At 47.1% G+C, this 230,686-nt stretch carries 205 protein-coding genes and 14 tRNA genes (2 of these 219 only partly in view); 82 read left to right on the forward strand and 137 right to left on the reverse strand.

Annotation, left to right across the window (positions count from 1 at the left end):
• Together prfA and hemA are read right to left on the reverse strand one after the other, a co-directional pair.
• Positions 1-1,062, reverse strand: partial view of a peptide chain release factor 1 gene (gene prfA, locus IL_RS04700; RefSeq protein WP_011234176.1) — the 5' portion only. It extends 33 nt beyond the left edge of the window; the window shows 1,062 of its 1,095 coding nt (coding positions 1-1,062); it begins with the start codon at positions 1,060-1,062; its stop codon lies beyond the left edge, outside the window.
• A gap of 4 nt (positions 1,063-1,066) precedes the next feature.
• A complete protein-coding gene (hemA, locus tag IL_RS04705; protein WP_011234177.1) occupies positions 1,067-2,338 on the reverse strand; it encodes a glutamyl-tRNA reductase in 1,272 nt (423 codons plus the stop codon).
• 132 nt (positions 2,339-2,470) lie between these two features.
• Here hemA and lolB point away from each other — a divergent pair, with 132 nt between their 5' ends.
• The 6 genes from lolB (at position 2,471) to ychF (ending at position 7,424) form a co-directional block, all read left to right on the forward strand.
• Positions 2,471-3,097 (forward strand): lipoprotein insertase outer membrane protein LolB, encoded by a 627-nt coding sequence (gene lolB / locus IL_RS04710; RefSeq protein WP_011234178.1) that lies wholly within the window; start codon positions 2,471-2,473, stop codon positions 3,095-3,097.
• The gene (ispE, locus tag IL_RS04715; protein ID WP_011234179.1) at positions 3,088-3,948 is read left to right on the forward strand and encodes a 4-(cytidine 5'-diphospho)-2-C-methyl-D-erythritol kinase; all 861 of its coding nucleotides are present in this window, start codon (positions 3,088-3,090) and stop codon (positions 3,946-3,948) included. The genes lolB and ispE overlap by 10 nt, the downstream gene beginning before the upstream one ends.
• Before the next feature lie 15 nt (positions 3,949-3,963).
• Positions 3,964-4,911, forward strand: coding sequence for a ribose-phosphate pyrophosphokinase (locus IL_RS04720; RefSeq protein WP_016341307.1), 948 nt, complete (start codon positions 3,964-3,966; stop codon positions 4,909-4,911).
• A gap of 138 nt (positions 4,912-5,049) precedes the next feature.
• A complete protein-coding gene (locus tag IL_RS04725; protein WP_011234181.1) occupies positions 5,050-5,715 on the forward strand; it encodes a 50S ribosomal protein L25/general stress protein Ctc in 666 nt (221 codons plus the stop codon).
• A 14-nt stretch (positions 5,716-5,729) separates the two neighbouring features.
• The gene (gene pth / locus IL_RS04730; RefSeq protein WP_011234182.1) at positions 5,730-6,326 is read left to right on the forward strand and encodes an aminoacyl-tRNA hydrolase; all 597 of its coding nucleotides are present in this window, start codon (positions 5,730-5,732) and stop codon (positions 6,324-6,326) included.
• Positions 6,327-6,332: 6 nt separating this feature from the next.
• On the forward strand, positions 6,333-7,424 hold the full coding sequence (gene ychF / locus IL_RS04735) for a redox-regulated ATPase YchF (RefSeq protein ID WP_011234183.1): 1,092 nt from the start codon (positions 6,333-6,335) through the stop codon (positions 7,422-7,424).
• A gap of 43 nt (positions 7,425-7,467) precedes the next feature.
• Here the strand turns inward: ychF and IL_RS04740 are convergent, their stop codons facing one another.
• Genes IL_RS04740 through IL_RS04755 form a run of 4 tightly spaced genes read right to left on the reverse strand, consistent with a single transcriptional unit; the run spans position 7,468 to position 11,663 of the window.
• A complete protein-coding gene (locus tag IL_RS04740; protein ID WP_011234184.1) occupies positions 7,468-7,875 on the reverse strand; it encodes a group I truncated hemoglobin in 408 nt (135 codons plus the stop codon).
• Between the two features lie 9 nt (positions 7,876-7,884).
• Entirely contained in the window at positions 7,885-8,739 is an 855-nt protein-coding gene (locus IL_RS04745; protein WP_011234185.1) for a DUF3034 family protein, read from the reverse strand.
• A gap of 6 nt (positions 8,740-8,745) precedes the next feature.
• Complete coding sequence (locus IL_RS04750; RefSeq protein ID WP_011234186.1) at positions 8,746-11,037, reverse strand: bifunctional diguanylate cyclase/phosphodiesterase; 2,292 nt, start codon at positions 11,035-11,037, stop codon at positions 8,746-8,748.
• Entirely contained in the window at positions 11,037-11,663 is a 627-nt protein-coding gene (locus tag IL_RS04755; protein ID WP_011234187.1) for a methylamine utilization protein, read from the reverse strand. The genes IL_RS04750 and IL_RS04755 overlap by 1 nt, the downstream gene beginning before the upstream one ends.
• 222 nt (positions 11,664-11,885) lie before the next feature.
• On the opposite strand from IL_RS04755, the gene IL_RS04760 reads away from it, so the two are divergent.
• The 7 genes from IL_RS04760 to IL_RS04790 all read left to right on the forward strand — a co-directional run bounded on the left by IL_RS04760 (position 11,886) and on the right by IL_RS04790 (position 14,595).
• Positions 11,886-13,268: a class II fumarate hydratase gene (locus IL_RS04760; protein ID WP_011234188.1), complete on the forward strand. Its 1,383-nt coding sequence runs from the start codon at positions 11,886-11,888 to the stop codon at positions 13,266-13,268.
• 24 nt (positions 13,269-13,292) lie between these two features.
• Entirely contained in the window at positions 13,293-13,961 is a 669-nt protein-coding gene (locus IL_RS04765; protein WP_011234189.1) for an SDR family oxidoreductase, read from the forward strand.
• A gap of 144 nt (positions 13,962-14,105) precedes the next feature.
• A tRNA-Met gene (locus tag IL_RS04770) sits at positions 14,106-14,182 on the forward strand.
• A 19-nt stretch (positions 14,183-14,201) separates the two neighbouring features.
• Positions 14,202-14,286, forward strand: a tRNA-Leu gene (locus IL_RS04775).
• Between the two features lie 21 nt (positions 14,287-14,307).
• Positions 14,308-14,382, forward strand: a tRNA-Gln gene (locus tag IL_RS04780).
• Positions 14,383-14,419: 37 nt separating this feature from the next.
• A tRNA-Gln gene (locus IL_RS04785) sits at positions 14,420-14,494 on the forward strand.
• A 14-nt stretch (positions 14,495-14,508) separates the two neighbouring features.
• Positions 14,509-14,595 (forward strand) — tRNA-Leu (locus IL_RS04790).
• A gap of 77 nt (positions 14,596-14,672) precedes the next feature.
• On the opposite strand, the gene IL_RS04795 is transcribed toward IL_RS04790, so the two are convergent.
• Positions 14,673-15,815 (reverse strand): FAD-dependent oxidoreductase, encoded by a 1,143-nt coding sequence (locus tag IL_RS04795; protein ID WP_011234190.1) that lies wholly within the window; start codon positions 15,813-15,815, stop codon positions 14,673-14,675.
• Positions 15,816-15,921: 106 nt separating this feature from the next.
• Between IL_RS04795 and IL_RS04800 the strand changes: the two genes are divergently transcribed.
• The 22 genes from IL_RS04800 (at position 15,922) to IL_RS04905 (ending at position 36,547) form a co-directional block, all read left to right on the forward strand.
• Positions 15,922-16,791, forward strand: a complete 870-nt coding sequence (locus IL_RS04800; protein ID WP_011234191.1) for a DMT family transporter — start codon at positions 15,922-15,924, stop codon at positions 16,789-16,791.
• A 79-nt stretch (positions 16,792-16,870) separates the two neighbouring features.
• The gene (gene miaB, locus IL_RS04805) at positions 16,871-18,310 is read left to right on the forward strand and encodes a tRNA (N6-isopentenyl adenosine(37)-C2)-methylthiotransferase MiaB (protein WP_011234192.1); all 1,440 of its coding nucleotides are present in this window, start codon (positions 16,871-16,873) and stop codon (positions 18,308-18,310) included.
• A 15-nt stretch (positions 18,311-18,325) separates the two neighbouring features.
• The gene (locus IL_RS04810; protein WP_011234193.1) at positions 18,326-19,315 is read left to right on the forward strand and encodes a PhoH family protein; all 990 of its coding nucleotides are present in this window, start codon (positions 18,326-18,328) and stop codon (positions 19,313-19,315) included.
• Positions 19,315-19,806, forward strand: a complete 492-nt coding sequence (gene ybeY / locus IL_RS04815; protein ID WP_011234194.1) for an rRNA maturation RNase YbeY — start codon at positions 19,315-19,317, stop codon at positions 19,804-19,806. The genes IL_RS04810 and ybeY overlap by 1 nt, the downstream gene beginning before the upstream one ends.
• On the forward strand, positions 19,803-20,690 hold the full coding sequence (gene corC / locus IL_RS04820) for a CNNM family magnesium/cobalt transport protein CorC (protein WP_011234195.1): 888 nt from the start codon (positions 19,803-19,805) through the stop codon (positions 20,688-20,690). Before ybeY ends, corC begins: the two co-directional genes overlap by 4 nt.
• On the forward strand, positions 20,690-22,201 hold the full coding sequence (gene lnt / locus IL_RS04825) for an apolipoprotein N-acyltransferase (protein WP_011234196.1): 1,512 nt from the start codon (positions 20,690-20,692) through the stop codon (positions 22,199-22,201). The genes corC and lnt overlap by 1 nt, the downstream gene beginning before the upstream one ends.
• A gap of 88 nt (positions 22,202-22,289) precedes the next feature.
• Positions 22,290-22,487 carry a hypothetical protein gene (locus IL_RS04830; protein ID WP_011234197.1) on the forward strand — a complete coding sequence of 66 codons (198 nt, stop codon included), beginning with the start codon at positions 22,290-22,292 and terminating at the stop codon, positions 22,485-22,487.
• A 36-nt stretch (positions 22,488-22,523) separates the two neighbouring features.
• Complete coding sequence (leuS, locus tag IL_RS04835) at positions 22,524-25,100, forward strand: leucine--tRNA ligase (protein WP_011234198.1); 2,577 nt, start codon at positions 22,524-22,526, stop codon at positions 25,098-25,100.
• A gap of 3 nt (positions 25,101-25,103) precedes the next feature.
• A complete protein-coding gene (gene lptE, locus IL_RS04840; RefSeq protein WP_011234199.1) occupies positions 25,104-25,598 on the forward strand; it encodes an LPS assembly lipoprotein LptE in 495 nt (164 codons plus the stop codon).
• Positions 25,599-25,601: 3 nt separating this feature from the next.
• A complete protein-coding gene (gene holA / locus IL_RS04845; RefSeq protein WP_011234200.1) occupies positions 25,602-26,684 on the forward strand; it encodes a DNA polymerase III subunit delta in 1,083 nt (360 codons plus the stop codon).
• Complete coding sequence (nadD, locus tag IL_RS04850; RefSeq protein ID WP_011234201.1) at positions 26,681-27,310, forward strand: nicotinate-nucleotide adenylyltransferase; 630 nt, start codon at positions 26,681-26,683, stop codon at positions 27,308-27,310. Before holA ends, nadD begins: the two co-directional genes overlap by 4 nt.
• A gap of 63 nt (positions 27,311-27,373) precedes the next feature.
• The gene (rsfS, locus tag IL_RS04855; RefSeq protein WP_011234202.1) at positions 27,374-27,691 is read left to right on the forward strand and encodes a ribosome silencing factor; all 318 of its coding nucleotides are present in this window, start codon (positions 27,374-27,376) and stop codon (positions 27,689-27,691) included.
• A 3-nt stretch (positions 27,692-27,694) separates the two neighbouring features.
• The gene (gene rlmH / locus IL_RS04860) at positions 27,695-28,165 is read left to right on the forward strand and encodes a 23S rRNA (pseudouridine(1915)-N(3))-methyltransferase RlmH (RefSeq protein ID WP_011234203.1); all 471 of its coding nucleotides are present in this window, start codon (positions 27,695-27,697) and stop codon (positions 28,163-28,165) included.
• 8 nt (positions 28,166-28,173) lie between these two features.
• Entirely contained in the window at positions 28,174-30,069 is a 1,896-nt protein-coding gene (gene mrdA / locus IL_RS04865; protein WP_011234204.1) for a penicillin-binding protein 2, read from the forward strand.
• Positions 30,056-31,174 carry a rod shape-determining protein RodA gene (gene rodA, locus IL_RS04870; RefSeq protein ID WP_011234205.1) on the forward strand — a complete coding sequence of 373 codons (1,119 nt, stop codon included), beginning with the start codon at positions 30,056-30,058 and terminating at the stop codon, positions 31,172-31,174. Before mrdA ends, rodA begins: the two co-directional genes overlap by 14 nt.
• Positions 31,175-31,191: 17 nt before the next feature.
• The gene (gene mltB, locus IL_RS04875; RefSeq protein ID WP_011234206.1) at positions 31,192-32,163 is read left to right on the forward strand and encodes a lytic murein transglycosylase B; all 972 of its coding nucleotides are present in this window, start codon (positions 31,192-31,194) and stop codon (positions 32,161-32,163) included.
• Entirely contained in the window at positions 32,150-32,977 is an 828-nt protein-coding gene (locus tag IL_RS04880) for a septal ring lytic transglycosylase RlpA family protein (protein WP_011234207.1), read from the forward strand. Before mltB ends, IL_RS04880 begins: the two co-directional genes overlap by 14 nt.
• A gap of 62 nt (positions 32,978-33,039) precedes the next feature.
• Positions 33,040-34,197, forward strand: coding sequence for a D-alanyl-D-alanine carboxypeptidase family protein (locus IL_RS04885; RefSeq protein WP_011234208.1), 1,158 nt, complete (start codon positions 33,040-33,042; stop codon positions 34,195-34,197).
• Positions 34,198-34,209: 12 nt separating this feature from the next.
• The gene (gene ybeD / locus IL_RS04890; protein ID WP_011234209.1) at positions 34,210-34,476 is read left to right on the forward strand and encodes a DUF493 family protein YbeD; all 267 of its coding nucleotides are present in this window, start codon (positions 34,210-34,212) and stop codon (positions 34,474-34,476) included.
• 44 nt (positions 34,477-34,520) lie between these two features.
• On the forward strand, positions 34,521-35,186 hold the full coding sequence (gene lipB / locus IL_RS04895) for a lipoyl(octanoyl) transferase LipB (RefSeq protein ID WP_011234210.1): 666 nt from the start codon (positions 34,521-34,523) through the stop codon (positions 35,184-35,186).
• A complete protein-coding gene (gene lipA / locus IL_RS04900; RefSeq protein WP_016341310.1) occupies positions 35,170-36,138 on the forward strand; it encodes a lipoyl synthase in 969 nt (322 codons plus the stop codon). The genes lipB and lipA overlap by 17 nt, the downstream gene beginning before the upstream one ends.
• A 16-nt stretch (positions 36,139-36,154) precedes the next feature.
• Positions 36,155-36,547, forward strand: a complete 393-nt coding sequence (locus tag IL_RS04905; protein WP_011234212.1) for an MAPEG family protein — start codon at positions 36,155-36,157, stop codon at positions 36,545-36,547.
• Here the strand turns inward: IL_RS04905 and IL_RS04910 are convergent.
• From IL_RS04910 to rlmE, 17 genes are all read right to left on the reverse strand, one after another.
• Positions 36,515-37,672 carry a hypothetical protein gene (locus IL_RS04910; protein ID WP_011234213.1) on the reverse strand — a complete coding sequence of 386 codons (1,158 nt, stop codon included), beginning with the start codon at positions 37,670-37,672 and terminating at the stop codon, positions 36,515-36,517. The two genes, IL_RS04905 and IL_RS04910, sit on opposite strands and share 33 nt — an antisense overlap.
• An 11-nt stretch (positions 37,673-37,683) precedes the next feature.
• Complete coding sequence (gene nlpI, locus IL_RS04915) at positions 37,684-38,568, reverse strand: lipoprotein NlpI (protein WP_011234214.1); 885 nt, start codon at positions 38,566-38,568, stop codon at positions 37,684-37,686.
• Between the two features lie 124 nt (positions 38,569-38,692).
• The gene (gene pnp, locus IL_RS04920) at positions 38,693-40,843 is read right to left on the reverse strand and encodes a polyribonucleotide nucleotidyltransferase (RefSeq protein ID WP_011234215.1); all 2,151 of its coding nucleotides are present in this window, start codon (positions 40,841-40,843) and stop codon (positions 38,693-38,695) included.
• A 180-nt stretch (positions 40,844-41,023) separates the two neighbouring features.
• Complete coding sequence (gene rpsO, locus IL_RS04925) at positions 41,024-41,293, reverse strand: 30S ribosomal protein S15 (protein WP_011234216.1); 270 nt, start codon at positions 41,291-41,293, stop codon at positions 41,024-41,026.
• A 97-nt stretch (positions 41,294-41,390) separates the two neighbouring features.
• Complete coding sequence (gene truB, locus IL_RS04930) at positions 41,391-42,323, reverse strand: tRNA pseudouridine(55) synthase TruB (protein WP_011234217.1); 933 nt, start codon at positions 42,321-42,323, stop codon at positions 41,391-41,393.
• On the reverse strand, positions 42,323-42,709 hold the full coding sequence (rbfA, locus tag IL_RS04935) for a 30S ribosome-binding factor RbfA (protein WP_011234218.1): 387 nt from the start codon (positions 42,707-42,709) through the stop codon (positions 42,323-42,325). The genes truB and rbfA overlap by 1 nt, the downstream gene beginning before the upstream one ends.
• 18 nt (positions 42,710-42,727) lie before the next feature.
• Positions 42,728-45,418 carry a translation initiation factor IF-2 gene (gene infB / locus IL_RS04940; RefSeq protein ID WP_011234219.1) on the reverse strand — a complete coding sequence of 897 codons (2,691 nt, stop codon included), beginning with the start codon at positions 45,416-45,418 and terminating at the stop codon, positions 42,728-42,730.
• Between the two features lie 26 nt (positions 45,419-45,444).
• Entirely contained in the window at positions 45,445-46,944 is a 1,500-nt protein-coding gene (nusA, locus tag IL_RS04945; RefSeq protein ID WP_011234220.1) for a transcription termination factor NusA, read from the reverse strand.
• Positions 46,945-46,970: 26 nt separating this feature from the next.
• On the reverse strand, positions 46,971-47,429 hold the full coding sequence (gene rimP, locus IL_RS04950; protein ID WP_011234221.1) for a ribosome maturation factor RimP: 459 nt from the start codon (positions 47,427-47,429) through the stop codon (positions 46,971-46,973).
• 176 nt (positions 47,430-47,605) lie between these two features.
• A tRNA-Met gene (locus tag IL_RS04955) sits at positions 47,606-47,682 on the reverse strand.
• A gap of 75 nt (positions 47,683-47,757) precedes the next feature.
• A tRNA-Leu gene (locus tag IL_RS04960) sits at positions 47,758-47,844 on the reverse strand.
• A gap of 6 nt (positions 47,845-47,850) precedes the next feature.
• Positions 47,851-48,192: a preprotein translocase subunit SecG gene (gene secG, locus IL_RS04965; RefSeq protein WP_011234222.1), complete on the reverse strand. Its 342-nt coding sequence runs from the start codon at positions 48,190-48,192 to the stop codon at positions 47,851-47,853.
• 4 nt (positions 48,193-48,196) lie between these two features.
• The gene (tpiA, locus tag IL_RS04970; protein WP_011234223.1) at positions 48,197-48,955 is read right to left on the reverse strand and encodes a triose-phosphate isomerase; all 759 of its coding nucleotides are present in this window, start codon (positions 48,953-48,955) and stop codon (positions 48,197-48,199) included.
• Between the two features lie 87 nt (positions 48,956-49,042).
• A complete protein-coding gene (gene glmM, locus IL_RS04975; protein WP_011234224.1) occupies positions 49,043-50,383 on the reverse strand; it encodes a phosphoglucosamine mutase in 1,341 nt (446 codons plus the stop codon).
• Positions 50,380-51,195 (reverse strand): dihydropteroate synthase, encoded by an 816-nt coding sequence (gene folP / locus IL_RS04980; protein WP_011234225.1) that lies wholly within the window; start codon positions 51,193-51,195, stop codon positions 50,380-50,382. The genes glmM and folP overlap by 4 nt, the downstream gene beginning before the upstream one ends.
• 70 nt (positions 51,196-51,265) lie before the next feature.
• Complete coding sequence (gene ftsH / locus IL_RS04985; RefSeq protein ID WP_011234226.1) at positions 51,266-53,212, reverse strand: ATP-dependent zinc metalloprotease FtsH; 1,947 nt, start codon at positions 53,210-53,212, stop codon at positions 51,266-51,268.
• Positions 53,213-53,253: 41 nt separating this feature from the next.
• Entirely contained in the window at positions 53,254-53,880 is a 627-nt protein-coding gene (gene rlmE, locus IL_RS04990; protein WP_011234227.1) for a 23S rRNA (uridine(2552)-2'-O)-methyltransferase RlmE, read from the reverse strand.
• A 91-nt stretch (positions 53,881-53,971) separates the two neighbouring features.
• Here rlmE and yhbY point away from each other — a divergent pair, with 91 nt between their 5' ends.
• Positions 53,972-54,268 carry a ribosome assembly RNA-binding protein YhbY gene (yhbY, locus tag IL_RS04995; protein ID WP_011234228.1) on the forward strand — a complete coding sequence of 99 codons (297 nt, stop codon included), beginning with the start codon at positions 53,972-53,974 and terminating at the stop codon, positions 54,266-54,268.
• Here yhbY and IL_RS05000 read toward each other — a convergent pair.
• From IL_RS05000 to grpE, 10 genes are all read right to left on the reverse strand, one after another.
• A complete protein-coding gene (locus IL_RS05000; RefSeq protein ID WP_011234229.1) occupies positions 54,243-54,791 on the reverse strand; it encodes a hypothetical protein in 549 nt (182 codons plus the stop codon). The genes yhbY and IL_RS05000 overlap by 26 nt on opposite strands.
• A gap of 159 nt (positions 54,792-54,950) precedes the next feature.
• Positions 54,951-55,427, reverse strand: coding sequence for a transcription elongation factor GreA (greA, locus tag IL_RS05005; RefSeq protein WP_011234230.1), 477 nt, complete (start codon positions 55,425-55,427; stop codon positions 54,951-54,953).
• On the reverse strand, positions 55,424-58,648 hold the full coding sequence (gene carB, locus IL_RS05010) for a carbamoyl-phosphate synthase large subunit (RefSeq protein WP_011234231.1): 3,225 nt from the start codon (positions 58,646-58,648) through the stop codon (positions 55,424-55,426). The genes greA and carB overlap by 4 nt, the downstream gene beginning before the upstream one ends.
• 58 nt (positions 58,649-58,706) lie before the next feature.
• A complete protein-coding gene (gene carA / locus IL_RS05015; RefSeq protein ID WP_011234232.1) occupies positions 58,707-59,852 on the reverse strand; it encodes a glutamine-hydrolyzing carbamoyl-phosphate synthase small subunit in 1,146 nt (381 codons plus the stop codon).
• A 158-nt stretch (positions 59,853-60,010) separates the two neighbouring features.
• The gene (dapB, locus tag IL_RS05020) at positions 60,011-60,817 is read right to left on the reverse strand and encodes a 4-hydroxy-tetrahydrodipicolinate reductase (protein WP_011234233.1); all 807 of its coding nucleotides are present in this window, start codon (positions 60,815-60,817) and stop codon (positions 60,011-60,013) included.
• On the reverse strand, positions 60,817-62,049 hold the full coding sequence (locus tag IL_RS05025) for a dicarboxylate/amino acid:cation symporter (RefSeq protein WP_011234234.1): 1,233 nt from the start codon (positions 62,047-62,049) through the stop codon (positions 60,817-60,819). Before IL_RS05025 ends, dapB begins: the two co-directional genes overlap by 1 nt.
• A gap of 129 nt (positions 62,050-62,178) precedes the next feature.
• Positions 62,179-63,015: a M48 family metallopeptidase gene (locus IL_RS05030; protein ID WP_011234235.1), complete on the reverse strand. Its 837-nt coding sequence runs from the start codon at positions 63,013-63,015 to the stop codon at positions 62,179-62,181.
• A gap of 49 nt (positions 63,016-63,064) precedes the next feature.
• The gene (gene dnaJ, locus IL_RS05035; RefSeq protein ID WP_011234236.1) at positions 63,065-64,219 is read right to left on the reverse strand and encodes a molecular chaperone DnaJ; all 1,155 of its coding nucleotides are present in this window, start codon (positions 64,217-64,219) and stop codon (positions 63,065-63,067) included.
• 102 nt (positions 64,220-64,321) lie between these two features.
• Complete coding sequence (dnaK, locus tag IL_RS05040; RefSeq protein WP_011234237.1) at positions 64,322-66,250, reverse strand: molecular chaperone DnaK; 1,929 nt, start codon at positions 66,248-66,250, stop codon at positions 64,322-64,324.
• A 105-nt stretch (positions 66,251-66,355) separates the two neighbouring features.
• Positions 66,356-67,021 carry a nucleotide exchange factor GrpE gene (gene grpE / locus IL_RS05045; RefSeq protein ID WP_011234238.1) on the reverse strand — a complete coding sequence of 222 codons (666 nt, stop codon included), beginning with the start codon at positions 67,019-67,021 and terminating at the stop codon, positions 66,356-66,358.
• Between the two features lie 142 nt (positions 67,022-67,163).
• Here grpE and nadK point away from each other — a divergent pair, with 142 nt between their 5' ends.
• The 5 genes from nadK to IL_RS05070 all read left to right on the forward strand — a co-directional run bounded on the left by nadK (position 67,164) and on the right by IL_RS05070 (position 76,950).
• Positions 67,164-68,042 (forward strand): NAD(+) kinase, encoded by an 879-nt coding sequence (gene nadK / locus IL_RS05050; RefSeq protein ID WP_011234239.1) that lies wholly within the window; start codon positions 67,164-67,166, stop codon positions 68,040-68,042.
• Positions 68,043-68,122: 80 nt separating this feature from the next.
• Positions 68,123-69,787 carry a DNA repair protein RecN gene (gene recN, locus IL_RS05055; protein WP_011234240.1) on the forward strand — a complete coding sequence of 555 codons (1,665 nt, stop codon included), beginning with the start codon at positions 68,123-68,125 and terminating at the stop codon, positions 69,785-69,787.
• A gap of 86 nt (positions 69,788-69,873) precedes the next feature.
• Positions 69,874-70,224 carry an outer membrane protein assembly factor BamE gene (locus IL_RS05060; RefSeq protein WP_011234241.1) on the forward strand — a complete coding sequence of 117 codons (351 nt, stop codon included), beginning with the start codon at positions 69,874-69,876 and terminating at the stop codon, positions 70,222-70,224.
• 30 nt (positions 70,225-70,254) lie between these two features.
• Positions 70,255-72,978, forward strand: coding sequence for an insulinase family protein (locus tag IL_RS05065; RefSeq protein ID WP_011234242.1), 2,724 nt, complete (start codon positions 70,255-70,257; stop codon positions 72,976-72,978).
• 90 nt (positions 72,979-73,068) lie between these two features.
• Positions 73,069-76,950, forward strand: coding sequence for an EAL domain-containing protein (locus tag IL_RS05070; protein WP_081423215.1), 3,882 nt, complete (start codon positions 73,069-73,071; stop codon positions 76,948-76,950).
• Positions 76,951-76,965: 15 nt separating this feature from the next.
• On the opposite strand, the gene fadJ is transcribed toward IL_RS05070, so the two are convergent.
• Both fadJ and fadI read right to left on the reverse strand, forming a co-directional pair.
• On the reverse strand, positions 76,966-79,092 hold the full coding sequence (gene fadJ / locus IL_RS05075) for a fatty acid oxidation complex subunit alpha FadJ (protein WP_011234244.1): 2,127 nt from the start codon (positions 79,090-79,092) through the stop codon (positions 76,966-76,968).
• A complete protein-coding gene (gene fadI, locus IL_RS05080) occupies positions 79,092-80,402 on the reverse strand; it encodes an acetyl-CoA C-acyltransferase FadI (RefSeq protein WP_011234245.1) in 1,311 nt (436 codons plus the stop codon). Before fadI ends, fadJ begins: the two co-directional genes overlap by 1 nt.
• Positions 80,403-80,613: 211 nt before the next feature.
• Between fadI and IL_RS05085 the strand changes: the two genes are divergently transcribed.
• The 6 genes from IL_RS05085 to IL_RS05110 are packed head-to-tail and all read left to right on the forward strand — an operon-like array spanning position 80,614 to position 87,534.
• Positions 80,614-81,570: an AAA family ATPase gene (locus IL_RS05085; protein WP_011234246.1), complete on the forward strand. Its 957-nt coding sequence runs from the start codon at positions 80,614-80,616 to the stop codon at positions 81,568-81,570.
• Positions 81,570-82,529, forward strand: a complete 960-nt coding sequence (locus IL_RS05090; protein ID WP_011234247.1) for a DUF58 domain-containing protein — start codon at positions 81,570-81,572, stop codon at positions 82,527-82,529. The genes IL_RS05085 and IL_RS05090 overlap by 1 nt, the downstream gene beginning before the upstream one ends.
• Positions 82,529-83,005, forward strand: coding sequence for a DUF4381 domain-containing protein (locus IL_RS05095; protein WP_011234248.1), 477 nt, complete (start codon positions 82,529-82,531; stop codon positions 83,003-83,005). The genes IL_RS05090 and IL_RS05095 overlap by 1 nt, the downstream gene beginning before the upstream one ends.
• Entirely contained in the window at positions 82,998-83,981 is a 984-nt protein-coding gene (locus tag IL_RS05100; protein ID WP_011234249.1) for a vWA domain-containing protein, read from the forward strand. Before IL_RS05095 ends, IL_RS05100 begins: the two co-directional genes overlap by 8 nt.
• On the forward strand, positions 83,978-85,810 hold the full coding sequence (locus IL_RS05105) for a VWA domain-containing protein (protein ID WP_011234250.1): 1,833 nt from the start codon (positions 83,978-83,980) through the stop codon (positions 85,808-85,810). The genes IL_RS05100 and IL_RS05105 overlap by 4 nt, the downstream gene beginning before the upstream one ends.
• Entirely contained in the window at positions 85,804-87,534 is a 1,731-nt protein-coding gene (locus tag IL_RS05110; protein ID WP_011234251.1) for a BatD family protein, read from the forward strand. Before IL_RS05105 ends, IL_RS05110 begins: the two co-directional genes overlap by 7 nt.
• Positions 87,535-87,603: 69 nt before the next feature.
• Here the strand turns inward: IL_RS05110 and IL_RS05115 are convergent, their stop codons facing one another.
• From IL_RS05115 to IL_RS05165, 11 genes are all read right to left on the reverse strand, one after another.
• On the reverse strand, positions 87,604-89,472 hold the full coding sequence (locus IL_RS05115) for a SurA N-terminal domain-containing protein (protein WP_011234252.1): 1,869 nt from the start codon (positions 89,470-89,472) through the stop codon (positions 87,604-87,606).
• 153 nt (positions 89,473-89,625) lie between these two features.
• A complete protein-coding gene (gene hupB, locus IL_RS05120; RefSeq protein ID WP_011234253.1) occupies positions 89,626-89,898 on the reverse strand; it encodes a nucleoid-associated protein HU-beta in 273 nt (90 codons plus the stop codon).
• A gap of 305 nt (positions 89,899-90,203) precedes the next feature.
• Positions 90,204-92,528, reverse strand: coding sequence for an endopeptidase La (gene lon, locus IL_RS05125; protein WP_011234254.1), 2,325 nt, complete (start codon positions 92,526-92,528; stop codon positions 90,204-90,206).
• A gap of 121 nt (positions 92,529-92,649) precedes the next feature.
• Complete coding sequence (gene clpX, locus IL_RS05130; protein ID WP_011234255.1) at positions 92,650-93,921, reverse strand: ATP-dependent protease ATP-binding subunit ClpX; 1,272 nt, start codon at positions 93,919-93,921, stop codon at positions 92,650-92,652.
• Between the two features lie 28 nt (positions 93,922-93,949).
• Positions 93,950-94,570: an ATP-dependent Clp endopeptidase proteolytic subunit ClpP gene (gene clpP, locus IL_RS05135; protein ID WP_011234256.1), complete on the reverse strand. Its 621-nt coding sequence runs from the start codon at positions 94,568-94,570 to the stop codon at positions 93,950-93,952.
• 99 nt (positions 94,571-94,669) lie between these two features.
• A complete protein-coding gene (tig, locus tag IL_RS05140) occupies positions 94,670-95,971 on the reverse strand; it encodes a trigger factor (protein ID WP_011234257.1) in 1,302 nt (433 codons plus the stop codon).
• A 180-nt stretch (positions 95,972-96,151) separates the two neighbouring features.
• Positions 96,152-96,379 (reverse strand): hypothetical protein, encoded by a 228-nt coding sequence (locus tag IL_RS05145; protein WP_011234258.1) that lies wholly within the window; start codon positions 96,377-96,379, stop codon positions 96,152-96,154.
• A 100-nt stretch (positions 96,380-96,479) separates the two neighbouring features.
• Positions 96,480-96,556, reverse strand: a tRNA-Pro gene (locus IL_RS05150).
• Positions 96,557-96,583: 27 nt separating this feature from the next.
• A tRNA-His gene (locus tag IL_RS05155) sits at positions 96,584-96,659 on the reverse strand.
• 26 nt (positions 96,660-96,685) lie between these two features.
• Positions 96,686-96,762: transfer RNA gene (locus IL_RS05160), tRNA-Arg, on the reverse strand.
• Positions 96,763-96,790: 28 nt separating this feature from the next.
• Positions 96,791-96,867 (reverse strand) — tRNA-Pro (locus IL_RS05165).
• Between IL_RS05165 and IL_RS13605 the strand changes: the two genes are divergently transcribed.
• Positions 96,840-97,019: a hypothetical protein gene (locus IL_RS13605; protein ID WP_081423216.1), complete on the forward strand. Its 180-nt coding sequence runs from the start codon at positions 96,840-96,842 to the stop codon at positions 97,017-97,019. The two genes, IL_RS05165 and IL_RS13605, sit on opposite strands and share 28 nt — an antisense overlap.
• A gap of 88 nt (positions 97,020-97,107) precedes the next feature.
• Complete coding sequence (gene folD, locus IL_RS05170) at positions 97,108-97,968, forward strand: bifunctional methylenetetrahydrofolate dehydrogenase/methenyltetrahydrofolate cyclohydrolase FolD (RefSeq protein WP_011234259.1); 861 nt, start codon at positions 97,108-97,110, stop codon at positions 97,966-97,968.
• A 3-nt stretch (positions 97,969-97,971) separates the two neighbouring features.
• On the opposite strand, the gene IL_RS05175 is transcribed toward folD, so the two are convergent.
• Positions 97,972-98,706 (reverse strand): TadE family protein, encoded by a 735-nt coding sequence (locus IL_RS05175; protein WP_011234260.1) that lies wholly within the window; start codon positions 98,704-98,706, stop codon positions 97,972-97,974.
• Positions 98,707-98,817: 111 nt separating this feature from the next.
• Positions 98,818-101,436, reverse strand: a complete 2,619-nt coding sequence (topA, locus tag IL_RS05180; protein WP_011234261.1) for a type I DNA topoisomerase — start codon at positions 101,434-101,436, stop codon at positions 98,818-98,820.
• A 296-nt stretch (positions 101,437-101,732) separates the two neighbouring features.
• On the opposite strand from topA, the gene astB reads away from it, so the two are divergent.
• A complete protein-coding gene (gene astB / locus IL_RS05185; protein ID WP_011234262.1) occupies positions 101,733-103,076 on the forward strand; it encodes an N-succinylarginine dihydrolase in 1,344 nt (447 codons plus the stop codon).
• A gap of 34 nt (positions 103,077-103,110) precedes the next feature.
• On the opposite strand, the gene purF is transcribed toward astB, so the two are convergent.
• The 10 genes from purF to fabB form a co-directional block, all read right to left on the reverse strand.
• The gene (gene purF, locus IL_RS05190) at positions 103,111-104,628 is read right to left on the reverse strand and encodes an amidophosphoribosyltransferase (RefSeq protein WP_011234263.1); all 1,518 of its coding nucleotides are present in this window, start codon (positions 104,626-104,628) and stop codon (positions 103,111-103,113) included.
• A 14-nt stretch (positions 104,629-104,642) separates the two neighbouring features.
• The gene (locus IL_RS05195; protein WP_011234264.1) at positions 104,643-105,137 is read right to left on the reverse strand and encodes a CvpA family protein; all 495 of its coding nucleotides are present in this window, start codon (positions 105,135-105,137) and stop codon (positions 104,643-104,645) included.
• Between the two features lie 89 nt (positions 105,138-105,226).
• A complete protein-coding gene (locus IL_RS05200; protein WP_011234265.1) occupies positions 105,227-105,772 on the reverse strand; it encodes an SPOR domain-containing protein in 546 nt (181 codons plus the stop codon).
• A gap of 3 nt (positions 105,773-105,775) precedes the next feature.
• On the reverse strand, positions 105,776-107,068 hold the full coding sequence (gene folC, locus IL_RS05205; protein ID WP_011234266.1) for a bifunctional tetrahydrofolate synthase/dihydrofolate synthase: 1,293 nt from the start codon (positions 107,066-107,068) through the stop codon (positions 105,776-105,778).
• Positions 107,068-107,946: an acetyl-CoA carboxylase, carboxyltransferase subunit beta gene (gene accD, locus IL_RS05210; protein ID WP_011234267.1), complete on the reverse strand. Its 879-nt coding sequence runs from the start codon at positions 107,944-107,946 to the stop codon at positions 107,068-107,070. Before accD ends, folC begins: the two co-directional genes overlap by 1 nt.
• Positions 107,947-108,037: 91 nt before the next feature.
• Entirely contained in the window at positions 108,038-108,823 is a 786-nt protein-coding gene (gene truA, locus IL_RS05215) for a tRNA pseudouridine(38-40) synthase TruA (RefSeq protein ID WP_011234268.1), read from the reverse strand.
• A gap of 11 nt (positions 108,824-108,834) precedes the next feature.
• On the reverse strand, positions 108,835-111,183 hold the full coding sequence (locus IL_RS05220; protein ID WP_011234269.1) for a FimV/HubP family polar landmark protein: 2,349 nt from the start codon (positions 111,181-111,183) through the stop codon (positions 108,835-108,837).
• A gap of 79 nt (positions 111,184-111,262) precedes the next feature.
• Positions 111,263-112,279, reverse strand: coding sequence for an aspartate-semialdehyde dehydrogenase (locus IL_RS05225; RefSeq protein WP_011234270.1), 1,017 nt, complete (start codon positions 112,277-112,279; stop codon positions 111,263-111,265).
• Positions 112,280-112,288: 9 nt separating this feature from the next.
• On the reverse strand, positions 112,289-113,434 hold the full coding sequence (locus IL_RS05230) for a 4-phosphoerythronate dehydrogenase (RefSeq protein ID WP_011234271.1): 1,146 nt from the start codon (positions 113,432-113,434) through the stop codon (positions 112,289-112,291).
• Between the two features lie 21 nt (positions 113,435-113,455).
• Positions 113,456-114,670 carry a beta-ketoacyl-ACP synthase I gene (fabB, locus tag IL_RS05235; RefSeq protein ID WP_011234272.1) on the reverse strand — a complete coding sequence of 405 codons (1,215 nt, stop codon included), beginning with the start codon at positions 114,668-114,670 and terminating at the stop codon, positions 113,456-113,458.
• 133 nt (positions 114,671-114,803) lie between these two features.
• Between fabB and mnmC the strand changes: the two genes are divergently transcribed.
• The gene (mnmC, locus tag IL_RS05240; RefSeq protein WP_011234273.1) at positions 114,804-116,624 is read left to right on the forward strand and encodes a bifunctional tRNA (5-methylaminomethyl-2-thiouridine)(34)-methyltransferase MnmD/FAD-dependent 5-carboxymethylaminomethyl-2-thiouridine(34) oxidoreductase MnmC; all 1,821 of its coding nucleotides are present in this window, start codon (positions 114,804-114,806) and stop codon (positions 116,622-116,624) included.
• On the opposite strand, the gene IL_RS05245 is transcribed toward mnmC, so the two are convergent.
• Complete coding sequence (locus IL_RS05245; RefSeq protein ID WP_011234274.1) at positions 116,589-116,885, reverse strand: YfcL family protein; 297 nt, start codon at positions 116,883-116,885, stop codon at positions 116,589-116,591. The genes mnmC and IL_RS05245 overlap by 36 nt on opposite strands.
• A gap of 105 nt (positions 116,886-116,990) precedes the next feature.
• Here IL_RS05245 and fldB point away from each other — a divergent pair, with 105 nt between their 5' ends.
• Positions 116,991-117,512, forward strand: a complete 522-nt coding sequence (gene fldB, locus IL_RS05250) for a flavodoxin FldB (RefSeq protein ID WP_034820885.1) — start codon at positions 116,991-116,993, stop codon at positions 117,510-117,512.
• A gap of 5 nt (positions 117,513-117,517) precedes the next feature.
• A complete protein-coding gene (locus tag IL_RS05255; protein WP_011234276.1) occupies positions 117,518-119,920 on the forward strand; it encodes a zinc-dependent metalloprotease in 2,403 nt (800 codons plus the stop codon).
• A gap of 18 nt (positions 119,921-119,938) precedes the next feature.
• Here the strand turns inward: IL_RS05255 and IL_RS05260 are convergent, their stop codons facing one another.
• The 3 genes from IL_RS05260 to IL_RS05270 form a co-directional block, all read right to left on the reverse strand.
• Positions 119,939-120,331: an acyl-CoA thioesterase gene (locus IL_RS05260; RefSeq protein WP_011234277.1), complete on the reverse strand. Its 393-nt coding sequence runs from the start codon at positions 120,329-120,331 to the stop codon at positions 119,939-119,941.
• Between the two features lie 40 nt (positions 120,332-120,371).
• The gene (locus IL_RS05265; protein WP_011234278.1) at positions 120,372-122,603 is read right to left on the reverse strand and encodes a S9 family peptidase; all 2,232 of its coding nucleotides are present in this window, start codon (positions 122,601-122,603) and stop codon (positions 120,372-120,374) included.
• A gap of 139 nt (positions 122,604-122,742) precedes the next feature.
• The gene (locus tag IL_RS05270) at positions 122,743-124,902 is read right to left on the reverse strand and encodes a TonB-dependent receptor (RefSeq protein WP_011234279.1); all 2,160 of its coding nucleotides are present in this window, start codon (positions 124,900-124,902) and stop codon (positions 122,743-122,745) included.
• 176 nt (positions 124,903-125,078) lie between these two features.
• Between IL_RS05270 and IL_RS05275 the strand changes: the two genes are divergently transcribed.
• Both IL_RS05275 and IL_RS05280 read left to right on the forward strand, forming a co-directional pair.
• Positions 125,079-126,725 carry a M28 family metallopeptidase gene (locus IL_RS05275; protein ID WP_011234280.1) on the forward strand — a complete coding sequence of 549 codons (1,647 nt, stop codon included), beginning with the start codon at positions 125,079-125,081 and terminating at the stop codon, positions 126,723-126,725.
• A gap of 127 nt (positions 126,726-126,852) precedes the next feature.
• Positions 126,853-128,556, forward strand: coding sequence for a GNAT family N-acyltransferase (locus IL_RS05280; protein ID WP_011234281.1), 1,704 nt, complete (start codon positions 126,853-126,855; stop codon positions 128,554-128,556).
• Here IL_RS05280 and IL_RS05285 read toward each other — a convergent pair.
• On the reverse strand, positions 128,538-129,239 hold the full coding sequence (locus IL_RS05285; protein WP_011234282.1) for a UDP-2,3-diacylglucosamine diphosphatase: 702 nt from the start codon (positions 129,237-129,239) through the stop codon (positions 128,538-128,540). The genes IL_RS05280 and IL_RS05285 overlap by 19 nt on opposite strands.
• A gap of 4 nt (positions 129,240-129,243) precedes the next feature.
• Positions 129,244-129,741 carry a peptidylprolyl isomerase gene (locus IL_RS05290; protein ID WP_011234283.1) on the reverse strand — a complete coding sequence of 166 codons (498 nt, stop codon included), beginning with the start codon at positions 129,739-129,741 and terminating at the stop codon, positions 129,244-129,246.
• A 117-nt stretch (positions 129,742-129,858) separates the two neighbouring features.
• Between IL_RS05290 and cysS the strand changes: the two genes are divergently transcribed.
• Complete coding sequence (cysS, locus tag IL_RS05295) at positions 129,859-131,238, forward strand: cysteine--tRNA ligase (RefSeq protein WP_011234284.1); 1,380 nt, start codon at positions 129,859-129,861, stop codon at positions 131,236-131,238.
• Between the two features lie 28 nt (positions 131,239-131,266).
• Complete coding sequence (locus IL_RS05300; RefSeq protein ID WP_011234285.1) at positions 131,267-132,811, forward strand: M17 family metallopeptidase; 1,545 nt, start codon at positions 131,267-131,269, stop codon at positions 132,809-132,811.
• A gap of 87 nt (positions 132,812-132,898) precedes the next feature.
• Here IL_RS05300 and IL_RS05305 read toward each other — a convergent pair whose 3' ends face one another.
• Entirely contained in the window at positions 132,899-133,498 is a 600-nt protein-coding gene (locus IL_RS05305; RefSeq protein ID WP_011234286.1) for a Yip1 family protein, read from the reverse strand.
• A 198-nt stretch (positions 133,499-133,696) separates the two neighbouring features.
• Here IL_RS05305 and miaE point away from each other — a divergent pair, with 198 nt between their 5' ends.
• Positions 133,697-134,479: a tRNA isopentenyl-2-thiomethyl-A-37 hydroxylase MiaE gene (miaE, locus tag IL_RS05310; RefSeq protein ID WP_011234287.1), complete on the forward strand. Its 783-nt coding sequence runs from the start codon at positions 133,697-133,699 to the stop codon at positions 134,477-134,479.
• A gap of 44 nt (positions 134,480-134,523) precedes the next feature.
• Here the strand turns inward: miaE and IL_RS05315 are convergent, their stop codons facing one another.
• From IL_RS05315 to IL_RS05325, 3 genes are all read right to left on the reverse strand, one after another.
• A complete protein-coding gene (locus IL_RS05315; RefSeq protein ID WP_011234288.1) occupies positions 134,524-135,807 on the reverse strand; it encodes a dicarboxylate/amino acid:cation symporter in 1,284 nt (427 codons plus the stop codon).
• 96 nt (positions 135,808-135,903) lie between these two features.
• A complete protein-coding gene (gene sohB, locus IL_RS05320; RefSeq protein ID WP_011234289.1) occupies positions 135,904-136,902 on the reverse strand; it encodes a protease SohB in 999 nt (332 codons plus the stop codon).
• Between the two features lie 72 nt (positions 136,903-136,974).
• Positions 136,975-139,440 (reverse strand): VolA/Pla-1 family phospholipase, encoded by a 2,466-nt coding sequence (locus IL_RS05325; RefSeq protein WP_011234290.1) that lies wholly within the window; start codon positions 139,438-139,440, stop codon positions 136,975-136,977.
• 185 nt (positions 139,441-139,625) lie between these two features.
• Here IL_RS05325 and IL_RS05330 point away from each other — a divergent pair, with 185 nt between their 5' ends.
• Both IL_RS05330 and IL_RS05335 read left to right on the forward strand, forming a co-directional pair.
• The gene (locus IL_RS05330; RefSeq protein WP_011234291.1) at positions 139,626-140,378 is read left to right on the forward strand and encodes a YciK family oxidoreductase; all 753 of its coding nucleotides are present in this window, start codon (positions 139,626-139,628) and stop codon (positions 140,376-140,378) included.
• A gap of 81 nt (positions 140,379-140,459) precedes the next feature.
• Positions 140,460-141,530: a WD40/YVTN/BNR-like repeat-containing protein gene (locus tag IL_RS05335; protein ID WP_011234292.1), complete on the forward strand. Its 1,071-nt coding sequence runs from the start codon at positions 140,460-140,462 to the stop codon at positions 141,528-141,530.
• Positions 141,531-141,543: 13 nt separating this feature from the next.
• Here the strand turns inward: IL_RS05335 and IL_RS05340 are convergent, their stop codons facing one another.
• From IL_RS05340 to IL_RS05395, 12 genes are all read right to left on the reverse strand, one after another.
• The gene (locus IL_RS05340) at positions 141,544-143,661 is read right to left on the reverse strand and encodes an aminotransferase class V-fold PLP-dependent enzyme (protein WP_011234293.1); all 2,118 of its coding nucleotides are present in this window, start codon (positions 143,659-143,661) and stop codon (positions 141,544-141,546) included.
• Positions 143,662-143,717: 56 nt separating this feature from the next.
• Positions 143,718-143,930, reverse strand: a complete 213-nt coding sequence (gene nqrM, locus IL_RS05345) for a (Na+)-NQR maturation NqrM (RefSeq protein ID WP_011234294.1) — start codon at positions 143,928-143,930, stop codon at positions 143,718-143,720.
• Positions 143,931-143,941: 11 nt separating this feature from the next.
• On the reverse strand, positions 143,942-144,970 hold the full coding sequence (locus tag IL_RS05350) for an FAD:protein FMN transferase (RefSeq protein ID WP_011234295.1): 1,029 nt from the start codon (positions 144,968-144,970) through the stop codon (positions 143,942-143,944).
• 3 nt (positions 144,971-144,973) lie between these two features.
• Positions 144,974-146,200, reverse strand: a complete 1,227-nt coding sequence (gene nqrF, locus IL_RS05355) for an NADH:ubiquinone reductase (Na(+)-transporting) subunit F (RefSeq protein ID WP_011234296.1) — start codon at positions 146,198-146,200, stop codon at positions 144,974-144,976.
• 36 nt (positions 146,201-146,236) lie between these two features.
• The gene (gene nqrE / locus IL_RS05360; RefSeq protein ID WP_011234297.1) at positions 146,237-146,845 is read right to left on the reverse strand and encodes an NADH:ubiquinone reductase (Na(+)-transporting) subunit E; all 609 of its coding nucleotides are present in this window, start codon (positions 146,843-146,845) and stop codon (positions 146,237-146,239) included.
• A gap of 5 nt (positions 146,846-146,850) precedes the next feature.
• Entirely contained in the window at positions 146,851-147,483 is a 633-nt protein-coding gene (locus tag IL_RS05365) for an NADH:ubiquinone reductase (Na(+)-transporting) subunit D (RefSeq protein WP_011234298.1), read from the reverse strand.
• Positions 147,476-148,252, reverse strand: a complete 777-nt coding sequence (locus IL_RS05370; protein WP_011234299.1) for a Na(+)-translocating NADH-quinone reductase subunit C — start codon at positions 148,250-148,252, stop codon at positions 147,476-147,478. Before IL_RS05370 ends, IL_RS05365 begins: the two co-directional genes overlap by 8 nt.
• Positions 148,245-149,447 (reverse strand): NADH:ubiquinone reductase (Na(+)-transporting) subunit B, encoded by a 1,203-nt coding sequence (locus IL_RS05375; RefSeq protein WP_011234300.1) that lies wholly within the window; start codon positions 149,445-149,447, stop codon positions 148,245-148,247. The genes IL_RS05370 and IL_RS05375 overlap by 8 nt, the downstream gene beginning before the upstream one ends.
• 2 nt (positions 149,448-149,449) lie before the next feature.
• Positions 149,450-150,790, reverse strand: coding sequence for a Na(+)-translocating NADH-quinone reductase subunit A (locus IL_RS05380; protein ID WP_011234301.1), 1,341 nt, complete (start codon positions 150,788-150,790; stop codon positions 149,450-149,452).
• A gap of 174 nt (positions 150,791-150,964) precedes the next feature.
• On the reverse strand, positions 150,965-152,143 hold the full coding sequence (gene fabV / locus IL_RS05385) for an enoyl-ACP reductase FabV (protein ID WP_011234302.1): 1,179 nt from the start codon (positions 152,141-152,143) through the stop codon (positions 150,965-150,967).
• 84 nt (positions 152,144-152,227) lie between these two features.
• Positions 152,228-152,548, reverse strand: a complete 321-nt coding sequence (locus IL_RS05390) for a BolA family protein (protein ID WP_011234303.1) — start codon at positions 152,546-152,548, stop codon at positions 152,228-152,230.
• A 116-nt stretch (positions 152,549-152,664) separates the two neighbouring features.
• On the reverse strand, positions 152,665-153,141 hold the full coding sequence (locus tag IL_RS05395) for a hypothetical protein (protein WP_011234304.1): 477 nt from the start codon (positions 153,139-153,141) through the stop codon (positions 152,665-152,667).
• Positions 153,142-153,257: 116 nt separating this feature from the next.
• Here IL_RS05395 and IL_RS05400 point away from each other — a divergent pair, with 116 nt between their 5' ends.
• On the forward strand, positions 153,258-154,568 hold the full coding sequence (locus IL_RS05400) for a capsule assembly Wzi family protein (RefSeq protein WP_011234305.1): 1,311 nt from the start codon (positions 153,258-153,260) through the stop codon (positions 154,566-154,568).
• On the opposite strand, the gene IL_RS05405 is transcribed toward IL_RS05400, so the two are convergent.
• From IL_RS05405 to IL_RS05420, 4 genes are read right to left on the reverse strand one after another with little or no spacing between them, the layout of a single operon-like run.
• On the reverse strand, positions 154,565-155,119 hold the full coding sequence (locus tag IL_RS05405; RefSeq protein ID WP_011234306.1) for a PqiC family protein: 555 nt from the start codon (positions 155,117-155,119) through the stop codon (positions 154,565-154,567). The genes IL_RS05400 and IL_RS05405 overlap by 4 nt on opposite strands.
• Positions 155,112-156,752, reverse strand: a complete 1,641-nt coding sequence (pqiB, locus tag IL_RS05410) for an intermembrane transport protein PqiB (RefSeq protein WP_011234307.1) — start codon at positions 156,750-156,752, stop codon at positions 155,112-155,114. Before pqiB ends, IL_RS05405 begins: the two co-directional genes overlap by 8 nt.
• Positions 156,749-158,002 (reverse strand): PqiA/YebS family transporter subunit, encoded by a 1,254-nt coding sequence (locus IL_RS05415; protein ID WP_081423217.1) that lies wholly within the window; start codon positions 158,000-158,002, stop codon positions 156,749-156,751. The genes pqiB and IL_RS05415 overlap by 4 nt, the downstream gene beginning before the upstream one ends.
• On the reverse strand, positions 157,965-159,794 hold the full coding sequence (locus tag IL_RS05420) for a cation:proton antiporter (protein WP_011234309.1): 1,830 nt from the start codon (positions 159,792-159,794) through the stop codon (positions 157,965-157,967). The genes IL_RS05415 and IL_RS05420 overlap by 38 nt, the downstream gene beginning before the upstream one ends.
• A 174-nt stretch (positions 159,795-159,968) precedes the next feature.
• Here IL_RS05420 and IL_RS05425 point away from each other — a divergent pair, with 174 nt between their 5' ends.
• The 9 genes from IL_RS05425 (at position 159,969) to bfr (IL_RS05460) (ending at position 168,968) form a co-directional block, all read left to right on the forward strand.
• Positions 159,969-160,994: a Fe(3+) ABC transporter substrate-binding protein gene (locus IL_RS05425; protein WP_011234310.1), complete on the forward strand. Its 1,026-nt coding sequence runs from the start codon at positions 159,969-159,971 to the stop codon at positions 160,992-160,994.
• A gap of 22 nt (positions 160,995-161,016) precedes the next feature.
• Complete coding sequence (locus tag IL_RS05430; protein WP_011234311.1) at positions 161,017-162,645, forward strand: ABC transporter permease; 1,629 nt, start codon at positions 161,017-161,019, stop codon at positions 162,643-162,645.
• Positions 162,646-163,704 (forward strand): ABC transporter ATP-binding protein, encoded by a 1,059-nt coding sequence (locus IL_RS05435; RefSeq protein WP_011234312.1) that lies wholly within the window; start codon positions 162,646-162,648, stop codon positions 163,702-163,704.
• A gap of 72 nt (positions 163,705-163,776) precedes the next feature.
• Positions 163,777-164,718 carry a CorA family divalent cation transporter gene (locus IL_RS05440; protein ID WP_011234313.1) on the forward strand — a complete coding sequence of 314 codons (942 nt, stop codon included), beginning with the start codon at positions 163,777-163,779 and terminating at the stop codon, positions 164,716-164,718.
• A gap of 101 nt (positions 164,719-164,819) precedes the next feature.
• Positions 164,820-166,691 carry an acetate--CoA ligase gene (locus tag IL_RS05445; RefSeq protein WP_011234314.1) on the forward strand — a complete coding sequence of 624 codons (1,872 nt, stop codon included), beginning with the start codon at positions 164,820-164,822 and terminating at the stop codon, positions 166,689-166,691.
• A gap of 36 nt (positions 166,692-166,727) precedes the next feature.
• Positions 166,728-167,705 carry a calcium/sodium antiporter gene (locus IL_RS05450; RefSeq protein ID WP_011234315.1) on the forward strand — a complete coding sequence of 326 codons (978 nt, stop codon included), beginning with the start codon at positions 166,728-166,730 and terminating at the stop codon, positions 167,703-167,705.
• A 61-nt stretch (positions 167,706-167,766) separates the two neighbouring features.
• Positions 167,767-167,991, forward strand: coding sequence for a (2Fe-2S)-binding protein (locus IL_RS13610; protein WP_011234316.1), 225 nt, complete (start codon positions 167,767-167,769; stop codon positions 167,989-167,991).
• A 33-nt stretch (positions 167,992-168,024) separates the two neighbouring features.
• Positions 168,025-168,501: a bacterioferritin gene (gene bfr, locus IL_RS05455; RefSeq protein WP_011234317.1), complete on the forward strand. Its 477-nt coding sequence runs from the start codon at positions 168,025-168,027 to the stop codon at positions 168,499-168,501.
• On the forward strand, positions 168,501-168,968 hold the full coding sequence (gene bfr, locus IL_RS05460) for a bacterioferritin (protein ID WP_011234318.1): 468 nt from the start codon (positions 168,501-168,503) through the stop codon (positions 168,966-168,968). Before bfr (IL_RS05455) ends, bfr (IL_RS05460) begins: the two co-directional genes overlap by 1 nt.
• A gap of 72 nt (positions 168,969-169,040) precedes the next feature.
• On the opposite strand, the gene IL_RS05465 is transcribed toward bfr (IL_RS05460), so the two are convergent.
• The 6 genes from IL_RS05465 to IL_RS05490 form a co-directional block, all read right to left on the reverse strand.
• A tRNA-Ser gene (locus tag IL_RS05465) sits at positions 169,041-169,128 on the reverse strand.
• A gap of 46 nt (positions 169,129-169,174) precedes the next feature.
• Positions 169,175-170,806, reverse strand: coding sequence for a methyl-accepting chemotaxis protein (locus tag IL_RS05470; protein WP_011234319.1), 1,632 nt, complete (start codon positions 170,804-170,806; stop codon positions 169,175-169,177).
• A 121-nt stretch (positions 170,807-170,927) separates the two neighbouring features.
• Positions 170,928-171,587 (reverse strand): gamma-glutamyl-gamma-aminobutyrate hydrolase family protein, encoded by a 660-nt coding sequence (locus IL_RS05475; RefSeq protein ID WP_011234320.1) that lies wholly within the window; start codon positions 171,585-171,587, stop codon positions 170,928-170,930.
• Positions 171,560-172,537 carry an amidoligase family protein gene (locus IL_RS05480; protein ID WP_011234321.1) on the reverse strand — a complete coding sequence of 326 codons (978 nt, stop codon included), beginning with the start codon at positions 172,535-172,537 and terminating at the stop codon, positions 171,560-171,562. The genes IL_RS05475 and IL_RS05480 overlap by 28 nt, the downstream gene beginning before the upstream one ends.
• On the reverse strand, positions 172,530-173,915 hold the full coding sequence (locus IL_RS05485) for a M28 family metallopeptidase (RefSeq protein WP_011234322.1): 1,386 nt from the start codon (positions 173,913-173,915) through the stop codon (positions 172,530-172,532). The genes IL_RS05480 and IL_RS05485 overlap by 8 nt, the downstream gene beginning before the upstream one ends.
• A gap of 93 nt (positions 173,916-174,008) precedes the next feature.
• Positions 174,009-175,922: a PilZ domain-containing protein gene (locus IL_RS05490; protein WP_011234323.1), complete on the reverse strand. Its 1,914-nt coding sequence runs from the start codon at positions 175,920-175,922 to the stop codon at positions 174,009-174,011.
• Positions 175,923-175,990: 68 nt separating this feature from the next.
• Between IL_RS05490 and IL_RS05495 the strand changes: the two genes are divergently transcribed.
• A complete protein-coding gene (locus IL_RS05495; RefSeq protein WP_011234324.1) occupies positions 175,991-176,833 on the forward strand; it encodes an SDR family oxidoreductase in 843 nt (280 codons plus the stop codon).
• A gap of 16 nt (positions 176,834-176,849) precedes the next feature.
• Here the strand turns inward: IL_RS05495 and IL_RS05500 are convergent, their stop codons facing one another.
• Positions 176,850-178,271: an FAD-dependent oxidoreductase gene (locus IL_RS05500; protein WP_011234325.1), complete on the reverse strand. Its 1,422-nt coding sequence runs from the start codon at positions 178,269-178,271 to the stop codon at positions 176,850-176,852.
• Positions 178,271-182,737 (reverse strand): glutamate synthase large subunit, encoded by a 4,467-nt coding sequence (gltB, locus tag IL_RS05505; RefSeq protein ID WP_011234326.1) that lies wholly within the window; start codon positions 182,735-182,737, stop codon positions 178,271-178,273. The genes IL_RS05500 and gltB overlap by 1 nt, the downstream gene beginning before the upstream one ends.
• A gap of 224 nt (positions 182,738-182,961) precedes the next feature.
• Between gltB and IL_RS05510 the strand changes: the two genes are divergently transcribed.
• A complete protein-coding gene (locus tag IL_RS05510; protein WP_011234327.1) occupies positions 182,962-184,287 on the forward strand; it encodes an IS4-like element ISIlo1 family transposase in 1,326 nt (441 codons plus the stop codon).
• Between the two features lie 38 nt (positions 184,288-184,325).
• Here IL_RS05510 and nadA read toward each other — a convergent pair whose 3' ends face one another.
• The 16 genes from nadA to IL_RS05590 form a co-directional block, all read right to left on the reverse strand.
• Entirely contained in the window at positions 184,326-185,348 is a 1,023-nt protein-coding gene (gene nadA / locus IL_RS05515) for a quinolinate synthase NadA (protein WP_011234328.1), read from the reverse strand.
• A gap of 162 nt (positions 185,349-185,510) precedes the next feature.
• Positions 185,511-185,586 (reverse strand) — tRNA-Lys (locus IL_RS05520).
• 30 nt (positions 185,587-185,616) lie between these two features.
• A tRNA-Lys gene (locus IL_RS05525) sits at positions 185,617-185,692 on the reverse strand.
• Positions 185,693-185,821: 129 nt separating this feature from the next.
• On the reverse strand, positions 185,822-186,535 hold the full coding sequence (ybgF, locus tag IL_RS05530; RefSeq protein ID WP_227016310.1) for a tol-pal system protein YbgF: 714 nt from the start codon (positions 186,533-186,535) through the stop codon (positions 185,822-185,824).
• A gap of 68 nt (positions 186,536-186,603) precedes the next feature.
• Positions 186,604-187,140 carry a peptidoglycan-associated lipoprotein Pal gene (gene pal / locus IL_RS05535; protein WP_011234330.1) on the reverse strand — a complete coding sequence of 179 codons (537 nt, stop codon included), beginning with the start codon at positions 187,138-187,140 and terminating at the stop codon, positions 186,604-186,606.
• Positions 187,141-187,193: 53 nt separating this feature from the next.
• Positions 187,194-188,543, reverse strand: a complete 1,350-nt coding sequence (tolB, locus tag IL_RS05540; RefSeq protein ID WP_011234331.1) for a Tol-Pal system beta propeller repeat protein TolB — start codon at positions 188,541-188,543, stop codon at positions 187,194-187,196.
• Between the two features lie 11 nt (positions 188,544-188,554).
• Positions 188,555-189,472 (reverse strand): cell envelope integrity protein TolA, encoded by a 918-nt coding sequence (gene tolA, locus IL_RS05545; protein WP_227016311.1) that lies wholly within the window; start codon positions 189,470-189,472, stop codon positions 188,555-188,557.
• Positions 189,473-189,474: 2 nt separating this feature from the next.
• Positions 189,475-189,903 carry a protein TolR gene (gene tolR / locus IL_RS05550; protein WP_011234333.1) on the reverse strand — a complete coding sequence of 143 codons (429 nt, stop codon included), beginning with the start codon at positions 189,901-189,903 and terminating at the stop codon, positions 189,475-189,477.
• Positions 189,900-190,610 (reverse strand): protein TolQ, encoded by a 711-nt coding sequence (gene tolQ, locus IL_RS05555; RefSeq protein ID WP_011234334.1) that lies wholly within the window; start codon positions 190,608-190,610, stop codon positions 189,900-189,902. The genes tolR and tolQ overlap by 4 nt, the downstream gene beginning before the upstream one ends.
• A 3-nt stretch (positions 190,611-190,613) precedes the next feature.
• Positions 190,614-191,024 carry a tol-pal system-associated acyl-CoA thioesterase gene (gene ybgC, locus IL_RS05560; RefSeq protein ID WP_011234335.1) on the reverse strand — a complete coding sequence of 137 codons (411 nt, stop codon included), beginning with the start codon at positions 191,022-191,024 and terminating at the stop codon, positions 190,614-190,616.
• Positions 191,025-191,425: 401 nt separating this feature from the next.
• Complete coding sequence (gene ruvB, locus IL_RS05565; RefSeq protein ID WP_011234336.1) at positions 191,426-192,445, reverse strand: Holliday junction branch migration DNA helicase RuvB; 1,020 nt, start codon at positions 192,443-192,445, stop codon at positions 191,426-191,428.
• Positions 192,446-192,454: 9 nt separating this feature from the next.
• On the reverse strand, positions 192,455-193,072 hold the full coding sequence (gene ruvA / locus IL_RS05570) for a Holliday junction branch migration protein RuvA (protein ID WP_011234337.1): 618 nt from the start codon (positions 193,070-193,072) through the stop codon (positions 192,455-192,457).
• Positions 193,073-193,084: 12 nt separating this feature from the next.
• A complete protein-coding gene (gene ruvC, locus IL_RS05575; RefSeq protein WP_011234338.1) occupies positions 193,085-193,621 on the reverse strand; it encodes a crossover junction endodeoxyribonuclease RuvC in 537 nt (178 codons plus the stop codon).
• On the reverse strand, positions 193,622-194,371 hold the full coding sequence (locus IL_RS05580; protein ID WP_011234339.1) for a YebC/PmpR family DNA-binding transcriptional regulator: 750 nt from the start codon (positions 194,369-194,371) through the stop codon (positions 193,622-193,624).
• A gap of 16 nt (positions 194,372-194,387) precedes the next feature.
• The gene (gene aspS / locus IL_RS05585) at positions 194,388-196,157 is read right to left on the reverse strand and encodes an aspartate--tRNA ligase (protein ID WP_011234340.1); all 1,770 of its coding nucleotides are present in this window, start codon (positions 196,155-196,157) and stop codon (positions 194,388-194,390) included.
• Positions 196,158-196,231: 74 nt separating this feature from the next.
• A complete protein-coding gene (locus IL_RS05590; RefSeq protein WP_016341316.1) occupies positions 196,232-197,725 on the reverse strand; it encodes a diguanylate cyclase domain-containing protein in 1,494 nt (497 codons plus the stop codon).
• Between the two features lie 54 nt (positions 197,726-197,779).
• On the opposite strand from IL_RS05590, the gene cmoA reads away from it, so the two are divergent.
• The 3 genes from cmoA to IL_RS05605 are packed head-to-tail and all read left to right on the forward strand — an operon-like array spanning position 197,780 to position 200,406.
• Positions 197,780-198,511: a carboxy-S-adenosyl-L-methionine synthase CmoA gene (cmoA, locus tag IL_RS05595; RefSeq protein ID WP_011234342.1), complete on the forward strand. Its 732-nt coding sequence runs from the start codon at positions 197,780-197,782 to the stop codon at positions 198,509-198,511.
• Positions 198,512-198,519: 8 nt separating this feature from the next.
• On the forward strand, positions 198,520-199,491 hold the full coding sequence (gene cmoB, locus IL_RS05600) for a tRNA 5-methoxyuridine(34)/uridine 5-oxyacetic acid(34) synthase CmoB (protein WP_011234343.1): 972 nt from the start codon (positions 198,520-198,522) through the stop codon (positions 199,489-199,491).
• Between the two features lie 21 nt (positions 199,492-199,512).
• Positions 199,513-200,406: a LysR family transcriptional regulator gene (locus IL_RS05605; RefSeq protein ID WP_011234344.1), complete on the forward strand. Its 894-nt coding sequence runs from the start codon at positions 199,513-199,515 to the stop codon at positions 200,404-200,406.
• Between the two features lie 7 nt (positions 200,407-200,413).
• On the opposite strand, the gene galU is transcribed toward IL_RS05605, so the two are convergent.
• Positions 200,414-201,298 (reverse strand): UTP--glucose-1-phosphate uridylyltransferase GalU, encoded by an 885-nt coding sequence (gene galU, locus IL_RS05610; RefSeq protein ID WP_011234345.1) that lies wholly within the window; start codon positions 201,296-201,298, stop codon positions 200,414-200,416.
• Positions 201,299-201,401: 103 nt separating this feature from the next.
• Between galU and IL_RS05615 the strand changes: the two genes are divergently transcribed.
• Positions 201,402-201,713, forward strand: coding sequence for a DUF6170 family protein (locus tag IL_RS05615; RefSeq protein WP_011234346.1), 312 nt, complete (start codon positions 201,402-201,404; stop codon positions 201,711-201,713).
• On the opposite strand, the gene IL_RS05620 is transcribed toward IL_RS05615, so the two are convergent.
• From IL_RS05620 to ccmA, 11 genes are all read right to left on the reverse strand, one after another.
• Complete coding sequence (locus IL_RS05620; protein ID WP_011234347.1) at positions 201,682-202,671, reverse strand: response regulator; 990 nt, start codon at positions 202,669-202,671, stop codon at positions 201,682-201,684. The two genes, IL_RS05615 and IL_RS05620, sit on opposite strands and share 32 nt — an antisense overlap.
• A gap of 73 nt (positions 202,672-202,744) precedes the next feature.
• Positions 202,745-203,491 (reverse strand): MlaA family lipoprotein, encoded by a 747-nt coding sequence (locus tag IL_RS05625; RefSeq protein WP_011234348.1) that lies wholly within the window; start codon positions 203,489-203,491, stop codon positions 202,745-202,747.
• Entirely contained in the window at positions 203,488-204,696 is a 1,209-nt protein-coding gene (gene ccmI, locus IL_RS05630) for a c-type cytochrome biogenesis protein CcmI (protein ID WP_011234349.1), read from the reverse strand. The genes IL_RS05625 and ccmI overlap by 4 nt, the downstream gene beginning before the upstream one ends.
• Positions 204,689-205,150: a cytochrome c-type biogenesis protein gene (locus tag IL_RS05635; protein WP_011234350.1), complete on the reverse strand. Its 462-nt coding sequence runs from the start codon at positions 205,148-205,150 to the stop codon at positions 204,689-204,691. The genes ccmI and IL_RS05635 overlap by 8 nt, the downstream gene beginning before the upstream one ends.
• Entirely contained in the window at positions 205,147-205,695 is a 549-nt protein-coding gene (locus IL_RS05640) for a DsbE family thiol:disulfide interchange protein (RefSeq protein WP_011234351.1), read from the reverse strand. Before IL_RS05640 ends, IL_RS05635 begins: the two co-directional genes overlap by 4 nt.
• Positions 205,688-207,643 (reverse strand): heme lyase CcmF/NrfE family subunit, encoded by a 1,956-nt coding sequence (locus IL_RS05645; protein ID WP_011234352.1) that lies wholly within the window; start codon positions 207,641-207,643, stop codon positions 205,688-205,690. The genes IL_RS05640 and IL_RS05645 overlap by 8 nt, the downstream gene beginning before the upstream one ends.
• On the reverse strand, positions 207,640-208,122 hold the full coding sequence (gene ccmE / locus IL_RS05650) for a cytochrome c maturation protein CcmE (RefSeq protein WP_011234353.1): 483 nt from the start codon (positions 208,120-208,122) through the stop codon (positions 207,640-207,642). Before ccmE ends, IL_RS05645 begins: the two co-directional genes overlap by 4 nt.
• The gene (ccmD, locus tag IL_RS05655) at positions 208,106-208,336 is read right to left on the reverse strand and encodes a heme exporter protein CcmD (protein ID WP_011234354.1); all 231 of its coding nucleotides are present in this window, start codon (positions 208,334-208,336) and stop codon (positions 208,106-208,108) included. The genes ccmE and ccmD overlap by 17 nt, the downstream gene beginning before the upstream one ends.
• Positions 208,336-209,073, reverse strand: a complete 738-nt coding sequence (locus tag IL_RS05660; RefSeq protein WP_011234355.1) for a heme ABC transporter permease — start codon at positions 209,071-209,073, stop codon at positions 208,336-208,338. Before IL_RS05660 ends, ccmD begins: the two co-directional genes overlap by 1 nt.
• A gap of 1 nt (position 209,074) precedes the next feature.
• Complete coding sequence (ccmB, locus tag IL_RS05665; protein WP_011234356.1) at positions 209,075-209,758, reverse strand: heme exporter protein CcmB; 684 nt, start codon at positions 209,756-209,758, stop codon at positions 209,075-209,077.
• A complete protein-coding gene (gene ccmA / locus IL_RS05670) occupies positions 209,755-210,411 on the reverse strand; it encodes a cytochrome c biogenesis heme-transporting ATPase CcmA (protein ID WP_011234357.1) in 657 nt (218 codons plus the stop codon). Before ccmA ends, ccmB begins: the two co-directional genes overlap by 4 nt.
• Before the next feature lie 78 nt (positions 210,412-210,489).
• On the opposite strand from ccmA, the gene IL_RS05675 reads away from it, so the two are divergent.
• The gene (locus tag IL_RS05675; protein WP_011234358.1) at positions 210,490-212,127 is read left to right on the forward strand and encodes a flagellar hook-length control protein FliK; all 1,638 of its coding nucleotides are present in this window, start codon (positions 210,490-210,492) and stop codon (positions 212,125-212,127) included.
• Positions 212,124-212,405: an EscU/YscU/HrcU family type III secretion system export apparatus switch protein gene (locus IL_RS05680; RefSeq protein WP_011234359.1), complete on the forward strand. Its 282-nt coding sequence runs from the start codon at positions 212,124-212,126 to the stop codon at positions 212,403-212,405. The genes IL_RS05675 and IL_RS05680 overlap by 4 nt, the downstream gene beginning before the upstream one ends.
• A gap of 6 nt (positions 212,406-212,411) precedes the next feature.
• Here IL_RS05680 and IL_RS05685 read toward each other — a convergent pair whose 3' ends face one another.
• From IL_RS05685 to flhA, 12 genes are read right to left on the reverse strand one after another with little or no spacing between them, the layout of a single operon-like run.
• A complete protein-coding gene (locus IL_RS05685) occupies positions 212,412-212,864 on the reverse strand; it encodes a DUF2802 domain-containing protein (protein WP_011234360.1) in 453 nt (150 codons plus the stop codon).
• A complete protein-coding gene (locus IL_RS05690; RefSeq protein ID WP_011234361.1) occupies positions 212,865-213,368 on the reverse strand; it encodes a chemotaxis protein CheW in 504 nt (167 codons plus the stop codon).
• A 21-nt stretch (positions 213,369-213,389) separates the two neighbouring features.
• The gene (locus IL_RS05695; protein WP_011234362.1) at positions 213,390-214,247 is read right to left on the reverse strand and encodes a chemotaxis protein CheW; all 858 of its coding nucleotides are present in this window, start codon (positions 214,245-214,247) and stop codon (positions 213,390-213,392) included.
• 3 nt (positions 214,248-214,250) lie between these two features.
• Positions 214,251-215,027: a ParA family protein gene (locus IL_RS05700; protein ID WP_011234363.1), complete on the reverse strand. Its 777-nt coding sequence runs from the start codon at positions 215,025-215,027 to the stop codon at positions 214,251-214,253.
• 12 nt (positions 215,028-215,039) lie between these two features.
• Positions 215,040-216,200, reverse strand: coding sequence for a protein-glutamate methylesterase/protein-glutamine glutaminase (locus IL_RS05705; protein WP_011234364.1), 1,161 nt, complete (start codon positions 216,198-216,200; stop codon positions 215,040-215,042).
• A 15-nt stretch (positions 216,201-216,215) separates the two neighbouring features.
• Positions 216,216-218,366, reverse strand: a complete 2,151-nt coding sequence (locus tag IL_RS05710) for a chemotaxis protein CheA (protein WP_011234365.1) — start codon at positions 218,364-218,366, stop codon at positions 216,216-216,218.
• 13 nt (positions 218,367-218,379) lie between these two features.
• Entirely contained in the window at positions 218,380-219,129 is a 750-nt protein-coding gene (locus IL_RS05715) for a protein phosphatase CheZ (protein ID WP_011234366.1), read from the reverse strand.
• 13 nt (positions 219,130-219,142) lie between these two features.
• The gene (gene cheY, locus IL_RS05720; RefSeq protein WP_016341317.1) at positions 219,143-219,526 is read right to left on the reverse strand and encodes a chemotaxis response regulator CheY; all 384 of its coding nucleotides are present in this window, start codon (positions 219,524-219,526) and stop codon (positions 219,143-219,145) included.
• A 37-nt stretch (positions 219,527-219,563) separates the two neighbouring features.
• Positions 219,564-220,289, reverse strand: a complete 726-nt coding sequence (locus IL_RS05725) for an RNA polymerase sigma factor FliA (RefSeq protein WP_011234368.1) — start codon at positions 220,287-220,289, stop codon at positions 219,564-219,566.
• On the reverse strand, positions 220,282-221,154 hold the full coding sequence (locus IL_RS05730) for a MinD/ParA family protein (RefSeq protein WP_011234369.1): 873 nt from the start codon (positions 221,152-221,154) through the stop codon (positions 220,282-220,284). The genes IL_RS05725 and IL_RS05730 overlap by 8 nt, the downstream gene beginning before the upstream one ends.
• Positions 221,155-221,210: 56 nt before the next feature.
• On the reverse strand, positions 221,211-222,545 hold the full coding sequence (gene flhF / locus IL_RS05735; RefSeq protein ID WP_011234370.1) for a flagellar biosynthesis protein FlhF: 1,335 nt from the start codon (positions 222,543-222,545) through the stop codon (positions 221,211-221,213).
• A gap of 12 nt (positions 222,546-222,557) precedes the next feature.
• Positions 222,558-224,711 carry a flagellar biosynthesis protein FlhA gene (flhA, locus tag IL_RS05740; RefSeq protein ID WP_011234371.1) on the reverse strand — a complete coding sequence of 718 codons (2,154 nt, stop codon included), beginning with the start codon at positions 224,709-224,711 and terminating at the stop codon, positions 222,558-222,560.
• Between the two features lie 167 nt (positions 224,712-224,878).
• On the opposite strand from flhA, the gene IL_RS05745 reads away from it, so the two are divergent.
• From IL_RS05745 to IL_RS05760, 4 genes are read left to right on the forward strand one after another with little or no spacing between them, the layout of a single operon-like run.
• A complete protein-coding gene (locus tag IL_RS05745) occupies positions 224,879-225,295 on the forward strand; it encodes a pilus assembly FimT family protein (protein ID WP_272940783.1) in 417 nt (138 codons plus the stop codon).
• On the forward strand, positions 225,289-225,789 hold the full coding sequence (locus IL_RS05750; protein ID WP_011234373.1) for a prepilin-type N-terminal cleavage/methylation domain-containing protein: 501 nt from the start codon (positions 225,289-225,291) through the stop codon (positions 225,787-225,789). Before IL_RS05745 ends, IL_RS05750 begins: the two co-directional genes overlap by 7 nt.
• A gap of 12 nt (positions 225,790-225,801) precedes the next feature.
• The gene (locus IL_RS05755) at positions 225,802-225,996 is read left to right on the forward strand and encodes a hypothetical protein (protein ID WP_011234374.1); all 195 of its coding nucleotides are present in this window, start codon (positions 225,802-225,804) and stop codon (positions 225,994-225,996) included.
• Positions 225,977-226,321 carry a type II secretion pathway-like protein gene (locus tag IL_RS05760; protein ID WP_011234375.1) on the forward strand — a complete coding sequence of 115 codons (345 nt, stop codon included), beginning with the start codon at positions 225,977-225,979 and terminating at the stop codon, positions 226,319-226,321. The genes IL_RS05755 and IL_RS05760 overlap by 20 nt, the downstream gene beginning before the upstream one ends.
• 5 nt (positions 226,322-226,326) lie before the next feature.
• Here the strand turns inward: IL_RS05760 and ispH are convergent, their stop codons facing one another.
• The 4 genes in view from ispH to ileS are tightly spaced (at most 36 nt apart) and all read right to left on the reverse strand, a layout consistent with a single transcriptional unit that may run on beyond the window.
• Positions 226,327-227,271: a 4-hydroxy-3-methylbut-2-enyl diphosphate reductase gene (ispH, locus tag IL_RS05765; protein WP_011234376.1), complete on the reverse strand. Its 945-nt coding sequence runs from the start codon at positions 227,269-227,271 to the stop codon at positions 226,327-226,329.
• Between the two features lie 36 nt (positions 227,272-227,307).
• A complete protein-coding gene (fkpB, locus tag IL_RS05770) occupies positions 227,308-227,748 on the reverse strand; it encodes an FKBP-type peptidyl-prolyl cis-trans isomerase (RefSeq protein ID WP_011234377.1) in 441 nt (146 codons plus the stop codon).
• Positions 227,749-227,761: 13 nt separating this feature from the next.
• The gene (gene lspA / locus IL_RS05775) at positions 227,762-228,286 is read right to left on the reverse strand and encodes a signal peptidase II (protein WP_011234378.1); all 525 of its coding nucleotides are present in this window, start codon (positions 228,284-228,286) and stop codon (positions 227,762-227,764) included.
• Positions 228,279-230,686: the 3' portion of an isoleucine--tRNA ligase gene (gene ileS, locus IL_RS05780; protein WP_011234379.1), read on the reverse strand. Its footprint extends 427 nt past the window's final position; 2,408 of the gene's 2,835 nt are visible here — the last part of the coding sequence; its start codon lies off the right edge, out of view; it ends in the stop codon at positions 228,279-228,281. The genes lspA and ileS overlap by 8 nt, the downstream gene beginning before the upstream one ends.

Consider the following 230,686-nt stretch of genomic DNA (forward strand, 5'->3'; position numbering starts at 1 on the left):
ATCCGCCTGATGCTCAGTAATAATGGCATCCAGTATCAAATCGATATCGCCGGTAAGTACTTCATCTAACCGATACAGCGTCAGGTTAATGCGGTGGTCTGTTACCCGGCTTTGCGGGTAATTATAAGTGCGAATGCGCTCTGAACGATCACCACTTCCTACCAAATTACGGCGGGTACTGTCTTCTTCTGCCTGACGTTTTTCATCTTCCAGACGTTGTATTCTTGCCTGTAAAACCGACATGGCTTTAGCCCGGTTTTTATGTTGCGAACGCTCTTCCTGACATTCAACAACCACACCAGTTGGTATGTGGGTAAGACGAATAGCAGAATCGGTTCGGTTAACGTGCTGACCACCAGCACCCGAGGCGCGGTAAGTATCGACACGTAAGTCCGCCGGGTTAATTTCAACGGCCTCGGCTTCTGGAATTTCCGGTAACACGGCAACGGTACAAGCTGAAGTATGAATACGCCCTTGCGATTCAGTTTCAGGAACACGCTGCACCCGATGCCCACCAGACTCAAACTTCATGCGCCCGTAAACACCATCACCACTCATGTGAGCAATAATTTCTTTATAACCGCCGTGTTCGCCATCACTGGCACTGACAATATTGACCTTCCAGCCATTTTTTTCAGCGTAGCGGCTATACATACGGAATAAATCGCCGGCGAATATCGACGCTTCATCACCGCCAGCTCCGGCCCGAATTTCCAAATAGCATGAACGATCATCGTTCGGGTCTTTAGGCAGCAACAGAAGTTGTAGGCGGTTTTCCAGCTCTTCTTCGGCTTTTCTTGCCTCTTTTAGCTCTTCTTCCGCCATTTCGCGCATTTCAGCGTCATCATCTTCAGCCATATCTTTTGCAGCTGCCTGATCATCCTGATTCTGGCGGTACTCTTCAAAGCAACCAACCACCTCTTCTAATTGAGAGTACTCACGCGATAATGAGCGAAAACGGTTTTGATCACTGATCACATCGGGCTCACCCAATAAAGCTTGCACTTCCTGATAACGCTCAACTAACCCTTCTAGTTTGCGTTCAATGGATGGATTCAACATGTTTTTATTTGCCTTTTGATGAGTCAGAGGATGGCTCTGACCAAAGTTGTTGCAAAACGGCCAGCGTATATTGGTCGTTATTTTCGCCGGCAGATTTCAATAAGCTTGTCGGTTTATGCGTTAACTGCTGCACCAGCCTGTGACTGAATCGTTGCAGCACTTCGGCCGGGTCTTTGCCCTGCTCTATTTGCGCTAATGCTTTTTTTAACTGCTCGTCAGCTAGTGTTTTTGTGTGCGTACGGTACTCCCGCACCAGCTCTACACTATTCAGGGATTTCAGCCAGTCATTAAACTCTTTCGTTTGCTGCTGAATAATAACCTGAGCTTCACGAGCTGCCTGCTCACGGTTACGAATATTTTCGCTAATAATACTTTGAAGATCGTCAACTGTATAAAGGTAAGCGTCATCGAGTTCATTAACCTGCTCTTCAATGTCCCGCGGCACAGCCAGATCAATTAACAGCATGGGTCTGTGGCGACGCTTTTTCAGTGCTTTTTCAATGCTGCCTTTGCCCACAATAGGCAAAGTACTGGCGGTTGAACTGACGACAATATCGGCCTGCGGTAATAACTCTGATAACTCAGACAAGCTGTGAGCCGTTGCCCCGACACGTTCAGCCATTTCGCTAGCTCGTTGCAGAGTCCGGTTTGCCACCAGAATTTCGGTTACGCCTTGTTGTTTCAAATGCTGAGCAACCAGCTCGGAAGTATCACCGGCTCCAATCAGCAGCACCTTCGATTTCTGCAAATTAGCGAAAATATGACGCGCCATAGAAACCGCAGCATATGCAACCGAAACCGCGTTTTGACCTACCGCGGTTTCATTTCTAACGGTTTTTGCTACACGAAAGGTTTGCTGAAATAAGCGTTCAAGGATACCGCCCACCGAGGCCTGACGTTTTGCGGCCTGATACGCTTGCTTCACCTGCCCCAGAATTTGTGGCTCGCCAAGCACCAGTGAGTCTAAACCACTGGCAACCGACATAAGATGAGTAATGGCCTGCTCGCCCTGAAAGTGATAATGATGATTTTCCAGCGCATTTGGTGCCAATTTGTGGAAACCGGTTAACCAGCCCAGGAGCAAGTCGCCAGACACTTCACCCCGGCAATATAGCTCGGTTCGGTTACAGGTAGAGACGATGACGGCTTCTTCAACACCTTGAAGATTACGTACAGCCTGCAGCGCAGCATCAAGCTGTTCAGCACTGAACGCAACTTGCTCGCGCAAATCGACTGATGCGGTTTTATGATTAATTCCGAGAGCTGAAATGGTCATCTGACTGTGAAACTCGTTATCCCAACGCGGCCAAAATCTAAGTTGCCCGATTGTACGTGAAAGCCTTAGTCATTGAAAGTGACAGCGCTTTCTGGTCAACTAATTACATTCCGATTGCAGCAATTGAAAAATATGATTCAACGCCGACTATTCTGGGTTTACCTGGTTGTCATAACATCGTTAACCGGGTGCGCGCTGCCGACGCCATCAGAGCAAGCAAGCAGTACCGAAGTTAATCAACGTATTATTGACGCTCATCAACAAAAGCTGGAGCAGTTGCAACAGTGGTCGTTAAGTGGCCGCATGGCGGTTATTCAAAAGCAAAATAAGGAAAGGGACAGTTTTTACATTAACTGGCACTACCAGCCTCACCAACAGGTTATTCGTTTTTCTCACCCGCTAAAAGGCCAACTGGCTAAGCTGACCGTCGATGACAGCGGCGCCTTGTTAACTGACTCCGATGATCAGGAACGCTGGGCTCCTTCAGCAGACGCTTTATTATACCGTCTACTGGGTGCAGCCGTTCCCTTTGAGCAGTTACACCACTGGGTTCTGGGCAGAAAAACAAACTCACTAAAGTCTGTGAGTTATCATAAAGATGGAACCTTAGCTCAGTCGACGATATTTCACCGGGGTCAAAACTGGCAGCTCAACTGGTTCTATGATCAGGACAAAGTACAAACAGTAACCTTGCCGGAACAAATCCATCTGGAAAGTCCGGTTCTACTGATAAAGGTACAAGTGAACGAATGGCAGTAAACATCTTAACGCTCCCAGCTCCGGCGAAACTCAACCTATTTTTGCATATTATCGGGCGCCGCTCCGACGGGTACCACAATTTACAGACTGTTTTTCAGTTTCTGGACTACGCCGACACTCTGAAATTCTATACCGCCGCCGACGACAAGTTTGATTTAATTGACCACGATAGCCACATTCCCCGCGACGAGAATTTAGTCTGGAAGGCGTTAACAGCGCTAAGAAAAACATACGAAGAAAAAGGCATTACGCAACTTCCTGGCTGCTCGATTGAATTAATTAAGAGACTTCCTCAGGGTGCCGGGCTAGGTGGTGGTTCATCTAATGCGGCAACCGCACTGGTGGGGCTGAATCAGCTTTGGGGTAGCCATTTAAATAGCACTGAATTACAGGCAATAGGTCGCAAACTCGGTGCCGATGTGCCTGTGTTTATTCATGGACATGCTTGTTTTGCTGAAGGTATCGGCGATGTGTTCACTAATATAACACCGCCTACTCCGTGGTATTTAGTGGTTAAACCCAATGTTTCTATCAGTACGGCTGCGTTGTTCTCTCACCCTAAGCTAGAACGCAACTGCTCGCCGGTTACCGCGGACAACTGGCAACAGCAAAAAGTCGCGAATGTGTTTGAACCAGTGGTCTGCGATCTACACACCGAAGTTGCTATGTTACGCCGTGCCTTGCTAGAATACGCCCCGACTCGGCTCACTGGCAGTGGAGCATGTCTTTTTTCAACATTCGAAACAAGACAAGCCGCAAAGGAAGCGCAACAGCAGGTTCCCAAAGAACTTTGCTCATTTATCGCTCAAGGCCAGAACCGTTCACCACTTATCCAGACATTAACCCAATAAAAGTCGAGGTATGTTGTGCCTGACATGAAACTTTTCGCCGGCAACGCCACTCCTGAGCTAGCCCAGAAAATCGCCGATCGCCTTTATATCAAACTTGGTGAAGCTTCCGTTGGTCGCTTTAGTGACGGCGAAATTAGCGTCGCCATCAATGAAAACGTCCGCGGTTCCGACGTCTTTATTCTTCAATCTACGTGCGCCCCAACCAATGACAATTTAATGGAACTCATTGTTATGGTGGACGCCTTACGTCGTGCGTCTGCTGGTCGTATTACTGCAGTGATGCCTTATTTTGGTTACGCTCGTCAGGATCGCCGGGTTCGTTCAGCTCGTGTTCCTATTACTGCTAAAGTTGTTGCCGATTTCTTATCCAGTGTGGGTGTTGACCGTGTACTGACTGTCGACTTACACGCAGAGCAAATTCAGGGCTTCTTCGATGTGCCTGTCGATAACGTTTTCGGAACCCCGGTTTTATTAGAGCACATGCGTCAGCAAAACTTCGACCATCCGGTTGTGGTCTCTCCTGATATTGGTGGTGTTGTGCGTGCCCGTGCTTTTGCCAAGCTAATGGACGACACCGATTTAGCCATCATTGATAAGCGCCGTCCGTCAGCCAACGTATCGCAGGTTATGCACATAATTGGTGATGTTAAAGGCCGTGACTGCATTATTGTCGATGACATGATTGATACTGGCGGAACGCTTTGCAAAGCCGCAGAAGCACTGAAATCTCACGGTGCAAAGCGTGTGTTTGCTTACGCTACTCACCCGGTGTTTTCCGGTAATGCGGTGCAGAACATTAAAGACTCTGAAATTGACGAATTTATCGTTACCGACAGTGTTCCGTTGAGCGATGCCATGAAAGCCACTGGTAAAGTTACTCAGTTAACCTTGTCCGGTATGCTTTCAGAAGCACTGCGTCGAGTCAGTAATGAAGAATCTATTTCAGCAATGTTCGATTACTGATTGTTGTAATTATTCCTGCCCAGTGCTAGTATTGCGCGCCCTTAGAAACCGGCCTCGTTGTCGGTTTCTAAGTTTCTGGGTCAGCTCTTGGTCGCGAGTGCTGACAAATAAAAACTTTAAACATTGAGAGGCCAAATCATGGCTGAATTAGATTTTAACATCCAAGCTACCGTCCGCACGGACAAAGGGAAAGGTGCGAGCCGCCGCCTGCGTCATGAGGACAAAGTACCAGCGATTTTATACGGTGGTCAGGGCGAGCCAATCGCATTAGCGTTAGACCACAATAAAGTGAATAACATGGCCGACTACGAAGCCTTCTATTCACACATTGTGACGCTGGAATTTGATGGTAAGAAACATCAGGCAATCCTAAAAGACATGCAGCGTCACCCGTACAAGCCTAAATTGACTCACCTGGATTTCCAGCGTGTAGAAAAAGGCCACAAACTTCACACTAACTTACCTCTGCATTTCTTAAACGAAACAACTGCGAAGGGCGTTAAAGAAGAAGGCGGTGTTGTTGTTCACCACGTAAACGACGTGGAAATTACTGTATTACCGAAAGACTTACCAGAATACCTGGAAGTTGATATTGCTGAACTCAGCGTAGGTGACACCATTCACCTGACTGACTTAAAACTGCCAAAAGGCGTTGAGTTAGTTGAACTGACTAAAGGTGAAGACCACGACCAGGCGGTTGTGTCTATTACTGCTCCTCGCGTCGAGAAAGAAGAGACCGAAGAAGATACAGTAGCACCCGGCGACGTTCCTGCTGAAAACAGCAAAGACGCTGACGAAGAATAAGTCAGTCTCCTGTTATGGGAACTGAAGTAAAACTGCTTGTGGGCCTGGGAAATCCGGGCCCCGAGTATGAACGAACTCGCCACAACGCTGGTTTCTGGTTAGTCGATGACTTTTGCAGACGCCACGCGATTACGCTCTCCCCTGATACAAAAAGCAAAGCTCTGATTGGACGCTGGCAACAAGGCGCTCATGACCTGCGCATTGTATTACCACAAAATTTTATGAACCGTAGTGGCTTCTCTGTTGCGGCTCTGGCTAACTTTTATAAAATACCGGCTAACGAAATTTTAGTGGCTTACGATGAGCTCGATTTACCACCCGGCGTTGCTAAGTTTAAGAAAGGTGGAGGTGCCGGCGGGCATAACGGAATTAAAGACATTATTGCCCAGACAGGCAGCCAGGACTTTATGCGGTTACGCATTGGTATTGGCCACCCGGGCGATAAAACGAAGGTAACTGGCTTTGTCTTAGGCAAAGCTTCAGCAAATGAACAGCGGCTTATTGATGACTGTATCGATGAAGCCAGCCGCAGTATCGACACATTAATGGCGGAAGGCTGGGGAACTGCGTTGCAGCGCCTGCATAGCTACCGCCCTGAACAGAAAGGCTAAACTCTCATGGGATTTCGATGTGGTATCGTTGGTTTACCTAACGTAGGTAAATCCACTCTCTTCAACGCACTGACCAAAGCAGGCATTGAAGCTGCAAACTTTCCATTTTGTACCATCGAACCAAACACTGGCGTTGTGCCTGTTCCTGACCCTCGCCTTGATAAACTAGCCGCTATTGTTAACCCGGAACGAGTCATTCCAACAACCATGGAGTTTGTGGATATCGCCGGGTTAGTTAAAGGTGCTTCAAAAGGCGAAGGCTTAGGTAACCAGTTTTTAGCAAACATTCGTGAAACTGACGCTATTGGCCATGTTGTTCGCTGTTTTGAAGACGACAACATAGTGCATGTCAGCGGTGGTATCGACCCTGCCGATGACATTGACACCATTAACACCGAGCTGGCATTAGCCGATTTAGACTCGGTTGATAAGTCTCTATACCGTTTAAGTAAAAAAGCGAAAGGTGGAGATTCACAAGCTAAAGCCGAAATCGCCGTGCTGGAAAAGCTGAAACCGGCACTGGACGAAGGCCAAATGGCTCGTTCTGTTGAGCTAAGCAAAGATGAGCGTGCCACTATTCGTTCATACAACTTGCTAACTTTAAAGCCGACTATGTACATTGCTAATGTCAACGAAGACGGCTTTGAAAATAACCCTCATCTTGACAAAGTTCGTGAAATTGCCGCAACCGAGAATGCGGTAGTCGTTCCGGTATGTGCCGCTATTGAATCAGAAATTGCCGAGCTGGACGAAGCCGATAAAGAAGAGTTCTTAAGCGAACTGGGTCAGGACGAACCGGGGCTTAACCGCGTTATTCGTGGCGGCTATGAACTACTAAACCTGCACACTTACTTCACCGCCGGCGTAAAGGAAGTTCGCGCCTGGACAGTTAAAGTGGGTTCAACTGCACCGCAGGCAGCCGGACGCATTCATACTGACTTTGAAAAAGGCTTTATTCGTGCCGAGATTGTTGGTTATGACGACTATATAGCTAACAACGGTGAACAAGGCGCAAAAGATGCCGGGAAATGGCGTCTCGAAGGGAAAGAGTACATTGTGAAAGACGGCGATGTCATTCACTTCCGCTTTAACGTTTAAATACCGATTAGTGGCTCGCTCTCAGCGAGCCACTTTTTCCTCATTACTCTTCAACAATATCGCCATGCATTGGCGCCAGCACGCCCAATAACTGATTCTGCGCTGAAACCGGCACATCCTCTTTTTCCATTGCAGCAATCAAGTGTTCGACTAAAGCGTTAAAATCCGCATTGTCGACTCCCATATTACGATGGGAAGTTTTCATATCCTCGCCACTGTAATCACAAGGACCGCCACTTAAGTCACACACTTGTTCACTAATGAGTTTGTGCACACGCATAATATCAACACCATCAAAATGATGCGCAATACGCTCATCACCACCCACCCGATAGAGCATTTCTTCGACGATAGTCTCTATGCCCTGCTGCTCACCCAGTTGCTGATACAGACTCTGAGCAAAGCTAAGCGGCGAAAACAACAAGACCGCCATTAACAAAACGGTTTTCATAGTCTCTCCTTAAAAGGCTGCCTGAACCGATAAATACCAACCCGTTTGATCATCCAGGCCGGCAATCGAGCCCAGATCGGTGTAGGCACCAACGACCGATACATGTTTATTCGGGAAATAAGCAACAAAAAGATCTTTCCAGTCCTGCTCTTGAGCAAAACTTAAGTTGTCCGGTTTCTGTCGGTACTCAACGCCTACAGCCCAATAACGATTAATAAACGCAGCTACGGAAGCTTCAGCCAGCCACTCGCGTCCATCTTCTTTATCGCCGCCAAAGCCCAGTAAGCCCAATTGATTAGCTTTACTTGAACGCAAAGTCAGATTAGCAACCCAGGTACGGTGGAAAGGCCCGTCTAGCCAGGCTTTTGCCGCACTGACATACCAGTCGGTGCCACTGTCATCCTGAGAGCCTACCGCCGCTGGCAACTCATAATCGTTGTTCTTCTTATGTTGTAAACCCAGGCTTATTTGCGGTAGGCCACCATAAATTAAGTCTCCTGCCAAACGTACTTTTGCACCAACAATGCTTTGGCTCAATTCGCCGCCAATAGTGGAGAGATCAAAGGTTTGTTCAGCATACGAAAGCTCAATACGGTTGTTCCAGCTCAAACTGGCGCCCTGAACACTTAAGCGGAAATCATCAACTGAAACTTCACTTAAGTTAACCGTCGCGCCAAATTGGCCTTCACCGGCATAACTGCTTAACGTAGCCCAGGGCACTATGCCTCCGCCGCCAGAGCCTTCAAGACTACTGGTACCACCGGTCGCTAGTAATCGGGCTCCCTGATCCGCTGCTGCAGGCGGGGTTAAAGCTAGAGCACAGGTCAGCAAAAAACCGCCACCATATAAACACTTGTTCATCATTCGTTATCATCCATTGGTTTCATGGTTATTTAAGTAATCTATAAAGCCTGAAATTGGTAAGGGTTTGCTAAAGAAATAGCCTTGCAACTCATCGCAATGCATCGACTGCAACACTCTCCAGCTATCCTCATTTTCCACACCTTCTGCAACGACACGAAGACCTAACTCGTGAGCTAAGTGTATGGTTGAACGAACAATAGATTTGTCCTTAGACTCCTCGCTCAAATGCTGCACAAAGGCCCGGTCTACTTTCAATTCCTCTACTGGTAAACGGCGCAATTGTGCCAATGAGGAGTGACCGGTACCGTAGTCATCAATTGATATTGAAAACCCAAGACGCTTCAATGTTTCCAGCCGGGCAATGGCTTTTTCCGGGTCTTTCATTACCGCACTTTCTGTAATTTCCAGTACCAGTAATTTTGGCAACTCAGGAAAATCAATAATGAGTTGTTCAAACAGCAAGGGTAAGGCGTCGCTCAATAAGTCGACGGTTGACAAATTGATGCTCAATTTTAAAGTTCGCCCCTGCTCATGCCAGCTCTGAAGCAGTTTGGCCGACTCTCTGCACACCCAGTTGGTCAACTCTGTAATGGCTCCGGATTGCTCTGCTAACGGAATAAATTCATCCGGTCCGACAAATCCGAGCTTATCACTTTGCCATCTCAACAATACCTCAGCCCCCACCAATGAACCCGTCTGGCAATTAATTTTAGGTTGCAGTACAAGATGTAGCTCCTTATCCGCTACTGCGTCTTTAAGGGACTCGATAATTTGCAGGCGCCGCATGTATTGTTCGTCCAACCCACTTTTATATTCAACATAAAAGCTCTTCTGGAGTTTGGACTGCTGAACACTGACTTGCGCGCGACGAATAAGTAAGTCGACCTCGTTGCCATGCCCAGGAAAATAAACAACACCGATATTAAAGGCCAGCCGATAATCACTGTCGCCGACTTTAAAAGGCGTATCAAGAAAAGAGTGAAGCTCTTTAATTTTGTTGTCGAGATCGAATTCGGACTTATCAGAAGCGTATAAAACAGCAAATTCGTCGCCACCGATGCGAGCCAATAATTCAGCGTTGCCACAACACCACTTCAGCCGGGCAGATAACTGACGCAGGATGTCATCACCGATTTCCTGCCCCACACTGTCGTTGAGAACTCTGAATTGATGAATATTCAACAATAACAGGCATCCGGAGCTGGTATTGCCATCTAAACGGTACTGTAACTGCTCACGGAAAAACGAACGATTCGGTAAATCGGTTAAATGGTCATGAGATGCCTGATAAGAAATTCTTTTTTCACGTTCGGAAATAGCCTTGCGCATGCTGCCAAAGGTATTCGCCAGCTCTCCGAACTCATCGTCGTTCAGCGACAACTCGGATTCGCTGTAGTCGCCTTGCTGTAATTTCCTAGCCGCTCCCGATAACTGCTGTAACGGACGGGAAACCCCTCGGGCTATAATCGCCGCTAAAAGCATAGCTATAACCAGAGCGACAATTGCAATTAAAGCAATTTGCCAATGCAGCCGTGTGAACTCGGCGGCCGCCGTTTCAAGTGACGTTGTCAATGCCACATGAACGGCGTCATCGGAACCGGCATCAAGCACCACTTCACTCCCCGCCAGTTCCTGGCTTAACAGCCAGTTATCAAGAGTATGACCGTCTTTGTTCAGGGCTTTTGCAAACGAGGACACTTGTCGGGCCTCCAAACTGGAAGCAATGACTTTTCCCGAGTTCTCCAGCCACAGGGTGATATCGGCATTAGCCAGGTTTTTTAACTCTTCTGCTAACCCCGAATCCACTTCAAAACCTAAGGTTGCCCAGGCAATAAGATTTGGAGCATTAACCGGTACTGTAACCAGTTGAAACAGTTCTCCTTCGACAACCGCCAGTTCACTGTTCGAGCCTGCCCCACTATGTCTAATACGTAGCTTATCAAAAGCATGAGATGATGCTATTTCTTCGCCCTCGGGAGTTTGCAGCACCATCAACTCAGCTTCAATACGCTCACCGTAATTGACCAAAGCTGACACTATGGTTTCCCGATCTTTTGAAGCCACCGCGCGTTTAAACCCAAAATCGTCGGTAAGAACTTCTGCCGCTTGCAACAACTGAGCGCTACGGCTATCCAGAAGCTCCCGGAAGACTCTTTCACTAACACTAAGCTCACGTTCAATGGAGCGGCCTAACTGATTCTCTGTAGCGACCCAAACTGCAGCTAACGCAACCAACAAAGCGCCAGCTACAAGCCCTGCAAGGATGAGAACTAAACGGGTTCTGAACCGTGTTATCATCAATTCCCTCTACGATTAAAGCGCTGTTCCAGCCGCGACGGCTCTTTATCTTTCTGCACCGGCGGTGATACTTGCACCTGCGCGGTTAGCTTCCCTGAATCTGAGGCTAATTGCACGCTCTGTGCTTTAGACAATTCGTCCCCCATCCAATAATGCCAAACCTTGATTTCAGCGGGCGGTTCTCTTTCTTCCAGATTAAGCTCCGCAATACCTTGTTCATTCGTTACAGCAACATCATATTCGTCACTTACCAACACATAGGCAACCATCTGGTCGTGAATATTGCACCCGAGAGTCACTATGCCAGCTTTATCAAAATTAACACTTGGCTTTTCTTTATCGGAATAAAGTTTTAACTCAAAATTCTTAGCCTCAGAAAAAGAGTAAACATGGTGTCGAATGTTATCACTGTTAGGAAAAACAACGTCAGTGCCAGGCTCTACTGCGCTAACCGTGGGCGTAAACTGCTTGTCCACCTGATCAACTACCGCCGACTGCCCAGGCACTTTGACAGACGGCTTTTCCCTCTCAATTAATAGTGCAGCATTTGCCAACGGCTGACCATCTGCGGCCACAACCTCAACCGTTACGGTATCTGCAACTACGTTTTGAACCACAGATGCCATGAAAAAAACACCAACAAAAAATCGCTTCACACAGGATCCTCCACAAAATCACCATTGGGCGCACATCAGTCAACCGTAACCGAAAAAACGAAATTGCGCTATGATTGGAGTACGTATTAATGATCCACTATGGTTCATTATTGGTATTTGAAATACTCAGTGGCGACATACTAATTTCGATACGAAGCTTTTACTCTTAAGCTTATGACAGGAGGGATATTCATGAGTCAGGATTATCGCACAGAGAAAGACAGTATGGGCGAGGTCAAAGTCCTCTCAAAAGCACTTTATGCTGCACAAACTCAACGCGCCGTTGATAACTTTTCCATCAGCGGGTTAACCTTACCCACTCAGTTAATACAAGCCATCGCAATGGTTAAAGCGAGTGCGGCCGGAGCAAACGCTAAAATCGGTCAGTTAGAAAAGGAACAGGCTGGCGCCATTATTAAAGCGGCTAAAGAAATCATTAACGGTCAACACTTAGAGCACTTCCCTATCGATGTATTTCAAACCGGTTCAGGCACCAGTTCCAATATGAATGTGAACGAGGTTATTGCCAATTTAGCTAAACAAAACGGTGTTGAAATTCACCCCAATGACCATGTAAACCAAAGCCAGTCAAGCAACGATGTTATACCTACCGCCATTCAGGTAGCGAGTGTGCTGGCTGTAGAAAAACAGTTAGAACCGGCTTTAAAAGGTCTTATTGACACCATTCGCAAGAAAGCCATTGAGCTACGCAATGTGGTAAAAACCGGCAGAACCCATTTAATGGATGCCATGCCAATGACCATGGCGCAAGAACTTGAAGCCTGGGCGGGTCAGTTGGACATTACCGCTGAACAACTTCCACAGTTATTGCAGCGCAGCCGAGTTCTTCCTCAGGGCGGTACAGCAATAGGTACCGGAATAAATGCCCCTAAAGAATTCGCAGCTGAGTTTGCCGAACAGTTGACTCAGCTTAGCGGCAGTGACTTTAAACACTCCGCGAACCCTTTTACGGGTATTGCCGGACAGGAAATCAATTTACAACTCTCGGCACAACTGAATACGCTGGCGACTACCTTACTCAAAGTCAGTAACGACTTACGCTGGATGAACAGTGGACCACTGGCGGGCTTAGGCGAAATTCAGCTAACCGCATTACAACCCGGAAGCAGTATTATGCCGGGTAAAGTGAACCCGGTTATTCCGGAAGCTGTAGCTATGGTTGCCGCTCAGGTAAATGGTAATCACACCACAATTACAACCGCAGCTCAGCAAGGCAACTTCCAGCTAAACGTTATGCTGCCGGTTATTGGCTACAACTTACTACAGTCCATTAATATACTCAGTAACAGTTGTGAAGCTCTGGCAAGCAAAGCTATTGCCGACTTCGAGGTTAATGAAGAGCGACTGCAACAAGCTTTAGCGAAAAACCCTATTCTGGTAACGGCTCTTAATCCGGTCATTGGCTACAATAAGGCCGCTGAAATTGCCAAAGTAGCTTATAAAGATGGCAGAGCCATTATCGATGTTGCTGATGAGATGACCGACTTAGGTCGTGACCGGCTGGAGCACTTGCTGGACCCGAAAAAATTAACTGAAGGTGGCGTTAGCGAATAGCGCCTCTGGTATTTGGAGTACAAAATGAGTCAACAACAAGTTTTAATTACCGGTGCAAACCGCGGCATTGGCTACGAGTTTGCGCGCCAGTACGCTGACAAAGGCTATAAAGTTATTGCGGTTTGCCGTAACAACTCAAAGCAACTGACTGAGTTAGATGTCGATATTATTGAAGGCATTGATGTTACAAAAGCGTCAGATCTTCTTCGTCTTACGGAAAGCATCGGTGATAAAAAAATTGATGTTTTAATTAATAACGCTGGACTGCTTCATAAAGACGAACTGGGTGAACTAGACGCCGGCAATATCCGTGCTCAATTTGAGGTCAATGCGTTAGCCCCGCTACGAGTCACTGAAGCTCTGCTTAAAAACTTGACGGGCGGCAGCAAGGTGGCATTGATTACCAGTCGTATGGGTTCCATTGGCGATAATGGTTCCGGTAGTCGTTATGGTTACCGAATGTCAAAAGCCGCATTAAATGCAGCGGGCAAATCTCTGGCGCTGGACCTAAAAGATAAAGGTATTTCCGTTGTTCTGCTGCATCCGGGCTTTGTACAAACCGAGATGGTTAACCACGCCGGAGATATTCCACCGGAAACCGCAGCTGAACGTTTAATGCAACGCATTGAAGAATTGAATTTAGATACCACCGGACAGTTTTTTCATAGCAACGGAGAAAGCCTGCCCTGGTGATTTGCTGCCTTTTTAAGCAAATAACTGCTTTTTTGCTCAAACGCGCCCGTTAATATCGTTTTTTCTCAAAAATAGGTTGACGGGCTGCGGAGCGATTTGCATAATACGCGCCGCACTCACAGAGAGCGGTAAGTAAAAAGGTATGGCTACGTAGCTCAGCTGGTTAGAGCACAGCACTCATAATGCTGGGGTCGCAAGTTCGAATCTCGCCGTAGCCACCAACCTTTAACTGATAATGATGCGGACGTGGTGGAATTGGTAGACACGCTGGATTTAGGTTCCAGTGCCTCACGGCGTGAGAGTTCAAGTCTCTCCGTCCGCACCAACTCTCAGAGCCAGCTAAAATTGGGGCATAGCCAAGCGGTAAGGCAGCGGGTTTTGATCCCGCGATTCCCAGGTTCGATCCCTGGTGCCCCAGCCATTAGTTGTTTCCAAAAGTGATTGCCATCTTAGTAGGATGGGGCATAGCCAAGCGGTAAGGCAGCGGGTTTTGATCCCGCGATTCCCAGGTTCGATCCCTGGTGCCCCAGCCATACTAACTACTGTTGCGGTGGTGGCGGAATTGGTAGACGCGCTAGCTTCAGGTGCTAGTGTCCGTAAGGACGTGGGGGTTCAAGTCCCCCCCTCCGCACCACTTTATTTGAGTATAATTTTACTCAAGTAAAAGTGGAAAAACAGAAAGGCCACCTTAAGGTGGTTTTTTTGTGCCTGTTATTCGCCCACAGCCTGCTTTAACAACCAACGCTTAACCCACGGAAAAGCCGCTACTTTCAAGGATGCTGCGGTTGCAAACTGCATAACTGGATTACGACTGCGCCAACCAAACTGTATGGCATCCATCATTCTCATCATTTTCGCGTTTTCGCCTTGCCGGGTCTTTTCGTATTTATCCAAAGCTACGCTTGGAGTATTTTCCTGTAGTACCTCAACCAGACAGCGAACATCGGCAAACCCCAGATTAACGCCCTGCCCGGCCATAGGGTGAATACTGTGAGCAGCATCGCCTAATAAAACAATAGAGCCTTCTTTAACGTAGTGTGCAGCATGTTTTCTCTGCAGCGCAAAACTAGCGCTTTTAAGTACCCGGAAATTACCGATATGGGGAGAAAAGGTCTCTCGCAAATAAGCTTCAAGACCCGCCTTGTCTCTCTGCAGGGAGTTGATGTTGTCACGTAAGCCGTAGTCTATAAGGCAAGCTTGTTGCTCGGTCAATGGCAGTAGAGCATAAGGCCCCTGCGGGCGAAAAACTTCCCAGGTTTCAGGTTCTATCGGCTTTTCCAGACTGACATTAGCTAATAAGCAACGTTGCTCGTAGTCCCAGCCCCGATAATGAAAACCAGCAAGCTGCGCCACTATAGAATTGGCTCCGTCACAGCCCAACAACAGATCATAACTGAGCGTATCGCCCTGACTTAAAACCACTGTTTTTGTCCCGGCATTGAGTTTATCGAGCGTTTCGCCTTCTCGTAAATCAACGTTCTTAAGAGAGCGCAGTTTTGTCCATAGCGCAAGCTGCAAAGCATTATTTTCGACCATAACGCCAAGTTTGGATAAGCCCGCTTCATTCGCCTGAAAGCTCAGGTTATGGCCACTTTGCGATGTTACGCTCAGTTTCTGATAATCGAAAACCCGCTGCTGACGCACACAAACGCCAATGCCTAACTCTAGCAACCATTCCCAATTGCTATTATTCACAGACGATATGCGTAAATCCCAATCAGGGTCTGTACCGCTGTCTTTTCCCGGAGGAAAAGGTTCAAGTAAGGTCACATTTGCACCGTGCTGCGCTAATGCCAGCGCTGCCGACGCACCAACCATTCCGCCGCCATTTATTAATACTGATAGCTGTTTCATGTACCGCGCGCTCTCTCCTCACATTCCCGCTAACCCTTATAAATAACACATCTCGTGGTGAATTTCCGTTATCATAGTCAATAAGACGATGTTCAGAGTGTTTTTTATGCAGACCAGGGAAAGTTCACAAAAAGCGGTCATTATTGCTTCTTTGCTTATTTTAAGTGCCGAAGCCAGTTTTGCAGGCGTCAGTGCGCTGGTTAAATACATCAGTCAGGATCAACCTTTCGAGCAATTGGTCTTTTTTCGTAACCTGATGGCCTTTCTCGTTCTTCTTCCCTGGTTATGGCGAAAAGGTCTTGGCAACTTAAAAACAGAACGCCTGAAACTGCACCTTATTCGTGGTGCTGCGGGCATTGCCGCTATGTACTTGTTTTTCTACGCTATTGCGACAATTCCGCTGGCGCAGGCTACTCTGGTTCTGTTGCTGTCCCCCTTTTTAATTCCAGTTATTGGCTGGCTTTGGCTACACGACTATGTGGCTAAACAAACCTGGCTGGCTATTGGGCTGGGTTTTATTGGTGTCTTTATTTTTCTCGACCCTATGAACAGCGAGCTTTCACCTGTCATCGGGTTAGCCTTTTTAGCCGCCGCATTCGCAGCCTTCACCAAAACCGTCATTCGCCGCATGTCGGACACCGAATCGACAAGTAAAATTGTATTTTATTTTTCTACTCTGGCCACCATTGCTTCAGGGCTTCCGCTGCTGTGGTTGTGGCAACCTATTCCAACTCAGCACTGGCTTGGAGTTGTTGTTATGGGCTTGCTGGCAGTTTATGGGCAATTGGCTATGACCAAAGCTTTTTCCATCGCCCCACCAGCAAAGGTTGGAGTGTTTACTTACAGCTCAGTTTTGTTCGCCGCTTTACTCGGCTACTGGTTATTTGGAGAGGAACTTGCCTGGCACATGCTGTGGGGCGCGTTAATCATTGTTGTTGCAGGCTATTTTGCCATACGAACACGGCGCAAAAGTTAATCATTTCAAACTTGGCAATCTGCTCCAATACGCGATAAAATAAGCGCCTTATACGAAATCCATCAACCATCGAGTGGTCATGAGTAAGAAGTTATATATCAAAACCTGGGGTTGCCAGATGAACGAGTACGATTCCACCAAAATGGCGGAATTGCTCCACTCAACCCACGGCTACGATGTTGCCGAAGAAGCCGAAGATGCCGATCTCATTCTTTTGAACACCTGTTCCATCCGCGAAAAAGCGCAGGAAAAGGTTTTTCACCAGTTAGGTCGCTGGAAAAACCTGAAAAAGAACAATCCGAATTTATTGATTGGTGTTGGTGGCTGCGTTGCTTCTCAGGAAGGCAATGAAATACGCGCCCGCGCGCCTTTTGTCGATATTATCTTTGGCCCTCAAACCTTGCACCGCTTACCGGAAATGGTTAATCAGGTCAGCGAGACTCATGCGCCTATGGTTGACGTCTCTTTTCCTGAAATTGAAAAGTTTGACCGTCTAGCCGAGCCTAAAGCAGACGGTGCCAGTGCTTTTGTCTCTATTATGGAAGGCTGCAGCAAATATTGCTCATTCTGTGTTGTGCCTTACACTCGTGGTGAAGAAGTCAGTCGCCCGGTTGATGATGTCATTTATGAAATTGCACAACTAGCGGAACAAGGCGTCCGTGAAGTAAACCTGTTAGGACAAAACGTTAACGCCTATCGCGGTGAGCATTACGACGGCGAAGTGTGCCGCTTTGCTGAATTGCTGCACCTGGTTGCGGCAATTGATGGTATTGATCGGATTCGCTATACCACATCGCATCCGGTTGAATTTACAGACGACATTACCGAAGCCTATAAAACCATTCCGGAGCTGGTCAGCCATTTACACTTACCAGTACAAAGTGGTTCAGACCGTATATTGACCATGATGAAGCGTGGTCACACGGCGTTGGAATACAAATCGAAAATTCGCGCCTTGAAAAAAGCGCGCCCTGATATCGCCATGTCATCAGATTTTATCATCGGTTTCCCCGGCGAAAGCGATGCCGATTTTGAAGCAACCATGGATCTTATCCAGAGCATTGACTTCGACATGAGCTTCAGCTTTATTTATAGTGCTCGCCCGGGAACGCCAGCGGCTGATTTACCTGACGACATTAGTGAAGAAACCAAGAAAAAGCGGCTGCAGCTATTACAGCAACGTTTGAACCAACAGTCTATGGCGCACGCTCGTCGTATGCTGGAGACAGAGCAACGCATATTGGTTACCGGACCATCGAAAAAGAACCCGATGGAGCTTACCGGACGCACTGAAAACAATCGGGTTGTAAATTTTGTTGGTCAACCCCATATGATTGGGCAGTTCGTTGATGTACGTATTACCGAAGTTCTTCCTAACTCGCTACGCGGTGAGTTAATTCGGGAAGAAGCCGATATGGGGCTTCGTGTAGATACGGCACCAGAAATTATTTTGCAAAGAGGAAAATCGAGCGAGCCTGATGAATTAGGCGTTGTTCGAATGCCTCGACAAGCCAGTTAAGTAAAGAGGAAACGATTGAGACCACAAACACAGACACTTGATTTTGAGCTAGAGCCGACGGATTCACGTCGGCTTTCCAATCTCTGCGGCCCTTTAGACGAGAATCTGAAGCATATAGAGCGTCGCCTCGGCGTAGAAATAACACACCGCGGTCATCAGTTTCAGTTGATAGGTCACGCAGCCAGCGTTGCAGCCGTGCACAAATTATTACTCGATCTCTACATTGAGACGGCAACCGTAAAAGGCAAAGAAGGCCAGGTTGAACCCGAACAAGTTCACCTGGCCATTCAGCAGGCCAAAGTTCTTGAGCAAAGCGACGATCAAGGCGATCCTGCCGCTGAAAAAATGACTCACATTAAAACCAAACGCGGCTTAATTAAGCCTCGCAATCATAATCAGGCGGGTTATGTTCGTGCCATTCTGGCTCATGACGTTAATTTTGGTATTGGACCTGCCGGTACCGGAAAAACTTATCTGGCAGTAGCTTGTGCAGTAGATGCTTTGGAACGTCAGGAAGTGCGCCGTATTCTCTTAACTCGTCCGGCGGTAGAGGCGGGTGAAAAGCTGGGTTTCTTACCGGGAGACTTAGCTCAGAAAGTAGACCCTTACTTGCGCCCTCTTTATGACGCTTTATTTGAAATGCTCGGCTTTGAAAAAGTTGAAAAGCTGATTGAGCGTAACGTCATTGAGGTGGCTCCGTTAGCATACATGCGTGGTCGAACGCTGAATGATGCCTTCATTATTTTAGATGAAAGCCAGAATACCACTTGTGAACAAATGAAGATGTTTCTGACCCGTATTGGTTTTAATTCACGAGCGGTCATTACCGGCGACATCACTCAGGTGGATTTACCCCGCGGTCAACGCTCAGGGTTAAGGCACGCCATTGAGGTACTAAATAAAGTAACAGACATTAGCTTTACCTTCTTTCAAGCTGGCGATGTCGTGCGTCACCCCGTAGTGCAGCGCATCGTTCAAGCCTACGAGGAATTCGATAAAAGCTAATGGCTGATTTAACACTAGACTATCAACTGGCTGACGGTATTACCAAAGCTCCAGAGGAAAACGCTGTCCACAGTTGGGTCGCAGCCACTCTGGATTATCTGCAAGAAAATGATAAAGCGGTTGAGCTAACGGTGCGCATTGCTGCATTAGAAGAAGCTCAGCAGTTGAATAATGAGTTCCGTAATAAAGATTACGCCACCAATGTTTTGTCTTTCCCCTTCAATAGCCCGGTCGAATTACCCGTCACTTTGTTAGGTGATTTGGTTATCTGTCAGAGCGTCGTTGAACGTGAAGCTGAAGAGCAACAAAAGTCAGCCATCGACCACTGGACGCATATGGTGATACACGGTACTCTCCACCTATTAGGTTACGATCATATTGAAGACGACGAAGCCGAAGAAATGGAACAAATTGAACGTAACATCTTAGCGAGTCTGGGAATATCAGACCCGTATCAAACCGCAGACAACATGGAGCTTAACACTCAATGAGCGACGACAACCCCCACTCAGCCAACGGCTCATCGGGAAAATCCTGGGCAGCGAGACTGCTGCAAGTATTCGCTGGTGAGCCGAAAAGCAGAGAAGAACTCGTCGATTTGATTCAGGACGCCGAAGACCGCGACCTGATAGACAACGATACCAGAGAGATGATTGAGGGCGTTCTCGATGTCGCTGAGCTTAAAGTCCGCGACATTATGATTCCACGCTCACAAATGGTCACCATTGATATCCATCAAGGTGTAGACGAATTCCTGCCTATCGTTATCGATTCTCAACACAGTCGTTACCCGGTTGTTACTGACAACAAAGATCACGTTGAAGGCATTCTGTTAGCAAAAGACTTGCTCAGCTACGGCTTTAACATGACCGACGAAGCCTTTTCGCTGGACAAAGTCATGCGCCCCGCGGTTATCGTTCCGGAGAGTAAACGCGTTGATGTGTTACTAAAAGAGTTTCGTTCCAACCGTTACCATATGGCTATTGTTGTCGATGAGTATGGCGGCGTATCTGGTCTGGTAACTATTGAAGATATTCTGGAAGAAATAGTTGGCGAAATTGAAGACGAAACCGATGCTCATGGTAACGATGAGAAAAACAATATTCGTCGCCTTAGCCCAAGCCGCTATTCAATAAAAGCTTTAACTACCATTGAAGACTTTAACCAATACTTTGACACCAACTTCAGTGATGAAGAACACGACACTGTTGGTGGGCTTGTTGCGCACGGCTTTGGCCATTTACCACAGGCAGGTGAAGAAGTTAAACTCGGTAACATGACTTTCCGGGTCACTAACGCAGATAAAAGACGTATTCAACAACTGCAAGTCAGTCTGGACTCTGATACCGATACCTCGCCGGAGTCTGCACAGTAATGATAACACCCTCAGGAAGCGTTACACGCTCTTTACTGTTAGTGATTTGCGGCGCTCTCCTGACGCTGTCTTATTCACCTTTTCACTGGCATTGGCTGCCGTTTATCATTCTGCCTATAGTGGTAAGACTGATATGGCCCCTCGCCCCTAAACGGGCATTCAGGGCTGGCTTTGTCTTTGGCATGGGCTGGTTCGGTGCCGGTTTAAGCTGGATTTACGTTAGCATCGATCAGTATGGTGGTGTTCCGGTTCCGGTTACGCTGCTTCTATTAGTACTACTCTTTGCTTATTTAGCACTGTTTCCTGCAATTGCATTTTGGTGTTGGCAGAAGCTCTCTCATCGTAAATTTGCCTGGCGCTTCAGCCTGCCTTTCTTTTGGCTTATTGCTGAGCTACTCAGAGGCTGGCTATTCACGGGCTTCCCCTGGCTAAGTCTCGGCTACAGCCAAACTGATGGTATTTTCGGTGGGTTGGCTCCGGTTATTGGTGAAACCGGTATTACGGTGGCTCTTTGGTTTACTGCCATTACTTTGGTTCTGGCGCTAAGATTCAAAAAGCCGGCGTCGCTTTTAATTCCACTTGTTTTTCTCACTTGCGCTGTCGTATTTCCTAAAATACAACCCACAGAGAGAAAAGCAGAATCTATGTCGGTATTGCTGGTACAGGGCAACATCCAACAGTCATTAAAATGGCAGGCTGAACAGCAATGGCCGAATATTCTGCGCTACCTTGATTTAACCCGTCCCAAGTTTAACCACGATCTGGTTATTTGGCCTGAATCCGCTATAACGGCACTTGAGCCCTACGCGAGTGATGTCCTCAATACAGTAGAACAGTCTGCGAGCATGAACGGCTCAGCCTTAATTACCGGTATTATTGACTACGACAGATTAAACGACGATTTTTACAACTCGGTTATAGTGCTGGACGAAGAAAGCTACAGTTACGGCAATGCTAACCGCTACCAAAAACATCAACTGCTGCCCATAGGGGAATTTGTTCCCTTTGAAGACCTTTTACGCCCGCTGGCTCCGTTATTTAACCTCCCAATGTCGTCATTTAGCCGCGGGGGATACCAACAACCTAACCTTAAAGCTAACGGTAGTAACCTGGCCATGGCAATATGCTATGAAATAGCTTTTGCAGGGCAAGTTCGTAGCAATACCTACGACGATACCGACTATCTGGTGACCATTAGCAATGACACTTGGTTTGGTGATTCACACGGCCCCTGGCAACACATGCAAATAGCGCGGATGCGTGCAATGGAGCTTGGCAAACCCTTATTGCGGGCAACGAATAATGGTGTCACAGCTGCCGTTGACGAACATGGCCAATATATAGAGCTGGCTCCGCAGTTTACCGCAACAGCATTATCTGCCGATGTTTATCCGGTTAGTGGTTCAACGTTATTTAATAAAATTGGTAACTGGGGAGCTATAATTCTGGCTCTGTTTGGCTTGTTACCTGTAATCGCTACAAAACGTACTAAGAAACACGCTCAGACATAGTCATCGGGCGCGAAAATCAGTACACTATAAAGGCTTAGCAGAACTATTCTGTTGCTGTTCTTTTCCATTTTTTCACAGGGATCTCATTATGGAAAATATATTTGACGCTATTCTTTTTGCTGTGCTTATTGCTGCAGGTGGTCTGGGACTCACTTCCTGGCTCATGTTGTTCGCCATTGATAAGTCAGAGCCTGCCGAAGTCAAACAACGCGCTGTTTTTGAAAACGGTTTTTTTGGTCTGGCCGGCATAGTCGTTGTACTTCTTATGTGGTACGCAATTAGCTAAACCGATATTTAAATTCAAACGGAATCAGCAGGAATTATGCAAGAACAATACAATCCGAGCAAAATCGAATCTGCCATGCAAAAACGCTGGCAGGAACAAGACGTATTTACGGCAAAGGAGCAGCCGGGCAAAGACAAGTTCTACTGCCTGTCCATGTTCCCCTACCCTAGCGGAAAGCTGCACATGGGGCATGTTCGTAATTATACTTTAGGTGATGTCATTAGCCGTCATCAGCGTATGCTCGGAAAGAATGTTATGCAACCTATGGGCTGGGATGCCTTTGGGCTACCTGCTGAAAATGCCGCTATACAAAATAAAACGGCACCGGCGAAATGGACTTATCAAAATATCGATTACATGCGCGAGCAGTTAAAAAGCTTAGGTTTTGGCTACGACTGGAACCGTGAGCTCGCGACTTGCTCGCCGGATTATTATCGCTGGGAACAATGGTTCTTCACTAAGCTTTATGAAAAAGGCCTGGTGTATAAGAAGAATGCGACGGTTAACTGGGACCCGGTAGACCAGACCGTGCTCGCCAATGAGCAAGTCATTGACGGCAGGGGTTGGCGTTCAGGCGCTAAAGTCGAGCAAAAAGAAATTCCTCAGTGGTTTATTAAAATAACCGATTACGCTGAAGAGCTGTTAGACGATTTGGATCAGCTTGATGGCTGGCCAGAACAGGTCAAAGCGATGCAACGTAACTGGATCGGCCGCTCAGAGGGTGTCGAAATTGACTTCAACGTCGCCTCCTCGGAGCAGACTTTACGCGTTTATACCACCCGTCCGGACACACTTTACGGTGTTACCTACATGGGCGTTGCAGCACAGCATCCTTTAGCTACGGAAGCCGCTAAAACGAATCCTGAACTGGCTAAATTCATTGAGGAGTGCAAAAACAGCAAAGTTGCAGAAGCTGATATTGCCACCATGGAAAAGCTGGGGATGGACACCGGTATTAAAGCCGTTCACCCAATGACCGGCGAAGAAATTCCGGTGTGGGTCGCTAACTTTGTTTTAATGGATTACGGTTCCGGTGCCGTTATGGCCGTGCCTGCACATGACCAGCGCGACTGGGAGTTTGCAACGAAATACCAGTTGGAAATTCGCCCGGTAATTGAACCTCTTAGTGGCGATAGTGACATTGAAAAAGCAGCCATTACTGAGAAAGGCACCGTTATTAACTCGGGGCCATATAACGGCATGAGCTCGGCACAAGCCTTTGACGCTATTGCAACCGAGCTAAAAGAGAAAGGCATTGGTGAGCGTAAAGTCAATTACCGTTTGCGCGACTGGGGAGTATCTCGTCAGCGTTACTGGGGAACTCCAATTCCAATGCTGAACCTGGAAAATGGTGAGTCTGTGCCGGTACCTGAAGATCAGCTACCGGTTAAACTGCCCGAAGACGTGGTGATGGACGGAGTCAATTCACCGATAAAATCTGATCCCGAATGGCGTAAAACCGAATATAACGGCCAGCCAGCAGAACACGAAACCGATACCTTCGACACCTTTATGGAGTCGTCGTGGTACTACGCCCGTTACTGCAGCGCACAAACTGATGATGCCATGCTGGATCCGGAAAAAGCTAACTATTGGTTACCGGTTGATCAGTATATTGGTGGTATTGAACACGCCATTTTGCATTTGCTGTATGCCCGTTTCTTCCATAAGTTACTGCGCGATACTGGCTTAGTGGAATCTGACGAGCCATTCAAGCGTCTTCTGTGTCAAGGCATGGTACTGGCGGACAGCTATTACCGCGAAGATGAAAAAGGCGGTAAGCAGTGGGTGTCACCTCTTGAAGTTGACATTGAGCGTGACGACAAAGGTGCCATCGCCGGAGCTAAACATAAGCAAGACGGCCAGCCGGTTAATATCGGCGGCATGAGCAAAATGTCAAAGTCTAAAAATAACGGTATTGACCCGCAAACCATGGTTGAACGCTATGGCGCGGATACCGTACGGTTATTTATGATGTTTGCCGCACCACCGGAAATGACGCTGGAGTGGTCAGATTCTGGTGTTGAAGGTGCGCAACGCTTTTTACGCCGTCTATGGAAACTGACTTACGAATTAAATAACGCCGGCGGCGCTTGTTCAGGTCAAAGCTTAAATGCAAACCAAAAGCAGCTGCGTCGCGAGTTGCATAAAACCATCGCTAAAGTCAGCGATGACATGGGACGCCGCCAGCACTTTAATACAGCAATAGCAGCCATTATGGAGCTGCTCAACCACTTACAAAAAGCGCCATTGGAAAGCGAAGCGGACCGTCAGGTATTAGCTGAGTCTATCGATGCGACGGTTCGTATGCTTGCGCCTATCACGCCGCATATCTGTGAGCAATTATGGCAGGAGCTGGGGCATCAGGAGCCACTGTCTTTCGCTGACTGGCCGGCCGTTGACGAAAGTGCGTTGGTTGAAGACGAAAAACTGATTGTGGTGCAAATTAATGGCAAGGTTCGAGCCAAATTAACCGTACCGGCCGACGCTTCCGCGGAACAAGTTGAGCAAATTGCTTTTGATGAAGAAGCTGTACAAAAGCATACTGAGGGCAAAGACGTTCGTAAGAAAATCTACGTGCCCGGAAAAATTCTCAATATTGTTGTTGGATAACCTATGCGCGTTACCTTAAACCTTGTACTCACCCTGCTGCTGATAGCCACTCTTAACGGGTGTGGCTTTCAGCTGCGTGGAAACTACCAGCTACCGGAAACGTTGCAGGCGGTTTCTCTGCAAAGCCATGTTTCAAAAGAATTAAGTGAGCATATGGAGCAGCGCTTTATTCATTCGGGGATCCAGGTATCTAAAGCGGAACAGCCTGTTGTTGTTCGGCTTCTTTCAGATAAGTTAGAGCGAAGAACATTGTCGTTGTTTGAAAGTGGCCAGGTTGCAGAATACGAGCTTTTGTATCAGGTCAATTATCAGTTGTTCAACAACGAAAAACTGCTACTTGAGCGAACGGTTGAAGTCGCGCGGGACTATCAGGACGACCCTAACTTTGTATTGGCTAAAACCCGCGAACGGGAAATGCTGGTCGATGAAATGAGAGCCGAAGCGTCACGCCTTATTTTGCAACAAATCATCTCCGAAATGTCGGAATCGAATTCCTAGCCAATGCAAACTATCTACCCTGAAAAGCTCGAACACTTCCTGCAACATAATGGGATTCCCCCTGTCCTGCTAGTGTTTGGTGATGACCTTTTACTCAGGAACGACGCGCTGGCTAGTATTCGAAAAAGCTTAGCCAGTGATGACCTCGAGCGGGTGCATTGGTTACAAAGTAAAGACTTCGACTGGCAGCAACTGTCTGCCGGTGAGCAGTCAATGAGCCTGTTTGGCAATATGCGGCTGGTTGAGCTGGAATTGCCCGAAAACAAACCCGGTCGGGACGGTTCTGCCGCATTGACCGAATACGCAAAGAATCAGGCCGACAGCGAAATTCTGGTTGTTATTGGCGACCGGTTAAAAAAAGAGACCCAAAACAGTCGCTGGTTTAAAGCACTGGCAGAACGCGGTCCGCTGGTTCGCACCCAAAGCCCGGATAAGTCACAGTTGCCCGCCTTTATTCACCAGCGTGCTCAGCGTTATCAACTCATTCTCGCCGCGGGTGTCCCGGAAAAGTTATCAGACTGGTTTGAAGGAAATTTACTTGCTCTGGATCAGGAACTCAGTAAATGGCAATTGCTGAGCAACGATGGTGTCATTACGGAAGACTTTCTGAAAAGCTCCATTGATGATGTCAGCCGCTTTAGTGTGTTTGCGCTGCAGGAAAGTATCCAGCAGCAAGATTTCGAAGGTGCGTTGCATCGCCTCGAGCGCTTACTGGACGAAGAAAATGACTTTCACAGGCTTATCTGGATTTTGCAGCGCGAAGTACAATTGCTAACAGCGTTGCAAAAAGCTAAGCAGACACAAACCGATACAAACGCGCTTTTCCGTCAATTTATGATTTGGCCTAATCAGCAACCGGGGTATCACCAGCGCGCAAATCAATTGAGCCAGCAAACTCTATTGAGTGCACAGCAACTCATTGAGAGAATAGAAGCGGCGCTTAAGCTCGATAGCGGCGAATCTCCTCTTACATTGACAACACATCTACTCAGTTTACTTTGCTGCAATAATGCCAACGCCATTAATGACGGACTTTCGGTATTTAACCACGGCATTGAACCGAACGAAAAATTTATTCAGCTATGATACGCGCAATTTTTGGCGGCACCTTCGATCCTATTCATAACGGGCACCTGCAAACGGCAGCCGCTCTGGTGAAAGAGCTCGGTATTTCAACTTTAGCATTAATGCCAAGCGCGGTGCCGCCGCATCGTCCACAACCGGATGCCAGTCCTGAGCAGCGGTTAGACATGGTTAAGCTTGCGTCTCAATACCACAAGGCTTTCACTGTCGAGGACTGGGAATTAAGACAGGACAGACCGTCCTTTACTGCCAATACATTAAGTGAATTTAAAACTCAGTTCCCTGATGACACCCTACTCTTTGTAATGGGGATGGATTCATTAATGAGTCTTCACCGCTGGCATCATTGGTGCCAGCTTATTGAGTGTGCTCACCTTGTTGTTATGCCAAGAGCAGGAGTTCCTTTTAACCCTAAAAACGACGAGCTCAAAGAGTTTATTTCAGTCCATCTGACCCGCGATAAAAACGCCTTGAATACACAAAGCCAGGGGCTGCTTTATATTGCAGAAACTCCAATGGTCGATGTTTCCGCCACTGAACTGCGGAAACAACTTCAGCAGCGTGAAAAAAACCTGCCACTACCTTCCAATGTTTATAACTATATAAGACAACATCAGCTGTATTTGTAACTGAACACTTTTCCTAATTTCTGTTAAACTTCGGGTTTTAATCCTTAAATCGGAGAAAATCTTTTGCAGGCAGAAGAATTGCGTGAATTTGTCATTGATAAAATCGATGATCTTAAAGGTCGTGACGTTCAAATTTTAGATGTTCATGATAAAACCGACGTTGTTGACTACATGATCATTTGCTCTGGCAGCTCGAAAACGCATGTAAGAAGCATTGCTGAACATGTAGCGACAGAAGCAAAGCATGCTGGCACGCCGCCTATTGGCGTAGAAGGTGGAGAACAGTCGGAGTGGGTTTTAGTTGACCTTGGTGATGTTGTTATACATGTTATGCAAGACAGTATTCGCGACTTCTATCAATTAGAAAAACTCTGGGGCTAGTCAGTGCAAATTCAATTACTCGCCGTTGGCACCAAAATGCCCACGTGGGTTACTGAAGGCTTCAACGAATATAAAAAACGGTTCCCGGCGGATTGTAAGCTAGTGCTGCATGAAATAGCGGCTCAAAAGCGAACACGCAAAGCAGACTTAAACCGCGTTATGCAACAAGAAGGCAAATCGCTGCTGCAAGCAATACCCAAAGGGAACCGAATTGTCACTTTAGAAGTCAAAGGTCAGGCTTGGGACACTCCCAAACTTGCTCAGCAATTAGAAAAGTGGCAAATGGACGGTAGAGATGTCACTCTGTTAATTGGTGGGCCCGAAGGGCTTTCTGATGAATGCCTGGCAGCAGCAGAGCAGCGATGGTCTTTGTCCAAATTAACATTGCCCCATCCAGTAGTGAGGTTAATTGTCGCAGAAAGTCTTTACCGGGCATGGAGCCTGAATAACAATCATCCGTACCATAGAGAATAAGAATAATAATGCGTCACCGCACCCACATACGTGATCATGACTCCGAAGCGGCCGTTTTTGGGCGACGTGTACTCGTTGCTATGGTGATTGTTGTAGCTGCTTTTATAGCTCTTGCGTCAAACATGTATCACCTACAGGTGAGTGAACATAACGAGCTTCAGACGCGCTCTAACGATAACCGGATCAAATTACTCCCTCTGGCGCCGAATCGGGGCTTAATTTACGACCGCAACGGTGTTTTATTAGCTGAAAACACACCAATTTACAGTCTGGATGTTACCCCGGAAGAAATCGATAATCTTGAGCAGACCCTAAGTCAACTTCAGCAGTTACTCGACTTTCCTGACAGCACTATTGAGCGCTTCTACCGGAATCTAAAAAATCAGCGGCGTTTTAATAATGTGCCCTTGCTCGATGAATTGAATGAAAAACAGCTGGCAGTTTTTGCGGCGCATCAACATAAGTACCCAGGCATAAGCATCGAAGCTCGTTTGATACGAAACTACCCTCACAAAGAGTTATTAACACACGCAGTTGGCTATGTTGCCAAGATCAACCCAAGAGACGTCGAGAGCCTGCGTGAAAGTGGCGAACTACCTAATTACGCCGCCAGCAGGACGATAGGAAAGCTCGGTATAGAAAAATACTACGAGAAAGATCTCCATGGCGAAGTCGGCTATCAGAGTGTTGAGGTAAATAACCGAGGGCGTGCAGTCAGAACATTGAGTATTGAAGCACCTAAGCCGGGTCAGGACATCGTTCTGGAGCTGGATCTTGAATTACAGAGAAAAGCTGCGGAGTTACTAGGTGAGCAACGCGGCTCTATTATATTAATGGATGCCACCACCGGTGGGATACTGGCTATGGTCAGCACGCCCAGCTACGATCCAAATTGGTTCGTCAATGGCATTTCGGTTAAGCAGTATCAATCGTTGTTGAATTCGACTCAGAGTCCGTTGCTTAACCGCGTAACTCAAGGGGCTTATCCCCCGGCATCAACCATCAAACCTCAAATCGGTTTGCTCGGATTAGAAGAAGGCACCATTGACGAAGATACTCGCATATGGGACCCCGGCTGGTTTGAAATAAAAGGCGTGGACCGACGCTACCGCGACTGGCTGGCCTGGGGACACGGCTGGGTCGATGTAGAAAGAGCCATTACTGAAAGCTGTGATACATTTTATTACGATTTAGCCCTTAAGCTCGGCGTCGATAAGATATCCAGTTTTATGGCTGAGTTTGGTTTTGGCGAAAGAACAGGCATCGATATTCACGAAGAAGTCTCTGCATTAATGCCATCTCGTGGTTGGAAAAGAGCGCGTTTCGGTCAGCCCTGGTATGCGGGCGAAACTCTTTCTGTCGGTATTGGTCAGAGTTACTGGACGGCAACACCTATGCAACTAGCCGTTGCAACGGCCATGGTTGCAAATAAAGGCGAGCACCTTATTCCCAGGCTGCTTCGCGGTAAAATACAAGACGGTGTATTTGAAGAAGCTTTAATCGCCCACCGGGAAAAATTGACCTTATCCGATAGCAGCAACTGGGAAGTTATCACTAAAGGGATGCGTAACGTCAACATGTCACCCAAAGGTACAGCGCATAGGGCGTTTAAAGACGCGCCCTACTCGTCGGCAGGCAAAACCGGAACAGCTCAGGTCAGAAGCCTCGGACAGGAAGAGGAATATAATGCAGAAGATATCGCCGAGCGCTATCGCGATAATGCGATGTACGTGGGTTACGCTCCGGCAGAGGATCCTGAAGTTGTTGTTGTGGTAGCAATAGAAAACTCTCTTGGGGGCGGCGGAAGTGTCGCCGCACCGGTAGCAAGAAAAATATTAGACGTCTGGCACACCCGATTTAACAATGGCAAAAAACAGCAGGAAGAAACAAATGCTGACAACTGAAGAACGCCAAAGAAGTCCGCTACTGAAAAAACTGCATATTGATGGGCCACTGCTGATTCCTTTGGTCCTGCTCTCAGTTCTTAGTCTATTTGTTATTTACAGCGCTGCCGGGCAGGATCTGGAGGTCGTAGAAAGGCAGTCGATACGTATTGGGTTATCGTTTGTTGTACTTTTTGTGGTTGCACAAATTCCACCACGTGCCCTGTCACGCTTTGCGGTGCCAGCCTTTGGTGCCGGGGTTCTGCTGCTAGTGGCCGTACTTGTTTTCGGTGAAATGGGGAAAGGCGCTCAACGGTGGCTGGATATAGGCCCTTTAACCATACAGCCGTCAGAAATAATGAAACTCGCCATGCCCCTTATGCTGGCCTGGTATATGAATCAACACCCTATTCCGCCCTCCATTTATCGATTGTTTGGCGCTTTAGTGCTGGTGATTATTCCAACCTTACTCATTGCCCGACAACCCGACTTAGGGACTTCTCTGCTGGTTGCCTGCGCTGGACTTTTCGTTATATTTTTGGCTGGACTAAGCTGGAAGTTAGTTACCGCCGCGGCTATTTCTACTGCGGCTTTTACCCCTGTGCTCTGGTTTTATCTTATGCACGACTACCAGCGCCAACGAGTGCTCACTTTTTTAAACCCCGAACGTGATCCTCTCGGTTCCGGCTACCACATTATTCAGTCAAAAATTGCCATCGGTTCAGGCGGCATTGATGGCAAAGGCTGGCTTCAGGGAACTCAGTCTCAACTGGAGTTTTTACCGGAGCGTCATACCGACTTTATTTTTTCTGTTTTTAGTGAGGAATTTGGCCTTACCGGAGTTATCCTTTTGCTTGCATTATATGGCTTCATTATTTTACGAGGCCTAATTATTGCTCTGCAAACCCAGGATATCTTTTGTAAGTTATTGGCCGGTTCATTAACACTCACCTTCTTTGTTTATGTCTTTGTAAATATTGGTATGGTTTCAGGACTATTGCCAGTGGTTGGGGTACCATTACCTTTAATCAGTTATGGTGGCACGTCGATGGTGACACTTATGGCCGGCTTCGGCATGCTCATGTCCATTGCGACCCATCATCGCTTAGTTATGAAAAATGGCTAAAAAAACAGGGAAACTATATGCGCACCTTATTAGGATTAGCGTTGCTAACCGCAACAAGCAGCTTACCTGCATATGCTCAGGAGCAAAGCCCTGAGATTGAAAAGTTTATTCAACAGCAAGTTGAGCAGCACAAACTAGACGAAGAGCAAGTTCGCCAATGGCTCTCGACAGCTCGGAAAAACGACGAGGTTCTTGAAGCCATTCAGCGTCCATGGGAAGCCAAGCCCTGGTATCAATACTACCCAATTTTCTTAACTGAAAAACGCTTAGAAGCGGGCGTTAAGTTCTGGAAAAAACATAAAGAAACGCTGGAACGTGCAGAAGCTGAATACGGCGTACCTGCTCAAATCATAGTTGCAATCATTGGCGTCGAAACCTTTTATGGCAATTATATGGGGAAATATTCCGTTCTGGATTCACTCTACACTTTAGGCTTTCATTACCCTCCCCGTTCAAGTTTCTTCCGTTCCGAACTTAGCGAATTCTTTCAGTTAGCATCTGAAGAAGGTTGGGACGTAGCCGAAGCAAAAGGTTCCTACGCCGGTGCTATGGGTTTCGGTCAGTTTATTTCCTCCAGCTATCGGCATTACGCGGTGGACTTTGACAACGACGGACAAAGAGACATTTTGACGAATCCGGTCGATGCTATCGGCAGTGTGGCTAATTATTTTGCAGAACATAAATGGCAGCAAGGCCAACCTGTAGCACAGCCTCTTGGTAATGAACAAGACTGGAAAGCGTTAGTCAGCGACGGTATGAAACCCAATACCACGCGTTCCGAAATTAAGCGTAAAGGCTATGAACTTCCGCAGCATAAGGCGGTTAATAATGGTACCGAGGTCAGAGTATTTGAGTTTGAAACAGAAAACGCTCATGAATACTGGCTGGGATACGACAACTTCTATGTGATTACCCGGTATAACCACAGTCCACTTTACGCGATGGCTGTCTACCAGTTTAGCGAGCAACTGAAAAATGAAGTGCAGTAATTTATCCACCTTAATGCTGAGCGTGTTTTTGCTCAGTAGTTGCTCCAGCGGTCCCTCCGGCCGATACTCTCAGCATGAAGACAGTGCTCCGACTCGTTTACCTACTGAGTCGGAGTTACGCAGTGCCGTTCCCGTACATGAGCCTATCAGTCCTCAGGGGAATCGGGACTATCGGGTCTTAGGCAATAATTATGAGGTAATGGACAGTGCGGTAGGGTATGTCGAGGAAGGTTATGCCTCCTGGTATGGAAATAAATTTCATGGGCATCTGACTTCGAATGGTGAATATTATGATATGTACAGTATGTCAGCGGCTCATACCCGGTTACCTCTGCCTACTTATGTAAAAGTCACTAACTTGAACAACGACCGTACCGTCACTGTTAGAGTAAATGATCGCGGGCCATTCCATCCTGAACGTATTATCGACTTGTCATTTGCGGCGGCTTATAAGTTGGGTATGTTGGATAGTGGTACAGCCCCGGTTAGAGTTGAAGCCATTAATTTAAAAACGCCAATGCGAGTCGAAGATCAGTCTGCCCCGGGAAGCCAATCGAATTATCATATTCAATTGGTGGCTTCATCAGATATTAACCGTTTATCGCAGTTAAAACGCAACCTGCCGCCCAAGTTCCAGGAAATTGCAACTACAGAGAAAACGGATGGTCTACATAAATTAATGCTGGGTCCGGTTTCAGAACAGAAAAGCTACGATTTACTCGAGCAAATACGATCTTCCGGATACCCTCAAGCTTTTCGCGTAAAGGCGGCGCAAAGTCAGACGGATACTCCTGACGCTGTGCAACAAAACTGATATAATTCGGCCTCTTTACGCATTTGATTCACTTTTTGACCGATAAGATAAAGATAATCCCAATGAAAAAAATTTGTCACCTTTTTACTGCCGTAACCCTATTATTCAGCTCAGCAAGCTTCGCCGCTCAGTCATTAGTTCCCGATGCGCCGTCGGTTAATGCGAAAGCCTATATTCTTATCGATCACACTACTGGCAAAGTGTTAGCAGAAAATAATTCCCGTGAAAGCCTGCCCCCGGCCAGCCTGACCAAAATGATGACCAGCTATATTATTGGTAAAGAAATGCTAGCTGGCCGCATTAGCGAGAAGGATATTGTTACTGTAAGCGAAAATGCCTGGGCCAAAAACTTCCCTGAGTCATCCAAAATGTTTATCGAAGTTGGCAAAGAGGTCAGTGTTAAAGAGTTAAACCGTGGCATCATTATTTCCTCTGGTAACGACGCCTGTGTTGCAATGGCTGAACATATTGCGGGAAGCGAAGACGCTTTCGCTGGGTTAATGAATAATTATGCTGAACAAATAGGCATGAAGGACAGTCACTTTGCGAACAGTCACGGGCTGCCTGATTCTGAGCAATACGTCTCCGCCCGTGATATGGCCACGTTAGCAAGTGCTTTAATAAATGAGACTCCTGACGAATATAAACTCTACTCAGAAAAGTCTTTTACCTACAATAATATTAAGCAATACAATCGCAACTCATTGCTATGGGATCGGAGCTTGAACGTCGATGGCATTAAAACCGGCCATACTAATGAAGCGGGTTATAGCTTGGTTTCTTCCGCCGTTGAAGACGGAACCCGATTAATTGCTGTGGTTATGGGAACTAACAGTGAACAAGCGCGTAAAGTTGAAAGCAAAAAACTGCTTAACTACGGATTCCGTTATTTCGAAACCGTAAAAGCATATTCTGCCGGCGAAAGCTTCATTTCCCAACGTATTTGGGGTGGAGATTTAGATGAAGTCGAGCTGGGTATTAGTGAAGATGTCGTTATCACCTTACCTAAAGGTCAACGTGATAAATTAAAAGCTAACTTTGAGCTTGATGAGCAGCTACAGGCACCGCTTTCCAAAGGTCAGCATGTAGGCACAGTTTACCTTCAGCTAAATGGCGAAGATGTAGCTTCATTTCCGCTGGTAACCTTACAAGCTGTCGAAGAAGGTGGATTCTTCAAGAAGATGATGGACTATATAAAACAGCAGTTTACTGAAGAATAAAGGTTTAGATAGATGCAAAAAACTCGTTTTGACGAACTGGTCGATTTCCCCTGTCACTTTACTTTTAAAGTGATGGGGGTTGCTAGTGACAGCCTTCCTGATCAGGTTGTGGAAGTTTTACAAGAGCATGCTCCGGGCGACTACAGTCCTTCCGTAAAGCCCAGCAGCAAAGGCAACTACCACTCAATTTCTGTTGCTGTGCGTGTCGAAAGCCAGCAGCATATCGAAATATTGTATCGTTCACTCTCAGATATCGAGGACGTTCGCTACGTTCTGTAGCGGCAGGACTAGCCGTTGTTGCTGACAAACGTTATAATGGCGGCATGAACGATACCCTAATTATCCGTGAATTGGGCAGGCAGCCATACGAACCCGTATGGCATGCTATGCAAGAATTCACTGACCAACGCGACGAACATACTGCCGACGAGCTGTGGGTGGTCGAGCACGATCCCGTATTCACTCAAGGACAGGCGGGAAAAGCTGAGCATATTCTCGCTCCGGGTGATATTCCGGTTATCCAGGTCGACAGAGGCGGACAGGTTACCTATCACGGTCCGGGTCAGCTCGTTATTTATTTCCTTCTTAATATCCGTCGTCTTAATTATGGTGTCCGTCAACTCGTTAACCACATTGAAAACACCGTCATTGAAACCCTTTCCGACTACGAAATTGATGCCAAAGCGCGTCGAGACGCTCCTGGAGTTTATGTCGATACAGATAAAATTTGCTCTCTGGGACTGCGTATTCGTAAAGGCTGTTCTTTCCACGGATTGGCCTTGAACGTCAATATGGATATGGAACCTTTTTCCCGAATAAACCCTTGTGGTCTTTCGGGCATAAAAATGATTCAAACTAAGGATCTCAATGGTCCTGATAGCTTTAGTGAAGCGGCTGATGCAGTGATAAAACACTTTACCAGCTCTCTTTCCTACAGCAACATTCTTCAACAAACGGGACTCGCTCAAGATTATGTCAAAGCCAGTTAGAGTTGAACCTGGTGTCAAAATGCGTGACGCCGATAAAATGGCACTGATACCAGTACAAATTATTCCCACCGAACGCGATCAGATGTTGCGTAAGCCGTCGTGGCTGAAGGTGAAGTTACCTTCTTCAACTGAGCGTATTGATGAAATTAAGCAAGCAATGCGCAGCCATGGTTTGCACTCTGTTTGTGAGGAAGCATCCTGTCCAAATTTACCGGAATGTTTTAATCACGGTACAGCCAGTTTTATGATCCTGGGCGACATTTGTACACGTCGTTGCCCATTCTGTGACGTTGCTCACGGTCGCCCTCTTCCTCCCGATCCGGAAGAAGCTGAAAAGCTGGGCAAAACCATCCGCGACATGAAAGTGAAGTATGTCGTAATTACATCGGTTGACCGTGATGATTTACGCGACGGCGGTGCTCAGCACTTTGCGGACTGTATTCGTGAAATTCGTGAGCACAGTGAGAACAACATTCAGGTAGAAGTGCTGGTACCGGATTTTCGTGGTCGTATGCAGGTTGCGATCGATATTCTCAAAGGCGAGGCGCCTGACGTATTTAACCACAACCTTGAGACCGTGCCACGCCTGTATAAGGCAGCTCGTCCTGGTGCAAATTACCAGTGGTCTTTAGACTTGCTGCAAAAATACAAAGAAGTTCGGCCGGATATCCGGACTAAGTCGGGACTTATGGTCGGCCTTGGCGAAACCAAAGAAGAAATACTGGAAGTCATGAAAGATCTTCGTGCGCACGATGTCGACATGTTGACTATCGGACAGTATTTGCAGCCTAGCCGCCACCATATTCCGGTAGCACGCTACGTGCACCCCGACGAGTTTGAAGAGCTGCGTGTTGCTGGTGTTGAAATGGGCTTTAGCCACATTGCCAGTGGGCCACTCGTACGCTCGTCTTATCATGCTGATTTACAGGCAGCAGGCGAAACCGTACGTTAATTAAGGAATAGTGACCGTGAGCCTTTTATTGTGGTGTTTACTCATTGCCGGAGTCTTGCCAATTTTGGCTAAGGCACCTGTGGTTTACTTTCAGAACCGCGATAACGGTTATGACAATAAACACCCCAGAGCTCAACAGCAACGGTTACTTGGGCGTGGAGCCCGGGCCGTTGCCGGTCACTATAATGCCTATGAAGCTTTCCCATTATTTGCCGCAGCAGTATTGGCAGCCCTAGCAACTTCTCAGATCACCGACCGAATTGAATTTTTAAGCATTTCTTTTATTGTACTTAGAGTGCTCTATCACATTGCTTATTTAAGCAACTATGACAAACTTCGTTCACTTATTTGGTTTCTGGCAACACTCTGCCCAGTGCTAATTCTGGCGCAAGTCGCTATTAGCGTCTAAATCAAAAGCGTTAGTTTTTTGCTCCAGCAATCTTAAGTAGAGTTCTGGCCATAGTTTGGTGTCGTGACGCTCCATAGCGGTTCTAGTATTAACAGGGCGCCATGCTTGTCTGTCATCTATAGCGTTACAGGTATCCGCTTTAAAAAGGCCGACAACGGCTTCCCCAGAGCTCCCTAAACGCCACTTCCCTTGCTTCTTAATCGCAATATCTTGCCAGGAACTCAGTTCATCTTTCCACGGTAGCCTTTTATAAATCGCTTTAATTTTCCGTGCCGAATACTCGTTATGAGCTTCTGTCACAATAATATTCAAGCTGTCATGGTCGTAGTAGCCATAACAGAAATTTTGAGCAAGTGCGTCTGACATTTCGTATTCATCAGCGAACCCCATCCAGTGTCCTAGCTCATGTTGAATAACCGCTTCTGAACTGTCAGCCGTTAAAGTCAGTGTCTGACTATTGGCACTGGCAATGCCTTCTTCGGCTAATATTACCTGCCTATCAAAACTTTTTTCAAAATGACAATTTGCCCGTTTTCTCTGTGTATCGGTTACACAAGATAAGTTTTCGTCCAAAGTAAAGCTAACGCACCAATTCTGAGTATCAAAAGGTGTATTTTTTACCGCGGACAAAAAGTTAAGATAGCGTCGCTTTTCGCCAGAGTCAGCAGCAACAACATTGATTTCCATATTGCATTGCGCGCTAGGCTTATAGCGTTCAATCAGTCCAAACTGACTCTGTAACCAGGAGTCTTTCGAGTTTACCCAGCGATGCACCCATTCGTGCATAGAAATGTTCTGATCGGCTAGCTCAGCGGTAGCCACCTGCCTTTGAGCCACAGGGTCGCCAGCATCAGCAGCCAGAGCAAGCCAAGCGTCACTTGTCGCTGGAAATTCGTTAATTAAACTTTCTATGGCTGGAAAGTAATGCTGCTTTGCCGACCGCTGCCACCAATAATAAGCAGCGGTACGATTATTCAGTGCCCAGTGGTGATTCGCCAGTTGATGTTGTGCCTTGGCATTGCCCTGATGCGCGAGACTGCTGCGCTCTTGCTGTTGGTTATAAACCTGATGAGACCATCCAGTTAAAGCCAGCAGAAACAACACAATTAAGAGTCTGGTTTTCACTCCTTTTCTCTTTAGCGACTGAGTAAGGATTCACGAATACGGTTTAGCTCAACTGACGCATATCGGTGTTCAACAAAACCATATACATTGGTCATTAAAGCCAATTTAAAGTAGTTAACAGCCTGCAATTGCTCTCCTTCCATTTGCATGTACTTGCCAAGATAAAAATAGGCTTCACACAAACGTTCAGTCAGCTTTTCCGATTCCCCTAAGTTACGGGTCATACGTTGTAAAAACGCTTCTTCAGAAAGTTTGCCTGCATACAGTTGTACAATCTGATACCCCCAGTCGGATTTACTCAGTTTCTCAGCGTTTTGCTCAAGGCTTTTTTGTGCCAACGCGGCATCATTTTCATGTTCGGCGAGAAACAGCCAAATAACGCGGTAAGGATCATCGGGTTCTCTTTCCAGATGGTATTTTAAGTCTTCCTGAGAAAGTTTCGTTCTGGCATCATAATACTCGGCTATACCCCGGTTCAAATAGGCATAACGGTGCTCAGGGTTGAGTTCAATTGCTGAATCAAAAGCCTCATAAGCGTAATCAAACTCCTCTAGTTGCGTATATTGAATACCTAAGAAATTATACGCATCGGCCAACCTCGGGTTATATTCTAAAGCTCGGGTAAAATCCATTCTCGCAAGAGTTCTCAAGCCAACGGCGTCGTATAACGCACCGCGGCGGTAATATAGCTCTCCGCGCTGTTCCTCAGTTAAATTTTCTCTTAGCATCTGCCCTATGCGTGCCAGCTCAATCTCATAACGAAACTCTGCGCTTTCAGGCTCTGCAAGTACCACGGTATCAGGTAACTGATTAAATGAACTTTGCGAGGCACACCCCGTCATGACGCCTAATAACAACAAAGCTCCCATGAACCTAACACTTCTGCGCTCTTGCATAATTTTATCCTTAAATATACATTCGCCCCTATTACAGCACACTCAACGCCATTCAGGCAAAAAGCAGATATAAAAAAACCCCGTTCACACGGGGTTTTTAACAAAGCTGAGAAAATCTTTACGATTACTCTTCGCTTTTGTTTTCTTCTTCAGCTGCTGGCTCTGCCGGCGCTTCAGGTGCTGGTTCTTCTTTTTTCTCAGCCGCTTCTTTCATGCTTAAACGTACGCGACCCTGACGGTCAATTTCCAGTACTTTAACCGGAACAACATCACCAACTTTCAGGTATTCATTTACGTCGTTAACACGTTCTTCTGCAATTTGAGAAATGTGAACTAAGCCATCTTTACCGGGCAGAACAGTAACAAAGGCACCAAAGTCTACGATACGTGCTACTTTACCCTGGTAAATTTTGCCAACTTCAACGTTAGCCGTTAGCTGTTTGATTTTCTCAATAGCGGCGTCAGCATCAGCCTGGTCGCTGGCTGCAACTTTGATAGTACCATCATCACCAATCTCAATGTTGGTATTAGTTGACTCAGTCAGCTCGCGAATAACCGCTCCGCCTTTACCGATAACGTCTTTGATCTTGTCCTGATCAATTTTGATGGTGGTAAAGCGAGGTGCATAAGTAGACAGTTCTTCACGGTGACCGCCAATAGCTTCGTCCATCACTTTCAGAATGTGTAAGCGAGCTGATTTAGCCTGCGCTAAGGCACTTTCCATGATGTCGCGAGTAATGCCGTCAATTTTAATGTCCATTTGCAGCGCAGTAATACCATCAGTGTTACCCGCTACTTTAAAGTCCATATCACCTAAGTGATCTTCATCACCAAGAATATCAGACAGAACAACATGCTTGTCGCCTTCTTTAACCAAGCCCATAGCAATACCCGCTACAGAAGACTTGATTGGTACACCTGCATCCATCAACGCCAGTGAAGAACCACAAACTGAGGCCATAGAGCTTGAACCGTTTGATTCAGTAATTTCTGACACCACACGAATGGTGTATGGGAACTCGTCGTGGCTAGGCATAACCGCCTGAATACCCCGTTTAGCCAAACGACCATGACCAATTTCACGACGTTTTGGCGAACCAACCATACCCGTTTCACCAACACAGTATGGAGGGAAGTTATAATGCAGCATGAAGCGATTCGTGTTCATACCGGTCAGCTCATCAATCATCTGAGCATCACGATCGGTACCTAAAGTCGCAGTTACCAACGCCTGAGTCTCACCACGGGTAAACAATGCTGAACCGTGAGTACGCGGTAATACACCAGTAGCCACACTAATAGCACGAACCATGTCAGGGTCGCGGCCATCAATACGCTTTTCACCGGCAATAATACGGCTACGGACAATGTCACTTTCCAGGTCATGGAAAATTTTGCCAGATTCTTCTAAATCGACATTTTCATCTTCAGCAGTCAGCTTCTCGACCATCTGCTCTTTAACCTGGTCAAGCTTACCTTTACGTTCTGCTTTGTCGGTAGTGCGGTAGGCTTCGCCAATACCTTGCTCTGCCAATTCACGAATTTTGGTCTGTAAGCTTTCATCTTTTGCAGGTGCCTGCCAATCCCACTTCTCTTTGCCTGCTTCTGCAGTAAATTCAGTAATGGCTTTAATAACGTCCTGCATTGCTTCGTGACCGTACATAACGGCACCAAGCATTTGGTCTTCAGACAGCAATTGAGCTTCTGATTCAACCATTAAGACAGCTTTATCAGTACCGGCAACCACTAGGTCCAGTTTCGAGTTTTCTAACTCATCTGCGGTTGGGTTTAAAACGTATTCATCGTTCACGACACCAACACGAGCTGCACCGATTGGGCCTGCGAAAGGAACACCAGAAATAGACAGCGCTGCTGAAGTACCAATTAAGGCAACAATATCAGGATTAATTTGAGGGTTTACAGAAACAACAGTTGCAACAACTTGCACTTCGTTCATGAAACCATCAGGGAATAATGGGCGAATTGGACGGTCGATTAAACGACAAGTCAGAGTTTCATTTTCGCTTGGACGGCCTTCACGCTTAAAGAAGCCACCTGGAATTTTACCGGCTGCGTAAGTTTTCTCTTGGTAATTTACCGTTAATGGAAAAAAGTTTTGCCCTTCGCGAGCTTCTTTTTTCGCAACCACAGTGACCAGGACTGTTGTGTCATCGATGCTGGCAAGCACAGAAGCAGTCGCCTGACGTGCTATTACGCCAGTTTCTAAAGTGACTGTGTGCTGACCGTACTGAAATTGTTTAGTTATTGGATTCACGTTGCTTTCCTTTACCTTCAAAATATAGAGTATCCGGATTGATACTCGTCTTCTCTCTTTATTTATCTCATCGCATAGTATAGGGGAATTGTGACGAAATTAAGACCCATAAGCCTAAAAAAGAATACAAAAAAAGGGCCTGAAGGCCCTTTTAATTTTATTCTTTTCAGAACGTTTGTCTTAGCGACGGATGCCAAGACGTTCTACGATAGCTACGTAACGTTTTTCGTCTTTACGCTTCAGGTAATCAAGAAGCTTACGACGACGGCTAACCATACGTAGCAGACCACGACGTGAGTGGTGATCTTTCTTATGTTCTTTAAAGTGGTCTTGTAATTCAGCCAGGTTTTTAGTTAAAAGCGCAACTTGCACTTCAGGAGAACCGGTATCGTTCTCGCCTTGGCCAAATTCTTTTAAAATCTCAGCTTTCTGTTCAACAGTTAGTGACATGCTAACTCCTAAGTTTTGTCAAAATGATCGACGCCAATCACTAATTCAGCATCGATATGAAGGCGGCGATTATACTCGTCAGCCGCCGTAAAAACAACTATAAATCCACATGCTCCCGCGCAATAACCCGACGCGGCCATAATTCCGCATTTTTCACCCGTGCAACACCAAGAAATAGCGAGTTTTCTGTGGCAACGCGCCATTCTTCTGCGTCATTTCCATTTTGCTCAGGTAAAGGAATGGGCTGTCCATGCAAAAAGTCGCGAGTTTGCGCTTGAGTCACTGTTACCTCTGGCAATTGTCCCAGTAGCAAATCAGCCGGATGCAATAACGCATCGAGACCTTCATAGCCCTCTTCTGCTAACGTTTCCAGTTGTTCCAGGGTCACCATAGCCGCTTCAGCTATGTCGGCTACTGCATTACGATGTAGCATGGATACGTGAGCACCACAGCCTAGTAACTGACCCAGGTCATCAACTAAAGTACGAATATAAGTACCTTTGCTGCAACTCACTTGCAGGGTCACTTTATTGTCCTGAATATTCAGCAGTTCGATAGAGTGGACGGTGATTGTCCGCGTTTTTTTCGGTACTTCAATGCCTTGGCGCGCATAATAATATAATGGACGGCCTTCGTGCTTCAGTGCCGAATAAATAGAGGGAGACTGATCCTGTTCACCAATAAACTGCTTTATTGCATCGGCAACCTTAGCGGTATCAACTGCAACAGGCTTTTCCTCTACCACTTCACCTTCGGCGTCACTGGTGGTTGTTCTTACCCCCAGCGTAGCTTCAACCCGGTAGGCTTTATCGGCATCCAGCAGATATTGCGAAAACTTCGTCGCCTCTCCCAGACAAACTGGCAGAATACCGGTTGCCAGAGGATCCAGCGCACCAGTATGACCCGCTTTTTGTGCATTATACAGGCGCTTAACACGCTGCAGGGCATGGTTTGAACTCATGCCCTGCGGTTTATTCAATAATACTACGCCCGTGAGAGCACGGCCTTTGCGTAGACGAGCTTTAGACATTAATCGTCTCCGCTGTTTTCGCTGCTTTTCTTATCTCGTTCACGAGCTTCTGCAACCAATTTGCCCATACGAATCCCTTCATTTAAAGAAGCGTCGTGCTGAAACCTTAGTTGCGGAACAATGCGTGCTTTGATGCGCTTACCCAATAAAGATCGAATGAAGCCTGAGGCTTCATTCAATACTTTTAACGCCTGCTTAGTTTGCTCAGGGTCATCCTGGAAAAAGGTAACAAACACTTTGGCATAAGCTAAGTCACGAGAAACTTCCACGTCGGATACTGTGACCATGCTAACGCGAGGATCTTTTATCTCACGTTGCAGGATCATAGCGATTTCTCGTTGTAGCTGATGCCGTACCCTTTCGGTACGGCTAAACTCTTGAGCCATAAATTCCTGTGTCCTTGATTACAGCGTACGTTCAATCTGAATGGTTTCGAAGACTTCAATTTGGTCGCCTTCTTTGACATCGTTGTAGTTCTTAACACCGATACCACATTCCATGCCGTTACGAACTTCCTGAACGTCGTCTTTAAAGCGACGTAAAGATTCTAGTTCGCCTTCGTAGATAACAACGTTATCACGCAATACGCGAATTGGAGCAGAACGCTTCACCACACCTTCAGTTACCATACAACCAGCAATGGCACCAATCTTAGGTGATTTAAAGACATCACGAACTTCGGCTAAACCAATAATCTGCTGTTTAAACTCGGGCTGCAGCATACCGCTCATTGCCGCTTTAACTTCGTCAATTAAGTCGTAAATAACGCTGTAATAGCGTAAGTCGACACTTTCCTGTTCAACCAGTTTTCTGGCTGCAGCTTCAGCACGAACGTTAAAACCAACAACAATGGCATTTGAGGCACTGGCCAGAGAAATATCGGTTTCGGTGATACCACCAACGCCGCTACCGATGATGTTCACTTTTACTTCATCAGTTGACAGTTTGGTTAAGGCATCAGAAATCGCTTCCAGTGACCCTTGTACGTCAGACTTAAGTACAATATTAAGCTCAGCAACATCACCTTCGGCCATGTCCGCAAACATGTTTTCCAGTTTCGCTTTCTGTTGCTTGGCTAATTTCACATCACGGTATTTACCCTGACGATAGTTAGCTACTTCACGCGCTTTACGCTCGTCTCTGACAACCGTTGCTTCGTCGCCTGCCTGAGGAACACCGGACAGACCCAGTATTTCTACAGGAATAGATGGGCCCGCTTCTTTAATTTCTTTACCGGTTTCATCGCGCATCGCACGAATACGACCGTATTCAAGACCACAAAGTACAACATCGCCCTGCTTCAGCAGACCGCGCTGAACCAATACCGTTGCTACCGGGCCGCGGCCTCGATCCAGGCGTGATTCAACCACAATACCTGAGGCCATACCGGTTTTCTCTGCACGTAAATCCAATACTTCAGATTGCAGCAAAATAGCTTCTAACAGCTCATCAATGCCTTCACCGGTGTGCGCTGACAATGGAATAAACTGAACATCGCCACCCCAGTCTTCAGGAATAACTTCCAACTGCGACAACTCGTTCTTCACACGGTCTGGGTCAGCGCCTTCTTTATCCATTTTGTTGATAGCAACAACCAGAGGAACGCCAGCAGCTTTTGCGTGCTGAACCGCTTCTTTGGTTTGCGGCATAACACCATCATCCGCAGCGACTACCAGGATAACAACGTCTGTTGCGCCTGCACCACGTGCACGCATAGAAGTAAAGGCGGCGTGTCCCGGAGTATCCAGGAAAGTCACCATGCCATGACCCGTTTCAACGTGGTATGCACCGATGTGCTGAGTAATACCACCCGCTTCGCCTGATGCAACTTTGGCTTTACGAATGTAATCCAGCAACGATGTTTTACCATGGTCAACGTGACCCATAACAGTAACGACTGGTGCACGAGGTGCCTCTTCTCCGCCTTCCTGGCGGTCAGAAAGCACTTCTTCTTCCAGCGCATTATCTTTCACCAACGCAGGTTTATGACCCAGCTCTTCAACCACTAAAGCGGCTGTGTCTTGATCAAGAATCTGGTTAATGGTGACCATCTCGCCCATTTTCATCATGGTCTTGATAAGGTCACTGGCTTTAACCGCCATACGGTTAGCAAGTTCACCAACGGTAATGGTCTCACCAATTTTCACATCACGTTCAACTGGCTGAGCTGGTTTATTAAAGCCCTGTTGCAGCGACGAGCCGCGACGAGCACCTTTACGACGCTTCTCGCGGCGTGGAGTATCATCGCTTTCTTCATCTTTACGACGACGCTTTTTACCGCGTTTGCGGCTTTTACGTTCTTCGTCAAAATCTTGTGCGTCTTCAGCTTCTTGCGCAGTAGATGACGTTGTAAAATGCACGTCTTCTTTTTCTTGCTGTTTACGTTTCTGCTCTTCTTCTTCCCAGCGTTTTGCGTTTTCTTCCGCCAGTTTACGAGCTTCTTCCGCTTGCGCTTCCGCTTCTTTTTCCGCTTTTTTACGAGCTTCTTCTTCCTGTTGACGCTTCAGTTTTTCAGCATCGGCTTTCGCTTTGTCTGCCGCTTCACGCTCTTCAGGTGTCATGGCAGCACGTTTTTCAGCTTCTGCTTTTTGACGCTCTTTCTCTTTTTCTTTGCGCAGCTTTTCTTTTTCAGCTTTTTCTTTCTCAGCTTTTTCGCGTTCTGCTTTAGCCTTGGCTTCCGCTTCTTTACGCTGCTGTTCTTCTTCGCGCTGTTTTTCTTCTTCGCGAAGCTTCGCTTCTTCCGCTTCTTTCTCTTGCGCTAAGCGTTCTTGTTCTTCACGTTCCTGTTCTTCGCTTGCTGAACGTTTCACGTAAGTACGCTTTTTACGCACTTCTACCTGAACGGATTTAGAGTCTCTTCCGCCACCAACGCTTAACGTACTTTTTGTTTTGCGCTTTAAAGTCATTTTGCTGGGTTCAGAGCTGCCGCCACCGCCGTGCTGACGATTCAAGTGAGCCAGTAATTTCTGTTTCTCTTCTTCGTTAACAGAATCACCCGCTTTCTTGGTCATGCCCGCTTCAGCGAACTGCTGAACCAGACGATCAACTGTTGTACCGACATCTGTGGCCAGCTTATCGAGCGTTACTTCTTCCATAGTCTGTTGTACCTCCGCTGATCGTTCTACTGTTCTTCATTGAACCAGCAAATATTGCGAGCTTTCATAATTAAATCGCCAGCCTGCTGTTCATTTAATTCTTCAATATCGGCTAAGTCGTCAACACCCTGTTCCGCTAACTCTTCCAGAGTTGTCACGCCTTTGCTGGCTAATACATAAGCCAGGTGACGCTCCATTCCTTCAAGGTTCAACAGTGTGTCATCTGGTTCAGCCGATTCCAGAGATTCTTCGGTAGCCAGAGCTTTCGTGGTTAAATAAGCACGTGCTCTGCTACGCAATTCTTCTACGATATCTTCGTCCATCCCTTCAATATCAAGGAATTCTGCAACCGGGACATAAGCCACTTCTTCAAGTGAAGAGAAGCCTTCATCAACCAGTACATTGGCAAAATCTTCATCGATATCTAAAGTCGATACGAACAAGTTCAATAGACGCTGAGTTTCAGCTTCATTTTTTTCGTTGAACTCGTCTTCGGTCATAACATTCAGTGTCCAGCCGGTTAGCTGACTGGCCAGGCGAACGTTCTGTCCACCTTTACCAATAGCTTGAGCCAGGTTATCTGCCGCAACCGCAATATCCATAGTATGTGCATCTTCATCCACAACTATAGACGCTACTTCAGCAGGCGCCATCGCGTTAATGACGTACTGTGCCGGGTTATCATCCCAAAGCACAATGTCTACGCGCTCGCCACCAAGCTCACCGGATACCGCCTGAACTCGTGCACCGCGCATACCAACGCAAGCCCCAACAGGGTCTATACGCTTATCGTTACTCTTAACCGCAATTTTAGCACGCGAACCCGGGTCTCGGGCAGCACCGCGTAGCTCAATCATCTCTTCGCCTATTTCAGGCACCTCGATACGGAACAATTCCAACAAGAAGTTAGGATTGGTTCTGCTTACAAATAATTGTGCACCACGAGCTTCTGGACGAACGTCATAGAGCAAACCGCGAATGCGATCACCTGGACGCACAGATTCACGCGGTAACATTTCGTCACGATAAATAATCGCTTCCGCGTTATTACCTAAATCCAGAATAACGTGCTCCCGATTCGCACGCTTAACAATACCGCTGACCATTTCACCCACTTGCTCACGGTATTCATCAACAACCTGAGCTCGTTCGGCTTCACGTACTTTTTGTACGATAACTTGTTTTGCAGTCTGGGTCGTAATACGGTCGAACTGTATCGAATCGATTTGCTCTTCTACGTAGTCACCGGCCTGTACCGATGGATCTTCGTATTGCGCTGCCGACAAGCTTATTTCACGGTAAGGATGTTCTAATCCAGAATCCGTGTCTTCAACGACTAACCAACGACGGAATGTATCAAATTCGCCAGTGGTACGATCGATATCAATACGAACTTCAATATCGCCGTCGTACTTCTTTTTGGTCGCATGAGCCAATGCTGACTCTAACGCTTCAAATATTTTTTCGCGTGGTACTGCTTTTTCGTTTGAAACCGCTTCTGCGACTAACAGTATTTCTTTACTCATGAGTGCTGCCTCGCCAACGCAATCTTTTAATCAAATGCCGGAACCAGGTGAGCGTTTTTCACATCACGCATATTCACCTGAAGAGTATCGTTATCAACGGCAAGGGTCAGTTCTTCACCCTCAACCGCAATCAATTCTGCCTTAAATTTTCTTTTGTTTTTTTGCGCCGCTACTAACTCAAAAGCAACGGTTTCATTTATATAAGGCTGCATTTGTTGGGCATTAAAAAACGGTCTTTCCATTCCCGGAGAGGACACTTCCAGGTTGTATTCAACATTAATAGGGTCTTCAACATCCAGTAGTGAACTGACCTGATAACTCACGTCTGCACAGTTATCCACGCTGATACCTTCCGGATGATCGATATATACCCGTAATGTTGAAAACTTACCGGCGCGAATAAACTCTACGCCCCACAATTCAAACTCCAGCGCTTCTACCGCTGGGCGAATTATATCGGTTAACCGTTCTTGCAAATTTGCCAATTACTGCCTCCTGAAACAAAAAAAGGGCGCAAGCGCCCAGTGTTCTGGCTATCCTAAGATAGCTAAGGCCGCATAGCAAAAAGCCCCGAGCTGCTGCGGGGCTTTCTGAACACTGGACCCTTTGTCAGTTATTTTAGCAAAAGCGACGCCTTAATGCGAAACGCTGCTACTAAAATTGGTTGCGGGGGCAGGATTTGAACCTACGACCTTCGGGTTATGAGCCCGACGAGCTACCAGACTGCTCCACCCCGCGTCCGAAACTTGTTGCACATTATACGTATTTTTCGTTTATTTTCAACCTCTGAGGCAACAATCAGAGAGCTAATTTTGGTGCAGAAGGCGGGACTTGAACCCGCACGCCCGTAAGAGCACTACCCCCTCAAGGTAGCGTGTCTACCAATTCCACCACTTCTGCAAAATCTTAGTCAATTGGCGGCACTTCAGATTCAGACTCTGACTTATCATCCGCTGGAGGTAACTCTTGCTCTTCAGCCGGAACTGAAAGGTCTGAGAAGTCATTTGACGACTCATCAGTAGAGGTCGATAAGTTACCCAACACCAGGCTCAGAATGAAAAACACTACCGCTAACCCGGCTGTTGCCCGGGTCAGGAAGTTACCTGAACCTGATGAACCAAAAACAGTGTTCGATGCGCCTGAGCCAAAAGATGCGCCCATGTCTGCGCCTTTGCCTTGTTGCAGCATAATAAAGCCAATTAAGACCAAAGCGACAACGAGAAATGCGATCATCAAAATTTCGTACATAATTTTACCCTTGAGCAGCTTGGCAAATAGCAACAAAATCTGATTCTTTCAGACTTGCGCCACCTATCAGGCCGCCATCAATGTCTTTTTGCGCAAATAATTCGGCAGCGTTGTCAGCTTTAACTGAGCCGCCGTACAATAACGGCATTTTCTCACCAATCGCGCCAAATTGCTCTACCAGTAACGCTCTTAATTTTGCATGAACGTCCTGTGCTTGTTCTGGTGAAGCCGTTTCTCCAGTACCAATTGCCCAAACAGGCTCATAGGCCAAAACAATTTTACCGGCTTGCTCCTTAGGAAGATCAGCTAAAGCCGCTTGCGCTTGCTGTGCTACAACTTCCCAGGTGTTTCCCTCATCGCGTTGTGCTTTATTCTCACCAACACAAATCACCGCTGTCATACCGGCATTAACCGTAGCCAAGGCTTTCTCATTCACCATTTTGTCGGTTTCTGCGAACAGCTGCCGACGTTCTGAATGTCCCACTAACACATAGCTAACACCAAACTCTTGTAGCTGTGCGGTTGAGATTTCGCCGGTAAAGGCACCACCAGTGTGTTCAGATACATTCTGAGCACCAATGGCAATGTCATCGTAATAACATTGATTAGCCAGCTCGCCAATAAGGGTGAACGGAGGACAAATGACTAACTTAACTTGCTGAAGCTGATTAAGTTTTTCCCGCAAAGCCGCCGACATTGTTTTCGTTAGCTCGCGATTTCCGTTCATTTTCCAATTTGCAATCACTAGTGATGCATTAGGCATAGTTTGTCCTCTACTCCAGAGCGCGGGAATAGTAGCGAAACACTCGCCAACTTACAAGCGAGATTTTCACCACTATCCGCTAACTGTTTAATTTGTAGCCGCTTCGACCTCGTTAGCAATTTGCTGAGCAAAGGCTTTTACCTTAGCTTCGTTCTCACCCTCGACCATTACGCGAATTAAAGGTTCAGTGCCAGACTTACGTAATAAGACCCGACCAGTGCCTGCTAAAGCGCTCTCAACTTCACGAACAACGCTTTTCACATTTTCTGATTCCAGCGGCTGTTTATCGCTCTCAAAGCGGACATTAATAAGTACTTGCGGCAGCTTATGAAAGTCGCAGCTCAGTTTCTCCAGAGACTTTTGTTCCTGATACATAGCTGCCAACACCTGCAGGCCAGCTATAATGCCGTCCCCAGTAGTGTGATGCTGACGGTTTATAACATGGCCGGAGTTCTCTCCCCCCAGATACCAGTCACGCTTAACCAGTTCCTCAATAACATAGCGGTCGCCGACTTTCGCCCGAACGAATGGAATACGCCGTTTATCCAGCTCCTTCTCCAAAGCAAAGTTGGTCATCAAAGTACCAACAACCCCGCCCTGAAGCTGTCCCTGATTCTGCGCAGTAACAGCGAGCATATAAAGAATTTCGTCGCCATCAATGGGGCGTCCGTTTTCAGTCACCATCATGATACGATCGCCATCACCGTCAAGCGCTATGCCAAGGTCGGCTTTGGTTTCCAGCACTTTATTCTGCAATGCCGTTAAGTGCGTTGCACCACACTCTTTATTAATATTCAGTCCATTGGGCTGCGTGCCTATTTCGGTCACTTCAGCACCAAGTTCCCGAAGCACATTAGGCGCAATGTGGTAAGTAGCGCCATGGGCGCAGTCAACCACGATGTGAAGCCCTTCCAGCGTCATTTCGTTGGGGAATACGCTTTTACAAAACTCAATATAACGTCCTGCGGCATCATTAATGCGTTTTGCCCGCCCTAACTCTTCGGAAATAACGCAGTCCATAGGCTCGTCTAACAAACGTTCAATTTCCAGCTCAACCGCGTCAGGAAGCTTGTGTCCGTTATCAGCAAAAAACTTAATACCATTATCATAATATGGGTTATGAGAGGCGCTAATCACGATTCCGGCAGCAGCTCTGAACGTGCGTGTAAGATAAGCAATTCCGGGAGTGGGCATAGGACCTAAGAAGTCCACGCCAACACCAGCAGCGGCTAAACCAGCCTCCAGTGCTGACTCAAGCATATAACCAGAAACCCGGGTGTCTTTGCCCACTAATACGCGACTGGTACCCTTAGCGGCTAGTACACGCCCAGCGGCCCAGCCAAGCTTTACGGCAAATTCAGGGGTTATCGGGAATTGCCCGACACGTCCGCGCACGCCATCAGTGCCGAAATATTTACGCTCACTCAAAGGTGTTCTCCTTCTATAGTTGCTGCAACCACTTTCATCGCATCAACTGTCTCCTTAACATCATGAACGCGAATTATACGTGCTCCTTTCATTGCTGCAATGGTTGCAGCCGCTAAACTGCCTGCTAAGCGATCTTTTACTTCACGTCCAGTAACATGACCTATCATGCTTTTTCGCGACATTCCCACCAATAACGGCAACTGTAATTCGTGAAACGCCTGCAAACGTTGCAATAACTGGTAGTTATGTCGCTGCGACTTGCCAAAACCAAAACCAGGATCCAACCAAATCCTCTCGCGTTCGATACCCGCTTTTTCACACGCTATAACACGCTCTTGCAAAAAAGTCTTAACGTCGCAAACAACATCATCATAATTAGGGTTGTGCTGCATACTTCGTGGCTCACCCTGCATGTGCATCAGACACACTTCTGCGTTTGTCGCTGCCAGCGCTTCCAGAGCACCTTTCTCACGCAAGGCATTCACATCATTAATTATATTGGCGCCAACTTCTATCGACTCTGTCATGACTTGGGGTTTGGTTGTGTCCACCGAAATAGCAACATCAAAACGGTCTCTTACCGCCTTTACCAAAGGAACAACTCTGTCCAACTCTTCCTGTTCAGCAACCGAATAAGCACCAGGGCGGGTTGACTCCCCACCAATGTCCACAATGTCAGCGCCGTCTTTGATCAGCTGTGCAACGTGGTCTATTGCATCATTTAGGTGGTTGTACTCCCCCCCGTCTGAAAATGAGTCCGGAGTGACATTAACAATTCCCATAACTCGCAACGGCTTTGGATTTTTCGGCATGGCTTAGCTCCGCTAATAACTGTGTCCTACAAAAAAGCCACCTCGCGGTGGCTTTTTAAAAGAATCAACGTTAAGAAGTTGCATCCCCGGGTTTATCAACATTAATGGGGCGGTCCGGACGTTCTTCGGTGTTCTCTGCCTTAGCAGCCCCACCGTCAGAATCGTTACCACCACTGTCTCTGTCATCCCAGTCTTTTGGCTGACGAACATCGCGACGGTTCATCAAGTCATCAATTTGGTCGGCATCAATAGTTTCATAGCGAACTAATGCGTCCTTCATTGAATGCAAAATATCTTCGTTTTCTTCCAGCAGCTTTTTCGCTCGCTGATAATTACGGTCGATAACTGACTTCACTTCTTCATCAATAGCGCGCGCAGTGTCATCTGACATGTGCTTGTGCTGGGTTACCGAGCGACCGAGGAACACTTCATTTTCATCTTCGGCGTACAGCAACGGCCCCATTTTCTCCGACAGTCCCCACTGGGTAACCATTTTACGAGCAATTTCAGTTGCACGTTCAATGTCGTTAGAGGCGCCGGTGGTCACTTTATCGTTACCATAAATAATGGCTTCTGCAAGACGTCCACCGAACAAGCTTGAAATCATACTTTCAAGATGCTGTTTACTGTGGCTGACACGATCCTGCTCTGGCAGATACATGGTCACACCCAGTGCGCGGCCTCGTGGAATAATCGATACTTTGTAGACTGGATCATGTTCTGGCACAAGGCGACCAACAATGGCGTGGCCGGCTTCGTGGTAAGCGGTCATCGCTTTTTCATCATCCGTCATAACCATTGAGCGGCGCTCTGCACCCATCATGATCTTGTCTTTTGCTTTATCAAATTCTTCCATTGAAACGACGCGCTTGTCGCCCCGGGCAGCAAATAGCGCAGCTTCGTTGACTAAGTTCGCTAAGTCCGCACCAGAAAAGCCGGGTGTACCACGAGCAATCACTGACGGTTTAACGTCATCACCTAATGGTACTTTACGCATGTGCACTTTAAGAATCTGCTCACGACCACGAACATCCGGTAAACCAACGATAACCTGACGGTCAAAGCGGCCAGGACGCAATAATGCAGGATCTAAGACATCTGGACGGTTAGTCGCGGCAATAACGATAATGCCTTCATTACCTTCAAAGCCATCCATTTCAACCAACATTTGGTTCAATGTCTGCTCACGTTCATCGTGGCCACCACCTAGTCCGGCACCACGTTGGCGACCCACGGCATCAAGCTCATCAATAAAGATAATGCATGGCGCAGATTTTTTCGCTTGTTCAAACATGTCACGAACACGGGAAGCACCGACACCAACAAACATCTCAACGAAGTCTGAACCGGAAATGCTGAAGAACGGTACTTTTGCTTCGCCCGAAATAGCTTTTGCCAGCAGGGTTTTACCCGTACCCGGAGGGCCGACCATAAGAACGCCTTTCGGTATTTTGCCACCCAGACGCTGAAACTTAGAAGGGTCTTTCAGATAATCCACAAGCTCTGAGACTTCTTCTTTGGCCTCATCACAACCGGCTACGTCTTTGAAGGTTGTTTTTGATTGCTCTTCATTCATTAGCTTGGCTTTGCTTTTACCAAACGACATAGCCCCACGGCCGCCACCGCCCTGCATCTGACGCATGAAGAATATCCATACACCGATTAACAGTAGCATCGGGAACCACGAAATAAAGATAGATGCCAGAATACTCTGCTCTTCTGGCGGAGTACCTTGTGTTTCTACATCGTTTGCCAACAAATCATCCAGAATTTTTGGATCATATTGAGTTGGTACAACGGTTTTATAAGATTGACCATTGCGAGTCATACCTGAAATAGTGCGTCCATCATCACCAAATTCAGCACGACGAATGTTGCCATTATTAACCTGAGATACAAATTCGCTGTATACCATGGTTGATGATGACGTTCCGCTCGGACTGAAGCTCTGAAAAACGCTCATCAGTACGACAGCTATCACAAGCCACAAGATGAGATTCTTTGCCATATCGCTCAAAGCCTATTACCTCTATTAAAAATCAACTACCCAACAGGGTACTACAGTTTATAGTCTGTCGCTACCAAGTAGACCTCTCTCGAACGTGCTCTTGAGGACTCTGGTTTTCTCGTTTTCACATCATTAAACGCTGCTCGTACATCTTTCAGGAAAGATTCAAAACCTTGCCCCTGAAACACTTTGACGGCAAAACTTCCACCTGGTTTCAAAACCTGATGGCACATGTCCAGCGCCAGCTCTACCAAGTACATAGAACGCGCCTGGTCTACCGTGCCATTACCGCTCATATTAGGTGCCATGTCAGACAGCACCACATCCACATTTTTACCACCAATACGCTCTAATAAAGCCTCCAGTACCGATTCTTCACGAAAATCTCCCTGAAGAAAATCGACTCCGGCGATTGGGTCCATCGCTAAAATATCACAAGCAATGATTTGACCATCGCCGTTAAAGTAGTCGGCCACGTACTGTGACCACCCACCTGGGGCTGCTCCTAAATCAACGACGGTTTGACCTTTTTTGATCAGTTTGTCCCGTTTTTGTATTTCTTCCAATTTAAAAACAGCGCGGGAGCGTAATCCCTTCTTCTGTGCTTTTTGGACAAACTGATCGTCAAAATGTTCTTTCAGCCAGCGCTGACTACTCACACTGCGTTTTTTTCCCATGATTTAACGAAGTTTCCTTAATTGTCTGGCCTGAATACCTGATCTGGCGTTACAATGTTAAAAAATCAAGCTCTAAAACGGATATTATCGAATGTCATTAAGTAATAAGCAAAAACAGCATTTAAAAGGTTTAGCACATCCGCTTAAACCCGTCGTACTACTTGGGGCTAACGGCCTTACTGAAGGTGTTCTTGCAGAAATTGAGCAAGCACTTGACCACCATGAACTGATTAAAATAAAAGTTCCGGAAGAAGATCGCGAGCTCAGAAAGCAAATTATGGCAACCATTGTACATGAAACCGGTGCCGCTGAAGTGCAAATTATCGGTAAAACACAAGTGATATACCGTGCTGCAGAAGAACCTAAGATTCGTCTTCCTCGCGGGTAATTCTTTGAATCGCAGGCTTAAGAGCTAATGCTTTTGCGACTAACTCTAATGCCTGCGATTTCTCCATCCACTTATCTGTAGTGGAAAAATACGCATCCAGCATCAAAGTCATACATTGTTCATCATCTTGCAGCCCGTAGGCTTTCAATAGCGGCTCTATCTTTTTGTGCGCTTTTAAAAACTCAATTCGCCGTTTGCGTTCTTCCTCTACCACGCTGCTCTTAACGTAATCGCCCTGAGTATAAGCGTAGCTGGGTTCGTGCAAGGTATAACCCGGAGCAAAAAACCAGTTAAGAGAAATTCTTTCTTGCAGTAGTTTCCGAATAATTTCGGCAAAAGGTAATTTGTTACTACGTTTCCAGTTGGCATAATCGTTGGCGTTGCGGCCTAACCACACAGAAACATCTTTATAAGTTGCCTTTTGTGAAATGAGCTTTAAACGTTCGAAGCACTCCGTGACGCTAAGTTCATCAAGGGGCGTATGCTGAAAAGTGTTAAATGATAGCGACTGTTCCTTGTCCATTGTCATCTTCTCTTGTAAATTTAATGTTAGAAAAAAAGATAAGAGCAAACTATACAATAGACCGTATAAAAAACAAACAGAAATGCGTTTCAAAAGAAAATAAAAAGAAAAAGGCTGGTAAACTTGCGTTTCCAGCCTTTTATACACTCATTGTTGATATTACTTATATTGTACTGCAACAACCTCGTATTCAACTTCACCATTAGGTGTCGTCACTGTCGCAATATCATCAATTTCTTTACCAATAAGTGCACGCGCAATGGGTGAATTCACAGAAATTAAGTTTGATTTAATATCCGCTTCGTCGTCACCCACAATTTTATAAGTAACTTCTTCGTCCGTTTTCGTGTTGTAAACGGTGACTGTGGAGCCAAAAATAACTTTGCCGTTATTTGGTACCTTAGTTACATCAATGATCTGCGCGTTGGAAAGCTTGGATTCAATTTCCTGAATACGGCCTTCGCAAAAACCTTGCTGTTCACGCGCTGCATGATATTCCGCATTTTCTTTTAAATCACCATGCTCGCGAGCATCAGCAATAGCTTCAACAATGCGCGGACGCTCTACCGTTTTTAAACGTTTAAGCTCATCACGTAATAATTGCGCGCCATGTTCCGTCATTGGAATCTGGTTCATATTAACGATACCCTTTTATGTAATTCTTGTACCGAGCTCACCCGAGCCCGATCATCCGCTGTATTTGCTTTTACTGTCGCAAACGCAGCATTCAATGTTGTGGTGTAAATAACTTTATTCAATAGTGCTTCGCGGCGAATATAGACCGAGTCTTCAATCGCCTGACGGCCTTCTACTGTATTTATAATATAGCAATATTCGCCGTTTTTAATCGCATCAACAATATTTGGACGGCCTTCTTGCAATTTATTTACAATACTGCAGTCAATACCTTCTTCACCAAGCATTTTCGCTGTACCGCGCGTCGCTTCTAAACTAAAGCCTAAAGCCAATAAGCCTCGGGCCAAGTCCATCAGACGTTGCTTATCACTGTCTTTTACAGAAATGAGTGCTTTACCTTTTTTAGCCAGCGCTTCGCCGGCACCCAGGTTGGCTTTCGCATAAGCTTCTTCAAAGCTTTCACCCACACCCATAACTTCGCCAGTTGAGCGCATTTCAGGTCCGCGAATAGGGTCGACCCCCTGGAACTTAGCAAAAGGAATGACCACTTCTTTCACCGAGTAATACGGTGGAATAATTTCTTTTACATAGCCCTGCTCTTGCAATGACTGGCCAACCATTACCCGAGCTGCCACTTTGGCTAACGGCACACCCGTTGCTTTAGAAACAAAAGGTACGGTTCTCGCAGCCCTTGGGTTTACCTCAATAAGGTAAATTTCATCCTCTTTAACCGCAAACTGAGCATTCATCAAGCCGTTCACATTCAATTCAAAAGCTAACTTACGCATTTGTTCACGTAATTGAGCCTGAATAATGTCACTCAATGAATACGGAGGCAATGAACACGCAGAGTCACCCGAGTGAACCCCGGCTTCCTCGATATGCTGCATAATGCCGCCAATCAGAACGTCGGTACCATCGCAGATAGCATCAACGTCAACTTCTATCGCGTTATCAAGGAAACGATCCAGCAGCACAGGCGCGTCATTTGACACTTTGACCGCGTCAGTCAGATAACGTTGCAAGTCCGCTTCGTCATAAACAATTTCCATAGCTCTTCCACCCAGAACATAGGATGGACGAACAACTAACGGATAACCAATACGTTTAGCTTCAGTCAAAGCTTCGTTAAAGCCTGTTACTGTCGAATTCTCTGGCTGTTTTAATCCCAGTCGACGCACGGCAGTCTGAAAGCGCGCTCTGTCTTCTGCTCTGTCAATAGCGTCAGGCGAAGTACCGATAATTGGAACACCATTAGCCTCAAGCTCACGCGCCAGCTTCAACGGAGTCTGGCCACCGTATTGGACAATAACCCCTTTAGGCTTTTCAATACGAACAATTTCGAGGACATCTTCAAGAGTAATAGACTCAAAGTATAGACGATCTGATGTGTCATAGTCGGTAGACACTGTTTCCGGGTTACAGTTCACCATAATGGTTTCATAACCGTCTTCACGCAGCGCCAACGACGCATGCACACAGCAATAATCGAACTCAATGCCCTGCCCTATACGGTTTGGTCCGCCACCAATAACCATAATTTTGTCATTGTCCGTCGGCGCTGCTTCGCATTCTTCATCGTAGCTTGAATACATGTAAGCTGTGCCAGAGGCGAATTCGGCCGCACAGGTATCAACACGTTTGTAAACGGGATGAATTTTATACTTATAACGCTTTTTACGAACTTCTGCTTCACTCACATGCAGAACATCAGCTATACGGGAGTCGGCAAAGCCACGACGTTTCAACACCGTCATAACGTCTGCGGTGAGCCCGGCTAAACCAAGTTCATCAACCTCTTTTTCAAGGTCTACAAGCTCTTCAATCTGAATCAGATACCACTCGTCTATACGCGTTAACTCAAAGACTTCGCGTACCGTCATACCTAAGCGAAAAGCGTCAGCGATGTACCAAATACGCTCTGCACCCGGTTCTTTTAATTCACGGATAACTTTTGAACGAGCATCTTTAGCTTCTAAGTCCACAATAGGGTCAAAACCCGAGGCACCAAGCTCAAGCCCTCGCAGCGCCTTTTGCATCGATTCCTGAAAGTTACGGCCAATAGCCATCACTTCACCAACGGACTTCATTTGCGTGGTCAACCGGTCATTGCAGTTCGCAAACTTTTCGAAGTTAAAGCGCGGTATTTTTGTGACCACGTAATCTAATGCAGGCTCAAAAGACGCGGGTGTTTTGCCGCCGGTTATCTCGTTCTCCAGTTCATCCAGCGTGTATCCAACGGCCAGTTTCGCTGCTACCTTAGCAATTGGGAAGCCTGTAGCTTTTGATGCCAAAGCCGATGAACGGGAAACCCGTGGGTTCATTTCAATAATGACCATGCGCCCGGTGTCCGGGTTAACGCCAAACTGTACGTTAGAGCCTCCAGTTTCTACACCAATTTCACGCAGAACGGCCATTGCCGCGTCACGCATTAGCTGGAATTCTTTATCGGTTAACGTCTGAGCGGGAGCAACGGTTATCGAGTCACCGGTATGAATCCCCATTGGATCGAAGTTTTCAATGGTACAGACAATGATGCAGTTATCGCTTTTATCGCGCACAACTTCCATCTCGTACTCTTTCCAGCCCAGTAATGACTCATCAATTAGCAGTTCATTGGTTGGTGAGAGGTCTAAACCGCGTCGACAAATTTCTTCAAACTCTTCACGGTTATAGGCAATACCACCGCCACTGCCACCCATAGTGAAGGACGGTCGGATAATGCAAGGGAAACCCAGTCGGCTAAGCACATCAAAGGCTTCATCAAGACTATGAGCCATCTCAGCATTCGGTGTTTCCAGACCAATCGCTTTCATTGCTTTATCAAAGCGATCACGGTTTTCCGCTTTATCAATCGCATCGGCATTAGCGCCAATCATTTCAACCTTATAGCGTTCCAGTACGCCGTGACGGTCTAAATCCAGCGCACAGTTCAAAGCGGTTTGACCACCCATGGTCGGTAACACCGCATCGGGACGCTCACGCTCAATAATTTTCTCTACTACTTCCCAGTGAATTGGCTCGATATAAGTTGCATCGGCCATTTCCGGGTCAGTCATAATGGTAGCAGGGTTAGAATTTACCAAAATGACTCGGTAACCTTCCTCGCGCAGCGCTTTGCACGCTTGAGCGCCGGAGTAATCAAACTCACAGGCCTGGCCGATAACAATAGGGCCTGCACCCAGAATCAGAATGCTTTTAATGTCGGTACGTTTTGGCATAAAGTCGCTCTATCTGTCCTTTCGCTACGGATGACGGCATCGAATATTATTCGACGAATCAGGCTTTGGCCTGCATCAATTCAATAAATTGGTCAAACAGTTCACTGGCATCGTGCGGCCCCGGACTTGCTTCGGGGTGCCCCTGGAAACTAAAGGCTGGCTTATCTTTGCGACGAATACCCTGCAATGTTCCATCGAACAAAGATACGTGAGTCACTTCCAGGTTATCCGGCAGCTGTTTCTCATCAACGGCAAAGCCATGGTTCTGGCTGGTAATCATCACCCGTTTCGTTTTTAAATCTTGTACCGGGTGGTTAGCACCGTGATGACCAAACTTCATTTTCATGGAGTGCGCACCACTGGCAATAGCCAATAATTGATGACCAAGGCAAATACCAAAAATTGGAATCTCTTTATCCAGTAAGGCTTTGATTGCTGTAATCGCATAATCACAAGGCTCAGGGTCGCCCGGGCCATTCGATAAGAAGACCCCATCGGGTTTTAATGCCAGTACATCCTCGGCCGACGTTTGAGCCGGTACGACTGTAATCTTACAGTTTCGGTCAGCCAGCAAACGCAGAATGTTGTGTTTACAACCGTAATCATAAGCGACTACATGGTATTTATTCTGCTCTGGTTTGGTATGGCCTTCGCCCAGCTGCCAGCTACCGCCCTGCCAGTCATAAGGCTTATCGCAGCAAACTTCTTTCGCAAGATCCATTCCCTTTAAACCCGGAAACTTCTGAGCCAGTTCCTGGGCTTTATTTTCATCCAGCTCGCCAACCATAATGCAGCCATTTTGCGCACCTTTTTCGCGCAAAATGCGAGTTAAACGACGCGTATCAATATCTGCAATCCCCACCACGTTGTGACGTTGCAAGTAAGCACTTAGCGTCTCTTCACTACGGAAATTGCTGGCTTTCATTGCCAAATCTCTAATGATGAGTCCTTTCGCCCAAACCTGATCAGACTCTGCGTCTTCAGAGTTAATACCGGTATTGCCTATATGGGGATAAGTGAGAGTAACGATTTGTTCTGTATAAGATGGGTCAGTAAGAATTTCCTGGTAACCTGTCATGGCCGTGTTGAAGACCACTTCGCCGACTGCAGAGCCTTCGGCTCCGATAGCGGTTCCGCGAAACACGGTCCCGTCAGCAAGCACCAGAATCGCTCGTTTAGCGGATTGACTCGCTAGAATACTCAAGGGCAACCTCCGTACATAAAAAAACGGGTAAATCAATAATTTGACTTCCCCGTCTTGCGTCCTGAACCGCGCGTTTTGCCAAATCACGCCGGCCTTCGGACTGATTCAGGCAAATTCTCGCCATTCTACGAAATATTACGAAAATCGTCCAGCAGTATTTATTGCTTGAGCATGCGTTGCAGTATGTCCTGCAAATTTAAGGTGTCCTGCAGGCTATAAAAACCGGGCGCTTGTTCTTCAAGCCATTTGGCGGCACGTAAGGCTCCGTCGGCAAAAGTTTTTCGATTGCTGACACGATGTCCAATCTCAATTCGTTCACCCGCGACCGCCAGCGTAACCTGATGTTCACCGATAATATCCGCTGCCCGCATTACAGAAAAACCTATCCCCTCTTCGCTGCGCAGTCCATCAGCGCGAATACCATCGTTAACCTGATCCCAGCTTTGCTGTCGGCCTTTCGCTGCAGCCTGTCCCAAACTCAGTGCGGTTCCCGACGGGCCGTCTTTTTTGTGTCGGTGATGCGCCTCAAAAATTTCAATGTCGGCATTAGGTAATGCTGCACTGCTTATACCAACCAGCTGTTCCAGCAAAGCGATGCCGATGCTGGTATTACTAGCATACAATACCGGTACAGTCTCGGCTGCCTGTGCCAGCCGTTCTTTCTGTTCTTCGCTTAACCCCGTAGTGCAAACAACAATAGGTAATTGATATTGTTCAGCAAGCTTCAGGTTTTCAGTGAGTGCTTCAGGCAAAGAAAAATCAATAAGGACATCAACCTGCTCGGGCTGCAATTCGTCGGCGCTAATAAAATGAACGGGCTCGTTCTCTGTCGCACTGTCGCCGTAACTGTTACTGCTTTTTCTGACAATGGCTGCACCCAGCTTAGCTTCGTTATCGTCCGCCAAAGCCTGAATAACCGCTTGTCCCATTCTGCCTGAGGCTCCGAATACGCCCACATTGATCATTATTTTGACTCCGTCGCTAAATGAGTTTGATCCTGCAACAGGTTTTCACTACGCGCAACAACTCTAGAAACCATCATATCGCCGGTCACATTAGTCAGGGTTCGGGCCATATCAATGATGCGGTCAATAGCAGCGATAAACGCAATGCCTTCTAAAGGCAACCCAATAACATTAAGGGTAACAGTTAACATTACCAGAGCAGTACCCGGTACGCCCGCAGTTCCCACCGAAGCCAGCGTTGCTGTTAGCATGATCAAACCATAATCCATCCACTCTAACGGTATTCCGTAGAGCTGCGCAATAAAAATAGAAGCAACAGCCGGATAAATACCACCGCAACCGTCCATATTAATGGTGGCGCCTAAAGGCAAAACGAAGCTGGCGTAATCCTTCGAAACCCCCAAACGTTCGGTGACAGCCCGGTGCGCTGCCGGTAAAGAGCCGAATGAACTGCACGTGGTAAAGGCGACAATCTGTGCATCAAATATCGCTTTGAAGAATTGCCAGGGGCTCATGCCGCCTGCAGTACGAATTAAACCACCGTAAACCACGACTATGTGGATAAGACAAGCCAAATAAATAACACCAACAAATTTCGCCAGAGGCAGCAAGGTACTAAAACCGTATTCACCAATAACCCAGGACATTAAGCCAAGTACACCAACAGGCGTTAACTGCAGCACCATACGGGTAATTTCATACATGACTTCAGCGCCTGATTTTATCGTCTTACGCAAAGGTTCACCTTTGCCTTTTAAACGCTGAATAGCAATACCGACCAAAGCAGCAAAAACAACGATTTGCAGTACATTACCTTCGGTTAAAGCAGCAAAAGGATTACTCGGCACAAAATTGAGGAAAACCTGGGCGATGCCAGGAATTTGCTTTTCATTTTGCTCCGTTGCGGTCAAGGTGGCTACGGGGCTCATATCAATTACACTGGCCAGAGTTAAGCCGATAGCACTGGCAATCACTGCGGTCAGCATAAATAAGCCAATGGTTTTAGCACCCAAACGACCTAATTTCTTACCATCATTCAAATCCGTAATGGCACTAACAATGGCACAAAAAATAAGCGGCGCGACCAGCATCTTAATGGCTTTTATAAATAAATCACCAAGAGGCTTAAGCGCAACGCCAACTTCGGGAGCCAGCCCACCTATAAGCATGCCTAATACAAAGGCACCTAAAACACGTTGCCAAAATGGAATTGCAAACCACGCTTTAAACATAATTCCCCAGCCGCTTTATAAAAAATGGGAGCTAGGGTAAAACGTTAAAGAGAAGGTCAAAAAGAATAAATTGAACTAGGTTATAACCTTTTGAAAGGCAGAGGGAACGGAGTCATTCCCTCTGTTACTTTATGTGTTTGAACTGCCAACCGATGCCGGACGTTGACAGTCTGGCGTATTCCCCGCGGCACGAGCCGCAGAATAACGCTCTTGCAACGACGGAATCAGCGCTTCAAGGTCTTTAATCCGAGTTTGGGGATTCGGGTGAGTTGACAACAGCTCGGGCGGCGACTCACCGTCTGAGGCCGATTGCATATTACGCCAAAGCTCAGGAGCCTCTTCCAGTTTGAAGCCAGCGTCAGCCATATATTCCATCCCCAATTCATCCGACTCCGATTCATGAGTGCGTGAATAAGGCAGCAGGATACCAACCTGAGCTCCTACGCCCAACGCGGCCATTAATAAACCGGCTTTATCGTTGTCCAGTTGAGTACTGGCGAGAATACCGCCAAGCTGTAAGCCAAGCCCGACCATCATGTTGCTGGAGATGCGTTCATTACTGTGCTCAGCAATAACGTGGCCAATTTCATGCCCAATAACTGCAGCAAGCTGATGCTGGTTTTCGGCAACCTCTATCAGGCCGTCGTATACGCCAATATAACCACCGGGCAGAGCGAAAGCATTGACCGTAGGCTCTGCAAAAACAGTAACTTGCCAGTCCATCTGACTATAATTTCCTGGCAAATTTTCTATTAATGCATCGCTGACACAACGCACGTAAGCATTGACCTCAGCATCGTCATTAATTTTCTGTTCTTCGCGCATTTCTTCGTAGGAGGCAGCCCCCATTTTATTCAATTCGCTACTTGAATAAAGTTGCAACTGCGAGCGTCCCGTCGGAGATTTTGCACAACTGGCCAGTACAACCAACGTACAGGCACTTAACGCTACTGTCTTCCAATTCATTGACTGCCTCCGCCCTTTTAATCACTCACTTACTATAGTGATAGACAATCTAGCTACGTAAGTCATCAAAGAATTGTTTCACGCCGTCGAAAAAACCTTTTTCTTTGGGTCGGAATTTTGCGGCTTCATCACCGGTACCCATTGAATCTTCAAGCTCTTCCAACATGTCACGTTGCTTAGATGACAGATTTACAGGGGTTTCAATCATCACTTTGCAAATCAGGTCGCCGACTTCCCCCGTGCGAACTGACTTAACGCCTTTACCACGTAACCGGAAATGTTTACCCGTTTGTGTCTCTTTAGGCACTTTCAGTTTTACTTTGCCTTCCAGAGTTGGAACCTCAATGTCACCACCAAGAGCCGCTTTAGTAAAGCTTACAGGGACTTCACAGAACAAATTATTGCCGTCGCGGGCAAAAATAGGATGCTCCCGTACGTGAACCTGAACGTATAAATCACCTGCCGGTGCGCCATGTTCGCCCGCTTCACCTTCATTCGCTAAACGAATGCGGTCACCGGTATCGACCCCCGCCGGAATTTTAACCGACAAGGTTTTAGTCTCTTCTTTACGGCCATGACCATGACATGTGCGACAAGGATCTTTAATAATCGTGCCGGTTCCACGACATTGAGGACAAGTTTGCTGCACGGCAAAAAAGCCCTGGCGCATCTGAATTTGACCTGAGCCATGACAATGACCACAGGTTTGCGGCTTACTACCTTTTTTCGCACCACTACCATTACAGTCGCGACATTCTACCAGCGTTGGAATTTCTAGCTCAACGGTTTTACCCCGAACCGCTTCTTCCAGCGACATATCCAGGTTGTAGCGCAAATCTGCGCCACGTTGCGCGCGGGCTTGCTGACGTCTGCCGCCGCCAAAAATATCACCGAAGACATCACCAAAGATATCAGCAAAATCAGCACCGCCACCGCCGAATCCGCCTGCACCATGGCCAGCTCCGCCCTGGCGTGCCTGTTCGAAAGCTTCATGCCCATATTGATCATACATCTGGCGTTTCTGAGGATCAGAAAGAACTTCGTACGCCTGCTTAATCTCTTTAAACTTAATTTCCATATCTTTATCACCCTCGGTTCTGTCCGGGTGATACTTCATTGCCATACGTTTGTAGGCTTTTTTAATGTCACGTTCATTGGCGTCTTTCGATACGCCCAGAACCTGATAAAAATCTTGCGTCGCCATAATTTCTTCGTCTTCTATCTGTGCTGTTTGTCAGCCTGATACAAATACACGGGTATTACCTTGCGGCAACACCCGTGTGCTTTTGCGAAGTTGCCTTAATGCTTACTTCTTATCGTCGTCTTTGACTTCTTCAAATTCAGCATCAACGACATCATCATCCGCTTTGGAAGACTGCTGTTCACCGCCAGCTGCACCTTCAGCACCTTGTTGTGCCTGTTGCTGCTGAGCTGCTTCCATCAGTTTCTGTGATGCTTCCATCAACGCCTGAGATTTCGCATCAATGGCTTCTTTATCACCATCTTTAGACGCTTGCTCAAGTTCTTCACAAGCTTTCTCAATCGCGTCTTTGTCTTCCTGAGACAAGGCATCGCCAACTTCTTTCAGTTGATTACGGGTTGCGTGAACCAAACCGTCTGCCTGGTTACGTGCCTGCACCATTTCTTCAAACTTCTTGTCTTCTTCAGCATGGGCTTCAGCATCTTTAACCATTTTATCGACTTCAGACTCATCCAGGCCAGAAGAAGCTTTGATAGTAATCTTCTGCTCTTTACCCGTGTCTTTATCTTTGGCTGATACGTGCAGAATGCCGTCCGCATCAATGTCAAAAGTGACTTCGATTTGTGGTACACCACGAGCTGCTGCGCGAATGCCTTCCAGGTTAAACTGCCCCAGAGATTTGTTATCCCCTGCGCGTTTACGTTCACCCTGAATAACATGAATGGTTACCGCGGACTGATTATCTTCAGCCGTTGAGAAGGTTTGCGATTCTTTAGTCGGAATCGTAGTGTTCTTCTCAATCAGTTTCGTCATTACGCCGCCCATGGTTTCGATACCCAGCGACAGAGGACAAACATCCAGCAACAATACGTCTTTAACGTCACCTTGCAATACGCCAGCCTGAACCGCAGCACCCACTGCAACAGCTTCGTCAGGGTTCACATCGCGACGTGGTTCTTTACCGAAGAAGTCCGTTACCGCAGCCTGTACTTTCGGCATACGAGTCTGACCACCGACCATGATAATGTCCTGAATGTCGCTGACAGACAGATCCGCATCGGCTAAAGCCTGTTTCAATGGCTCAAGCGACTTCTTGATTAAATCTTCAACCAGTGATTCCAGCTTCGCACGGGTCACTTTAATGGCCATGTGCTTAGGACCTGCGTTGTCTGCCGTAATGTACGGCAAGTTCACTTCGGTCTGCTGCGCTGACGACAGTTCAATTTTCGCTTTCTCTGCGGCTTCTTTAAGACGCTGCATAGCTAATGGATCTTTACGCAAGTCCATGCCCTGGTCTTTTTGGAACTGCTCAACTAAGTAGTTGATTAAACGGTTATCAAAGTCTTCACCACCTAAGTGTGTATCACCGTTAGTTGCCAGTACTTCGAAGGTATGCTCACCTTCAACTTCGTCAATCTCAATAATAGAGATATCGAACGTACCACCACCTAAGTCATACACCGCAATCACGTTGTCGCCGGACTTCTTGTCCATGCCGTACGCTAAAGCAGCGGCTGTTGGTTCGTTAATAATACGTTTTACGTTAAGACCAGCGATTTTACCGGCGTCTTTGGTTGCCTGACGCTGGGCATCGTTAAAGTATGCCGGTACAGTAATTACCGCATCCGTTACTTTCTCGCCCAGAAATTCTTCGGCGGTCTTTTTCATCTTTTTCAGGACTTCCGCAGAAATTTGTGGTGGCGCTTTTTTGTCACCATCAATTTCTACCCATGCGTCACCGTTGTCAGCCTTAACAATTTTGTAAGGCATAATACCGATATCACGCTGTACTTCTTCGTCCTGAAAGCGACGGCCAATTAGGCGCTTAATCGCAAATAAGGTTTTATTTGGGTTGGTTACTGCCTGGCGTTTTGCCGGTGAACCGACCAAAATTTCGCCATCGTCAGTAAATGCAACTACTGACGGCGTTGTACGGTCGCCTTCGCCATTTTCAATAACGCGAGCTTTGCCACCATCCAGTACAGCAACGCAAGAGTTTGTTGTACCTAAATCTATACCAATCGTTTTACCCATGATTCGTCTCCAACTTCTGATTCATGTAATTTGTTTCGTTACCCCTTATCTGGGGTGCCTATGTTCGAATTTCAATACCCAACACAGGGATAATTTTCGATTTTGTTACGCTTTTGTATCCACACCCGAGTTCGAGTTACGCGCCACCATTACCATTGCCGGACGCAACAGGCGTCCATTCAGCTCGTAGCCTTTTTGCATTACCGCCATAATAGTATTGTTCGGATGCTCATCGGATTCCTGCATCGACATGGCCTGGTGTTGATCCGGATTAAAGGCTTCGCCTTCTGCACCAATTGCTTTTACACCGAACTTTTCCAGAGTTGAGGTTAAATTTTTGTAGGTAAGCTCAATCCCCTCTACAAAGTTTTTGTTCGCTTCATCTTCTTTATCAGCCAGCTGTAAAGCACGCTCCAGGTTATCTACAGAGGTTAGTATTTCATTAGCAAACTTCTCCAGCGCAAACTTATGTGCTTTTTCAACATCCTGACTGGCCCGGCGACGAACATTTTCCATTTCAGCCTGGGTGCGCAGTACCGAGTCGCGTTGATCATTTACTTTCGCTTCTGCTTTACTTAAAGCTAATTCCAGCTCAGCAATGCGATCCGTTTGCTCTGATGACTGTCCCGCAGTTTCAGTTTCATCGGCTGCTACGTCCTGCTGCAACGCCTCTTCCGCTGCCTGTGCAGCTTCCTGTTCAGCTTTTTGCTGCTCAACGGTCGGCTCATCAGCCGCTTCGTTTTTCTGTTTCGAATCGTTTTTGTCGGTCATAAGTGACTCTCTTTAACCAGTTTAAAATTAAGGTTGCAAGATTAATGGGGGCAAGTTTTTTTCTTTCAAGGGGATTTCTCTTACTTGATAAATTTTCTTGCTCATCGTAGCGTAAGCACACGAACGCATAAGGATCCCGTTAATGAGCGCTTTTACAAAGATTGGGTTACTCGGCAAAGCCGACGACCGTGGTACCCAGTTAACTTTAGAAACGATTACCACGGCTTTAATTCATCGTGGTTTTGCGCTGTGTCTGGAAGCACGTACGGCGGAGCAATTAAACCTGCCGGAAGAAGTTGAGACGCTGAGCCTGCCGGACTTAGGTGAATGGGCCGAAATTGCTATTGTCGTCGGTGGTGATGGCAACATGCTCGGTGCTGCCCGCGCCTTATGTGAGTATGATATCGGTGTTATCGGCGTCAATCGCGGTAATTTGGGCTTTTTAACCGACTTAGACCCTGACGAAGTCATGACGCCTTTGTTGTCTGTACTTAATGGAAACTACCACGTAGAAGAACGTTTCCTGCTCTCCGCCGAAGTCATTAACAACGGCAGTTCATCGGGTACCGGCAGAGCAATTAATGAAATTGTCCTGCACTCCGACAAAGTCGCGCACATGATAGAGTTTGAACTCTACGTGAACGACCATTTTGTCTTTAGTCAACGCTCTGATGGTTTAATTTGCGCCACTCCAACCGGCTCTACCGCCTATTCATTGTCAGGCGGCGGCCCTATTTTGCATCCCGGTCTGGACGCAATGACTCTGGTGACTATGTTTCCCCATACTTTAAGCAGTCGGCCAATTGTCGTCGACGGTAACAGTGAAGTCAGGTTGAAAGCAGCTTTCGACAATGACTTACTGCAAATCAGTTGCGATGGACATGTCAGGATGACAGTACACCCCGGGGATGATGTTATTATTAAAAAATACCCTAAAGCCTTACGTATGATTCATCCTATTGACCACAACTACTATCACGTATTACGTAATAAACTAGGCTGGGGTAGCCGACTTTTTTAAACAGGATACTTGCATTTCGACGCAGCTACTGTATAAATACTGTATAACCTGTATATATCAACAGTATTGGAGCGAAGATTATGTTATCCCAATTAACTATTCGCAACTTTGCAGTCGTTAAATCTTTAGACATTGAATTTCACAACGGCATGACCGCTATCACCGGTGAAACCGGCGCCGGTAAATCTATAGCTCTGGATGCCTTGAGCCTTTGCCTGGGTAGTCGGGCCGATGCTAACTGGGTTCGTCCGGGCCAGGAAAAAGCGGAAATTACAGCTGTTTTCGCTTTGGAAGATGCCAGCCCCGCCCATCAGTGGTTAACTGAAAATGAGTTTGATGCTGATGATGACTGCGTTTTACGTCGGGTTATTCAGCGCGACGGACGCTCCAAAGCATGGATTAACGGAACACCGGTTCCCGTCAGTCAGCAAAAATCCCTTGCACCTCTGTTAGTTAACATTCATGGTCAGCACGAACATCAACTATTGTTAAAAGAGGAGCATCAATTAACGCTACTCGATAGCTACGCCCGCCATCAGCACTTATTAGACAAAGTCCAGCAAGACTATAAAAACTGGGCTTCAGTTGAAAAACAATACCAAAGCTATCAGCAACAAAAAGAAGAGCTGGAAGCCCAGCGTCAATTACTTGAATACCAGGTTAATGAGCTGAATGAGTTCGCGCTAGCTGATGGCGAATTCGACGAGCTGGAGCAAAAACACAAACGCTTAAGTAACAGCAAGGTTTTACTCGAAGCTGGCGTGTTTGCTTTAAACGCTCTTTACGAAGGAGAGCACAATAACGCATCCAGCCTGGTTCAGTCAGCCAGCCAACGCTTAGCTGAAGCTGAAGAGATGGATACCGCGCTTTCTCCTATTAACCAGTTACTGCAACAGGCGAAAGTACACATTGAAGAAGCGGCACTTGAATTACGCCAGTATCAGGACGACTTAGAGCTCGACCCGGGCGAACTTCAGATTATAGAAGACCGCTTAAGCGCCGCTATCCATTTAGCGAAGAAGCACCAGATACCCGGCTCGGAACTGAGCCAGCAACACAAAAAGCTAATAGATGAGCTTGATAATCTGGAACAAGCCGGTGAACAAGCCGAGAAGCTTGACGAAGACCGGCAGCAGGCTCGCAAAGTTTACCGTGAGAGTGCCCTTAAGCTTTCCGCTAGCCGCGAGCAGGCAGCTGCGGAATTAAGTCAAAAAATAAGCAGCTCGATGCAAGAGTTGAATATGCCCCATGGTCGTTTTGTTATTCAGGTTGAACATGATGCCAGCGCCCGGGCTACCCGACTGGGTACCGATGAGGTCGAATTTCTGGTCACAACCAACCCGGGACAACCCATACAGGCGCTGAATAAAGTCGCTTCCGGGGGTGAACTTTCACGAATTAGCCTTGCCATACAGGTGATGACCGCAACACAGAAAACGGTTCCTACCATGATGTTTGATGAAGTTGATGTTGGCGTCAGTGGCCCTACGGCATCAATAGTGGGTTCTATGCTTCAGGCTTTGGGGAAAACCTCTCAGGTTATTTGTGTTACCCACTTACCACAAGTCGCGGCTAAAGCTCATCAACAATTGCAAGTGAGCAAGTCAACAGATGGAGCCGAAACTGAAACCGCAGTGGTTGCGTTATCGAAAGAACAAAGAGTTGTGGAGCTGGCACGCTTATTGGGCGGCGACAAGGTCACCGACATGGCGAAAGCTAACGCGAGAGAATTACTCGCCAGTTAAATTCGTTCTATACTGGCGTTCGGGTAAGTCATTGTTTATCATCGACGCCAATACAATCAATTGAGATTAATTTTAATAGGTATTTCATGTCAAGATTTGGAGTTTTTCTAGTTGCCGTTATAACCTTAAATGGCTGTTCTCTTCTCGATAAAATGGTATATCGCATTGATATTCCTCAGGGAAATTATCTTGAGCAAGACGATGTCGACAAATTGCGTGTAGGAATGACCGAAGAACAAGTGGTTTTTGTGCTGGGAACCCCTGTTGCGCAGAACAGTTTTGACTCTGACCGCTGGGTATACCTTTATAAAATGGATCCCAATTCAGGTGAGGATTACCGTAAAGAACTGGTACTAACCTTCAACGACAAGCGCTTGCAGGATTTTAAAGGCGACTTTGATAAACCAGAAGACTTTAATCAGGCACTGGATCAGTAACTCGCCTCGAAATCTATATCAAGGAGAATTATGGCGAACTCTTCACCTAACGATGAGGTCGTCCGTGTTGTCCGAAGTTCTGGAGACAAACGAGACTATCAGCACCTGACATTAGAGAACCAGCTTAAGGTGTTGTTGGTTCACTGCCCTGATAGCCAGAAAGCCGCGGCGTCTGTCGCGGTAAATGCCGGCCACTTCGATGACCCTGAACATACTCAGGGGTTGGCTCATTTTTTGGAACACATGTTATTTTTAGGAAGCCAGGCGTTTCCTGAACCCTCCGCTTTTGGACACTTCTTAAATTTGCAGGGTGGCCAGCACAACGCCTGGACCGGCACTGAATTTACTAACTATCACTTTGACTGCAATGCTAATGCACTGCCACAGGCGCTGGAATTTTTTTCCGCTATGCTGAAAAAACCATTGCTGTCGGAGAGTTGGATAGACAAAGAAATAAGTTCTATAGAGTCGGAGTTTCGCCTGAAACAGAATGATGAACTCCGACGCTTGTATCAGGTTCACAAGGTTACGGCTAACCCAAAACACCCTTTCAGTCAGTTTTCTGTGGGCAATCTTAATACTCTCAGACACGATGAGCACGGTACCTTAAAAAGCAAATTGCAGCTTTTTTTTAATGAGCATTACGTAGCGCAAAGAATGCGGCTGGTCATTGCAGGGCCTCAATCTATTGCTAAACTTAAGCAATTAGCACACCGCTACTTCGCTGACATTAAGCAGCAACTTACTAAAAAAACTTCTATTAATGCTCCTCTTTATCGCAAGGAACAAAAAGGAGTATGGATAAAAGTTAAGCCCATCAAAGCAGCTTACCGTCTTATTTTGACACTACCGTTACCGAGTATCGACGCAGACTACCCGCATAAAACCACCAGCTTTATTGCGCATTTATTAGGCTACGAGGGTCCGGGAAGTTTATTTAGTTCGTTGCGTTCGAAGGGTTGGGTCAACTCACTTTCAGCGGGCGGTGGCATTAGTGGTAGTAACTTCAAAGATTTTAATATTAATATCCAGCTTACTGAGTCTGGACGCCACAGAGTTGAACAGGTTGTTCAGTGGGTTTTTGCCTATATACGAAAAATAGAAGCTGACGGGATCGAAGACTGGCGCTACAAAGAGCGCCGTATTACCACAGAAATGAGTTTTCTTTATCAAGAGCCGACTCCGGTCGGAGAATTGGCTAACCAGCTCGCCGTAAACGCTTTTCACTATAAACCGGAAGACACTCTCTACGGTGATTATCGTATGGATGGGTTAAATCATTCCTATGCAGCCAAAACCCTGCAGCAGATGACCGCTGAAAATGCGCGTATTACTCTAATTGCTCCTGATGTCCGTACGACTGACGTCGCGCCGATTTATCATACGGAATATAGTTTGAACCCTATTAGCAAAAAACAGTTTCAGCTATTTTTATCAACACCGGATGACTTCAACTGTCAGTTACCCAAGCCGAACCGTTTTCTCAATTCCCGATTTAAACCTTTACCTCTGGAGTCTGGTGGTTCTTTGCCAACACGATTAGAAGACAGCGCGCAGTTACAACTATGGCACTTGCAGGATCGTGATTTCCGGGTGCCCAAAGGGCATATCTACTTGTCCTTGAGGTTACCCGCGGTAACCAATTCAGCTTTTCACTTCGCTATCGCCAGATTATGGTCTGAGCTTATGATAGATGCGTTAAATGACGACTTGTATGACGCCGAAGTCGCTGGATTGCACTTTAATATTTACCCGACTCAAAATGGCATAACAATACATACAACCGGGCTTTCTGCCGGTCAAATTCCGTTAATGCAACACCTTATCCGGCGGGCTGTAAAAACTCGTTTTGCAAGACGCCGCTGGCAGGATCTAAAGCAAAGTCTGCTAAGTAACTGGCACTCCGCTCATCAGAGTCAACCACTGAACAAGCTTTTTGCTGAACTGAATCAGCAGTTGCAATCCGGTTTATTTCGGCTTAGCGATTTAGCCTGTGAACTGGAGAAGGTCTCTTTCCGTCAGTTTACAATAGAAGTCGCTAAGCTTTTCTCCCCAGTGCATGTTACTGCGCTAGCTCATGGCGACTGGCAAAAAGACGATGCTCTGGAGCTGGGACAGCTTATTAAAAATAACCTCCCTGACCAACGAAGCGCTCCCAACAGAAGACTTCCGGTTAAACGTGTCCGCGACTTCTGTTCGCAGCAATTAATTGTTCCTGCTGAACACTCAGATACCGCTATTTTGCTTTATTTTCAGGGCGAAGATGATACTTCAACCGAGCAAATCAGCTTTATGCTCTTGCAACAGTTAATTCATCAACCGATATTTCAGGCTTTACGAACCGAACAACAACTGGGTTATGCTGCCGGAAGCCAGTACTTTCCGGTACAACGTCTACCCGGAATCTTATTCTTCTTACAGTCCCACGAGTTTGATGCCGATAAACTTTATCAAGCAATACATGACGTGATTAACGTGCAACTTGCTGAGCTTGAGGATCTGACACTGAAAGAATGGCACCACGCTAAGTCAGTACTTAACCAGCAAATTAAGACAATTGATCGCAACTTAAGGGTTCGAAGCCAGAGACTTTGGGGCGCTATTCAACTCGCCGATACAGGGTTCAACCGCCAGCAAGAACTCCTCAGTGCGCTGGAACATTGTCAACTCAGTGACTGGCTAGAACGAATAAAACTGCGTTTAGGTGATAAATCGCAAGCGCTAAGGCTTCAAACCCAAACTCTGACCGAGTAGAATAGTCTTTGACAGTAAGTACCTCTCTCGTTATCTTAACGATATATTAACAATAAAGAGCTGCTAAAGTAGCCATTCAATAGGTTTGTCGTGAATTTTACATTGCCTATCAGAACATTATGCTCTGCTCTTTTTCTATGTATTTTGTTATCCGGAAGCTTTAGCTTTCATGTTTACGCACAGCAGTCCCCCACAGACAATTCAGTACATCAATGGACCTTTAATGATGGCTTACCCAGCAACCATGTAAATGCTATAGCCCAGGGGCCTGAAGGTTTCTTGTGGATAGCGACAGTCAGCGGCTTAACTCGGTTCGATGGCAACGAGTTCAAAAACGGTTTAGCCTTATCTGAGGCGAAGAAGCATTTGCTTCCAGATGATATCGAACATCTGTTTTTTGATACATCGGGTGCACTATGGCTCGGAACTCACAGCGGTCTGGCAAAACTTCAGTTTTCATCAGAACATGAGCTTCATACGTTCGATTTAGCGGGTCATCAGTCTGGTGAACAGATTCGTATAAAGCACATATCAGAAGATGAAAAAGGCCGGTTACTGATTGCTACAAGCAGATTAATTTACCGCCACACTCCCGGAACAAAGGTTTTTGAACCATTAAATCTAAGCTATAACGGCAGTCCCATTCAGCAAGTCAACTATATTTATCACGGAAAGAAATGGAACTGGTTAAGTACTGATAATCAGGGGTTATTTGTTTGGGACGGGTTTTCCAGCGAAGTTTTTGCGGTTAGTAAACAAAACCCAATTACAGAAAAAATACCGGGCAGCCAGCTTTATGCTGCGGTTCACTTTCAGAATCAGCTATGGCTTGCAACAGAGCAAGGTTTGATTCTGCTGGACAAAGATTTACGTTTAACCCCCCTTCCAGATTACCTTAACAACATAGAGAGAGTTAATAATTTAGCATTAACTCAGAACAATTCCGCAATTTTACTCAGTACGGCAAATGGCCTTTATGAATTACGAAATGGGAAGCTCACCCTGCTACATAACGCACCCGCAGCCGCAGCTAAAGAAATTACCCGGGGAGATGTTTTTTTCTTAACCAATAATCAGGGCGTATTTCAAATAAACACGCCTTTTGCTCCGGCTACCCTTGCTTCCAATTTCAATAAAAAGCAAAGCTCAGCAAGCATTAACATTCCGCAACTGATGCAACAAGTATCAGCAGCAATACAAGATGACAACGGTAACTGGTGGTTAGCGACCGAGTTAGGGTTAGTATTTTACGATACAGTCAATGAAGAAATCTCGGAGCTTAATCACTACCCTGATGCCCAGTTTGAGATCAATAAAATGCGTTTATTCGCAAACCAACTTTATCTTGTTGATAATTCCGGAGCCCTATATCAGTACGATATTATTAATAGAGACTGGAATTCACTGGTAACGTCAGCATTATCGGCAACGCCCGATAATTTGAACTTAACGACGTTTAACCATTCGCTTTGGCTGCATACAAAGACCGAAGCCATCGAAATAAACGCATTTGGACAAGTCTCGCAGAAAAAGGTAATTTCTGTCGATAATGAACCGTTAGACAAACCACCCCATATTGATTTAGAAAGAGTCAATAATGCTACATTTATAGCAGACTTTACGGTTCCGTTTTCAGCAGCTCCGGCAGAGTTACGCTATCGCTACAAATTGAGTCATGCAGAAAATAATTGGCAAACTTTAGAGAACAACAGGGCATCACTGCAACTATCTTCATTGCCCTCCGGATCTCATAAACTAGAAGTTCAGGTAGCTTATCGCGAAGACCGTTGGTCGCCATCGGCTGTGGCTCAGCTTGACGTGCCCGCTCCCTTTTGGAAAACGCCTTTAGCCTGGCTCGGCTACATACTTATCATTATCCTGTGCTTGTTCTCGTACTGGCTTTATCAACGCCAGCGTCAGGCGAAAATGCGCCACGACCTTAAACAATATCGGCGGCAGGCTCAAGGCGTCCTATCCAGCCGTTACCAATGCTGGGAGTGGGATCTCGAGTCAGGAGAGCTGATACGACAGAATATCTGGGACAACTGCCCTGCTTTCTCTATTGACGGTATACGGCTAGGCCTATCTGGTGGCAAGTCTAACGTGCATCCGGAAGATCTAAAACGACTACAAAAAAGCCTTGAAGACCATTTAAGTGGGGAGTCTGAGTTGTTCGAATGCAGCTACCGGTTGGACAATCAAGGCAATTGGCTATGGGTATTAGATAGAGGGAAAATCCAAGTTAACAATGAACGGCGAACCATGTTCGGTACGCTAAGTGATATAAGCAGACTGGTAAGCTCTGAAGAACGAATTACAATGCTGGCCTCTTCGATTACGAATATATCTGATGGAATTTGCATCTTCGATCGTTTTTTCCGAAAACGCGAAGTCAATAATGCGTTTGAACGAATTAGCGGCTTCAGTCGTGACCAGGTGCTAGGTCAGTTATTAACGCTTGAGTGTTATCCCGAAAGCTTTGTTAACCAGATAAAGAGGTCGGTAATTAAAGAAGGAACCTGGCGTGGTGAAATCACCGATGTTAAAGCCAACGGTGAAGAGTTCCTGATGGAATTAACTCTTGATGCTGTTAGGGATGATAACGGCGAGGTGTCACTCATTGTTGCCAGTTTTTCGGATATCACCGAAAGGCGCCATACAGAAAACGAACTTCGGCGCCTGTCAAACACAGATACATTAACCGGACTGCCGAACCGCTCTTACTTTCAGGTCAGTCATTCAAATCTGGTCAGGAAAAAGGTTTCACATACTTTATTACTCTTTGATTTAGATGACTTTAAGAAAATTAACGACTCCTTAGGTCATGAGATTGGTGACGAACTTTTATGTCAGGTTGCCGAGCGACTCATGGATATTGGTCGTCGACAGGATACTCTTTACCGTCTGGGTGGAGATGAGTTTGGTTTGCTCATTGAAGACAGCGTGGACATTAACCTAATTGGCGATTTAGCCAATCAAATTAACCTTAAGGTGGCAGAGCCCTACTTTATTGAGCAGCATGAAATTGTCATTGGCAGTTCCATTGGCATTGTACTTTACCCTCACGACGGCCAGACTTCGCAAGAGCTTTTACAAAAAGCCGATATGGCCATGTATCATGCGAAGCAGCGTGGCGGAAACTGTTATCAGTTTTTCAGTCAGTCGATGAACGAAAACGCAGTCAAACGACTCAAGCTGGAAAATGAATTAAGAGCGGCATTAAAGTCTCATAATATTCGGGTTTACTACCAACCGAAAATAGAAATACACTCCGGGCATATTGCCGGACTAGAAGCACTGGCTCGCATTGAGAGTGAAGACGGCTCAATGATTAACCCGGCAGACTTCATTCCTCTGGCCGAAGAAACCGGGCTTATCATTCCCCTGGGCGAAGAAGTTTTACGGCTGGCATGCCGTGATATGAAGCGTTTTATGGCCTGTCAGGGCTCCCCGAAGAGCATCGCTGTTAATTTGTCTGCCCGACAGTTTATGCAATCAAGTCTGGCCTTACAAATTGAGCAAATTTTACGTGAAGAGGGGTTGCATCCTCGCCATGTTGAGTTTGAGATAACCGAAGGCATGGTCATGAGCGACCCTGAACGCGCCATTACTATGATGGAAAACCTATCTGATATGGGTGTAAAACTGGCTCTGGATGATTTTGGTACAGGTTACTCTTCGCTGTCGTACCTTAAGCGTTTTCCTATGAACAGCCTGAAAATTGATAAAGCCTTTGTTGATGACATTACCATCAACGACAAAGACCGTAATATGGTCGCGTCAATTATTGCAATGGCACATAACCTTGGCCTGAAGGTTGTTGCGGAAGGGGTTGAAACTAAAGCTCAGTTACAGACGTTAAAAAGCCTCAAATGCGAATACATTCAAGGCTTCTATTTTGCAAAACCAATGCCGGCTGATGCGTTAATTGAGTTTATTGAGCAGCACAACGAAGTAGCTGCTCAGGTTTAACGTTACTAATAAAGGCTATTGATAGAAATTCCAGCCATTTTCCAGCATTTGCTTCAACAAAGGTGCAGGCGTGTATCGTTCGCCACGTTCTGCTGCCAGCTTCTCTAGCTTATTCACTATCGTTTCAAGCCCCTGGCTGTCCATATAACGGAATGGCCCGCCAAGGAAAGGTGGGAAACCGATACCGAAAATTGCACCAATATCACCGTCGCGAGGACTGCGAATAATCTCTTCCTGCAAACAGTAAGCAGCTTCATTCAGCATGGGCAATAAACAAATATCAATAATTTCGTCCGCAGACTTGCTCTCGTTCGGATCAATATCCAGCAAAGAATACACTGAAGTGTCTACCGGCTTACCCTTTACACTCTTGCCGTATTGATAAAAGCCTTTTTGGTTTTTCTTACCTTTACGGTCGTCGTCAATCAGCTTCTCAAAAGCTTCAGGCGCTTCAAAACGATCACCCAGCTCTTTCACCAATACCGGAGCCACTTTTGCCGCAACATCGATACCAACCTCATCCAGTAAAGTAATTGGCCCTACCGGGAAACCAAATTTCACTAAGGTTTTATCGATATGCTCAATAGGCTCTCCGGCTAACAGCAAGCGCGCAGCTTCGTTCATGTAGGGCGCAAGAATTCGGTTTACATAGAATCCGGCACCATCTTTCACCACTATCGGAGTTTTACCCTGCTTCTTGGCCAGAGAAACCGTTGTGGCTATTGTCTTATCGGAAGTACCCGGATGGGTAATAATTTCCGCCAACGGCATTTTATCGACCGGAGAAAAATAGTGGAGCCCAATAACCTGTTCCGGGCGCTTGGCTTTAGCCGCTATTTGAGTAATAGGCAGTGAGCTCGTATTAGTTGCAAAAATGGTCGACTCGTCTGCGTGCTCCTCCACATCAGCAACCATTTTTTGCTTCAGGTTAAGGTCTTCAAATACCGCTTCAATAACCACGTCGGTACGCTCAAATCCACTGTAATCAAGCGAACCGCTCAGCATTAGCATGGTCTTTTCAAGCTCGGCCCGGCGCATATGCCGACGTTTCACTTTTTTATCTAGACGCTCGTAACTGTAATGTAATGCATGTCGAATTCCGTCTTCAGCGATGTCCTTGATACGTGCAGGAATACCTGCTTTAGCCGCCGTAACATAGGCAATACCGCCGCCCATCAATCCACCACCTAAAACGCCAACCCGTTTGACCGAATCAGGTTTAACGCCATCGGCGCCGGTTTCTTTTTTCATTTCTGTGGTGGCAAAGAAAATCTGGCGCAGCTGATAAGACTCTGGCGTCATTGCCAACTCACCAAAGCTACGGGCTTCCTTATCCAGGCCAGCTTCGCGGCCACGTTCAACACCTTCACGCACCGTCTGAATGATTTTATCAATTGCCGGGTAATTGCCCTGAGCTTTCTTCTGCGCCTGCTCACTGGCCTTTTTAAAGATAATGTCACGGCCAAACTTGGTCGCCTCCAGCACTTTACTAATGCCCTTAAGTGGCGGCTTAGTTGATTTTGGCTTACGTTTTAACGCGTGCTCAACGGCAACATCCAACAATATGCTTTGGGGAACAACCTCGGTGACAAGTCCTGCTTTCAAAGCCTGTTTAGCACGCAGTTCTTTACCGGTCAGGATCATCGTCAGTCCTTGCTGAACACCAACCAGTTCAGGCAGACGTTGCGTACCACCACTGCCCGGTAACAAGCCTAATTTCACTTCAGGTAAGCCCAGAGCTGTCTTGCTGTTGTCGGTACAAACTCTTACATGACAAGCCATGGCCAGTTCCAGTCCACCACCCAGGCAAGCTCCGTTAATAGCCGCAACCACAGGCACATTTAACTGCTCGATGCGATCAAACATAGCCTGCCCTTTTCGCGCCAGACTTTCTGCGTCCACGGCATTTTCACAACCGTCTATCATGTTGATATCAGCACCGGCAATAAAGGAGCCTGGCTTACCACTAATAAAAACCACACCTTTGACTGAATCATCGCTTTCTAAGCGATTCATCAAACTGCCAACTTCTTCGGCAAATGAGTCTTTTAAGGTATTCATCGACTCACCAGGGACATCAATCGTAATTACAGCGACGCCGTCGTCCCTAACTTCCATAGTGAATGCTTTATCCTGACTCATTATTCTGTCTCCACAATCATTGCTGCACCCAGGCCACCGGCAGCACAAGCGGTTGTTAAACCGACACCACCACCGCGACGGCGCAATTCATTCAAAGTCTGTGTGATCATTCTGGTACCGGTTGCGGCAAATGGATGACCATAAGCAATGGAGCCGCCCAGCACGTTAAATTTATCCATATCGATTTCGCCAATGGCTTTATCACGACCCAGCTTCTCTTGCGCAAACTTATCACTGGCAAACATCTTCATATTCGCCAATGTTTGCGCTGCAAAAGCCTCGTGCATATCAATAAGGTCTAAATCGTTTAAGCTCATACCAGCACGGTCTAAAGCAACTGGAGTCGAATAGGAAGGTCCCATCAGCATGTCTTCTTCCACCTGTAGGGCAGCAAAGGCATAACTGCGTAAGTAACCTAATACCGGCAACCCGAGTTCTTTCGCGCGGCTTTCGGTCATCATCATGACAGCAGAAGCTCCGTCAGTTAAAGGCGTGCTGTTCGCCGCAGTCACTGAACCATGCTTGCGATCAAATACCGGTTTTAATTTCGCCAGTTTTTCTATCTGACTGTCACCACGAATATTATTATCGCGGCTCAAATGCTTTTTATAAGGCTCAGGGTAAGCCGTCATTACTTCATCACTTAACCAACCAGCTTCCCATGCAGCATGAGCCTTTTGGTGCGATCTTACCGTTAGCTCGTCCTGGTCTTCACGGCTAATGTTATGCGTTTTCGCCATTTGTTCCGCCGTTTGTCCCATGCTTAGTCCGGTACTGTATTCAGCAACAGCCGGTGGTACAGGCAATAAGTCTTTAAAACCTAAACGCTTCAATATTGAAAACCGTTGCCCTAAGGTTTTTGCTTTATTTAAATCGACTAGAGCACGCGCCATACGTTTACTGACACCAATAGGTAATACCGAAGATGAATCCGCACCACCAGCTATGCCTCCACGAATATGGCCAGCCACCATAGCTTCGGCAATATTAACCGCCGACTGAAAGCTTGTAGCACACGCGCGGGACACACTGTAAGCATCAGTACCAACAGGCAAACTGGTTCCCAATACTATTTCACGGGCAATGTTAGGCGCTTCCGGCATTTGCACAACCTGACCAAACACCAGTTGCTCAACCCAGTCACCGTCAATACCGGTTTTATTCACTAATTCCTGAACAACCATTTTACCTAAGTCGACTGCGGGTATGCCGTGAAAGTCCGTTGCTTGTTTCGCAAATGGTGTTCTTATACCCGCCACAAAGGCAATTCTTTCGCCATTTACGGTTAGCAAGCGTTGTGCTGCTGTCATAATAAATCCTCAATTCAAAAACCAATACTGGTCTGACCACAAATTATGTTACAAATTCTAGCCCGTAATAGAGCAGATTAAAACCACCGTTTTCGGTAAAGTATGCTGTATAGATTGAAATTTCGGAACAAAGACAGCATTGTTGCTGTCATTGCTATGCAGTACTGACAGCATAGTCAGTTTTCGCTGATAACGACAGCCTGGAGTAAACATGACCGCGACAGCGTTTCAAAAGCTACAAAATTACCTGAATCGGCAAGTGCTTGGACAGCCGGACTTCACTCAAAACCTTTTAATTGCCGTATTGGCTGACGGCCACCTGCTGGTAGAGGGCCCTCCCGGCCTGGCTAAAACCCGTGCAGTACAAGCTTTAGCAAAAGGTATTGAAGGTGACTTCCATCGGGTGCAGTTCACTCCCGACTTATTGCCCGCCGATTTAACCGGTACCGACATTTTTCGTCCCGAAACTGGACAGTTTGAGTTTCAACAAGGCCCTTTGTTCCATAATTTAATTCTGGCCGATGAAATTAATCGGGCTCCAGCAAAAGTTCAGTCAGCTTTACTTGAAGCTATGGCAGAACGGCAAATTACGGTTGGTCAACGTAGCTACCCGCTTTCTGATCTTTTCATGGTACTAGCAACACAGAACCCTCTGGAGCAGGAAGGAACCTATCCACTTCCTGAGGCCCAGTTGGATCGTTTTCTATTGCATTTAAAACTCGACTATCCAGATGCCGAGACTGAACAGCAAATTCTACGTCTAACCCGAGGTGAAGCCTTATCAGGTGACCTCGATATACCGACTCCGTTAACACAAAAGCAGCTATTCGACGCACGCCACGAAGTTTTGCAGCTGTATTTAGATGACGCTGTTGAGAACTATCTGGTTCAACTGATTATCGCAACACGTCAGCCGCAGCGCTACGATCAGAATTTAGCGCAATGGATAGGCTATGGTGCCAGCCCTCGTGCCACTATAGCGCTGGAGCGCTGCGCCAGAGCTAAAGCCTGGTTAGATGGTCGTGACTTTGTAACACCTGACGATGTCATTAGTGTTTTCCACAACGCTTTACGGCACCGGATTATTTTAAGTTATCAGGCAGAAGCCGACGGCGTATCACATGATCAGGTTCTTGATACGATACTGAAACTTGTACCGGCACCATAATGTTAAGAACTGAAGTTGAACAATGGCTTAAGCAGTTGCACTGCGATGGAGTCAGTCCCGGTATTCAGGAACTTCTTTATTATCGCAGCAAAATCAATGCTTTTGCGCGCCATCATAAAAGTCTTCCACGCTCAAGCCAGACAGGCCCCTTGCTAAGCAAAAGCCGTGGTCGCGGAATGGAGTTTGATGAGGTACGGCATTACCAGCCGGGCGATGATATCCGTTCCATTGACTGGCGGGTAACCGCACGAACCGGTAAAGCCCACACTAAGCTCTATCGCGAAGAAAAAGAGCGCCCGGTATTTATCTGGGTGGACTTGTCTCTGACTCAGCTTTTTGGCAGCCAATTTGTGTTCAAATCTGTTCAGGCCTGCCATTTAGCCGCGGCACTGGCCTGGCAGGCACAACATAAGGGTGATCGTATTGGAGGGCTCATTGGCAATGGCTGGCAACATCAGGAGCTAAAACCTATAGCCCGGCAAAAAGGCGTTCTACGTTTGTGTCATGCGCTTCTGGAAGTTCATAATGACAGCCTGACCCGTTGGCAAAACAAACAAAAACAGCAACAAAACACGCTGGACGATAACCTAAAGCGGATACGACAACTGGTTAAGCCTGGCAGCAGCATTCATGTTATCAGCGATTTTTATAACGCCAGCGAACGCTTTATGGATGGATTGCGCGTACTTTCCCAGCATAATTCGGTTCGTTGTTTTGGGCTTTACGACCCTATGGAGCATGAGTTACCCCAGGGGTACTCGTCGCATCCACTAGCAATTACCGATGGTCAGCAACAAGTCAGTATAAATCTAGCTGATCAACAGCAAAGAAAAACATATCAAAATGCCGCCGAGCTTCGTTGGAGCAATATTCAGCAAGAATTCAGGAAACGGAAGCTGGCTTTAACACCAATATCCAGTGCCTTACCGTTGGAACAGCAATGGGCAGAGGTAAAATAATGCAGCAACCGTCACTAAATAATCTTAATGATATTGTTGAGCCGGGAGCGGCGAGTTGGTGGCCGCCTTCGTGGCCGACAATTGCTATTGCCATAGCGCTTCTTGTCGGTACTGCTTTTTTTATTTTCTGGTTGATTCGGCGTCGACAGCAGTCGCACATACGCAAAATCGCGATCCGGCAGTTACAACAAGACAGAAACATAAGCATCGAAGAGCTTACGGTAATACTTAAGCGCACCGCGCTGGCATATTATCCCAGAGAATTCGTTGCGGAAAAGCACAGTCGCCAATGGATAAGTTTTTTGCTCACTCCTCTGTCAGAAAAGGAAAAAGCAACTTATGAATCCTTGCTTAATGAGGCTAATAAAAACTTTTATGGCATTGCTGATAATAACTTTAATCAACAATACTACGAACTCGCTCACCTTTGGCTGAGCAAAGATTTGAGCAAACAACCCGGAGCCGAAGATGTTTGAATTTGCCTGGCCATGGATGTTTTGCCTACTGCCCTTACCCGCAATTATCTGGAAATGGTTTCCGGCCGTACGTAAAAATAGCTCGGCTATACGCCTTCCCAGTACTTACGGCTTAGTTAGCGGCAGTCAGAGCTCTGGTAAACGCTGGTTATTGTTACCGCTGATGAGTTTATGCTGGATCATGCTGGTCGCTGCGGTGGCTAAGCCTCAATGGTTGGGCGAGCCGCTAGCAATTCGGGCTGAAGGACGAGAAATTATGCTGGCTGTAGACTTATCCGGCAGTATGGAAATTGCAGATATGCAATTGGAAGGCCGCTCAGTGAACCGTCTAACTATGGTTAAGCACGTTTTGAGCGATTTCATTGAACGCCGCGAAGGTGACAGGCTCGGACTGATTCTATTTGCAGACACGGCCTATTTACAGACTCCCATGACTTACGATCGCAACACCGTAAAACAGATGCTTAATGAATCTGTACTCGGCTTAGTTGGCGAACGAACCGCGATAGGAGATGCTATTGCTTTGTCTGTGAAGCGCTTTCGAGACGACGAAAAGTCAAACCGGGTACTGGTATTACTAACCGATGGTCAGAACACAGCCGGTAACCTGCCCCCTGAGCAGGCACTTGAACTGGCTCAGGCTTACGATGTAACGATATACCCTATTGCGGTCGGTGCTGAAGAAGTAGTCGTTGATAGCTTTTTCGGGCAACGAAGAGTTAATCCAAGCCGCGACCTGGACGTACCTTTAATGCAAAGTATCGCTAAACAAACTGGTGGTAAGTACTTCCGTGCTCGCAGTACCAATGAACTCGAAGAAATTTATCAACGCCTGGACAAGCTGGAACCTATTGCTGGCGACCCTCAGCAACTAAGACCTCGAGTGAGTTTATTTTACTGGCCATTGGTAATAAGTTTTCTTCTGTTTATTGCGTTAGCCATGTTGCACTATCGACCATGGGGGAGACGTTCATGAGCGAATTTCACTTATTGCGCCCCTGGTGGTTACTGGCTTTAGTTCCAGTTGCACTACTGTATTGGCGTTTACTCTACAGTCAGAAACATCAGGCCGGATGGCATCAATGGCTCCCCGGGCACCTGTCAAAAGTATTGGTTAAGTCAGGGTCACAACCGTCTCTCTGGCCTGCCCACCGTTTTTTGTTAATTTCAGTTCTGGCAACACTGGCTCTTTGCGGGCCCACCTGGGAACGACTACCACAACCGGTTTACCAGCTTGAATCGGGACAGGTCGTGATTATGGACATGTCGCCATCGGTTTTAGCCGATGATATTGCCCCTAACCGTTTAACCAGAATGAGATACAAAGCCATTGATTTAGTCCGGGCAGGACTTGATGGTGATACCGGCCTTATTGCTTACGCCGACGATGCTTTTATCATCAGTCCGCTTACTGCCGATAACCGTAATTTAATAAATTTAATCCCATCACTGTCACCCGATATTATGCCGGCGCAAGGCAGTGAACCCTTGTTAGCTTTGAAGCTGGCTGACGATTTATTAAAAAATGCCGGCTACCCTCAGGGCGATATATACTGGCTTACCGACGGCATCAGTAGTAACGAACTCAACCAACTCAGTAGTTACTTGCGTTCTGTCGATCATAGGGTTTCTATTCTGGCGGTTGGTACTGAAGAAGGTGCTGCAATTCGCGATAGCTCAGGCCGTTTATTAAAAGACAACAATCAGGTCATTATTGCCAAAACTTTTCCTTCACGATTATCCGATCTGGCTTCTATTACGGGAGGAGCCTTTTCATCAGTAACCGCCGACAATCGTGATATTGATAAACTCATAAACCAGGCACCACTGACGCGTGAAGGTAAAGACGGCGATGAACAACAGCAAGGAGACGCATGGCGTGATATGGGCCCTTACGTTGCCCTCTTTATCTTACCTATTATGTTGTTTAGCTGGCGTCGGGGCAGCCTGCTTAGCCCTTTATTACTCTCTATGTTATTGCCTTTAATCGGCTTCAGTCCCAATGTGCATGCTGCACAAGAATCCGTCTGGCAGAAGCAGTTGCTAAACCGTGAGCAACGTGCACAGCGTTTATATCAAGAAGAAGAATACCAACGGGCGGCTAACCTTAGCAGAACTCCGTTTCGTCAGGGCGCTGCTCTGTACCGCGATGGTGACTATGAAGCCGCCGCCGAAGCCTTTTCTCAAAGCGATTCGGCAGAGGCGCAATATAATTTAGGTAATGCACTGGCTAAGCAGCAACAATACGATGCGGCAATAGAAGCTTACGACAACGCTTTAGAACAACGCCCTGACTGGTCCCAGGCAGCCGAAAATAAGCAACTCGTTGAGCAATTGAAGCAACAGCAGGAAGCAGAAGACTCCGGCGGTTCAGACGAATCCTCCAAGGAATCAGATTCTGATAAAAACGAATCGGATAAGAATTCTGAGCAAAGTGGTGACGGCGAGGAGCAACAAAATAATCAGTCCAATAACAGTGATGGGCCCCCTAATCCTGATGAAAGGGGTCAAGAGGATGGAGAGCCGGAGCCGGAACAAAAAGAACAGGAGCCTTCTCAAGAAGAACCCCAGGAGCAGCAACGCCAGGACACAAGCCCAGAAAGCCAGGAGGAATCCAGCCAACTACTTCAACAGAAGGTCCGCGAAGGCGAGATTGACCCTGAAAAAGCCCAACAACTGGAGCAGTGGATGAACCGGGTGCCGGATGACCCAAGTATACTGCTACGTAATAAAATGCTTCTGGAGAGCCAGAAACGGCGTCAGCGCAGAACCTCAGAACCCCAGGGAGACGATAAAAAATGGTAAGAGTATGGCGACACATTATCTTATTGATGAGCTTTTTACTTGTGAGCCAACTTGCTCACGCCGATGTCTCTGAAGTTACTGCTACGGTAGACCGTAATCCGGTTACGGCGAACGAATCCTTCGTATTAACGATAACCGTTGATGACGATGTTGCTAACGACAGCTTTTCGCCATCTAAGCTACTAAAAGACTTCGTTGTAGGCAGAACATCGGTCAGTCGCCAGACATCAATGATCAACGGAAAACTTAGCAAACAGACGCGCTTTACAACCGTACTCATCCCTCAGTCCGCCGGGGAATATAAAATTCCCGAAATTAGCATAGGTGGTGTCTCGTCGGCTCCTATTTCATTGCAAGTCCTGGAACCCGGCAACAACCAGGATAACGAACAGAAAATCGCTTTTCTGGAAGCTCGCATAGACAATCAGCAAGTCTATCTGCAGCAGCCTATCACTTATGTTGCGCGGCTATTTCTTGCGGCCGACTTGAACAAAGGAAACCTAATACCGCCTGAAGCAGAAAACGCCGACATTCAGCAAATTGGCAGGGATGAAGAAAGTACAGAAATGGTGAATGGCAGGCGCTATAAGGTTTATCAGCGTGTTTACCAAATAACGCCAAGCAAGTCAGGTTCTTTAAGTATCGCAGGCGCCCGTTTCGACGGCGAAGTTTTCACTCAAGGGCAACGCTCTATCTTTTCGTCTTTCTCCAACACACAGCCTGTCAGCACCATTGCTGAAACTATCGAGGTTGAGGTGCAGGCCGTCCCTGATAGCTGGCAAGGTCACTGGTTGCCTAGCGAGCTTGTCAGTGTTTCTCAATCCGTTTCGCCTGAGCAAGAAAGTTATACCGTAGGTGAACCTTTCACTATTTCCTATATGCTGACCGCTGTTGGTGTAAAACCAGAGCAGCTACCAGACGTTCGACCAAGCTTCCCCGATACGGTGAGGATTTATCCGGATGGCGATGAGACGGATCAATTTAGTCGCAACGGCGTTATTATCTCTCAAAAAACAATAAGCTTTGCGGTCGTCCCCAATCAGCCAGGACCATTAAGAATTCCGGCACTAAATATCCCCTGGTTTAATACCAAAACGGGCAAACCTGCATCGGCGGTAACCGAAGAGCTGAACTTTTCTGTCGCAATGGGTGACGGAATGCAATCTATTCCGAAGGCAAGCAATAATGCCGAAGCTAAAGCGACTGAAGAGCAGCAGCTAAATGATGAGGAAGTAACTCAAACTGAGGCGAAAACCCAATCAGTTGAATGGAATACCTGGATAGTTAGCTTACTCGCCCTGGTACTGATTGTTTCAATTATACTGAACGCGTACCTTCTCTGGAGTCGAAGCACAAGCTCTAAGAGCAAAGTATCGACGCGTAAAACAACAGAAGATAAACCTCACAATCTAAACAAAGACAAATTATGGAGAGAGTTTCAACTAGCCTGCCGTAACAATAACGCACAAGAAGCAAAAGAGTTTTTGCTGAAATGGGCAAACCGCTATTTTGAACGCAGCTTTAATAGCATAACTGAGCTGTCTCAATATCTTTCAATAGAAAATGCATGCTCAAGCTTGCAACAAAGCCTTTATCAGCCGAAGGCTACCTCATGGCAGGATGGAAAAGTGCTTTATAAAGAAGTTAAGACCTCTATAGAAGCAAAAAAAAATATAACAACTACTAAAGACGTGTTGCCAAACTTGTACAGCAATAACGGATAAACTCACTACAATAGAAATAAAAAAGGCTCAGACTTGTCACGGTCTGAGCCTTTTTTGCGATATCAACGTCTACGGAGTTGATAAACGTTTTATATCTGCGTCCGCTTTTAAGTTATTAATAAAGGCTTGCAACATAACCTGAGCCTGACGGTTCCGCATCTGACTCTTTAACTCGTCAAGTTGGCTGTCATCAGTACTTCCTGGAGAAACTTCGGTCAGTGCAACCACAGCAGCATCTCCATTCGGTAACGCAACCGTGTTAAAGACGCTCTCATCGCTTGCTGAAGGAGACATTGAGAATAGCTCACGTACAATAGTTCTTGGGTGCTCACCATTGTTACGCTGAATGCTATCTACCCAGACAATTTCGTCGCTCACCTCTTCACCCGCTTTCCAGGCTTGCATCCATTCATTAGCCTGCTCAAGCGCTAATTGCTGAGCTTTTTCTACGCGCAGTTCGGACACTATTTTTTCACGAACTTCGTCCAGCTCTTTTACTCGCACTGGTTGATGCTCAGTTACACGTACTACCAGTGACCGATCATCTGAAGTTTCAATAATATCGCTGTTCAACTTCTCTTTAATTAACTGCTCTGAAAATAGGTTATTGAGAACAACATCGTCGCTCAAGGGCGTTGGGGCTCTGTCACGAGTGAATAAATCGGAACGGCGTACAGTGGATCCAATTTCTTCAGCAGCAGGCTCCAATGTGTCAGGTTGCTCAAAGCTAATTTCCGCCAGTTTCTGTTGTTTTTCAAAATAGCGATCTTCTGCCTTTTCGGTTAACAACTGCTGACGCACTTCGTCTTTCACTTCGTTAAATGGTGTGACTGAACCTTCGCGTAAATCGGTAAGTTTAATAATGTGGTAACCAAAGCTCGTTTCAACAACGTCTGATAAATCACCAACATTTTCTAACTCAAAAACGGAGGCATCGAAATCTTCATCCATCATTCCGGCTTCTATCCAACCTAGATCTCCGCCCTGCTCAGCTGAGAAAGTATCGTCTGAATAAGTTTGCGCTACCTCCGAGAAGTCCGCACCTTGTTTAAGTTCAGCAAGTGCTTCTTCAGCTTTCTTTTTAGCGTTATCAGTCTCGAACTCGATCAGAATATGAGAAACACGGCGCTCTTCTTCGGTCGAATATTGCTGCTGACGCTCATCATAATATTGACGCACTTCTTCATCTGAAATTTCGACTTCTGATTCAACAGCAGCTAAAGAGAGCTCAACATAGGCGACGCTGAGTTTTTCCTGAGTCCGGAACATATCTTGATTTTGCTGATAGAAGTTTTCGATATCCTGTTCTGCAATCTCTACCTGCTCTTCGAAACTTTCATTGCTTGCCACTAAAAAGCCGCCTGAACGCGACTGGCTTTGTAAGCGCATAAAGGCAATAGCTTCAGGTTCAAGCACGAACGCAGTCGCAGACAAGCCTCGTAGTAACTGATTTCGGGTCATATCCTGTTGCATCACTTTCGCGAAAGCTTCAGGGCTATAACCCGCATTACGCAAAGCCATCAGGTAGACATCGTTATCAAATTGTCCTGCTGTACGAAATTGAGAAATATCACGGATTGCAGCTTTTACCTGCTCGGGGCTCACTCTCATCCCGTTATCTTCAGCGTATTGCACTAAAAGCTCTTGTTCGATAAGTTGCTCTAATACTCCACTGCGTAAATTACGCATATAATCTGGATCGGAAGTAATAGCAGAAAACATATCACCAAACTGCTCTTGCAAGCGACTACGCTCATTTTCATAAGCACGATCGTAGTCACTACGAGGAATTTCTTCTCCATTAACTTTTGCGACAGCATCTTCTGTGTCACTAGTGATATAACCACCAACACCTGCTAATGCAAAAGTTAGAATGATTAACACAAGAATGGCCTTAGCAGTATAACTCTGCGAGCCTTCCCGAATCCGCTCTAACATAATAAGGCTTTCCTTATTTAACCTGAATAAACAACGTCACATTATAAGGTGATTCGTCTTAAAACTCACCATTCATACAAAAAAATAACCCGAGGTTTTATAAACCTCGGGCTACTATTATTATTCTTTAAAAAAAGCGCTAATGCGCTTTAATTAATTTACTGCGTCTTTCAGTGCTTTACCTGCTTTAAAAGAAGGAACTTTAGCAGCAGCGATCTGAATAGTCTCACCCGTTTGAGGGTTACGACCAGTACGAGCAGAACGCTCACGCACGCTAAACGTACCGAAGCCAACTAATGCGACTTGGTCATCTTTTTTTAGAGCATCAGTTACTGCATCGATCATAGAGTCCAGAGCACGACCAGCAGCAGCCTTAGAAATATCTGCACCTGCCGCGATTTTGTCAATAAGCTGAGACTTGTTCACAGTATCATCCCCTTAGATTGTTATTATCAAGTTTCCGTGGTTCCATTCGGATTTTAAAATGGGCCAGAACGGTTATATCAAGCTTGATGTTAATTGTTCAAGCACCATTAGTCCAAATGGCTTTCCTATCCAGCTGTTCGTATGTCATACATGTGAATCAGCTATAAACTCTAGGCTACCACAGTCTTTTAGATTGAAAACCCTTTTTACTCACTTTTTAACGAAAAAATGCGGTCTGAAGCATGATTTCTCATCCGCAGACCGCATTCTAGTGCTTGAATATGACTTTAGTATTATATTGCTGGTTACTCCTTAACCAAAGCAACATCCAATACTTCATCAATCCATTTTACCGGCTGAATCACTAAGTCCTGTTTTACGTTGTCAGCAATTTCTTTCAAGTCGCGTTCATTTTCTTTAGGAATTAACACATGCTTGATTCCACCACGGTGCGCAGCCAGCAATTTCTCTTTTAAACCACCAATGGCCAGCACTTCACCGCGCAACGTAATTTCGCCCGTCATTGCTACATCAGAACGAACAGGTTTACCGGTTAACGATGACACCATAGCTGTCACCATAGCAATACCTGCACTGGGCCCATCTTTCGGTGTAGCGCCTTCTGGCACATGCACGTGAATATCGCGTTTTTCATGGAAGTCTTCCGCAATGCCCAGCTTGTCAGCACGGCTACGAACCACTGTCAGAGCAGTTTGAATCGACTCCTGCATAACATCACCCAGGGAACCTGTGGTGGTTGTCTTTCCTTTACCAGCTACATTAGTAGCTTCGATAGTCAGCAAGTCTCCGCCAACTTCAGTCCATGCTAAGCCAGTAACCTGACCGACTTGATTCGCTTCTTCAGCTTTGCCGTAATCAAACCGTTGCACGCCCAAATAGTCGCTAAGATTGTCGCCGGTAATCTCAACATGTTTTATCGATTTATCCAGCAAAATTTGCTTAACCGATTTACGGCACAAGCGCGACAGCTCACGTTCGAGGTTACGCACCCCGGCTTCGCGGGTGTAATAACGAATAATGCCAATAATTGCACTGTCCTGAACCGTAATTTCTTTTTCTTTTAAACCGTTACGGCCAATTTGCTTGGTTAACAAATGTCGCTTCGCAATATTCAGCTTCTCTTCTTCGGTGTAACCCGACAAGCGAATCACTTCCATGCGGTCTAATAATGGCGCTGGAATATTCATACTGTTAGATGTCGCCACAAACATGACATCTGACAAATCGTAATCGACTTCAAGATAATGGTCATTGAAGTTAATGTTTTGCTCAGGATCCAGTACTTCTAGCAATGCTGAAGCCGGGTCACCGCGCATGTCAGCCGACATTTTGTCAATTTCATCTAACAGAAACAGTGGATTACGAACGCCAACTTTTGACATTTTTTGAATCAGTTTACCGGGCATAGAGCCAATATAAGTACGACGGTGACCTCGTATTTCTGCTTCATCGCGTACGCCCCCTAGCGCCATGCGCACATACTCACGCCCCGTCGCCTTCGCTATCGACTGTCCAAGCGAGGTTTTACCGACACCTGGAGGACCTACTAAACAAAGAATCGCACCTTTCACTTTGGTGGTTCGTTGTTGTACCGCAAGATACTCAATAATACGTTCTTTAACTTTCTCTAGCCCGTAGTGATCAGCATCTAAAACTTTTTCAGCATGAGCTAAATCTTTCTTAATACGCGAACGTTTCTTCCATGGAACCGATACCATCCAGTCTATATAGCCGCGCACGACAGTCGCTTCCGCTGACATGGGTGACATCATTTTTAATTTTTGTAACTCAGCTTCAGTCTTTTTCTTCGCTTCTGCCGGCATCTTGGCGTCATCGATTTTCTTCTGTAACTGCTCAAATTCATCGACGCCATCTTCGGTTTCACCCAGCTCTTTCTGAATGGCTTTCATTTGCTCATTCAAATAATATTCGCGCTGGCTTTTTTCCATCTGTTTTTTAACGCGGCTACGAATGCGCTTTTCCACCTGCAGAATATCAATCTCACCTTCCATCAGAGCCATCAGATGTTCGATGCGCTCCCGAATGTCAGTAATTTCAAGAATGGCCTGCTTTTCTGCAAGTTTCAGCGGCATATGAGCAGCCATTGTGTCCGCTAAGCGATCGCCGTCTTCAATGCCGGACAGAGACGTCAGTACTTCCGGCGGTATCTTCTTATTTAGCTTTACATAGCCTTCGAACTGATTCAGTGCCGAACGAATAAGAATCTCTTCTTCTTTTTCCGGTAACTCTTCCGCGGCCAGATAATGAATACTAGCCTGAAAGTATTCTTCGTTATCCTGCAATTCATCCAGCTGCGCCCGTTGCTTACCTTCAACCAGCACTTTAACGGTGCCATCGGGTAGTTTCAGTAGCTGTAGAACCGTCGCAACTGTACCTACCTGATAAATATCCTCAGTAGTAGGTTCATCCACAGAAGCGTCTTTCTGAGCCGCCAGAAAAACTTGTTTATCTTCATCCATAGCGGCTTGTAAGCATCGAATCGACTTTTCCCGACCGACAAACAGTGGTATCACCATATGCGGGTATACCACGACATCTCTCAACGGCAGAACCGGCATCGTTAATTGTTCGGTGCGCTCTTCGCTCATTAAATTCTCTCCCGACCTAGGTTTACTTTGTAATATGCGGTCTTTACCTGAAAGTTCAATCCTTGACAGAAAAAAAGGGCCTTTCCGGCCCTTTTTCGAACACTTTTAATACAGTTTCGGATTATTCGCCCGAAGCCTGCTTATTTTTCTGCTGATTCGCGTAAATTAGAATAGGATCGGATTCACCAGCGATTACCGACTCATCCACCACAACTTTCGCGACCCCTTCAATAGAAGGCAGTTCATACATAGTGCCCAGCAGAACACCTTCCACAATGGAACGTAGACCACGAGCACCTGTTTTGCGAGCCATAGCCTTTTTCGCGATAGCTCTTAAAGCATCTTCACGAAACTCCAGTTCAACGTCTTCCATTTCAAACAAAGCTGAATATTGCTTGGTTAACGCATTTTTTGGCTCACGCAAAATTTCAATCAACGCTTCTTCATCCAGCTCATCTAGCGTGGCTACAACCGGTAAGCGACCAATGAATTCGGGAATCAAGCCATAGCGAACCAAATCTTCCGGTTCCACTTTAGCAATGATTGCCCCTTCTTCACTTTGCGTCTTACTCTTCACTTCTGCGCCAAAACCAATACCTGTTCCGGTAGACAAGCGTTGCTCGATAACTTTATTCAAGCCAGCAAAAGCACCGCCACAGATAAACAGAATTTTTGATGTGTCGACTTGCAGAAACTCTTGTTGAGGATGTTTCCGACCGCCTTGTGGCGGCACAGAAGCAACTGTTCCTTCAATCAGTTTCAGTAAGGCTTGTTGTACACCTTCGCCACTGACATCGCGAGTAATCGACGGATTGTCCGACTTACGTGAAATCTTATCAATCTCATCAATATAGACAATACCACGCTCTGCTTTCTCAACGTCGTAATCACACTTCTGTAAAAGCTTTTGAATTATGTTTTCAACGTCTTCGCCAACATAACCCGCTTCAGTTAATGTTGTTGCATCTGCCATAGTAAATGGCACATCCAAATAACGCGCTAAGGTTTCAGCCAGGAAAGTTTTTCCTGAGCCTGTCGGACCAATTAGCAGGATATTACTTTTGCCAAGCTCAACTTCCTGCTTGGCTGAACCGCGTAAGCGTTTGTAGTGATTATAAACGGCTACCGACAACACCTTTTTGGCGCGATCCTGACCAATAACATAGTCATCCAAATGCTTACGGATAGCTTTTGGCACAGGCAACTCATCCTGATCCGGAACCGGAGACAGTTGATGAATTTCTTCTTTTAGAATGTCATTGCATAGCTCAACGCATTCATCACAAATGAATACGGACGGTCCTGCAATAAGCTTCTTAACTTCGTGCTGACTTTTGCCACAAAAAGTGCAATATAGCGGCTTATCGCCGTCACCTTTGGACTGATCCGTCATGCTTTTCTCCTAACTGCTCTGCGCCAACTCAGGACTCTTCGCCACGCTGACGTAAAATACCATCAACCAGGCCGTAATCGATTGACTCTTCTGCCGATAAAAAGTGATCGCGATCAGTGTCTCTGGCCACTTTCTCGTAATCCTGACCTGTGTTCTCCGCTAACATACGGTTTAAGCGCTCTTTCAGATCCAAAATTTGTTTCGCATGAATTTCAAAATCTGACGCTTGTCCCTGGAATCCACCCAACGGCTGGTGAATCATCACTCGGGAATTAGGTAAACAATAACGTTTACCCTGAGCACCACCAGCCAATAGGAACGCGCCCATACTGGCCGCTTGGCCCATACATACCGTGCTAACATCCGGCTTAATAAAGCGCATGGTATCGTAAATAGCCATACCCGCTGTCACTACCCCACCAGGCGAATTAATGTAAAGGTAAATGTCTTTATCAGGATTATCTGATTCTAAAAACAGTAGCTGAGCCACAATGAGATTGGCCATGTGGTCTTCTACCTGACCACAACAAAAAATGACACGTTCTTTTAAGAGACGTGAATAGATGTCGTAAGAGCGCTCACCTTTCGAAGTCTGCTCGACGACCATAGGGACTAGCTGTGCCATTGGATCCTGAATATCGCTCGACATGTTTTATAAAGCTCCTGAAATAAAAATGGCTCGTATGAGGTCATACGAGCCATTAAACCAAGCTGTAGCGGGACCCGTCAAGGATTCCGTTACACTAGATTACTGCTGCTTCGGATTCATGATGTCATCAAAGCTCGCTTTTTTATCTTTAACCGAGGCTTTTTCCAACACGAATTCGATTGCTTGCTCTTCCAACGCTAAGTTACGAACTTGCTGCATCATATCGTTGTTTGACTTGTAGTATTCCACAACTTCCTGCGGGTCTTCATAAGCAGAAGCTGCCGTTGCGATGATTTCATCAACTTTCTCATCATCAGCTTTAAGCTCGTTACCACGAATCACTTCACCTAATAACAAACCAACTTTAACACGCTCTTTCGCTTGTTCTTCGAACAGCTCCGCCGGCAAGTCAGGCATTTGTTCAACATTACCACCGAAACGTTGAGCCGCTTGCTTACGCAACTGGTCAATTTCCTGGTCGATCATTGATTTAGGCAGTTCAACGTCGTTGTTTTCAACAATACCTTTCAGTACTTGTTCTTTAACTTTTGCTTTCACTGCGTTTTTCAGCTCGCGTTCCATATTTTTGCGAACTTCTTCTTTCAACGCTTCAACGCCGCCTTCTTTCACACCAAACAATGCAACGAACTCATCGTTTAGCTCTGGCAGGTCACGTGCTTCAACTTTCTTCGCGGTTACCACGAATTGCGCTTCTTTACCTTTCAGGTTTTCAGCGTGATAGTCTTCCGGGAAAGTGACTTCAATAGTCTTTTCTTCGCCCGCTTTAATTCCTTTGATTTGATCTTCAAACCCAGGAATCATGCGACCTTCGCCCAGCTCAAGCGCGAAGTCGTCAGCTTTACCGCCTTCAAATTCTTCACCGTCAATAGAACCAACGAAATCCATAGTGACACGGTCACCCTTTTTGGATTTACGCTTAACTTCTTTCCAGTCAGCATGTTGTTTCTGCAACGTTTCCAGCATGTTGTCGACGTCTTTCTCAGTGACTTCAACAGCAGGCTTTTCAACTTTTACTTTGTCCAGGTTCTGTACTTCTACTTCTGGATACACTTCGAACGTAGCCGTGAACTCAAGATCTTTACCTGGCTCATTGACTTTAGGTTCAATTGCAGGTGCGCCAGCAGGGTTCAGTTTTTCCTGCATAACAGCTTCAAAGTACTTACTTTGCATGATACTTGACGCTGCACGTGAACGGGCTTCGCGACCAAACAGCTTTTGTAATACGTTTGGCGGAATTTTTCCTTTGCGGAAACCATTCACACGACGATGGCGATATTCTTCTTTTAATAAGCGTTTTACTTCGCTATCAATTGTATCTGCCGGGACTGTAACAGTCACACGACGTTCTAAACCTTGAGTTGTCTCTACAGAAACCTGCATTGCTTCATTACCTCGGTTTCAATCAATGAATGTTACTCGCATCAACTTATCATTATAAAAATGAGATACGGCAACGGCGTTGACCTTTAAAAATGACGCAGTATTATAGCGAGGTGACCGCCCGGAGTCGAGCCCCCGAGCGGCAATTTTTAGGCTTCACTTTAACGGAAGGAAAAATAACTAAGATTTATCTTTAAGCTCAAGGAGTAGATTGTTGATTTCGCCCAGTTTATCCGGTTTATCCCCGGCCATATTTTCTTGATCGGCGACTTCGGTTTCCAATTCATCATAACGCCACTGCGTCAGCACTTCGATTTTCTGCTCGTTTGAAAGCTCAGGATCATTTGCCACGTCTTGCGGAGAATCGAACGCTTCAGCGGGATTCTTTAAACTTTTCTTAAAGTCCATAACAATAGCTCCAGCCAAGGATTAACAACAAAATCTTTTGATTAAGTATTAGATAAATGTAGCAGTAGTGGCTGAAAAGAAAAAGGGGGAATTAGTGTAATGGTCGGCGATGCAGGATTTGAACCTGCGACCCCTTGGACCCAAACCAAGTGCGCTACCAAACTGCGCTAATCGCCGAAATACAGGATGTTACTTCAAAAGAAATGGGGTGGATGATGGGACTTGAACCCACGACAACCGGAATCACAATCCGGGGCTCTACCAACTGAGCTACACCCACCACTGAGTGATTTCTTTGGCGCGTTATGGCGCACCCGGCAGGATTCGAACCTGCGACCCACGGCTTAGAAGGCCGTTGCTCTATCCAACTGAGCTACGGGCGCATATCGAACCAATAAACCGTCAAGAGAATGGTCGGCGATGCAGGATTTGAACCTGCGACCCCTTGGACCCAAACCAAGTGCGCTACCAAACTGCGCTAATCGCCGAATTTCTCCGAAAGCCGTGTCATACGCAGCTTTTAAAAACACTATTGCTGGTCGACAACGGTGGCGAATATTACCTGCTGAAGACTGACCCGTCAAACTTTTTTTCGGTTATCAGTGCCGACTGGCTACTTTTGCAACAACCTGACGACTAAACCAACAACCGGTGACATTCAGGGCAGAAAAAAGTTACAATACAACTTATATATCACCTTGAATTCTCTCATCTTTGGGAACGTCATTATGCCAGCTCAAATTATCGATGGTAAAACCATCGCTGCCACTGTTCGCCAGGCGGTTAAACAGCAAGTAAAAGAACGCATTGATTCCGGCTTACGGGCACCAGGGTTAGCTGTTGTTCTGGTCGGAAGCGACGCCGCTTCAGAAGTTTACGTGGGCAACAAGCGCCGTGCCTGTGAAGACGTTGGTTTTCGTTCGTTTGATTACGACTTACCAATAACCACAACACAGAAAGAACTTGAGAAGCTCATTGAAGAGCTGAACGATGACGACGCCGTAGATGGTATTTTAGTTCAGCTTCCGTTGCCTGCGGGTCTGGATGCCACACCAATTTTAGAAAGAATTCGCCCGGATAAAGATGTCGATGGCTTCCATCCATTCAATATTGGACGTTTGTCACAACGTATCCCGGCTTTGCGCCCCTGTACCCCCAAAGGTATTATGACACTGTTAGAGCACACGCACGTTGACTTACACGGCTTAAACGCAGTGGTTGTCGGGGCATCGAATATTGTTGGTCGTCCAATGAGCCTGGAGTTATTACTGGCAGGAGCAACAACGACGGTGTGTCATCGCTTTACCAAAGACTTATCCGATCATGTCAAGCGTGCTGATATCGTTGTTGTTGCGGTAGGCAAAGCGGAGTTCATTCCTGGCGAGTGGATTAAACCTGGCGCCATCGTCATAGATGTAGGAATGAATCGCCTGCCCGATGGTCGATTAACCGGTGACGTGGAGTTCTCTGTCGCTGCCGAGCGAGCCGGCTGGATCACTCCTGTTCCCGGTGGCGTTGGCCCCATGACAGTTGCCTCGTTAATTGAGAACACATTGCAGGCCTGTGTCGATTATCACGACGTTCGTTAAATTTTATTCCTGTCGGTAGCCGCTTAACATGACATGTTGAGCGGTATTCGATAACCCCCACAACGGTTTATCAAATAAAGTACTTCGGCCTGCACAGTAAGTCGCGGCTTTTGAATCTGAGACTAAACTCTGTGTTGCCGCCAGAAAATCAGCAGCAATTGGAATTTCCAGTGGCAAGCACCAATAAGTTTCAATAACCAAAACGCGTGCCTGATGCCATTCCTCGGAGGCATTATCGCCAGCCCGCGCATGATAATGGTCAACCGAAATTTCCAGTACGTCTTTTTGCAATTCGTTATCCCAGCGCCAGTCCGAAAACTGGCGAAAATCATCAGTACTGGGTGACAGAACCTTTAATTGTCCAAAGCGCGAGAAATGAAGTCGCTGTTTAGCTATAGCCTCAGCTGCGGCGGCTATTTTGTTATCTATGTTCAGTTGTGGTTTTAAACCGGCCATTCCTGCCGCCAGCGTGTTCACCATGGCATTATTGTTACCATGGTTAAGACTTCCTGCCCTCACTGCATACTGATTCGCTACTGTAAGTGTTTGCTGCGCCCACCAAATAAAGACAGCCTGAACAAAAGTAAAAACGCAGGCGACAATAACAGGCCAAACGACCAGCAACTCAACACTCGCCTGCCCTGATTGTTTTTTCAGTATTTTGACGGGGTTCAGAAAAGAAAAACCCGCTGCCGGAAAAGCAGCGGGAAGTGTTATGCTCAAGCGAGACAATAACATGAGGACCTCCGTGTCCGGTGTGCCGTGTCCTTCAATAGACACCGCACTATGTTAGTCCTGCTTTTATATTTTAACTATTGGCAAAGTGAGTGTTTGCTCGTAAGCCTTTAACTACTTTTCTTCTACCTGCCATTTACCACTGCGGTAAAAAGCCTTCCAGCCCGTTTGTTTCTTCTTAATTTCAGTAACAACGTACTGTTCTTTGTTCTTTCTTGAAAAACGAACAATAGCATCATTACCGTCATCATCTTCTTTAGGGGCTTCAGCCAGGTACTTGAATTTTTCCGGTAAACGATCTTTAAACTTAGCCAGTTCTTTTACCGTAACTGCCCGAGTTTCTCTCGATTTAGGGAAGGTATTGGCAGACAGGAAAATACCGGAGGCACCGTCTCTTAGCACAAAGTAAGCATCCGACTCTTCACAAGGTAACTCAGGCAACGGCACTGGGTCTTCTTTCGGTGGCGCAGCTTCCCCGCTTCGCAGTAATTTTCGGGTGTTTTTACACTCACTGTTAGTGCAGCCGAAGTACTTACCAAAACGTCCCGTTTTTAACTGCATTTCAGAACCACACTTATCGCATTCAATGGTGGGTCCGTCATACCCCTTAATGCGGAAAGTCCCCTCTTCAACCAGTTGACCGTCACATGTTGGGTTGTTACCACAAACATGAAGCTTACGCTTTTCGTCAATAAGGTAACTGTCCATTGCGGTGCCACACTTAGGGCAACGCTTTTTGGCACGAAGCGCTTCTGTTTCGCGCTCTTCTTCGTCAGTCACCTCTATCGCTTCTTCGCCCGGTGTCAGGTTAAGCGTTTTGGTACAACGTTCTTTGGGCGGTAAGTTATAGCCAGAACAGCCAAGGAATACGCCCGTGGACGCTGTTCTTATTCCCATTTTACGACCACACTCAGGGCAATCGATATCGGTAAGAACCATGCTGTTCTCACGCATGCCGCCCTCAGTCGGTTCCAGTTCTGCTTTTTCCAGGCGCTCTTTAAAGTCTGCATAAAACTTATCCAGAGTCTCTTTCCAGTCACGTTTCCCGGCAGCAATATCATCCAGCGCCTGTTCCATTTCTGCCGTAAAGTTATAATTCATTAGCTCAGTGAAGTTCTCAATCAACCGATCATTGACAATTTCACCCATTTTCTCGGCAAAGAAACGACGGCTCTCCACCCGAACATAACCGCGATCCTGAATGGTAGAAATAATTGAAGCATAAGTTGATGGACGACCAATGCCTCGTTTCTCCAGTTCTTTGACCAGAGAAGCCTCACCATAACGCGCCGGTGGCTTAGTAAAGTGTTGTTCCGGATTCAGTTTCTCCAGCTGTAATGCATCGCCTTTTTTCACATCAGGCAAGGTCGCATCACCGTCTTTTTTACTACTGGCCGGAGGCATCACCTTAGTCCAACCGGCAAACCGCATCACACGTCCGCGAGCTTTCAATTCAAAATCGCCGGCGGTTGCCGTCAGGGTGGTACTATCGTATCGAGCCGGTACCATTTGGCAGGCCACAAACTGACGCCAAATCAACTCATACAAACGCTGCGCGTCTCGCTCCACAGAAGCCAGTGACTCTGACTTAACCTTCACATCTGACGGACGTATCGCTTCGTGCGCTTCCTGTGCGTTACTTTTTGCACCATAGCGAACAGGATCGTCCGGTAAATAATTTTTACCAAAGTCCTTGGTAATTAATTCACGACAAGCATCGACAGCCTCAGAACTTAAATTGGTTGAATCGGTACGCATGTACGTAATGTGGCCTGCTTCATACAGACGCTGAGCCATCATCATGGTTTTCTTAACGCCAAAGCCTAATCGGGTACTGGCGGCTTGCTGCAGAGTCGAGGTAATAAAAGGCGCACTGGGTTTACTGGACGTTGGCTTATCTTCACGCCCGGTAATTTCATAGCCGGCTTTTTTCAGTAGTGCTAAAGCTGCGTCCGTTTCCTGTTTATTGGACGGACGGAAGTTCTTACCAGCCTGCTTCATCACCTGCATGCGCAGAGACTCGTCCGCAGGCGTGTTTAAGTCTGCATGAACGTCCCAGTACTCTTCCGGTACAAAGGCTTTAATTTCACGCTCACGTTCAACCACAAGCCTTACAGCGACAGATTGGACACGTCCTGCTGACAACCCTCGGGCGATTTTCTTCCACAACAAGGGCGACACCATAAAACCAACGACCCGATCCAGGAAACGTCGGGTCTGCTGCGCATTAACCCGGTCGGTGTTCAGCTCTGCCGGATGTTGAAAAGCTTCTTGAATGGCTTTTTTCGTTATTTCGTTAAACACCACGCGTTTATATCGCGAGTCATCACCACCAATAAGTTCCCGCAAGTGCCAGGCTATCGCCTCCCCCTCGCGGTCCAAATCCGTTGCCAGAATAATTTCATCTGACTTTTTGGCTAACTGTTTTAGCTCTTTAACGACTTTTTCTTTTCCCTGCAGAACCTCGTAATGCGCTTCCCAGTCATTTTCCGGGTCAACCCCCATACGAGCAATCAGTCGCTTATAATCACGTTCTTTCTGGTATTTTGCCTTAGCATCCGGCGACATCTTGCGTACTTCTGCAGCCGGCTTACTCTTTATTGTCTCAGTGGCACGGGTAGGCAGATCACGGACATGACCAACACTGGACTTAACGACAAAGTCCTTACCTAAATACTTATTAATCGTTTTGGCTTTTGCCGGAGACTCGACAATGACGAGCGATTTTGCCATAGAATAATCGTTCTCTTGTTGTAGATGACCGTGTATATACGTGCTAACAGTAACAATTACAAGTGCAATTGCTCTTTAGCGGCCTTTTTTAGGTATATCGGTTATCGCTTGCAGAAACAACCGCAACTCGGTTATTTGATAAAAATTCGCACAAGTTAAATAAACAGTCACAATTACGTTAGCAAGCCAAAGTCCAGAAAAATAAAGGCTTTCAAGGCCGTTTTAAAACAGTATAATGGCAATTAAGTTTCTATTTTTAGGTGCACGATACGTGCAGGGAGTATCGACAAGTGAGCATGCAACACTTCGAAGTCAACTATGACGGTTTGGTTGGGCCAACTCATAACTACGCTGGACTGTCGTTCGGCAACGTTGCCTCTTTAGCCAATGCAAAAGCAACATCCAGCCCCAAACATGCTGCCCTGCAAGGTCTGAAAAAAATGAAAGCCTTGCACGATATGGGAATGAAGCAAGGTGTGTTGGCGCCACAGGAACGCCCGGATATTTTTGCATTACGCCGCCTGGGCTTCCACGGTACCGATTCCGAGGTTTTATACCGTGCAGCAACCGAAGCACCCGCCATATTTCAGGCCGTTTGCTCCGCTTCCAGTATGTGGACAGCCAATGCCGCGACAGTTTCGCCCAGTGCAGACACAGCAAATGGGAAAGTGCATTTCACTCCGGCGAATCTGACCAATAAGTTTCACCGTTCGTTAGAACCACAAACCAGTGGCCGTATTCTGCAGGCAATGTTCAATAATGGTCGTTATTTTGAGCATCACACCCACCTGCCGGACAATGAACATTTTGGTGACGAAGGTGCCGCGAACCACACCCGTCTGTGTCGTGAATATGGTCATGCCGGAATTGAGCTCTTTGTTTTTGGCCGTTACGCCTTCGACAGTTCTAAACCAGCACCTAAGCGCTTCCCGGCAAGACAGACTCTGGAAGCCTCTCAGGCAATTGCCCGGTTGCATGGTTTAAGTGAAGACAACACCGTTTACATTCAGCAGAACCCCGATGTTATTGACCAGGGCGTATTCCATAATGATGTTATCGCGGTCGGTAACCAGAATGTGCTTTTTTATCACGAGCAGGCCTTTACTGATACCGAGTCGAAATTAGCAGAAATTCAACGTAAATTCGGCGAACATCCGCTACATTTCATTAAAGTTGCTACAGAACAAGTGAGCATTCAGGACGCAGTAAATACCTACTTATTCAATACTCAGTTAATTACACCGCCCGACGGCCAAATGACCATTATCGCGCCTACCGAGTGCCAGGAAAACGATAATGTCCGTTCCTATCTTGAGCAGTTGACGCAAAGCGCTGACAGCCCAATTAAGCGGGTTGAATACTTTGACGTTAAGCAGAGTATGCGCAACGGTGGCGGTCCAGCCTGTTTGCGTTTACGTGTTGCTTTAAACGATGAAGAAATAGCGGGTGCAAACCAGAATTGCCTGATGTCTGACGGGTTATTTAATCGTTTGAATCAATGGGTAGAGAAGCATTACCGTGATGAGTTAGCAGTCGATGATTTACGTGACCCGGCGCTACTGGAAGAATCACGCACGGCACTTGATGAGTTAACACAAATTATGAAGCTGGGTTCGGTGTACCCATTCCAGCAAGACTGAGCGCCCAACGCTCAGTCTTTTATTTCAGAATGAATTAATCGTTGTCGTTGTGAAGTTCGAGGTTGGCGTCTTCTGAGCCGTCACGATCGGACCTTGCAACGTCATTACGTGCCGCATGCAAACGATCTAAGTACTCCTGGCTCACATCACCCGTTACGTATTCACCACTGAATACCGACGTATCAAAACGTTTAATTGATCGGTTCTCTGCTCCTACTGCTTCAATTAAGTCGTCAAGATCCTGATAAATGAGACCATCAGCTTTAATTATGTCACGAATTTCCGTTGCTTCACGTCCGTGACCAATCAGCTCGTTAGCGCTTGGCATATCAATGCCGTAAACGTTCGGGAAGCGAATTTCCGGAGCAGCTGAAGCAAAATATACTTTCTTCGCACCGGCTTCACGAGCCATTTCAATTATTTGCTCTGACGTTGTTCCACGTACAATTGAATCATCAACCAGCAGAACGTTCTTACCACGGAATTCCGCGCTAATGGCATTTAACTTTCGGCGTACTGATTTACGTCGCTGAGTCTGTCCCGGCATAATAAAGGTACGACCAATATAACGGTTTTTCACAAAGCCCTGGCGATAAGGTAAGTCCAGCACGCTGGCTATCTCTAAAGCGATATCACAGCTGGTTTCAGGAATTGGAATAACCACATCAATATCGAGTTCGCCGTAATCACGCTTTATCTTCTCGCCCAGCTTACGGCCCATATTAACCCGAGAGGCATAGACCGAAATGCCATCAATAAACGAGTCGGGACGCGCAAAGTACACGTACTCAAAAATACACGGACAATGTATTGGCTTATCAGCGCACTGACGAGAATACAGCTTGCCATCGTTTGTAATATAAATAGCTTCGCCAGGCTCGACATCGCGCATATATTTAAAACCGGTGCCGTCAATGGCAACGCTTTCAGAGGCAACAATGTACTCTTCGCCGTCTTCGGTATCACGTTTACCCAGGGCTAAAGGACGAATGCCCCATGGGTCACGGAATGCAACCATGCCATGACCGAGGATCATTGCTACCACGGCATAAGAACCACGAACCTGACGGTGAACCGCGGTCATGGTGCGAAAAACGTCTTCTTCGCTCAGCGTTAAACTCTCGTTTTTATCCAGCTCATTGGCAAAAATGTTCAGCAAAATTTCCGAGTCGGAGGTGGTATTAATATGACGACGCGCCGTTTGAAACAAATGTTCCTGAACGTCAGCAGCATTGGTTAAGTTACCATTATGCGCCATGGCAATACCAAAAGGTGAGTTAACATAGAACGGTTGCGCTTCTGCTGAGCTCGAACTTCCGACTGTAGGATAACGCACATGACCAATACCGACATTACCCGACAAGCGGTGCATGTGACGTGTATGGAACACATCCCGCACCAATCCGTTGGCTTTTCTTAAACGCAAAGTACAGTGCTCATCAACTGTCATAATACCAGCGGCGTCCTGGCCACGATGTTGAAGCATGGTTAACCCATCGTAAAGCGCTTGGTTAACAGGCTGCTTACCAACAATACCAACAATACCACACATGTCTTTTCACCTTTTTATACAGGTTGAGGGACTAAAAAACTGGAGCTGTTTTCCAGATAGCTGAAAAACCACTGAATAAATACACCGAAATGAGGAATTAACACGGACTCCTTCCACCAGTCACTGGAAGATAACGTAGTAAAAGAGTCTATAAAGAATAATAACGCACTGACAATTAGCACTCCGCGTAAAGCGCCAAACACCAGACCAAGTACCCGGTCGGTTCCGGACAAGCCGGTGTGATGAACTAATTGAGACAGAATATAGTTGATAATAGCGCCCAGAATAAGTGTCGCTACGAATAATGCGGCAATAGCGGCAGCGTTTCTGACCAGCGGATCACCAATTTGGGTAAAGTATACCGCAAGATCTTCGTAGAACTGACTAGCGATGAAAAAAGCTGCTATCCAGATGGCCAGAGATACGGCTTCTTTAACGAACCCTCTTACCAGGCTGATAAGCGTAGAAAGGCCAATAACAATAATAATGGCGTAGTCAATCCAGAGCATAATGACTCACAATTGCTGGGCTAAAGACGCGGGCGATTTTAACAGAATGCGATTCATAATGTGATTTCTTTTCGCATATATTGCAAAACTCATGGCCGGTAGGTAATGACCTTACCTTCAAGGCCAGTTAGCTCTTTTAACGGCGTCAGTTGCTTTTCTAGTTCTGTTTTTGACGTATCCGGACCAACCAATACACGGATCAAAGAACCTCCGGACGTCTCTTGAGAGTATGCGGCAAAGCCTTTTGCCTGTAGCTGTGAAATAAGCCGCTTAACACTATCTTCCTGACTAAAAGCACCTAACTGAATAACCCAGGCTTTACCATCGACCGCGAACTCGGCTGGCTCACGTGGTGGAGCTTGTACGTTGCTGTCCTCCTGAACCGAAGCGGCCTCATCTGCCGTTTTCTCAACATCTGATGATGCTTCTTCAACCGTAACGGGTTCTGCTACAGTTGTATCTGATAGAGTTTCCGGCTTCTTCAGCTGCTCCTCTACTGCGGGTTTTAATGGAATGGTTTCCATTGGTTCCACAGGCTCTTTCTTTTCGCCATCAAGCACATCTGGAATAATGATCACGGCTAACGCCACAAGTATTAAAGTGCCAACGAGACGATTTTGTAGAGAACTGGACAAAGCTCAAGCTCCTTTTAGATAAGCGTTAATTCTCGCTACAGTGTAAAACGAGCCGAAGCCGAAAACCAGAGCTTTGCCGTCATTCATTTGCCATTGCTGCGCTGCTGTCACTGCTGCTGCAAACGCCTGCTCCACCGATTCAAACAGATAACAGGATTCTGTAGGTAATTTAGCATTGATCACCAAGTTATCCGCAGTTTCACCACGCGGCTCCGACAGTGAGCCAAGATACCAGGCAGAAGCCTGAGAACTCAATGCGTTAGCGACACCGGCATGGTCTTTGTCACTTAACATCCCCACAACAGCAAAAATTTTATGTTGTGGATAAAATTTATTCAAATAGCGACTAGCATAAACTGCAGCCTGCGGGTTATGCGCAACGTCCAGCAAAACTTCAATACCATTAACGGTATCAGGTTGCATTCTCCCAGGTAAACTTGCCTGAGTAATACCTTCACGAATAGCCGATAAGCTGACTGGTAACGGCAATTGTTCGATAGCCGCAATGGCTGTTGACGCGTTGATAAGAGGCAGTTTTGGTAACGGCAAGTCATTCAATTGGGTGTTCTGACTACGATAACTCCAGCTTTCATCGTATTCGGTACGATGAAAGTCACGCCCGACTTGATAAAGCTTAGCCCCGATGCGCTCCGCGCTTTCTGCAATACTGGCCGTTGGACTTGCTTCACCACAAATTAATGGCTTACCCGATCTGGCAATACCGGCTTTTTCATACCCAATGTGCTCACGATTATTTCCGAGAAAAGCAATGTGGTCGATGCCGATACTGGTGACCACAGCCACGTCTGCGTCAACACAGTTAACCGCGTCTAGACGCCCACCCAGGCCTACCTCAAGAATAGCGACATCCGGAGACTGGCGACCCATTAACCAAAGCGCCGCTAACGTACCAAACTCAAAATAAGTTAATGACGTATTGTTACGAGCCTGCTCAATAGCATGAAATGCTTTAACGTGTTCGGAGTCCGGCAATTCTTGCGCATTAACCCGAACTCGCTCGCGATACTCGGTAATATGCGGTGAGGTATAAACGCCGGTAGTGTAACCTGCCGCCTGCAGAATCGTTTCCAGATAGCAAACTGTTGAGCCTTTACCATTGGTTCCGCTAACCGTTATGACTAAAGCTGCCGGCTTTAATACGCCGGCATTAGCAGCCACTCTGGCTACACGCTCCAGACCCATATCGATATTTTTCGGATGAAGTTTTTCGAGGTAGGTCAGCCACTCCTGCAGTGATGCAGTCACTGCAGGAGCTGATGAAGATATCTCCGCCATTACTCGTTTACACTTACTTCCGTAGCTTCGGTAGAAGGTAAGTTTTGCATTTTCGCCAACAAACGGGCAACAGTATCGCGCATATCACGACGGTCGGTAATCATGTCGATAGCCCCATGTTCCAGCAGGAACTCAGCGCGTTGAAAACCTTCCGGTAAGGTTTGACGAACCGTTTGTTCAATAACCCGAGGTCCGGCAAAGCCGATGAGAGCTTTTGGTTCAGCAATATGAATATCGCCCAACATTGCCAGACTCGCAGAAACACCACCCATGGTCGGGTCGGTTAATATCGAGATGAACGGCAGGCCTTCTTCGCTCATACGAGCTAAAGCCGCAGAGGTCTTAGCCATTTGCATTAACGACATCAGAGCTTCCTGCATACGAGCACCGCCGGAGGCAGAGAAACATACCAGCGGAATACGATGCTTAAGGCAGACTTCGGCAGCCAGTACAAACTTAGCCCCTACCACCGATGCCATGGAGCCGCCCATAAAGTTAAAGTCAAAGGCAACCGCGACTAGAGGAACGCCTTTTACGGTACCTTTCTCGGCAATTAGGGCGTCGTTCTCACCCGTGCTTTTTTGCGCGGCAGCAATACGGTCTTTGTATTTTTTGGAATCTTTAAAGCGCAGAACATCTTTTGGCTCTAAATCTGTGCCTATTTCTTCGCGATTGTCTTTATCCAGAAAAATATCTAAACGGCTGCGCCCGGTAACCCGCATGTGATGATCACACTTAGGGCAAACATTAAGGCTGCGTTCTAAATCAGCCTTATAAATAATATTGCCACAGGCCGTGCACTTGCTCCACACGCCCTCTGGAACGCCACGTCGTTTGTTAATTTTTGGCTTCGCAAGAATTCTTTCTATCCAGCTCATACTATTCCGCCCAAAGGCTGTTATTAGTCAATTTGATGTAGCTTACATGGTACCACAAATGGGTCAAGCAAAGAGGTCATAACAGTGACTCTTAATCGCCTAGCCACAAAGGTCCCAGTGGAGCATCGGGTATATTATAGTGTTCCGGGTAAGTTACTGCCACCAGGTAAAGTCCGCCGGGTTTCGCTGTAGCTGCAGCCTTGGTGCGGTCTTTCTGTCTTAACAATTCTCCAATCCAGTCCGGTGGCTGCAGGTGCTGACCAACAACGATCAAACTGCCGACGATATTTCGCACCATGTGATGCAAAAAGGCATTCGCCGAAATATCCACGATAATATAGTCGCCACGGCGTTCAACCGTTAAATCGGAAACCTTACGAAACGGGGTATGCGACTGGCAATGAGATGCCCGGAATGCAGTAAAGTCATGTTCACCGACAAGCGCCTGAGCAGCTTCTTGCATAACTTCAGCGTCAAGTGGTTGATGATAATGACTGACCCCTGCCGAATGGATCCCCGGACGGAATCTGGTATTGGCAATAATATAACGGTAACGTCGCGACGTAGCGCTAAACCGCGCACTGAACTCACTGTCAACTTCCCGCGCCCAGCGTACAGCAATACCAGCGGGCAGATTACTGTTCACTCCTAACGTCCAGGCAACATCAGCTCTTGGTACCGGGACATCAAAATGCACGATCTGTGCGGTAGCATGAACACCAGCATCCGTTCTGCCGGCACAAGTTACCTCAACAGGCGCATTCGCTATTTTACTCAAAGCCTCTTCAACACACTGCTGAACACTGGCTACTTCACGTTGTCGTTGCCATCCATAATAACGACTGCCGTCGTATTCAAGGCATAAGGCCATTCGCATACTACTTTATCCTACGAATCTAGTTTCTGTTGCAGCGTCTTAGCTTCATTTGCCAGCGCTTCATCATCACCTTCTGCTAATTGCTGAAGAATCTCCCGAGCTTCGTCCTCTTCGCCCATTTCAATATAGGCTCTGGCAAGATCAAGCTGACCCGACGGTTCATCATCTTGTGGAGCCCCTTCGGCATCTCCAGATTCATCATCCGGTAAAACGTCTTTTACTGCCGACGACTGATAGCGATCACTGTCTTCGTCTTCCTCATCGGCATCCGCCATTAAGGAGTCAATATCCACAAATTCATCGTCGTCGGTAGCGCTAAATGCATCAGTTTCGGCTTCGCTTTCGGTGTCGTTTTCTTCTGTAGCCGGCTCATCTTCATCGACAATATTATCCGCATTATCGGAACCACCAAATAGCGACTCTAAGTCTTTGTCCGCTTCATCTTCTGCCTTATCAAGTTCCGCATCGTCGTCGGGAACTTCTTCTTCAAGGTCATCCAGTGACTGAGTCAACTCATCCGACTCTTGCAGCAACTGTTCCAGATTATCTTCTTCGGAGTCTTCTTCTACAGGCTGGCTTTCCTCCTGCGAGGTTAGCTCGGTTTCTTCCGCTTCGGCAGCCTCTTCTGATTGAGCCTCATCAGCTTCTGGTTCATCTTCGGCTTCGGAGCTGTCGGTTTCTATGCTTTCCGCTTTCTCACTTTCCGGCTCATCGGCTTCGTTTTCCGCAAGACCCAACTCAGCGAGAACATCATCAACCTCGCTGTCGTCAAAGTCATCCGGCAACAAGTCGTCACTTTCCTGGTCTGAATCAGTTTCGCCTTTGTCAGGCTTATCATCAACTGCACGCTCATCGTCGCTGTCAGCTTCTTCAGGAGTTTCTGAAGGCGCGTTGTCGGACAAAATGTCATCGATATCATCGACGTCAGCTACTGCAGACTCTTCTTCTGTTGCTTCACCTTCTTGCTCAATATTTTCTGAAACAGGTTCATCAGCATCTGCACTCGATGACTCCGGAGACTCTTCTTCATCAGTGACGGAAAGGTCAATCGCCTGTTCATCATCATCGTCGGCTTCGCCAAATAAACGATCCAGTTCATCCTGAGACAATTCACTAGACTCTTCGTCTTCTTCATCCGGCAATACAGCCTGATCATCGTCGTCTAAATCGTCTTCTACAGCCGGTTCAGTTTCGGCTTCCGGCTTCGGTTCTTCCTTCCTGGCATCGTCTTTTCCATCGTCAAGACGAACGCTCAAATCAGCGGCTTCCGGCTCATCCGAATTTCCGGTTAACTCAGCCTCTAGCGCACTTAAGTCGTCACCTTCGTCATCAGTGCTTTCTTCACCATCAATATCGAATAAGCCATCTGTACTGTCGTTAGGTACATCTCCCAGCAGTTCTTTATCGAGTTCAGCGGCGGCTTCTTCTTCAGTAAGCTCTTTACTGCTCTTTTCTTCCGCCTCTTCATCTTCCTCTACCGGTTTGGCTGAACGGCGCAAAAAGAAAAACACAATAAGACCGATAATAAGCAGTGCCGGTAATACTGATACAAGCAACATATTCAAAGGACTTTGCAACCAGTCGGAAAACCCGGACTCCTGCTCCAGCTCTTCTCTAGCCTGCTGTTCAAGCAGCTCCCGTTGTTGAGCTAATACCTGTTGAAACTGAACTTCCAGTTCATCGGTTTTGCTCACATTATTGGCAAGCTCATCTAAACGCGACGCTAATGCGTCGATACGCTCCTGCAGAGACTTATTCTCTTCATACATGCGCTCAACCGCCTGCATGGACTGCTGCATATCAGAGCGCAACTCCTGAAAGTTTTGTTCCTGTCGCTGTTCAACTTCCTGAATGGTTTGTTCAGCTTTCTCCCGGGCCTGCTCAAGTAACTCCTGCTGTTCCGCGCGAGTTTTCTGAGTGTCCTGCCGAGCTTGCGAGAGTTGTTGAGACTTGGTTTTTAATTGGCTATCTACCACGACTTGCCGACGAGCGGCTTCGGGGTTAACCATTTTGATTTCTTGCAAAGAGGGAATGCGCAGGTAAAAACCATTGAGCATGCGGTTCATATTACCATCGACGAAGGCATCGTCATTAGCCTGCACAATAGCAACCATAGTCTGATACTGGGTCACACTGGAGTGTGGCTTATAACGCCGCGCAATATCCCACAAGGTGTCGTTGCTGCTTATAGGCCCATAGCGCTCCTGGCCGATACGAACATCGGTTGCTTCTGAGCCTTTCTCGCCTTTTATAACGACGCCATCCTGCCAGCCTGCAGCAGCGACAGTCATGCTGCCGGACAACACCATGGCTGCCAGCGAGAAGTATCTCAGTACCTGCACTATCTTGGTTTTTCTCATCCTTTAGTCTCTGCCCGCGCTTTGCTCTTATCTTTAACGGCGTTCGTTAAAAAAACTTTATGACATACAGCTGCTTAAATTACCAGTAATCACGAATTAAAGTTTCTGCAATTTGTATGCTGTTGGTTGCCGCACCTTTGCGTATGTTGTCCGATACAACCCACAGGTTAAGTCCGTTAGGGTGGCTGATATCTTCCCGTACCCGCCCTACAAAGACATCGTCATTGCCAGCGGCATTTCCCACTTGAGTCGGAAACTCCTCGCGCTGCTCCATTAAAGTAACACCTGGGGCTTCACTTAACAGCTGTTTTGCATGCTCGGCCGTAATTGGCTGTCGCGTTTCAATGTGAATGGCTTCTGCGTGTCCGAAAAATACAGGAACCCTTACCGCCGTGGGATTCACCCGAATACTGGGGTCATTAAATATCTTTTGGGTTTCCCACACCATTTTCATTTCTTCTTTGGTGTAATCATTCTCCTGAAAAACGTCTATTTGAGGAATGCAGTTGAAAGCAATTTGTCGACTGAAGTTCGCTACCGTCGGCTGCTTACCGTTTAAAAGTTCTGCTGTCTGCTTTGCCAGCTCTTCCATCGCTTCTTTACCAGCGCCAGATACCGACTGATAAGTACTGACATTTATGCGCTCAATGCCGACGGCATCATGAATAGGCTTCAGTGCGACCATCATTTGAATGGTCGAGCAATTTGGATTAGCAATAATATTGCGGTTTCTAAAATCGGCTAGCGCCCAGGCATTAACCTCCGGCACCACCAAAGGAATATCCGGCTCATAGCGATATTCAGATGTGTTATCAATAACCACACAGCCTGCTTCAGCAGCTTTGGGGGCGAACTCGCGTGAAATTGAACCGCCCGCTGAAAAGAACGCGATATCAGCATTAGACCAGTCGAACTCACCAGCATCTAACACTTCTATTTCTTCGCCATTAAAATTAACTGTTGCGCCAGCAGAGCGGGCACTAGCTAAAGGGAAAAGTTCTGCCACCGGGAATTTTCGCTCAGCTAAAATTTCTATCATTTGCTGGCCCACTAAACCTGTTGCACCTAATACGGCAACGCGAAACCCATGTGACATGCTAACTCCTTACTTAGACAATAGCCGGGCACTAAAGCCCAACTGTAAAAACTGGATATATTGCTCGCTATTATGGCATGTAACGACCTGATTAATGAACTCTCTGCGCGGGCTTTCTTTGCGATAATTGCGTCGTAAACTATCAAAACCTTCGGTAGTGAGACCCTGTTGTCGGAAAAGTTCATCGTCCCGGAACAAGTCGTAGTGTTCTTTTGCCCACAAATTAAGACTTTCCAGTGAATTCAACCCACCGGCATCACGTTCATTCCAGGCCTTCCCCGGCAACACATCAGACAAAGTCTTATCGGCGGGCTTACCAAAGTGTTCCAGCAATGCATTTGAAATCATTACCGCCCCGCCGACTTTACCTTCCAGACTGTGTCCGGCAATGTGTGGAGTTGCGATATCAACATAAGGCACTAAGCCTGACAATACTTCGGGCTCATTCTCCCATACATCCAGCACCAGCGATGGCCGCTCCCCCTGCTCTACACGCTCCAGTAAGGCATTATTGTCGATAACCGCACCCCGGCTGGCATTAATTAGTAACTGCTGCGAATGCAGTGACTGCAATGCCGTATTTTCAAACAAATGCTGAGTTGGGAAATCGCCGTCCCGCGTCAAAGGGACATGGCAGGAGATAATATCGGCCGTTAGTACACGCTGCCAATGGTCATGCACAAACTTAACGCCTTTTTTACACAAGGGCGGATCATAATAATGAACATTGAGTCCCAGAGCTTCCAGCCTCTTTCCGGCGGCTTTTCCCGTATGCCCGGCACCAACAATGGCAACATCGATTTCGTCAGCTACATACCGGGGTTGGTCACTTAACCAATTGAGCACGGCGCACAAAACATACTCACCAACTGACTGCGCATTCGCCCCCGGCGCGTGTGCAAAGCCAATGCCTCGCTCTTCTAGAGCCTGAAGATTGATATGCTCAGTGCCAATGGTTGCGGACGCAACAAACTTAAGTTCGGGAGCTTGTTCTAAAAGTACTTCATCAACTTGAGTCACAGAACGCACGAGTAAAGCATCAGCTTCTGCCAACAGTTTCTGCGGAGGGATTCGTTCAGAAAAGTAGGAAAGTGTTCCCGCACCCGACAATAAGTCGGAAAGTGCGGGAATATTCTGATCGGCAACGATTTTCATCGAAATAACCGATCTAGTCGATTATTCAGAGTATTGGCGCATCACTAACGATGCGTTTGTACCACCGAAGCCAAAGCTATTAGACATAACCGTTCTAAGTGGTGCTTCAGTCGTCTGCTGAATAATGTTCATGCCGTCGGCTTTTTCATCCAACGCTTCAATATTGATTGAAGGTGTAACAAAACCATTCTTAAGCATAAGCAGAGAGTAAATAGCTTCGTGCACACCAGCTGCGCCCAGAGCATGGCCTGTCATTGCTTTAGTAGCACTAATCATCGGCGTTTTCTCTGGGAAAACTTCACGAATAGCTTCTAACTCTTTAACGTCACCAACCGGTGTGCTGGTACCGTGAGTATTCAGATAGTCGATTGGAGTATCCACCGTTTCCATTGCCATTTTCATGCAACGAACGGCGCCTTCACCCGACGGAGCTACCATATCGTAACCGTCTGAAGTCGCACCGTAACCAACAATTTCACCGTAAATTTTGGCGCCACGAGCTTTTGCCGCTTCCAGTTCTTCAATAACCAGAATACCGCCACCACCAGCAGGTACAAAACCGTCTCGCCCCTGGTCGTAGGTACGTGAAGCTTTTTCAGGCGTATCATTGTACTTAGTACTTAATGCGCCCATAGCATCAAATTCCATGCCCAGGGTCCAGTGCAGTTCTTCACCACCGCCGGCAAATACTCGGTCTTGTTTACCGAACTGAATTAATTCCAGCGCATGACCGATACAGTGCGCAGAGGTTGCACAAGCAGAACTAATTGAATAGTTAACACCTTTAATTTTAAAAGGTGTTGCCAGGCAAGCTGAAGTCGTTGACGCCATGCAACGAGGTACCATGTATGGGCCAACTTTTTTCACGCCACGTTCACGCAAAATATCAGCTGCTGCAACCTGATGTTCACCAGAAGCGCCACCGGAACCAACAACTAACCCCGTACGCGGGTGAGAAACTTGCTCTTCGGTTAAGCCTGAATCCTCGATAGCCTGAGCCATTGCGATATAGGCATAAGCCGCCGAATCGCCCATGAAACGCAACGCTTTGCGGTCAATATGGTCTTTAGGATCTAACTTAACTTCGCCCCATACCTGACAACGCAAGCCCATTTCAGCAAAAGATTCTGAACGGGTAATACCCGATTTGCCGGTACGTAATGATTCCAGCACTTCTTCTTGATTGTTCCCGATACTTGATACAATACCAAGTCCGGTGATAACAGCTCTTCTCATTCTATAATCCTGTCTGACATTGCTACGTCGATATCTTACCAACGTCGTGTGTGAATGTGGTCTGCTTTGTCCACTGTTGTTCGTAAAGTTGTTATTATAGCGGTCATCAACCAATAAATCATGGGATAGCCGCTTGAATTCTAATTCATCTGTTCAGTTTAACGAGCAAGGCGTACCCGTTTCCACTACTTTCGATGATATTTATTTTTCTGTCGAAAGCGGTGTTGACGAAAGTCAGTACGTATTTCTGGCGCAAAACGGATTACCCCGTCGCTGGCTGTCACTACCGGCTCATTATAGCTTTACCATAGCCGAAACCGGGTTTGGTACAGGTTTGAACTTTCTTCTGACCTGGAAACGTTTTTTAGAGCAGGCACCTGCCAATACACGTCTCCATTTTGTCAGTTTTGAAAAGTTCCCTTTATCGCGCCAGCAACTTGAACAAGCATACCAATTACTAGAACCAATAGCGGAATTCAGTCAGTCATTCCTGGAGCATTACCCGGCAACCGATCCCGGCTGTCATCGCATCATACTATCACAGGGCCGGGTCATTCTGGATCTGTGGATAGGCGATCTCAATGAGCTACTGCCAGAATGGCTTCCACAGGCACAAAAGCAAATTGACGCCTGGTTTCTCGACGGCTTTGCTCCGGCGAAGAATCCAGAAATGTGGCAGCCAACACTTTTTGATGCCATGAAGCAAACCGCACATAGCGGAACAACCTTTGCTACCTTCACCGCTGCAGGCAGTGTCAAAAGAGCACTACAGCAAAACGGATTCGAGGTTCAAAAAGTAGCAGGCTTTGGTCGCAAACGAGACATGCTTTGTGGTCACTACCTTAGCGCCGAAGTTTGTCAGAAATATTACGATCGCCGCGATGTTACTATTATTGGCGGCGGCATTAGCGCGGCATGCTCTGCCCTTGCACTGAAGCATAGAGGCGTTAACGTCAGAGTCATTAGTGCAGGTAGCGCCGACGGCGCATCCGGAAATCCTCAAGGAGCCGTTTACCCTCTGTTACACGCCGAGTATACGCCGCTCAGTCGCTTTTATTGGCAGGCGTTTTCTACAGCCACCAGCTTCTACCGTAATTTTTGTGACGACCACTGGTTTCCCGTGGGGGTTATGCAGCCAGCATTTAACGACGACAGAGCCCGGCGTTATCAACGTATAGCCGATGAACTGTATGCGCCAGACACGGTACGCTATTTATCTCAGCCGGAAGCAGAACAAGAAGCCGGGGTTTCGCTGGCGGTTCCGGCGCTGCTTTACCCTAAAGCCGGATGGTTACGACCGGCGGCTGTGGTCAAAAGCCTTTTAGAAACAGCACAAATTGAGCTTATTGAAGGCGAAGCTAAGGCTTTGGAGAAAACTGAAAGTGGCAGTTGGCAGATATCACTAAAGGACGGAAGTTTGCTGGCCGCTGAGCGAGTTCTTATTGCCACCGGTCATCACATCAATGGGTTATTGCCGGAAAGCGTTAACCCCCTGCCAATACAACCAGTTCGCGGACAAGTCAGTCTGGTTCAAACAACACCGTTATTATCTTCACTAAAAACGGTTTTATGCTTTAAAGGGTATTTAGTTCCGGAAGATGGCAACCATCACTGTGTTGGCGCAAGCTTTAATCGCGACAGAGAGGATTTAGAACCAACCCCCGAAGATGACGAAGAAAACCTGAAACAACTCGCTGAAAACGCGAAGCAGCCATGGGCTGAATCTCTGCAGTTAACATCCCAAAGAGTCTCGGTACGGGCGACCAGCCCCGATCACCAGCCTGTTACCGGAGCGGTTGCCGAAAACTTATATGTCATTACAGCGCTGGGGTCTCGGGGCTTCACTTCTGCCCCTATTCTGGCAGAAGTGATTGCCTGTCAGTTAACCGGAGAGTTAACGCCGTTAACTCAAGATGCTTTACGCCGCATCTCCGTTAGTCGCTTTAAGGGCTAACTTATCCAATACATTGTTAATGTGAGTCTGGTCAGCCGGAGACAACTCATGCCGCGTTTTGTGAACTGCCTCACGCAAAGCCGGCATAATTCTCTCCGGTTGAGTCTCACCAGCCATTTCCAGTTGCGCAACGACTAAGTCGAAATGCCCGCGCAAATAACCGCAGGCAAATAGCTCGTCATCTGTGCCGGAAACCACCGCATCATCGAATACGGTTTCAAGTCGTTCCACTAATTGATCAAAGTCCGTACGAGTTCCCATCTGCAGTTTCCCGTTGAAAAACAAAGGCGCTCATTCTAACGGTCTTTTTGTTACAATGCATCCGCATCAAAGACTCAACCTATGACAGAGGTAGTTATTATGTCCCTGGAAATTGGCTTGTTTTACGGCTCTACCACTTGCTATACCGAAATTGCTGCAGAAAAAATTCAGCAAGCCATTGGCGAGGACATTGTTCAGCTGTTTGATATAAAAAATACCCCGCTAAAAGAAGCTGAGCAATTTGATATTCTTATTTTTGGTATTTCCACCTGGGATTTTGGCGAACTTCAGGAAGACTGGGAAAGCCATTGGGACGACATAAATGACGTGAACCTGCGCGGTAAAGTTGTTGCGCTGTTTGGGATGGGTGATCAGGAAGGTTATACCGACTGGTTCCAGGACGCTCTGGGCATGCTGCACGATGCCATAGCCAACCACGGCTGCAAGCGCATTGGTTTTTGGCCAAATCAGGGCTACGAATTTGCCGCCTCCAAAGCGTTAACCGCAGATAACACTCAGTTCGTCGGTTTATCACTAGATGAAGACTCCCAATATGAGCTATCAGATGAACGTATTGAACAATGGACGACGCAAATTTTAGAAGAAATTGCCGAACAATTAGGATAATAAAAATGCAAAGCTTTCTTTCAAAAACCCTGCTGTTACTCGCTTTGTTGATGTCGGTAACGGCCCAGGCAAAAACCGAAGCTCCCGGCATTGACGAGTTCACTTCGTCATTTCAGGAGCACCCCGGATTTTTCACCTTTTACCACGATGAAGCTAGTGCAAAGTTTTATCTGGAAGTGCCGAGGCAAGGATCACAGTTTATTTTTCAAACCAGTCTTCCCTGGGGGTTAGGTTCTAATGATGTCGGGCTGGACCGCGGGCAACTGGGTGAAACTCGGTTAGCATCATTTCATGTTGAAGGAAATAAGGCGTTATTGGTTCAACACAATACCGAGTTTCGTGCACAAACGCGGAATCAGGCTGAACGCAGCAGTGTCGATCAAGCGTTTGCCGACGCCGTGCTTTATGGTTTTGACGTTGTTGCGAGCAACGATGAACGTGTGTTAATCGACTACACCCCTTACTTGTTGAGCGATGTGCACGGTGTTAGTAAGCGCTTACAGCAAACCGAGCAAGGACAATTTAAGGCCGATACAAGCCGCTCAGTCATTTACCCTGAACGTAGCAAAGCCTTTTCAGAAAATACGGAGCTAGAAGCGAAAGTCACTTTTGTCGGTTACGGAAAAGGGCAGTGGATAAATCAGGTTGCGGCCAACGCCGATGCACTTTCTTTGCACCTGCACCACTCCTTTATAAAGCTACCTGACGCCGGATACCAACCCCGGAAATTTCATCCAAACAGCGGTTTTTGGGCTCACAGCTTTAAAGACTACGCAGCACCTCTTGGCGAATCGATGACAGTGCAATATATCCCGCGTCACCGGTTGAATAAGAAAGACCCTATTGCCTCACAAAGTGAAGCGCGTGAACCTATTGTTTATTATCTTGACCCAGGTGCACCGGAACCTGTCAAAACGGCACTGCTTGAAGGTGCCCGCTGGTGGGCTCAGGGCTTTGAAGCCTTAGGTTTCGAGAATGCTTTTCAGGTAAAAGTTCTGCCCGACGGTGCTGACCCTATGGATGTGCGCTACAACGTTATTCAGTGGGTTCACCGGGCAACCCGTGGCTGGTCTTACGGCTCGTCGGTAATAGACCCTCGTACCGGCGAAATCATTAAAGGTCATGTCACCCTGGGGTCGCTGCGTGTTCGCCAGGATATGAAAATAGCCGAAGGCTTGTTGACGCCTTTTATCGAAGACCGCAATGAACTTAAAAGCGCGGTAAAAAATATGGCTCTGGCTCGTATTCGCCAATTAAGTGCACACGAAATAGGCCATACCTTAGGAATAGCTCATAACTTTGCTGCCAGCGCGTCAGACAGAGCTTCCGTTATGGACTACCCTCACCCGCTGGTAAACCTGACAACAGATGGCGGTTTAAGCCTAAGCAACGCTTATACAGAAGGTTTAGGAGTATGGGATAAGCAAGTTCTGGCTTATGGGTACAGTGACTTTGGCGGTATGCCATCGTCTGACGAGCAACTCGCCCGTATTCTGGATGAAAATAAAACGCTCAATCTCAGCTTCATTTCAGACAGAGATGCACGCCCTGCCGGTGGTGCTCACCCTCAGGCACATTTATGGGATAACGGCAGCGAACCTGTTACCGAGCTTGAACGCCTGCTTTCAGTGCGCCAGCAAGTGCTGGATAACTTCAGCAAGGACATGCTGAACAGCGATCAGCCATTAAGCCAGTTACAATCGATCTTTGTGCCTATTTACTTGCTGCACCGGTACCAAACAGAAGCCGCAGTAAAATGGTTAGGCGGCGTTAACTACCATTACTATATGGCTGACGACTCTACGGACGACTACCAGCCGGTAGGGGCCGCCAGACAACAAGCGGCTCTTAAACAGTTGTTAAAAACCATTCAGGCAGATACTTTGCGTGTGCCTTCACATATTAAACAATGGCTGGTTCCGTCGGCTTACGGTGAAAGCTCATCGCGCGAGAACTTCAGTGGTAAAACAGGGCTAATACCCGATACCGTCAGCATGGCTGCCAGCGCCGCGGATCACAGTTTAAGTTTGATGTTAAACAGCCAGCGTCTGAACCGGTTAGCACAACAACACGCGGACAATGACCGAGTGCCTTCTCCGGCCGGACTGATGACAGCTATTTTCAATACCGTTTTCAGCGACTGGGAAAACGCAAAAAAAGCCCCGGTTCAGCAGCGCTTGCTGGCAACAGCTATCAACGCCGAAGTAAGAGCGGTAAAAAATTCGGGACTGGCTGCAGAAACCCGGTTAGTTATGCGAGCTGAGCTTGCTGAACAACAACAGAAGCTTGCCAAGTCGGACTCACTACTCGTAAAGCAATTGGCAAAAGATTTAGATAAATTCTTAAACGAAGGGGAATGGCCGGAACAATACGAACCCGAGCCGTTACCGCCGGGTTCGCCAATTTAAATGAAAGATCAGAGCCGCTTAAAGCGGCTCTGGAAAATCGTCTAACTGCTCTTTGGTTTTGCCATGAGGCGTTGGCTGACGAGTTTCCGGATCAATATGTACGAAAACAATATCATCAGCTGAACAAATATTTTGCTTGGTGTGCTTATTGCGTACCAGACAAGTAATCGCTAACGACGTGCGTCCCACAGATTTCACCTGCAGACCAAATTCAACAACATCGCCCTGAAACGCCGAAGTTTCAAAGGTAATAGCACCAATATGCTTAGTTACCAGGCTTTTTGCCCCTAACTGGCAACTGGCAAAGATATAAGCTTCTTCGTCAATCCATTCTAAAATACGGCCACCAAATAACGACCCGGCAAAGTTCAAATCATTTGGCATAACCAGTCGGCGAGATAAAAAGCGCATAGTCACTCCTTGTTCATGGAAGATATGTACATATTATAACCTATTGTTCGCCAATGGTTTGTTGAAAAAATTGAGCAATCATTGAATATAAATGAATTTTTGTATTACGCCCGTTAATAGAATGCTTTTTCCCCGGGTAATTCATCATTTCAAAAGCCTGAGCGTTGTCCTGCAATTGCTTATACAGCTTCGTGCTATGAGTAAACAAAACATTGTCATCCGCCATTCCATGGTAAATCAGTAAATCACCTTTTAAGTTATCGCTGTATGGAAAAACCGATGAGTTTTCATAGGCATTACCATCACCCGGCATGCCCATAAAACGTTCGGTGTAATGCGTATCATACAAACGCCAGTCGGTTACCGGTGCGCCAGCCACTCCAGCCTTAAAATATTCAGGTGCTTTAAACATAGCCAGCAGCGACATGTAACCGCCGTAACTGTGACCATATATACCGATGCGCTTTGGGTCGACATAAGGCAGGCTGGTTAAATACTTAACCCCAACCACCTGATCATCTACTTCCGGGCTCCCCATATTCTTATAAATAGGTGCCTCAAAACGCTTTCCCCTATTCGCCGAACCGCGGTTATCCAGAGTGAAAACAATAAAGCCCTGTTGAGCCATATATTGAACAAAACCACTGCCCCAGCTTTTGGTTACTCGCTGCGCTCCGGGACCGCCATAAACATACACCAGCACCGGATATTTTTTTTCTGCATCAAAATCTCCTGGCTTGGTCATTTTGTAATAAAGCGTCTGCCCGTCTTCAGCTTTTAGCTCACCGAACTCAGGGTAACGCCAGTTTCTCAAGTAAGGAGACAGTGGATGCTCACCTGTCACTTCGTTTTCAGCCAACCACACCAAATGATTACCAGTTGGCCCGTGCAAACTTACTTGTTTGGGCTGCTGAGGCGATGAGTAGGTGTCCAGATACAAGCGCACATCGGCATCAAATTCAATATGGTGCATACCTTCACGCGTTGTAATGCGCGTTGGGTTGGCCGCAGAACTTGCATTTAGCTGAGTACGATACAGGTGAGATTCTAGTGGTGATTTTTTCCGGGCGGTAAAGTACAGCGTGCCAGTACTTTCATCAATAGCTTCCAGTTCATCTACTTGCCAATCGCCAGAACTCAATTGACGAATTAACGATCCGTCCAGGCGATATAAATAAAGATGTTTGAAACCGCTTCGTTCAGATGCCCAAATGAAATGCTTATTATCATTTAAGAAATACAAGTCATCGTGCAGATTCAGCCAGCTATCTGAGGTTTCTGTCAACAACTCACGCTGGGTTTCACTTGTTCGATTATAAAGCCAAAGCGTCAGTGCTTGCTGATCTCTGCTTTGCCATTGATAACTCAAACGTTTGCTGTCACCAACCCACTTAACCCGGGCTAAATACCCATCATTTAGCTTATCCAGCTGCAGCCAATTGGTCTGTTTATCAGCAATTTGATATACCCCAAGGTCAATCTCTACGTTGTCGCTTCCGGCGAACGGATAACGCTGTTGTATGGTTTCAATTCGGTCCGCGTATATCTCACTGCGGGTAGCGAGAGGCACAGGACTTTCATCAACTTTGGTTAACGCAATAGCCGACTCATCCGGAGCCCACCAGTAACCGGTCATGCGCTTCATTTCTTCCTGGGCAACAAACTCCGCCATACCAAACTTAAGCGTGTTACCGCCTTCGGTTGTAACCGCATGTTCTTCACCACTGGCAAGGTCAATAAAGTACAAATTCTGTTCGCGGACAAAAGACACGTAGCTGCTTTTTGGCGAGAACTTAACGTCAGTTTCAAAAGCATCCGTTTTTGTCAGCTGAGTCACTTTTTCTTCGTCAGTCTGGTAATAAAAAACATCACCGTTATAGGGGAAAAGCAGCGCATCCCCTTTTGCTGACCAGCTGTACTCAATTATGCCACTGCCGCTAATGCGTTGACGTTCCCTACGGGCTTTCTCTTCGTCGGATAATTCAAGCTCACTGGCAGCGATCTGGTCTGCCGCAACTAACAATTTATGTGTCTCGGCCTCGATATCGTATAACCAGAGATCATAACGTTGCGGCTCTTCCTTACTGCCTTTTAAGTATGAAAGGTATTGCCCGCCGGGCGCAAACTTTAACGATTTTGGTGTTTCCCCCGTAAGAGTGGGGCCACTAAACAAACGTTCTATGGTTAACTCTTCGGCAAAAACAGAGAGACTAAAAAAGCTAAAAACAATAATAGCAATCGCCTGAATACGACGATTAAAATGAAAAGGCATGATGCAAGATCCAACGATGAGTTTATTACCACTTATATTAACAAAGTTCGGGATAAAAATCGGTTGGCTGCGGTGAAATAACACGAAAACGCTACCGCCGAATTACGACGATAGCGTTATTTTCGGGAGGGCGGTTCAATTAGAAGCTAATAGATACGCCAGCCTGGAAACGACGACCGGTAACAGGTGCGTCATCTTTTATAAAGGAGCTGTGAACAAAGCCTAGCTGATCTGTCAGGTTTTCACCTTTCAGATAAAGCGTAGCACCGTAGTTTGCTAACCACTCCGGGTAAAAATTGACGCGGGCGTTCAGTAAGCCATAAGCATCGGTTACGGTCTCATTCTGCCCTATTTTATCCTGTTCCATGTAGCGCGTATAACCGATAGCACCATCCCAGCCAACGGCCTGATAACGCACTTCTGTACCAATGCGTTGCGCCGGGATTCTCGGTAAATCATCGCCATCACGCTGTTTTGCACGGGTATAGTCACTAAAACCGTGAAGTGACCACTGTTCTGTGAATTTCCAGTCTAACTCGAGTTCATAACCATAAAGCTCGGCGTCAACTTGTTTAAACTGAACCACTTGCAGACCGCCATGATCATGCTCGCCTTCGTGTTCGTGCTCCTCTTCGTGGGCATGCTCTTCGTGGTCATGGTCCTCATCACCATGCAATTGTTCACTGTTCAGGCCAATAAAATCATCGTAAATGAAATCATCAACGCGATTGTAGAACACGTTCAAATTTGCATGAAAGCTGTCATTTTCGTAATGAAAACCCGCATCAATGTTGTTTGACGTTTCGGTTTTAATTGCCACTTCGTTTGGCTCAACATGATACTCGTCAAGCTCTTCTTCATGTAGTTCGTAACCCAGGCCAAGTTCATAAGTACGGGTTGCAAAGTGATTCCCGTTAGCAAAAACTTCATTTGCAGCCGGAGCTCTTTCTGCATGACTTAGGTTAAATGAAACCGAGGTGTGATCACTGAAGTGGTAGAGATAACCAGCAGACGCTGAAGTGGCATCAAAGGTATCCAGTTTGCGCTCCTCACTGGAAAGCGATGTGCGCTCATGGCGAACACCTAAATCAACGTGATGAGAACCAAATTCCTGCTCTACGACCCAGAACAAGCCTTGAGTGCGACGCGAGGTATTCGGCGTAAAGGCTTCTTCGCCAAAAGCCGCCTTATCACTGATGTCCCACTGCCAGCCGACAGCACCTTTCCATCCTGCAATTTCTTTATGCTGACCAATCAGTCGTATCTCTTTTTGTTCATTTTCAAATTGAGTTGCAACGAAATTGTCTTCAATTTCCTGATGCTGGTAGTCAGTTAAAGCTGCGCGAAAATCTAAGCGGTTAAAGCCACTGAAAGGATTACGCCACTGACCGGCAAATTGAATACGCTCTTGCTCCAGGTCTGCATAAGGGCCAGCCTCTGCGTGTTCATGCTCGTCTTCATGACCCGGCTCTTCCTCATGCTCATCTTCTTCCTCACCATGACCGTGGTCATGACCGGGAATACCGTATTCCTGATAGAGTCCCTGGTAAGACACTCCGAAAAAGCCGTCATCAAACTGGTAACTGGCGCCAATGGTGCCACCCTGAGCGTCAATGAACGAGTTTTCGACATGATCCACCGTTTCACCTTCGTCATTCGTAAAGGATGGCGTCTCATAATCATTTGCGCGGCGAATAAAGGCATCGGTATAAAGAGCCCAGCGACCATTGCCTATTTGCAAGTCGTAAGACCCCTCTTTATTATCATTGTTAGTCGAGGCTGACACATTTGCATTACCTTGAATGCCGTAAACAGGCTCAGAAGGGATCCGGTTGTCGACCACGTTAATTACGCCACCAATTGCCCCACTACCGTAAAGCAAAGTTGCCGGACCTCTTAATACCTCAATTTGTTGTGCTGTACTGGTTTCCGTTGTTACTGCATGGTCGGGACCACCACGGGATACGTCACCAGTATCAAGACCATTTTGAGTGATTTTCACTCTTGGTCCGCCCAATCCACGAATAATGGGGCTACCTGCGACATTCGCAAAGTGAGTGTTATTGATGCCCGGTTCCATTGCCAGAGTTTCCCCCAGACTATGAGCATTCTTTTGCTTAAGCGCGTCACCGGAAATAATATTGACCGGCTGTGCTGATTCAAGCGCTGTCTTATCCAGCGGGCTTGCATTAATAACAATGACTTCATAGTCATTAATGTGTTCATGTTCTTCTTGCTGTTGCGCATGCGCGACGGTACTTGTTGCCAGTAATGCAAGAGTTAACGCATTCAGTTTCATAACCACTCCAGTTAACGTTGTTTCAGATTAACGCCATCTCGTTATTGTAATAATATAACATTACAAAATCCTGATACGTTTTGCAACACTCTTTCAACTATCCACTCTGGTTGTCTGTTATCTGCTGCGGTACACTAGCTTCGCTATTACGATAAAAATAAAACCAAGGACATAATATGAAGCCATCCCATATTCTTCTGCCCGTTACATTAAGCCTGCTGGTCGCGGCTTGTGGCGCATCAGAACCCGAGTCAAAAACGACGGAAATCCGTGCTGAGGAATCCAATATTCGTGCTCATTTAGAGTTTCTTGCAGACGATGACCTTAAAGGTCGTGAAACCGGTAGCAACGAGCACGAAATTGCCTCGAACTACATCGTTTCTGAATTCAAGCAGTTAGGCCTTGAGCCTGCAGGTGATGACGGCACTTATTATCAGCGCATTCCTTTTCGTAAAAGTACACTGAAAGAAAACAGCGCCCGAATGACCTTTGAAAACAATGGTGAAGTGGTCGAGTTTGAATTCCCTAAGCAATTCATTACCGGTCCAAGTCATTATGAAGAAAAGGACGAAATTACTGCGCCATTAGTTTTTGTCGGCTATGGTATGGAAGCTCCTGAATTTGGTCTTGATGACTACAACGGCCTTGACGTAGAAGGCAAAATTGTTGTCATGTTAACCGGCCGTCCGGAATTTTTACCTAGCGAGGAAGGTGCTCACCTGGCCAACATTAAAAGTGATATTGCCCGCGAAAAAGGTGCTGTTGGCATTATTACACTACACACACCAGTGCGCGAAAAAACTCGCAAATACGAAACCAGTGTTTATTACACCAAGACACCTCGCATGACCTGGTTAGGTCCTAATGGCTTACCTAAAGGTGAAGAGCAACAGTTAAAAGGTTCTGCCTATATTGATGATGAACCTGCGGAGAAACTGTTTGCGAATGCTCCGACTGAATTGAGCACTATCTTCGAGAAAATTGAGGAAGACCCGGACTTCTCTCCTAAAGGGTTTGAACTGGAAGGCGAAGTCACCCTGGCTCGTGAATCGCGTCACGAGGAAATTTCCAGCCCTAACGTCGCAGCCGTATTGCCTGGTTCTGACAAAACGCTGAAAGACGAATACGTTATTTATACTGCGCATTCCGATCATATCGGCGTAGTAAAAGACATGAGCCGCGAAGACAATATCAACAATGGCGCGATGGATAATGCCAGTGGCGTTTCCATTATGCTGGAAACCGCTCGCTTGTTTGTAGAGTCAGAGCAAGAATTTGACCGTTCAATTATGTTCTTGTCGGTAACTGCAGAAGAAAAAGGTCTGTTAGGTGCGGACTACTTTGCCAATAACCCAACGGTTCCTTTAGAAAATATCGTAGCAAACGTAAACCTGGATATGCCGGTACTACTGTATGATTTTGCCGATGTCATTGCCTTTGGTGCTTCTCATTCAACTTTGGGTGACACTGTTAGCAAGGCAGCTCAGCAATTCGATACAAAGCAAAGCCCTGACCCTATGCCTGAGCAGGCTATTTTTACTCGCTCAGACCATTACACTCTGGTCAAAAAAGGCATTCCGGCGGTATTTTTAATGACTGGCTTTACCTCACGTACCGAAGGTGAAGACGGCGGCGAAGTCTGGGGCGAGTTTTTTGCTGAGCACTATCACAAGCCCAGCGATGGACTCAATTTAGATATTAACTACGAAGCAGGAGCCCGCTTTACCAATATTAACTTTGCCATTGGTAAAGAAATTGCGAACGCCGATAAGCGTCCACAATGGCTGGAAGACTCGTTCTTCGGTAAGCAATTTAACGACTAAGCGTACTGTTAAAGCACAGAACGAACTCCAGGGAGCCTTAACCGGCTCCCTTTTTTGTTAGCGACCGTCATTAAACTGTCATTTACGCTCTCTACACTTTTACCATCAGTAGCTGCCGGAGCACTTGATGTTATCTGTAGACAAAGTCGTTAATGACAAGCTTCCACTCATTAAAGGTAAACCCTGGTTAGAGAAGCCAACAACCTGGGTTTTACGCAACCTTTTACACGAAGAAGACATTCAGAAGTTTGGCAAAAGCTCGCCCTCTTTAGAAGGCATAGACTTTGTTGAACACACTCTGGACTACTTCAATTTCACTTACTCCTACTCTTCGCAAGAACTGGATAATATCCCTGTAAGCGGACGTCTGGTTATTATTGCGAATCATCCGATAGGCTCTCTTGATGGGCTGGCGTTATTAAAGTTAGTGAGTGAAATGCGCAGCGATGTAAAAATAGTTGCCAATGAATGGCTGTCTGCACTCGAACCTCTTAATTCTTTATTGCTGCCGGTTAATGTCTTCGGCGGCAAACCCAGCCGCAAAGATATTCGCAACATACATAACCACCTTCACGACGAAGGGTGCGTCATACTGTTTCCTGCAGGTGAAGTGTCGCGGTTACGCCCTAACGGGGTACGTGACACACACTGGCAAAGTGGCTTCCTGAAAATAGCCAAGGCGACTCAAAGTGACATTTTGCCCATACGTCTCGACGCTCATAACTCGGCCTGGTTTTACACCGCTTCTATGGTCTACAAGCCTTTAGCTACCATGCTCCTGGTGAAGGAAATGTTTCGCCAGCAACGTAAGCAGGTTAAATGTCATATAGGGCAAAGAATTCCGGTTGAAGCCTTTCTTCATCAGGGGTTGAGTGTAAATCAGCAGGTTAAACTGTTTAAAAAGCACCTGTACCGTTTAGGCACTCAAAAAAAGCCGATTTTCCCGACTCAAACAGCAATAGCCCGTCCCGAGTCGCGCCAGCCTTTGAAAGCGGCCATTGAGGCCTGTGAATTACTGGGTGAAACCCCATGTGGCAAAAAGATTTATCTGTATGAATTCAGTGGTAGCTCCCCTATTCTTCGGGAAATAGGCCGCTTAAGAGAAGTGGCTTTTCGCACCGTGGGCGAAGGTACCTGGCGTAAACGCGACCTTGATGAGTACGATACCTGGTATATGCACCTGATACTCTGGGATCCGGATGATCTTGAAATTGCTGGTGCTTACCGTCTGGGCGACTGCAATAAAATAATAGAAACGCACGGCCAAAACGGACTCTACAGTGACGGATTCTATGAGTTCTCAGACGCTATGAAGGAGATTTTTCCGCAAAGTCTGGAGCTGGGTCGCTCATTTGTTCAACCCCGGTACTGGGGTAAACGCAGTCTGGACTACCTCTGGGTTGGTATTGGAGCGCTGTTGCGTAAGCACCCAAATTATCGTTACTTATTTGGTTCTGTCAGTATTAGCAACGCCTTACCAAAGGATGCACAGGCCGCTTTAGTTAAATTTTACAGCAGCCATTTCCCACCGCAAACACCCATGGCAAGGGCAAACATTCCTTATCGTTTAAACACCGACTCAACGGTGCCTGACTTTACCGGTAACAACTACGCCGATGAATTTGTTCTGCTAAAAAGCTACATGGCAAATATCGGTTCCGCCATTCCCACACTTTACAAACAGTACTCGGAGCTATGCGAACCCGGCGGAGTGCAGTTTTTAGAGTTTGGCGTTGACCCGGATTTTAATCATTCGATAGACGGACTGGTGTTAGTGGATACCACCAAACTCAGCGCGAAGAAGCGCAAGCGTTATTTAGAAACGAGATAAGCACTGGCCTGCTGATACCAGTCGCCCAATACAATACGTTTAGCAGGTTTGCCGTCACCGAGAGTAAAGCAATGCACGGCCGGACGGTGTGTGTGACCATGAATTAGCTTTCTAACGCCGTGCTTTTCCATAACATGCAGCACTTCACTGTGCTGAGCATCCATTTTATAAAGCTGTTCCGGGGTTAATTCAGGTCTTTGGCTACTGGATTTTTGCCGTAACCGATTAGCAATACGCATACGCCAGGACAAGGGTAAGCTGCGCATAATACCTTTGACCATAGCATTCTGGATAATAGCCCGATAACGCAGATAGCCTTTATCCAGCGTACATAAGGTATCACCGTGCATCAGCAGTATCCGCTCGCCATACAAGTCAATGACCGTTTCATCCGGGAGAAGGGTTAAGCCAACGTCGCTGGCAAAACGCTCACCCACCATGAAATCACGGTTCCCGGCCATAAAGTAAAGGCGTACACCGCTATCCGTCATGTGCTTCAGCTGACTTTTTACTTGCGCCGCAAATTCGCTGGTGTCGTCGTCGCCCAGCCAGGCATCGAACAAATCACCTAGAATATATAGCGCATCAAGATTTTGGTGTTGCTGACAAAAGTCATCAAAAGCAGCCAGAATATCTGGCCGCCCCGGACTTAAATGTAAGTCAGCGATAAAACCGGTGGTCATGGAATCAGTCTTTAACCGACACACTTTCAATAACCACGTCTTCAACCGGCACGTCCTGATGGAAGCCCGCTGAACCGGTTTTCACGTCTTTAATGGTGTTTACCACATCCATACCTTCAACAACTTCTGCGAATACACAATAACCATAGCCATTCGGTGTTTCATTCTGAAAGTTTAAAAAGGCATTGTCGTTCACGTTAATGAAAAATTGAGACGATGCGGAATGAGGATCGGGCGTGCGCGCCATAGCCACCGAGCCAACCACATTGGGTTTTGCTGTCGGCGCTTCGTTTTCAATATTCGCGCGTGTTTCTTTTTGCTTCATGCCAGGCTCAAAACCACCGCCCTGCACCATGAAGTTACTAATAATACGGTGAAAAATTGTGCCGTCATAAAAACCGTCACGGGCATACTGTAAAAAGTTATCTACAGTCTTAGGCGCGGTTTCATTGTGCATTTCTAAAGTGATATCACCATGATTGGTATGTAAAACGACTTGCATTGAATGTACCTGTTTCATTGACTAAACCAGCCAATAGTGTACCAGAGCCGTACCATAGGTGGTATCATAAGCCCCCAGTTTTCATCGCTAACCGTTTAAAAGTAAGAGACACTATTTATGGCATTAACCGTATTTAACACCCTCACTCGCAAAAAGCAGTTATTTGAGCCTATTCAACCCGGCCATGTGGGTATTTATGTGTGCGGTGTTACCACTTACGACTACTGCCATATTGGCCATGCCAGAACTTATGTCGCTTTTGATATTGTTGTGCGCTATCTGCGCAAGCTGGGGTACAGCGTTAAATACGTCCGCAACATTACTGATCTAGACGATAAAATCATTAAACGTGCAGCAGAAAACGGAGAAGATTTTCATCAGGTGACTGAGCGTTTTATTCGGGAAATGCACAAAGATTTTGACGCGTTGAACTTAGTCCGTCCCGATATTGAACCACGTGTAACCAGTCATATGGATGAAATTATCCTGATGATTGAACGCCTTATTGAAAACGGTAACGCCTATGAAGCCGGTAACGGCGACGTTCTGTTTGATGTTTCTACATTTAACGATTATGGCAAGCTCAGTCGTCAGGACTTAGAGCAATTACAAGCGGGTTCACGGGTTGATGTTGATGCGGCCAAGCAAGATCCGCTCGACTTTGTACTCTGGAAAAGTGCTAAACCCGGAGAGCCCAGCTGGTCTTCGCCCTGGGGCGAAGGTCGCCCGGGCTGGCATATTGAATGTTCAGCAATGAATAAGAAGCACTTAGGCAGCACTTTCGATATTCATGGTGGCGGCTCTGACTTGTCTTTTCCTCATCATGAAAATGAAATAGCTCAAAGCTGCTGCGCAAATCAATCTGAGTACGTAAAGTACTGGATGCACAGCGGTATGGTGCAGGTCGACAATGAAAAAATGTCGAAGTCACTAGGTAACTTTTTCACGATTCGCAGCGTACTGGAACAATACGACGCGGAAACGGTTCGTTATTTTCTGCTGTCGAGTCACTATCGCTCGCAGCTGAACTATACTCAGGAAAACCTGGATCAGGCGCACTCCGCTCTGGAGCGCTTATACACCGCATTGCGTGACATAACACCGCAAACCGCCAGCGAAGAATTGCGTAGTAAATACTGGCAGAGCTTTCAGCAGGCAATGGACGACGACTTAAACGCGCCGGAAGCCATGAGTGTGTTATTTGAAATTGCCCGGGAAATTAACCGCAACCGCGAGAGTGCTCCGGACACAGCCGCGCAGTTAGCGCACGTTTTGCTTGAGCTGGCTGAGGTAATGGGGCTGCTGCAACAGTCTCCGGAAGAGTTTTTACAAGGTGACGACGACGATGTCGCCAAAATTGAAGCGTTGATTGCCAAGCGTAATCAGGCCCGGGAAGATAAAGACTGGGCCGCAGCAGACGAAGCCCGTGATGAACTAACCAACATGGGCATTGTTTTAGAAGACGGTGCTGAAGGCACCCGCTGGCGTCGCGCTTAACCGACAAACTGATTAAGAGGTTTTACCTATGGCATTTGCACAGTTGCAAATCGTCAGCTCACTGGCTGACGCATACTCAAAAGATGGTGCCGACGCACTTATCTTAATTGGAAATTTTGATTCTATTGACGACTCAGCTTTGGCTGAAACTATCCAGCAGGCACAAATTACCGATCAAAGAGTGGGAAAACAGCCGTTGCTGTTAAAAGCAGACGGTGTTCCGGGCCAGCGTTTGGTCGCGGCACCTACCGGGCCGTTAAACCGTGACTTTGACGATGTCCGCCAGGTTTTCGATGCGGCACATGCTGCAGCAAAAGTTGCACAGGATGCCGGCGCACGCCACCCGGTTATTGCACTAAATAATGTCAACGTAAATGACGAACGTTACCAACAAGCCTTTTTAGCCGCTTACCTTGGCTTTTGTCAGGCACTTTACCAGCCACTGGAAGCTCGTGAAGCTCATGGTGAAGAAGCCATTGAACCGACTCAGAACGTCATTTTAGTTGGAGAGCTTGACGTTGAATGGGCTATGGCAGTTGAAGCCGGTAAACGCGTTGCTCGCGATCTTGCAGGTACCGAACCTGAGCGTATGGCACCACCTAAATTCGCTGAGTATTGCCGCCAGGCTTTTGCGCACACTTCGGTTAAGGTCACGGTTATCGATGACTACCAACAACTCCAACATGAGTACCCTTTGCTGGCAGCCGTTGGTCGCTCATCAATGGCTGTGGAGCGTCACCGCCCTTGTGTTATTCGCCTTGAGTATCACGGCAATAACCCGGAGCGTACGGTCATGTTTGCCGGTAAAGGTATTGTTTATGATACCGGTGGTGCTGACTTAAAAACCGGTGGTCATATGGCTGGTATGAGCCGCGATAAAGGTGGTGCCGCAGGCGTTGCCGGCTTCTTAAAAACGGTTTCGGAATTACAGCCAGAACACCTTAATGTGGTTGCTGAGATAGGCGCGGTACGTAACAGCATTGGTTCGGATGCTTTTGTTGCCGATGAAATTATTACCGGCCACAGCGGCAAGCGTGTCCGCATTGGTAATACCGATGCCGAAGGCCGTCTGATAATGGCCGACTTGTTGTCGCATTTGCGCGAAGAAGCGGCGAAAAGTGATGGCGAACACGAATTGTATACGGTAGCAACTCTGACAGGCCACGCAGCCCTTTCAAAAGGTCCATACAGCGCTCTGGTACCCAATGGCCATGCACGTCGTCAAAATCTGGCTCAGGCTCTATTCAATGCAGGCGAAACCTATGGTGACCCAACAGAAATATCCTGGTCACGTCGTGAAGACTTTGACTTTGTTAAAGGCCGTACCTTGTGCGATGACCTGTTGTCATCTAACAACGGTCCTTCTGCTGCTACGCCACGTGGACACCAGTTCCCAATGGCATTTCTGACCGGAGTATCCGGCCTGGACAATCATGGCATTGATAGTGAGCACCCAATAAGTTATATCCATATTGATATTGCCGGTAGCGGTGTGGAAGGCGGAGACTGGCAACACGGCAAACCAACAGCAGCTCCGGTTACTTGTCTGGCGGGTCATTACCTGAAGAAATAACTTTTACGAAAGCACTTTATTGAAAACAATAAAAAATGCCCGATTCTGGTTAAACAGAACCGGGCATTTTTTTATTTAGCATTTACCTTAAGAAATAAAATCTGGCCCAAAACCATTGGTCCATAAAATGGCGGTTGTTGCCATGAGTACAACCATAGCAATAAGACCTGCGGTCACTACCGAGCTCGCGTACAGAAAGCCACGTTCTTCCGGAATGTGCATAATAACCGGTAGGCCTGAGTAAAGCAGGTAAACCGAATAAGCCACACCAATAAGAAAAACGGAAGCAACAAACCACAGCTCAGGATAAATTGACGCTATCCCCGACATAATAACCGGAGTTGCCGCGTAAGCTGCTAATTCAAGCGATTTCGTATAGCTGGGATCAGCACCAAAGGTTTTTGCCATCCAGTAAATTAAGTAAGCCAACGCAAACGTGGCTCCCAAAATACCAATATACATTGCAACGCCAAGCATGATGCCACTGCTTTGGGTAAGATAAATAGACTCGCGGGCACCAACACTCCAGCCGATATGAGCTGAAGCATAGTAAGCTGCCAGACAAGGTAATATTGCTATCAGTAAAATATGAGAACACGAATAAAGAAAGCTCTCACGCTTGCTGTCTATCGATTTCCACTCTTGCGCTGGATGGGCGTATAAACCCCAAATATGATTCAGTATCATAATTTCACTTCCCCATAGTTCGCGGTCATACCGCCAAATTCGTAAATACGTTATAATTTTTGATGCGGGTACTGCTGAAAAATTCACCCCATGTATCTAATATTCAGCACCACCGGTATTCTGTCAAGGCCTTTTGTTATAGAACAAAGGGTTAGTTGTTAATTTCTTATTACACCTTTTACGCCAAGAAGGATCGCTGTGAACTATAGTCTCGTCGAACCCTATCTAAATCTACTCGACCCAATACACTCGTTTTTACTTTGCCGAACGCCTCCTGAGTGGGTTAAGCAAGCGTCGCTGGCTGAGAATCTGCCCGTCATCTTACTGGACCATTTGCACTGTGAGTTAAAAGCGGCTCAAAGTGCAGCCTTATTGCTGCGCCGTTATGCCGTTAATAAAGATCACGGACAAACCCTGCTTGACGCTCTGCAGCCATACGAAGACCTGGTTTATCGCGGTATCGGAGATTTTCAACAACTTAAACAAAGCAAGCAGCTGTCTCACGCTTTACAAGCCGCAGAGTCACAACCATACGCCGACGAAATTATTGATAAAATGTCCCGTTTAATTCGGGAAGAGCTACATCACTTCCAGCAGGTTCTTGAAATAATGCAGGCGCGTGATGTGCCCCTTTATAAGCTCAGCGCATCGCGTTATGCGGCCAGCCTGATCCGGCATGTACGTACATACGAGCCGCAGGCCTTAATTGATAAGTTAATTATAGGCGCTCTTATTGAAGCGCGCTCTTGTGAGCGCTTTGCCGCACTGGCTCCTTATCTGGATGAGGATATAGCTCGCTTTTACGTGTCCCTGCTACGTTCAGAAGCACGCCATTATCAGGATTACCTCGAGTTAGCGCAGAAGCTAAGCGATACGGACATTACCGAGCGGGTTAATCAGTTCAGAGAGTGGGAAGCAGAATTGATTATGTCTGAAGATACTGAGCTACGTTTTCACTCAGGAGTACCGGTGCACGCTTGAGTGTGCACCGGCTCTCAAAGTAATAACCGGAAAAACGTCAGCCGTTAGAGCTCTTCCAGCTTTTTGCCAGCGTCGTTGTCATAATAAACATCTTCATCAAAGTCGCCTTCTGAGCGCGCAACCACACAGCTGACCATAGCGTCACCGGTTACGTTAACTGCGGTTCGGGTCATATCCAACAAGCGATCCACACCGATAATAAGGCCAATACCTTCAACCGGTAAACCAACTTGCTGCAGCACCATGGCGAGCATGATAAGCCCAACCCCGGGCACTCCGGCAGTACCGACCGATGCAAGAGTTGCAGTCATAATCACCATCAGGTATTCAGCAACACCTAAGTCCAGGCCATAAACCTGCGCAATAAAGACGGTAGCAACACCTTGCATAATAGCCGTACCATCCATGTTGATGGTAGCGCCCAGCGGCACAGTGAAGGAACCGACACTGTTACTAACACCTAAACGACGGGTAACGGTTTCTAATGTGATAGGCATAGTCGCATTACTGCTTGCTGTGCTAAAGCCAAACAGTTGGGCATCCCGCATCTTACGCATAAAGATACCCGGCTTAACCCGTGCCAGAACGCGCATAAATAAGGGGTAAACAATTAAACCATGAGCGAGCAGCACAAACAGCACAAGCAGGAAGTACTTCGCCAGACTGCCTATCATTTCCACGCCAATTTCCGTAAACAGCTTAGCCATTAACGCAAATACACCATAAGGCGCCAGGTTCATTAAAATAACAACCAACTTCATGATGACCGAATTTAAATCATCAAAAAAGCCTTTCAAACGTTCACCCGGTTTACCAACCAGAGCCATAGAAATACCGAACAGCAATGCAAACACAATAATCTGCAGCATATTGCCTTCAGCCATAGCGTTAATGGGGTTGTCGGGAAACAAATTAACAATGACTTCGCTGACCGATGGTGCTTCACTGGGCTCAAAGCTGGCATCTGAAGCGCGCTCAATACCCGAGCCCGGTTGCACCAGAATTGCCGAGCCAATTGCAAAAGTAATTGCTATGGCCGTGGTGACCATATACATGCCCACTGCTTTTCCGCCTAAGCGCCCAAGCTTACTAGGGTCACTTAAGGAACAGGTACCGACCACCAGTGATACAAACACCAATGGCACAACCAGCATTTTCAAAGAGGTAATGAATATTTGACCAACAACGTCGAAAAGACCATTGGTTAAATACAAAGAAACCCAGGCATTATCACCGGCAACGTAACGAATAATGGTACCGAGAATGATCCCAGCGACCATGCCGATAACAATGCGGCTAGTCAGACTGAGTTTTTTCTTTTCGCTCATAAGCGTCCTTTATTATTCATTCTAAAAAACTGCGACAGCCTAGCAGAAAGCTTTTAAATAAGCAGCTATAAAACTGTAAGCCTCGCTGAACACCTTCTATTGTGCGACATCTGACCGGGTTAAGGAAGATTTTAAGGTATGAATAATAACAGACATACCTTTCGCAAAACGTTCACTTAGCGGTTTACGGATAACATACTGTAATTTTAATACGTCAAAACCTTTATGCTGTTTCATTAACCACGCGTCACTGGTTATCACTTCATCAATTAAGCCAAGCTCTTTTGCTTCCTGACCTGACCAGACCTCGCCTGTTGCTACTTTGTCTATATCCAGCTCGCTACGATTTTCCTGAACAAAAGACTTAAACTGACGGTGAATGGCCTCTAAATCCTGTTTAAACTTACGACGCCCTTCATCAGTATTTTCACCAAAGATAGTCAAAGTGCGCTTATATTCACCCGCGGTTAATTGCTCAAAATCGACATTATGCTTTTTCAAAAGCCGATGAAAATTCGGTATTTGCGCAACCACGCCTATTGAACCGATAAAGGCAAAAGGTGCCGCCATGAGCTTATGACCAACACAGGCCATCATATAACCGCCGCTTGCAGCCACTTTATCTATAGCAACATTAACGGTTAAGTTATGCTCTCTTAAACGCAGCAACTGAGCCGCCGCCAGACCATAACCATTAACCACACCACCGCCGCTTTCCAGCCTTACCAGTACTTCGTCTTTCTCGGTGGCCAAGTTTAGAATAGCGTTGACTTCATGGCGTAAACTGTCGACCTCTTTTGCATCCATGCTGCCTTTAAAATCAATAACAAAAAGACGTTTCTCTTTATTCTGCACAGCCTTCTTTTTCTTTAACGCTTTCAGTGCTTTTTTCTGAGCTTTTTTATCCATAAGCTCAATTTTCAACTGTTCACTCAGCTCATTCAGCTCTTTAGATAAATGCGTGACTTGCAAATCGCCTTTACTCTTTTTCTGCTTCTGCGCCGCCTGAGCAATAAGGCCCACAATAAAACCAACAGCCACAACAATAATAGCGGCTTTTAGTAAAAAGCCTCCAATATCAGCAACAAAATCCATACCACTCTCCTAAAACGAAAAAGGCCAGCATAACTGCCGGCCTTTGAATACCAAGTGTTCAATAACCTGAGATTATTCTACCACTTCTTCGTTGGTTACTGGTAACTGCAACATGTCGGCAGCAAACCAGAAAGCAATTTGTTGCTGCATTTCTGCTGTGACTTCCGCAGATGGACCTGCGTCAACCAGCGAGCCGTGCTCTGCGTCACCACCAAAGCGAACGATACCACTTACCGGTGTACCATCTTCAGACGCTGTTGTGGTTGAGATGCCATCTAAACCTAGCAGCGCAGCCAGAGGTTCAGTACCGCCAAGAGGAGGAACGTTATTTGGAATCACTGAATCACCGACCGCTTCTATCGCTAACAACGGTGTCCCGAGAGCTCTCAAACTTTTCGCATAATTAATTGGATCGGCAGAATCGACAACCGTTTGTGCTGCGAAAGCAAACTGATTCAAACTCGCTTGCAGTTCACCAACTGCGTCCGGGTCACCATTGGCTTCAAACTCTGCATAAGCGGCTGCTAAAAGTTCAAGATAAGCCGCTGTATTTTTCTCTATACCTGCGGCATCAGCTTGAGCATCAACTCCTGCCGAAAACGCCTCACTCGCGTTATAAGCAATATTACCTTTAATAACAGGTCCAAATTCTTCAGATGCAAGTAGGAAATTAGCTAAACTACCGCCAGGCATGCCAAGCGCAGACGCCTGCACTTTAAACATCGGAGCCAATGGCTCTAACTGGCTCTTACTAAACGGAGCATTCGCAATGGTTGTAAAGCCAGTTCCAGCAATGGCGCCTAATGAATGCCCAACAAAATGAACATCTTGAGCATTTATGGTGCTGCTATCAGGGAATGACGCATTACTTAAACTTAAGCGAAGGCCGATAAGGTCAGAAATTGATTGTCTTACGTTATCTCGCGTGGTCAGTAAGCTTTGTAAGTTCATGTAATTAATTGCACCGGCCTCGCTCGAAGCGTTGATTTCTCCGAAAGCTCTATCGCCATGCAGCGGATGATCAATTGCAACCATTGCATAACCTGCCACAGCAAGGGTTCCTGCAATTGCCGCAGCACTGTTCTTGTCTGCCGTAATGCCATGCTGAAAAATCACTACTGGCCAACCGTCGGCAGGAGCAGATAAAGGCTCTAAACCGAAGCTTGGACGTATCATGTTGGCTACAGCAACATTAGGTGTTGTCGCAAATACAGTAACCTCTTCATCTGATTGCTTTTCAGGAATTGGACTGTATTTAGTGACATGACGTTCCGGGTCAATTGGCTGATCATCTGAATCAGACAGATTAAAACACCCACCTTCATTTTCCATTACTAATAATTCTGGATTAGCCAGCATTTCCGCAGTAATGCCTGCTTCTGCCGGGTTTACTTCTCCATCTGCTACAGCATTAAGTATCGCAGCTGCGCTATCACATTTCGCTGTCCAGCGGCCGGTTAGTGGAGCAGTTGGGTTCTCCGCTGTAGGAACAGGAGAGTAATACGGTAATTCGACTTTACCGACATAAACATTAGCCGCAGATGCAACCTGAATCGCATCTTGACTGTATTTTTCTGGGTCCAGCAGATCACCAACGGTTGCAGCTCCGTCTGGGTGCGGGCCCAATCCTAATGCTGGAACTGCTCCCGCGGGAACTCGCTGAGCATACAAGCTTTTCACAGCACCTAAAGCTGTGCCTACTGACTGAGTAGTAAAGTTGGAGCTGTAAATGACATCTTCAGCGTCAACATTTGCCCCTACGGTCAATGCCGCTTCATAAACATTAATTAAGCTTTGTAAATTACGAGCATCATCTTCGTCCGAAGCTGGGTATTCAGCCACCGAACGTTTCATTAACGTGTATGTTTGCGATGCCTTTACACGACGACCTAAAGAGTCTTGAATATTGTCCGTTAACGCCACTAAATAGCCTGTTTCTGGCTCAAAAGGTTGCGTTGGAATAACGACAAAAGAGCCAGCACCTGTAGCTTGAACCTGAAAGTCCTCTCCATGAATAAGTTCTTCACTAATTGAACAAACCGCCGCTGGGCTTGATGCAATGGTAGAGCTTTCACCGGCAGCTAACTGAGCTTCGTGTAAAGCACCAACTACAGGGTTAGTTGAAACGCAAGACTCAACGTCAACTTGTCCACCCTGAACAGTTTTGAATACTCGAACAGCGCCCTGAGCTTCAACACTTGCCGGGTCCAATGACACTTTTTCACCATTTTGGTCAACAGGTAAAGAAAGCTCAAAGCTCAAAGGCGAGTGAGTTCCCCAACCATCAAGACCGTTCAACGCAATCCGTGTAGCTGCTTGAGCTGAGTTAGGATCACCAATTGGAAGATCCAAAGTACCATCATTCTCACCCAACAAAATGTTTGTTGGAATTGGTATTTCACCATTGGACGGGTCAAAAACCACGCGTGACGCAGCAACGCTAACTTCGGTTTCTGTAACAGGAGCTTCGTCACCGCTACCACAGCCTACAAGGCTAAGTGCAGAACCAATTGCAAGCGGGAGTAATAATTTCTTCATGAGGTATCCTCAATTCTTTTTATGATTTGTTATTTTACGTCTTCTCTTAACGATTTTTATACACCTGTATCAAATAAGATGAAAGGCTTTTTACCGATTTTTCGTTCGTTTGCTGAGAAGTTACTCGAATATCGTTACAATAGCCCACTCACCCGACCACAGTCCAATGGTATTAAGAAACTGTTATGGAAATTAAAACCGTACATGATTATCAGGCTAGCCCTGAATTATTGAAAAATAAGGTTATTTTAGTTACTGGTGCAGGCGACGGAATTGGTCGTCAAGCCGCGCTGAGCTACGCTGAACATGGTGCCACAGTTATTTTACTGGGGCGTACTGTTAGCAAGTTGGAATCGGTTTACGATGAAATTATCGCTCAGGAAAGCCCTCAACCAGCAATTATTCCGCTTGATTTAAAAGGCGCAACAGAAAATCATTATCGTGATATGGCGGCCACCATTGCCGATCAGTTCGGTAAACTAGACGGCGTGCTGCATAACGCTGGGCTACTTGGCATTCTGTCCCCTTTTACTCACATTGAAAAAGACAGCTGGGACGACATTATGCAGGTTAACGTAACGGGTCAGTTTGCCATGACTCAGGCACTGATTCCGGTAATGGAAAAGTCTCCGAATGCATCCTTAGTTTTCACGTCTTCCGGCGTAGGAAGAAAAGGCCGGGCATTCTGGGGACCATATTCTGTCAGTAAATTTGCTACCGAAGGTATGGCTCAGGTTATTGCCGACGAGTATGAAGATACCAAATTACGCACCAACGTCATTAACCCCGGCGCGACCCGCACAGCGATGCGTGCAAAAGCGTATCCGGCAGAAGACGCGAAGTCACTTAAAACACCAAAAGATCTGATGCCAACTTATTTGTATCTGATGAGTGACGACAGCATTTCTGATAATGGATTGTGTTTCGACGCCCAGTAAACCGGCAGCTTCGAACTGACGTATCGGTAAAAAGGAAACGTGTTACACTCAATAACATGCATAATTAATTAGGTTACGTCTATGACATCGAAGCTACAGCAGCGAGCCGTTAATATACTTAGGCTCGCTTTGCCTTTCAGCGCATTGTTCAGTTTGTCAGCAGTTGCTGAGCCTCCGGAAATCGAAATTTTTGATAACGTCCGCCAGCAACAATGGGTGGGGGTAAGTCCTGTTAGTCGCGATACTATTTGGATCTCCGGTGAGAAAGGAACCGTAGCCAGAACCACAGATTCAGGGAAAAGCTGGGAATATTTTCAACCCGGACCTAATGATCTGGATTTTCGCGATATTGAAGCTATTGATGACCGCCGCGCCTATGCATTAAGTGTTGGTACAGGAGGTCAGTCACGTATTTACTATACTGAGAATGGCGGTAACAGTTGGCGTCTGCGTTATCGCGGCGAAGCGGACAGCTTCTTCAACTGCATGGCACTTTCTCCTAGCGGCGAAGCCTGGGTACATGGCGACAGTGTTGGAGATGAATGGCGGATGGTACGCAGTGCCGATGGTCGCAACTGGATGCAAGTTCGCAGCGCGGTCGCCGAGCCGCCTCAATCTAATGAAGGTGGTTTCGCCTCAAGTGGCAGCTGTGCCCGCTTTAATAACGACAACTGGATGATTGCAACGGGTAATGCTGATAAAGCTCGAGTATTAATTAAAGGCTCGTTTGGCATTCGCTTTCGTGTGGTAGAAACACCAATGGAAGCAGGCCCTATGGCGGGCATTACCAGTGTGTGGCCTATTGACGATAAAACCTTTTATATTGCTGGTGGTGACTTAAATGATGCTTCTGGCGATGAAAACCGTTTATGGCATTATCAAAATAACGAATTTGAAGCCTTGCCCGGGCCACCAATTAAAGGCGCTCTTTATAGCTTGAGCCTTATCGATCACAACGGTTCCTGGTTACTAACGTCTAACCCCCAGGGCGCGGCGGCACTTAACCTACAAACTAAGAAATGGTTTAAGCTCTCTGATGACAACATCTGGAATATTCAGTGTCATGGGGATATCAGTTGCTGGCTGGTTGGTAAAGACGGCTACGTTGGCCGTTTGCAATGGCAGGCGCCGCAACAGCGCCCTAAGCTCTAACAGTTCACGTACATTAAGCGGCTGGAGAACTTAATAAAGCCAGCCCACCTAATAAGTGACGGCTATTAAATCCGTGCCGCTTAAGCACGTTAGCGACAACCTGGCTTCTGTTGCCCGAGCGACATAAGCAAATAATATCGCGTTCTCGCAAGTGTGAGTTACTGTGTATAAACTGAATGACTTCAGTCAATGGTACATTAACCACCTCTGCATTACAGGGAATATCGGACAACACGTGCTCCTGCCGCTCTCGCACATCAACAATTAACAAATCATCGCGATGCCAGAATTCGTCAGTATCTCCGACCGGAATATTAACGCCATCATCAACACGACAGTCGCCGTTTAATTCACAAGGAGTGTAAACGATATGGTGCTCCGAATCCTGTCCCGGGCAAATAAGCGTATTCTCTCCGATAAAACACTCATAAGCGCTTGATGCTGCCTCAGCCCCCGTAAATAAAAAGTCTGACGCAACCCGACTTTTCAGTGTGGCTGATTCACTTAATACATAAACCGGATTACGGCTACCGACTCGAAATAAACGCCGCTCACCAATACTCACACAGCCAATGACGCTGCCTTCGCACTCAACCGGAACCGCGTCGCACGAATCGGCCGCAGAATGCGGCCAGCCAAATACATCATACTCGTCTATAGACTGGTCAGGCATAAGTATTGGCAATAACAACTCGATGGACTGGCTGGTAATTGAATCAGCTGATGTCGATACCACAGCTTTCACTCGATAGTGCTGGCAGCTGACAATATTCTCAATTCTGCCAGCCAAAGCCGGATGAGGATCGATAACGGCTATTTCTTTAGCTTGCTTATCTATCACCAGGTAACAGCAATGATCATCGTACTTCAGTTGCACAACACCATCTAACTGAGCGTCGTTATCGTTATTCGTGTCCGCAACAATTAGACAGGAATTTCTTAATGCGTCAGCAGCTTGTTTTATACGTACACAAGCCTCAGTAATTTCCTCTTGTCGCGTTGCCGGACCAAAAGATAATCGAATAGCGGAACCGCTGCGCCACTCTTCCAGCCCCATAGCGTCTAAAACAAAGCTTTTTGTTACCTTAGAACTGCATGCAGAGCCTGAACTCACTCTTATCTGACAGGCGTCAAAAACATCCATAATATCGCGCGAGGCAACTCCTTCTACGGAGAAGTTCAGCGTCGTAGGAACCGACAGCTCAAAATCATGATTAAATACAATAGAGGGGAAAGCTGACCGCAGGGCTCCAACCAACTGAGATCGATAATCCTGTAATTTAGCTTCACTATGAAAGCGACGGTTACTGCCATCCAGCATCAATTCAAATAATGCATTTAATGCTGCTATTCCGGGTAAGTTTTCGGTTCCGGAACGCAGGCCTGACTCCTGCCCTCCACCAATAATTAAAGGGGTATAAGGTGCTGAATCCCGAACCGCCATAAACCCGATACCTTTGGGGCCATAAAGCTTATGACCACTAAACGGAGCGTAATCAATGGTTGTTTCATCTAAATTAAGAGCTTTTTTCCCTAATACCTGAACGCAATCAACCATCCAGGGTACATCCGGGCTATGCTGACGTATCGTTTCTTCCAGTTGTTTTAAGTTCTGAATAACACCGGTTTCGTTGTTAACAGCCATAGTGCATATCATGGCAGCATCTTTGACATGCTCAGCAATAAACTGGTTATCCAACAGGCCTTGTTTATCAACCGGAATGGCAACAAGCTCTGCCTTCAGCCCAAGTAACTGGTTCCAGTGAGCTAAAGCTTGGGGCACGGCTTTGTGTTCCGTCGCACCATACAACAGGTATTTTTTTCGCTTATCGGGAGCAACCTGCATAGCTGCATTAATTGCAGAAACCACGGCCGTCTGAATGCCTTCTGTCGCGCCACTGGTAAAAATAAGCCGCCCTGAAGGCAAACCAACAATTTTACGAGCTAACTGACGCGTGGTATCCAGAATATAGCGAGCTTTTAAGCCCGTAATATGGCTACTTGAAGGATTACCAAAAACTGTTTCCATCGTATGCGAAACAGCTTGTATAATTTCGGGAAGTACCGGAGTGGTAGCATTACAGTCCAGATAAAGTTCGTTTGCGTTTGTCTGAATATCTACTGGTTTCATGCCACCCTCCAAATTAACTAAAAGTTATATGTTTATAACCTTTATGACTAAAAGGGTCAATGAATCTGGTTTTCTTTCCAGGTTTGTTCCTTTCTCATTCTATCTTTTCGCTTATCGCATGGTTCATCACAGTCACAGGCTTTTTCCATACCCAGAGCGCCGATACCACCACAGCTGCCGGAAATTGTCTTGCGCTGTACAATATAGCCAACGGCCATTGCCAGCACAACGATGATGAATAAGGCGAATACCATTATAAAGGTTTGCATTAAAACTCCTACTACTGCTCAGCCAACAACGGCTTGAATGCTTCACTCATATACTCTTCAAAACCGTCATCGGTTTTATAAATGAGCATAACTGCCATATTGTGTTTTTTTGCGAAGGACTTTGCTTTCTCCGTTCCCATTACAAATAATGCAGTTGCATAAGCGTCGGCAGACATTGTGTCCTCAGCATAAACTGAAGTAGAAACCAAGTTATGCTGCACTGGAGCACCAGTTACCGGATCAATAATATGCGAATATCGCTTACCATCTTCTTCATAATAGTTCCGGTAATCACCCGATGTCGCCAAAGCGCCGTCTTTAAATTGGACAACACGTTGCACCGCACGTTCCGTTGAAACCGGTTTTTCTATAGCCAGGCGCCATAATGCTTCATCCGGTTTGCCGCCTTTTGCAATAACCTCACCGCCAATTTCCACCAAGTACTGCTTTATCCGCAACTGATCTAATAAATGAGCAACTCTGTCGACGCCATAGCCTTTGGCAATAGTCGACAGGTCGACGTATAGCTCCGGGTTATCCTTAATCAATTGATGATTTTCTACGCGTAGTTTCTGATAGCCCGTTTTTTCACGAACCGCATTCAACTCTTCTTCAGACGGTTCTTTTTCTGGCCTAGCCTGAGGACCAAAGCCCCAAAGATTCACCAGGGGACCAACGGTTATATCCAGAGCACCTTCCGTTTCCTCAGCAATTTCGAGACCACGATTAACTACCCGTTCAAGGTCGCGGCTAATAACCATAGGTTGGGTACTTTTAAACTGATTAAACTGGGAGAGTTCAGACTCTGGATCATAAGTCGACATTTGTGCATTAACTCTTTTGAGCACTATATCAACTTTCTTTTGAATCTCTTCTTTGTTGTGTCTGGGATCCTTAGAGTAGACAGTCACACTATAGGTGGTTCCCATAGTCTTACCGCTAAAGGATATTTTCTCAGGTGAATCAGAACAAGAAACTAAAAAGGCCAGCCCCAGAAGGGCTAGCCAAATTTTAGCAATCGACAATTTCGATAGCATCATGAATTAACCACCAAAGTCATCCAACATGATATTTTCGTCTTCAACGCCTAAGTCTTTCAACAAGTTGATAACTGCCGCGTTCATAACCGGTGGTCCACACATGTAGAACTCACAATCTTCTGGTGCGTCGTGGTCTTTAAGATAACGCTCATAAAGAACGTTGTGAATAAAGCCAGTATCGCCTTCCCAATTATCTTCCGGTTGTGGATCAGATAATGCCACGTGCCAGTCAAAGTTCTCGTTCTCTTCGGCCAGCATGTCGAAATCTTCAACATAGAACATTTCTTTTTTCGAGCGCGCACCGTACCAGAACGATACTTTACGATCCGTTTTTATACGACGCATCTGATCAAACAAATGAGAACGCATTGGCGCCATACCGGCACCACCACCAATAAAGACCATTTCAGCGTCAGTGTCTTTGGCAAAGAATTCACCAAATGGACCTGAAATTGTGACTTTATCGCCTGGCTTCAGACTGAAAATGTACGATGACATTTTGCCTGCAGGCAAGCTTAAGTCGTTAGGTGGCGGCGTTGCTATACGGACGTTCAGCATAATAATGCCTTTTTCTTCCGGATAGTTAGCCATTGAATAAGCGCGTACAACCTCTTCGTCAACTTTAGACTCAACATCAAAGAAACCGAAACGATCCCAATCTCCATGATATTCTTCGGAGATATCAAAGTCTTTGTATTTAACGTGATGCGGTGGAGCTTCAATCTGAATGAAACCTCCTGCGCGGAAAGGCACTTCTTCGCCTTCCGGTAACTGAACAATAAACTCTTTAATGAAGGTTGCTACGTTATCGTTCGACTTAACCGTACAGTCCCACTTACGAATACCAAAAACTTCTTCTGGTAATTCAATTTCCATGTCCTGTTTAACGTTAACCTGACAGGAAAGACGACAGCCTTCACGAGCTTCACGTTTAGTAATGTGGTCAAGTTCAGTCGGCAATATGTCACCGCCACCCTCTTTAACTGTGACACGACACTGGCCACATGAACCACCACCACCACAAGCTGACGAGACGAAAATACCCGCATTAGCAAGCGCGCCCAGAAGTTTAGTGCCTGGCTGGGTCACGATTTTTTTGTCTTCGTCGTCATTAATCAGGATTTCCACATCACCCTGAGGTACCAGCTTTGATTTTGCGAACATAATAATCGCAACCAAAACCAGTACGATGATGGTAAACATCCCTACACCGAGATATATCTCTTGCATCGATTCGTACCTTTTTTTACCGATTCAACACACTGGTTATAAGGATACGCCGGAGAACGACATAAAGCCCAAACCAATCAGACCCACTGAAATAAATGTGATACCTAAGCCACGCAGGCCATCAGGTACATCTGCATATTTCAGTTTTTCGCGCACTGCAGCCAAAGCAACAATAGCTAAAGCCCAGCCAACACCACTACCAATTCCGAAAACAACGGATTCGCCAAAATTGTAATCACGCTCGACCATGAAAGCTACGCCACCAAAAATAGCGCAGTTAACGGTAATGAGTGGCAGGAAAATACCCAGTGCGTTGTAAAGTGCAGGTACATATTTATCCAATGCCATTTCCAATATCTGCACAATAGCGGCAATAACACCTATAAAGGTCAGAAACTTCAGGAAACTTAGATCCGCATCCGGGAAGCCAGCCCATTCTAGAGCACCTGGGGCCAGAATGTTGTGGTAAATTAAGTTGTTAACCGGTACCGAAATACCCAATACAACAATAACCGCGACACCCAGACCAAATGCTGTTTTTACTTTCTTAGATACAGCCAAAAACGTACACATACCTAAGAAGAAGGACAATGCCAGGTTTTCAATGAAAACCGCGCGGATGAACAGGTTGATATAGTTTTCCATGACCATTACTCCTTAGGTTCAACTTGTTCAGTGCGGAAGGTACGCAGTACCCAGATAAACCCGCCAATGATGAAGAAGGCACTAGGTGGCATCAGTAACAAGCCAACAGGCTCGAACCAACCACCTTGTGATGCCAGAGGTAAAATCTGTACATCAAACAAGCTGCCTGAACCAAAGAGTTCACGAATGAAGCCAACAACCAACAGCACCACTGAGTAACCTAAACCGTTACCCAGTCCGTCCAGGAAGGACATAAACGGAGTGCTCTTCATAGCGTAAGCTTCTGCGCGCCCCATAACGATACAGTTAGTAATGATTAAGCCAACGAACACTGACAACTCTTTAGAAATTGAGTAAGCGTAAGCTTTTAGTATCTGGTCAACGACAATAACCAAGCTCGCAATAATTGTCATTTGGACAATAATACGTACGCTTGACGGAATATGATTCCGGATAATCGAAATAAATAAGTTAGAGCACGCAACAACCGCAGTTAGTGCAATACACATAACCAAGGTGTTGCTCATTTTCGACGTTACAGCCAATGCAGAACAGATACCAAGAATCTGTAGTGCGATGGGGTTGTTGGCGAATATCGGTCCGAATAATACGGACTTCATTTCTTTTACATTAGCCATTGTTCAACTCTCCCTCACGAAGTTTCTTGAGTAATGGACCGTAACCATTTTCGCCCATCCAGAATTGAACCAGGTATTCAACACCATTACTGGTCAAAGTTGCACCAGAAAGCGCATCAACTTCGTGCTCGCCTTTGGCGCCGCCTTTTACCACTTCAAACTGGACGTTACCGTCCTCGCCGTAAACTTCTTTACCTTGCCAAGTTTTTACCCAGGCCGGATTGGTGATTTCACCACCAAGCCCCGGAGTTTCAGAGTGCTCGTAGAAGTTAACGCCTTTAACAGTGTCAAAGTCGCCTTCTAACGCCAGCAAGCCGTACATGGTTCCCCATAGCCCCTGGCCACGAACATGAAGAACAAGACCTGTTGTTTCGCCGCTTTCATCTTTAACAAGATAAATCTGTGTTAAATTTTCGCGGGTACCTAAACCAGCAGGGTCGTTCTTTTTCTCAAGTTTTTTACTTCTTTCAGGGTCACTCGCTGCTTTGCGGTTGCTAAAAGATGTCGGGTCAATGTCTTCCTTAACGGTTAAATCTTCAAGGCTGACAACCATGGTATCGATGCGTTGCTTGTAAGTTTCAACAACGTCGGTATCGGCTTCCAGAATACCGGCAGCATCCAAAACGTTCTTCTGCATATCAAGTGCCGCATTCTTTTCCTGCATTGGTTTCAAACCAATAGCAGCACCAGAAACAACAATTGAGCAAACCAGGCAAAGCGCTAGCACGACACCAACGGTCTTGCCTAAACTTTCATTTTTCTTAGCCATTGCGCGCTAACCTCCGTTTGATATTTGCCTGTGCTACAAAGTGGTCAAATAACGGTGCAAATACGTTAGCAAATAAGATGGCCAACATGATGCCTTCCGGGAATGCCGGGTTAATGACACGAATCATGACCGTCATAAAACCAATTAACAAGCCGTACGCAAACTTCCCTTTATTGGTAAAGGACGCTGATACCGGGTCGGTAGCCATAAACATCATTGCAAAGGCAAAACCACCTAATACTAAGTGCCAGTACCAAGGCATTGCGAACATTGGATTGGTCTCGCTACCAACAAGGTTAAGTAGTCCGGAGAACAGAACCATACCAGCAAAGACCCCCAGAACGATACGCCAGGAGGCAATACGGAAATAAATTAACGCTAAGCCGCCAATCAAAATCAGTAAGGTTGAGACTTCGCCTACTGATCCCTGGATGTTACCAAGGAAGGCGTCCCACCAAAGCTGAGTATTCCCATAATCCATTTCACCCAGAGCCGCTTTACCTAGGTTTGTTGCACCAGAAAAGCCATCGACGGCAGTCCAGATGGAATCACCTGACATGCTGGCAGGATAAGCGAAGTATAAGAATGCGCGACCGGTTAGTGCCGGGTTAAGGAAGTTGCGGCCAGTACCGCCAAAAATTTCCTTACCAATAACGACGCCGAAAGTGATACCTAAAGCAACCTGCCACAATGGTGTTGTCGCCGGTAAAATCAGGGAGAATAAAACCGAAGTAACAAAGAAGCCTTCGTTAACTTCGTGCTTACGAATAGACGCAAACAACACTTCCCAGAAACCACCAACAATAAAGGTAACCGCATAAATAGGTACGTAGAAACAGGCACCATACCAAAGTTTCGTGCCCCATCCAGCATCGGCTCCAAGTTCACCACCGAACAAGTGGAACAATCCAACCTGCCAGACGTCAGAAAGCGCATAGCCGTCAGCCAAAGCCAAAGCAGCCTGGTTACCAACGTTGTACATACCCCAGAACATTGCCGGGAACGTCATCATCCACACCAGGATCATAATGCGCTTAAGGTCGATACGGTCACGAACATGCGTAGCCGACTTAGTCACAGTACCTGGTGTGTACAAAATAGTGGCTACGGCTTCGTAAAGCGCGTACCACTTCTCGTATTTACCGCCTTCTTCAAATTGCGGTTCAATACGCTCGAGTGTGTCTTTCAAGCTCATGGTTAGCCTTCTTTCTCAATCTTAGTGAGACAGTCACGCAGCACCGGGCCATATTCGTACTTCCCGGGGCAAACATAAGTGCACAATGCGAGGTCTTCCTCGTCCAGTTCCAGACAACCTAGTTGCTGACCTTCATCAGTATCCCCTGACAACAAGTCACGTAGCAGTAATGTTGGCAGAATGTCCAAAGGCATTACGCGTTCGTAGTTACCAATTGGAACCATTGAACGTGAAGAACCATTCAGTGACGTTGTCATGCTGAATAACTTCTTCGGATTAAAGTGTCCGGCATAAGCACGTGTTACTGAGTGCAAGTCAGAGCCCGGGCGTATCCAGCCCAAAAACTCTTTATAATTGCCTTCCGGAATAACACTAACCTGATTGTGAAAACGACCTAACCAGGCATGCTCGTCATCCGCAGTGTGACCATGCAGGACTGACCCTGAGATAATACGTTGATTATCACCACTTAGCTCACCATCCGTTAACTCATGCAAGTTAGCACCTAAGCGAGTACGCAGTAGACGAGGTTCTTTCACACCTTCTCCGGCAACGGAGACAACGCGGTCAGTAAAGATTTCACCTGTAGTGAATAACTTACCGTAAGCTATAACGTCCTGATAACCTATGTGCCATACCGGGCGTTTGATGCTAGCAGGCTGAAGGAAGTGTATATGAGTACCAACCAAACCTGATGGGTGAGGGCCTGAAAATGACTCCAGCGTGACATCTGCGTCACCAGTATCCACTTCAGCATTACCCTCTTTACAAACAAACAACTTACCTTCGGTCAGGTTAGAAAGAACCTTCAGACCATCAATGAAAGCTTGTTTCTGTTCATTTATAAATAAAGTTGGGTCACCAGCTAATGGGTTAGAATCCATCGCGTTAACAAAAATCGCGCTGGCTTCTGCATCTAATGCCGGAGACTTACTATAAGGACGGGTACGAAGAGCTGTCCATTGACCAGACTCAACCAAAATGTCCTGAACTTTCTCACGACCTAATGAGTTAAGCTTGTCGCTGTCAAATTTGTCAAAAGTAACTTGCTCGTCACCTTTCAGCTCAATAACAACCGCCTGCAACACTCGACGCTCACCACGCAGGATGTCTTTTACTACACCAGCACCAGGGGCTGTGTACTTGACACCAGGGTTTTTCTTATCCTCGAAAATCAGCTGACCTTTCTTAACCTGGTCACCTTCTTTCACGTGCATGGTTGGGCGCATACCCACGTATTCTTCACCTAGGGTAGCAACTGTCGTCACAGCCTTACCGTCGGATAATTCTTGCTGGGGCGCCCCTTTTATAGGGATGTCCAGCCCTTTCTTGATCGTAATCATATGCGTTTGCACTACTCGTTAAGGGAAGATTCATCACAACCAGCCACCAGGACTGGAAACCTGAATAATCAAATAGTTACCGACACAAACAACCGCCTTCAGGGGGCTTGTCATCGGCAACCTGAAACATTTTCCACACTTATCGTTGGGATTTTAGCATTTTTCCCACAACGCTTACCAGTTTACTTTTGGATCAATATCCGCGTCATAATCGACATTATCGAAGCCAAAACCGAATAAATGCAGGAACTCCTGATGATATCCTTCGTAATCGGCAAGCTGATGGAAGTTGTCCTGAGTGACTTGCTCCCAAAGGGCTTCTATTTTCGCTTGAGTCTTATCGTTAGTTTCGTAACCGTCCATGTGCAGTCGACCTGCTTCGTCAAGCTCAGGGTTACTATTATATAAACCTTCGGTAAACAGCCGATAAATCTGTTCGATGCAACCTTCGTGCGTGCCTTCTTCTTTCATGACTTTATAAATTAATGAAATATAAAGAGGCATAACAGGAATTGCCGAACTGGCTTGTGTTACCAACGCCTTTAATGAAGAAACGTAAGCTTTCAGATTAAGATCATCGCACTCGGCGACAAGTTCTGATGCCGCACGATCAAGATCTTCTTTTGCACGACCAATGGTTGCATGACCATAAATTGGCAATGTCAGTTTTTTACCTATGTAGGTATAAGCAGTGGTTTGGCAGTTTTCGGCCAGCACGCCTGCATTATGCAGAGCTTTAACCCAGCGCTCCCAGTCTTCACCGCCCATGACTTTTACCGTATTGGCAATATCTTCATCAGTAGCCGGATCAAGTGTCACTTCGTGTACCTGATCTTTGTCCGTATTGTAGGTTTTAGTTGTGTATTGTTTGCCTATTGGCTTTAACACTGAACTGTAGACTTCGCCGCTATCGGGGTCTTTACGTTTAGGTGATGCCAGGCTGTAAACAACGAGGTCAATTTTTCCCATGTTTTGTTTAATGTAGTCGATACTTTCCTGTTTAATTTCATCAGAAAATGCATCGCCATTAATTGAATGGAAAGCCAAACCAGCTTTGTTCGCTTCTTGATGAAAAGCGGCAGTATTATACCAACCAGCTGTCGCTGTTTTCTTTTCCGTAGGCTCTTTCTCAAAACAAACACCGAGAGTATGAGCTTCGCTGCCAAAGGCAGCAGTAATTCTTGAGGCAAGTCCGTAACCTGTGGAGCAACCTATGACGAGAACATTCTTAGGGCCATTGGTGATGGCAGGTTTATTACGGACAAATTCGATTTGACGTTTGACGTTTTCGGCACAACCCACCGGATGAGAATTGGTGCAGATAAAACCGCGAATTTTTGGCTTAATGATCATATTGATGTATCCCTGTTGTTCGCATTATTTTGGCTATTGTAACCAATCAAACCACAGGAACACATCAGACATGCGTAATTTTTCTTAATTTGCCGCTATTTTCGACCCACCCAGACAGTTCGGTGAACGTCTGGACTCTCCCAATTGCTCCCACTCACCTTGGGTATAGGTGTGTAACGCCAGTGCATGGATATGATTCATTAGTTCATCCGCTAAAATTTTATTAACCGCACGGTGACGGTTAATAAGTCTCTCTCCACTGAACTTAGGGGTCACTAAGACCACTTTAAAGTGAGATTCAGCATTAGCTCCGCCTGAATGCATATGACTTTCATCCGCGACTTCCAGATGTACTGGAGTAAACGCTTCCCGCAATTTATTTTCAATATCTAGCCCAATAGACATAACGACTCCCCCTCTGCGTTCGCCTCTAATCTTCAGTTTAGTTTACTTATACTGAATCGCAGAAATTTTTTTCAAAAACTTGCTAACTCTACGAATTTTCGGAGAATAAAGTTTGCTCAATATTCAGAGTCATCGACTGCTGCATGACACACTTCATCAATGGCGGATAAGCTGACGACAGCAGGAAAAACGGCATCAACCACTTCGCCTTTAGAAGCCTTTGCTGGTTTAACCAAATGATAGCGTTGTGCACTGACATTTCCTTCTGCCTGCCAGAGTAAAACATCGGTTTGTTTGAAAAGCTTTGATAAAGCATTTATGCCCTCGCTTCTGTGCGGCGGAAACGCCGTACTTTCCCCCGATAGGCGCCAGCCTCTGAGTTCGGCTTCCGATGCCAGCAAAGCCTCATTAATGCGGTTACGGCAAAAACTAAGCTCAATCGTTGCCCGGCTCAGTTGCCAGTTATTATTAGGCAGTAACTGTTCGTCCAGAGCTTTGACTTCAGCACTGTGCAAATCGGTTGTACCTTCCTGCCCGCAGCCACTAAGAACGGCGAGGAATAACCCTGCCACCAAAAAATTTTTAAAAGCCATAAGGAAACCTCCAAGGCTGGATATTATAACTGAAAAGCGCAGATAAACCGTTGTCTTAGTGTTAAAATTTCTGGCAGTATAGAACGTAATTTGTCATAGGGATTCAAATCAGTTTCATGTCATCCATCTCATTTTTTCGTAACACACTTATTGCTGGTGGTCTTAGCTTACTCATGACCCCTTCTGCGCTTAGCTCCGTATGGATTGAAGCAAATGATGCGGAATTGCGGAACAGCTTGATTGTATTAGCTGAATCAGGGCTTATCAAAACACCCATTCAGCAATTTCCAATAACCTGGAAAAGCTTACTGCCGGAGTTGGATGCGCTTGAATTAAAAGGTTTGAGCCCAACCCAGCAATTAGCATTACGCCATGTGCGTCATCAATTATCACAAGCTCAGAATGGGCCTAAAACACGATGGTATATCGGTGCAACGGATAGCGAGCAGGTAGTTCAGGATTACGGCGACGACACCTATGAGGAAGGCAAAATTAGCCTAAGTCGCAGTATGCACGGTACAAACTGGGCGGCAAGAATTCAGGTAAACTATCGTCAGGACCCCTTTGAAGGTGATCACAAAAAGACTCTGGATGGCAGTTACTTAGCTTACAACCTGAATGACTGGAGCTTCAGTCTGGACTCACTGCCACTGCGTTGGGGGCCGGCAGAGCACAGCAGCTTGCTGTTTTCTAACAATGCACGCCCTATGCCTAAAATTCGAATCGATTACGCTCCTGATTATCCACCAGCCGGAATGAATCCATTCAAAATCAGTTTATTCAGCGCCTATCAGGACGACGGATACAGCGACCATTACCGGGTTAACGGCATCCGCTTCTCCAGTCAGTTATTTCAACATTTATGGTTCGGCATTAGCGCCATTGAGCAGAGCGGCGACAACCGCCCCGACAACCGGATGTTGACCGCCGATGCCAGAACCGGTTTCGACTGGGGGACTCATCAGTTTTCAGCTTACGCAGAACTGGGTATTGACCGAAAACTGGAAACCGACGACAAACCGGTATATACCCTGGGCGCACAATGGATGACAGGCTCTAAAGAACGTCGTCATAGCTTCACGGTTGAATACAGTCAGTTAGACGGCGGAGAAGAACACGACTTTTATTCGCTGGACGAAAATCAAAGACAATACTTTCTGAACCACCAGCGTAATCCCGGCTCGCCTTTCCCCCGTGAGAGTCAGACTGTATCTGCCAGCTATCGCCAGTTTTCAGCCGACGGTTCTGCCTGGACGGCGCTGGTCAGTCATAGTAAAGAAAAAGACGATGACACTCTGTCACGGGCTTTACTGCGGCGCACTGAACCTGCTTTTTCGGGGTTAGTTAAACTCTCTCTGCAATACCTTGACGGCAGCAATTACGACGGCGAAGTGGGCGTTCAATTGAGTGGAGAATGGCGCTTTTAACGCGCCAGCTTCTGCCCTACTCCCAGGCTGATGGTGTCCATAACATTAAGCCAGGCTTCATCCAGAGCATTGACTAACGCAGGATAGCCGTCACTTTTCAACGGCGTGCTTTCAGTAAAGGTTCCTTTCAACACCGTCTGGCTATCCTGACTTTTATACTCCCAGTGACCCGCAACAACGGCCCGTGAGTCATTACTTCCATAAAAATCGTCAACCCAAACCGTTAGCTTGCCTTCACAATTGTCAGCCAGCAAAAGGCGCTGAACACTACGCTGAAGTTGATGCGCCAGAGGCGTACTCCAACGGTGCTGCCGGGCACTATGCCAGCGGGTTTCATCCTGCTGTAGCTGCAACCCGGGTTTCGCCGCTGAATCACCCACAAATACAGGACGCTTATCCGCATGACACAAGGCTTCCGCGGACTCACTCAAATGTGGAAGTCGATATTGCGTTATCTCATATGAGTTAGAGGAACACCCGGCGAGCAACGCAATTGCTGCACCAGTAACAAACGGCTTGAGTATTTTTGGAAAAGAATATCTGCTATTCATAAGCTTTCGGCTCCGGATCGGGCTCTATAGATGGGCTAAAAATAAGCGAGTTCGGCTGTTCCTGTAACAACTCAATTACCGGTTTTAACTCACGTGAGAGCTGCTCAATTTCAGTTAACGTTTGATTCAGCTGCTGTCGTGTCGGGGAACCTTCATTAAAACTGCCGGTAAGCTCTTTCAGCTGAATAAGATTTTGCTGCAATAACTGAGGCAATTGCTTCATTTGTGGTTGCTCAACAATAGCCGCCAAACTTTCCGACACACTATCAAGCTTCCTGGCCGTACTGTCGACCGAACTCATCGCTGCCGAAAAGTCATTAAGTCCCTGCTCCAGTGGCAACTGATTGAACTTATCCAATAGCGCCGTTAACTTTTCTTCCAGTCGAGTGAAGTCACTAGCCATTGCCGGCATAACCGGGTATCCGGCAAATATATCGTCGCCACTTTTCTCACCAGCGTTCGGATAAAAGCGAACATCGACAAATAAGGTATTGGTTAACAAGTTAGAGGCTCGGATATTCGCTCTTAAACCCTGCTTAAATAATTCTGGCAAACGTCTTTCCCAGTTTTCAATATCGGTATCGGCCACCAACCCTCTTAGGCGCTCAGGTTCAAAGCGAATAAGAATGGGAATACGTTTTAAAGGAGCTTCATCACCGTTTTCCGGGAACCAACGCAGCGGCACCTCTCTTACCGTACCAACACGCACCCCTTTAAATTGAACAGGAGCTCCTTTTTCAAGACCCGCAATAGACTCATCCAGTAAAACAACGTAATCAATACCGTGAATATAGCCTTGCTGTTTTGCTTCCTCCAGACTTTCAAACAGCTCAAACTCCTGTTCACTGGTAAGCTTATCCCCCCGTGGCTGTCCTTCAGGAACACCAAAAGTCACACTGGCTCCCAATAGGGACTCGATGGAGCCCAAAGCCAAGTCCAGTCCCTGAGAATTCCACTGAATAGAAACGCCCCGCTGCAACCAGAACCGCGTATTTTCGGTAATAAGCTCATCATAAGGAGCCTTTACAAAAATTTGATATCGAGTTTGTCGTTCATCGACCTGAAACTCCGACTGCTCTACCTGACCAACGGTGAAACCTTGATATTGCACTGAGTCACCTACTGTTACGCTGGTTTGCCCCTCGCTGGTCAAATTTAACCGGCGCCCTGGAGTTTCCTGAGAAGTAACAGGTGGCTGTTCCAGTGCTTTAAAATGCGACTGCTGCTCCTTAGAGTCTCCTGGCTGCAAACGAATATAAGCACCTGATAGTAAAGTTCCCAACCCGCTAATTCCCTGTCGTCCAATTCTGGGTTTTACTACCCAAATTCGGGTCTCCGGGTTTAACATTCGCTCGGTGCCTTCGTTCATCGCCACTTCTATAACAGCCGAAGAAAAGTCTTCCGACAGGCGCACTTCAGTAACCTGTCCGACGTCTACGTTACGAACTTTCACCTGAGTTTTTCCGGCTTCGATGCCTTCCGCGTCCCCTACCGCCACAGTAATAGTGGGCCCGGTTCCGCGCGTATCCTGCCAAACCATCCAAAGCGCCACAGCAAGAGCCAGCAGCGGTACAATCCAGACCGGTGATATGCCGGAAAATTTGCGGACCTTAGTCGTTGAACTCTCTGTCATTTATCTGCCTCTCGCCAGAATAAGCGTGTATCAAAACTCATCGCTGCAAGCATAGTAAGAACCACAGCTGCCGCGAATGAAACCGCAGCACTGCCCGGGTAAACCGACATAACGGAACCACTACGAACCAAAGCTACCAGTATCGCAACAACAAAAATATCGATCATTGACCAGCGCCCTATCCAGTCCGTCAGTTTGAATAAAATAAGACGGTGGCGAACCGTTTGCGGGGTTTGCCAGCGAGCTAATATTAGCAAAGTTATCAGCACCAGTACTTTAGCCACAGGTATAACCAGACTGGCGACAAAAACAATAGCCGCTATTGGTTTATCCCCACTTTGCCATAACTCCGTTACTCCGCCAATTATGGTTGACGGTTGGTCGCTACCAAATCGGACGGTTTCCATAACCGGTAACCAATGCGCCGGAATTAACATAATAGCGCCGGCAGTAATTAACGCGACCGTTGTGCCTGGCCTACGCCACCAGGATGTTTTCTGTGGCTCTGTGCATTGGTAACAAGTATCAGCGTTCTGAGAATTCAGTGCATAACATACCGGGCAAGTCTGTAACCCTTGTTCAAATGCTGTCATTCCGGGTTGACCGTCAGGTGCTGACTGTGGCGTTTTAATCAAATGCCGCCAAACGGGTGTCTGTTTCACCCGCTCATAAACGAAAAGTAACAGCACAACAAAGGCGCTAAAGCTCCAGAAGCCCTCCAGTAAGCGAATATCTGCCAGGCTGGAGATCTTAACCAACGCCACCAAAGTGCCAAGCAGGAAAACGTCGGTCATTAACCAGGGTTTTAGATGTTCGGTTAAGCGCAGTAAATATAGACTACTTCGGTTTCGTGCTGCGTTTTTAGCATGACTGTAAACCCAAATCAGGCTCACCAGGTAAATAAACGGAATGAGAATAACCGTTAAAAGAACTAACACAGCCAATACTTTTTCGTGAAAATAAGAAAGCTGCCACGCAGTGTCCAGTAGGGTCATTGACTGTTCAACACCGGCCGCAGAATAACGAATAAAGTCGACCGATAGACTGGCTAAAAGCATGACCAGAGCCGAGGTGGCTATTGCCACCAAAGTAAAATGCTTTGCTTTCTTACCATGCTCCAGAATGTACCCACAACGTGGGCATTCAGCTCGTTCATTCGCCGAAAGAACGACTCGTCGGCTTACCCAGTCGCATTGAGGGCAGCCGACAACATCATTCTTTTCGTTCTGCGTTATCCTGCTCGACGTCATTTTCTTCAGGCTCCGCTGAAATCATGGCTATTACCGTCCAACCCGGCTGCGGTATCAATTCCCTTTCGGTGGTAAAGATATGGAGTTTTTCGGCATCGTCCAATGCAAACATCGGCAAGGCACGAGTTCCATACTTCTGCTGATAGTCTGCAAAACTAAAACTGTCGGTAATAGGTGTCGACTTAATTTTAGCGCCTTTAAAATGCAGGCTGGCAAGTTTTGAATAAGTTACGCTGTCGCCAAACAAGTTTAATGTTTTGCGGTAGTTTTCAGTCAACTGGTGGCTGGCCCGGTAGTCCTGCTCACCACCGTTCAGGCCATGCACTTTTCTGGAACCAAACCAGTCCTGATAATACATCGACACTAAGGGGTTCAGCTGTTTGTAAGGTGACATAACTAACAGTTGACCAAGGCCAGTTAGGTCAATGTTGTTAGCGGCGTGCTCAGATGCCGGATTACCAAAATACACCGGTAAATTATCCATCCGCGCTAACTTGATGTTTTCCCAGTTAGTATCAGCCAGACGAACGGGGATGCCGCTTTCCTGTATGCTTTTTGCAACGGCCCGCGCCATTTGGTTAGCACCGAAAATTAAGAAGCCTTTGGCTTGTGGTTCCAGCAGCCCAAGCATTCTGGCTAATGGTTTCGCGGTTAAACTCTGCAATACAACGGTGGTCATTATCACCAGAAAAACCAGTGGAACAACCGCCGCGGCTTCGGTCCAGCCAGATTCTTCCATTTTTAACGCAAATAATGCAGAAACTGCCGCCGCAACAATACCGCGGGGCGCTATCCAGGATAATAAAACCTTATCTTTAAATCTTAATTCTGTTCCTATCGCAGACAACCACACAGCCAAAGGGCGCACGGCAAACAAAATAATGGCAATTAGAATAACCGCGGGTATCCCCAGCGCATCAAACTCTGCAAAATCCAGCCGCGCTGCCAAAATAATGAAAAGCGCAGAAATAAGAAGCACACTGAGGGTTTCTTTAAACTCCAGTATTTCTTCCATATTGAGATTACGGGTATTAGCCATAACCATGCCCATGACCGTAACGGTCAATAAGCCAGACTCATGCTGAATAGCATTAGATAGCGCGAAAACACCCAGCACTATGGTTAAGGTAGCAACGTTCTGTAAGTAATGCGGAAACCAGCCTCGCCCCAGAGCCAGGCCAAGCAAACGCGCTGCGCCCCAACCCAGAGCAAAGCCCAAAGCGATAGTGGTTGCAAAGGCCTGCAAAGCATGCAGGAAAGCAACATCCTGGCTGGCAATAATAAACTCGTATACCAGTACCGCGAGCAAGGCACCCAGCGGATCAATAATAATGCCTTCCCAGCGCAAAATATTCGCTAACTTATTAATCGGCCGGATAGACCGTATCATGGGCTGGATAACGGTCGGCCCTGTGACCACAACAAGGGCTCCGAACAAGGCTGAAATTTCCCAGCCATAGCCCATAATAAAATGCGTTAGTATGGCGATAACAACAAAGGTTACCAGCATGCCGATGCTAACCAGGTTGGTTACCATGCGACCATGACCACGAATTTCTTCAAATTTCAGGGTCAGGCTGCCTTCAAATAAAATAACCGCCACCGCTAATGAGACAAAAGGAAAGAGTAAATCCTCAAATAGCGAGTCTGGTTCAAGTAACCCCAGAGTGGGCCCTAGCAGTAAGCCACAAATTAACAACGGCAGTATTGCCGGCAGCTTAATACGCCACGCCAACCACTGACAACTAATGGACAATACGCCAATCAGGGCAAGCATCGATAAGTCAGACATAATTTCTCCGCTGAAAGTAAGTCGTTTTAGAATAGCAGAAGCTAACACTCTGACTACCCTCAAATAACGAATTTAGATGACTATTTTTTTAAATGAGAATGGCTATCATTATTCGCTTTGTTTGATATAATCATCGCGTTTCTCTCAAGATAGTTCGTTAAGGAGTCATCTGAAATGCGTAAGTTTCATTCACTACTGGCAATATTTGCTGCGACTTCTGCGACACTGGTGTCCTTCACTAGCGCCGCCGCTGAAGTTAATATTTACTCAGCCCGCAAAGAAGCGCTGATTAAACCCGTGCTGGAAAAATTTACCGAAGAAACCGGCATCGAAGTTAATTTATTAACCGGTAAAGCGGACGCGCTACTTGCCCGACTTAACTCCGAAGGCAAAAATACCCCGGCAGATTTATTCTTAACCGTTGACGCAGGAGCTTTGCACCGTGCTGTTCAAGCCGACGCGTTCCAGGCGGTAAGCTCTGACGAAATTAATTCAGCCGTTCCTTCTCATTTTCGCTCTACCGACAACCTTTGGTTCGGATTAAGTTTACGCGCCCGCCCTATTTTTTACTCACCAGAGCGCGTTAACCCGGACGAACTGGAATCTTATTTAAGCCTGGCGGATGATAAGTGGAGCGACCGTATCTGCATCCGCTCTTCCAATAATTTGTACAACCAGTCGTTAGTTGCTGCGCTAATTGAACACCACGGCGCAGAAAAAACGGAAGAATGGGCTGAGGACTTTGTCGCAAACTTTGCCCGTAAACCGGTTGGCGGTGACCGTGACCAAATTAAAGGCGTTGCCTTTGGTGTTTGCGATATCGCAGTTGCTAATACCTACTACTTTGGCCATATGCTGAACTCTGATGACGCAGAAGAAAGTGCAGCGGCCGAAAAAGTGAAGATATTCTGGCCAGCTCAGGACAAACAAGGTGCCCATGTGAACGTTTCTGGTATAGGTATCACCAAACACGCTAAAAACGTTGACGAGGCTCAAAAGCTAATCGAGTTCCTGGTCTCTGAAGAGTCACAAAAATGGTATGCTCAGGCAAACTATGAATACCCGGTTCGCGAAGGCGTTGAGTGGAGTGAAACACTCCAGCAATGGGGTGACTTTAAGCAGGATGACATTGAAATGGATATTCTGGGTGAAAATAACGGCGACGCCGTGCGCTTAATGAACCGTGCCGGCTGGCGTTAATTTGCTACCAGGAGATGCATAAATGAACCGTGGCACGCTGTTGCTGTTTGCCGTCGCGGTCTTGATAGGGCTACCACTCATTGTGGTAGCTTTGTCGTTACTGAACCCTCAATGGGACACTCTGCAACATCTTTGGCAAACCGTGATACCGGAATACATCGGTCATTCAGTGATCTTATTATTCGCTGTCGGTACCGGTGTCACTTTGCTTGGGGTAAGTACTGCCTGGTGTATTAGTCAATACGACTTTCCTGGCTGGCGCTGGCTAAGCTGGGCGTTATTACTTCCATTAGCAATGCCCGCCTACATTACGGCCTATACCTATACCGGCCTGCTCGACTATGCAGGCCCTGTGCAAGGCCTTCTCCGGGACATTTTCTCCGTCAATATAGGTGAGTACTGGTTTCCGCAAATACGCAGTCTGAACGGTGCTATTTTTGTTCTCTGCATTGTTCTTTACCCCTACGTTTACCTTATTACCCGCTCCGCTTTCATGCAGCAATCGACAACCGCGTTTGAAAGTGCGAAAACCCTGGGTGCCAGCTCATTAAGAAGTTTTTGGAGAGTTGCTCTGCCACTGGCGCGTCCGGCTATAGCAACCGGCGTCACTCTGGCGTTAATGGAAACTCTGGCCGATTACGGCACCATGGAATACTTCGGAGTCACGGTATTTACCACAGGTATTTTCCGCACCTGGTACGGTATTGGTGATGCGCAGGGAGCGCTGCAGCTATCGGCTTTACTGCTGGTATTTGTCATTATTTTGATAATGGTCGAGCGTTACTCAAGACGCCGGGCTCGTTTTTATCAGCAGCGTTCTGCAACCCAACCTCCTCAACGCCGGCCATTAAGCGGCTGGCGGGCGGCGCTGGCTTCGCTGGTTTGCTGGCTACCCGTCGTGCTTGGTTTTATTATACCGGCAACACAACTCCTCTGGTGGTCGGTTCAGAAGTCTGAAATATGGCAGCAAAGCGAATTCTGGGTGCTAACCTTTAACACGCTTTGGTTGGGTTTATTAGCCGCATTAATCACTGTCGCTCTGGCGTTATGGCTTGCTTATGGTCGCCGTAGCCACCCTACCCGTCCCTTGCGGGCCGCTATCAGCCTGGCGGGCATGGGCTACGCTATTCCCGGTATTGTTATAGCGGTTGGGTTGTTGTCACCTTTAGCCTGGCTTGATAATCAAATTATCGCTACTAGTGAATGGATATTTGACTTTAATCCCGGGCTATTATTTTCCGGTACCGTTATCGCGCTTTTATTTGCCTACAGCGTTCGGTTTTTATCCGTGTCATTGCAAACCGTTAACTCGGGGCTGGAACAAATTACACCGCAAATGGACGATACAGCGCGAACTCTGGGCGCCAGCGGTAAACGTATTTTATGGCGGGTTCATTTGCCGTTGCTCCGCAGCCCGTTGCTGGCTGCGCTAATTTTAGTACTGGTTGATGTCATGAAAGAACTACCGGCCACGCTGGTGTTACGTCCGTTTGACTTTAACACCCTGGCGGTGCGCGCATTTGAAATGGCGTCAGATGAACGCTTAGCCGATGCCGGGCCACCCGCATTGATGATTGTCGCAGTCGGGTTAATTCCGGTTATTATGCTGTCCCGGGCCTTACGCAGCAAAACACTGAAAACAGGAGAGTAAATGAGCACATTACTGAAGATTGACGCAGTCAGCATCCAGCTCTCCGGTGACCTCATCGTAGACAGACTGAGTTTGTCTCTGGAGCCAGGTGATATTGGCTGCCTGCTCGGCCCCAGCGGCTGTGGTAAAACCACTTTGCTGCGCGCTATAGCCGGTTTTATTCCGGTTTCCAGTGGACAGGTTGAGCTGCATGGAAAAACCGTCTCATCCGGCCGGGTGCAAATACCAACCGAGCAAAGACAAGTGGGTATGATGTTTCAGGACTTTTCATTGTTCCCGCACTTAACCGTGGCCGACAATATTCGTTTTGGCATTAATCGTTTACCTAAAAAACAGCAGGAAGAGCGAGTTAAAGAGCTACTCATCCGCATTGGTCTTAACGGTTATCAAAATCGCTACCCGCACGAGCTATCCGGAGGGCAACAACAACGTATTGCTCTGGCCCGTGCTCTGGCTCCGAAACCTAAACTGATGCTGCTTGATGAGCCCTTCTCCAGTCTTGATGCCGAACTACGCGAAGTTCTGGCTCACGACGTAAGACGATTGCTAAAAGAAGAAGGTATTACCGCCTTGCTGGTTACTCATGATCAGCAGGAAGCCTTTGCCATGGCAGATAAATCGGGCGTCATGTATTCAGGTCAGCTACTGCAGTGGGAAACGCCTTATGCCCTTTATCATCAACCAACGCATCAACTGGTCGCCGACTTTATTGGCCGCGGCGTTTTGCTCAATGGCGAAATAAGAGAACATCAATTACATTGTGCATTTGGAATCATAGAGCACTCTCAGTTGCACAACAAACCCGACATGAGTGTTAACTTTTTAGTTCGCCCCGATGATGTATTAATTAATAACGATAGCAGTATGCAGGCCATAGTGGTTGGCTGCGGTTTTCGTGGTTCTCATTATCTCTATACTCTGGAGCTGGCCGACACCAGTCACGTGCTGGCTGTAGGTCCTTCGCATCAACCGTTAAAGACAGGCGAACAAATCGGGATTGATATCGACTTTGATCACTTAGTGGTATTCGACTCGTCTTTGTGCGAATTGCCTGACTAATTAGCCCGTAAAACAATGACAAGTTGAATGCCTCACTATAGACTTTGAATAATTGTCATATGTGAGGATTCTATGGATTTTTTAATTGACGCCTGGGATTTCAGTCAGCATCCCGCAAAACAACTTCAGTCGCCATCGAGCGCCGCAGAAAACACCTGGTTTCATTTTCAGCGTGATGCCGATGGGTTGACCGAGTGGTTAACTCAAGCCGGTATACCTGAGCCTCTGATTGATGCGGTACTGGAAGAAGACACCCGCCCTCGTTTTCAGCGTTTACCCGACGGTTTCATGCTGTTGCTACGGGGCGTTAATTTAAACACCGGCGAATCTCCCGAAGACATGCTCAGCCTGCGCTTACTCTATTATAAAGGCGCGTTGTACAGTTTTCGTAAGCGCCCTTTTTTATCCATAGCAAAATTGCGTGAGCAACTTGACCAACAAATGGGGCCGGAGTCGTTACACGACTTTATCGTTGCCCTAATTGAGCAACTGAACTTACGAATTGAAGATGTGGTGTCCTCGGCAGAACAGCAACTGGAAGTCATTGAAGGTGAAGGCTTTGATAATACGGCATCGGTTCAGATAAAACTCACCGCTTTGCATCGTCGTCTGTTACGCCTTAACCGCTTTATCCGCCCGCAGTTGGCCGCTTTAGAAAAACTCAGTACCGAAACCGAAAAGGTTATGAGCACAGAGTTGCACCAGTGGCTTATCAATGAGCGCGATACCACTCAGCGCTTATTCGAGCAAATTGACCTGATGCTGGAGCAAGTCTGGATGCAGCGCGAGCAACTGCAGCAGGCCATAGCCGAAAAAATGAATCGCAACACCTATTGGCTCTCGGTTATTGCCGGAGTGTTTTTACCTCTCAGTTTTTTAACCGGTGTTTTTGGAATAAACATTGGTGGCATGCCCGGGGTAGAAAGTGAAGGTGCATTTATGATTTTCTGTGGTGCGCTGGTAATTATCGCTATTGTCGAATTCCTGTTGTTGAGACGCCTGAGATTCTGGTAAACCTGACTTATATCAAAGCGGTTTAGACCTAAGTCGAATAGGAAATTTAAGCCAACAGAATATGCTTAAAGGCTCTGCATAAAAGGATTTGAGGTAGTGCTATGCAAGCCTATAAAAACGTTTACTCCGAAGCTCAGCAAGATCCTGAAGGTTTTTGGCTAGAGCAAGCGCGTCGCTTAAATTGGTTCAAAACGCCTAAAGTCGCTGCACAGGTCAAAAAGAATGGACTGGCAGACTGGTTTCCGGACGGCGAAGTTAACATCAGTTATTTAGCACTCGATGCACAAATTGAAGCAGGCCGCGGCGAGCAAGTCGCTTTGTATTACGATTCCCCGGTAACCCAAAGCAAAGCAAATTACACCTTTAACCAGTTGCGTGAACAGGTTGCCTGCTTTGCTCATGTCCTGAAGCAACAAGGCGTAGAAAAAGGCGACCGGGTTATTATTTATCTCCCCATGATCCCGCAAGCTGCTATTGCAATGCTGGCCTGCGCCCGCATTGGGGCAATTCACTCGGTCGTCTTTGGTGGTTTCGCAGCGCACGAACTGGCTGTTCGAATCGACGACGCGGCTCCCAAACTCATTATCACCGCGTCTTGTGGTATTGAGGGGACAAAAGTTCTGCCCTACAAACCTATTGTGGATAAAGCTTTGGCGGAAGCGACCTACAAGCCGCGTACCATTGTCTATCAGCGCGAGCAGTGCCAGGCAGAAATGCAGGAAGGTCAGGACACCGACTGGGAACAGGCGCTGACGACAGCAAGCCCTTTAGAAGCTATTCCTCTACCGGCAACTCATCCTCTTTATATTCTTTATACCTCGGGCACTACGGGCAAACCGAAAGGCGTTGTGCGCGACCACGGTGGCTATGCCGTTGCCCTGAATTTTTCCATGAATTACGTTTACGGATTAGAGCCCGGGGAAGTCTTCTTCACGGCATCCGATGTAGGCTGGGTCGTAGGTCACTCTTATATTGTTTATGGTCCCCTGCTTTTTGGGTGCAGCAGTGTACTCTACGAAGGCAAGCCGGTTAATACGCCAGATGCAGGAGCTTTCTGGCGCATCGTTCAGGACTATAACGTCAGCGCCATCTTTTCTGCTCCGACGGCTTTCCGGGCAATAAAGAAAGAAGATCCTGAAGGCGAATTTATTCAGCGCTATGACTTAAGCTCGTTGAAACGCATTTATATGGCAGGAGAGCGTTTAGATCCCGCTACCTATGAATGGACAACCGAATTAACCGACTTGCCGGTTTACGACCACTGGTGGCAGACCGAGAGCGGCTGGCCAATGTGCGCTAACCCTGTCGGTATTGGAGCAGTAAAAGTAAAACCCGGCTCTTCCACCTTTCCGGTTCCCGGCTACGAAATTAGTGTTCTGGATCCTCTCGGCAAAGGTTTAGGCAGCAAAGAAGAAGGTGCAATTTGTGTACGGTTGCCTTTGCCACCCGGTTGCCTGACCACCGTATGGGGCGATGAGCAACGCCTGCACAGCAGTTATCTCAACGCTTTCCCGGGTTATTACTGCAGTGGCGACGGGGGTTACATCGATGAACAAGGCTATGTTTTTATCATGGGCCGTACAGACGATGTAATAAACGTTGCCGGCCACCGTTTATCCACCGGAGAGATGGAAGAAATTCTGGCCGCTCACAAAGACGTTGCTGAATGCGCCGTTGTCGCACAACCCGATGAACTAAAAGGTGAGTTACCGGTTGGTTTCGTTATTCTTAAAAACTCTTCCACTATTGCTCACGAGCAATTACAACAGGAACTTATCCAGTCAATACGTGCAGAGATTGGCGCTATTGCCTGCCTGAAAACCTTACACATAGTATCCCGGCTACCTAAAACTCGCTCAGGAAAAATATTGAGACGTCTTATTCGGCAGGTATTACAGGGCGACGATGTTGCTGTTCCTTCAACCATTGATGATCCGTCAAGTATTGATGCTATTAAGGAAACCATGCGTTAAACTAGCGCCCTTTCTTTTAAACAGGATCAGGGTGTTATGACGTTATCGATTGTTGCGGTCATTATAGGTTTGGCTGTTTTGGTCTGGAGTGCTGACCGCTTTGTTGAAGGCGCAGCCGCAGTAGCAAGACATCTGGGCATGGCGCCATTAGTTATCGGTATGGTCATTATTGGCTTTGGTACATCGGCGCCGGAAATGGTTGTATCGGCACTGGCATCAATGCAGGGCAACCCTGCGTTGGCACTGGGTAACGCTTATGGCTCGAACATAACCAACATAGCACTGGTTTTAGGTATTACCGCTATGCTCGCCCCTATTGCGGTTAAATCTGTGGTTATACGTCGCGAGATGCCAGTTCTAATAGCCATAACCCTGTTAAGCGCTGTATTTCTGCTTGACTATCAAATCACCCGGCTGGAAGCCATTTTTCTGTTAGTTGTTTTTGTTGGCTACATGGGCTGGTCTGTATGGATAGGTTCAAAAAGCAGCGACGACAGCTTAGCCGCAGAGTTCACCGAAGAACTCGACTCTAACCCTCTGCCAATGAAACCCGCCATTATGTGGCTTATTGTTGGCTTACTACTGCTCATTGTCAGTTCACGTGCTTTAGTCTGGGGTGCCGTGAACATAGCGGTGTCACTTGGCGTCAGCGATTTAGTCATCGGTTTGACGGTGGTCGCCATTGGTACCTCCTTACCAGAGCTGGCTTCAGCCATTGCGGCAACCCGCAAGAATGAGCACGACCTGGCACTGGGTAACGTTATCGGCTCGAATATGTTTAACACCCTAGCCGTCGTCGGTATTGCCGGTGCTATTGAACCGGTTTCGCTTGAACCTCTGGTGTTAAGCCGCGACTGGGTTGCCATGGCGGTACTGACATTGCTGCTAATGGTCTTTGGTATTCGCAAGGCACGGCAAGGTCGAATTAACCGCGTGCACGGTTTTATCTTTATCTGCCTGTACTTGCTCTACACCTTATACTTGTTGAAAACCGGCTTCATCGCCCCTCAATAAACACTATTGCAAATCGTTCGCATTTAACATAGACTGTCACTATCAAGTGAGGTGATAGTCTATGTATGTTTGTCTTTGTAAAGGTATTAACGATAAAGTCATCCATCAGGCCGTAGTTTCTGGTGAGGTGAACTCAATGCGAGACTTACGCCAGCAATACGGTGTAGCCTCACAGTGCGGGTGTTGTAAAAGCTGCGCCAAAGATGTTCTTCACGAAGCCCTCGAGCAACGTTCTAATCAAGCAGGTAAAGAGACTCAACTTCCGGTTTCCGTATGCTACACTTAATTCATACCTAGTGAATTAAGGAGTAATACGGCTATGAAAGGTGATGCTAAAGTCATCCAGCAACTGAATAAAATACTGACGCTCAAACTTACCGCCATTAATCAGTACTTTCTTCATGCCCGCATGTATCGTAACTGGGGCTTTGAAAGTTTGAACAAGCCTGTTTATAAAGCCTCTATTAATGAAATGAAGCACGCCGATGTGCTTATCGAACGCATTTTATTTCTGGAAGGCATTCCTAATTTGCAGGAACTCGGTAAGTTATACGTTGGTGAAGACCCAAGAGAAATGCTGGAAATGGACCATAAAGTCCAGTTTAATGATGTCAGCGCAATACGCGAAGCCATAAAAGAGAGTGAGATACACAAAGACTATGTCAGCCGTAACGCTTTACGCGATATTCTCGACTCGCAGGAAGAACATCTAGACTGGATTGAAACTCAAATCGATTTGATATCGCGCCTGGGCAACGAGGTCTATTTGCAAACCAAAATTCAAGGAGCTGAATAATGCGCAGAGATAACAATGTAGTTGAGCAACTCAACCGTCTTCTGGCTTTTGAGTTGACTTCTATTGACCAGTACACCTCACATTCTCGCCAATACGAAGACATGGGTTTAATGAAGCTTTATGAGCGCATTAACCATGAAATTGACGACGAACGCGGCCATGCGGACTTGCTCATTCGCAGAATTTTATTTCTGGAAGGCAAACCCAACATGAGCAATCGCGAACCACATACCATAGGTTCGGATGTCCGGGAGATGCTGGAAAATGATCTGAAGCTTGAGCACAACAACGCCAAAACACTGCGTGAAGTCATTGAATACTGCGAAGAAGTTGACGATTACGTTACCCGCGAAATGCTGGTCGGTATTTTAAAAGATACCGAAGAAGATCACGCGTACTGGCTACAGATACAGCTGAACTTAATGGATCGACTGGGTGAGCAGCTCTATTTACAAAGCATGATGTAAATACAGTTCTCATACAGCCCCCTCTTTCTGCAGACACAAAAAAACCGCCTCAAGGGCGGTTTCTTTTGTATCTGGCGGAGAGAGAGGGATTCGAACCCTCGATACGTTGCCGTATACACACTTTCCAGGCGTGCTCCTTCAGCCACTCGGACACCTCTCCAGAACGGCCGCTATGGTAGGGGTTTTAGCCGTTCTAATCAAGGGGTTTAAGCAATTTTAAAGCGTTTCATGCCATTATTTAATCGTTTTGCCAGTTCGTTCAGCTCACGGCTGGCTTCACTAATTTGCTCTGAGCCTGCTGCGGTTTGCTCAGCAGCCTGAGTAATGGATGTGAAGTTCTGGTTTATCTCTTCCGCTACGGCAGTTTGTTCTTCCGCTGCAGTCGCAATTTGCGCGTTCATGTCGCTCATTTTTGCAACCGAGCTATTCACGGCATGCAGAGACTTACCGGCGGAGCGCGCCTGTTCAACACTTTCTGCGGCTTTTCCTCTGCCTTTTTCCATAACGGTAACAGCGTCGTTGGCACTCACTCGCATGGTTTCAATTAAGCTTTGAATATTACGGGTTGAGTCCTGAGTTCGGTTCGCTAGTGCGCGGACTTCATCAGCAACCACCGAGAACCCGCGGCCATGTTCGCCGGCACGGGCGGCCTCAATTGCGGCATTCAACGCCAGTAAATTGGTCTGGTCAGCAATGCCTTCTATCACTTCCAGTACTTTATGAATTTCTGCCGTGTTATCAGACAACTGACCAATAACTTTTGACGCACCTTCAACCTGGTTTGCCAGCTCTTCAATAGATCGTATGGTCGCTTCAACTTCACGGCTACCACCAACAGTCTCTTTATCAGTGTCGTCCGCCAACTGAGCCGCCTGCTCTGTATGCTGAGCAACTTCCCGCACCGTCTGTGCCATCTGATGAATTGCCGTTGCACCCTGAGTGGTCTGCTCTTGCTGCTGAACCACTAATTGCTGGTTATCATTCGCGGTTTCAGACAACTCGTTCGATGAGTTCAGAATCGTATCTGCGGAGTCATTAACATCCTGCAGAATTTCTCTAAGTTGACGAGCCATGCGGTTAACGTCCGCCATCATGCTATCTTCATAGCGTGTCCGGGTTGAAACCGTTAAGTCACCGTCTGCAATGCGCTGCAATACCTCGGCGGCCTCTTCGGGCTCACCGCCTATGGTATGAGTCAGCTTGGCCACTATCCGCCAGGCTGCTATACCACCACTAATAATGGCAAAAGCAGTCACCCACCACATTAAAGTGGCGAAATTTGCACTGCGGTCCATAACACCTTCGGTACCTGACGCTATATTCTGCTCCTGATAGTCGATGAAGGTATTAATACGATTCAGCCATTCAGCATAAACCGGAGACAGTTCATTCAGTACGTATTCCTGCGCCTGTTGTCGTTGACCTGAACTCAGCAAACGCTCTGTTTCATCCGCGGCGGCCAGTCCACGCACTTGTACGTCTTCAATAGCAGCCAATAATTTACGTTCTTTGCTGCTAACTAAAGTGCTGTCAGAAAAAATAGCACTCATACCCTTATCTGCTGTGTTGTAATTCGCCTTTAAATCATCAATTAGCTCACGCAGCGGAGGGCGATCCGCGGCATCATCCACAAGTACTAAATCGCGCAGAGCAATAGCACGGTCATGGACACTGCCACGGTAATTAATAGCAAAGCGTTGTTTTTCACTTCCTACTTCATTCACTCTTGTTAGTGTTTTATCGATTTCGCTAACCTGATACGTACCGACAATGGTCGTTATAACAAGTAACAGCAGAATAAAGGCAAACCCCGCGTACAACCGATTTGCTATGGTCATGTAATGCTCCAGAAAGTGATGATGATATATTTATCTATGTAATTGAACGATTATACTAATAAGGTTCAAAGATGGATCAAAAAAATTGATGTATTGACGAGGGTATAATCGAAATGTTCAATTATTGTTTGATAAGCCAACGGAAAATTCTGAGCTGACTGGGTACATAGAAAAGATACTCAGGATGCCACTGTACGCCAATAATAGTTTGTTCGGTCTGCCCTTCAGAAGCCTGTAGAAAACCATCGAGATCCCAACCCACAGCAAGCATCCCGACGCCAGTTTGCTTCACAATTTGTGAATGCAAACTGTTAACTCGCAGTTTTTGTTTTTTACAAATTTTCGCCAACTGGCTCCGGGGCTCAATAAATACCTGCTTAGTTGGCAATAACCCGGGTCTGTTATAGGTTAGCTGTCGTAGCTCCCTAATATTCTGGTTCAGTTCACCACCCAGCACCACATTAATCAATTGTGAACCACGACAAATACCTAACAGAGGCTTTTTTTCTTCCAGAGCCCAGCGTATCCAGGCAATTTCAAGCTCATCTCTGTCGGGGTCGTATTCGCCGTCACGCTCCGGTGGTTGATTATACTCGGATGGACTAATGTCATCGCCGCCGCCAATAATCACGGCGTCGACTCCTTCGTGGTCACAGCTGTGTCTGACACTCGCGCGCACAGGAGTTGCCCCAAGACACTTAAGAATAAGCCAGGTACACCACCAGGAAGGAGACCACCGTCTGGCGGTTCCTGTTACAACCACTCGCGGTCTTTGAGCCATTGCTGCAACCTTTCCTTCCAGTCTTTTTCTGAAACCCCTATTAGCGGGCGTTCAGCATCAGTGAACGCTTGCTTCCAGTAATCTAAAGCCTGTTCGTCGTTCGCCAGAGCATCCACTATCCACCAAATTTTCCATGGTTCGGTTAAATCCCAGTCAGGGTGTTCAAGCTGACAATTCGGTAAACGATAATGAAATGTCGGGCGGGCTTTAATCTTATTATCTTCCACCGCTTTCATAATTTTTTCTTCATTCAGAAAAGCAAACAGCGGCAACATATCCAGCGCCCGGTTACGGGTGGCATTATGTTCCAGATAATCATTAATTAGTTGCTCCCGGCTTACCTCCTGCTGAGAAACCAGCAAGCGAATGTAGGCTTCAGGATATTTATCAATATAAGGACTCAGCTTTCGTGTTGTATCAACCCGGTGAGCCTCTACCAGCCACCATTGCAACAAAGAAAATGCCTGCAAATAACGCAGCAGGACATTTGGCTCTAACGACGGCACCTCCGGGTTAATATGCACACCATAAGCAGCAATCCAGGACTCATCAGTGCCCTTCGCACCTGCTTCCCGTAAAGCATCGGTCACAGGAATTAACCGCTCACACTGCTCAAGAGTCAATGGCGGGCAAACAATTTCGATAGGTACCAGGTTCTCAGCTATGCTGCCTAACTCGCGCACCCAGGCAGAATTGTCTCCGCCTTCTGCTTTCGCTTTTCGCTTTAAATAGTCCCAGTCTATCTCAACTGTAAATGAACCCAGTTCATCCACTTCAACTTTTTGTTCCGCTTTAGAGACCGCAACCCGTTTCCCCGACAACTGTTGTTGCAGAACTTCGACAGTTCTCTCCAGAGTTAAACCGCTAAACTCCAGTTCGAAACCGACTCTTCGGTCTTCCCCTTCATAATTTAGCGGCTCGGTTAATGCTTTGAACAACGTTTTACTCAATAGAAAATGTCCCCGCTGGTCCCGGAAATACAACTGGGCTTTCAAAGCCATCGTTACTGACACTAGCTACACCGAAAATGTAATTATCGATCACCACATTCTCCAGTGTGTATTCGTTTACGTTACCCACATAGCGGCTGAACTGCCACTGAGGAGCACTGGTTAAGCGCCAGTAAACTTTATAACCCGCAATATTTTCTTTATCTTCCTCTTGCGCCGTCCAGCGCAGGGTTGTATCCGGTTTTACTGCACCTTCTATTTCGACATTAGCAGGAGGCCTTGGCGCCCAAGACATGCTTGCCATAGAAACCGCGTTCAGCGCTGTCAGTTTAGCGGCGTAGTCAAAGTCTACGCCATCGATGGTATCGCCATATTCAATGCCATCTTCCACACGAAGGTCCTGGTGCTGACGGTTATAATTTTCGTTGGTTTCCATAATGCGGATACCGGCATAGCCTAAATCATTAAAAGGTCTATGATGCCCACCACGACCAAAGCGATCTAAGCGATAAACAATCATAGTGTCTAAATTATTGATGTAACGATCAGCCACTGTATCAATGTAGCGGGCTAAGTTGCGTGAAGGAGAATCCACTTCGCCACCATAAAAACGGCGCATGGTTGCTTCGCGATCCGATTCATTCATACGGGTGCCTTCAGCAAAAATACGTGCAGTGGTGTTATCAATAACCCCGTTAATACCTTCAATATTACCAATCATGTCATTATTAAGCACAGCGGTCAGATGCCAGTCGTCATCTTTCGCTTTTTTGGCCAGAATTTTGCCGCCAAACAGACCTTGTTCCTCGCCTGCCAGTGCCGCATAAACAATAGAACCATCAAATTCGTACTGGGTTAGCACTCGTGCCGCTTCTAACGCGCCAGCGACACCAGAGGCATTATCGTTTGCGCCCGGGGCGTCGGAGGTATAATCCATGACATCACTAACTCGCGAGTCGATGTCCCCGGACATCATCACATAACGATTAGGGTCTGTTTTACCACGCTGAACCGCAATGACACTTTTCACTTCCACAGGGTCAGGTATGCGCTCTTCTCCCGAAATCGTGTCGCTGACGTACATCACTTCAAGGCAACCACCACAGGCTTCGGATATGCGCTCAAATTCAGCATAAATCCAGCGCCGCGCAGCACCAATGCCTCGCGTATCAGATTCCGTTTCAGATAAGGTATGGCGCGTGCCGAAATCCACCAGCGTCTGAATATCGCTTTCAATGCGATCAGCCTGCATGGCACCGGCTATTTCATGTAACTTTTCCTGCTCTTTATAGTCAATGCTATCCTGAGCGATAGCACTCAGCGGAGTGGCTAAACCAACACTTACCGCCAGTAATGAACTTGTCCACGATTTGAACATAATTGAATACCTGTTAATTAATGAGCTTGTTTGGATTATGCGGTATATAACGCAGGATGGAAAGCCACGCGCAGGAGCAGCAAACGGTAACCTTTATAACTGCTCCGTTAGTTGCGCAAGCCCGCTTAGAGTCTGAGTCACGTCTGTCAGGGTTATGACGCCGCGCAGTTGTTTAAAACTGGATTCAAGCTCCTTTGCGCGATGCGGCAGGTAGCGTTGAATATAAGACAAATCTGTCGTCAACCCGGCTGCTATTTGATGCTGACATGGCTGCCCTGTTACCAGCAGCGCAAGAAAGTTATCATCCTCGTCAAGAAAACGAATGTATTCTGCCGCCTCTTCAAAGCTGTCGTACTCGCTAATTTCCCGCCCCATAACGCCGTCTTTCTGAGTGGCCTGAGTAACTCTTAACAGTAATATACGCGGCGACAAGTTGCTGTTCTCAGACACTCGACGCAATGCCTTTCTTAGCTCGGAGCTCAGCCGCCGTCCGCCGAGTAAGCGTTCGTTGTTTGCTAACCAAAATTCAGTATCATCAAACAATTTCGGTAAGCCTTCAGAAACGGGCATTAATGCGGCCAGCTGAGGCTCCCAGTCAACGCCGCTTTTATACAAAAATAAGGCGCTGGATAAAGCATAACGAAACATGTTCTGCTCAGCTGACGCTTCAGGACTAAGCAGTTTACAACTCAGTGCTTTAGCTCCTTTGGTCTGGTATTCCTGTAGTACCGATAATTTCAGCTTCTCATTGGAATGTTCGCGCCAAAGTGGAGTTTTTATCGCATTAAATTCGCCGTAGACTAGCTCATCGTCTTTGCTGTGAGTGAGCGTCAGTTGATAACACCTTGCCCCATAACCTGCCGCACGCAATGCGTTCAACGTAGCAATTAAGCTTTTTTCTTTTTGTATAGCCTGCAGCGGCAGTAAGTACTCACGCCAGACTTTATTTATGGGCAGGCTAATACGAAACAAGGTAACTTGCCGCCTTGTGGGTTTCCTGGCTTTTCGCAACTCATTTATCACAGACTGAACCCACGGTTGCTCAATAAGCTCCGCAATAAGGTCACCCTGATGTTGCTGCCAGCTGTTCAGCAGGGTCTGATTTGATTTTGTCTGAACTAAAGCGCAGCACCCTGAGCCATCTTTTAAAATGAATGGCACAGCCTGAACAGCATCAAACCAACAACTTTCATGCACCCGGGCTGTAACCCTCTGGGCTAAATGCTCAACATTGACTTTATAGCGACGCCGGGACTTGTTCAACATAGCCGCTAAAAACCGACCAAGTTCGTCATCGCCAGTTTCATCCATGCGCCTTAAACGTAAGTAAAGACAAAAGTCTTTTTCTTTAAGCCCTACTACCCGGTATTCGTATTCCTGGGTTGCGTCAAACACAAAGTCGTCGCTAAGCCCTGAAAAGTAAACCTTTACGCGTGCATACTTCAAGCCGGTTAGTTGAGGATCAAAACCTAGCTTTAGCTGCAGTCCATTATTAGAGATGTCCACAGTCATAGCGCTGAATTCCTGGCCATCGGCCAGTTCCATGGTCACAGCGCTGACCAGGTTAATCCGTTGCTCACAACGTTGGTACTCACGCCCGGCCACGAAACTGGCAAGCGCCTTCTCTTGTTCCTGCTGGGCTAAGGCTTTGTCTTCCGCTAACTGCTGATGCTGTGTTTTCAACGCTAATATTTGCTGTTTCGTGTCGTTTGTAAAAACACCCTTATACAGTCGTAAGCCGTCTTCAAATAATCGTTTCGCAGCTAAATCAAAATAATGTACGCGCCCCTGAAAAGGGTAAGCTTCAATTTCGGACTGAATTTTCTTGCGAAGATCTATAACACCCAAAGCTGGTTTCGCTAACTCGGTAATGCGCATACGCGCCTGCAGCCTCTCGGGCCCGCTAAGATGTTTTGTTTTACGTTTAAACAGAGACTCAAATTGAGAGCGGTGATAATCTGTTTTAAGCTCATCAATCAGACTTTCTATTGAAGGGTCACTGCTCATAATGGGCTATTGTTCAGTATCTATATTAAGTTCAACATTTCTTTTACATTAACGCCAAGAGGATCTTCATGCAAACGCTTTTACTCGGTTACGGCGATATTGCAGACCGCGTTGCGCAACGGCTGAGCGGGCAAAACGAGCAAGTCACCGGAGTTTGCAGAACCCCGGAGAGCAAGCCGGTACGCCAGGGGGTCAATTTAGTTGCAGCAGACTTAAACAGTGAACAAGAGCTTTACCAACTGTTCCAGAATAAATGGGATAATGTTGTCATTACCCTGACTCCTGCAAAAGGCGCAGAAGATAGCTATCATCAGGGCTATGTCGTTCCCTGTCGTCACCTGCAACAGGTACTGTCGCAGCAAAGGCATCAGCCTAATATTATTTACGTTTCCAGCACCGGCGTTTACGCACAACGCGACGGCGAGTGGATTGATGAAAACAGTGCAACCGAGCCTACGTCAGACTCCGGTAAAGCTCTATTACAGGCTGAATCCATTATCAATGCCTTACCGGGGCAAACCTCAATTCTTCGTTGCAGTGGTATTTACGGCGAGGGACGTGACTTTTTATTGCGTCAATTAACTCAGGGCAATGTCCAGCTTCGTGACAGCTGGACTAACCGCATACATCAGGACGATGTCGCTGGCTTTATTGTGCATTTACTTACCCAGGTTAATCAGCCCAAACCTGTTTATTTAGTTAATGACGATGAACCGGTCAAACAATACGAAGTTTATCAGTGGCTGGCTGAGCAGCTTGGAATTGAGCTGGCAGGAAACATTAATAAAAAAGTTGGTCCCAGAGGCTCTAAACGCTGTATGAACAAGGGTTTGAAAGACAGTGGTTACCAACTTCAGTATGCGAATTTTCGCGAAGGTTATGCGCCGGTTATTAAACAATGGCAGCGCTGATTGCGCTGCCCATAACTTATACGGCGTCGAAATAATCCAGCATTCCCTCGGCGGCGTTGCGTCCTTCTGCTATCGCCGTCACGACCAGATCGGCGCCGCGCACCATATCGCCACCGGCAAATATTTTCGGGTTGCTGGTTTGCATCGCAAACTCCGTGTCGCCAGTGGCCAGCACAGTGCCCCAGTCGCTTAGCTCCACTTTATGTTGTTGTAACCATTCCGGCGGGCTGGGCTGATAGCCAAAAGCAATAATCACCGCCGTTGCAGGCATTATGAATTCTGAATCCGGCACAGGTTGTGGACGTCTGCGGCCATCCGCGTCCGCCGGGCCAAGTTCAGTACGCATCATTTTCACGCCGCTAACCTTACCCGAATTGTCTGTGACTACTTCCAGCGGCTGCAGGTTAAACTCAAAAGACACGCCCTCTTCGCGAGCATTCTGCACTTCTTTGCGCGACCCTGGCATATTACCTTCGTCGCGGCGATAAGCGCAGACAACCGAACTCGCTCCCTGCCTGATTGAGGTTCTGACGCAGTCCATCGCAGTATCGCCACCACCAAGCACAACCACGGTCTCGTCTTTCACATCAATAAGTGGATACTGAGACATAGGCTCATGAGCCATAAGCTTTTGTGTATTGCCAATGAGAAACGGCAAGGCAGGATAAACTTCATCTGCATCCAGGCCTTTTAGTTTTCCATCCAGCGCTTTATAAGTCCCCAGAGCTAAGAATACCGCATCATAATTGGCTTCCAGCTCAGCAAAACTGATGTCTTTACCCACTTCGACACCCAGCTTAAACTCAATACCCATGTCGGTGAATATTTCACGACGCAACGTCATGACCGCTTTATCCAGCTTAAATGGCGGAATGCCGTAGGTTAGCAGGCCTCCAATTTCCGGGTAACGATCGTAAACGACAGCTTTGACACCATTACGCGTCAATACGTCGGCACAGGCAAGACCTGCAGGCCCGGCTCCAATGACAGCAACCCGTTCCTGACGCTGAGTCACACCGCTTAAATCTGGTCGCCACCCTTGTTTAAAGGCTTCGTCGACCATTTGCTTTTCAATACTGCCAATAGTTACTGCGCCGAAACCGTCATTCAGCGTACAGGCTCCTTCACACAAACGATCCTGCGGACAGACCCGACCACAAACCTCAGGCAGACTGTTGGTTTTATGCATCAGTTCAGCGGCTTCAATAACCCGCCCTTCATTGGCCAGCTCCAGCCACTGAGGAATATAGTTGTGAACCGGGCATTGCCACTCACAATAAGGGTTTCCGCAGTCCAGGCAACGATCTGCCTGGCCTTTTAGCTGCACGTCAGGCATTGGATCATAAACTTCTTTAAACTCAATGCGGCGCTCTTCAACCGGACGTTTCGGCGGATCAATGCGCTGCACGTCCAAAAACTGATAAATATTTTTGTTCATTACATCACCTGCACACGTAATTCTGCGGTTGACCGCGCCCGATGCCCTAAAAGCTCTTTCACATCTGCTGCTTTTGGTTTGACGATATAAAAGCTGTCCACTACTTGCCCGAAGTTGTTTAATAACTCGCGCGAGTAGTGACTTCCCGTTGCTTCGTGATGCTCATGAATTAAACCACGCAAGTGTTCCTGAATGATCGGGGTATCCACTGCAACGGCCTCAACCAATTCGTGGTTAAGCCGACGATGTAAGTCGCCGTCGCTGTCTCTTAAATAAGCGAAACCGCCTGTCATGCCGGCACCGAAATTGATGCCACACTCCCCCAGTACCACCACAATACCGCCGGTCATATATTCACAACCATGGTCACCAATACCCTCTACCACAGCTGTCGCGCCGGAGTTACGCACCGCGAAACGTTCACCGGTACAACCGGCAGCATAAAGTTTTCCGCCAGTCGCGCCATACAAACACGTATTGCCCATAATGACTGCTTCGTGCGTGTTATAACGACAGCCTGCTGGCGGCTTAATAGTAATTTCACCGCCGGCCATACCTTTCCCAACGTAGTCGTTGGCGTCTCCGGTCAGGTGAAGCTTTAAGCCTCCGGCATTCCATGCACCAAAGCTTTGTCCGGCGGTACCAATAAAGCCTAAGGTAATTGGCGCAACCGCCATTCCCTGATTTCCATGCTGGCTGGCAATGTAACCCGATACACTTGCAGCAACCGAACGGTCGTAATTACGGATAGTCAAAGACCAATGACCTCCGCTGCGCTTATAGATAGACTCCTTGCACAACTCCAGCAATCGCTGGTTCAGCTGGCCCTGATCAAACGGCGGGTTCTTCTCGGTGCAGTATAAAGAATGCTCCGAACGAACCCCGGCTGAATGCAGCAAAGCATTTAACTGTAACTGCTGCTGACGTTTGGTTTCACCAGTCAGCCGTTCCAGTAGGTCAACCCGGCCAATAGCGTCGGTTAACTTTTCCAGCCCCAATTGAGCGAGAATGTCACGCACCTCTTCCGCCATAAACTCAAACAGTTTCACCACGCGTTCCGGCAAGCCGGAGAAATGTTCCCGTCGCAGGGTTTCATCCTGAGTGGCGACGCCTGTTGCACAGTTGTTCAAATGACAAATGCGTAAATACTTACAGCCCAGAGCAATCATAGGGGCGGTGCCAAAACCAAAGCTCTCAGCGCCTAAAATAGCCGCCTTCACAATATCCATACCGGTTTTTAAGCCGCCATCGACTTGCAACCGAATTTTGTGGCGCAAGTTATTCGCCACCAGGGCTTCATGCACCTCAACCAGACCAAGCTCCCAGGGCGAGCCGGCATACTTGACCGAGGTCATGGGGCTGGCACCGGTTCCGCCATCGTAGCCGGACACAGTAATTAAATCGGCGTAAGCTTTAGCAACCCCCGTAGCAATGGTGCCAATGCCAGGCGTAGAAACCAGCTTGACTGAAACTAAGGCTTTAGGGTTCACCTGCTTTAAGTCAAAAATCAGCTGAGCTAAATCTTCAATGGAATAAATGTCGTGATGCGGCGGCGGCGATATCAGGGTAGTACCAGCAACTGCATAGCGCAGTTGGGCAATTTCCGCTGTGACTTTTTCGCCGGGCAACTGGCCGCCCTCACCGGGTTTGGCTCCTTGCGCAACTTTTATCTGTATAATATCTGCATTAACCAGATAATGAGGCGTGACGCCAAAACGTCCCGAGGCCACTTGCTTAATTCGCGAGTTTTTTGCGTTGTTAAAGCGTTTCGGATCTTCTCCGCCCTCACCTGAGTTTGAATGCCCGCCAATAGTATTCATAGCAATAGCTAAGGCTTCGTGAGCTTCGGCACTTAACGCGCCTATCGACATAGCTGCGGTATCAAAACGCTGAAACAGAAGCTCTTTAGCTTCTACTTTTTCTTTTTTAATTTTTGCCTTTTCAGGCAATTTGATGCTGAGCAAGTCACGCAGGTGAGTCACCGGCCTCTCGTTAACAAACTTAGCGTAAACGTCGTAATCTCGCTGCTCGCCTGTTGCCACCGCGCGTTGCAGCGACGTCACAACATCCGGGTTATAAGCGTGATATTCCCCACCATGCACATATTTCAGTAAGCCGCCCTGAGCCAGTTTTTTTCGTGTTAACCAGGCGCGGTGAAAGCTCTGCTGAAGATCCTGCTGTATATCGTCAAATCCGGTACCATCAATGCGTGCTGGTACGTTCTCAAAGCATAGACGGCGCACATCTTCGTTCAGCCCAACCGCCTCAAACAAGGAGGAGCCCCGGTAACCTGCTACGGTCGCAATACCCATTTTCGAGAGTATTTTCAGTAAACCTTTATTCAGGCCTTTACGGTAGTTAAGCAGCGCTTCTTTTATATCCAGTGTGACTTTGCCCCGGGCCACCAGTTGTTCCACGGTTTCATACGCAAGGTAGGGGTAAACCGCAGTGGCACCTAAGCCTATTAACACGGCCATATGGTGCGGATCACGTGCGGAAGCGGTTTCAATAATAATGTTTGAATCACAGCGAAGATCATTCTTCACCAGCACTTGTTGCACCGCCCCAACGGCCATGGCTGCCGGTATCGTCAGCTGTTCTCGCTGTAAATCCCGGTCACTGAGAACCAGAATAACCGTTTGCTCATCCTTAACCGCGGTTTTTGCCTGCTCAACCAGGCTATCGATGGCTTGTTGTAAATTCTGCTGCTCTGGTTTAAAACCCAGCGACAAGGTGGTTGCCCGGTAATGTTGTTCATCAAGTTCCCGTAGCTGCTTTAAATCGGTGTACATGAGGATAGGAGATTCAAATACTACCCTGTCGGCATCGCCGGATGCCTCGTTAAATACATTATGCTCACGGCCTATGATAGTGGAAAGCGACATAACATGGCGTTCACGGATAGGGTCAATAGCCGGGTTAGTCACCTGAGCAAACTGCTGCCGGAAATAGTCGTAAAGCAAACGCGGCTGCTTTGAAAGCACGGCGGTGGGTGTATCGTCCCCCATAGAACCCACGGCTTCCTGACCATCTTTCGCCAGAACACTGATAATTTGCTGTATTTCTTCTTCGGAGTACAAATACGCTTTATGAAAAACCAGCATGGTCTCGTCGTCATACAAACGCTTACCCAGCTTGTCGGCGTGGCTGCGTTCAAAGGGTATTAAGTGACGACGGTGTTGTTCCAGCCATTGTTTATAAGGGTGACGCTGCTTGAGTTCTTCTTCAATTTGGTCGTTATACCAAATTTTGCCGGTATAGGTATCCACCGCCATCATTTGTCCCGGCCCTAAGCGGCCTTTTTCAATCACTTCCTGCTCGTCGTAATCCCAGATACCCACTTCGGAGGCAATGGTCAGAATACCCGAACGGGTCAAAACATACCGCGCCGGACGCAGACCATTTCTATCCAGACTGCAGGCCACATGCCGACCGTTACTCATAACCACGCCGGCAGGCCCATCCCAGGGCTCCATATGCAGGGAGTTAAACTCGTAAAAGGCACGCATGTCATCAGACATGGTGGCATCGCCCTGCCATGCTGGTGGGATCAACAGGCGCATTGCCCGGAATAAATCCATGCCGCCAGCCAGCAATAGCTCCAGCATATTGTCTAAAGACGCAGAATCGGAGCCTGACAGTCCCACCAGTGGCTTTGCGTCCTGTAAGTCAGGCAGTAAGGGGGTCTGGAATTTATAAGCTCTTGCCTGCGTCCACTGTCGATTCCCGCGTATAGTATTAATTTCGCCGTTGTGGGCAAGGAACCGGAACGGCTGAGCCAGCGGCCAGCGCGGTTCCGTATTAGTAGAAAAGCGCTGATGGAAAACACAAATAGAGGTTTTCATTTCGGCATCGGCTAAGTCAGTGTAATAAGCCGGCAAGTCAGCTGCCATCATCAGGCCTTTATAGACTAAGACCAGACTCGACAACGAGGAAATATAGAGCTCATCCTGATTAGGCATCAGCTTTTCGACGCGTCTACGCGCCATATACAAGCGTCTTTCCAAATCTTTTTTACGCCAGCCCGGCGGAGCCGACACCAGAACCTGCTCAATAACCGGCTCAGACGATTTAGCGCCTTCACCCAGTACTTGGTTGTTGACCGGAACTTTACGCCAGCCAGTGACCGCTAAAGTCTCTCGTTGAAGCTCTTGCTCAATAAGGTGGCGGGCAGACTCGCGCTTATCCTTATCGCGACTAAAAAATACCATACCGACAGCGAATTTCTTACTGAGCTGCCAACCTTGAGTTTCTGCGTACTGGCGGAAAAACTGCTCGGGCATTTGCAGTAGTAGTCCGCAGCCATCTCCGGTTTTACCGTCGGCACCAATACCACCACGATGTTGCATACGGTCCAGCGCTTTTACTGCGGTAGAAATTAAACCTTGCTGAGCTTCGCCATTAATATCAGCGATAAGGCCGAAGCCGCAGTTATCACGGACATCAGCTGGATCATAAAGTCCCATGCTTATACCACTCGAATAATTATTCAATAAAGCTAGATTACCATGCAGGCATCAGCTTCGGTAGGCACTGGGGCTATTATTGTTACAAATATGTTGTATAGACAAAAAGTAAAAAGGCTCCCGAAGGATAATGCCGATCAGTTAAGAAAAATTTTAGCGATCGGTTGACCGATCCGGCAGAGACTTCAAAATCCGTAGTTAGGTTTTCTAACTACGGATTTTTTATGTTTCTGAGTCAAGCACTGGACCAACTGCAGGAGTTTACGCCGGATGATTTTAGTAAACTACCGGATCTGCTGGAGCCTGAGTTAATCGAACAATGCCTTGAAGACGCGGGCGTTACAACGGTACGCAAACGCCGTTTGCCAATGGACTTTATGGTCTGGGCGGTCGTAGGAATGGCATTATTTCGGGAAATGCCGATGCGTCAGCTCGTTTCACACCTTGATTTAATGTTGCCCGGCAAAAGACCTTACGTTGCGCCGAGTGCCGTAGTTCAGGCTCGTCAGCGTTTGGGGGCTAATGTTATGAAGCGTATGTTTGAGCTCACTAATGAGCTGTGGTTCGATAAACTACCGCTTTCTCACTGGAATAATCTATCGGTTCTGGCTGTCGACGGCACCGTCTGGCGTACACCGGACACACCGGAGAATGATGCTTCCTATGGGCGAACGGCTAACCAGCGGGCTGAATCCGACTATCCTCAAATTCGGATGGTGAATCAAATGGAAGTAAGCAGCCATTTAGTCACCTCGACGGAGTTCGGCAGTATTGCAGAGGTTAGTGAAGTAGACCTGGCAGCCCGGCTGATTGAACAGACGCCGGACCACTCACTGACGCTGTTCGATAAAGGGTTTTATGCGCTGGGTTTACTGGATCAATGGCATCGTGCCGGTGAGGAGCGCCATTGGCTTATTCCCCTCAGAAAAGGCGCACAATACTCTGTCAAGAAGTCTTTTAGCGACACGGACAAATTGGTAGAAATTAGGCTCTCACCACAAGCTAAGAAGAAGTGGGATAATGCACCGGACACTGTTCAGGCGCGTTTAGTGTGTAAGAAAATAGCTAAAAAAGAGGTTGCGATATTAACCTCAATGACAGACACGATGCGTTATCCTGAAGCCGATATCGTTGACTTATATGCTCATCGCTGGGAAATCGAGCAGGCTTACCGTGAAATGAAACAATATATGCTGAAGAGTGAGCTGACCCTGCGCAGCAAACGGCCTGACCTGGTTGAGCAGGAGTTGTGGGGCATGCTGGTCGCTTATAACTTATTGCGGTATATGATGGCGCAAATGGCCTATAGCCTGAAGCATATTGAGCCGAATCAAATAAGTTTCAAACAAGCCTCTCATTATCTGGTGGGGCAGTTACATATACTGGTACACATCTCACCCGGAAAAATACCCAAAGTCATGGAGCAAATGATGGAAATGGCCAGCGCATTCGTGCTGCCCGAAAGACGAGAGCGATATTACCCTCGTTCAATAAAAAGGCGGCCGCAACGTTATCCGATGCGACCGCCTTCTAAACCGACAGCCAGTTAGCTTAACTGACAAGCATTATCCCGAAGGAGCCTTTTAAATCACTTTAAAGTCGCTGCAAATTCCAGCATTCGGTCTAGCGGCACCATGGCTTTTTTGCCCAGAGCTTCATCGACATGAATCTCATGTGTTTCTCCACCGTCCGTTAACGCTTCTTCTATCGCTTTTAAGCCGTTCATTGCCATCCAGGGGCAATGCGCACAACTGCGACACGTTGCGCCGTTACCCGCAGTGGGGGCTTCAATAAAGGTCTTATTCGGTTGCAGCTGCTGCATTTTATAAAAAATGCCTTTGTCGGTAGCCACTATGAAGGTTTCATTTGGCAATTCCTGACTCGCCTTAATAAGCTGCGAGGTAGAACCGACCGCATCCGCCATCGCGACAATATTCTCCGGAGACTCCGGGTGCACGAGAATAGCCGCCTCGGGGTGAAGCTTTTTCATATCCTGCAGGGCTTTCGCTTTAAACTCATCATGCACGACGCAGGCGCCCTGCCACAACAACATATCAGCTCCGGTTTCCCGTGCAATATAACCGCCTAAATGCTTATCTGGTGCCCAAAGAATTTTTTCTCCTTTTGCATCCAAATGGTCAACAAGCTCAAGCGCCATACTGGATGTCACTACCCAGTCTGCACGAGCTTTTACCGCTGCTGAAGTATTCGCATAAACGACAACTGTCCGGTCAGGATGTTGATCACAAAATTCAGCAAATTTTTCTGGTGGACAGCCAAGATCAAGGGAACATTCGGCTTTCAATGTTGGCATCAACACTTCCTTATGAGGCGTAAGAATTTTAGCCGTCTCGCCCATAAAACGAACACCAGCTACAATCAGCTTCTTTGCCGGATGGTCGCGACCAAATCGAGCCATTTCTAAAGAATCGGCCACGCAGCCACCAGTTGCCTCGGCTAACGCCTGAATATCGGGGTCTGTGTAGTAGTGAGCCACCAATACAGCGTCTTCATCAATCAGAAGCTGCTTAATACGATTAATGGTTTCGGACTTCTCTTCCGCACTTAACGGTTTAGGCTTTGGCGGAAAAGTATAATCAAGGCTATCCAGAGTTTGAATCTCCGGTCATGATACTACGGCTTGTTTTCCAAGTGTTCTTAATAAGTGAGGACTATTATAGCGGAATTCAAGGGATGCTTATAGCTAAGTCAGTATCACTCTTAATTCATCAGTATGGTTTGAGTGGTTTTCTTAATGGGGTATTCAGTGAAGTGGTGGGTTGTGCAGGATTCGAACCTGCGACCAATTGATTAAAAGTCAACTGCTCTACCAACTGAGCTAACAACCCATATTCTGGTAAATATTTTTATCGGCGACGTGGTGGGTTGTGCAGGATTCGAACCTGCGACCAATTGATTAAAAGTCAACTGCTCTACCAACTGAGCTAACAACCCAACGCCAATAATATTGCCCGTTTCTGCTTGGCAACGGCGGCATAGTTTACTGAAATAGTGCGCGTATGCAACTGAAAATTGAAAAAAACTGTGCGACTGCTTAATTCACGAACACATGTTGCCCAGTTGTTACTGATTTAAGCGTTGTTTTGCCAAATTAGCTTCGGTACTTTCCGGGTATTCTTCAATCACTTGCTGGTAATAAGCTTTTGCATCTGCCGATTTATCTTGCTCACTGGCGATAGCACCAAGCTTTAATAAACAATCACCACGTTTATTACTGTCTGGGTAATCATTAACGACAGTTTCAAACTGTTGCTTTGCCTGATCGTATTGACGTTTGGCAAAAAACAGCTGACCTAACCAGTAGTGAGCATTAGGAGAGTAAGTCGAGTTTGGAAAGTTCTTCAGAAAAGACTCAAATGCGGGTATAGCTTCATCATAACGCTTATCCTCAAGGACTAAAGCTATCGCCTTGTCATAAGCATCATTCTCGCTAAGGTTTGGAGAATAGCTGCTATTGTCTGTTTGTGTCGGTACCTGCTCAAGGCTATTGTAATCGTTGCCGGCAGTTTCACTCTGGTTATTGCTCGACTTCAAATTACTGAAGCGACGATCAATTTCCTGATACAGCTCGCGCTGGCGTTGCAACAATTGCTCCAGACGGTACTCGTGCTCTTCCGTTATGCCCCTTAATTCAGCAACATCTTGCTGCAAAGAACCTAACTGATTAAGCATTTCAAGCTGAGCACTGGAACGGGCTTCGAGCATGCGCTCGATTTGTTCCAGTCGTTGCTCAACACCGCCTGAAGACGACAGTCCAGAAACAGGTGCCTGGGCCATAACAGCCCCAGGCACACACAAACATACAGCTAACAGCGTTTTTCTCATTACTATCCGTTACTTTTAAATTAGTAAACTAAAACAGCGCGACGGTTTTTCGCGTATGCGCGTTCGTTTGAACCATTTACCATTGGTTTTTCTTCGCCATATGAAACAGTCGAGGTTTGAGAATCCTGAACACCCAAGTTGTGCAAGTAGCTCTCAACTGCTTTAGCACGTCTCTCACCTAACGCGATGTTATACTCAGGCGTGCCGCGCTCGTCGGTATGACCTTCAATAACCACTTTCACAGACGGGTTTTTGACTAGGTAATCAGCGTGCGCCGACAACAGGTCGGTGTACTCTGACTGAACGTTAGATTTGTCAAAAGCGAAGTAAACGATGTGTTCTTTACGTAACGCTTCCATTTTTTGCTGACGTTCTTCTTCCATTCTTTGTGCGCGGTCTGCTGCACCAACTTCAACACCAGAGTCTTGCTCAGCTTGTTGATTGATTTCCTGACCTGCGCCCATACCTGAATCAGTTTCCTGGTTTGAGCTACAAGCGGCCAGAGTTGCCATTGGTACAACGATTGCCAGAGCTTTTAAAAGTTTATTAAGCTGCATCCTTTTCGTCCTTATCGTTTTTATCGAACAATTCAACCATTCAGGCTTTTGTTTTACATAAATGGCGACCAAGCCGGTGACTTAATTTCACCATCGGTAGCCGGTAATCGTGCTTTAAAACGCCCATCGATAGAAACCAAAGCCAGTACTTGTTTATTATTATGCGTTGTACTGTAAATAACCATACTGCCATTTGGTGCCACACTTGGTGACTCATCTAAAGACGTTTTCGTTAAAACTTGCATGTTTCCACGCGGAAACTCTTGCTTAGCGATATGATAGTTACCACGTGTCCGGTTCACTAAAATCATATCTTCGCCGGACGGCACTAAGGTACCACCTAAATTCTGCTCACCATCAAAGGTTAACCGACGAACCTGACCTGATGATAAATTTACGCTATATAGTTGCGGTCTGCCACCTCTTTCTGAGGTAAACACTAAAGATTCACCATCTGGCGTCCAGTTAGGCTCTGTATCAATCGTACGATTACGAGTAACACGTTGCAAGTCCTTAGTTTTAATATCAAACACATAAAGCTCAGGATTTCCATCCTTAGATAAAACCATAGCTAACTTTTTGCCATCTGGCGAGAAAACAGGGTTACCGTTTATCCCGGGGAACGACGTCAGCTTCTCGCGGCGGGTGGTATAAATATCCTGCATGAATATTTCTGCTGTTTTATTCTCGAAACTAACGTAAGCCAGTTTATTACCGTCAGGAGACCAGGCCGGAGACATCAACGGCTCGGGTGAACGTAGCAGTATTTTCTCGTTCGCACCGTCATAATCTGCAACCGCCAGTTTGTATGGATAGCGATCATCGTGGTTTACCGTGACATAAGCGATTTTTGTCATGAAAGCACCACGTTCGCCCGTTAACGCTTCGTAAGCAACATCTGAAATTCGATGTGCATAAGAGCGAAATTGATCACCATCAATAACGCTGGAGCGAGAATCAAGAACATGATCGTTACTCTGCACCAACTCGCCATTGCGTAACATCTGCGAATTACCGCCGGTAATTTGTCCCCGGAGTACATCAATAACTTCAAACTTAACCATGTAACGGTCAACTGAATACGGTTCTATTGAACCGACTAAAATAGCTTCTACGCCCATCTTAGCCCAAGCTGAGTAATCTATCTCGTCATCGGCAGCCGGGCGTTGTGGCATTGCACTTACAGGAATCGGATTAAATTTACCACTACGCATAAGGTCCGCAGCAATAACATCGGTAAGCTCGTTTGGTGCCTTTCCTTCACCTTTCCACTGAAAAGGCACAACCGCAATCGGCCGCGCCGTATCAATACCTTCCGTGATGACGATTTCCAGTACCCCTGCACGCACAAAAGCGGTTAGCGCAACAAAGAGTAAAATGCTTCTAATTAATATATTTTTCATCGGTCACCTTGTTACAACTGCGGTTTTACAGTCAATTTAATTGTACTCATTTGTTCATAAATTTCCGGATCTTCAGAAACCGGCAGCGTTGTAGCTTTTAATACGGCATTTTGTGCAGAACGACAAACGTTCGCATCGCCACTGCCCGTATCAACTGACTTAACGAATCCGCTAGGAGCTACTCTTATGGTTAACTCACATGACTTACCCTGCATTGAGTCATCAACATTCCAGTTTCGCTGAATAGTCTGCTGAATGAGCGCCTGATACTTTTCAACTTCACTCAGTACTTGCTGACGACGAGCAGCTTGTCGACGCGCCCGCTCTTCTTCCATTTCTTTTTGCAACTGAGCCTCACGTTCAGCCGCTTCACGCTGTTCTTGTTCACGTTTACGCTGCTCCTCGAGACGCTTACGACGTTCTTCTTCAGCCCGACGTTCAGCTTCTTCTGCTTCGCGTTTACGCCGCTCGGCTTCTTTCGCCGCAGCCTCAGCTTTGGCACGCTCCTGCGCCAGGCGTTCAGCTTCTTTCCTTTCTCGCTCTGCCTGTTTCCGTGCTTCCGCAGCTTCTTGTTTCTCTAGTTCCTGTTGACGCTCTATTTCTTTTTTACGTTGTTCTTCTCTTTCGCGTGCTTTACGCGCTTCCTCAGCACGCCGCTCAAGTCTCTCAATACGGCGTTGTTCAGCCGCCTCTTGCTCCGCTTTTTGCTGGCGAATTTTATCTGCCTGTTGTTGAACTTTGGATTTATCAACTGTGACTGCGCTAACAATCTCTTCTGACATATCCAGCTCGCTTTGATCTAAATTGACTTCCATCGCCTCCGGCGTCGAGGGAGTAAACTCAAAGCTAAATAACAACACACCCGCGATTGTAGCGTGTATAACAATCGAATATATCAGCGGTAAGGTTAAGCTATCTGATTTTGCCACAACTAATTATCCGACGAATCTGTCATTAAACCGACTGACGGCACACCCGCTCTTTGCAGTAACACCATCAGTTGCACAATTTGATTATAAGATACGGCACCATCACCATTGACCATAACCGGAGTATCAGGTTCAACCTGCAAATGAGCGGCAACCAAAGTTGCAAGTTCATCTGCCTGCATCGGCGTATCCTGGGAGTCACCCTGATTTAAATAATAGCGACCTTCAGCATCAACCGACGCCACTAAAGGCGGTTTACTCTCTTCAGAGAGAGGTTCGGCGGTTGCTTTCGGTAAATCAACTTTAACGCCCTGAGTAATCAAAGGGGCTGTTACCATAAAGATGATCAGCAGAACCAGCATCACGTCGATGTAAGGTACTACGTTAATTTCCGCAACCGGCTTACGACGCTTGCGCGGCATTACCATCATACCGTTTCGCCCTCTACTTTACTTTTGCCTGCCTGAGCCGAAGACTGCCGCTGTAAAATTGAGATGAATTCATCAATAAAGTTCATGTACTGATTATCAACTTTTTCCACACTAGTGGTAAATCGGTTGTAAGCAATAACGGCCGGTATCGCGGCAAAAAGACCCATCGCAGTTGCAATCAAAGCTTCGGCGATACCCGGTGCAACCATGGCCAGCGTAGCCTGTTGCACGGCACCTAAAGCGATAAAGGCGTTCATAATTCCCCATACCGTTCCAAACAAACCAATATAGGGGCTTATAGAACCAATAGTTGCCAGAATACCTAAGTTATTATCCAGCTTTTCGGTTTCTCGGGCGTGAGCTACGCGCATGGCACGAAACGCACCTTCAAGCATTGTCTGCGTATTTGTTGTTGAGTGGTTGCGCAGCCGAGCGTACTCTTTAAAGCCCGCGTGAAACAGTAACTCCATTCCTCGTGCATTTTTAGCACGAGCCGAGATTTCCTGATAAAGGCGTGCAAGATCGACGCCTGACCAGAATCTATCTTCAAACTTTAGCGCGTCATTTCGAGCCTGCTTCAACACTTTCTTGCGCTGAAAAATTAACACCCAGCCCCATACCGACATCGCCAGTAACATAACCATCACCAGCTTGACTAATAAACTGGCTTGCATGAATAAATCAATAAACGATAGTTCTGCTTCCACGCTTTAAACCCCTGACTGAATACGCGATATTATCGGTTCCGGAATAGCAACAGCTTTCATCGCCTGATTATCAACACAGGCTGCTAAAACAGTTGCCTGACAATGCACGCTGCCATCCTTCGCCAAAACTTGTTGTTCGAAAACCAAAGAGGCTTTCTTAATCTTTGTTACTTTAACAGTGACCATTAATTCAGCATTAAACTTAGCCGCCTGCCGTAAATCCAGTTCTACCTTGCGAACCACAAAGGCTATATTGTGAGCTAACCAGGTATCCTGTTCAATCCCTAATGATCGTAACCACTCTGTTCGAGCTCTTTCAATGAACTTGAGATAATTAGCATAATAAACGATACCACCTGCATCCGTGTCTTCGTAGTAAACCCGGATAGGCCATTCAAATTCATAATGAGACATTACCACCTCAAGTAAAGTTCCGAAAAGTTACCTTTGTGTAATATTTTGTAAAGAAGCCCCTAAAACCATAACTGGTTACTTTGTCAGCAGACTTTTTTTTATAACAGAATGAAAAGAACAAAATATCAACACCATGATTTTTAAGATATTTTCTTTTTTGTTACAAATATGTTGCGCTTTTTTTGAACAAATAATACAACTTCCGGATTAGTTATTGTAATGCGAACATCTAATTTTTCTTGTTTGATCAGAATCAGATTAACTTTATAATACTCAGCATATCAAAGACGAAGAGATTGGTTGTCACTTTTTCTGAGATTGTTTATTCAGTAATAGTTCCCTGGATTTAACTTCCTTCTTGTTGTTCTGTTTGCCCGCACATTGTGCGGGCTTTTTTTTACCTATTTTTCCGGCTTTAACCCAAAGTGCTGATAAGCTCTGGGAGTCGCTATACGTCCACGCGGCGTGCGTTGCAAAAAGCCCTGCTGAATCAAATAAGGTTCCAGAACATCCTCAATGGTATCTTTTTCTTCGCCTATCGCTGCCGCAAGGTTATCTAACCCCACAGGCCCACCCATAAACTTTTCCATAATGGCTAATAACAGCTTCCGGTCCATATAATCAAAGCCAGCCTGATCAACGTCCACCATGGTCAAAGCGGCATTGGCTGTCACTTCATCAACGTCGCCATTACCTCTGACTTCGGCATAATCGCGTACCCGACGCAATAAGCGGTTGGCTATACGCGGCGTACCTCTTGAGCGGCGCGCTATTTCACGGGCACCACCGTCGAGCATACGGACATTCATGAAGTGAGCCGAACGCCCAACAATATCGGTTAATTCATTAACATCATAAAACTCAAGGCGCTGCACAATACCAAAGCGGTCGCGTAGCGGTGACGTCAGCGCGCCAGCACGAGTGGTAGCACCAATGAGGGTAAAGGGTGGTAAATCTAATTTAATCGAACGGGCTGCAGGACCTTCGCCTATCATAATGTCGAGCTGGTAATCTTCCATAGCCGGATACAGAATTTCTTCGACAACCGGGCTCAAACGGTGAATTTCATCAATAAATAAGACGTCGTGTGCTTCGAGGTTGGTCAACAACGCCGCTAAGTCACCGGCTTTTTCCAGAACCGGACCCGAAGTTGTTTTAATACTCACATCCAGCTCATTCGCCACAATGTTCGCCAGCGTCGTTTTACCCAACCCCGGAGGACCAAAAATTAAGAGATGATCCAGGGCTTCCTGACGCTTGCGCGCGGCCTCAATGAAAATTCCCATCTGTTCAACGACATGCTTCTGCCCCGTATAATCCGCCAGAGTTTTAGGCCGTATGGCACGATCAACAGCCTCATCTTCACCCTGTACCTCGGGTTCAATGAGCCGCTGAGTTGGTATTTGATCGGCTTCTATCATGGGGCTTCCTTACGACAGCTGCTTTAGCGCCAGTCGAATCAAGGTCTCACTGTTATGTTCTGCAGAGTACACTTTTTGCAGGGCTTTTTCAGCTTGATTTTCTTTATAGCCAAGTGACTGCAAGGCGCTAATAGCATCGGTTCTTGCATCGGCCGGATGTTCTCTTGCATCCATACCCTGGCTATCCAGCGGTGCACGGTCGGTAAATGGCGTAGACGGCTGCCAGTCTTTGAGTCGGTCACGCATTTCAATAACCAGACGTTCGGCGGTCTTTTTGCCTACACCTGGCAATTTCACCAAACGAGTAACATCGTTTTGGTTCACAGCCATGACAAACTCATCTGCTGACATGCCGGATAAAATGGCCAAAGCCAGTTTCGGGCCAACTCCCTGAGTTTTCAGTAGTAACCGGAACAGCGAACGTTCTGAAGCAGAAATAAAACCATACAATAGCTGTGCATCTTCGCGCACCACAAAATGTGTGATTAATTTTATGGTTTCGCCCACCGGCGGCAATTGATAGAAGCAGGTCATTGGCAACTGAATTTCATAACCAATGCCCTGTACATCTAATACCACTTCCGGTGGTTGCTTGCTGGTAAGTACGCCCTGAATATGACCTATCACTTTTATACTCCGTTAACGCAAACGCCCTCGCACAGTTTTACGCGCGGCGCCTGCCATTTTAATCAGGTTTTGTGAACTGTGAGCATGACATAAGGCAACGGCAAGTGCATCTGCGGCATCTTCCTGAGGGCAACGCTGCAGATTCAGTAAGGCCATAACCATATGCTGAACCTGAGACTTTTCTGCACCACCATTACCCACTACAGACTGTTTGATTTGTCGGGCTGAATATTCCGCTACCGGAAGCTCTGCACAAGCAGCAGCCACAATAGCCGCCCCACGCGCCTGCCCAAGCTTTAAGGCAGAATCCGGGTTCTTTGCCATGAACACTTGCTCTATTGCGAATTCGTTCGGCTTAAACTGAGTAATGAGTTCACTGACGCTGTCATGAATGCGACGCAGCTTTTCCGCCAGGGTTAAAGGCTCTTTAGTGGTACCAATAACCTTGATACAACCACTACCAAGGTAATTCAGTTGCCGCCCTCGCTGCTCTATAACGCCGTAGCCGGTCAGTCTCGAACCCGGGTCGATACCCAGAATAATCGCCACTTAGTCGTCCAGTCGCGCAATGATCTCATCAGAGATATCGGCATTGTGATAAACGTTTTGCACGTCGTCTAAGTCTTCCAGCGCATCCAGCAGTTTTAAAAAGGTTCGTGCGGATTCCTCATCCAAATCAACGCGGGTGTCAGGAACCTGAGTCACTTCAGCGTTGCTGGCTTCCAACCCTTTTGCATCCAGAGCATCTTTAACTGCGCCGAAATTCTCCGGTGATGTAATGACATCGATACTCCCTTCATCGTAAGCGAGGATATCTTCCGCCCCGGCTTCCAGCGCCGGTTCCATAACCTGTTCTTCGGTCACACCGTCAGAATAGCTAATAACGCCCTTCTTATTAAATAAGTAGGCAACAGAGCCGTCGGTACCTAAGTTACCGCCTAACTTACTGAACGCGTGGCGAACATCTGACACCGTCCGATTTCGGTTATCGGTCATGCATTCCAGCAGGACAGCCACACCGCTGGGACCATAGCCTTCATAAGTCAGCTCATCAACGTTATCGCCTTCAAGATCACCCGAACCGCGTTTGACCGCAGTATCTATGGTGTCGCGCTTCATATTATTGGATAAGGCTTTATCGATAGCCGCACGTAAACGCGGGTTGGTTTCAGGGTCCCCGCCGCCTTCGCGGGCAGAGACCGTTATTTCACGAATTAACTTGGTAAAAATTTTGCCGCGCTTAGCGTCCTGCGCGGCTTTTCGGTGCTTAATATTAGACCATTTGGAATGACCAGCCATATGTCACCTCTGTTGATTACTCGTCTTCCTTCACAATACTTTTTACGCCCAGCTCTTGCAATGCTGCCGGGTTCGCTGCGCCAGGTGCATCGGTCAGAACACAAGCCGCGGTGGTTGTTTTCGGGAAGGCAATAACGTCACGAATGGAGCTTGCGCCAACCATCAACATCACCAGACGGTCTAAACCAAAAGCCAAGCCCGCATGCGGTGGCGTACCGTATTTTAACGCTTCTAACAGGAAGCCAAATTTTTCCTGCGCTTCGTCTTTTTCAATACCTAACACTTCAAACACCGCTTGCTGCATTGCGTTTTCGTGGATACGAACCGAACCACCACCTAACTCAACACCATTCAACACCATATCGTAGGCGTTTGAAATAGCGGCTGCCGGGTTAGCTTTTAGCTCCTCAGGAGTCACATTGACCGGTGCGGTGAACGGGTGGTGTAACGCGGCCAGACTGCCGTCGTCTGCAACTTCGAACATTGGGAAGTCTACAACCCATAGCGGTTTCCATTCGTTACTGACCAGTTCAAAGTCTTTACCTAACTTCAGACGTAAAGCGCCCAGTGCTTCTGCAACCACATGCGACTTATCGGAACCGAAGAACAGCACATCACCCGTTTCTGCCTGCATACGCTCAAGCAACGGCTCAATCACTTCGTCCGGCAAGAACTTAAGAACAGGTGACTGCAAGCCTTCCCGGCCTGCACTGCGGTCGTTTACTTTAATCCAGGCCAAACCTTTCGCGCCATAAATGCCGACAAATTGTGTGTATTCGTCAATCATCTTGCGTGAAACGTTTTCAGCCTGCCCCGGTAAACGGATAGCAGCAACACGGCCTTCTTCGTCATTCGCCGGCCCAGAAAAGACTTTAAACTCAACGTCTTTTAAAACATCAGCAACATCAACCAGCTCTAATGGGTTACGCAGGTCGGGTTTGTCACTACCAAAACGGCGCATGGCTTCGTGCCAGGTCATGCTCGGGAATTCACCTAAGTCCACATCAAGTAGTTGCTTGAAGAGGTCACGAGCCATTTGCTCGGTAATTTCCATCACCTGCTCAGCGCTCATAAACGAGGTTTCGATATCTATCTGAGTGAATTCAGGTTGGCGGTCAGCGCGTAAATCTTCGTCGCGGAAGCATTTAACAATTTGATAGTAGCGATCAAAACCAGACATCATCAGCAGCTGTTTAAACAACTGAGGGCTTTGTGGCAGCGCGAAAAAGCGTCCTTTATGAGTACGGCTTGGCACCAGATAGTCGCGCGCGCCTTCCGGCGTTGCTCGCGTTAACATTGGCGTTTCTATATCTAAGAAGCCGTTGTCATCAAAAAAGCGACGTACTGCGCTGGTTACTTTAGCCCGGAACTGCAGTTTTTCGTTCATTTGTGGACGACGCAAATCAAGATAACGATAACGCAGTCGTGCTTCTTCGCTTACCTGCTGATTAAAATCAATAGGCAGCGGTTCAGAGCGACTGAATATTTCTAAGTCAGTGGCCAACAGTTCAACTTCGCCGGTTGCCATGTTTTTGTTTACCTGACTTTCCGGCCGACGGTTAACTTTACCGCTTAAGCGCACGCAGAATTCCTGACGCAGGCTGTTTGCTGTCTCAAATAACGCTTTTTGGTCCGGGTCAAAAACAACCTGCAACAGCCCTTCACGGTCGCGCAAATCGATGAAAATTAAGCCGCCTAAGTCCCGGCGTTTATTTACCCAACCACATAACGTGACTTCTTGTCCCGCTAATTCAGCATTTATTTGTCCACAGTAATGAGTTCGCATGCGCGTTTATCCTGCTAGCTGTTGCAATGAATGTTTTTACGAAGCGCAACATTATAGCGGACTGACGACGAATGTCATCCGTCGTCGCCAGCCAGACGCACATCATTTTTACCAGCGGCTTTTGCCCGGTACATAGCTTTGTCCGCAGAGCGAAGCAAATCGTCAGTGTTGGTACCGTTCTTAGGGTAAATAGCAACGCCAATGGATACACTAATTTCCAACTGTTGCTTTTTCACTTTATAAGGCTTGGCCAACTGCACAACCAATTTACGAGACACCGCCAGTGATGAACCGACACTGTTCGCTGTTGGCAGCAGGATAACAAATTCATCACCACCATGACGGCATACCGTGTCTGAACGCCTTAATAAAGTGCCCATTCGGTGTGCAGCCTGAATTAAGAGCTCATCGCCATAACTGTGCCCAAACTCGTCATTTATTTTCTTAAATCCATCGAGGTCTAGAAAAAGTACAGCAAAGGGTTTTCCCGTTCTTTCATTCTGACTGATGGTTTGCTCCAGACGATCCTGCATTAAGTTTCGGTTCGGCAATCCAGTCAATTCATCGTGCGTTGCAATATGCCGAATACGTCTTTCCGCTGCTTTACGTAATTTAATTTCCCGGCGTAATCGACTGTTCCAGATAGCAAAGCCAACAATAATTAATAACACGACAGAGCCGACTTTCATGGCAATATCAAGTAACTCTTTATTGCTCCAGCCCTGCTCTAACTGAAAACCGTACCATTTACTCTTTAATTCATTACGTTCACTTTCAGTAACGCTGTCAATGCCATGATTTAAAGCCATGACTATAGGTTGCCAGTCATCTCTCACCGCCAGATAAAGCTCTTCGCCTTGTGCATCATCAATAACAGAAAGCTCCGCTCCTGGCAGCGGCCGTTCCTGCAATTCATGAACCAACAACGGCAGGCTATCAACATAATAATCAACCGCATTATTACGCAACAAATTCACACCTTCACGGATGCCGTCCACTTCAACGGTTTGAACGCTGCGAAGCTGCGCCAGCTGCGGCACAATATTGTAACCTTCGACCACACCAATTTTGCTATCGGTTAACTGCTCCAAATGCAGACTGCCGCTGCTCAGTTGAGTGGTATTCATGGAAGCTACAGCCCAGGGCGTCGACCAGTAACTTTGGGTAAAATCCATAAACTGATTTCGTTCAACGGAGTAAGAAACGCTGGTCAGTACATCAATCTCTTTGTTTTTTATCGCCTCAAGGCAGTCACGCCAATGGCCGCAGGCCTTCCAGACTATTTTGGCCGAAATGTCCTGGGTAAACTTTTTAATTAAATCAACATCGAGCCCTATAGCTTTACCGTCTTTTATTGATACCAAAGGCTCCATCTGATCGGGCACACCTATACGCACCTCTTCATAGGCTTGGGTCCAGTTATCAGATTGGCCTGCATGACTATTAAAGACGGTTGTAGTAAAAGTGACAAAAATAGCACTTACTACACCTAAAGCTCGTTTCAATGTTTTACCCTCCACAGCAATAGCGCGGATTTTAGTCGAATATTGCCTGTGCGTCAGTAGCATTTATCGGTAAAATGCCTATTAATCTGAATTCTTTATCGAATAAAAGTAGCTTCTATGACGCAACATGACACGATATTTTCAAAGCCTTTGCCCAGCATCTCTGACTTCTGTTTTGACCAACAGGTTGTCGAAGTATTTCCTGACATGATTAACCGCTCGGTTCCGGGCTACTCCAGTATCTTACAGACCTTGCCACAAATTGTTAGCCGCTATGTTCAGCCTAATAGTCACTTGTACGATCTAGGTTGTTCATTGGGCGCAGCGACCCTTGCTATACGTAAAGGGTGCGAGCAGACAGAAAACTGCAAAATTATTGGAATAGACAACTCTCAACCTATGATAGAGCGTGCGCAACTGCACCTGGATGGCTTTAAAAGCCAAATTCCGGTTGAACTTCACTGTCAGGATCTAGCCGAAACCGAAATTAAAAATGCGTCAGTGGTCGTACTAAACTTTACTTTGCAATTTATTAGCCAGGATAAAAGAGACGAGGTTATACAAAATATTTTTAATGGTATGAATAAAGGCGGCGCGCTATTAGTCGCGGAAAAAGTACGCCATCCGGATGAATCTATGAATGATCTGCTCATTGAACTGCACCATAATTTTAAACGAGCCAATGGTTACAGTGAACTTGAGATTAGCCAAAAACGAGCAGCAATCGAAAACGTGATGAAAGTTGATACATTGCAGGCTCATCAACAGCGTTTTCAAAAAGCAGGTTTTCAACACAGCTCGGTCTGGTTCCAGTGCTTTAACTTCGCCGCCATGCTGGCCGTTAAATAAGGGATATTATGGTTGATTTCAGTAAAGAACTTCGCGCACTTGTGCAAAGTCCGCACAGCCAGTGGCTGGATACTCTGGCACCACAACTCACGGCCTTTAAGAATAACCCTCACGGGAACTTAAAACGCTGGCAGCGGGTTCTAACACAGTTGCCAAACTTGACCGCAAAACACGTTAAATTGTCCAATACCGTGCAGGTAGGCGAAGCCGATGAAGCCTCTGATGCCGACAGGGCTCGCTTAACCGGCCTGCTCCAGCAGTTACAACCCTGGCGTAAAGGCCCCTTTGATTTATTCGGCGTTTTTATCGATACAGAATGGCGCTCTGATTGGAAATGGCAACGCGTAGCACCACATTTAGATGACTTAAGCGGCCGTCAGGTACTGGACGTTGGCTGCGGTAGTGGGTACCACTTATGGCGGATGCTGGAAGCAGGCGCCGAGCAAGTTTGGGGAATTGACCCGGGCGAACTCTTTCTCATGCAATTCAGAGCCATTAGCCAGTTAATGCCTTTATCGTGGCAGCAACGGGCACACTTTTTCCCGGTTGGTATTGAACATATGCCGGAACTTAAAAGCTTCGACACCGTATTTAGTATGGGTGTGCTTTATCATCGCCGTTCACCTGTTGAGTTTTTACAGCAACTGAAATCTTTAATCCGTCCGGGCGGTCAACTGGTTTTAGAAACCATTGTTGTGGAAGGTGATGAAACCACCGTCATGATGCCGGGCGAGCGTTACGCGCAAATGCGTAACGTCTGGTTTTTGCCCAGCGCCAGTGCCTTGTCTGTCTGGTTAGAACGGTTAGGATTCAAAGACATCTCTGTGGTTGACCATAATACTACCTCAATAGACGAACAACGGCGCACAGATTGGATGACCGGGGAGTCGTTAGCCGACTTCCTTGATCCAAATGACACAAATAAGACTATTGAAGGTTACCAGGCACCAATTCGAGCAGTGATTACCGCTCGGGTTTAGCCCCACCGGAGTGGAATCAAGATGAGTGTTTACCGACCGAAATCGACCATTGAGCAATGGCGTATCCTGCAGGCAGTTGTTGACTGTGGCGGTTACGCGCACGCGGCTGAAGCCCTGAACAAGAGCCAGTCGTCGCTTAATCACGCTGTTGCCAAACTGCAGCAAGTGGTAGGTGTACAGTTATTGGAAGTCAGAGGCCGAAAAGCTCACCTAACCGCGGCGGGTGAAGTTTTGCTTCGCCGTTCGCGTCAGTTAACTAACCTGACTGAGGAAATAGAACAGCTGGCTGATAACCTCGAGCAAGGCTGGGAGCCGGAAGTTAAACTCGCGTTAGAAATGGTATTTGACCGCAGTCTGCTAGTTCCCGTGCTGGATGAATTCCAACAACTTAGTCGTGGCAGCCGCTTAGTTATCAGCGATACCGTACTTACCGGTACGATGGAGCAAATTCAGGAACAAGCTGCCGATGTCGTTATTTCTCACCATATTCCACGTGGCTTTATAGGGGAACCTATAGGTCAGTACAGTATGGATTTGGTTTGTCACCCTGAACACCCGTTGGCAAAGCTGGAACAACCTATTAACCAGAACGAGCTGTCTCAATATTTGCAAATAGTCATTCAGGATACCGGCAGCCAGCCGGTAGAAGACGAAGGCTGGTTAAAAGCCGAGCAACGCTGGACGGTAAGCCACTTTGACGAAGCACTCAGACTGATTCGTAACGGATTAGGTTTTTGCTGGTTGCCGGGCTACATCGCTCAGGAAGATTTAGATTCAGGCAGACTCGCTAAAATAGAAGTTGAGGGAAGCAGTTCGCGTAAAGGCAGTTTGTATATGGTATTACCCAAAGCAGAACTAACCGGGCCTTGTGCAAAAACTTTGTCGGAACTGATACTTAAGTACCAGTCCCGTTAAAAGGCCTTTATTTCAGAGACTGAATGTAGGCTTTCATGTCGGCGCCCAAATCCGGGTGTCGCAAAGCATGTTCAACAAACGCCTGAGCGTACCCTAGCTTATTGCCACAGTCGTGGCTCTTGCCTTTCATGTAATACGCATTAACCGGTTGTTTTTCCAGCAGCATTGCCATGGCATCAGTCAACTGAATTTCATTGCCCGCACCCACCGGTGTTTTCTCCAACAGCGACCATAAATCAGCTGAAAAGACATAGCGACCAACTACGGCTAAATCTGACGGTGCATCTTCAACTGACGGCTTTTCAACCAGTTGAGTAATACCAGCCTGTTCACCCGGACTCAACTCCGCGCCATTAATATCGGCTATGCCATACTTATTGACGTCTTGCTGCGGCACTTTTTCGACCATGACTTGCGAATGCCCGCTTGCTTCAAAGTTTTTCACCATTTCAGCTAAGTTATCGCGATTCAGCTTACAACTGGCGTCATCAACCAGAACGTCAGGTAATACGACAGCAAAAGGCTCGTCTCCGATTAATGGACGCGCGCACAGAACAGCGTGCCCCAGGCCTTTTGCAACACCCTGACGAACATGCATAATTGTAGTTTTTTCAGGACAAATGGCCTTCACCTCAGCCAACAGTTGCCGCTTTACCCGCTGCTCCAAAGTCGTCTCCAGCTCAAAACTCGTGTCAAAGTGATTTTCTATCGAGTTTTTACTGGAATGAGTAACCAGAATCACATCGGTCAAACCTGCAGCGGCGCATTCCTCAACAATGTATTGAATAAGGGGGCGATCGACCAACGGCAACATCTCTTTGGGAATGGCTTTGGTAGCAGGTAACATCCGAGTTCCGAGCCCGGCTACTGGAATAACGACTTTTTTGACCATAACAGCTGTCCTTAAATTCTGTTCACTTCAGAAGCGCAAGTTTATAACCTTTTCCCATGTTATAATGCAACCCAATTAACAAAATTCAAATGAAAGACTGACTATGGCTTTATATTTTTCTTCGCGTCACATTCCGCAACTGTCTAACTACAGCTTTACTCAGCGAGCTATGATTTTATCCATGGCACAGGAAAAAATGCCGGTGCCACGCCGCCTCATTTGTAATATGGCTAAATTGGTGCCTATTTGTCTTATTTTCTTCTTTATTGTAGAGGTCGAAGGTTGGTGGAAAGTTCCGGCTTTACTAGCGGCAGGTATTGGTTACCCACTATTTACACAACCCATTAATCTGAATATGTCACTGCCATACCTTGATAAAGCCATCAAACAGTTTGAGGCACAGCAGTCACAATAAGCTCTGTGTTCTCGTACCCGCAATGCAACTTATGTAAATGTTCTATGCGGTGCTCACGAAAATTGGCGTGCTGCCAGATACCTAACGCTAAGTCGGGCTTTGCTCCCGGCTCTGGCTCAAATTTATCTCCAGCCTGAGCCCATAACCAACTATGCTTAGTCGTATCCACAATGCCTACCAGAGCATCAAAAGCGGTTCTCACCTGTGAATGACAAAGCTCGTGGTTCAAGTGCTGTAATAACAACCCGGGCGCTAGCAAGGTATTATCATGGCCTGACAGATGCTGACGGATAAGCGGATCAATAAGAGTTTTCAATACCAGTAAAGGCAGTAAGTTCTGCTCCGTTGCATTTTGCGCAGCAGCCATAATGACTAAAACCCTGCCCTCAGTTAAAGGCCGATAGTCAATCCAGATTGGAGCCTTTCCTGAGTCATTAATAGAACAGTTAAACTGGTAGCCATTAAGGTTTAATGGCCCGTCCGGCAGCAACTCCTCAACCAGCCGCCCAATGATAACGTCGTCCTGATACAAAATATCAATATGTGCGTCCAGCTCCCACACATCGTGCAGGTAAGTTTCTTCCAATTGGTAACGTTGCAGACAATTCTCGATAGCGTTTTCAATCACACTAAGGTCTTGCACAGGTTTAACCAAATAATCCCAGGCACCAAGGCGAACCGCCTCACGGATATCGGACATCTTTTCAGACGCGGAGATGACAATAATTGGAATTTGAGTACAAACTTTAAGCAGTTGCTCAATGACTTCAAGGCCATCAATGTCGGGTAGTTTTAAATCGCACAGCACAATGTCCGGGCATTCTTCCTGACAAAGCTTAATACCTTGCTTACCATCATCAGCACAACACACATCATAACCGCTATTTACCAGATACTGTCTGACGACAGACTGAAATACCGGATCGTCTTCAATTAATGCGATGTGTGCTCGGGGCATTGTCACTTCTTAGTTATGACTCATGCCCTAAGCATTGTTCAGGAATGGTTAATCGTCAATAAGACTCGTCGACTCATTCGTCGTAATCATCGAAGTCTTCGTCGAAGTCATCGTCAAAGTCATCAAAGTTTTCTTCTTCAATCGGCGGGTTACCATCAAACACTTGATCCTGCCAGCGCTGATAATAAACGTCTTTAACAAAAGAGTAAGGGTCCAGGGAGTTTTCCAGTACTTGCTCCTGATCACGCAAGCGCAGACGCAGTTCCAGCCCTTTTATGGCGTAACGAGCCAAATCTACCGGCCAACTTAACAACGGGTATGGAAAATATTGACCATCGGCATAGTCGCCCCCCCGGTCTACTACAACGGTTGGGCCCAAAAGCGGCAACATTAAATAAGGGCCTTCCGGCACGCCCCAGACCGCTAAGGTCTGACCGAAACTTTCTTCGCGCTTGGTAAGACCCATAGGAGTTGCCACATCGAACAGACCGACTAAACCCACGGTGGAGTTGACAACAAAACGCCCCAGTGAAATGCCAGCATCGGCAACTTTCCATTGCAGCAAGTTATTCACAAAAGATGAAGGTTCATCAAGGTTCTCGACTGCATTGTATAATGAGTTTCGAATTGGCTGAGGAACATATTCATAGGTTTCAGCGGCAGGTTTTAACACCGCCTTATCAACATCACGGTTAAACTCCCACATATCGCGGTTAAAATCTTCAAACGGGTCACGTGGGTCGGCATAAGGGTCTTCAGGTGTCGATGAACACCCGACCATAAACAGGGAAAGTAGTATTAAAAAACCATATTTTTTCATTCGTCAATCCGGGTCGATAAAGTCAAAGTTAATTCGGTTGAACCGTCAGCTTGTATAGCGACAGTCTCAGCTTCCAGATCACCCATCTGGCGATCGATTTTTTCATCCTGCGAAATACGTGCATGCACCAGCCACTCGTCAAGGTCACTCAACTTATAATCCGGTAACATGGCATTACTATTCGACAAGGTCACAGTCATAGGAAACTCACTCACGGGCTGCCGGACAACCGCCGCAGGCATAGGCTGTTCTGAGCCTGTAACGTAAACAAAAACTGTACCTTCAGCAGGCAAGTAACGACGCATTTCATCACTTAGCTTAACAGTAACCTTTAGCTCAACTTCAGATTTTTCCTGCTGGCTCTTTGCATTTTCCAGCGCGTTAACAACTGCCTGATACCTACTGGAATTTTCTGGTAAACGCTGTTTTAATAATTGCCATGCATTAATAGCCTGTTCCCAGTCCTGACGCTCGAAGGCCACAAAACCCAGTAATGATAAAGCTTCGATATTGTCGGGCTCCTGTTGCAGCGCATGGGCTAGCATACGAGCCGCTTTAGGCTGCCCGCCTTCCGTTCCGGACATTAATAAAAACCGGCTGTAACTGACTAAGGTGTTCACTCTGTCAGGCTCAAGTTCCAGAGCCTTCTGAAAAGCTTCATCGGCGTCTTCACCTGCTCCCAGATCAACCATTAACCCAGCATAAATCCACCAGGCAACCGCGTCATCCGGTTCCCGCATCAGCTTTTGCCGTAAACCCAACGCAAAGGTATTTAAGTCTTCGCGGCTGGCTTGCTGGTTTTGTTGCTGCAACAATCTTTTCCCCAGCTCAGGTAACTGCTCGCGTGCATCTTCAGCCTGCAATTGTAACTGCCAACTGCCAAATGCCCAATAAAGGCCTGAGGATATAACCACCAAAAGTATTACCGGCACAATCACAGGTGCTCTTTGCCAGTTAACGCTTTCTTCAACATCCTGACTGTCATTCAAAAAGGTTTTATCCAGCTCCTGCTTTGCATGCTGATAATCTTCTTCCGGAAGCCCGTGCTGAGAGCGCTCTTCTTTAAGCTCTGACAAACGTTGTTCGTACCAGCGTTGATTTTCATCCTGACGTTTCTGATAACGTCTTTGCTTTCCTGTAGCAAGAAATACGAACACCACTGCAACGAGCAACATCAACAACATTAGTAACCATAAACTACTCATCGCCCGACTTCCTCAATTGCTGTAAACGCTCTCGTTCTTGTGGTGTTAATTCAACCGCCGCTTTTTTCTTGCGAGTCAAGCCAATGGCTACACCAATGCCAATAACAACTATCAGTAAAGGGCCCCACCAAAGAATACTGGTAGCCGTTGTAAAAGGTGGCTGGTAATGCACAAAATCGCCATAGCGGGCGACCATAAACTGAATAATTTCTTCGCGTGACTTGCCCTCTTTTAACATCTGATAGCTACGATCACGCATATCTTCTGCCAGAGGCGCATTAGAATCGGCAATATTTTGATTCTGGCACTTGGGGCAACGTAACTCCTTGGTTAACTGCTGGTAGGTTGCACGCTGTTGTTCGCTGTCAAACTGGTAATTGTTCTCATTTTCTGCTGATGCCGTGGAAGTCAATACAAACACTGCGACAAAAGCTAATAGCAATGAACGGATCATTCGGCCTCCTCCAGCAATTGCTGGTAAATGCCTTGCAGTTGATTCGACCAGTTGCGTTCATTAACGTCACCCACATGGCGATAACGAATCACGCCCTTGTGGTCAATAAAATAGGTTTCTGGGGCACCGTAAACACCAAATTCAAACGCAACCTCGCCCTGCGGGTCAAATAAATTCACCGTGTAAGGGTCACCCAGTGTATTTAGCCAGTTAACGGCTTTTTCCCGGGAGTCGTCTTTATAGTTAAGGCCGACAATTGGTACACCTCTTGAGGCTAGCTCATTGAGAAACTCGTGCTCAGCGCGACAGGTTGGGCACCAGGTAGCCCAAACGTTAAGCAGCAAAGGGCCCTCGTGTAACACTGACTGGTCGTAAGTCACCTCGGTGTCATAAAGATCACTCACTTCAAACTGTGGCACCGGCTCATCAATTAACGCCGAATTCAGCTCGGTTGGGTCGCTTCCAAGGCCTTTAAGTAAAAAGCCCACCAAGCCGATGAATAAAACCAGCGGACCAAATAAGATAAACCAGCGAAACTTAGTCATTGGCCATCTCCTTTTTGCCACGCTTACGATAACGTTTATCAGCAAATGCCATAGCGCCGCCTATTGCCATGATAATAGCGCCCAGCCAAACCCAGCGGACAAAGGGCTTGATATAGAAACGAATGGCCCAGGTTTCATCATCCAGCGGCTCGCCCATAGCAATATAGATATCGCGTAACAAACTCGCATCGAGCCCAACTTCGGTCATACTGGTGCGTTGTACCCGGTAAAAACGTTTCTCGCTGGTTAACTGCGTTACTTCCTGCCCGTCTTTGTAGACAGTAAATACTCCCTGATCGGCATCGTAGTTAGGTCCTTCCCTATGCTGCAGGCTTTCGAACACAACGTTATAACCGATAACATCAACCGATTGCCCCGGCGCAAGCGCAATATCGCGCTCCTGCTCATAGTTTGAAACCAGGGTGATGCCGATAAGCGTTACGGCAAAACCTAAATGCCCCAGAACCATTCCCCAATGACTACCTGAAATTTTGGTCAGCCCGGCCCAACCCTGCTTGCGTTGTTTTACCGTTTGCTGGACTTCGGTCAGTGTAGCCAGAGCCACCCAGAACGCCAGAAACAGCGCAATAACCACCAACGCGGGTAATTCGTCGGCCCAAATCTTCGGCAGCGTGTAGGCCAGAATCAGCGCCAAAGAAAGTGCTAAGGCCAGCGGTTTCAGAAGTGGTTGCATAGCTTGTCTGCGCCAGCGCATTAAGGGTCCAAGACCCAGCATTAATGCAAATGGAATAACCAGCCAGCTATACAGCTCATTAAAGAAAGGTGCCCCAATAGAAATGGTACCCAGACCAATTTCTTTATGAACCAGAGGTAGCATGGTGCCCAGAAACACAACTATCATAGCCGCCATTAACAAGACATTGTTACCCAGCAGCATCACTTCTCGTGAAAGCAGTTCATAACGGCTGTAACTTTGCATCTTTCCGGCGCGCAGGCCGTAAAGAATAAGCGAACCGCCGACAACCAGCCCCAGCAGTATCAGAATAAACAAGCCTCGGGCGGGGTCGGTTGCAAACGCATGCACTGACACTAAAACGCCGGAACGTACCAAAAAGGTGCCTAATAAGCTCAAACTGAAAGCGGATATAGCCAGCAATACCGTCCAGGACTTAAAGCTGCCACGTTTTTCAGTTACGGCAAGTGAGTGCAGTAATGCCGTTCCTACCAGCCATGGCATAAAGCTCGCATTTTCAACTGGGTCCCAGAACCACCAGCCACCCCAGCCAAGTTCGTAATATGCCCACCAGCTACCAATGGCAATACCCAGTGTCAGAAAAATCCATGCTGCGAGAGTCCAGGGACGAGACCAACGAGCCCAGGCTGCATCAAGCTTGCCTGACATTAAAGCGGCAATAGCAAAAGCAAAAGCAACAGAGAAACCGACGTAGCCCATATACAGCAATGGCGGATGAATGATCATTCCCGGGTCTTGCAGCAGCGGATTGAGATCGCGACCGTCAACAGGAATGAGAGGCAAACTGGGATCAAAGGGGTTCGAAACCGTTAGCATAAACAAATAGAAGCCAATGCTGACCAGCCCCAGAATGGCAAGCACCCGGGCTATCATCGGCAATGGCATAGAGCGGGAAAATATCGCAACTGCGGCTATCCAGCCTGCCTGCATTAGCATCCAGAGAAGAAAAGAGCCCTCATGTGACCCCCACACCGCGGTAACCCGATACGCAACCGGTAGCTGACTATTCGAGTTTGCCGCAACATAAGCAATACTAAAGTCGTTACTGACAAAGCCCCAGACTAATAAAGCAAAAGCGATAGCGGTAAAGAAAAACTGGCCATAGGCAAACGGCCGGGCTAAAGCCATCATGCCGCCGTTTCCTTTCGCCGCTCCCCATAAAGGATAAACCGCCAGTAATACAGAAAAGGCCAGCGCAATCGCTATGGCAAGATGTCCTGCTTCAGCAATCATTGCCCTTCACCTTTTTCAACTGTATTTGGGTTTACATGTTTGATGCCTTTCATCTGCTCTGCCAGTTCCGGCGGCATATATTCTTCGTCGTGCTTGGCCAAAACTTCACTGGCTTTTAACACGGTAGGTTCAATCAGTTCTCCCTGAGCAACAATACCTTGTCCCTCGCGGAATAAATCCGGCAAAATCCCCTGATATAACACAGTGACTTCGGGGCCAATGTCTGTAATTTTAAAGGAAACTTCTAAAGTTTCGCGGTCACGCTCTACCGAACCTTCAACCACCATACCGCCAACTCGCATCCGCTGGCCAACCTGAGGTTTTTGTTTATCCTTGCCCTTGCCTTCAACCAGTTCCGTCGGTGTATAAAACAGATCGATGCTTTGACTCAATGCATACAGCATCAGTCCCGTTGCTACCGAAACCCCAATCACTAAAATAGCGACCCAGGTTAAGCGTTGTTTACGTCTTGGGTTCATTACCGTCTCCTACTGCTGCACGGTTGGCTGTGCGTCTGGCTAAGCGCTGTTGACGCTGTTGTAACTGCCGGCTTTTCTTAACCAACTGTCGTTTTGCCAATAAAGTTTCTAAAGCAACTCCGGCAAGAACAACAAAACTTAAAAAGAATGACAACCAGACATAAAGTCCGTACCCACCCATAGCAACGAAGTCAGTAAAACTGTCAAAAGCCATTAGTCTTGCTCCAGTCGTTGCTGTGCCCAGGTGCGGTGTAATTCGTGTCTTAGTATCTCATTTTTTAACCGCATCATCACCAAGGATACGGTTAAAAACGCGAAACCGGCCAAACAGATTAATAACGGAATTAGCATACTGGCCGCTATTGAAGGCCGTTCAAACTTGGTAATGGTCGCGCCCTGATGCAGAGTGTTCCACCATTCCACCGAAAAATGGATGATGGGCAAATTGATAACACCCACTAAAGATAAAATAGCCGCAGCCTTGGCACCGGTTCTGGCGTCATCGAAAGCAAAATACAAGGCCATAACGCCGACATAAAGAAACAACAAAATCAGTTCAGAGGTCAGCCGTGCATCCCATACCCACCAGGTTCCCCACATGGGTTTTCCCCAAATAGCCCCGGTTAACAAAGCAACAACTGTGAGTGCCGCACCAACCGGCGCAATTGCCGGAATAGCCCACTCTGCGGTCTTAATCTGCCAAATGAGTGCAATGCCTCCCATGATGGCCATACCCATATAAGCGCCCATAGAAAAAATCGCTGCAGGCACATGCAGGAAAATAATTCGGTAACTGTCACCTTGCTGATAATCTCCCGGAGCAAATGCCAGCCCCCAAATTACGCCGGTAATAAGAGTTACAAGCGTTAATGCCACAAACCATGGCAGCAGCTTTTGCAACAGGTTATAAGTTGCTTCGGGTTTTGCGTACGGATGTAACCATCGCCACATATCAATTCACACTCATTCTAATGCCAGCTGCTACAGCCAGCGGAGCCAATGTTACGGTTAAAACTGAAATTGCCGCCAGTATCGCTAACTGACCATGAACTGCAAGCCCCATTGAGGCATTTTCGACTGCCGCCGTGGCAAATATCAATAAGGGAATAAAAAGCGGAATTAAAATTAAACTGACCAGCGAACTTCCGCGCTGAACCTGCAAAGTTAACGCTGCACCAATAGCTCCCAACGCACTTAATGCCGGAGTTCCCAGCAACAAAGTCAACGCCAGTGCCCACCAACCCTGCAACGGTAAACTCAGCAACAAAGCCAGAACGGGTGACAGAATAACCAGCGGTAAACCACTTAACAGCCAATGCGCTGTCATTTTCGCCGTAACCGTAAAGGCCAGAGGCTGCGGCAATAAACACAGCTGTTCCAGGGTGCCGTCCTGAAAATCATCGCGAAACAAGCGTTCCAGCCCCAGCAAACTGGCGAGTAAAGCGGCTACCCAAATAATTCCGGGGGCAATACGAGCCAGAATATCAGGACCGGGACCAATGCCTAGCGGAAACAACGTCACGACCATTAATAAAAAGAGCAGAGGGTTTAAGGCATCGCTGCGTCGCCTTGCGGCTATTCGCAAGTCCCGCTTCAGCAGGGTTAACCAGGTTTGTCTATTCGAAAGCTGACTCATAGCACCTCACCCCGGTATTCCAGAGACAGTTTTTCGGGCGTTAAACCTGACAAAGTCAGCGACTGATGCGAGGTAAAAATAATGGTGCCGCCTGCATCTAAGTGCTCGACAAAGCGTTGTTGTAATAAAGCTATTCCCTGTACATCCAAAGCGGTAAAGGGCTCGTCTAATATCCATAGCGAAGCCTGCGTCGCCCATAATCGAGTTAATGCAACTCGTCGTTGCTGGCCGGCAGACAGTCGCGTGGTTAATTCATCTTCTAACCCCAGCAGTCCGAGCTTCTCGAGCAAATCCCAGGCATCCACGTCTTGCACCGAGGATAACTGTTGCTGCCAGTGAAAGTTTTCCAGCGCACTTAGCTCGCCTTTAACCGCGGCTTTGTGGCCAATAAACAGTAACTGCTGACAGTATTCCGACCAGTTCTGATTCAGCGGCTGACCGTCAAAAGAAACAACACCGTCGGAGGGCTCCAGCAATCCGGTAAGAATTCGCAGTAACGACGATTTTCCGGCACCATTAGGCCCGCTAACCTGCCATAACTGACCAGCGCTCACGGAAAAGTCGAGATTTTCAAATAATACCCGCCCTCCACGGATTGAGCTTAGCTGCTCTGCGTGCAATAGTGGGCTGTTGGTGGAAGCAACTTGTGTCATGCGGATTTTACAACCGGAACCTTACTGGTAAGCTGACGCAAATGCCCAAGATTCTACCATAAAAATTAGGTAAAGCGCATGGCTGATATTAAGCAACTGTTACAACAAATGATGGCCTCTCCGGAACGAACCTTAGCTCGTGCCGAACAGCAGCAATTGTCCAGTCTAATGCGTATTTTCAGTGGCTCCGCCTCTAATGGCAGCGCAACCGCAGCCGCAACTCAGGCTCCGCAACAGGGTAATATTCCAACGCCTTCGATTAACGCTGGCCTGCTGAATCAGGCAAATACAACTCGGTTACTCGCTCAATTATTGGTCCAGATCAGTTTACCGGTAACTTTTGAGCCAGCGAAAGGCCAGCAACCAGCTCGTATTCAGGGTAACAACTGGCAATGGCCTAACCCACCCAAAAATATTCAGCCGCCATTAACGGCGCCAACGAAATTGCAACTGACAATAACTCAGCCAGATCCTAAACAGCCGATAGTTCGTGTAGCTCTTAGCACTGGTGCAACAAAGCCTGTGGCTGTTGCAGAGGTGCCGATAACTCAACTGCCGCCCAAACTGGTTAAAGCCTTTGTTGAGCAAGGTCGGGTTGCTACGGTGCAACCGACACCGCAACAGCCGGTAACATCAAAGCCAGGCGCTCAACCCATTAACCAGCCAGTGAGTCAGCCAAACGCCGCTGCCCAGCCCTCGCAGGCACAAAAAGTGTCGATACCAACGGCTACCGGATTAGCAATAAAACAGGCTCAGCAAATAACACCCAAACAATTTCAACAGGCATTGCAGAACTTTATACCAGAAAGCCTGCGGCCTTCGCCCTCATCGACAAGCACGACTGAAAGCGTTCAGCAGCCAACGGCGCGATTATCAGCAGAAGCAGCAAGAGAAGCCTTGCAGTCGCCACCTAAGGCCTTACAACAGCTTTTAGTCAGAGTACTTCAGCAAATGCCAACAGCGGATTCCATGCAGCGCCCCCAGGCCTTGCAGAGCTGGGTCAGCGAATGGTTTGCGGCGCGCCCGGTCAGCGCTCAACCCAGCCAGCAAATGGGAGGTTTAGGGCAAATGCTAATGACGCTGCTGGGGCTGGCAATGCAGCAGCAACCGGAAACGACCAGCAATAGTTCAGCAGCGAGAACCTCACCAAATCAGTTTACTCAGGCCTTTATTCAGCAGGTGCTTAACCCTGCCCCTGAAAATGCAGGCGAAGTACGCGAACGTATTAATGCCCTGCTGCAACAATTACCGCAGCAACAGCTACAGCGACTATTACAACTTTTTACCGGTATCCTTAATTCAGCGCAGAGCAGTCAGGCCAGGCTTCAGGACTCGCCTGCCCAACAACCGGAATATTACATTCTGCTACCCGCTGATACACAAAAACCACAGCAGCATGAACTGCTTATTCGCAGTGAGCGCGAAAGCAGCAATAAAGAGAGTAACGGTCGCACCTTATGGTTATTTACTCTGCGCTTTGAACTTGAAAGCACCGGGCCTTTGCTGGTTAAAGGTCGCTATCACCCACAAGGGTCATCGGTTGACTTCTATACCGAAACGAAAGCGGCGCAAAAAGTGGTTGAGAGTAATGTCGAAAAGCTTGAAAAAAGGCTTGCCGAGCTGGAGGTTAACAGCGTTAAACTTCGGGTTCAGCAAGGCAAAATTCCGGACAATCTGGCACAGCAGCACAGCGGTATTATTCGGGTGACCGTATGAGTGACAAGAAAGAAAAACAAGCGATAGGTTTGTCTTACGACGGTTTTAATGCGCCCAAAGTCATAGCCCGGGGGTTTGACGAACTTGCTGAAGAAATTATTGCCGTTGCAAAAGAGCATGGCGTTTTAGTCCATGAAGATCCTTTGCTGTCCGATTCGCTGGCCAAACTGAATGTGGGCGATGAAATTCCACGCGAGCTGTACATTATTATTGCGGAAATTATCGCTTTCGCGTACTTACTGGATGGCAAATTCCCAAGACAATGGGAAGAGGGTTAAGCCGCTTTATGCGCCTTTCTTATGCAACGAGGTTAATAACTCAGCCTCAGCCTGCGGCAGGTCACATTCCTGCATCAGCTCTTCAACACTGGCTCCGCTCGCCACTAACTTAGCTGCGCGCTGATAAAGCGCGCTACCCGGGTCCTGCTCCGCAACTTCTTGCAACCTTTGCTGTAACTGCTGTTGCTCCTCGTTTAGCTGCGCAACTTGCTGTTGCAACTGAGCAACGACTTGCTGCTGAGCAAAATCAGTCTTCGAGGGTGCTTCAGAGGGTTGCTGTTTGAACTGCTCACGTAAGGACAACACTTCACTGGCAGTTTCGGTCAGCATGAGCAAGCGCTGCTGCTGACGCTCAATGAGCTCAGCTTGCCGCCGCGAGGTAATAACCACCGCTACTAAAGCAATAAGCGCCAGCCCAAGAGCCAGCGCTGAAATAGCAAATAACCAGTTCGTCATCATTTAGCTCAGACGGGAAATTTCATCCCACTCTTCATCGGTGAGCATTTTATCCAGGTCAACCAGAATCAAGAGTTCGTCATCTCGGTTACTTACGCCCTGAATAAAGCGAGCACTCTCGTCAGTACCCACATTCGGAGCGCTATCAATTTCTGAGGTTTTCAGATAAACCACCTCGGCAACGCTATCGACCAGTATGCCAATAACCTGCTGTTCAGACTCAATGATCACAATACGTGAATTGTCTGTGACTTCGGTCGTCTGCAAGCCAAAGCGCAGGCGCGTATCAATAACGGTAACCACGTTACCGCGCAAATTGATAATACCTAATACGTAACTGGGTGCGCCGGGTACGGGAGCAATTTCGCTGTAGCGCAGCACTTCCTGAACCTGCATTACATTGATACCGTAAGTTTCCTGTTCCAGCTGGAAAGTTACCCACTGCAGAACTTCGTCATTCCCATCAACGTCAGTTTCATTCTTGATAGCGCGATTGTCTTTACTCATCTCTTACTCCGCCATGCGTTATTAATCTTGCTGGATATGTCCCAGACCTTTATCCAGAAGTGTAATCAATGCGTTAACATCCAGCAATGCACACATTCTGTCACGGACAACCCCGGCAAGCCAGGGTCGCTTATTATTTGTTTCCTTACGCCACTGAATCGATTGCGGCTGCAAAGGTTCACTGGTCACTAATTCTTCACACAACAGTCCCCATGGGCTGTCATTCAAAGTAATTAAATACTGATAATCTAAACTTTCTTCCAGCTCCGGTGTACATTTTTCCGGCATGACCCAACGAGCCGTATCAACCACCTGCAGTTTATTGTCACGCTCAGTCATAATACCGCGGAACCACTTAGGTTTTCCCATCAGCGGACTAATTTTGCCCAGTTGATGGATGCCTCCCAGGCTTTTTAGCGGCACGGCCAGAGTTAAGCCTGCCACTTTAAAAAATAACGCCTGAAAGTCCTGTTCCATATACTCTGACATCGCATCGGGAAGTGGCTCCTCTGGAGGCTCAGAAACCTCAAAGACTTCAGTTTCCACTTCCGTTTCGGTATCAGTATGTACTTCCGTATCAATGTCTGTCTCAGTGGTTGTCAGGTCAACAGTTTCTGTTTCAACTTCTGTTTCCGTAACCGTTTCAACCTCTGGTTCTTTATAGCTATCGTCCGCTTTTGCAGAAACTAAAGGTAATAAATCCTGCTCACGGTTTAAGCTAACCGTTTCTTCCTCAGCAACCGCCTGAATTTTCGGTGCCGCTTGCTCTAATAGCCGTTTAACCGGTTCATTGTCAAACTCAACCGTTTCTTCCTCAAGCAGTAAAGCATTGAGGTATTCTGCCATAGCGGCTTCACTGTTATCGCGTTTAGTCGTCATAAATCAACGCTCTTCCAGCTGCTTCAAATTAGTTAATAGTGACTGGTAAGCCAACACCCCTCGCGATTTCGGTGCATAAGCAGAAGGTGTGAGCTGCTCATTAGAGGCATCGCGGAATTTTGTATCTATTGGGATCATGCCATTCCAGACCGAGCGACCATAACGTGCAATGAGCTTCTTATACGTTTGCAAAGACGCATTGGTTCGCTTGTCATAAAGTGTCGGGATAATAGTATAAGCGTAATTCTCACCGCGAGACTTATGTATTAACGTTAAGGTTCGCATCATGCGCTCTAGCCCTTTGAGCGCTAAAAACTCAGTTTGAACTGGAATCAATACTCTCTGGCAACAGGCAAGGGCGTTGACCATAAGAACCCCCAGCACGGGCGGCACATCAATAAGAACATAGTCGAAATCATCAGCGACCATTGCCAGTCCACGTTTTAAGACCAGTCCCATACCATCCTGAGTGCCGAGTTTACGATCCAGCGTCGCCAGTGCCATAGTGGCAGGCATAACGCTCAGATGCTTAAACTGGGTAGGCAAAATACTGCGGCGCATCAAATCTGCACTTACAGCTTTACCAGCACTGAAGACATCAAAAGAGCCGGACTCCAGCGATTCTGAATCAATCCCAAAATAGTAGGTTAATGACGCATGGGGGTCAGTATCAATACAAAGGACTCGCTTACCCTGTTCAGCCAATAGGCCTGCCAGCGCAACGGTTGTGGTGGTCTTTCCGACCCCGCCTTTTTGATTAGCTACCGTCCATACGATCATTCACTCATCCTGCTACAAGCCGCTGTAACCGACTTCTTTCATAATAGCCTTGGCCATTCCTTCAAGGCTGATACTGCGGGTTGAAATGCCCGCCTGGGCAACCGCTTGTGGCATTCCGTACACAACACAGCTGGCCTGATCCTGAGCCCAGATAGTCGCCCCCTGATCCTTCAGCATTCGTGAACCATCACGGCCATCAGCACCCATGCCGGTTAAAATGACACCCAGCACTTTGCCCATGTAGGTTTTCGATAAGCTGGCAAAGGTTAAGTCGACACTCGGCTTGTAAGTAATACGCCCGCTAGTGTCATCTTTTATCCGTAATCTGGCGCTACCCGGACGGCCTTCAACCATCATCTGTTTGCCACCCGGCGCTAAATACGCGGTTCCGGCCTTTAGCACATCACCGTCTTCAGCTTCTTTAACATGCACTTGGCACAGACCATCCAGACGCTGTGAAAAGGCCTTGGTAAAAGCCGCAGGCATGTGTTGAACCATAACGATAGGATAAGGGAAATTGCCGGGCAATTGAGTCAATATTTTTTGCAATGCAACAGGACCACCGGTTGAGGTTCCTATCGCCAGTAATTGATAAGCCCGGTTTATTGTTAATGCGCCAGCCGATGTCGCTGTCCGTGCATCACTTTCACGCTGACTTTGCAGTTCATTATTACGTTGCCGGATACGATCCAGCGCTGTAGTAGGTTCAGACGAACGTTCAGGTTGCTTCGCAACAGGCGGCGGTGTTGATGCTCGCGCAGACGTTCGGCTTACCGGCTGCCTCGCAATCGCTATAACGCGATCCTGCAGAGTTTTTACTGCCTCGTCGCGGTTACGGGCGATATCTTCAAATTTCTTCGGCAGAAAGTCTGCGGCTCCCGCCTCGAGTGCGTTCAGCGTTGCTGTCGCCCCCTCATGAGTCAAGGAGCTGAACATCAAAATAGGACAAGGATTGCTGCTCATAATGGCTTTTACAGCATCAATGCCGTTCATTACCGGCATTTCAATGTCCATGGTAATAACGTCCGGCTTAAGGGTTCGGCTTTGTTCTACCGCTTCTTCGCCATTATTCGCACTACCAATCACTTTAATGTTGGTATTGTCTTCTAAAATCTCAGTCACCCGGCGTCTGAAGAACGCCGAGTCGTCTACCACGAGAACTTTTACAGTCATGAACGGTTTGTCCCGTTATCTTTTGGCGTAATACTTAAGCATGCTGGGCACATCGACTATCAGAGCAATACCACCGTCGCTGGTAATTGTTGCCCCGGCCATTCCTGGCGTACCCTGCAGTAACTTATCTAAGGGTTTAATAACCACTTCTTCCTGACCAATCAGTGCGTTCACCACAAAGCCTACTTGCTGGTTGCCTATTTGCACTACCACCACGTGACCTTGCTCATTGCGGGCAGAACCATCCGGATTACGTACCAGCCATTTTTCTAAGAAGAACAGCGGAATAGCACGGTTACGTACAATGAGAGTCAACTGTCCGTCTACGGTATTGGTGCGCTTCATATCCAGGTCGATAATTTCACTGACAACAGCAAGCGGCAAAGCAAAAGTCTGATCTTTTACGGCGACCATTAGTGTCGGCAATATTGCCAGAGTCAGCGGCACTTTAATCAAGAGTTCAGTACCTTTACCTAACTCTGAGTTAATTTTAACGCTACCGTTGAGCTGGCTGATTTTGGTCTTAACCACGTCCATGCCAACTCCACGACCGGAAATATCCGAAACTTGTTCTTTGGTCGAAAAACCCGCCGCGAAAATCAAGTTATAAGCATCTTCATCGCTTAAACGTGCAGCGGAGTCTGCGTCCATAATGCCTTTTTTAACGGCTATGCCTCTTAGTTTTTCAGCGTCCATACCAGCGCCATCGTCTTTAATCGACAGCATAATATGATCACCTTCCTGAGACGCCGACAAGGTAACGGTTCCTGAGCGCGACTTACCATTGGCTTCACGCTCATCCGGCATTTCGATACCATGGTCAACAGAGTTACGAACCAAATGCACCAAAGGATCGGCCAGAGCCTCAACTAAGTTCTTATCCAAATCGGTTTCTTCACCGTACATCTCAAGATTGATTTCTTTCTTCAGGCTACGAGCCAGGTCACGGACAACCCGAGGGAAACGGCCAAACACTTTCTTAATTGGCTGCATCCGGGTTTTCATCACCGCGCCCTGTAAGTCGCCAGTGACAACATCCAGGTTCGAAATAGCTTTGCCCATTTCAGCACTGTCTGACTCATCAGAATTACTCAGGCTCAACAAACGGTTTCTGACCAGTACCAGCTCGCCGACCATGTTCATAATTTCATCTAAGCGCTTGGTATCAACCCGCACAGTAGTTTCAACCGGAGCAGGCGCTGGTGCAGCTGGCTTTTTATCTACCGGCTGAGCCGCTGCTGGTTTCGCTTTAGGCTCTGATTTCGGCTCAGGCTTCGGTTCTGGTTTGGATGCTGGTTTTGCCGCAGGTTTCGGCTGCGCTTTGGGTTCAGGCTTTTTCGGTGCTGGCTCATTAGCAGGCTTATCACCTTTCGGTGTCGGCGCTTTGCCACTGCCATGCAACTCGTCCAGCAAGGATTCAAATTCGTCGTCTGTTATTTCGTCGTCTTTTGCAGGCTCTTTCTGCTTTTCTTGTTTTTTCTCAGCACTTTGAGGCGCTTTCCCGCTGCCATGAAGTTCATCCAGCAATGACTCAAATTCATCATCTGAAATCTCATCACTGTCTTCATTTACCTTGGGCTTGGACGCCGCTGGCTTGTCTTCTTTTCCGGGACCTTTGCCTTCACCATGCAACTCATCCAGTAACGCTTCGAACTCATCGTCCTGAATTTCATCAATGCTGTCGCTGCTGCTTTCTTCTGCTGCAGGTTCTGGTTCCGGATCTGTTTCCTCGGCAGGTTCATCTTTTGGAACCTCTATAGGCGCTTCGTCCTCAGACTCTGGTTCACTCAACTTATGCAGTAATTCCAGCAACTCCGGTGAAGCTGCTTCAGGTTCTTCTTTGGCGCGCACCTGCGCAAACTGAGTATTGATAGTATCCAAAGACTGAAGAATCACGTCCATCAGGTCGGAAGTGACAGTACGTTGACCATTACGCAGGGTATCGAATACGTTTTCCGCACCATGACAGGTATCAACCAGAGCTCCCAGAGACAGGAACCCGGCACCACCTTTAACCGTATGAAAGCCACGGAAAATAGCATTCAACAGATCTTTGTTTTGCGGATCATTTTCCAGTTCAACTAGCTGTTCAGACAGTTGCTCGAGGATCTCTCCAGCCTCGATCAAAAAATCCTGCAGAATGTCTTCGTCCATATCAAAGCTCATGCGACTGATGCTCCTAGAAACCTAAACTGGACAACAAATCGTCCACTTCGTCTTGTCCGCCAACCACGTCATCGCGTTGATCAGCATCGATAATTGGGCCTTCGGCATGGGCTGCATCTTTCTTAGGCGCAAGCCCTGCTTTTTCCGCGTTACGACGTTCTTCTTCTTTACCAAATATCTTCAGTAGTTCAATCAGGTTCTTTTCAACGTCTTCGACCAATTGAATAACCCGGCGAATCACTTGCCCGGTAATATCCTGAAAATCTTGCGCCATAAGCACTTCAGTCATTAACCCATGCACTTGAGGCATATTTTCGCCACAGCGCTTAAGTACGTCATCGACCTCATGACATAAAGACTTGAATTCATTTAACTGAATATCGTTGCTCATTAACCGGTTCCAGGCCGGCATCACTTTCTCGACACGGTGATGCATATCGTCTGCAAGTGGTAGACAGGCTTCTACGGCATCCATGGTGCGATTCGCGGCGTCTTCAGTTTTTTCAATGACATACAGCAGACGATTTTGCGCGTCAGGAAGATCATCCTGCGTCATTTGCACAATGCGAGGGTCAACCTGAAAATCCTGGAGCGCTTCGTGGAGGTCTCGTGTTAACTGGCCTACAGAGGTAAACAACTTGTCATTACGACGGTTGTAAACATCTTCCAGTAATTGGTTAGCCTGCTGTTGTTTCCCGTCTTCAAGCAAGGCTACTAATTCCTTGGCTTGCTCCAGAGAAATATCATGGGCGTTATCAGACATAGTCGTTCGCCCTTTAGCTGATTCGTTCGAAAATCTTGTCGAGCTTTTCTTTCAACGTTACGGCTGTAAATGGTTTTACAATGTAACCATTTACTCCAGCTTGAGCTGCCATAATGATCTGCTCTCGTTTGGCTTCCGCCGTTACCATTAACACCGGTAAATGAGCCAGATTATCGTCTTTGCGAATTTCACGCAGCAAGTCGATTCCCTGCATACCCGGCATATTCCAGTCGGTTACGACAAAGTCGAAATCACCGTTCTGCAACATGGGCAATGCGGTATTACCGTCATCGGCTTCCTGTATATTGGTAAAGCCAAGATCACGAAGTAAGTTCTTAATGATTCGTCTCATTGTAGAGAAGTCGTCCACAACGAGAATTTTCATATTTTTATCCAAAGCACCCTCCACTGAGGCTCTCGATTACAACCAAAGTTTATTCAACCCAATTTTGCATTCGCGACTTCAGTCGCAACATTGCCTGACTGTGAATTTGACTGACTCGTGATTCACTCACGCTCAGCACTTCACCTATCTCTTTTAAATTCAATTCTTCGTCATAATACAACGAAAGCACCAAAGCTTCACGTTCTGGTAACGAAGATATTGTCGAAACCAGCGCTTTATGAAACGCAGCATTCTCAACATCTTTTTGCGGTTCATAAGCTGAACCCGTTACCTGCTCTGGCATGATAGCATCTTCTGATACACCAAGATCTTCAATACCAACGATTCGTCCCGTGCTGACATCCCGCAAAATATGATGATATTCATCCATACCCATATTCAGCTTTGCGGCCACTTCCGTGTCTTTTGCATCGCGTCCGGTTTCATTTTCAACCTGACGAATGGCTTCCAGTACGCGCCGATGATTACGATGAACCGAGCGCGGAGCCCAGTCACCACGACGAATTTCGTCCAACATAGCACCACGAATGCGAATGCCGGCAAAGGTTTCGAAACTGGCGCCTTTACTGTTATCAAAGTTACGCGCAGCTTCTAATAAGCCAATCATGCCTGCCTGGATCAAATCATCCACTTGCACACTGGCTGGAAGTCTAGCCATCATATGGTGTGCAATACGCTTAACCAGCCCGGTATGCTGTTCAATAATAGCATTCCGGTTGTCAGCAGTGGCGGCATAAACGGCAGCTTTATTCATTGGCAACATCCCGCTTACTCTCGTTATCGGCAGAAGTTATCAATTGTTCAAGAAAAAATTCTAAATGCCCGCCGGCTTGAGCGGGAACAGGCCAGTCAATGGCTTTCTTAGCCAAAGCTTTTATCGCTAAAGAAGCCGGCGATTTTGGGTAAGCCAGTACCATAGGTTGTTGTTTTCTAACAGCTAAACGCAAGTTGTCATCAAAAGGTATAATCGCGGCAAGCTCTAAAGCAACGTCTAAAAACCGATCGGTTACTTTAGTTAATTTATTGAACAATACTTGTCCGTCGCGCAGATTTCGTACCATATTGGCAACCACCTTGAATTTAAACAGGCCCTGCTCCCGGCTCAATACTTTTATCAGTGCATATGCATCAGTAATTGATGTGGGTTCATCACAAACCACTAATAAAACATCCTGTGATGCTCTGGCAAAGCTGACAACGGTATTACCAATACCCGCTGCAGTATCGACAATTAATACGTCATAGTTCCCCTGAAGCTGGCTGAAGGCTCTAATTAACCCGGCGTGTTCAGATTCGCTCAAGTCCACCATAGAGCGCGTTCCCGATGTTGCCGGAACAATTTTGATTCCCGCCGGGCCTTCAATCAGAATATCCTCTAACTCGCACTGCCCACTCAACACATGAGACAGGTTGCGCTCAACCCGCAGGCCTAACATAACATCGACGTTAGCCAGACCTAAGTCGGCATCCAGCACTAATACTCGTTTGCCCTGCTTTGCCATTGCGATAGCCATATTCAGCGACACGTTGGTTTTCCCAACGCCGCCTTTACCACCAGTTACCGCAATAACTTTTACTTTCGATTGTTTCATTCTTCGCAGACCGCTTGCTTGATCCATCGGGCGTATCTCTTTTCTGACTAGATTGATAACAGCTTCATATTATATTGACTCATTCAGCGAGAAAACGCCTCATTCCAGTACGATTTTGGCACGTCTGACACTGAGGAACAAATGCTTTTATCAAGCAGGCGCTCGGCCTCGGCAACCATAAAGTTCGCATCCGCTACCCGAATGTCTTCAGGCACTTGCTGGCCATTTGTTAAATAACCAACCGGTAAGCCATGTTCTATAGCTACGCTGATACTCTCACCTAAACTTAAGCATTCGTCCAACTTAGTGAAAATACAGCCAGACAAAGGCAGTGCTTTAAATTGCTTAACAGCATCCATCAGCACCTGGCTTTGTGATGTTGCAGACAACACCAGGTAAGGACGAATCCGCAATCGTGAATTCTGAATAAGCTGGCTTAACTGTTCGTTCAAACGCTTGTCGCGTTGACCCATGCCTGCCGTATCAATCAAAATAAGACTTTTTTGACGTAGCGCAAGTAAAGCATCTGCCAGTTCCTGTGCATTTTTTGCCACTTTGACCGGACACCCTATGATACGACCATAGGTTTGTAATTGTTCACTGGCACCAATACGAAAGGTGTCGGTGGTAATTAAAGCCACTTTATCGGCACCATGGCGTTGCGCATAACGAGCGGCTAACTTCGCAATGGTCGTGGTTTTACCGACACCGGTAGGGCCGACTAACGCAACCGCTCCACCGCGCGTCAAAATGTCGTCAGAGGTCGTATTCAGCTGACCTTCTAATAAATGCAGAGTCTGTTCCCAGGCTTCATCATCTGATCCGCCTTCAGGAATAAAACACGCAATCTGGTCGGCAACTCGTTCGCTCAAGCCCATATCCATTAACCGATTCATCAGCATAGAGCGGGTTGGTTCTTCACGATCCATTTCTTGTTTCATCAAGCCGCTCAACTGGTGTTCCAGCAATTGACGAATACCATTGACCTGAGAGCGCAGTTCAGCAATGGCCTGGGAGTCGTCGGCTGCCGGTGCGTTTACTTGTTCAGGAAAAATATCGTCGCTGAGTTGAGAAGCGTTAAATTCTTGTGGCTCGGCTTTCGGTTCTGGCCGTTTGGACGCTTCAGCAACCGCTTGCGTAGCAGAGCGTTGCGCAGGCTGTTCAGCCTGTGCCTGACGCTGTAACAATTCCTGCAAAGATTCAGCCGGCACTTCTGGCGTCTTTGACGCAGCCGGCTCATTTGGGGCCTGCTCAGCCATTGGCTGTGCCTGTTGCGCATCGGGGTCAATGGCTGCAACCAGCTCAATACCACCGTTTACTTTCTTATTGGACAGGATAATCGCATCCGGACCTAAGGTTTCTTTAACCTGTTGTAAACCACGGCGCATATCTTCGGCAAAAAAGCGTTTAATCTTCACAAGCGACTCCCGTTACTCTTGTGTGGCGGTTTGTTCACCACCGTTTTGTTGTCCACCAATTGAGCTGACAATGCGAATCTGTTTATCATCCGGTACTTCCTGATAGGACAACACGCGCATACCATCGGTAGCGTGACGCGCAAAACGCGCCATGGTTGACCTTAAAAGCCCCGAGGTCAGCAGTACTGAAGGCTCACCATTCATTTCCTGCTGCTGATGCACTTCGCGTAATGACTGTTGCAGGCGTTCGGCCAAACCAGGTTCGATTCCGGCGCCTTGCTGATTTCCGTCATTACCAGCCATTTGTAGTGACTGATGCAACATCTGTTCCAACTCTGGTGCCAAAGTTATGACAGGCAATTCCGCCGCCCCTTCAGCAATGTCCTGAACAATTAACCGACGCAGTGAAATTCTGACTGCAGCCGTCAGTACTTCTGGGTCCTGGCTGCGTCCTGCATACTCAACCAAAGTTTGTACAATGGTGCGCATATCCCGAATCGCGATGCCCTCGTCCAATAAGTTTTGCAGTACTTTCACAAAGTTACCCAGTGACAATAAATCCGGAATCAGCCCCTCAACCAGCTTAGGATGAGTACGCCCCAGACGGTCCAGCAATTCTTGTGCTTCTTCGTGACCCAGCAACTGAGATGCATGGTTGGTTACAATCTGACTTAAGTGCGTAGCGACTACGGTTGCAGCGTCAACCACGGTATAACCCAGAGTTTGGGCGTGCTCGCGTTGCTCAGGACGGATCCAGACAGCATCCAGCCCAAAGGCCGGATCTTTTGTCTTCTCACCGTCCAGCTCACCGAACACCTGGCCCGGGTTAATCGCCATCTCCCAGTCATGACGAATTTCAGCTTCACCCATGGTCACACCCATAAGAGTAATGCGGTAACTGTTGGGGCCTAAATCGAGGTTGTCCCGAATATGTACGGCCGGAACAAGGAAACCAAACTCCTGAGACTGCTTCTTACGTACACCTTTAATGCGTGACAGCAATTCACCGCCCTGCTGCTTATCCACCAAAGGAATTAAGCGATAACCAACTTCCAGACCTATAGTGTCAACGTGGCGTACGTCGTCCCAACTGAGCTCTTTTTGTTGCGCCTGCTGAACTTGCTGTTCCTGTTCTTTCTCGACCAGTTCACCTTCTTCAGTCTTGGTTTTCTTAAGTTTAAAGTAAGCCGCACCGGCTAACACCGCAGACATGCTTAAAAAGGCAAAATGCGGCATACCGGGAATAACGCCCATGGCAAACAATACCGCGCTGGTAATGACCAAAACCTTAGGGTTATCGAGCAATTGCAGAACAACCGCATCACCCATGTCCTGGCTGTTATTTTCACGAGTAATGATAATGGCTGTCGCAACTGACAGTAACAATGAGGGAATTTGAGCTACCAAGCCATCACCAATGGTTAACAGCGTATAAACTTCCACTGCCTCATTAAAGGTCAGCCCGTACTGGATCATACCAATCAGCAATCCGCCGATAATGTTGATAAAAAGAATTAAAATACCAGCTATGGCATCCCCTTTTACGAACTTACTGGCACCATCCATGGAGCCGTAGAAATCAGCCTCACGGGTTACATCGCTGCGTCGTGCTTTAGCTTCTTCCTGGTTGATTAGGCCCGCGTTAAGGTCAGCGTCAATGGCCATTTGTTTACCAGGCATAGCGTCAAGGGTGAAGCGAGCGGTTACTTCTGAAATACGGCCGGCGCCTTTAGTAATAACCACAAAGTTAATAATAACCAGAATGGCGAACACCACCAGACCGACAGTGTAGTTACCACCTATGACCACGCTACCAAAGGCTTCAATAACAGAGCCTGCAGCACCGGGCCCGTTATGCCCTTCTAATAAAACAATACGCGTAGAGGCAACGTTAAGGCTTAAGCGTAGTACCGTAGCAATAAGCAAAACCGTAGGAAAAGCGGCGAAATCCAGCGGACGTTGGGTATAAACAGCCACCAGCATAACTACCAGTGACAAAGTAATTGAAAATGAAAAGAGAACATCCAGCACCACAGCCGGAATTGGCAAAACAATCATCGCCAGAATGGCCATAATGGCCAACGGCGTTCCAAAACCTTTGATCAGATGCGCATTGTTCTGCGTGAAATTTCTAAAATTTACTAACTTTTCGGCACCGCCCGCCATACGTCTTCCTGTTGCGTCAAAAAGTTGAACCTGCGGTGTTTTATTCAAGAATCGAGCCAGCTTTAGTTTTATTCGGAGGTTATCTTACATTCGTTTCAGTTGGGGCTTACAGACAAAGCTTAAGCAGCTTCTATACTCGTTGCTCTTTTTCAAAATAATGTGTTTTTATGCGCGGTTACTCTCTTATGGAATTGGTCGTAGCATTGGCTGTTAGTGCGGTGCTTGGTGCTTCTGCCCTGCCAATATTTACTCAGCAGACAGAATCTTTGTTGCTTCAAAAAGAGGCTGGGCGCTGGCTGTCTTACTTGCAGCTTGTAAAAGCCAGGTCCATAGCGAATAAGGAATCTATTGAAATCGACTTAGTCACATTCAGCAATGGCTCAGAAGCCTCAGATATTCAAACCAAATACACCTACAGCCCTTCCGCGTCGCTTACTTTTTATGGAGAGTCAGCTGCCGCGACACCAGGGCACATCAGACTAATAGGCAAAAGCAAACAGGTGAAAATCATCATCAGCAGTATTGGTCGTATTCGATTGTGCTTAAGTGAGGGTAATTCACTTCCGGGAATCCCCTCATGTTAATAGTGTCTGAGCGCGGCAGCAGTTTAGTGGAAGTTCTTATAGCATCGGCTATTGGTGCGATAGTTGTCATGGCGGCGCAGCAGCAAATGCAATGGCAAACAGGAGTGCAACACCACAAGTTATTGAGGGTAAATTTACTATTAAGTGCTCAGTCAGTCGCAAATCAGTTTTTTGAAACTTTAAAAAATACCGTCGCAACGCAAATTTCGAACCCTCAGGGCAATTGCTATTTGTTTCCTCAGCAAAACGGTGGCTCGGTTGGCTTCCGAGTCAGGAATGAACAGCTACAGCATAACTCAATGACTCTCGATTGCGCCGGATATGGCTGGCAATCCCTAACCGATAAGTCTCAATTTAAAGTCACTCATTTTGCTGCTGATTCATACTCTCCGGGATCCGGTAGTGGGTTATCAAAGCTTGTTGTAACGTTTACCGTTACCAACAATGCACAGACACATGTTTTCAAACGAACAATCACTCCTCAGGTTAACTAACTGGAGCTTACTATGAACGCGAAAGGATTCGCTCTAATACTCACCTTAGTAACACTCATAAGCTTGAGTTCAGTCAGCTTAGCTGCGCTGCTTTTTTACGCGCAAATGACAGAAGCCCGGCAACATCATCAATGGCAACAGCTTTCTCAGCAACTTCAGCAAGACTTAGAAGCACAGCGCACAGCTTATGAATTGGCACAAGAATAAAGGCTTTTCTCTGCTTGAAGTTTTGGCGGGAGCTGCCCTGGTGGCGCTCTGGTCTGTGAGCAGTCTGCAGGTTTTACAAGTTGGATTATCGGCGATTGACCGTGCCCACACAAAAGCAAAGGCTGTGGAGGTTTTGATGACTTATTTAAGTGAGGCTCAACAAACCTGGCACAGAGGAAATAATCCTGAACTATCCGGGACATCAGGAGAATTTGATTTAAAAGCAGAGCTGATCTCTATCGATCAGTTCAACGCGACCACCGAGGTAACCGTTTCCTGGGGTAGAGATAACGAACTGACCCAGACATTCTGGCTTTCCCGGTAACCAGTTTAGCCCACCGGGTGCGGTCTTAGCTCCGGAGGAATTGAAAAGGTGATATTTTCCTCGCGACCGCTCAGTTCTACTGCGGTTTTACCACCCCATTCCTGTAGCTTAGCAATGACTTCTTTGACCAACACTTCGGGGGCAGAAGCGCCAGCGGTTACAGCGACCTTCTCGTGACCTTCTAACCAGGCTTTATCAATACAACTGGCGTCATCAATTAGGTATGCCGGGGTTCCCATTTTCTCGGAAAGCTCGCGTAAGCGATTTGAGTTTGAGCTGTTACGCGCGCCGACTACCAACATGACATCGGCGTCGCTGGCTAATTCACGTACCGCATCCTGGCGGTTTTGAGTGGCATAGCAAATATCGTCTTTACGAGGACCGTTAATGTCAGGGAATTTTTGGCGCAAAGCATCAATTACATCGGCTGTATCATCAACAGATAAAGTGGTTTGACTCATGTAATGCAGGTTACCCGGGTCCTTCACTTCGAGCTTGGCGACATCCTCCGGCGACTCCACAAGGTAAATACCGCCCTCATCGTTGTTATACTGCCCCATAGTCCCTTCAACTTCAGGGTGCCCTGCGTGCCCAATTAAAATACATTCATGCCCTTTACGGCTGGCACGGGTAACTTCCATATGAACTTTGGTCACCAGCGGACAGGTCGCATCAAATACCCGCAGACCACGATCTTTGGCTTCCTGACGAACCGCCTGAGAAACGCCATGGGCGCTAAAAATAACAATTTGATCGTCCGGTACTTCGTGCAATTCTTCCACAAAGACCGCCCCGGCCTCGCGCAGTTTACTGACAACGTATTTGTTGTGAACCACCTCGTGACGCACGTAAATTGGCGGCTCAAATATTTCCAAAGCCCGCTCAACAATAGTTATAGCGCGATCAACTCCGGCACAAAAGCCCCGTGGGTTCGCTAACAAAATTTGCATCAGTTCCTCCTGCGTTCAGCTCGGTCTATTAACCAATTATGGCTCAACGCTAATAATCTCTACTTCAAAAATCACCGTTTGCCCGGCCAACGGGTGATTAAAATCGATGGTGACTGTTGGACCTTCAACCTTACGAACAATTCCCGGTAAATCGGTACCATCCGGTTGAGTGAAAGCCAAAATGGCTCCGACTTCCGGTTTGGTTTCATCGTTAAATTTTGCCGAATCAACATAGTAATAGTTGTCCGGGTTCGGTTCACCAAAGGCGTCTTTAGGCTCTAACGTGAACTCACGTTCCGCCCCTTCGCGCAGCCCCACCAGGCACGCTTCAAAGTTTTCGGTCAGATTACCATCGCCCATTCGAAATCTGGCAGGTTTACCTGACATTTTTGTGCTGTCTGCAACCGAGCCATCGGTCAGCTTAATGGTGAAGTGCATAACCACTTCCCGTCCGTGCTCTATAGGTAAACGACTCAAATGAAACTCCTTACTACCCTTGACCGTTCTCGACTTTGTCCCGACGGTTATCAAAAAAAGCTTCCAACAACATGAGTGCGGCACCAATAGTGATAGCCATATCGGCTACGTTAAAGGCAGGCCAATGCCAGCCCTGATAATGAACATCAAAAAAGTCGATGACATAACCATACATTAAACGGTCAGCTACGTTGCCAATAGCCCCGGCCATAATCAGAGAAAAGGCTAAATTCTGGCGCCATAAACCCACCGGGTTGCGACGCATCCAGATAAGCAGCACCACACTGATGGCAATAGCAATGGCAGTAAAGAACCAACGTTGCCAACCGCCACCGTCACTTAAAAAGCTAAAGGCCGCACCGTAATTGTGCACGTAAGTTAAGTTGAATAGCCCGTCAATTAAAACTCGGCTTTCATAAAGCTCAAACTCAGCGGCCACCCAAATTTTAGTAATTTGATCAATAACCACCAACAACAAGGTCAGCCACAAAAAACGCAGCCCAGTTGCACGGTTAGTCTGGTTAGAAAAATCAGGCAAAACGACGCTCCTCACCTTCACCTTCAATATTGGTTACGCAGCGCTGGCATAAATCAGAGTGGTTCTCTAAAGTCCCCACCTCTTCGCGATGATGCCAGCAACGCTCGCACTTCTTGTATTCAGATTTTGTCACACTAACGGCCAACGCCATTTTTTCCGCTTTAACTGCGTCAGCAGGTGCGTCATTAATGGACGCCACTTGCGCTTCCGAGGTCAGCAGCGCAAAGCGTAACTCTTCGCCTAAACGATTCAGGGCTGCCGCCAGTTCATCATCAGCGTACAAGGTGACTTCAGCCTGTAACGAACCACCAATAACATCGTCGCGGCGTGACTGTTCCAGCGCCTGGTTAACAACATCACGAATTTCCAGTAACTGCATCCAGAACTCGTTTTCAGCGTCTTTAACACCAGAAAACTCATCAAAACCCTGATACCAGCTTTCAGTAAAGACATACTGGCTGCGTTCGTTTGGCAACAAGTCCCAGATTTCCTGAGCGGTAAAACTGCATATTGGTGCCATCCAGCGCACTAACGCCTCGGCAATATGATACAGCGCCGTCTGGCACGAACGCCGCGCTAAACCTTCCGATTTTGCGGTGTACTGGCGGTCTTTAATAATATCCAGATAAAAGCTGCCCAGTTCGATGGAGCAGAAATGCATGAGTTTTTGCACCACACTGTGGAACTGGTAGTTATTGTAGGCTTCCAGCAATTCATTTTGTAAGTCTGCCGCCCGCCCGACAATCCAGCGATCCAGTTCAACCATATCTTCTTTGGCAACCAAGTCCTGTTTAGGATCAAAACCGCTTAAGTTCGCCAGCAAAAAGCGCGAGGTATTACGAATACGACGATACGCATCCGCTGAACGCTTAAGAATTTCATCAGAAACCGTCATTTCGCCAGAGTAATCTGCTGACGCGACCCATAAACGCAGAATGTCTCCGCCGAGTTTGTTCATGACGTCCTGCGGAGCAACCACGTTACCGATAGACTTCGACATCTTCCGACCCTGCGCATCCACGGTAAAGCCATGGGTTAATACCTGGTGATACGGCGCTTCATCATACATTGCAACACCGGTAACCAGCGAGCTCTGGAACCAGCCGCGGTGCTGATCCGAGCCTTCCAGGTACAAATCGGCAGGCCAGCGTAAGCCGTCAAACTCACGCAATACGCAATGGTGCGTCACACCGGAGTCAAACCAAACGTCTAAAGTATCGGTAACTTTGCGGTATTTGTCAGCTTCGTCACCCAGCAAGGTTTCTGGCTCTAAGTCGAACCAGGCTTGCACGCCGTCTTTTTCAATTAGCTGAGCCACTTTTTCCATCAGCTCCAGCGTGTTTGGATGCAGCTCTTCCGTTTCACGGTTCACGAAAATGGCAATGGGGTTACCCCAGGTACGCTGACGTGAAATACACCAGTCCGGCCGACCTTCGACCATAGACTCAATGCGGCTTTGTCCCCACTCAGGGAACCAGTCAACTTTTTTGATTTGCTCTAAAGCACCTGCGCGCAAACCTTTCTTGTCCATGCTAATAAACCACTGCGGCGTCGCACGGAAAATAATGGGCGTTTTATGGCGCCAGCAATGCGGATAAGAATGGCGATAACTTTCCGCATGCATCAAATTGCCCACTTCGCGTAGCTTATCAACAATAGGTTCGTTCGCTTTAAACACATGCTGTCCGGCGAACAGTGGCGTATCGTCTTTGTACACGCCGTTATCACCCACCGGGTTGTAAACTTCAATGCCGTATTTCTGACCCACTAAGAAGTCGTCAACACCATGGCCCGGCGCCGTATGCACACAACCGGTACCACTTTCGGTAGTTACGTGATCACCTAAAATAACCGGAACCTGCAGTTCAAACAACGGATGCTGCAATTGCAGGCCTTCCAAATCTTTACCTTTGCAGAAACCCAGCTTGTGGTAGTGGGTAATGTTCCAGCGCTCCATGCAGTCATTAACCAAGTCGTCCGCAAGAATCACACGCTCGGCAGGTTGATCATCGCTGGCTTCAACTTGTACTAAGGTATACTCAAGTCCTTCGGCCAGAGTCACCGCACGGTTAGCAGGAATGGTCCACGGCGTGGTGGTCCAGATAACCATGCTGACATTACCCTCACCCACATGCCCTTCCGGCGTGCTAAAACGGTCAACCGTTTCAGCCGTAGCCGCAACCGGCATACGCACATCAATAGCAGGCGAGTTTTTATCCTGATATTCAACTTCCGCTTCCGCCAGCGCGGAGCCACAGTCTGTACACCAGTGAACCGGTTTAAAGCCCTGATGCATATGACCGTTATCAATAATTTTTGCCAGCGCCCGAACGCTGTCAGCTTCCTGCTTAAAGTTCATAGTCAGGTAGGGGTTGTCCCAGTCGCCAAGCACGCCCAGAC

Origin of the sequence: Idiomarina loihiensis L2TR (assembly GCF_000008465.1) — a bacterium.
GTDB lineage: Bacteria > Pseudomonadota > Gammaproteobacteria > Enterobacterales > Alteromonadaceae > Idiomarina > Idiomarina loihiensis.

What these genes read in the sequence shown, in the direction of transcription:
- IL_RS05425 (WP_011234310.1), top strand. Translation starts at nt 159,969, where the DNA reads ATGCGTAAGTTTCATTCACTACTGGCAATATTTGCTGCGACTTCTGCG.
- IL_RS05490 (WP_011234323.1), bottom strand. Translation starts at nt 175,922, where the DNA reads ATGAGCAGTGACCCTTCAATAGAAAGTCTGATTGATGAGCTTAAAACA.
- IL_RS05370 (WP_011234299.1), bottom strand. Translation starts at nt 148,252, where the DNA reads ATGGCTAAGAAAAATGAAAGTTTAGGCAAGACCGTTGGTGTCGTGCTA.
- IL_RS05680 (WP_011234359.1), top strand. Translation starts at nt 212,124, where the DNA reads ATGAGTGACAAGAAAGAAAAACAAGCGATAGGTTTGTCTTACGACGGT.
- IL_RS05090 (WP_011234247.1), top strand. Translation starts at nt 81,570, where the DNA reads ATGTTAAGAACTGAAGTTGAACAATGGCTTAAGCAGTTGCACTGCGAT.
- corC (WP_011234195.1), top strand. Translation starts at nt 19,803, where the DNA reads ATGAGCGACGACAACCCCCACTCAGCCAACGGCTCATCGGGAAAATCC.
- ccmD (WP_011234354.1), bottom strand. Translation starts at nt 208,336, where the DNA reads ATGGCTTTTGACAGTTTTACTGACTTCGTTGCTATGGGTGGGTACGGA.
- IL_RS04740 (WP_011234184.1), bottom strand. Translation starts at nt 7,875, where the DNA reads ATGAAAACCGTTTTGTTAATGGCGGTCTTGTTGTTTTCGCCGCTTAGC.
- dnaJ (WP_011234236.1), bottom strand. Translation starts at nt 64,219, where the DNA reads ATGGCGACGCAAGATTTTTATCAGGTTCTGGGCGTATCGAAAGACGCC.
- folD (WP_011234259.1), top strand. Translation starts at nt 97,108, where the DNA reads ATGCCAGCTCAAATTATCGATGGTAAAACCATCGCTGCCACTGTTCGC.
- cmoA (WP_011234342.1), top strand. Translation starts at nt 197,780, where the DNA reads ATGACGCAACATGACACGATATTTTCAAAGCCTTTGCCCAGCATCTCT.
- IL_RS05660 (WP_011234355.1), bottom strand. Translation starts at nt 209,073, where the DNA reads ATGTGGCGATGGTTACATCCGTACGCAAAACCCGAAGCAACTTATAAC.
- IL_RS05620 (WP_011234347.1), bottom strand. Translation starts at nt 202,671, where the DNA reads ATGCCCCGAGCACACATCGCATTAATTGAAGACGATCCGGTATTTCAG.
- fadI (WP_011234245.1), bottom strand. Translation starts at nt 80,402, where the DNA reads ATGACAGCAGCACAACGCTTGCTAACCGTAAATGGCGAAAGAATTGCC.
- lolB (WP_011234178.1), top strand. Translation starts at nt 2,471, where the DNA reads ATGATTCAACGCCGACTATTCTGGGTTTACCTGGTTGTCATAACATCG.
- infB (WP_011234219.1), bottom strand. Translation starts at nt 45,418, where the DNA reads ATGGAAGAAGTAACGCTCGATAAGCTGGCCACAGATGTCGGTACAACA.
- astB (WP_011234262.1), top strand. Translation starts at nt 101,733, where the DNA reads ATGCAACACTTCGAAGTCAACTATGACGGTTTGGTTGGGCCAACTCAT.
- IL_RS05510 (WP_011234327.1), top strand. Translation starts at nt 182,962, where the DNA reads ATGTTTCTGAGTCAAGCACTGGACCAACTGCAGGAGTTTACGCCGGAT.
- IL_RS04755 (WP_011234187.1), bottom strand. Translation starts at nt 11,663, where the DNA reads ATGGCATCTGTGGTTCAAAACGTAGTTGCAGATACCGTAACGGTTGAG.
- IL_RS04830 (WP_011234197.1), top strand. Translation starts at nt 22,290, where the DNA reads ATGGAAAATATATTTGACGCTATTCTTTTTGCTGTGCTTATTGCTGCA.
- IL_RS05270 (WP_011234279.1), bottom strand. Translation starts at nt 124,902, where the DNA reads ATGAAACTGAATGCGTTAACTCTTGCATTACTGGCAACAAGTACCGTC.
- lnt (WP_011234196.1), top strand. Translation starts at nt 20,690, where the DNA reads ATGATAACACCCTCAGGAAGCGTTACACGCTCTTTACTGTTAGTGATT.
- IL_RS05725 (WP_011234368.1), bottom strand. Translation starts at nt 220,289, where the DNA reads ATGAATAAAGCTGCCGTTTATGCCGCCACTGCTGACAACCGGAATGCT.
- ispH (WP_011234376.1), bottom strand. Translation starts at nt 227,271, where the DNA reads ATGCAAATTTTGTTAGCGAACCCACGGGGCTTTTGTGCCGGAGTTGAT.
- IL_RS05260 (WP_011234277.1), bottom strand. Translation starts at nt 120,331, where the DNA reads ATGCGCTTTTTATCTCGCCGACTGGTTATGCCAAATGATTTGAACTTT.
- flhA (WP_011234371.1), bottom strand. Translation starts at nt 224,711, where the DNA reads ATGGCGGGCGGTGCCGAAAAGTTAGTAAATTTTAGAAATTTCACGCAG.
- IL_RS05115 (WP_011234252.1), bottom strand. Translation starts at nt 89,472, where the DNA reads ATGTTAGAGCGGATTCGGGAAGGCTCGCAGAGTTATACTGCTAAGGCC.
- IL_RS05365 (WP_011234298.1), bottom strand. Translation starts at nt 147,483, where the DNA reads ATGGCTAATGTAAAAGAAATGAAGTCCGTATTATTCGGACCGATATTC.
- IL_RS05285 (WP_011234282.1), bottom strand. Translation starts at nt 129,239, where the DNA reads ATGACCACCGGTTTTATCGCTGACTTACATTTAAGTCCGGGGCGGCCA.
- ccmB (WP_011234356.1), bottom strand. Translation starts at nt 209,758, where the DNA reads ATGAGTCAGCTTTCGAATAGACAAACCTGGTTAACCCTGCTGAAGCGG.
- IL_RS05420 (WP_011234309.1), bottom strand. Translation starts at nt 159,794, where the DNA reads ATGTCTGACTTATCGATGCTTGCCCTGATTGGCGTATTGTCCATTAGT.
- holA (WP_011234200.1), top strand. Translation starts at nt 25,602, where the DNA reads ATGCAAACTATCTACCCTGAAAAGCTCGAACACTTCCTGCAACATAAT.
- IL_RS05100 (WP_011234249.1), top strand. Translation starts at nt 82,998, where the DNA reads ATGTTTGAATTTGCCTGGCCATGGATGTTTTGCCTACTGCCCTTACCC.
- nlpI (WP_011234214.1), bottom strand. Translation starts at nt 38,568, where the DNA reads ATGCAAGAGCGCAGAAGTGTTAGGTTCATGGGAGCTTTGTTGTTATTA.
- IL_RS05095 (WP_011234248.1), top strand. Translation starts at nt 82,529, where the DNA reads ATGCAGCAACCGTCACTAAATAATCTTAATGATATTGTTGAGCCGGGA.
- IL_RS05395 (WP_011234304.1), bottom strand. Translation starts at nt 153,141, where the DNA reads ATGGCTTTTAAAAATTTTTTGGTGGCAGGGTTATTCCTCGCCGTTCTT.
- lipB (WP_011234210.1), top strand. Translation starts at nt 34,521, where the DNA reads ATGAACGATACCCTAATTATCCGTGAATTGGGCAGGCAGCCATACGAA.
- IL_RS05030 (WP_011234235.1), bottom strand. Translation starts at nt 63,015, where the DNA reads ATGAATTGGAAGACAGTAGCGTTAAGTGCCTGTACGTTGGTTGTACTG.
- clpP (WP_011234256.1), bottom strand. Translation starts at nt 94,570, where the DNA reads ATGTCGAGCGATATTCAGGATCCAATGGCACAGCTAGTCCCTATGGTC.
- recN (WP_011234240.1), top strand. Translation starts at nt 68,123, where the DNA reads ATGTTATCCCAATTAACTATTCGCAACTTTGCAGTCGTTAAATCTTTA.
- fabB (WP_011234272.1), bottom strand. Translation starts at nt 114,670, where the DNA reads ATGAGAAGAGCTGTTATCACCGGACTTGGTATTGTATCAAGTATCGGG.
- IL_RS05325 (WP_011234290.1), bottom strand. Translation starts at nt 139,440, where the DNA reads ATGAAGAAATTATTACTCCCGCTTGCAATTGGTTCTGCACTTAGCCTT.
- tolR (WP_011234333.1), bottom strand. Translation starts at nt 189,903, where the DNA reads ATGATGGTAATGCCGCGCAAGCGTCGTAAGCCGGTTGCGGAAATTAAC.
- accD (WP_011234267.1), bottom strand. Translation starts at nt 107,946, where the DNA reads ATGAGCTGGATAGAAAGAATTCTTGCGAAGCCAAAAATTAACAAACGA.
- IL_RS05315 (WP_011234288.1), bottom strand. Translation starts at nt 135,807, where the DNA reads ATGAGCGAAAAGAAAAAACTCAGTCTGACTAGCCGCATTGTTATCGGC.
- IL_RS05445 (WP_011234314.1), top strand. Translation starts at nt 164,820, where the DNA reads ATGCAAGCCTATAAAAACGTTTACTCCGAAGCTCAGCAAGATCCTGAA.
- IL_RS05000 (WP_011234229.1), bottom strand. Translation starts at nt 54,791, where the DNA reads ATGGACAAGGAACAGTCGCTATCATTTAACACTTTTCAGCATACGCCC.
- aspS (WP_011234340.1), bottom strand. Translation starts at nt 196,157, where the DNA reads ATGCGAACTCATTACTGTGGACAAATAAATGCTGAATTAGCGGGACAA.
- IL_RS05340 (WP_011234293.1), bottom strand. Translation starts at nt 143,661, where the DNA reads ATGAAACCAGTAGATATTCAGACAAACGCAAACGAACTTTATCTGGAC.
- nadK (WP_011234239.1), top strand. Translation starts at nt 67,164, where the DNA reads ATGAGCGCTTTTACAAAGATTGGGTTACTCGGCAAAGCCGACGACCGT.
- IL_RS05705 (WP_011234364.1), bottom strand. Translation starts at nt 216,200, where the DNA reads ATGACTGTAAAAGTTCTCGTGGTAGACGACTCGGCGTTCTTCAGACGC.
- IL_RS05380 (WP_011234301.1), bottom strand. Translation starts at nt 150,790, where the DNA reads ATGATTACGATCAAGAAAGGGCTGGACATCCCTATAAAAGGGGCGCCC.
- IL_RS05175 (WP_011234260.1), bottom strand. Translation starts at nt 98,706, where the DNA reads ATGTTATTGTCTCGCTTGAGCATAACACTTCCCGCTGCTTTTCCGGCA.
- IL_RS05715 (WP_011234366.1), bottom strand. Translation starts at nt 219,129, where the DNA reads ATGTCTGATAACGCCCATGATATTTCTCTGGAGCAAGCCAAGGAATTA.
- IL_RS05690 (WP_011234361.1), bottom strand. Translation starts at nt 213,368, where the DNA reads ATGAGTAAAGACAATCGCGCTATCAAGAATGAAACTGACGTTGATGGG.
- fabV (WP_011234302.1), bottom strand. Translation starts at nt 152,143, where the DNA reads ATGATCATTAAGCCAAAAATTCGCGGTTTTATCTGCACCAATTCTCAT.
- purF (WP_011234263.1), bottom strand. Translation starts at nt 104,628, where the DNA reads ATGTGTGGTATTGTTGGTATTGTTGGTAAGCAGCCTGTTAACCAAGCG.
- IL_RS05375 (WP_011234300.1), bottom strand. Translation starts at nt 149,447, where the DNA reads ATGAGCTTGAAAGACACACTCGAGCGTATTGAACCGCAATTTGAAGAA.
- fadJ (WP_011234244.1), bottom strand. Translation starts at nt 79,092, where the DNA reads ATGAGTCAGGATAAAGCATTCACTATGGAAGTTAGGGACGACGGCGTC.
- galU (WP_011234345.1), bottom strand. Translation starts at nt 201,298, where the DNA reads ATGGTCAAAAAAGTCGTTATTCCAGTAGCCGGGCTCGGAACTCGGATG.
- IL_RS05615 (WP_011234346.1), top strand. Translation starts at nt 201,402, where the DNA reads ATGGCTTTATATTTTTCTTCGCGTCACATTCCGCAACTGTCTAACTAC.
- IL_RS05085 (WP_011234246.1), top strand. Translation starts at nt 80,614, where the DNA reads ATGACCGCGACAGCGTTTCAAAAGCTACAAAATTACCTGAATCGGCAA.
- ybgF (WP_227016310.1), bottom strand. Translation starts at nt 186,535, where the DNA reads ATGGCCCAGGCACCTGTTTCTGGACTGTCGTCTTCAGGCGGTGTTGAG.
- IL_RS05060 (WP_011234241.1), top strand. Translation starts at nt 69,874, where the DNA reads ATGTCAAGATTTGGAGTTTTTCTAGTTGCCGTTATAACCTTAAATGGC.
- bfr (WP_011234318.1), top strand. Translation starts at nt 168,501, where the DNA reads ATGCGCAGAGATAACAATGTAGTTGAGCAACTCAACCGTCTTCTGGCT.
- IL_RS05025 (WP_011234234.1), bottom strand. Translation starts at nt 62,049, where the DNA reads ATGTTTAAAGCGTGGTTTGCAATTCCATTTTGGCAACGTGTTTTAGGT.
- IL_RS05405 (WP_011234306.1), bottom strand. Translation starts at nt 155,119, where the DNA reads ATGAATAGCAGATATTCTTTTCCAAAAATACTCAAGCCGTTTGTTACT.
- nadD (WP_011234201.1), top strand. Translation starts at nt 26,681, where the DNA reads ATGATACGCGCAATTTTTGGCGGCACCTTCGATCCTATTCATAACGGG.
- IL_RS05640 (WP_011234351.1), bottom strand. Translation starts at nt 205,695, where the DNA reads ATGACTAAGTTTCGCTGGTTTATCTTATTTGGTCCGCTGGTTTTATTC.
- rodA (WP_011234205.1), top strand. Translation starts at nt 30,056, where the DNA reads ATGCTGACAACTGAAGAACGCCAAAGAAGTCCGCTACTGAAAAAACTG.
- cysS (WP_011234284.1), top strand. Translation starts at nt 129,859, where the DNA reads ATGGCATTAACCGTATTTAACACCCTCACTCGCAAAAAGCAGTTATTT.
- carB (WP_011234231.1), bottom strand. Translation starts at nt 58,648, where the DNA reads ATGCCAAAACGTACCGACATTAAAAGCATTCTGATTCTGGGTGCAGGC.
- ccmE (WP_011234353.1), bottom strand. Translation starts at nt 208,122, where the DNA reads ATGAACCCAAGACGTAAACAACGCTTAACCTGGGTCGCTATTTTAGTG.
- rbfA (WP_011234218.1), bottom strand. Translation starts at nt 42,709, where the DNA reads ATGGCTCAAGAGTTTAGCCGTACCGAAAGGGTACGGCATCAGCTACAA.
- rpsO (WP_011234216.1), bottom strand. Translation starts at nt 41,293, where the DNA reads ATGTCACTAACTGTTGAACAGAAAGCTGAGATTTTAAAAGAATTTGGC.
- IL_RS05430 (WP_011234311.1), top strand. Translation starts at nt 161,017, where the DNA reads ATGAACCGTGGCACGCTGTTGCTGTTTGCCGTCGCGGTCTTGATAGGG.
- IL_RS05710 (WP_011234365.1), bottom strand. Translation starts at nt 218,366, where the DNA reads ATGAGCTTTGATATGGACGAAGACATTCTGCAGGATTTTTTGATCGAG.
- IL_RS05290 (WP_011234283.1), bottom strand. Translation starts at nt 129,741, where the DNA reads ATGCAAGTCGTTTTACATACCAATCATGGTGATATCACTTTAGAAATG.
- IL_RS05330 (WP_011234291.1), top strand. Translation starts at nt 139,626, where the DNA reads ATGGAAATTAAAACCGTACATGATTATCAGGCTAGCCCTGAATTATTG.
- IL_RS05435 (WP_011234312.1), top strand. Translation starts at nt 162,646, where the DNA reads ATGAGCACATTACTGAAGATTGACGCAGTCAGCATCCAGCTCTCCGGT.
- IL_RS04725 (WP_011234181.1), top strand. Translation starts at nt 5,050, where the DNA reads ATGGCTGAATTAGATTTTAACATCCAAGCTACCGTCCGCACGGACAAA.
- IL_RS04760 (WP_011234188.1), top strand. Translation starts at nt 11,886, where the DNA reads ATGAGTCAGGATTATCGCACAGAGAAAGACAGTATGGGCGAGGTCAAA.
- folP (WP_011234225.1), bottom strand. Translation starts at nt 51,195, where the DNA reads ATGCCGAAAAATCCAAAGCCGTTGCGAGTTATGGGAATTGTTAATGTC.
- topA (WP_011234261.1), bottom strand. Translation starts at nt 101,436, where the DNA reads ATGGCAAAATCGCTCGTCATTGTCGAGTCTCCGGCAAAAGCCAAAACG.
- IL_RS05335 (WP_011234292.1), top strand. Translation starts at nt 140,460, where the DNA reads ATGACATCGAAGCTACAGCAGCGAGCCGTTAATATACTTAGGCTCGCT.
- IL_RS05440 (WP_011234313.1), top strand. Translation starts at nt 163,777, where the DNA reads ATGGATTTTTTAATTGACGCCTGGGATTTCAGTCAGCATCCCGCAAAA.
- IL_RS04745 (WP_011234185.1), bottom strand. Translation starts at nt 8,739, where the DNA reads ATGATGAACAAGTGTTTATATGGTGGCGGTTTTTTGCTGACCTGTGCT.
- gltB (WP_011234326.1), bottom strand. Translation starts at nt 182,737, where the DNA reads ATGGGACTTTATGATCCAGCTGATGTCCGTGATAACTGCGGCTTCGGC.
- IL_RS04750 (WP_011234186.1), bottom strand. Translation starts at nt 11,037, where the DNA reads ATGATAACACGGTTCAGAACCCGTTTAGTTCTCATCCTTGCAGGGCTT.
- lon (WP_011234254.1), bottom strand. Translation starts at nt 92,528, where the DNA reads ATGAGCGAAGAGCGCACCGAACAATTAACGATGCCGGTTCTGCCGTTG.
- dapB (WP_011234233.1), bottom strand. Translation starts at nt 60,817, where the DNA reads ATGATCAATGTGGGCGTATTCGGAGCCTCAGGCAGAATGGGACAAGCG.
- truB (WP_011234217.1), bottom strand. Translation starts at nt 42,323, where the DNA reads ATGTCTAAAGCTCGTCTACGCAAAGGCCGTGCTCTCACGGGCGTAGTA.
- folC (WP_011234266.1), bottom strand. Translation starts at nt 107,068, where the DNA reads ATGGCGGAGATATCTTCATCAGCTCCTGCAGTGACTGCATCACTGCAG.
- ccmA (WP_011234357.1), bottom strand. Translation starts at nt 210,411, where the DNA reads ATGACACAAGTTGCTTCCACCAACAGCCCACTATTGCACGCAGAGCAG.
- rlmE (WP_011234227.1), bottom strand. Translation starts at nt 53,880, where the DNA reads ATGGGAAAAAAACGCAGTGTGAGTAGTCAGCGCTGGCTGAAAGAACAT.
- ybeY (WP_011234194.1), top strand. Translation starts at nt 19,315, where the DNA reads ATGGCTGATTTAACACTAGACTATCAACTGGCTGACGGTATTACCAAA.
- IL_RS05280 (WP_011234281.1), top strand. Translation starts at nt 126,853, where the DNA reads ATGTTATCTGTAGACAAAGTCGTTAATGACAAGCTTCCACTCATTAAA.
- IL_RS05695 (WP_011234362.1), bottom strand. Translation starts at nt 214,247, where the DNA reads ATGACGACTAAACGCGATAACAGTGAAGCCGCTATGGCAGAATACCTC.
- IL_RS05750 (WP_011234373.1), top strand. Translation starts at nt 225,289, where the DNA reads ATGTTAATAGTGTCTGAGCGCGGCAGCAGTTTAGTGGAAGTTCTTATA.
- miaB (WP_011234192.1), top strand. Translation starts at nt 16,871, where the DNA reads ATGAGTAAGAAGTTATATATCAAAACCTGGGGTTGCCAGATGAACGAG.
- IL_RS05485 (WP_011234322.1), bottom strand. Translation starts at nt 173,915, where the DNA reads ATGTTCAAATCGTGGACAAGTTCATTACTGGCGGTAAGTGTTGGTTTA.
- ychF (WP_011234183.1), top strand. Translation starts at nt 6,333, where the DNA reads ATGGGATTTCGATGTGGTATCGTTGGTTTACCTAACGTAGGTAAATCC.
- IL_RS05645 (WP_011234352.1), bottom strand. Translation starts at nt 207,643, where the DNA reads ATGATTGCTGAAGCAGGACATCTTGCCATAGCGATTGCGCTGGCCTTT.
- IL_RS05390 (WP_011234303.1), bottom strand. Translation starts at nt 152,548, where the DNA reads ATGTCTATTGGGCTAGATATTGAAAATAAATTGCGGGAAGCGTTTACT.
- IL_RS05635 (WP_011234350.1), bottom strand. Translation starts at nt 205,150, where the DNA reads ATGATCCGTTCATTGCTATTAGCTTTTGTCGCAGTGTTTGTATTGACT.
- IL_RS05675 (WP_011234358.1), top strand. Translation starts at nt 210,490, where the DNA reads ATGGCTGATATTAAGCAACTGTTACAACAAATGATGGCCTCTCCGGAA.
- IL_RS05760 (WP_011234375.1), top strand. Translation starts at nt 225,977, where the DNA reads ATGAATTGGCACAAGAATAAAGGCTTTTCTCTGCTTGAAGTTTTGGCG.
- nqrM (WP_011234294.1), bottom strand. Translation starts at nt 143,930, where the DNA reads ATGCAAACCTTTATAATGGTATTCGCCTTATTCATCATCGTTGTGCTG.
- sohB (WP_011234289.1), bottom strand. Translation starts at nt 136,902, where the DNA reads ATGGATTTTGTTGCTGATATTGGAGGCTTTTTACTAAAAGCCGCTATT.
- IL_RS05225 (WP_011234270.1), bottom strand. Translation starts at nt 112,279, where the DNA reads ATGTCACATGGGTTTCGCGTTGCCGTATTAGGTGCAACAGGTTTAGTG.
- IL_RS05755 (WP_011234374.1), top strand. Translation starts at nt 225,802, where the DNA reads ATGAACGCGAAAGGATTCGCTCTAATACTCACCTTAGTAACACTCATA.
- IL_RS05220 (WP_011234269.1), bottom strand. Translation starts at nt 111,183, where the DNA reads ATGAGAAAAACCAAGATAGTGCAGGTACTGAGATACTTCTCGCTGGCA.
- IL_RS13610 (WP_011234316.1), top strand. Translation starts at nt 167,767, where the DNA reads ATGTATGTTTGTCTTTGTAAAGGTATTAACGATAAAGTCATCCATCAG.
- cmoB (WP_011234343.1), top strand. Translation starts at nt 198,520, where the DNA reads ATGGTTGATTTCAGTAAAGAACTTCGCGCACTTGTGCAAAGTCCGCAC.
- bfr (WP_011234317.1), top strand. Translation starts at nt 168,025, where the DNA reads ATGAAAGGTGATGCTAAAGTCATCCAGCAACTGAATAAAATACTGACG.
- IL_RS05590 (WP_016341316.1), bottom strand. Translation starts at nt 197,725, where the DNA reads ATGCTACTGACGCACAGGCAATATTCGACTAAAATCCGCGCTATTGCT.
- IL_RS04800 (WP_011234191.1), top strand. Translation starts at nt 15,922, where the DNA reads ATGCAGACCAGGGAAAGTTCACAAAAAGCGGTCATTATTGCTTCTTTG.
- IL_RS05065 (WP_011234242.1), top strand. Translation starts at nt 70,255, where the DNA reads ATGGCGAACTCTTCACCTAACGATGAGGTCGTCCGTGTTGTCCGAAGT.
- grpE (WP_011234238.1), bottom strand. Translation starts at nt 67,021, where the DNA reads ATGACCGACAAAAACGATTCGAAACAGAAAAACGAAGCGGCTGATGAG.
- nqrF (WP_011234296.1), bottom strand. Translation starts at nt 146,200, where the DNA reads ATGCAAGAGATATATCTCGGTGTAGGGATGTTTACCATCATCGTACTG.
- lipA (WP_016341310.1), top strand. Translation starts at nt 35,170, where the DNA reads ATGTCAAAGCCAGTTAGAGTTGAACCTGGTGTCAAAATGCGTGACGCC.
- ruvB (WP_011234336.1), bottom strand. Translation starts at nt 192,445, where the DNA reads ATGATAGAAGCCGATCAAATACCAACTCAGCGGCTCATTGAACCCGAG.
- lptE (WP_011234199.1), top strand. Translation starts at nt 25,104, where the DNA reads ATGCGCGTTACCTTAAACCTTGTACTCACCCTGCTGCTGATAGCCACT.
- IL_RS05500 (WP_011234325.1), bottom strand. Translation starts at nt 178,271, where the DNA reads ATGAACAAAAATATTTATCAGTTTTTGGACGTGCAGCGCATTGATCCG.
- pth (WP_011234182.1), top strand. Translation starts at nt 5,730, where the DNA reads ATGGGAACTGAAGTAAAACTGCTTGTGGGCCTGGGAAATCCGGGCCCC.
- pqiB (WP_011234307.1), bottom strand. Translation starts at nt 156,752, where the DNA reads ATGACAGAGAGTTCAACGACTAAGGTCCGCAAATTTTCCGGCATATCA.
- IL_RS05475 (WP_011234320.1), bottom strand. Translation starts at nt 171,587, where the DNA reads ATGGCTCAAAGACCGCGAGTGGTTGTAACAGGAACCGCCAGACGGTGG.
- IL_RS04795 (WP_011234190.1), bottom strand. Translation starts at nt 15,815, where the DNA reads ATGAAACAGCTATCAGTATTAATAAATGGCGGCGGAATGGTTGGTGCG.
- IL_RS05605 (WP_011234344.1), top strand. Translation starts at nt 199,513, where the DNA reads ATGAGTGTTTACCGACCGAAATCGACCATTGAGCAATGGCGTATCCTG.
- ispE (WP_011234179.1), top strand. Translation starts at nt 3,088, where the DNA reads ATGGCAGTAAACATCTTAACGCTCCCAGCTCCGGCGAAACTCAACCTA.
- tig (WP_011234257.1), bottom strand. Translation starts at nt 95,971, where the DNA reads ATGCAGGTTTCTGTAGAGACAACTCAAGGTTTAGAACGTCGTGTGACT.
- IL_RS05730 (WP_011234369.1), bottom strand. Translation starts at nt 221,154, where the DNA reads ATGGATCAAGCAAGCGGTCTGCGAAGAATGAAACAATCGAAAGTAAAA.
- tolB (WP_011234331.1), bottom strand. Translation starts at nt 188,543, where the DNA reads ATGAAAAATATATTAATTAGAAGCATTTTACTCTTTGTTGCGCTAACC.
- IL_RS05625 (WP_011234348.1), bottom strand. Translation starts at nt 203,491, where the DNA reads ATGAAAAAATATGGTTTTTTAATACTACTTTCCCTGTTTATGGTCGGG.
- IL_RS05255 (WP_011234276.1), top strand. Translation starts at nt 117,518, where the DNA reads ATGCAAAGCTTTCTTTCAAAAACCCTGCTGTTACTCGCTTTGTTGATG.
- IL_RS05265 (WP_011234278.1), bottom strand. Translation starts at nt 122,603, where the DNA reads ATGCCTTTTCATTTTAATCGTCGTATTCAGGCGATTGCTATTATTGTT.
- ybgC (WP_011234335.1), bottom strand. Translation starts at nt 191,024, where the DNA reads ATGTCTCATTATGAATTTGAATGGCCTATCCGGGTTTACTACGAAGAC.
- IL_RS05105 (WP_011234250.1), top strand. Translation starts at nt 83,978, where the DNA reads ATGAGCGAATTTCACTTATTGCGCCCCTGGTGGTTACTGGCTTTAGTT.
- IL_RS05145 (WP_011234258.1), bottom strand. Translation starts at nt 96,379, where the DNA reads ATGGACTTTAAGAAAAGTTTAAAGAATCCCGCTGAAGCGTTCGATTCT.
- IL_RS05685 (WP_011234360.1), bottom strand. Translation starts at nt 212,864, where the DNA reads ATGATGACGAACTGGTTATTTGCTATTTCAGCGCTGGCTCTTGGGCTG.
- ybeD (WP_011234209.1), top strand. Translation starts at nt 34,210, where the DNA reads ATGCAAAAAACTCGTTTTGACGAACTGGTCGATTTCCCCTGTCACTTT.
- truA (WP_011234268.1), bottom strand. Translation starts at nt 108,823, where the DNA reads ATGCGAATGGCCTTATGCCTTGAATACGACGGCAGTCGTTATTATGGA.
- mltB (WP_011234206.1), top strand. Translation starts at nt 31,192, where the DNA reads ATGCGCACCTTATTAGGATTAGCGTTGCTAACCGCAACAAGCAGCTTA.
- IL_RS05300 (WP_011234285.1), top strand. Translation starts at nt 131,267, where the DNA reads ATGGCATTTGCACAGTTGCAAATCGTCAGCTCACTGGCTGACGCATAC.
- IL_RS05110 (WP_011234251.1), top strand. Translation starts at nt 85,804, where the DNA reads ATGGTAAGAGTATGGCGACACATTATCTTATTGATGAGCTTTTTACTT.
- yhbY (WP_011234228.1), top strand. Translation starts at nt 53,972, where the DNA reads ATGTCATTAAGTAATAAGCAAAAACAGCATTTAAAAGGTTTAGCACAT.
- IL_RS05350 (WP_011234295.1), bottom strand. Translation starts at nt 144,970, where the DNA reads ATGATGCTATCGAAATTGTCGATTGCTAAAATTTGGCTAGCCCTTCTG.
- IL_RS05580 (WP_011234339.1), bottom strand. Translation starts at nt 194,371, where the DNA reads ATGGCTGGTCATTCCAAATGGTCTAATATTAAGCACCGAAAAGCCGCG.
- nusA (WP_011234220.1), bottom strand. Translation starts at nt 46,944, where the DNA reads ATGAGTAAAGAAATACTGTTAGTCGCAGAAGCGGTTTCAAACGAAAAA.
- IL_RS05305 (WP_011234286.1), bottom strand. Translation starts at nt 133,498, where the DNA reads ATGATACTGAATCATATTTGGGGTTTATACGCCCATCCAGCGCAAGAG.
- IL_RS05195 (WP_011234264.1), bottom strand. Translation starts at nt 105,137, where the DNA reads ATGCTCTGGATTGACTACGCCATTATTATTGTTATTGGCCTTTCTACG.
- clpX (WP_011234255.1), bottom strand. Translation starts at nt 93,921, where the DNA reads ATGACGGATCAGTCCAAAGGTGACGGCGATAAGCCGCTATATTGCACT.
- secG (WP_011234222.1), bottom strand. Translation starts at nt 48,192, where the DNA reads ATGTACGAAATTTTGATGATCGCATTTCTCGTTGTCGCTTTGGTCTTA.
- IL_RS05275 (WP_011234280.1), top strand. Translation starts at nt 125,079, where the DNA reads ATGAAGCCATCCCATATTCTTCTGCCCGTTACATTAAGCCTGCTGGTC.
- IL_RS05745 (WP_272940783.1), top strand. Translation starts at nt 224,879, where the DNA reads ATGCGCGGTTACTCTCTTATGGAATTGGTCGTAGCATTGGCTGTTAGT.
- leuS (WP_011234198.1), top strand. Translation starts at nt 22,524, where the DNA reads ATGCAAGAACAATACAATCCGAGCAAAATCGAATCTGCCATGCAAAAA.
- IL_RS05700 (WP_011234363.1), bottom strand. Translation starts at nt 215,027, where the DNA reads ATGATCGTATGGACGGTAGCTAATCAAAAAGGCGGGGTCGGAAAGACC.
- pal (WP_011234330.1), bottom strand. Translation starts at nt 187,140, where the DNA reads ATGCAGCTTAATAAACTTTTAAAAGCTCTGGCAATCGTTGTACCAATG.
- dnaK (WP_011234237.1), bottom strand. Translation starts at nt 66,250, where the DNA reads ATGGGTAAAACGATTGGTATAGATTTAGGTACAACAAACTCTTGCGTT.
- IL_RS05450 (WP_011234315.1), top strand. Translation starts at nt 166,728, where the DNA reads ATGACGTTATCGATTGTTGCGGTCATTATAGGTTTGGCTGTTTTGGTC.
- ccmI (WP_011234349.1), bottom strand. Translation starts at nt 204,696, where the DNA reads ATGAGTAGTTTATGGTTACTAATGTTGTTGATGTTGCTCGTTGCAGTG.
- IL_RS05245 (WP_011234274.1), bottom strand. Translation starts at nt 116,885, where the DNA reads ATGGGAACTCGTACGGACTTTGATCAATTAGTGGAACGACTTGAAACC.
- IL_RS05415 (WP_081423217.1), bottom strand. Translation starts at nt 158,002, where the DNA reads ATGACGTCGAGCAGGATAACGCAGAACGAAAAGAATGATGTTGTCGGC.
- IL_RS05230 (WP_011234271.1), bottom strand. Translation starts at nt 113,434, where the DNA reads ATGAAAATCGTTGCCGATCAGAATATTCCCGCACTTTCCGACTTATTG.
- mrdA (WP_011234204.1), top strand. Translation starts at nt 28,174, where the DNA reads ATGCGTCACCGCACCCACATACGTGATCATGACTCCGAAGCGGCCGTT.
- IL_RS05495 (WP_011234324.1), top strand. Translation starts at nt 175,991, where the DNA reads ATGCAAACGCTTTTACTCGGTTACGGCGATATTGCAGACCGCGTTGCG.
- IL_RS05400 (WP_011234305.1), top strand. Translation starts at nt 153,258, where the DNA reads ATGTCATCCATCTCATTTTTTCGTAACACACTTATTGCTGGTGGTCTT.
- nqrE (WP_011234297.1), bottom strand. Translation starts at nt 146,845, where the DNA reads ATGGAAAACTATATCAACCTGTTCATCCGCGCGGTTTTCATTGAAAAC.
- IL_RS05470 (WP_011234319.1), bottom strand. Translation starts at nt 170,806, where the DNA reads ATGACCATAGCAAATCGGTTGTACGCGGGGTTTGCCTTTATTCTGCTG.
- hemA (WP_011234177.1), bottom strand. Translation starts at nt 2,338, where the DNA reads ATGACCATTTCAGCTCTCGGAATTAATCATAAAACCGCATCAGTCGAT.
- IL_RS04885 (WP_011234208.1), top strand. Translation starts at nt 33,040, where the DNA reads ATGAAAAAAATTTGTCACCTTTTTACTGCCGTAACCCTATTATTCAGC.
- IL_RS04880 (WP_011234207.1), top strand. Translation starts at nt 32,150, where the DNA reads ATGAAGTGCAGTAATTTATCCACCTTAATGCTGAGCGTGTTTTTGCTC.
- greA (WP_011234230.1), bottom strand. Translation starts at nt 55,427, where the DNA reads ATGAACCAGATTCCAATGACGGAACATGGCGCGCAATTATTACGTGAT.
- tpiA (WP_011234223.1), bottom strand. Translation starts at nt 48,955, where the DNA reads ATGCCTAATGCATCACTAGTGATTGCAAATTGGAAAATGAACGGAAAT.
- IL_RS04765 (WP_011234189.1), top strand. Translation starts at nt 13,293, where the DNA reads ATGAGTCAACAACAAGTTTTAATTACCGGTGCAAACCGCGGCATTGGC.